We start from the raw sequence: 222,274 nt of genomic DNA, 5'->3' as shown, positions 1-222,274 counted from the left end.
GCCCTCGGTCGCATAAGGGCCGAAGCGGCGCGGGTCGACGCCCATCATGTCGATGGAAGGCTCGCCCTCGACGATCCATTCGGCCAACTGCCAGCCCGCGCCGCCCGCCGCCGTCACGCCGAAGGAATGGCCCTCATTGAGCCAGAAATTCTTGAGACGCGGCGCGGGGCCGATGATCGGCGAGCCATCGGGCGTATAGGCGATGGCGCCATTATAGACCTTCTTGATGCCCACTTCGCCGAAGGCTGGAACGCGCGCGATGGCCGTCTCGATATGCGGCATCAGGCGCTCCAGGTCTTCCTGAAACAACTCATATTCGCTATCGTCCGAAGGCCCGTCCACATAGCAAACCGGCGCGCCCTTCTCGTAAGGCCCGAGCAGTAGGCCGCCATTTTCCTCGCGCATATACCAGGAGGAGTCGCTTTCGCGCAGGACGCCCATCTCCGGCAGGCCCTTGGCCTTGCGCTCGAGGATCGCCGGATGCGGCTCGGTGACGATATATTGATGCTCGACCGGGATGACAGGCACATCGAGCCCCACCATCTGCCCGGTCTTGCGCGCAAAATTGCCCGTGGCGGAGATGACGTGCTCAGTAAGGATATCGCCCTTGTCGGTCTTGACCAGCCATTGCCCGTCCGGCTGCTGCTCTATGCCGGTCACGGTGGTGTAGCGATAGATGGTTGCGCCCCGGTCCCGCGCACCCTTGGCAAGCGCCTGCGTCAAGTCCGCCGGCTGGATATAGCCATCATCAGGATGCTGGATCGCGCCAAGGATGCCATCCGTTTCCGCGAGCGGCCAGACGTCCTTGACCTGCTCTGGTGTCAACAGCTTAACCGGCACGCCGATGGTCTCAGCCACCCCGGCATAATACATATATTCGTCCCAGCGGTCCTTGGTGCGCGCCAGTCGGATATTGGTGCAATTGGTGAAACCGACATTCATGCCGGTTTCCTCCTGCAATTCCTTATAGAATTTGACCGAATATTTGTGAATCTGCCCGACCGAATAACTGAGGTTGAACAGCGGCAACAGGCCCGCCGCGTGCCAGGTCGAGCCTGACGTCAGTTCCTTGCGCTCGATCAGGACGACGTCGCTCCAGCCTTTCTTCGCCAGATGGTAGAGCGTCGAAACGCCCACCACGCCGCCACCGATCACCACCGCACGGGCATGGGTCTTCATGTCGTATCGTTCCCTTGGATAGAATAGATTTTTCGGCACTATGCCGGGCACAGTGGCGCTGTTAAGGCTTGTTTGCGACATTGAGCGCCGCGTGTCCATTTGAAAGATAGTCTTGCCATTTTCGCCCCCATGCCCGATGAAAGGCCGGGTGGGAGCGACGACATGACCGATATAAGCGAGCGAAGGGACAAAGGCGGCGAACGGAAACCGCTCTTTCGCCGCCTCATGTGCTCGCCACTGGCCTGGCTTGCACTCGTGTTTGTCATGGCCTGTGTGCTTCTGAGCCTCCCCATCATCCTGCCAATCGGCCCGATGTATTGGGACACTTATATCTATTACGATGGTGCACAGCGCATCTTCAACGGGCAGGTTCCCGACGCCGACTTTCTCACGCCTGTCGGCCCGCTTGCCTATTACCTCTTCGCACTCGGCCTGAAATTCTTCCCCCATGCCCAGCCGCTGCTGCTCACGCAATGGACCATCCTCCTCGTCGCTGCGCCGCTGATGGCCGCGGTTCTGCAGGCGGTCGCGCGCGAGAGGCCCCGTGTCGCCTTCACGCTGTTAATCCCTTTCCTGATCTTCGCGCTCTGCCCGGCCAATGTGCAGATCACTCATAACTATCCCGGCATGGACGGTTTCGGCATCTATAACCGCCATGCCACGCTGCTTCTTTATATCCTCACCTCGGCGCTGATGTTCGTGAAGGATGGCAGGAGGCTCGCCATTGTCTGCGGGCTCACCATGCTCGCCCTGTTTCTGCTTAAGATCACCGGCTTCCTCGCGGGCGGGCTGATCGGCTTGCTGGCGCTTCTGTCGGGCCGTATTTCCTGGCGCAGCGTCCTCATCGCGGGCATAATCTTCGTTGCCGCCCTCGCCTGCATCGAGCTCAATGGCCACATGGTCACAGCCTATATCCGTGACATCGCTATCCTTGTAGGCCTCAATGAGTCCATTCTCGCGCGGCGATTCCTGACCGCCCTCTCCGCCGATCTCGATATTATTCTGGCGGGCATTGTGCTTGTCGGCTTTCTCCTCTGGATCGAGCGCGACCGGCTCGTTCTGATCGTCAGAAGGCGCAACGCCGCCACGCTCCGCCATTTGCTCGATAGCAACTTCGTCTGGCTCGGCGTGGCGCTCATTGCCGGTATCTTCTTCGAGACCCAGAACACCGGCAGTCAGGACTTTTCCTTCCTGTGGCCGATCCTGCTTGCCATTTTCTTAGGCTTCGCACGCGATTCCCTGCCCCGCCAATTGCTGATCGCGGTGCTCATCGGTTTCGTCGCCATCCCCTTTACCGCTAAGATCGTCCACAAGACGCTGCGCGCCGTCCTCGTCTCGCCGACCTACGCCACGGTCCCTCTGACGGAGATGAAATCGCTTGGGGCCGTCTCCACGCACCGTGACGTCATGGAGCGCGCCCTGCTTCTCGAAAAGCACTATCAGCAATATGGCGACACCTATGCCGATCTCTCCGGCAAGGGGCAGCTTCCCAGTTGGCGGCTTTTTGCAGAACTCGACTTCCAGATGCATTGGCTGATTTCCGCCGATCAAGCCGTCAAGGACATCAGGGCGTTTGAGGCCGTCCACGGCATCCGTTTCGCCACGATCATGAATCTCGACTTCCCGAACCCGTTCCCCTGGCTTCTTGATCGCAGCGCGCCGCACTATATCCAGATCGGTGCCGACCCCAGCCGGACCGTTCCCCCACCCGACGAGACGACGAAAGAAGCAATCGCCCAGACGGACCTCGTGCTCGTGCCGCACTGCCCGCTCACGACCAATCGCCGCGCCCTCCAGCACATCTATGCGGACGCGCTCAAGAGCAAGCAGAAGGTAAAGCTCAACGATTGCTGGGATATGCTGCTGCGGCCCGGGCTTCTGCCGACTGCACCGTGAACCGTTCAGGCTTGAAACCTGCACGCCACCGCATTAAATTACCGGAGTGCTGACAGGGAGCGCGAACTCCCTGTCAGCCATTTTACTGCTTTGTGATTTCGAAAGCGATCCGCACGGTAATTACCCAGGCCGTGCGGGTCTTTCGTATCTGCAGCGTGAGAGACACCTTGAGCATCCTTCACCTCCGTTTCGACGGCAAAGGCCACTTGCCGGTGCTGGCGCGACCCATTCATCGCCAGTATGCTGCCTGGTCAGCATATACTGCTTCTCGCTATCGAATGTTCTCAATCAAGCATTGAATCAGCGAAGCGGCAAGTCTATCGCACCTGCGCCTTGACGAAATCCTTGACGATCCGGACGATGCCTCGCGACAGCACCTCATCGAGCGCCGCGATGAACTGGTCCACATGCTCCCGCTCACAGATCAGGGGCGGCTCCAGCCGGACCACATTGCGGTTATATTCCGTAAACGCCACCAGCACGCCATGGTCGCGCAAGAGATGGCTGCCGATGAAACCGGGCAGCGAGCCCTTGAGCTTTTCGTCCAGCATCGCCAGCACGGGCCGCAGCACCATGGGCACGGTCTGCGAGAAATCATGGAACTCGAGGCCGACCATCAACCCCTGCCCGCGCACGTCCTTGATAAGCGAGGGATATTTTTCCTGCAGTGTCTTCAACCGCTCGAGGAGATAAGCGCCGGTCGAAGCCGAATTGTCGATGAGCCCCTCATCATAAAGCAGGTTCAGGGCCTCGATGGCGGTGATGCATGCTTCGCCAATGCCACCGAAGGTGGCCATGGCATGGATCAGCGCAGTCTTCGGCGTGCCATAGGCTTTCATATAGACGTCACGCCGCGCGATCATCGCCGCCATCGCCGTCTTGCCGCCGCCAAGCGATTTGGCCAGCGCGGTCACATCGGGCACCACGCCGTGATGTTCGAAGGCATAGAACCGGCCCGACCGGCCAAGGCCGCACTGCACCTCGTCCGCCACCCACAGCACGCCGTATTTATCGCAGAGCGCCCGAAGCTTCTGCCAGAATTCGGTGGGCGCGGTGATGATCCCCGCCCCGCCCTGGATCGTCTCCAGCACGATAACGCCGATTTCCGGATCGGACTTGAATGCGTTCTCGATTGCCTCGATATCGTCGAACGGCACGCGCACCGTATTGCCGATCAACTGGAATTCGCCGCGATAGAGCTTGCCGTCGGTGACGTTGAGAACGCCCTTGGTCTTGCCGTGGAAGGAATTCTCCGCATAGACGACTTTCGGACGCTTCGGCCCGGCGGCGCGCTCGGCCACCTTCAGCGCCGCCTCCATCGCCTCCGAGCCGGACGAGCCGAAGAAGACCATATCGAGATCGCCGGGGCTACATGCGGCTAAATTATGCGCCAGCGCCGCCGCATATTGCGACATGAAGGCCATGGCGATCTCGTGCCGCTTCTCGTCTTGAAAGCTTTTGCGCGCCGCCAGAATGCGCGGATGGTTATGCCCGAAGGCCAGCGAGCCGAACCCGCCGAAGAAATCGAGTATCTTCCGGCCGTTCTGGTCGATGTAATACATGCCTTCGGCGCGCTCGATCTTCACCTTGTCGAAGCCGAGCAGCTTCATGAAATGCAATTGGCCGGGATTGATATGGGCTGAAAACAGCTCCGTCATGCGCGGCAGGTCGAGCGCCTTGGCCTGCTCGACCGTCAGAAGATTGGGCTTCGGCGTCATTCTCTTCCCCTTATTCCGCCGGCAGCGGCACCATCTGCGCCACCGGCTTGCCATCCAGCTTGTTGCGATATTCGCGATAGGCCGCCACCAGCATGTCCTCGTCGCGGAATTTCGGCTTCCATCCGAAGGCGGCGAAGGCGCGGGAGGTATCGCGCACGCAATATTCGTCGGCGATCAGATACTGCTCCGGATCCATCAGCGGCTTGTTTATCGCGTCGAGCAGCGCCAGCGTTTGCTTGACCGCGAAAGCCGGCGTCGGCACGAGGATCGATTTCGACCCCGCCTGCCTGATCAGCCCGCCCAGCAATTGCCGCACCGAAGGCGGGTTCGACGAGCCGAGATTATAGGCGTCGTTTGGCACGCCATGCTCCCAGGCGAGCCGGGCGATTTCCGCGCAATCATAGACCGAGATGAACTGGTACGGGTTCTTGCCCGAGCCGATCATCGGCACCGGCAGATTGCGGTCGATGAGCTTGAACAGCTTTTCCAGAATTCCCAGGCGTCCCGGCCCGATGATGAGACGAGGCCGCATGATCGAGATATTCATGCCCCGCGCGCGCCAGTCGATGGCGAGCGCCTCGGTCGCGGCCTTCGACTTGCCGTATTCGCCGAGCGGGGCGATCGGGTGATCCTCCGTCTGCGGCGAGACGACGGTGTGGCCATAGACCATGTCGGTGGTGAACTGCACCAGCTTCGACGCCCCTGCCCGGTCCATCGCGCTCATGATGTTGGACGCACCGTGGTAGTTGACCGGCCAGAAGAAATCGTGCCGCTTGGCCCGCACCTGCAATGGCGAGAGCATCTTGGCGGCGAGATTGTAGACCATATCGTCTGGCATCAGCCCGACAGCATTCACCTGCGCCTTGTCGATAATATCGCACTGGACGAACCGCACCTTGCCGTAATGCGGCAGATCGGACCGGAAAATATCCGCAACCACGACCTCCTCGCCCCGCTTTACCAGATCGTGCGCCAGATAACGGCCGACGAAACCGTCGCCGCCGAAGATGATATGTCGCATGTTTTCCTACCCGCTAATTGGAATTGACGCTGACCTGCGCGCTCGTCTCCGACGGCGTCTTCTCGCCATGCCCGCTTTGGGCGATCAGTACCGTGCCGACGCAGATGAAGGCGATGCCTGCGATCTTGAGCGTGCCGAGATCCTCCTTGAAAACCATCCAGGCGAACACGGCCACCGCCACATAGGCGAGGCTGAGGAAAGGATAGGCAAAGGAGAGATCGACCTTCGACAGCACATAAAGATGCGACGCCATCGATATCACAAAGACCAGAAGCCCGCAGAACACCCACGGATTGAAGACAATCTGGAAGACGCGCTGGATGAGCGTATCAGCGCTGAAGCTGATAGGCCCGAGCGATATCATGCCATATTTCAGCAAGATCTGCGCCGCGGCGTTGGTCATCACCGTGAACAGAATGAAGGGAATGTATTTTGTCATGGCTCCCACCCGTTTGCGTGAACGCTACTGGAGGCACGTTGAGAAGCTGCAAAGCGATTGTCTAAAATTAGAACAATCCGCAATTTTCGATTGCATCCGCTAGTGCATTGATCTGCATCAAACAAGGCTTAACGCCGTTCTTTGCCAAAAATTCGAGCAAAAAGCCGGATCGCGCAGTTTTTCCAGCTCTTCCCATTGCGGAAACGACGCCGCGAAGACCGCCGCCGGCATACGCTGGTCCTTATAGGGGTTTACACGCCCCCCGGCCATAACCGTCAGGCGGTCAAGTTCAGCCAGCAGCGCCAATGTGCTTTCCCCGCGATTGGGAAAGTCCAGCGTCAGCGTATATCCCGCTTGCGGAAAGGACAACAGCCCGGGCGAGCGGACGCTGCCGAAGCGCTTCAGCACGGTGAGGAACGACGCCTGCCCCGCGCGGCGCGTCGCCTCAAGCATGGCGGGGATCGTCTGCCGCGCTTGCGCTTCGGGAATGACGCTTTGATGCTGATAGAGCCCTGCCGGACCATAGAGCCGGTTCCACCTCTTCACTGCGTCGAGCGGATAGAAGAAGCGCGCATAATCGCTCAGGTGCGGCCCGGCATCCCTGCCCTTGCGGCGATAATAGGCCGCATTGAAGAGCTTGAGGCTTGGCCTGTTTAATGCCGAAAACGGCAGTTCCAATGGCACACCGAGCCGCGCAGGGCGCGTATCCGCATGAAAATTGCCGTTCGATGCATGGTTTCCGGTCAGAAGCAGCCCCCGCCCGGCTTTGGCAAGCTGGTCGATCCATGCGACCGCATATTCGTTCTCTCTGTCCGCCTCCTCGGCAAGCGCAAAGAATTCATCGAGATCGGAAAAAGCTGTTACCCGCTCCTCGATATCGAGTGACGGAACACGCATGAGCTGGATGCGGGCCGTCACGATCAGCCCAGTCAGCCCCATGCCGCCGATGGTGGCGGCGAAAAGCGCGGGATTTTCCTGCGGCGAGCAGGTGCGCAATATGCCATCCGAGCGCAGAAGCGCGAACGAGACCACATGGCAACCAAAGGTGCCCCGCCGGTGATGGTTCTTGCCATGCACGTCATTGGCGATGGCCCCGCCCAGCGTGACGAAGCGCGTACCGGGCGTTACGGGCAGGAAGAAGCCATGCGGCGCGGCAACGGCGATGATATCGGCGAGCAGCACGCCCGCCTCCGCCTCAAGGATGCCGCTGACCGCATCAAAGCCGATGATCCGCCCCAGCGGACGCATCTCCACCAGAACCCCTGCATCATTGTAGCAGGAATCGCCATAGGAAAGCCCATTGCCATAGGCGAGATACGGCCCGCCCTGCGGCATCCGCCGCTCCGCCTCGCCGAACGAAACCGATGCCCGCGCGCGGCGCTCTATCCGCCCGAAGCTCTCAAACGTCACCAGGGTACCCTCGCCAGCACCAGCATCGCCACGCCGATCACGATCATCATGATGCTGCGCCAGTCGCCGAGCAGGAAGACGACGGGATCGTCATGCATCTCCTCGCGCCGCGCCAAAATCCAGATGCGCAGATTGATATAGAGGACGATGGGACAAAGCGGCCAGATCATCCAGGGATGGGCGTAGAGCACCCTCACCGCGTCGCTATCGACATAAAGCGCCAGCACGAGCACCGCCCCAAAGGCCGACGCTACACCGCTTTGGGCGATGACTTCGCGGTCCACGCTGCGATACCCGCGTCCGGCAAGCTTGACGTCCTCCTCCGGATGCAAGGTGGCCAGTTCCACATACCGTTTCACCAGCGCCAGCGACAGGAAGAAAAAGATGGAAAACGCCAGCAGCCAGAATGAATCCGGCGTCGCCGTGGCGGTAATCCCGGCGATGAGCCGCAGCGTATAGAGCCCCGCCAGCACGAGCACATCGATGAGGAGCATCCGCTTTAGAGATGCCGAATAGGCCGTCGTGACCACGAGATAGAGCGTCAGCACCAGCATGAAATGGAAAGGCAACAGCGCCGCGATGCCGAAGGCAAGCGCTAGCAGCGTGACGAAGCAGCACACGCCGAAGGGAATGGAAAGCGCCCCGCTGGCGAAAGGCCGCCGCTTCTTGCGCGCGTGGCGGCGGTCGAGCTGCAGATCGAACAAATCGTTGATGATGTAGATCGACGAGGCCGCCGCGCAAAAGGCTACGAAGGCGAGTGTCGTGCGGATGAGCACATCCGGCTGATGCAGATCATGGGCAAGGACAGGCGGAACGAAGACAAGCACGTTCTTCACCCATTGATGCACACGCAGCATTCTCAGAATGTTGCGAAACCCAACGCGCGGCGCGGGAAAGTACGTCTCCACTCCGCCATCGCCGCCATATTTCCGCCTCCAGGCCCGTGCCGCCGCGTCCGGCGCCACGACGATCGCCTTGCGCGCATTGCTGAAGATGGGAACATCGGCGCGCGAATTGCCCGCGTAGTCGAAACCGCGCTCGCCGAACGCCTCCACCAGCATTTTCAGCTTTGTCTTGGAAGCCAGATTCCGGTTGCGGTCCGTGGAATAGACCGCGTCGAATATGCCCAGATGCCGCGCCACCGCATCGGCGAAGGAGGTGGCGGCAGCAGTGGCAAGAACCAGTTTCCGGCCGTGCGCATGCTCGCGTTTCAGGAAATCGAGGAAGTCCAGCCGGTAGGGCAGCGTCGCGGCATCGATCATGATGCGCTCGGCGATCTCATGTTTCAGCCGCGCCCTGCCCTGCAAAGCCCAGATTGGAAGCAGGAAAATGTAAAGGAGGTTTTTTCTCAAGAGCAGAAAAATACCTTCCCACGCCAGATCTGTTGCAATCAGCGTGCCGTCCAGATCGACTGCTAAAGGTATTTTCTTCGCCTTGCTGCGCGCATTCATCGTTCCCAACCCAGCCCCCCAAATGTTTCCCGCCGTTACCGAAGTAGCAACGACAAGAAAACGAAAGGTGAATTTCAGGAGAAGCTGTTTGTTCCCGCCGGGAGAACTATGGGGAGGGTAAATGGGATTTAAATAAGGCAGTAAGGCAATAGGTATCGCGCAGACGGTCCATGAACGGACCATATATTTGCCCTATTGCCTACTGCCCGTCTTTCTTAATCGATCTTTGCCTTGCCGCCGGTGATCTCGATGGTCTCGCTGCCGGTCAAGGCCTGACGGTCGCCATTGGGAAAGGTAACGAAGCAGCCGGACGGGCAGAAATCAACGGTTTCCCCCGGAGCAAGCACCAAATCGCTCTTGGACGAGCCCTCGGTAACGACGATTGTCCGCGGCTGGCTGTCCTTGTTGACGGCGCTGGCGGCGAGTGCAACGCCAGGGCTCATCACGGTCAGCAGCAAAGCGGTTGCATATTTCTTCATGTCGTTTCCGGTGTCGCCACCGCCCTCAAGGCTGTTTCAATTAAGGGGCATTCGCCCCTTTTCAGCCATAGTTATAAAGGTCGTGACCTGAACGGCAACTGAATGCATCATTTTTTTATGTCCGGTCCTCATCCCGCGTCGCCCCGCTATCGGCATCCCGGCGCGCGATGATCGCCTCGGCGATGGCCTGGACATGATCGATGCGCAGATGCGTGTCCGTCGCCGGGAACGCCATCTTGATACTTTCCTCTGTAAACTTCTCCAGGATCAAGAAGCGCAATTCGTTCTGCACCGTCGCTCCATTTGAGATATCGGCGAGGAACACGCGCAATTCGAATTCGAGCGCCGCCGGGGTGAAACCCTTGAAGGCCACGAACGGCTCCGGATTCTTCAGCACTTGCGGATGTGAGCGCCCGATTTCCAAAAGCACCGTCTGAACCCGGCGCGGGTCGTTGCTATACGCCGCCGCAATAGGAATATCCACCCGGCCCAGCTTATTGCGATAGGTCCAGTTGGCCACATTGCCGTTGATCAACGAGGAATTGGGAACGATGACTGACTGGCGCTGGAAGGTTTCCACCTCCGTAGCGCGCACGCTGATCTTCTTGACGATGCCGCCGACGCCGCCCACTTCTACCCAGTCGCCCACCTTGATGGGCCGTTCAGCCAGCAGGATGAGGCCGGAGACAAAATTCTGCACGATGTTCTGGAGGCCAAAACCGATACCGAGCGAAAGACCGCCGGCGATAAGCGCTAGGTTCGAAAGATTGACGCCCGCCGCCGATATGCCCACCAGCGCCGCCAGAGCCAGTCCGACATAGCCGACCACGGTGCGGATCGAGTTACGCACGCCGGAATCGACACGCCCCCGCGCCATCACGCTGCCATCGAGCCAGTTCTGGAACCAGCGCGTGAATAGGTAGCCGACGACAAACAGTAGGAGCCCGGTGAAGATGCCCGTGAACGACACCGAGAAATTGCCGATCTGGAACCCGGTCAGGAGCCGCAGGAACCATGTCTGCAATTCGGACCACTGGAAGCCCAATTGCAGCAGGATCAGCGGTATACCCACCAAGAGAACGGCGATGTTGATGAGGATGCCGGCGACCAGCCCGAGCTGGTCGAGCGATGTCTCGTCCATGCCGAAACGCTGCTGCATGGAGCGCCCGATTGAGGTGCTGCCGAAGGCATGCTCAGCCGTGATGGCCCGGGCGGTGAGGAAGCCCAGATACATCGTCACCAGAAACGCACCATTGACGACGATCTGTTGCGAGGCGAAACGCGCCAGCCCGACATAGCCGAGCAGCGCCGCGACGATGGGGAACAGCCCCAAGCAGATGAGAAACACCCGCAGCGCCTTCGGCCAGGGCCGCACAGTGCCCGTTTCCTCGTGCTCGAGCGGCTTCACCCAGGCGATGGCGATGATGAGAAGCCCAACCAGCACCGTGGCGATAAGGCTCTTCGCTACCGTCAGTGACAGCTGCGAGGCAAGCAGCTGATTGACCGTGTTCAAGAAATAATCGAGGCCGTTGATGAGCGCCGTCGTCGTGATGAGGAACGTCAGCACCCGCGCCGGGCGGGAAGCAATGCGCACCAGCCGCCAGTTCGGCATGTCCGCGCACAACACCGCCTTTGCCAGCCGGTGGATGAAATAGATGATGCCGATCACCACGAACAACGACGAGAGCATCGTCGCGATGTCGGGCCGCAGCACATTGAAGTAATTCAGGAAGAAATAGGTGGTGCCCAGGAACACTGCCGTCGCCGCCGAAGGAATGAGCGTAGACCAGAACGCGACGGAAAGCCGGGAGAGATAGGAGGGGTCCTCTATGGCCGGATCGCGACTCAGGAAGAACCGACCAAGAAAGCGCCGCGCGCCGAAATGCAGGATCAGCGCCGCGCCGAGCGCGAGGAACGCCGCCGCCAGGAACGGCTTGAACTTGAAGAGCACGACAAAGCGCCACCAGGACGACACCATGCTGGCAAAGGTCTGCGCTTCTGCGCCCGCCGCCTGCGCAACCTCGCTGCCGAGCGCGTAATTGAGGTCGACGCGCTGCGAAAGCGTCCGCGTGAAAAGCTCGCGGCGCATGTCGCCGACCCGCTCGATGGTCTGATTGACGGAGAGGGACGTATCCTCCGTCTCGCCGATCATCGCGTTGATCTCGGCCTTTTCCGCCGTCAGCTTGTTGCGCTCGTCCGTGACGATCTGCGGCTCCGCGGGCTGTCCTTCGGCGGGCGGCGCTCCCAATTGCTCAAGCCGGGCATTGATTTCGGCAAGCCGTGGGCGGAAGGCAAGGCCGGCATTGAGAAGCTTTTTCGCCACATCTTCCAGCTGCAGGCGCGTATTGACCAGCTTCTCGTCGCTGGTGGCAGCCGTATTGAGCGCCTTGGTGAGGTCAGCGGCCTGCTTTTTCAGCGAATCGATGACCGGGCGCTCCTGCGCGACAATGCTCTGCTGCTGCGGAGCACTGGGAGGTGTCTGCGCGGCAGGAGCCGGCGGCGCGTCCTGCGCCAGTGCCCGGACGCCGGGCAGGAGCAGCGCGACGAGGATCGCGCAGATGAACAGGAATTTCGGGGACTTGCTTGAAATTATCAATTTATCGATCCGCCAGTTTTCGCCGGGCGCTTGGCTGCCATGTCTAAATCACCGTTCACAAGCAAAACCGGGCACAATCATGGCGTCAGATATAGGTAAGACGGATGAATCGGAATAGCAGAAATTCCGCTTAAGCGCCGGAAACAAGCGATATTTTCTTGTCCAGCGGCGATTGGGTGTTTATGGAGAAGGGAATCCCTGACAGGGAATTGGAAGACCGGCGCCCGCCGATCCGCGGGATTGGGCGAGCGCGACATACCGGATCGGCAATATGCGAACATCAAAATGGGTCATCGCGACCTACGGCATTATCGTTCTGCTTGGCATTCTTCTGGCGGTGCCCAATCTGTTCACGAAGGAACAATTGGCCAATCTCCCCAGCTGGTTCCCGAAGCAGCAGGTCACGCTCGGCCTCGATTTGCGCGGCGGCTCCTATCTGCTTCTGGAAGTCGATGAGGCGAGCCTGAAGAAGGACCGCGTCCGCCAGATGCTCGATGACGCGCGCGCCAAGCTGCGCGCCGACCGCATCCAGCCCCAATCGATCCGCATCGTGGGCGACACCGTTGTGGTGAGCATTCCCGATGCCACTCAGCGGTCTCAGGCGCAAACCGCGCTGCAGCAGCTTGCGACGCCCGTTGGCACCCCCGGCTTCGGCACGCCCACCAACGATATCGACGTCACCACGAACGGCAACCAGATCACCATGGCGCTGACCGAGGCCGGCTCGCGCTACCGCCTCGACAATGCCGTGCAGCAGAGCCTCGAGATCATTCGCCGCCGCGTCGACCAGGTCGGCGTTGCCGAGCCGTCGATCCAGCGCGCGGGCTCGAACCGTATCGTCGTCCAGCTTCCGGGTCTCAAAGACCCGACGCAATTGCGCCAGCTTCTTGGCTCCACCGCCAAGATGACCTTCCACATGGTCGCGGATGCGAACCCGAACGATCCGCCCCCCCCCGGCGTAAGCATCCTGCCGGACGCCAAGGATCCCAATATCAAATACCCGATCGACGACCAGGTGGCGCTCGACGGTTCGCGGCTCACCGACGCGCGCGCCGGTTTCGACCCGAACACCAGCCAGCCCATGGTTTCGTTCCGGTTCGACAGCGTCGGCGCGCGCCAGTTCGCCGACATCACCAGCAAGAATGTAGGCAAGCCCTTCGCCATCGTCCTCGACGGCAAGGTGCTGAGCGCGCCCGTCATCCGCGAGCCGATTACCGGCGGCTCCGGCCAGATCACCGGTAATTTCACGGTCGAGGACACGGTGACGCTCTCGGCGCTCCTGCGCGCAGGTGCCCTGCCCGCCCCGCTGACCGTGGTGGAAGAGCGCACCGTCGGCCCGGACCTCGGCGCAGACTCTATCAAGATGGGCCTTTACACCGGCATCGCGGGCTTCATTCTGGTCGCCCTCTTCATCGTCGCGCTCTATGGCGTCTGGGGCCTCGTCGCCAATCTGGCGCTGCTGCTCCACACCATCTTCACCTTCTCCGCATTGAGCCTTCTCGGGGCGACCCTGACCCTGCCCGGCATCGCCGGTATCATCCTGGGCATAGGCATCGCGGTTGACGCCAACGTGCTTATCAACGAGCGCATCAAGGAGGAGACGCGCAAGGGCCTTTCCGCCATGGCGGCGCTCGACAGGGGCTTCAAGAGCGCCTTCGCCACCATCGTCGACGCCAATGTGACCACGCTGATCGCGACGGGGCTTCTGTTCCTGCTAGGCACGGGACCGGTGCGCGGCTTCGCCATCACCATGATGCTCGGCATCGTCATCTCGATGTTCTCCGACGTCACCCTCGTGCGCCTGATGATGCAGTGGATCGTGCGCCGCTGGAAGCTCAAGACGCTCGACATCAAGCCGCTCATCAATTTCGGCCAGCACGAAACGAACTTCAAGTTCATGCGCGCGCGCTTCATCGGCATCGGCGTTTCGGTGCTGCTGTCGATTGCCTCCATCGTGCTCTTCATCAAGCCGGGCCTTAATTACGGCATCGACTTCGAGGGCGGCATCCAGGTGGAGATCACCACACCGCAGCCCGCCGACCTGCCGCAGCTGCGCTCAACGCTGGGCCAGCTCAATCTCGGCGAAGTGGTGCTGCAAAACATCGGTGGCGACAACAGCGTGCTGATCCGAGTTCAGCGTCAGGATGGTGGTGAGGCGGCGCAGACGGCGGCGGTCGAAAAGGTCCGCGCATCGGTCGAGAAGCTGATTCCCGGCGTCAAGATCGAGCGCACCGAAGTCGTCGGCCCGAAGGTCTCGGGTGAACTCGCCCGCTCAGGCATCATCGCGGTGACGCTGGCCGCCATCGCCATGCTCTTCTACATATGGTGGCGGTTCGAGTGGTTCTTCGCGCTCGGCGCCATCGCCACGCTTATTCTCGACACCACCAAGACCATCGGCTTCTTTGCGCTGACCGGGCTCGACTTCAACCTGACGGCCATCGCCGCGCTGCTGACCATCATCGGCTATTCGGTGAACGACAAGGTGGTGGTCTACGACCGTATGCGCGAGAATCTCAGGCTCTATAAGTCGAAGCCCCTGCGCGAGATCATCGATATGAGCATCAATCAGGTACTCGCGCGGTGTATCTTCACCTCCATGACCACCTTCCTCGCCATGCTGCCCATGGCGATATGGGGCGGCAGTGCGGTGGAGAACTTCGCCATTCCCATGATCTTCGGCATCGTGATCGCGACCTCTTCGTCGATCTACATCGCCGCGCCGATCCTGCTGTTCCTTGGCGACTGGTGGAAACGCCACAAAAAGGACCAGCAGGCTGGCGAGACCGTTGTACAAAGCTAAGCTTGTTCCCATCTCTCCCCGCGCGGGGAGAGATGGCCGTTTTTCGGACGTAACCGCATGATCCTGCCCCGAAAATCTGCTAGATTTAAGGATCGTGCGCCGACCGTCTCACCTGCTGTTTTTCAGCGAACCCGACACCAACCCGAACCATAGGAGGCCTATCCGCATATGCCCCACCAGACACCACTGATTGCAACGATCGTCGTCGGGCTCTGCCTCGCTTTTGTCTTCGGTGCGATCGCCAATCGGCTGCGTGTCCCTCCCTTGGTAGGTTATTTGCTGGCAGGTGTTATTGCGGGTCCCTATACGCCGGGTTTCGTTGCCGATCAGGAGCTGATTCTGGAGCTGGCCGAAATCGGCGTGATCCTCCTCATGTTCGGCGTCGGCCTGCATTTTTCCCTGAAGGATCTTCTGTCGGTCAAGGCCATCGCCATCCCCGGCGCAGTCGCGCAGATCGCCGTCGCCACGCTGCTGGGCGTCGGGCTTGCCCATCTGCTTGGCTGGAATATCGGCGCGGGGCTTGTTTTCGGCCTCGCCCTGTCAGTGGCAAGTACGGTCGTGCTGCTCCGCGCCATGCAGGAGCGACGCCTGATCGACACCGAGCGTGGACGCATCGCCGTCGGCTGGCTGATCGTTGAAGACCTCGCCATGGTACTGGCGCTGGTGCTTCTCCCGGCGCTCGCCAGCGTCATCAATGGCGGAGGAAACCCGACCGCCGGCGACCCGCTCGCCGCCCATTTCGGCCTTGGCGTCTGGGGCGTCATCGGTCTCACCATCGGCAAGGTCGCGCTTTTCGTTGCGATCATGCTCGTCGTCGGCCGTCGCGTCATCCCATGGGTCCTCCACGCCATCGCGCATACCGGCTCCCGCGAGCTCTTCCGTCTCGGCGTTCTCGCCATAGCGCTCGGCGTCGCCTTCGGCGCGGCGAAGCTCTTCGGCGTCTCGTTCGCGCTGGGCGCGTTCTTCGCCGGCATGATTATGAGCGAATCGGAGCTGAGCCATCGCGCCGCGGAGGAATCTCTTCCCCTGCGTGACGCCTTTGCCGTGCTGTTCTTCGTCTCGGTCGGCATGCTGTTCGACCCGGCCAGCCTTATCAATGACCCGCTGCCGCTGCTTGCGGTCCTGTTCATCATCATTGTCGGCAAATCCGCTGCCGCCTTTCTGATCGTCCGCGCCTTCGGCCATCCCACCGGCACGGCGCTGACCATCTCGGCGAGCCTGGCGCAAATTGGCGAGTTTTCCTTCATCCTGGCCGAACTCGGCGTCGGCCTGAAGCTGCTGCCGCAGGAAGGGCGCGATCTCATCCTTGCCGGCGCCATCCTTTCGATCCTGCTCAATCCGCTCATCTTCTTCGCCACCGACCGGCTGCGACCAAAACTGGAAAAGCGCTTTGGCGGCGCGCCAGCGCAGAAACCCGCGGCGGAGCAGCAGCAACCGCAGCCGGAGGAAGAGGAAACCGAAGATTTGCCGGTCACCGCGCTCAAGGATCATACCGTCCTTATCGGCTACGGCCGAGTCGGCTGCCTGGTCGGCAAGGCCCTCAAGGACGCCGAACAGCCCTTCCTCGTCATCGAGGATGGCGACAAGCAGCTCGGCAAGCTGCGCGGTGAAACCGTGGAGTACATTCCCGGCAATGCCGTGCGCGACGAGGTGCTGACTGCCGCCAATCTGGCAGGCGCGCGCAAGCTAATCATCGCCATTCCCAATGCCTTCGAGGCTGGGCAGATCGTCACCAAGGCCCGCGCCGCCAATCCTGACATCGATATCGTCGCCCGCGCCCATTCGGACGCGGAATCTCAGCATCTGACCGATCTCGGCGCGAATGTCGTCATCATGGGAGAAAGGGAAATCGCGCGCGGCATGGTTTCCCATGCCTCGGAAAAAGATACACCGCCCGCGGATGAAACGGTGTCCCCTTCCGATTAAATCCAGGAGCAGGCAGGGGCATGAAGCTCAAGGACTATATCTGGCCGGTCATCGGCATCGGCGCCGTCATCATCTCGGCCTGGCTGCTTTATCGGGAGCTGCGCAGCATATCGCTCGATGACGTGCTGGAAAGCCTCGAGGCGATCAACCTGCACCACTGGCTTCTGGCCGCGGGGTCGGCGGTTGTGTCCTATATCGCGCTGGCCGGCTATGACCGCATCGCGCTCCTGCACCTGCGCAAGCATATCTCCTGGCCGTTCATCACCCTCACCTCCTTCACCACCTACGCGCTGTCGCATAATATCGGCGCGTCCATGCTGTCAGGCGCGGTCGTGCGCTACCGCGCCTATAGCTCGCGCGGCCTCACCGGCAGCGAAGTGGCGGTTCTCATCGCTATCTGCTCCTTTACCTTCATTCTGGGCACGGTCATCCTGAGCGGCATCGTCCTCCTGATCGAGCCGGAAATCCTGCAGCGCTTCAATGACGAGATTTCCGTAAGGCTGGCGGTGGGCCTCGGCCTCATGATGCTGTTGCTGGTGGTCCTTTATATCTTCGGCAGCTGGCTGCAGCTGCGCCCGCTGGAGATCGGCACGTTCCGGCTGGAATATCCGCGCTTGAAGCTCGTCTGGCAGCAATTGCTGATCGCCCCGGTCGAGCTGATCGGCGCGGCGGGCATCATCTATTTCGCCCTCCCCGAAGCGGGCAATCCCGGCTTCCTCATCGTGCTCGGCATCTTCCTCGTTTCCTTCTCTGCAGCTCTGATGTCCCATGCGCCGGGCGGTCTCGGCGTCCTTGAAATCGTGTTTCTGACCGGTTTGCCGGAGATGAACCAGGCCGATGTTTTGGCGGCGCTGATCGTCTTCCGCCTTTTTTACTTGCTTATTCCATTTGCGCTTTCACTTGTTGTGGTGCTTTTCTTCGAGAAGAGTCAGTTTTCCTTGCGCCTGCGTGAGAAAGACAACCTTTCTCAAAAAGAATAACTTGGAATTTCTATTCCGATAATTTTCGTTTGTTCCCGGCATTATTAGGCAAATAGTTTCCAAAGCCTATGAAACCATAGGCCGTCTTTGCTTCATCCTTTCGGCAACCCCGCTTATCCTTGCGCCAGTTTGGAATAGCGAGGATGTGGCATGACGACGACATTGATCATACCCGGCTATCGGGGATCGGAAGCCGGTCACTGGCAGCGCGAATGGCTTCTCGACGACCCCATGGCGAAGGTGGTCGAGCAGGAGGATTGGGAGAATCCTGATCTCACCGACTGGCTGCATGTGCTGGAGGCGCATCTGACCGAACATCCGCGCGCCATTCTGGTAGCGCATAGCCTGGGCTGCATACTGGTCGCCCATCTGGCAAACCGTCCGGCGGCGGCGCATGTGGCGGGCGCGCTGCTCGTCGCACCAGCGGATACGGAAAGAATGACGCGCCAGGATCGCAAATTTGCCAGCTTTGCCCCCATTCCCCGCGAGGCGTTCCCCTTCCCGTCCATCGTCGTCGCCAGCCGCAACGATCATTATATGAGCTATGCGAAGGCAAAGGCGCTGGCGGATGTCTGGGGTTCCGGGCTGGTGGATCTGGGCTATGCCGGCCATATCAACCCGGCCAGCGGCTTCGGCTATTGGCCGGAAGGCGCGATCCTGACCTCCTCCTTTCGCCAGCCTGCGCTGGTGGCGGCGGAGTGATCGTCCCGCAAGGCGCATGGTTTAGCCATGCGCCTTGCGCTCCAACATATATTTGAGAAACAGCGTCACAATCGCAATCACCGCCAGCGTCGAGGCGGCGGCAAAGGCCCCGACCGTATTGTAATCATTGAAGAGCAATTCCACCTGCAGCGGCAATGTGTTTGTCTTGCCGCGGATGGCGCCGGAGACGATCGACGTCGCGCCGAATTCCCCCATCACCCGTGCATTGCACAGCACCGCTCCATAAAGCAGCGCCCATTTGATATTGGGCAGCGTGACATAAAAGAAGGTTTGGAGGCCCGAAGCGCCAAGCGAAATCGCCGCCTCCTCATCGTCATGTCCCTGCACTTCCATCAGCGGAATAAGCTCGCGCGCGACGAACGGGCAGGTCACGAACAGGCTGACGAGGAAGATCGCCGGCACCGTGAACATGATCTTGATATCATGCGCCTCAAGGAACGGCCCGAGCAGCCCCTGCGAACCATAGAGGAAGAGATAGATCACCCCCGCCACGATAGGCGACACGGAAAACGGGATCTCCACGAAGGTGATGAGCAATCGCCGCCCCGGAAAGCGGAAGCGCGTCACCGCCCACGCCACGCAGATGCCAAACACCATGTTGATGGGCACCACGACAAGCGCGGTCAGCACCGTCAGCCAGATGGCGTGGAGCGTCGATGGCTCGGTTATCTCGCGCCAGAACACCTCGACGCCGCTGCCGAAGGCATAGGTGAAGATCACCGCCAGCGGCACGCCGAGGAACAGCACGGAAAGCCCGACCGCAAGCAGGATGAGGACGACCTGCCAGACGCCGCGTTTCTTCTGCGGACGGGTGGGCGTGGATGGACGGCGGGCGGCGAGACTAGCTACGCTCTGCATATCTGAGCTGCCATGCCTGAATGAGATTGGTGGTGAGAAGCATGAGGAAGGCGACGATCAGCATGACCATCGCCAGCGCCGCCGCGGAGGGATAATCGAACTCGTCGAGCCGGATGAAGACCAGCAGCGACGTCACCTCCGTCTTGAACGGCAGATTACCGGAGATGAAGACGATGGCCCCGAATTCGCCGAGGCTGCGCGCGAAGGACAACGCCGCCCCCGCCAGAAAGGCCGGGAAGATCATCGGCCAGATGACATGGGCAAACACCTGCCATGGTCGCGCGCCCAGCGTCTGCGCCGCCTGCTCCACATCGTCGGACAAATCCTCCAGCACCGGCTGCACCGTGCGGATGACGAAGGGCGCGCTGGTAAAGGCCATGGCGATGGCAATGCCGAGCGGCGCATAGGCAATCTTGATATCCATCGGCTCCAGATACTGGCCGAACCAGCCATTGCGCGAGAACACCGTCACCAGCGCCAGCCCGGCAATCGCCGTCGGCAAAGCAAACGGCAGATCCACGATCGCATCGATCAGCCGCTTACCGGGAAAGTCGTAGCGTACGAGCACCCAGGCCAGCAGCAGCCCGAACCCGGCATTGATCAGCGTCGCAATCGCCGCCGTCGTCAGCGTGACGCGATAAGTGGCAAGCGCGCGGTCGGAGGTGACGATAGACCAGAACTCACCAAAGCCAAGGCTCGCCGTCTTCAGCACCATCGCAAGCAGCGGAAGCGCCACAATGATGACAAGATAAAGCAGCGCCACGCCCATGGTGAGGCCAAAGCCGGGAAGGACGGATTTTTGGCGGGAGGTGTTTAATTTCATACGCATCACTTTACGAGTTCACCCCGGCGAAAGGCTCGCACCCTCCTTCCCCTTGCGGGGGTTGAGGAGCGTTCGGCCGAAGGCCGAGGAAAAGCCAACGATTTGGCTTTTCCAGCGACGAACGTCTGCGGAGCAGACGGATGGGGGTGGCTACGCTTGCACCACGATTTTCAAAGCAAGCGCAAACGTCACCACCCCCATCCGCCCGCTGACGCGGGCACCTTCCCCGCAAGGGGGAAGGAGGGCGCGAGCCTTTCAACGGCAAGACAGAGGGGGTTTCAACGACGTTGCTGCCCCTCACCGCGCCGTAAACAGCTGATCCAGAATCCCACCCTCGGCGAAATGCTCCTCGGTGACCTTCTTCCACCCGCCGAACGCATCTTCCACCCGCACCAGCCGCACATCCGGGAACTGGTCCTTGTACTTGGCCTTGACCGTCTCATCCTGCACGCGGTTGAAATTGCGGGCGATGATGTCCTGTCCCTCCGGCGAATAGAGGAAGTCGAGATAGGCTTCCGATATAGCGCGCGAGCCGCGCTTATCGGCAACCTTGTCCACCACCGTCACCGGGAACTCCGAAAGCAGGCTGATCGGCGGCACGACCACATCATATTTGTCCTTGCCAAGCTGCTTCTGCGTTCCCAGCACCTCCGCCTCGAAAGTGATCAGCACATCGCCGATACCGCGCTCGGTGAAGGTTGTCGTCGCCCCGCGCCCGCCGGTGTCGAAGACGGGCACATGCTTGAACAGCTTGGTGATGAACTCCCGCACCTTGGCGTCATCATTATTGAAGGCTTCCTTGGCGTAAGCCGTCGCCGCCAGATAGGTATAGCGCCCATTGCCTGATGTCTTGGGATTTGGGAAGATCACCTGCACATCGTCGCGCACCAGATCGTCCCAGTTGCGGATGTTCTTCGGATTGCCCGCACGCACCAGGAAGGCCGGCAGCGAATAATAGGGCGAGGAATTGTTGGGCAGGCGCGACTGCCAATCGGCGGGAATAAGCTTGCCCTTGTCGTGCAGCACCTGGACGTCAGTCACCTGATTGAAGGTGACGACATCCGCCTCCAGCCCCTCCAGGATCGAGCGGGCCTGCTTGGACGAACCGGCATGGGACTGGTTGACGGTAATGTCCTTGCCGGTATCCGCCTTCCACTTGGCCTCAAACGCCTTGTCGATCTGCTCATAGAGCTCGCGGCCGATATCATAGGAGACGTTGAGTATCTCCTTCGGCTCCTCGGCACGGGCCTGCCCCGCCCCCAGCGCCAAAGCTACCGCAGCATAGAGAATAATTTTCTTCATGGATCACATCCCACCCTTGGAAATCTTGGGTAGGAAATTTAACCCCGTGAAGAGTGAAATCAATCTAAATCATTGATTTGAATAGATAAACTACGATTCATAGGAGCAGCAGAACACCCATTGCGGGTCATCACCGAAAGGAGGTAAATTTTTCTAGGAAGCCGAGGCAAAAAGAAAGGCTGAACGGAGCGGCCCTCCATCCAGCCTGTTGTTCAGCGGCAATCGCCGATAGCGCTTACCAGAAACCGCGCTGCTTCCAGCACCACAGCACGTCATCCTCAGCCCGTTCGGTCCGCCGTTTGCGCCGCGCGGCGACTTCGTCCGTCGTATGCGCCATGGCGAAGAGCGGACGTTCCAGACACGCAAGGATCCTCCCTACCAGCGCGACGACGGGACGAACACCAAGCTCGTAGATACGCGTCATGCCAACCTCCAAACCTTGATTTAGCCTCACAGGTTAATCGTATTTAACGATGGGATCATTGAGCCCATGCGTCAATAAGCAGATATGGCTCATGGTTTATGAAAATGGTATATATTCCGTGATTGCGGCAAAAATGCCACAGTCGGCCATGCAAAAAGCCGCCCGGCATGACCAGGGCGGCTTTCGTAATGCTAGCGTAATGGAAATCAGCCGCGGATGACCTTGAGACCGGTATTCCAGCGGTCAAGTTCGTCGAGCACCGTCTTGGCGCTTGTCTCGATCAGTTCGTTGGGCTGGAACACCCCATCCTCATTGATGAACTGCGGAAAACCGGGCACGGCGATGCCCTCGGCAATCGGCACCATCTTCATGTTTGCCAGTTGCAGCCGGGCGATCTGCGCCGCGCGCGTGCCGCCGGAGACCCCAGCATAGCTGAGAATGGCAGCGGCCTTGTAGTTCCACTCCGCCGAAAGATAGGTGACCGCGTTGAAGAAGGAGGGCGGCGGCGAATAATTATATTCCGGCGTCACGAAGACGAAAGCATCCGCCGCCTCGACACTGGCGCTCCAGGTCTTGGTATGCGGATTTTCATATTGCTTCATGCGCGGGTGGTTCGGCTCGTCGAACACCGGCAGCGCAAAATCCGCGAGATCCACGAGCTCGGCATCGAACTTGCCATGCGCCTGAGCGAAGCCATAGAACCACTTGGCGATCTTCGGCCCCATACGGCCCGGGCGTGTAGAGCAAATAATAATGTGAAGCTTGGGTTTCATCCGGCAATCCTTGTCCGTTTGTAGGGATTTCGCGAGCGACATAGCGACGCGCAAAAAAGTGGACAAGAAGGCACTAAAAGGTAACCGGGACGGAAAAGAGCGAGTTCATGGGAATGTGAAGGGTGTAAGGCTTGATTCCTCCGGGGAGGTCCACCCCTATTCCCTTCACTCCGCCGGCGAAATCTGCGTCCGGCGCCGCCGCTCACGCCGGGGGCGCGATTTGAAGAAGCGCACGCCGATGACCGTGGCAACAGTGGCGACAACCGTGGCGGCGATCGTCAGCCACATGAAATGGGTGCCGTCCATATTGGCGAAGACGCCGGCGCCCTTCCCCGCGAGCCAGCCCGGCGCGAACATCACGGGCGCCCAGACGGCGGCGGAGAGCACATTGGCGGTCTGGAAGCGTTTCTGGTCCATGGACATCATGCCCGCCACCAGCGGCACCGTACAGCGTATGGGGCCGAAGAAACGCCCGAAGAACACAGCAGCAAAACCATAGCGGCGGAAATAAAGCCGCGCGCGCGCCACGCCCTGGCGGTGCTTGTTGAGCGGCCATTTATGGATAATGCTGCGCCCGACCCACCAGCCGAGCAGATAGGAGATGATGTCGCCGATGACAGCGCCGATAATGGCGCCGAGGATGACGGAAAAGGGCTCGATAATGCCCGCCCCGATAAGCCCGCCGATCAGGAGCATGATCGGCGTCGCCGGCACGAACATGCCGATAATCGCAAGCGACTCGCCAAACGCGATCAGCCCGACAATCGGCCCCGCCCATGCGCCATGCGCCGAGATGAAGTGCCCCAGATCGCCCAGAAAACTTTCCATGCAGTTCCCAATCTACCCCAATAAAGCCATAGCTGACAGAGTTTAAGGAACTGTTCAGCACGCATCTTCCACGGCGTTATCCCAAACACCGCCGCTCTCTGGGATAACATCATGCGCCGTAATTGTGGCAGGCAAGGATCAAATATTGATGACAGACTGCCGCCCTCCGACATATGGCAAGGGATTGCGGCGGCGGCAAGGAGGAAACGTAAAAGTGCGTTCGCTTCCAAGCTATTGGAAGCGCTACACATATAAATTCCAAGGAAAAATGGTGGGTGATGTAGGGATCGAACCTACGACCCGCTGATTAAGAGTCAGCTGCTCTACCAACTGAGCTAATCACCCGCCGTATTCGGCTGGCAGCAGCGCCGCCGAAGTGAGCGGTTCTATAGCGGCACTCCCCGCACCTGTCCAGCCTTCAAATGCGGATTCTTGAAAGAAAATTCGAAAGCCAGCAAAAGTTCCACCGATGCGGGCAACGCTTCACCGCATTCAAACAAAAAGCGTTCCCTCCGCCACCTTCACCGCCGCCCCGCCAATGCGCGCGCCGGCAAGGCGCTGATTCTCCACATCGATTTCCAGCCGGATGCGCGAGGGACGGCCCATCTCCATCCCCTGCTCGATCCAAAGCCTGACGACGCCGTCGAGCGGCTTGTCGAAATGATGCACCGCTCCACAGAAAGCCGCCACGGCCGATCCCGTCGCCGGGTCCTCGAAAATATTGCCCGCGATGTCGAACATGCGCGCATGAAACGCGCTGTCGAAAAGCCGGGTCTCCCGGCAATAAGCGTAGATCGACAGGGGACGTCCGTTGACGGTCGGCAGGTTTTCCTGCGCAAAGGCCCGGTCCAGTGAGATTTTGGCCGCAGCGATCAGATTATGCACCGGCGCGAGCAGAAAGGGCACGCCGCCGCTCCACACGCTCACCGCATGATTTTCAAAGCCGATCTCATGCATGCCGAGACCCAGTGCCGCCGCGACCGTCTCCTTTTCCACCGTGATATCCAGCCGCTCGGGCAGGCGCGGCAGGTCGAATTCGGCGAAAGCACCGTCTTTCGTAAGCCGCACCCCGCAGCGCACCACACCGATGATCTCTTCGAGCGCGATCAGGAGGTCCGTTTCTCCCTCTCCACGCCGCCGCATGGCGAGCGCGACGGCGGTTCCAACCGTCGGATGCCCGGCGAAAGGCAGCTCGTGGTCCGGTGTAAAAATGCGGATGGCCGCCGTATGGACCGGATTCTCCGCGGGCAGGACAAAGACCGTCTCGGAGAGGTTGAACTCGCGCGCGATGGCCTGCATCCGCCTCTCGTCGAGGCCCTCCGCATCATGCACGATTGCCAGCGGATTGCCGCTCAGCGCCTCGCCAGTGAATACGTCGAAGATTTCATAGAACCGTGCCATTGCCGGTCTCCTCCCGCTCCATTGAAATGCCAATCCGCGAAAGCGCGCACATAGCTCGGCGTCGCCTCGCCCATCTGTCCAGGCTCGCTTATTTCGATAACTGCATCCAGTTCCGGATCGCTCTCGGCCCTAAGATATTGCCCGATCCGCTCCACCAGCACCGCCGCTTTCTCGGAAAAATAATACCGGCGAAAAAGCGCGATGCTTCTGTTCGCCGTGACCAGATGGATTTTCTCCTCCGGCTCAGCCCGGGATAGATCGAGGCCCGTTTCTTCCATCACCTCGCGCCATGCATTGCGCGCATAGTTCGCCCTGCCCCCGGCAATATCGTCGTCGTCTATGGACCCGGCGGGAAAATAGATGCGCCCTCCCCCAGCGGTCCGCGCGGCCATGCGTCCGGCAATCAGGCGATTATCGGCGGACACCACCACGCCGATGCCGAAAATATGCCAGGGACGGGTTTTGCTGGGATCCCGGGTCCAATAAAGGAGCGTTTCGTAATGGGTGCGGATGAACTCAGCGCGAAGAACACCATCATCGAGGCGTGCCTGCGGCGCCAGATAGACCCCTCCATTGAAAAGACTCGGCTTGTCGGCAAGCTGGCGCTGCCAGTTTTCCGCAATCGCTGCTCCGTTGGCAACGGCATAGTCGAGCTCACCGGGGACAACGCGCACATCCACGCCATCAATGGTGATAACAATATTCTCGGGGATGTCGTTCATCATCATCCTTGAAAGCGTGATCTCCGGAGATCAGGCACCTCTACAAATTGCACGAGCGAACTCGATCCCTATATATGAACAAAAAGGACAGAAAAAATGACTTTGCCTGAGACATTGCGGACGGTGCTTCTGGCCGCGGCCTGTTTGACGCTCGCGCTATCAGCCGCATCGGCTATCGAGATTCGCCAGGAGTCTGGTCTGCGCCCCTTGCGCCCCGTCACGCCGCAGGTGATGAACGGCATGTCCGGGAATCCCGGTGCGCCGCGCGATAAGCGGATCATTGTTCCGAATATCCGCTCCGGCAGCAATTCGCCGAGCGTCAATCACATCCAATGGTGTCAGAACCGCTACAATTCCTACAGGTCGAGCGACAACAGCTACCAGCCCTTCGCCGGCACGAGGCGTGAGTGTTCGTCGCCTTTTGGGGGGGAGTAAGGGAAACAGGAGGCTCCCTATTCCCCTACCCCCTTAACAAACTTAGTTCTTCGCCTTGTCCACCAGCGCGTTCGACTTGATCCAAGGCATCATTGCGCGGAGCTTTTCGCCGACCTCTTCGATCTGGTGCGAATCGTTCATGCGGCGAATGCCCTTGAAGCGCGCGGCGCCGGCGCGGTATTCCTGCATCCACTCGGAGGTGAACTTGCCGGTCTGGATGTCGTTGAGGACGCGCTTCATCTCGGCTTTGGTTTCCGCGGTGATGATGCGCGGGCCGGTAACATATTCGCCCCACTCGGCGGTGTTGGAGATCGAGTAGTTCATGTTGGCGATGCCGCCCTCATAGATCAGGTCGACGATCAGTTTCACCTCGTGCAAGCACTCGAAATAGGCCATTTCGGGCGCATAACCCGCCTCGACCAGCGTCTCGAAGCCGGCGCGGATGAGTTCGACCAGGCCGCCGCACAGCACCACCTGCTCGCCGAAAAGGTCGGTCTCGCACTCTTCCTTGAAGGTCGTCTCGATGATGCCCGAGCGCCCGCCGCCGACGCCGCAGGCATAGGAAAGCGCCAGATCATGCGCATTGCCCGAGGCATCTTGATGGACCGCGATCAGGCACGGCACGCCGCCGCCCTTCTGATATTCGCCGCGCACCGTATGCCCGGGGCCCTTCGGCGCGATCATAACCACATCCACAGTCTTCTTCGGCTCGATCAGGCCGAAATGCACGTTGAGGCCATGGGCGAAGGCAATCGCCGCGCCATCGCGGATGTTCGGGGCGATGTGGTCCTTGTAGATGTCGGCCTGCAGCTCGTCCGGCGTCGCCATCATCATCAGGTCCGCCCATTTGGCCGCATCTGCGACGCTCACCACTTCGAACCCATCCGCTTCAGCCTTCTTCGCGGTGGCCGAGCCCGGACGCAGCGCGATGCGGATTTCCTTGGCGCCGGAATCCTTGAGGTTCAGCGCATGGGCGCGGCCCTGGCTGCCATAGCCGATGATGGCGACCTTCTTCGCCTTGATCAGGTTCAGGTCTGCGTCGCGGTCATAATAAACGCGCATGGGGTATTGCCTTTCTTGGGGTTTCAGCGGCTTTCTTTTGGTCTGCCGTCTCTGCGTTTGCTCCATAGAGAGCGAAAAACTGCCGCGTGGCGCGGCTGGCGTCCTCTGCAATGGCCGCCTCGGTCAATTCCAGCCGCTCGCCGAGCAGCAGCCGAATCTGCATGTCACGCACCACCAGCCCGAAGAAGCTGCGGAACGCCTCATCCACATCGTCAAACGCCAGCAGCCCTGCCTCTCGCCCGGTTTCGAGCACCGGCTTCAGCCGCCGCGCCATGGCAAAGGGACCGTTGGCAAGCACGATCTGGCCAAGGTCGGATTTGCCCGTCGCCGCATGGGTCACCGCGAGCCGGTTGAGCGCCACGGAAATCTCGCCGGAAAGCACGGTGAGCCAATCACGCGCAAAGCCTTCGAGGCTGGCGAAGAGCGATCTCGCATCCAGCCCCTCGCGCGCCACCGGCACGACCCGCACCTTGGACGCCTGCCACTGCACCGTGGCGGTCAGAAGGCCGTCCCGGTCGCCGAACCATTTGTAGAGCGTTTCCTTGGAGCAGCTGGCGCGCCGCGCGACGCCCGTCATGGTCAGCGTATCGCCGCCCTCGACGAGCAGGCCGAGTGCGGCATCCAGCACAGCCTTCTGCCGCGCCGTCAGATCGCCGCTATTCACATCCACCCTGCCCTGCACGCTTGCTCTCTCCCGCGGCTCGCTAGCCGTACCGTACGTTACGGTTCGGCACTATGTCGAAAGGAAACGGCGGATGCAAGGGGATTTGTTTGACCGGTGAAAGAGATTGTAATACCCTGTATTACAAATGGAGAATGGCGATGCCGAAAAATCTTTCCGATCCCATCACCCTTCGCTTGCCGCAGGACATTCTAGCCGCGGTCGAGCAGATCGCGGAAACCTGTGACAGGCCACGCAGCTGGGTCATGGTCAGGGCATTGAAAATATACCTGACAGGCGAAGGAGCCGATATCCTTGCTGTCCGAAAAGGCAGGGAACAGATCGCAAGCGGGGATGTCCACGATTTGGATGATGTGCTTCAGGAAATTCAGGAAATCGTCAATCGTAAGGTTGCCTGATGAAGGTGCGCTTGTCGGGAGACGCCCGCGCCTATTTACGGCGGGAAGCATCATATCTCAGGCAACATAGCCTCAAAGCGGCAAAAGCCTTTTTGGATAGAATGGCTGAAGCGCGGAAGAATTTGGCACAATTCCCCGAGATGGGCAAAGGTATCGAACGACTGCCAGTCCCAGGTTCTAACCGATTGATCGTGGGAGATTACCTTCTGGACTATGATCTTACGGATGGGGAAGTGACTGTTCTTTCCATAAGACATGGCCAGCAACAGCCATTGGCTCCAGATGCTGCTGATGATGATTTCGATTACGAGGCGTAGCCGCCGCCCCACATCTCATCATAGGCCTGACGAGAAAGCGGCTCTCTTGCCGTGGATGGAAGCGTGACACCGTATTTCGCGCGGAGTCTGGCAGCGGTTTGAAGCGGCGTTTCTGCACGGCGGTGACGTTCGATCGCTTCCTTCATGGCGATTGTGATTGCATCGGTAATGCTGACACCCACCAACTGGGCAAACTCCCGAGTCAGCGCATCTGCTTCAGCATTGTTGACATTGATTGCCATGAAGGGACGCTCCCATGTAGACGCTCACCTCTGAGAATGTAGATCAATCGGTATACATCTTCAGGGCGAGCTATGCGGAAGCCTTCATACAGAGCAGGAATCCGTCCTCACACATTCACCTGCGTACCCACTTCGACCACGCGCCCGGTGGGTATCTGGAAATACTCCGTCGCATCGGCGGCGGTGCGCGCCAGCAGGATAAAAAGCTTGTCCTGCCACAGCGGCATGCCTGAATGGGGCGAGGCTTTCAGCGAGCGCCGCGACAGGAAGAAGGATGTCTTCATGATATCGAACTTCCAGCCGAGCTTGCGGCAAATGGCGAGCGCGCGGGGGATGTTGGGCTGCTCCATATAGCCGAAGGTCAGCGTCACCTGCATGAAGCGCTCGTTATATTGCGAGACGCGGGCGCGGTCCGCCGCCGAGACGCGCGGCGTAGGCGCGGTCACTACAGTGAGGATGACGTTGTTCTCGTGCAGCACCTTGTAGTGCTTGAGGCTGTGCATCAGCGCCGTCGGGGCGCTCTTGGGATCGCCGGTCAGGAACACGGCGGTGCCCGGCACGATAACCGGCGGCTTCTTCGCCAGCTGCTCCAGAACCAGGTCGAGTTCCACCTCGCTCTTGCGGGTTTTGTGGAAAAGCTGCCGGCTGCCCCGCACCCAGGTCATCATGATCACCATGATGACGGCCGCCATCAGGATGGAGACCCAGCCGCCTTCATGCAGCTTGACGATATTGGCGCCGAAGAACACCAGATCGATGATGAGGAAACCGGCCGTCAGCAGCGCCGCCCATGGCATGCGCCACTTCCAGATGCGCACCATGACGATAAACAGCAGCGAGCTCGTCACGATCATATTGCCGGTGACGGCGATGCCGTAGGCCGCGGCCAGCCGCGACGAGCTCTCGAAGCCGAGCACCAGCATGATAACGGTGATGCCGAGCACGAGGTTGACGCGCGGAATATAGATCTGGCCGAGCAGTTTTTCCGATGTGTGCTGGATTTCGAGGCGCGGCAGCAGATTGAGCTGCACCGCCTGCCGCGCCAGCGAATAAGCCCCCGTGATCACCGCCTGGCTGGCGATGACCGTCGCCATCGTGGCGAGGATGACCATCGGCAGCAGGCCCCAGCTCGGTATCATCTGGAAGAAGGGATTCGACGCCGCCTGTCCATGCGCCAATATGAAAGCGCCCTGCCCGAAATAATTGAGAAGCAGGGCGGGAAACACGATCCAGAGCCAGGCCGTTACAATCGGCTTGCGCCCGAAATGGCCGAGATCGGCATAAAGCGCCTCGGCCCCGGTGACCGCCAGAAAGATCGTGCCTATCGTCACGAAGGACGTGGCCGGGTTCTCGGCCAGAAAGGCAATTGCGTAATAGGGATTGATGGCAAGGAGGATCGAAGGCGAGTCGAAAATATGCCAGAGGCCGATAAGACCGATCGCAAGAAACCAGATTGCTGTAATCGGTCCGAAGACAGCGGAAACCCTCGCCGTCCCGAAACGCTGCACGGAAAAGAGCGTCACCAGAATGACGACGGTGATAGGCACGACGAAGGGTGTGAGTTCCGGCGTGACGATCTCGAGACCTTCTACCGCTGATAGCACTGAGATCGCCGGCGTGATGACCGCGTCGCCGAAGAACAGAGACGCGCCGCAAATGCCGATGCCGAGCACGAAGCTGGGCCGCTTGCGAAAGCTCGACCGGACGAGCGCCATCAGCGAAAGAATGCCGCCTTCACCGTTATTATCGGCGCGCAGCACGAAAAGGACATATTTGATGGTGACGATGAGAGTCAGCGCCCAGAAAATTAGCGAAATAACGCCGAGGATTTCCAGCCGCATAAGCGAGCCGTCGCCCGACGCCGCATGGAGCCCCTCGCGAAAAGCATAGATCGGGCTGGTGCCGATATCCCCATAAACGACACCCAGTGCGCCTAGAAGCAGAACGCGGAAACTGTCGTTTTCGTGCCCGGTGAGCTCGACCCCGCTGTCGGGACCGGCAAGACCAGATTCAGGCAGATCACCGTTCTGCGCGCTATTCATAAATGCTACCTCACTGCCTCAGGTCTTCGGTTGCGTCCCCGTATTCCCCGGATATCGTTTCTGAAGGCACGTGGGCGGACGGGATATCCATATCGTGCCGTAAAAACAAATGCGGATAATGCAAGGCTTGCAATGCAGTTATGCGTAGGGCGAATGTCTGAGAACGTCAGCAACGATCAAACCCGAGATTACCATTCGCTCGCATGATTTCACGCAATCTCCTAAGATTTTGAAATTCTTCATGGTTTCCGGACGCTTAGGGAATTGGCTCCAATGCCTTCAAAAAGCGCCGCACCGCGCCTGCCATTCCATGTTCCAGCGCATCGGCGGTGAGGCCATGGCCGATAGAGACTTCGGAAAGTCCCGGAATGCGCCGGACCAGCGACGGAATGTTGGCGACAGTCAAATCATGTCCCGCATTGATTTCGAATCCCAGCGCCAGCGCAGCGTCGGCGGTCTTTGCCAGTTTGCGCAACTCCTCTTCCGCCGCCTTGGGTGAGGAATGGGTTCCGCCATAGGGACCGGTATAAAGCTCGATCCGGTCGGCCCCCGTGGCTTTCGCCGCCTTCAACCCCTTCGGATCGGGATCGGCGAAAAGCGAAACGCGCATCGCCCGCGCCTTCAGCCTCGCCACGATTGGCGTGAGGAAATCCACCTTGGTCTCGAAGTCCCAGCCATGGTCGGAGGTCGCCTGTGTCGGGTCATCAGGCACCAGCGTCACCTGCTCCGGCTCGTATTTCTCCACGAGTTCGAGGAAATGCTCCGTCGGGAAGCCTTCGATATTGAATTCCGCGCCCGGAAATTCATCGTCGATCAGCGCCCTGATATCGCCGAGGTCGGAGAAGCGGATATGCCGCTGGTCGGGACGCGGATGCACAGTCAGGCCGCTTGCGCCCGCACCCAGCGCGATCCGTCCGAGGCCCGTGACGCTGGGCCAGGGCAAATCGCGCCGGTTGCGCAGCATGGCCACGGCGTTAAGATTGACGGAAAGCTTCGCGGTCATACTTCTCCCTCAACGAAGGTGGTGTTGTAGCGTTATAGGAAGTGCTGTTGTAGGGTTAGCATGGAAAAGTTCCTGAGGTTAAGGAAAAGATGATGAGGCCAGAGACCACCATCCCCGTCGTCCGCCGCATTCCGACCAACCGGGAGGACGCCTTCGCCTTTGCCGTGGAGGGTCATCTTACTAGCGCGGACATCGAGAACCTCTATGGGCTTCTCGAAGCCGCCTATGAACAGCATGAAAAGATCGATCTTCTGGTGCGGCTCGATGGATTCGAAGGAATCGACTGGAGCGCGACATTCAAGGATTCGACCTTTGCCATGCAGTCGCGCTCGCTGAAACATATCCGCCGCTACGCCATCGTCGGCGCACCCGCCTGGATCACCCTAAGCGCCAGCCTGGTGAAGCCATTTCTGTCAATCGAAATGAAGACCTTCACCGCCGAGGAAGAGGCGGACGCATGGAAATGGATCGAGGCGGAAGAAGTTAGTGAGTAGGGATTTACTATTCCCTATCTCACAATCGTCAACCGCTCCGCCGCCCTTGTGATCGCCGTATAAAGCCACCGCTCCCGCGTATCCCGGAAAGCAAAGCTCTCATCGAACAGCACGATGTCGTTCCATTGCGAGCCCTGCGCCTTGTGGACGGTGAGCGCATAGCCATAATCGAAGTCGTCGAAGCGCTTTTTCGTCTGCCAAGGGATTTCCGTGTCCGGGTCCTCGAACTGCGCCTTCAGAAGCTTGATCTTGGCAACGCCCCTGCCCGGCTCCTCATCTTCAGGCGAGACAAGCAGGTTGATCCCCGGCTTCACCGTTTCGCGCGAGGCGGTCATGACCTTCCAGAGCGAGCCATTGAGCAGACCCTTTGCCGGATCATTTCGCAGGCAGACGAGCTTGTCGCCCGCTTGCGGATAATCGGCAGTGAAGCCTTTCAACTCCCGCAGCCGCTGGTTATAGCGCCGCCGCGTCCGGTTGGTACCGACGAGCACCTGATCGGCGTCGAGCACCAGTTGCTGCGTCACATCGCCCTTGCCGATGACCTTGGCCGTCCCGTAATCGCCATGATCGAACTCCCGGCCCTCGCGCACATCGAGCGCCAGCCGGATGATCGGATTGTCCCGTGCCTGCCGGTGGATTTCGGTGAGAAGAAAGTCCGGCTCTTGCTCGGTGAAAAACCCGCCGCCCGAGATCGGCGGCAACTGGCCGGGGTCGCCGAGAACCAGAATCGGCGTGCCGAAGGTCATCAGATCGCGGCCGAGTTGCTCGTCCACCATTGAACATTCGTCAACGATGATGAGCTTCGCCTTGGCGACAGGACTCTGTCGGTTGAGAGAGAAGGTGGGTGAGATGCTGGTCTTGCCGGTGGTCTCATCCTCCACCGCCTCCTCGCCCTTCGGCCGATAGATGAGCGAATGCAAGGTGCGCGCATTGCTCGCCCCCTTCGAGCGCAGCACCTGCGCCGCCTTGCCGGTAAAGGCAGCGAATTGCACGTCGCCATCGACATGCTCGGCGAAATAGCGCGCAAGCGTGGTCTTGCCCGTCCCGGCATAGCCGAACAGCCGGAAGATCGGCTTACGCCCTTCCTTCAGCCATTGCGCCGCGGCCTTCAGCGCCGCATCCTGTTGGGGTGAGAATTGCATGGATGGTCAATGGCAGGACTAGGGGAATAAGGCAATAGGATGTGCAATCCCTACTGCCTTACTTCCCTACCAATGCACAAAACCGCTCCAAATCGACATTTCCCCCGCTTAAGATGACACCGATCCGCCCGCCCTTGAACTGGGCTGCCAATTGGCGCGCCCCGGCAAAGCCGAGACAGCCAGTGGGCTCCACCACCATCTTCATGCGCGAGGCGAAGAAGCGCATGGCGTCGATGAGCTCATCATCGCTTGCGGTCAGCATGTCTTCCACCTCACGCTGGATGATGGGAAACGTCAGTTGTCCGAGCGACGGCGTCTGCGCGCCATCGGCAATGGTCTTAGGCGTCGCAATGCGCACGATCTCACCGGAGCGGAAGGATTGCTGTCCGTCATTGCCCGCCTCCGGCTCGACGCCATAGATATTGCAGCCGGGCGAAAGCGCCTTTGCCGCAAGCGCACTGCCCGCAATCAACCCGCCCCCGCCAACGCAGACGAACAGCGCATCGAGTTCGCCAGCCTCTTCGAGAAGCTCTTTCGCCGCCGTGCCCTGCCCCGCGATGATATCAGGATGGTCATAGGGCGGGATCACCGTGAACCCCTGCTCCTCCGCCAACCGCCTGGCGATCTCGTCGCGATCCTCCGTATAACGGTCATAAGTAATGACTGTAGCGCCATAACCCCGCGTCGCCGCCATCTTCGCCGCCGGCGCATCCTGCGGCATGACGATGGTCGCGGCAATACCAAGCTCCCGCCCGGCCAGCGCAATCGCCTGCGCATGATTGCCTGACGAGAACGCCAGCACACCGGCCTTCCGCTGCTTTTCATCGAAACGCGACAGCGCATTATAAGCGCCCCGGAACTTGAACGCCCCGATCCGCTGGAAATTCTCCGCCTTGAAAAAGACCTCCGCCCCAAGCTGCCCGTCAATGGTGCGGGACCGCATGACGGGCGTGCGATGCGCATGGCCCTCGATGCGGCGCGCGGCTGCGGCTACGTCTTCGTAGGTCGGGAGGTTCGGCATGGAGTATCCCCTTTGATGTGTCCGGTTACGGGAATACCCCATTGCCGATGTTTTTACATCCCCTCCGGGCCACGGTTCATCGCGGCAATACCCGTACGGCAGATTTCGATGAGCCCGAGCGGCTTTAGGATCGAGATGAACTGGTCGATCTTCGCGCTCTTGCCCGTGATTTCGAAAATAAAGTGGGAGGTTGTGGCGTCATCGACCTTGGCTCCGAAGGCTTCAGCAAGCCGCAGCGCCTCGTTCCGCTGCTCGCCGGTGCCCACCACTTTGATCAGCGCCAGCTCACGCTCGATGGGCCGCTCATGGCCCAGTTCCGCCGCACGCAGAGAAAGATCGATCACCCGATGCACCGGAACGATGCGCTCCAGCTGATGGCGGATCTGGTCGAGCACATGCGGCGTCCCGCGCGTTACGATGGTGATGCGCGACAGGTGCTTCTCATGCTCCGTCTCCGAGACGGTAAGGCTCTCGATATTATAGCCCCGCCCCGAGAAAAGCCCGATGACCCGGGCAAGAACACCCGGCTCATTGTCGACAAGCACCGCCAGCGTGTGTGTCTCCGGTTTCTCCGTCTCGCTGGCGATGAAATAGGCCGATCCGGATGCTAGATTCTGTGCGTTCATGGTTTTGGTTCTTTCAAACAGTTAAACTAGCTCACGGCCCCTGGCGTCGATTGCATTCGCCACCACGTCGTCCGTTGCCTCATCCGGCAAAAGCATTTCGTTATGCGCCTTGCCCGAGGGGATCATCGGGAAGCAATTGGCGAGATTGGCGACGCGGCAATCGAAGACGACTGGCTTCTTCACCTCGATCATCTCCTTGATGGCATCGTCCAGATCGCCCGGCTTCTCACAGCGTATGCCATGCGCGCCATAGGCTTGCGCCAGAAGCACGAAATCCGGCATTGCCTCTGTGTAGGAATGCGACAGGCGATTGCCGTGCAGCAATTGCTGCCACTGGCGCACCATGCCCATATATTGGTTGTTGAGGATGAAGACCTTGATCGGCGCCTCGTGCTGGATCGCGGTGCTCAGTTCCTGAATGTTCATCTGCACCGAGGCGTCGCCCGCGATGTCGATGACCAGCGCATCCGGGTGCGCGATCTGCGCGCCGATGGCCGCCGGCAGGCCGTAGCCCATCGTGCCGAGCCCGCCCGAGGTCATCCACCGATTAGGCGCTTCGAACCCGAAGAACTGCGCCGCCCACATCTGGTGCTGGCCGACTTCCGTGGTGATGTAGGTCTCGCGCCCCTTCGTCAGCTCATAGAGCCGCTGGATCGCATATTGCGGCATGATGATATCGCGGTTGTGCGTATAGGACAGCGACTTGCGTGCCCGCCATTTGTCGATCTGCCCCCACCAGAGGTCGATGGCGTGGCGATTAGGACGCTTGTCCGAGGCACGCCACAGCTGCACCATCTCCGCCAGCACATGGCCGACATCGCCGATGACGGGCACATCGACGCGGACGGTCTTGTTGATCGAGGACGGGTCGATATCGATATGGATCTTCTTGGAATTCGGCGAAAAACCGTCGAGCCGCCCGGTGATACGGTCGTCGAAGCGCGCGCCGATGCACAGCATGACATCGCAATCATGCATAGACATATTGGCTTCATAGGTGCCGTGCATGCCCAGCATTCCCAGCCAGTTCTTGCCCGAGGCGGGATAAGCGCCAAGGCCCATCAGCGTCGACGTGATCGGAAAATCGGTCAATTCCACCAGTTCGCGCAACAGTCCGCATGCTTCCGGGCCGGAATTGACGACCCCACCGCCGGTATAGATGACGGGACGACGCGCCGAGGCGAGCAGTTCCACTGCCTGCGCTATGGCGTTCCGGTCGCCCTCGATGGTCGGGCGATAGCTCGTGCGCGGCTTGGGTTCCGGCGGCGTATAGATGCCCTTCGCGAACTGGATGTCCTTCGGAATATCGACGAGGACCGGACCAGGACGCCCGGTGCTGGCGATATGGAAGGCCTCGTGGAGGATACGGGCGAGATCGTTGACGTCCTTGACCAGCCAGTTGTGCTTGGTGCAGGGGCGCGTAATGCCGACGGTATCGGCCTCCTGGAACGCATCGGAGCCGATCAGCGTCGTCGGAACCTGCCCGGAAATGCAGACGATGGGAATGGAATCCATCAGCGCGTCCTGCAAAGGCGTGACGGCATTGGTCGCGCCGGGACCCGATGTCACCAGCAGGACGCCGACTTTGCCGGTGGAACGCGCATAGCCCTCCGCCGCATGCCCCGCCCCCTGCTCATGCCGCACGAGGATGTGCTCGATCTTGTCCTGCTGGTGCAGCTCGTCATAGATCGGCAGGACCGCGCCGCCGGGATAGCCGAAAATATGCTCGACGCCCTGATCGATAAGCGCCTGAATGACCATCTCCGCGCCTGTCATCTCCCGCGCGATACTCGTCGCGTCACGTTTTCCCTGGGGCTGGGTTTCCGCTTCGTGTTTTCCTGCCGTATCCATCTTCGTTCCGTTTCGTTTTCGCGCTTCTCGGAGCAATAAAGTTTCGTTTAGCTGGGTTTAAGGCAATAAAAAAGGCCCCCGAGGGAGCCTGTGTGTCGCGCATGGGAGGCTGTCGCCGGATGGTTACACCATCCTGCCCATGCGCGCTCGTACTACGATAAGAAGCTTGTTCATATTTTGGAGAGTAACCGCACGGGAAGGATGCGTCAACGGGGAAAATGCGAGGGGCGGAAACGCTAACCTTATCTCAACACGCGCAGGCTAGTTATTGAGGCTCGTGCCAGGTGCCCCTCACCCTTACCCTCTCCCCGTAAAACGGGGAGAGGGAGCCGTCCGCGTAGCGCCTCGCTCTTCTGCATGAGCGCCAACGTCGATGCCCCCCTCTCCCCGCAATGCGGGGAGAGGGTAAGGGTGAGGGGCACCTGGCTCGGAAGTCTGAGAATGGGTGGGGCAAACGGGATGCAAAACGAACAGCACGTCATCGCGCGCAATCGCACCGAGGGCTATATCATCGAATGCGACGGCGAGCGCGCCACGATTGCGGCCATCGCAGGCCCCTCCGTTACCGCCTCTGAAGACTACTGGGCCGTGGGGCAACTCATCTCCGTGCGCGTCGGCGAGAACCGGCTGGTCGGTCTCATTCACAAGGTAGATATGCCGGATACGCTCTGGAAGAAGGATGACGATAACATCATCCATATCCATATCGAGCTGGTAGGCGAAGCCCGCTCGGCGCCCGATGGCACCTCCTCCTTTTCGTCCGGCATTTCGCAATATCCGCATATGGGCGCCATCGCCCACCGCATCCGCGCCGCCGACCTCGCGGCCATCTATGCCGCGAGCGGGCGCGAGACGGTCACCATCGGCGCGCTGACGCAGGACAGAAGCATCCCTGCCCTGATCTCCATCGACGATCTTCTCTCGCGTCATTTCGCCGTCGTCGGCACCACCGGCGTCGGCAAGTCCAGCGCGGTGACGCTGCTCCTGCGCAAGGTGATCGAGGCGCGTCCCGACGTGCGCGTTCTGATCCTCGATCCGCATAACGAATTCGCCACCGCCTTCCCCGACCATGCGGTAGTATTGGACGCGGCCAATCTCGACCTGCCCTTCTGGATGTTCCGGCTGGAGGAATTCGCCGACGTGCTCTTCCGTGGCCGCGAGCCCAATGCAGGCGAGATGGACGCATTAAGGGACATGATCCAACTCGCGCGCGAACGCTTTCGCATGGCGGAAAACCAGTCCACGACGCTGCTGCGCCGCCGCGAGCGCGACAGCCGCGCGGTTTCCGCCGACACGCCCATCCCCTACCGCATTTCCGACCTGCTGGCGCTGATCAACGAGCGCACCGGCCAGTTGGACGGCAAGGCGGAGCGCCCTCACCTCAAGGCGCTGAAGACCCGGCTGGAATCGATCATCAACGATCCGCGTTTCCGCTTCATGTTCGCGGCGTCCACCATCGCCGACACCATGCGCCAGACGATCAGCCGCATCTTCCGCGTGCCGCAGGAGGGTCGCCCGATCTGCGTCTTCCAGCTTTCCGGCATACCGTCGGAGGTGGTGAATGCCGTCGCCTCCGTCCTCTGCCGCCTCGCCTTCGACCTTGCCGTATCCAGCGACGGCCGCATCCAGACGCTCGTCGTTTGCGAGGAGGCGCACCGCTACATCCCCGCCGATCCCGACGCCGGCTTCTGGCCGACGCGCCAGGCCATCGCCCGCATCGCCAAGGAGGGCCGCAAATACGGCGTTTATCTCGGCGTGGTGACCCAGCGCCCCGGCGAGCTGGACCCGACAATCCTGTCGCAATGCAACACCGTCTTCGCCATGCGGCTCGGCAATGAGCGCGATCAGCAGATCATCAAGGGCGCGATCACGGGCGCGGCGAAGAGCATGGTCAATTTCCTGTCGTCCATCGCCAATCGCGAAGCCATCGCCTTCGGCGAAGCGCTGTCGACGCCGATGCGCATGACCTTCGAAACCATCCCCGTCCACAAGCTGCCCGGCGCGCATATGCAGGAACAGCAGCAACTGATGCGCACGGGTGACCGGCGCGTGTCGCTGGAAAGCGTCATCGAGCGTCTGCGCCATTTCGACAGCACCGCCGCCGAAGCTGAACCCGAATTCCGCGACTACGGAACGCGCCCTTCTCTGGAAGAAGAGCAAAAACCCTCCCTCCCGCCCATCATGCCCCTCGATCCGGCCCAGCGGGCGTCCCTGCGGGCGGAAGAGCCCGACTGGCGCGTCCGCCATGCCGAAGCGCGCGAAGAGCATCTACGAATGATGGATAGACAAAAGCCGCGCGCCAACGATCTGGTCCGCTCGTTCCGGCAAGAGAAGAACTAGACATGAAACTTTAACTCAAACAATAAAAGAATATCTCAGGATAAAAATCAAAAACTCAAAACGAAACGGACTTTTATAAAAAGATTTATTTATAATGTCATAATTATGACATTTTTAACCATAAATATCTTTGGTTCGCACCACTTGCATTGGGAAAACGACTTGTCGTGATCGTGTGGGGGGCATCAAGGGAGTAACACTCATGATGCACCGAAAACTTGTAACAACACTCCTCGCGAGCGCTCTCACCCTCGGCCTCAGCGCCGCTGCGCTGGCCTATGGCGGCGATAGTCATGGAGGTTTCGGCGGTCGAGCCGGCAGCCATGGCAGCGCCTCGCATGGATCGAGCCACACTCACGAAGGCCACGGAACCGAGCAAGGCCATGCCGGAACACGCGGACACGGCCGATCTACCATAGGCGGAACGAGAAGCATGGGCCGCCACGACAGAAGCACGACCGACACTACGCAGCCGGCTGGCGGCTTCTCTCGCCTGGGTGTGCCTGACACCTCACGTCCAATCGGCACGGTCGGCCGGAGAACTCCCGATACGTCGCGACCGGTCGGCAGCATTCCGGAGCACGCCTCCCGTGCGGGCATCGACCCGTCGCGGCCGGCCGGCCCCAAGGCCCGAGGCAACCCCGATCCCTCAAGGCCGGTCGGCAGCATTCCGGAGCACGCCTCTCATGCGGGCATCGACCCGTCGCGGCCGGCCGGCCCCAARGCCCGRGGCAACCCCGATCCCTCAAGGCCGGTCGGCAGCATTCCGGAGCACGCCTCCCGTGCGGGCATCGACCCGTCGCGGCCGGCCGGCCCCAAAGCCCGGGGCAACCCCGATCCCTCAAGGCCGGTCGGCAGCATTCAGGAACACACGAACCCCAACTATCGTGACCTCGATGAATCCAGCCCCACTGGGAAAGGCCCGAAATCCGTATCGGGACCATCCACATCGGAGCCAGCCACTATCACCACAGAACACTCCTTAGCCGCACGCAACAGTTCTATCCATGCGCAAAAAAATTCAGCTTGCGGATCGCGGTCCCATCCGCACCTTTGCGCTTCGCGTTTTTGAGAAGGGCTTTCAGCCGGATACGTTGGTTACATCGCTTTGAAGCCGGTCCGATGGGCCGGCTTCTTTATTGCGGCTTTGTGTCGATAGGTGCTGCGGGGCCGAGACTTATAGTACTGCCAGGCCAACGCAATTAATCAATTCTAATAGTATGACTTCCTCATATCCCTCAAATATACATCGAGAAAATGTGTATTAATGAGAATATATTTAATTTTAAAGAACACAATTAGGACATTTTTCACCAGAAATATTTCTCCCGACGCGCAAACGCTATGGCGCGGGCAACTATGATGATTGTGTGAGAGGGGCATCGAAAGGATACCATGATGCACCGGAAGCTTTTAACCACACTTCTCGCAAGCGTTCTCACTCTGGGCCTCAGCGCCTCTGCGCTAGCCTATGGCGGCAATGGCCGTTCGTTGGGTAGTTCCGCGAGTTCATACGGAGCAGCGAGATCCACGCACGGCCACGGACGTCACGCTCATGGCTCACGAAAAGGCAACCACACGCTTCGCGCCAGCGGCGCGAGCGCACCCAAGATCGGTAACCGCACGCTTCGCACCGGCGCGTACCCCGCCGGCAGCGCAGCGGCCAATGCGCCCAAGATCGGCAACCGCACGCTTCGCACCGGCACTTACCCGGCCGGCAGCGCGGCGGCCAATGCGCCCAAGATCGGCAACCGCACGCTTCGTACCGGCACGTACCCCGCCGGCAGCGTGGCGGCCAATGCCTCCAGGGTCGGCCCCCGCACGCTGCGCACCGGCACGTACCCCGCCGGCAGCGTGGCGGCCAATGCCTCCAGGGTCGGCCCCCGCACRCTTCGTACCGGCACGTACCCCGCCGGCAGCGTGGCGGCCAATGCCTCCAGGGTCGGCCCCCGCACGCTGCGCACCGGCACGTACCCCGCCGGCAGCGTAGCGGCCAATGCCTCCAGGGTCGGCCCGCGCACGCTTCGTACCGGCACGTACCCCGCCGGCAGTGTGGCGGCCAATGCCTCCAGGATGGGCCCTCGCACGCTGCGCACCGGCACGTACCCCGCCGGCAGCGTGGCGGCCAATGCCTCCAGGATGGGCCCTCGCACGCTGCGCACCGGCACGTCCACGGCCAGCGCAGGGACCTATCCTACCAATAACCCCAGCATCGGCAACGGCGCGCTTGCTTCCGTCGCTTCGGGGGCTTCGACTCAACTCGGCGGATCAAAACAGAACCGCGGTCATCAGTCGAAACTTGCGCGTAACCTTGACGGGCGCATGCAAAAAACAAGGAAAGAAGGCAACCGTCTCTATCCTTGCAAAGCAGGTGCCAACCAGCAGGGTTGCTCGCAAATATCCTGAAGACGTTCCAGACACCTTCGGACACGAAGACTGTCATATTCTCGGAAGCCGGCCCTATGGGCCGGTTTCTTATTTCCGCAGTACAGCTTAACTGGCCATGGGCGAGCACCACGCATAAGCCTCTTGATTGCAAATAACACAATTAAAACATCTTTAATCAGTAATATTAGCGGTTTAACTGCCACGGCAGACAACCCCGTGATCGTGTGGGGGGCATCAATGGAGGATACCATGATGCACCACAAATTTTTAACGACACTCCTGGCGAGCGCTCTCACGCTCGGTCTCAGCGCCACCGCGCTGGCCCACAGCGGCGGCCGCGGCTCACACACAGCAAGCTCCAGCCAGCGCGACGCAAGCCACACCCATGGCTCATCGAGAGGTGGGCGTGGCAATGGAGCTTTCGGACATCGTGGAGGGCCCGTAATTGGCACCCGCGGCCATCTCACGACAAGGGATCCGACGAGAAACCTCGGCCCGCGACACAGTAAATCAGGCCCCCAGATCGGCACCGGCGCCGTTCCTACCGGCGGACCTGCAATAGGCACCGGCGCGATCCCCGATGGCGGGCCGAAGATCGGCAGTGGTGTGATCTTCGGCCCGCCCGCTATCGGCGACGGCGTGATTGTCGATACCGGACCCAAGATCGGCAACGGCGCCGTTCCCATAGGCGGCACCACGGGAACAGGTGGCACCGGTACATACCCCACAGGCAGCCCCGGCATCGGCACCGGCGCGGTTCCTAGAGGTGGCCCAAGGATCGGTGACGGCGTGATTGTTGGCCCACCCAAGATCGGCGACGGCGTGATTGTCGATACTGGCTCCCATGGCGTGGCTCCCATCGGCCCGGGAGGCACCACCGGCACCTATCCCACCGGCAGCCCCGGGATCGGCACCGGCGCGGTTCCCAGGGGCACTTCCGGAACGCCAACTCATCCCGGCAGGTCAGGACCAACCGGAGGCCATGAACCGGCATCTACCCGCAATGCTAAGACGCACATGCACGAGACCCGGAAAGAGGGTCATCGCGTCTACCATCCCCGAGTGGTCGCGTGCAAATCAGGAACCCACCAGGAGTTTTGCTCTCCCAAATCCTGAAGACGATTCCAGATGTCTTCGGTCACGAAGACTGTCGCAATATCAGAAGCCGGCCCGATAGGCCGGTTTCTTATTTGCGCAGTACAACATAACCAGCCATAGGAGCATGCCGAACATAAGAAGATGTACTATAATTGACACAATTAGGACATTTTTAACCAGTAATATTAACGGTTTAACCGCCAGGGTGGATAACCCCGTGATCGTGTGGGGGGCATCGATGGAGGATACCATGATGCACCACAAATTTTTAACGACGCTCCTGGCGAGCGCTCTCACGCTCGGTCTCACCGCCACCGCGCTGGCCCATGGCGGCGGTGGTCATGGCTCATCGGGCGGCCACGCCGGTTCACACGGAGCATCGAGCGCCTCGCATGGCGCCGCAAGCCATAGCCAAGGCGCATCGCGAGGCGGCCGTGGCGGCTCGATGGCCGCCGTGGGCGGTGCTCACAGCGTAGCCGCAGGAGGAGCTCGCGGCGGTTCGGCCATGGGACATGGCACGAATAGCATTGCCGCAGCCCACGCGCGCTCCGCGGCAGGATCAAGGGCCGCCGCATATAGCCATACGGTTCGGGGAGCTCCGGCGAGCCGTAATGCAGTCCCGGCCAAGGGAGCCACCCGTCCGGCAGTCGAGGGCTACGGCAATGCAACCTGGGCAACTGATGGCTCGAGGCAAGTCACTCCGACGGTCGAGGGTTATGGCAATGCCACCTGGGCAACCGATGGCGCGGGAGCAATCTTCGGCTCCACAGTTGACGGTGACGGCCTCGTGCCTGTTGAGGGCTACGGCAATGCAACTTGGGCAACTGATGGCCAAGAAACCATCCCTCAAGCAGTCGAAGGTTATGGCAATGCCACATGGGCGACTGACGGTGCGGGACAAGTCGCTCCGACAGTCGAGGGTTACGGCAACGCCACATGGGCAACCGATGGCGCGGGAGGAATCTACGGTTCCACAGTCGACGGTTACGGCCTTGTGCCTGAGGAAGCTTATGGCAATGCGACATGGGGAACCGAGGGAGCCCGGGCAAACCGTATCGCCCTCCCCGGGGCGCCGGTTGAGCGCACCGCCATCAGGGGTTCCGAGGCTAATCACCCCGCCATTGCCGGGGTACGCCAAGAGCCCGGCGGCGCACGCACACCCCAAAACGCTCAACCCGGAGCGACACAAATTGCCAACAGGCATGCGCAGGGCGCGAAACACCGGAACCCTCCCGTTCATAAGGAGAGAAAGCCCGGCATGGCCGCTTGCGGGTCTAAAGCCCACCGGCATCCTTGCGCTCACCGCTCCTGAGAGCGCCTTGATAATGCTCCGAAGCCGGTCCATCGGACCGGCTTCTTCCTATACACAAACCGTGTTCCGCCCCATATTCTTCGCCTGATAGAGCAGCTGATCCGCACGGCGATAGAAATCCTGCCAGCTTTCGCGCCGGTCCCATTCGGCAACGCCGATGCTCGTCGTCACCTTCAGGCATGCGTCATCGATGGTAATCGTCAAATCGGCAATGGCTTTGCGGATACGGTTGGCGAGCTTCACCAGCAATTCCTTCTCCATATTGGAGACGACCACGGCGAACTCCTCGCCGCCGAGGCGGGCGACGACGTCGTGATAGCGGGTATAGTCCTTGAGGCAGCGAGCCACTTCGCGCAACACCGCATCGCCGACATCATGACCGTAAGTGTCGTTGATCGCTTTGAAATGGTCGAGATCGAGGATCATCAGCCCCACCGGCTTGTCGATCCGGCCGAACTGCGCCAGATATTCCTTCAGCGCCTCGTCGAAATAGCGCCTGTTCTGCATTCCCGTCAGGCCATCGGTAAGCGCCGCCTGCGCCAGCGACTCGGACCGGGCCGAGAGAATCTGCGTCATCTTCCGCAGCTTGCCATGATCCTGCGCCTGAAACCGTATCTGCGGGTAAATCAGGAAAACGCCGCACAGCAGCGCTGCCGCCAGAAACAGCGCGGCGATGCCGTTGGCCTGGCCGATATAGTCGATCAGCGCCGCGATGTCAGAGCTCCCGGCAAGCGGCCGCAGCATCTCCAGCGCCGTCCAGGCACGATAGAGCATGATGCCCACCCCGCCGAGAAAGACGATCAGAATGAAAAACGATGTCTCTGATTTGTGAAAACGCATATATAGTCCGCTGCCCCTACCCACCGGCATATTTCAACCAGCAGGCGTTTCTCGCTCGTTAATTGCGCTCTCGAATAATTGCTGTTTTCCGTTCCGTCAGGAAAAAGCGTCCTGCTGGTTTACAGGCCGTAAAGCGTCCAGCTGGCATCAAGCTGGTTGCGGAACCAGGTCATTTGGCGCTTGGCATATTGCCTCGTCGCCGCTTTTGCCCGCTCGGATGCCTCTTCCAGCGTGATTTCCCCTGATATCGCCGCGCCGATCTCGCGCACGCCGATGGCCTTCATCGCCGGAAGCCGCTCGGAGAGCTTCAATCGCAGCAGCGATTCCACCTCCTCCACCGCGCTTGCCCCCATCATTGCGTCGAAACGCCGCGCGATGCGCTCAGCGAGCCATACCCGATCCGGCAGGATAACCAGCTTGCGCGCGGCTGCCTCATTCACCAGCGCCCGGCCCCGCTCTTTTTGCCAATCATAGATCGAGCGGCCGGAGGCGTCCATCACCTCCAACGCACGCACGATCCTCTGCCCATCGGAGGGCCGCAACAGTTCGGCAGCGGTAGGGTCCATACGCTTCAGCACACCATGGAGCGCCAAGGCCCCCTCATCCACGAGCCGCGCCCGCCAGCGCTCGCGCACGTCATTGGGCACGTCAGGCATGTGTGACAAGCCGCCGAGCAGCGCGCGGAAATAAAGCCCCGTACCGCCGACGAACACCGGCACACGCCCCTGAAGCTCGGGCCGCTGCAAGATCGTCTCCACATCATGGAGCCATTGGCCGGTGGAATGGGCCTCGGACGGCGGCACATGGCCGTAGAGATAATGCGGTGCGGCAGCGAGATCGTCCGCTTGCGGGCGTGCGGTCAGCACGTTCAGCACGTCGTAAACCTGCATGGAATCGGCATTGATGATGAAGCCGCCCTCCTCCCGCGCCAGCTTCAGCGCCAGCGCCGACTTGCCGCTTGCCGTCGGCCCGGCTATCAGGATCGCATTCTCGATCATCCAAGGTGCCTTATGTCTCTCGTCGCCACGCTCATCGCCAATCCGGCTCGCCCCGTTCTGTCGCCTTCCTTGGGGATTAAAGCCTCCGGCGCGGTCAATGCAACCGGACTTTACTGGCTCGCCGATGGCATCGCCTGCGATCTGCCGCTGAAAGACGGCACGGACGCCGCCGAGGCCGCGCGGGCGCTGGGGGAGGCCATCGGCGGCGAGCCGATCGATATTGTCGTGCAGGATCAGGACACCAGGCGCAAAAAAGTGCTGATCGCCGACATGGATTCCACCATGATCGGGCAGGAATGCATCGACGAGCTCGCCGAGGAAGCAGGCCTGCGCGACGCGGTGGCTGACATCACCGCGCGGGCGATGAATGGCGAGATCGCCTTCGAGCCCGCCTTGTGCGCCCGCGTGGCCTTGCTCAAGAACCTGCCGCTCTCGGTCATCGACAAGGTGATCGCCGGCCGCATCACGTTGACGCCGGGCGGCGTCGAGCTGGTGCGCACGATGAAGAAGCACGGTGCCTATACCGCCCTCGTCTCGGGTGGCTTCACCGTCTTCACCCGCCGCATCGCCCAGATGATCGGCTTCAACGAGGACCGCGCGAATCTGCTGCTTGACGATGGCGAGCGCCTGACCGGCGAGGTGGCCGAGCCCATTCTGGGCCGCGAAGCCAAGGTCGAGCGCCTCCTCGACATCTGCGCCAGGCTGGGGGTCACCACCGAGGAAGCCATCGCTGTCGGCGACGGCGCCAACGATCTGGGCATGCTGCAACTCGCCGGCACCGGCGTCGCCCTCCATGCCAAGCCGGTGGTGGCTGAACAGGCCCGCGTCCGCATCGACCATGGCGATCTCTCGGCGCTGCTTTATATTCAGGGGTATCGCAAGGCGGATTTCGTGCAATGATTATCGCAGACACCGAACGGCTGATCATCCGCAACTGGCAAGACCGCGACCGCGCGCTCTTTCATGAGATCAACTCCGACCCTGGTGTCATGGAATTTTTCGGTTTCGTCCGCAGCCTTGAGCAGTCCGACGAATTGTTCGACAGGTTGCAGCGGGATATCAATGAAACCGGCTACGGGTTCTATGCCCTGGAAGAGCGTGCCTCGGTACCTGCATCGGCTTTACCGGCCTCGCCCGCACCGATCTTGAGCCATATTTTCCGAAGGGAACCGTCGAAATCGGCTGACGGCTGGCAAAACGCCATTGGGGAAAAGGCTATGTGACGGAAGCCGGACGCCTGCTGTTCACCCTCGGCTTCGATGAACGCGGGCTGGACGAGATCGTCTCCTTCGCGGTTCACAACAATCGCCGCTCTACCGCCGTCATGGAGCGCCTCGGCATGAAGCGCGAGCCCGCCCGAGACTTCAACCACCCACGTGTCAGCGAGGCTACGCCGCATCTCAAGCCGCACGTGGTTTATAGTATCCGCCGGGAGGAGTGGGCGGGAATAACAGGCGTATGATTGGATAGGTTGGCGAGGCGATACCCCCTATGCCCTGCCGGGCATCTCCCCCTCAAGGGGAGATTGGCTGATACGACCATTCCTGCACAACCTTCAACGCCGGCGATTGACGCCGAGATTGATGAAGTCAATCTCCCCCTTGAGGGGAGATGTCCGGCAGGACAGAGGGGGTACTGTCCCGCTAAGGTCTCAATTACTCCACCCGCACCGTCACAAACCGCAATTCCCCCGTCTTCGACGCCAGCATCAGCAGCGCGTTCTTCCGCCCTTCCTGGCGCAATTTGTCGACGCGCTTCTTCACGTCGCCGGGGGAGCTGACGGCTTCCTGGCCGAGATCGACGATCACCTCGCCCGGCTGGATGCGTTTTTCCGCGGCGGATGAGTTGGGGGCGACCTCGGTCACCACAACGCCCTGAATGTCAGGCGCGATTTCGAATTTTTCACGCGTCGCATCGTCGAGGGCAGCAAGCTTCATTCCCAGAACAGTCACCGAAGCGGGCTTGTCCACCTCGCCGCTTTTCTTGTCGGACTCCTTGCTCTTTGCGTCGTCCGCCGTGTCTTTCTTTTCGGCCTCCTCCAGGCGGCCGAGCTTGACTTTGACGGTCTCCTCCTTGCCCTTGCGGATGACGACGACGTCGACTTCCTTGCCAACAGGGCTTTCCGCCACAATGCGCGGCAGGTCGCGCGCGGTGTCTACCGGCTTACTGTCGAACGTGATGATCACATCGCCCGGCTGGATTTGCTTGTTGTCGACATTGCCGCCTTCGGCCAGGCCGGACACCAGCGCACCCTTGGTGGAGGCTAGGCCCAGGCTTTCGGCAAGCTCATCCGTAATCGGCTGGATGCGGACGCCGAGCCAGCCGCGGCGCGTCTCGCCGAACTCCTCGAGCTGCTGGATAACCGGCACGGCCATTTCCGAGGGAATGGCGAAGCCGATGCCGATAGAGCCGCCGGATGGCGAGATGATCGCGGTGTTGACGCCGATTACATTGCCATCCATGTCGAAGAGCGGACCGCCCGAATTGCCCCGGTTGATCGCCGCATCCGTCTGGATGAAATTGTCATAGGGACCGGAATTGATGTTGCGGTTGCGGGCCGAGATAATGCCCACGGTCACGGTGCCGCCGAGGCCGAAGGGATTGCCGATGGCCATCACCCAGTCGCCGATGCGCGCTTTTGAGGAATCTCCGAACTTTACCGCCGTCAGCTTGTGCTTCTTCGGATCGATCTTCAGCACCGCCAGATCGGTCTTCAAATCCTTGCCAAGCACTTCCGCCTTGAGCTTCGTGCCGTCGTTGAAATTGACCTCGATCTCGTCGGCATCGGCGATGACGTGATTGTTGGTGACGATGATTCCCTTTTCCGCATTGATGACGAAGCCCGAACCGAGCGACTGTACCCGGCGCGAATCTTCCCCTCCTTTGCCCTGCGGGCCGAAGAAATCGTTGAAGAATTCCTGGAACGGCGAATCTTCAGGCAATTGCGGGATCGGGGTCTGGTCGCCCGTTTCCGGTGTTTTGATATTCTGTGCCGTGGAGACATTCACCACCGAGTCGATCAGCCGTGCGGCGAGGTCCGCCACCGATGCCGGACCTGCCCGCTGCGGGGTCTGCTGTGCTGGCGTGGCGGGCGCTGTCGGGGCCGGTTGAACCTTCACCTGCGCCAGCGCGGAGACCGTCATTGCCCCTATAGCAAGCGCCGCAACACCAGCGCGAAGAGAACCGGACCGATTTCCGAAAGCCATAAGCAACTCCGCTCAATAAATTGGTTTTGACGATGCGGACATGAAACCGCGCCGGTCTGGGCAGTGACGGTCCTCCTGGCGACCGCCTGATTCCTATCATATTTGAGAAAATACGGTTTGTTTGCGGCCTTGAAAAGCGAACGCGCCGAGAAAACGGCGTTATCCACGCGCCAGCCAGACAATGGCCACACCAGCGGCAATCGCCGCGATACCCGCTATGCGCAGCGCGGTTTCCGGCATCTCCGCCACATCGCGGGCGAAGCGCTTGGCAAGAAAAGGAAAGCCGCCATAGAGCAGCCCCTCGAAGACGAAGAGCAGGCCTATGGCGGCGATGAAGTCATTCATTTCCGATGGTTCCGGTCATGGCACATCACCTCGGTGCGACCGGCGCCGGCGTGGCGGGGTTTGCCGGAGCATTGCCCTGCGCATTCTGGAAGTAGCGGAAGAATTCAGAGTTGGGCGAAAGCACCATCGTCGTTCCCGAATTCTCCAGCGCCTGCTGATAGGCCGCCATCGAACGGTAGAAGGCGAAGAAGTCCGGGTCCTTGCGGGACACTTCGGCGAAGATCTTGCTGCGTTCCGCCTCGCCTTCACCGCGCAGGATTTCCGACTCTTTACGCGCTTCGGCCAGGATTTCCACCACCTGCCGGTCGGCCACGGCGCGGATGCGCTGTGCGGCTTCACGTCCGCGGGCGCGCAGGCGCTCCGCTTCGGCAAGGCGCTCCGCCTTCATGCGGTCATAGGTCTGCTGCGAGACCTCCGCCGTCAGGTCGGTGCGGCGGATGCGCACGTCCTCGATGGTCAGGCCTAGCGAGGTGGCATCGGGCCGAAGCTGGTCGCGCACCTCGCGCATCATGTCGCCGCGCTCCTCGGAAAGCGCCGCCTCGAAGCCGCGCTGGCCGTAGACGCCACGCAGCGCCGCGTCGAGACGGGTGCGCAGCCGCTGCTCGGCAAGCGCCGTCTCGCCCGAGACCGTCTGCATGAAGCGCCGCGCATCGGTGATGCGATAGACGAGGAAGGCATCGACATCATAGAACTTGCCGCCGGAAACCTGGACGCGGATGTCATCGAGGTCGAAGCGTAGCAGGCGATCGTCGATGATCTTCACGGTGTCCGCATCGAGGAAGCCGAACGGCAGCTTGAAGTAAAGGCCGGGCTGCGACTTCACATCGACGATCTTGCCGAAGCGCATGATGACAGCCTGTTGCCGCTCCGAAACGATGAAGATCGAGGAATAGAGAAGGAAGGCAATGACCGCGATAAGGCCCGCGATGAAGGGAAGACGATTCTGGTTCATCACTGGCTGGCTCCCGTCGCGCTGCTGGCCCCGGCGGTACTTCCGCTGTTCAGATTGTTGTGCAAGCCCTGAACGCCCGGACGCTGGGGACGCGTCAGCTCGTTGAGCGGCAGATAGGGCATCACACCCGTTCCCTGATCGATGATCACCTTGTTCGAACCCTTGAGCACGCGCTCCATCGCCTCCATGAACAGGCGCTTGCGCGTCACGTCTGGAGCCTTGGCATATTCGTCGTAGACGGAAGTGAAGCGCTGCGCCTCACCCTGCGCCTCCTGGACGATCCGGTTCTTGTAGGCCGCCGCTTCTTCGCGGATCTGCGCGCCTTCACCGCGCGCGCCGCCCAGCTTCTGGTTGGAATACTGGTTGGCCTCTTCCACGAAACGGTCCTCGTCCTGCTCGGCGCGCTGCACCTCGTCAAAGGCGTCGGCCACTTCCGGCGGCGGCGCGGCATCCTCGATGGACACGGCATTGACCTGGATGCCCGTCTTGTACTTGTCGAGCGCGCCCTGCACGATGGCGCGCACCTCGTTGGATATCTGGGCGCGGTTGTCGCGGAACACGTCCTGCGCCGGGCGGCGGCCCACCACCTCGCGGATCGCGCTTTCCGAAACCTGCTGCACCATGCTGTCGGGGCTTTCGACGTTGAAGAGATAGGCCCGCGGATCGACGATCTGGTAAAGCACCGAGAACTGGACGTTGACGATGTTCTGGTCGCCCGTCAGCATCAGCCCCTGCGTTGCGCCGCGTGTGCCCTGCCCGCCAATATTGATCTGCTTTTCGGCGATCGACGCCTTCTCATAGCTCTCGACCGGCCACCAATGGAAATGCAGGCCGGGACCGGCAACCTCTTCCTTGGGTATGCCGAAACGGGTCTCGACTGCCAGTTCGTCGGGCTGCACCGTATAGATGCACTGGAAAAGCCAGAAGGCGACGAGCAGCACCCCGATCAGGGCAAGAATGGGATAGCTGCTGCCGCCGCCACCGGGGAATGCCTGCCGGAGCCGATCCTGCCCCTTGCGCAGGATATCTTCCAGGTCGGGCGGGGTGCCTTGGTTGCGCGGCCCCTTGGGGCCTTGCCCCCACGGACCGCCGCCATTACCGCCGCCACCCCCCCAAGGGCCGCCGCCGCCATTCTGATTGCTCCAGGGCATTCATACCTCTCCGTTTTCGCCCGCAAGAGGCATGGAACCTCCCGGCATTTTTTCATGTTTTCCGTTTATAGGGATCGTGCGAGCCGCTTTCAACGCAAGCGGACAGTTTTCGGCAATCTTTCGGAAAATCGCCCCTTTATGACGCAGCAATGACGGCGGGAAGGTGTTTACAAAATGGCCTTTTCATAGACGATATAGCGCGTCGCGTGGCTGTCCTTCTCTCCCGCATCCACCTCTTCGACGGAAACCTTCCGCCATTTGGCAGGATCGATTTTCGGAAAAGTCGTGTCCCCCTCCACCTCGCCGATAATTTCGGTGACATGAAGCCTGTCCGCCAGTGGCAAAGCCTGACGATAAATCTCCCCCCCGCCGATCACGCAAATCTCGTCCACCTCAGCTTCCGCCGCGCGGATCCGCCCCAGTTCAAGCGCGCGTTCCACCGAATGCGCCGTCTCAGCCCCTTCGGGAAAATACGACGCATCGCGGGTGACGACGATATTGGCCCGCCCGGGCAATGGCCGTCCGATCGACTCCCATGTCTTGCGCCCCATGATGACAGGCTTGCCTATGGTAATGGCCTTGAACCGCTTCATGTCGGTCGAAAGCCGCCATGGCAGGCCATTGTCACGCCCGATGACCCCATTTTGCGCAATGGCGACGATGAGGGAGATGAGGGGAAGATTCATGGAAGCGCTTGTACTTTATTGAATTAAATGGCTTATCGCAATGAGGACCTTAACATAGCCCTTCAGACATTCACACTCTTAAGCATCCGCCTCACCCTCTCCGCGTCCTCCGCCGTTGCCGGATTATACACCACCATCCCCAGATCAGGCCGGCCATCGACGGCGAAAGCGGAATATTCAAAAGCAATAGGGCCAGCCACCGGATGCTGGAGACGCTTGACGCCTTCGCCATAGCCGCGCACGTCATTGTCACGCCACATTGCCGCGAATTCCGGGCTTGAGGCGCAGAGTTCATCGACCAGCGCCTGCACCTCCCCCGTCGCCCCGGCACGCGCCACATCCGCCCGGAACGCCGCCACTACGAAGCGAGCGACAGCCTCCCAGTCGAACTGGATGGATCGCACGCGCGGATTGAGAAATATGAGCCGAAGAATATTGCGCTCGCGCGGCGGCAGCGCGCTGTAATCGGTCAACACCATTGAGGCGGCGCGGTTCCAGGCAACCACATCCCATGTCGCGGTCTTCACGATAGCTGGCGAGACTTCGAACGCGTCGAGCACCCGCTGCAAACGCGGCGTCACCCCTTCCACCGGCTGGTAGCGCACCTCGGGGAGCCGCCCCAGCCCAAGGAGAAACAGATGCTCGCGCTCGGCTTCCGTCAGCATCAGCGCCCGCGCGATCCGGTCGAGCACGTCAGCGGAAGGCGCGCCGCCCCGCCCCTGCTCCAGCCATGTGTACCATGTGGCGCTGACATTGGCGCGCTGCGCCACCTCCTCCCGCCTCAACCCCGCCGTCCGCCGCCGCGACAGCGGAATGCCGAACGCCGCCGGGTCGAGCTTGGTGCGGCGATCCCTCAGAAACGTCCCTAGCAGATTATCAGCGGCGGCCATGGCGCATCCTGGTAGCGATTATACCTGTATAAGGTCACTACTTTACCCGGATAATAGCCACACGAATAGTGGCCCTGTGGGTTCGTTCCAGCACCGATTTCCCCTCACCCCTTCCCGCACTTACAGGCAGAGGGTGCGAGGCAGTCCACGCCGGTACAACACCCCATCCAACAAGGAGAATTCCACATGCGTGTATTTGTTACCGGCGCAAGCGGTTTCGTCGGCTCCGCTGTCGTCAACGAATTGCTGACTCATGGCCATCAGGTGACCGGTCTCGTACGCTCCGAAACCGGAGCGGACAGCTTGGCGGAAACCGGCGCGGAGGTCGTGCGCGGCACCATCGAGGATCTGGATCTTCTGCGCGCCGAGGCGGCGAAGGCCGATGGCGTCATCCACACCGCCTTCAACCATGATTTCTCGAAATTCGCGGAAAATTGCGAGGTGGACCGCCGCGCCATCGAAGCACTGGGCTCGGCGCTCGAAAGCTCCGACCGCCCCCTTCTCACCACATCAGGCATGGCGCATCTGGCGCAAGGACGGCTCGCGACCGAGGACGATACGCCTCCTCCCCCATCCGCCCACTTCCCCCGCGCCTCAGAAGCGGCGACGGCGGCGGTTGCCGCGCGCGGCGTAAAGGCGACGGTGGTCCGCCTCGCACCGTCCGTCCATGGCGAAGGCGATCATGGCTTCGTGCCGATCCTCATCCGCATCGCCCGCGAGAAAGGCCGCTCCGCCTATATTGGCGAGGGGACGAACCGCTGGCCCGGCGTTCACCGCCTCGACGCCGCCCGCCTCTACCGGTTGGCGCTGGAGAACGGCGCGGCCGGCGGCCCCTTCCACGCTGCCGCTGAAGAGGGCGTGTCCTTTAAGGAGATCGCTACGATCATCGGTCGCCGGCTGGATTTACCCGTTGTGAGTCTCACCCCTGAAGAAGCGGCGGACCATTTCGGCTGGTTCCGCATCTTCGCCCCTCTGGACGCCCCCGCTTCCAGCACCCGCACAAGGGCGACGCTTGGGTGGGAACCACAAGGGCCGGGACTGATCGAGGATATTGAAAAGGCGGGTTATTTTGTAGGCTAACTGCCCTTGTCAGACATGGGGATCGATCTTATCTTACATAAGTCTTACTTAAGGTTGATCCCCATGGCAGCGCCCCGGCCCACCATCACGACCGTCTCGACCAAGGGGCAGGTTATCCTGCCGAAAGCCATCCGCCAGCGGCGGGAATGGGATGCAGGCACGCGGCTCATTGTCGAGGATACGCCGGAAGGCGTTTTGCTGAAACAGGCGCCGGCCTTCGCGACAACACATCCGGAAGAGGTCTTCGGCCTTCTCGCTTGGAAGGGCGAGCCTAAATCCCTGGAAGATATGGAGGCCGCCATAGTCGCCGAAGCGCGTCGCCGTCATGCTCGCGATTGATACCAACCTCGTCGTTCGCTATCTGACCGGCGATCATCCCGAGCAATCCGCGCGCGCCCGGGCGATTATCGACGGGCAAGCGGTATATGTATCGATAACAGTCCTCATGGAAACCGAGTGGGTGCTGCGCAGCGCCTATGGCTATCGGCCCGCCGACATTGCCCGTGCGCTGACAGCCTTCGCTGGTCTCCTAACCGCGACGGTCGAAGATGCTACGCTGGTCGCGTCGGCGATTGATCTAGCCGGAAACGGGATGGATTTTGCCGATGCGCTGCATCTCGTCCAGTCAGCGCATTGTGACAGCTTCGTCACCTTCGACCGGAAATTCGTAAAGACCGCAAGGGCTGCAGGCTATAACCATATCAAGGAAGCATAGGGCACCAAGCTTCCCTCAAACCGCCACATCCGCCTTGATTGCCGCGTGCGGCTCGTAACCGATTACCTCGAAATCCTCGATACGGTAATCGTCGATGCTATCAGGCTTCCGCAGCAAACGCATTTTCGGAAAAAGCCGGGGCTCACGCGTAATCTGCTCGCGCGCCTGCTCGAGGTGGTTGAGATAAAGGTGCACGTCGCCGCCCATCCAGATCAGTTCGCCCGGCTCCAAACCCGCCTGCTGCGCCACCATCAATAATAAGGCAGCGCCGCCGACGAAATTGAACGGCGCGCCAAGCTCCAGGTCGCAGCTGCGCTGGTAGATGAGCAGATTGACCCGGCTGCCGCCTGTGACGTGGAACTGATAAACCATATGGCAGGGCGGCAGTGCCATTTGCGGGAGTTCCGGCACGTTCCAGCCATGGAACAACATTCGCCGGCTTGATGGATTGGTCTTCAGCGTCTCGATGACGGTCGCGATTTGATCGTAATCCTTTCCATCAGCGCCGCGCCATTTGCGCCATTGCTTGCCATAGACGGGACCGAGATCGCCCCACGCCTGCGCAAAATCATCGTCTTCCAGAACGCGCTTCTCAAATTCCTCTTGCGAAATCTCCTCACCCGTCGCCTTGCGATATTTGTCGAGCGGCCAGTCGGTCCAGATGCGTACATTGGCTGCAAGCAGCGGGCGGATATTGGTCTCGCCGGTCAGGAACCACAGCATCTCCTTGACCGCCAGTTTCCAGTAGACCCGCTTCGAGGTCAGGATCGGCGCCGTGCCATCCGAGAGGTCGAAGCGCAGCATCGCGCCGAAGGTGGAAAGCGTGCCCACGCCCGTACGGTCCATGCGCCTGTCCCCCTTTTCGAGGATATGGCTCATCAGATCGAGATATTGATATTCTGGATGGCGCGGCATGATGTGTCTCTCCGGCCCGCGTCATGGGCCGCTTAAAACGGCAAAACTCCAGCACGAAAGCCGGAGTTTCGCACAAAATGCAGAAAAATCAGAGCGCTTCGAGTTTCCCGAGCGCCTTGGCAGTGAGATAATAAAAGGTAACGCGCTGCTTGTTGCGGTCGCCCTTCATCAATTCACCCACGCTCTTGACGGCAGCCTTGCCCTTGTCCGCGTCGGCGATGCCGAGCTTCTTTTCGACCCAGTTCTTGCGCACGCGTTCCAGTTCGTCGGCATCGGACGCAGCGACCAGCGACGAATCCTTGTTGCGCAGCGCAATGCCCAGATGCTTAACGATCTTGTTCACCACCTCGGGGTCGGCGGCGGCATCGTAGCGGCGGACATCTTCGATATATTCACTCATGGAGCGTTCTCCTTCGGCTCTGCGTTGCCCCAACTGCGAAAACAGCCGGATTGATTGGAATCTCTGACAAGCCCCAGCCGAAACATCGGCCAGCGAAACGCGCCTGTCAATGCCGCTTCAACACAACAGCAACGGCCAATTAAATATAATATTTCCAGAATAAATCATGAATAATGCAAGAATATACTACCAAGAATATGTAAAATCTTTCATGCCTGTATGTCGGCACATGTTTTCCCACCCCCCCTTCACATTTCCTTCGTCCTCACTTATATATCCCCTGCTGGCTTCGGCCAGCTATGGCGATAAACGGACGATGCAATAAGCCCATTGGACCCGGGGGCGGTACCCGGCGCCTCCACCAGAAACCGCCGGCCCGTAAGGGCGGCTTCTGATGGGGGCGAAATAGGATCGACAAGGGTGTAAAGATCGCTCTTTTGCCCGGCATTGTACCACCGTTATCGGGCTAACTCAGTAGTTGCAAACGACAACTATGCGGAAGCTCGTCTCGCTGCTTAATCGCAGTGTGACACTTCAAATCAAGCCCTAGTGGTTCGCACCTCTAGGCGGGGCTCGGAGGCGCCTGGCAACAGAAGCCTCCACTTCCCTCCCAACCAAAATCACTTTTGCTCAAACTGTCACGCATAGGCGCAGCCATTCCGGCTCTCGCCCGCGCGTCCGATCTCATTGATTTCAAGAGGGCGTTCCCCATGTCGAACGGCACAGACCGATTCTTCGTGCTCACCGGCGGTCCCGGCTCGGGCAAAACCACGCTGATCGCGGCGCTGCGCGAGGCGGGCTATGGCTCGTCCGTGGAAGCCGGCCGCGGCATCATCCAGCAGCAGATGGCGATTTGTGGCTCGGCGCTTCCATGGGCAAACCCCGCGCTCTTCGCCGAAACGATGCTTGTCTGGGAAATGCGCTCCCATGAGATCGCGCAAGCGGAAGACGGAATTATCTTCTTCGACCGCGGCGTTCCTGATATCGCGGGCTATCTGCAACTGGAAGGACTGCCGGTGCCGGATCATGTCGCAAGGGCGGCGCGGCTGTTGCGCTACAACACGACCGTCTTCGTTCTTCCGCCCTGGCCTGAAATCTTCACGCAAGATGCCGAACGCAGGCAGGATCTGGACGAGGCGCGGCGGACTTTCGAGGCTGTGTCCGCCGCCTATGAGCGATTCGGCTATCAGCTCGTGACCGTGCCGTGCGCCCCGGTGGAGGCGCGCCGGCATTTCGTCTTGGAGAAGCTGAGGGCAGCAGCCGTATAAGATACGGCTATGCCCGTGCTTCTTACTCCGCAGCTTCCGCCACGACCCTCGCCCGCCTGCGGCCGAGCGAGATCTGCGTCAGGATGAAGGCTGCGACCGCGCAGGCTGCGATGCTCACAACCATCGGCAGGGCCGTTCCGTCGAAGAAAGTGCCGGAAATACCCATGGCAATCGCCGCGGCGACGAATTGCAGCGTTCCCATCAGGGCCGATGCCGTACCCGCGATCGCGCCATGCTCTTCGAGGGCCAGCACCGCCGTCGTCGGCAGCACCAGGCCGAGGAAGCCGTAGCCCACGAACAGGAAGCCCGCCATGACGAACAGGGACTGGAAGCCCGACACCATCACCGCCACCAGCAGCGCCATCGACACCGCATAGCCGGTGACCGCCATGCGCACCACCCGCACCAGACCGTAACGGTCCGCCAGCCAGCCGGAAAGCTGCGACACGCTGAAGAACGACACGGCATTGACCGAGAAGGCAATGCTGTATTGCGTCGGCGTCAGGCCGTAATGGTCGATCAGCACGAAGGAAGAGCTGGCGAGATAGACCAGGAACGACGACAGGCCGAGGCCGCCGATGAAGGTGAGGCCGAGGAAATTGCCGTCTTTCATGAGAAGGCGATAGGCGGCGAGCGCCGCGCCGAGGCTGCTCTCCACCCGCGCCGATTTCGGGCGGGTTTCCCTAAGCGACGTGGCGAGCAGCACGATGCCGATGAGCGCCGCGATGAGCACCGCCCAGAACACGCCGCGCCAGCCGAAGAACTCGATGATCACCGTGCCCGTCAGCGGAGCGAGAATCGGCGAAATGCTGAACACCAGCATCAGCATCGACATAAGCCTTGCCGCGTCGACACCCGTATGCAGGTCGCGCACCACGGCGCGCGGGATGACCATGCCGGCGCTGGCGCCGATACCCTGCAGGAAGCGGAAGGCGACGAGCGTGTCGATATCACCCGCCAGCGCGCAACCAATGCTGCCGATGGAAAACAGTACCAGGCCGATATAGAGCGGCAGCTTGCGGCCCAGCATATCCGAAAGCGGCCCGACAAAAAGCTGCGCCAGCCCCATCGAGACGAAGAAGGCGAGCAGGCTCATCTGCACGGCGCTCGTCTCCGCCTGAAGGTCAGCGCCGATCGTCGGCAGGGCCGGGAGATACATGTCGATCGCGAAGGGCCCGATCGCCGACAACAGCCCAAGAATGACCGCGGTGTGAAGAAATCTGGATGTCATCACGGGATACTTTCGAAGGAAGGGCCGGCCAGGCGCGCTACCCATGTTGGGAGGAGCACGGCGCGTCGCCGGATCGGCCTTGAATTGAGAAAAGAAGGACACCCGCACACATCCCTCCATTGCGGAAAAAGGCGACGGGTTATATGCAGCTTGACGTCCTTGTGATTGGACAGTGATGTCAAATTAGACAGTATTGTCTAAACCGTCAAGCCGTCTTATGTTGAGGCTCATGAAACCTGCTGACAAACCTGCTGCCATCGCTCTTCGTACGCTCGATTCATGCACGAAGGCGGAAATGCCCTTTACCCGGCCGGGCAGTGGCCAATGCATGAAGCGCGACACGATCCTCGACGCCGCCGCGCGCGCCTTCTGCCGCGACGGCTTTACCGGGGCGAGCATCGACCTGATTGCCGCGGAAGCAGGCGTTTCGCGCCAGACAATATACAATCATTACCGTGACAAGGAGATGTTGTTCGGCGCGGTGGTGAAGGAAATCACGGCGCGCATGAACGCCGCGCTCTGCGCCATCCTCTCCACCTTTCCGGAAAAGCCTGACAATCTCGAGGCCGATCTCATCCTCTTCGCCAACAAGCTCGGCAAGAAATGCATGTGCAATCAGGATGGCGAGGCCTTGCGCAAGCTTATCCAGGCGGAAGGCGAGCGCTATCCCGAACTCTTCGCCGTCTGGCGGGAGAACGGTCCGGCCAGAACCTGGTCCATCGCCGCGGAGCGGCTCGCAAAGCTCAATGATTGCGGCGCGCTCGACATCGACGATCCCGATCTGGCGCTGCGCCAGTTCCTGGCGCTGGTTAATGCGGATATTCAGCTTTGCGGGCTGACCACCACACGGCCGACCGAAAAGCAAATCGACGAAGCCGCGCGCAATGGCGTGCGCACCTTCCTGCGCGCCTTCGGGCAGCGCCCGGAGAGCAGCTCTCCTTCAAGCGCCGTTTAAAAACGAACCTTTCATTTCCCCGTCGCATTTATAAAGCCGATGCGCCATAATGGCGACGTTTTATGGCTCTTTCGTTCCGCAGCAAATGTGAGAACTTGACATCGGGCCGCGAATCCGTGGGATAAGCATTTTATGGTACAGGATCTGATCCGTTACGATATTCTCGCACAGGAAGCGCTGCGCGGCGTTATCCGCAAGGTGCTGTCGGAAGTCGCCAAGGCCGGCCTTCCGGGCAATCACCATTTCTTTATCACCTTCCTCACCGAGGCGCCCGGTGTGCGCATCTCGTCGCGGCTCAAGGAGAAATATCCCGAGCAGATGACGATCGTATTGCAGCACCAGTTCTGGGACCTGCAGGTGACGGACCAGCATTTCGAGGTCGGGCTTTCCTTCGGCGACGTGCCGGAGCGCCTCGTCATCCCCTTCTCCGCCGTCCGCGGCTTCTATGACCCCTCGGTCAATTTCGAGCTGGAATTCGACGTCTCGGCCATGGAGCCGGCGGGCGACAATGATTCCAACGTGGCGCTAGCCGCTATCGAGCGCGTGGAAGAGCGGCAGGAAAAGCCGAAGCCCAAGGCAAAGCCTGCCGCGAAGACCCCGAAAAAAGCCGCCGCCAAGGCGGATGACGAGGCCAAGAAAGACGAAGCGAAGCCGATGGCGGATGTCGTCTCGCTCGACGCCTTCCGCAAAAACAAATAGCCGCAGCCGATTCCTGAAGCCACGGACTTCGGGACTTATGCTGAAAAGGACCCTCCCTTGAGCGACGTTGTCAACCTGCGCCAGTTCAGGAAACGCAAGGCCCGCGAGGAGAAGGAACAGGCCGCGGCGGAAAACCGTGTCCGATATGGACGGACCGGCGCGGAAAAGAAGTTCGAGCGGGAAAAGGCGCGTGAAGTAACCGTGTTCCTCGACCGCAACCGCCTGGAACCGCCCTCCTCCGACAACGGCGCATGAGCGCGCCCTCCCCATCCGGCAGTCTCGTTCGCAAGCGCTCGGTCAGCATCCGCGGCCATGCCACCAGCTTCTCGCTGGAAGACGCCTTCTTCGAAATCATCGAAACCATCGCCCGCGAGCGCGGCGTATCGGTGGCTGCGCTCGTGGCTGAGATAGACGATGCGCGCGACAAACGGGCGAATTTGTCTTCGACGCTGCGGCTCTATGCGCTGGAATGGGTAAAGGCGGGCGGAAAAGCGGTGTGAAGGTCGCTCATTGAGACGGCTTGCTGATTTCGATTGCTACAAGCCGGAATGCGAAGCGAATACCGGACGCGACGCGCGGCGCTTACGGCACCTGCTTTTCCAGCGTCTTCAGGAATTCCTCGACGGACTGCCCCGGAATGGCCGAACGATCTTTCGGAATGCTGCCTGACTGGAAAGGCGCTTGTGCTGGCTCCTGCCGCTCCCGCTGCTCCTGGGCTTGCCGAAGGGCGGCAGCCTTACGCGCCTCCTCTTCAGCTTGCCGCTCGGCTTCCGCCTTTCGTCGCGCCTCTTCCTCGGCTTTCCTTCGTGCTTCTTCCGCTCGCCGGCGCTCTTCCGCCCGCGCCTCATACAACCTGACCTCGCGGCGCAGGCGCTGCTTTTCGGTCAGCGCCGCCTGCATCGCCTCCACGCGGTCCTGCTCGCGTTCGAGGGCGCGCTGCGTCAGGAACTGCACGAGCGGCTGGCGGTCGAAGGTGAGGGCCGGGTCGGTATAGCGTCCTTCCAGCGTGAAGCGCGCAGCCGGCTCCGTGCCTGCCGCCGCGTCCTGCCCCGGCTTGAACGCGAAGCTTCCCTGCGCGCTGACCGCCATCTTTGCCAAGTCGAGCCGAAAATCGGAGGTAAGCGCGGCCTTCTCCGTTTCGAGCACGGAGGTCGGCACGCGGGCAACGCCGCCCGCGACGGTGAAGGCGAGTTCCGCCTTGGGCAGGCTGAACGTGCCATCAGTCAAACGCTCCGCCGCGATCTTCTCGAAGGCGGCAGCGGGCGCGTTTGGCTCTGTCTTGTCGGCGGCCTCTACGATCGGCTGCAGAGCAGCGCCGTTGAGGCCATGGATGCCAAGTCCATCCACCGCCAGCACGCCGGACCCGGAGAGCGACGCCATCAACTCACCGACGCTCTTGCCCGTGCCGGTGAGCGAGGCGGTGAGCTTCGTCTTGCCGCTAAGCGGAGTCTTATTCCCAGGCAAGGAATAGAGCCCGCTCAAATCTCCGCCTTCCCAGCTGAATTGCGTCGAGGTGAGCGCTGTCGCGCCCGTGTTGCGCAGGGTGACATTGCCGCCGAGCCGCCCGCCCCGCAGCGTGCCTGCCAGCTGTTCGAGGCTGAGCCCGTCACCTGTCTTCGCCACCTTGGCGGAAAAGCCTGTTATCTCGCCCAGCGCCCCGGCATCCGCCGCATCCGCCGTAACCGTCATATCCGCCAGAAGCGGAAAGGCAGGTGCTTTGGCAAAAGCGCCATCGGGCCAGACATTGTCTTTGCTGCGGCCCGAGGTTTCGAACGCTTGCGGCCCCAGCATGAAAGCGGCGAAATTGGCAAGATCGAGCTGCCCGAATTTCGCCTCGCCCTTCAATTGCGGCGTGCCGTCATCGGCGCGATTCGCTTCGACCTTCGCCGTGACCGCATCGCCATCCACCGTGCCGGTGAGATTGGGCAGGCGCACGATATCCTTGGCGAACTGGAAATCTGTCTTGAGATCAACAGGCAATCCCTTGCCGAAGCCCGGCAGCGCATAGCCCGCCGCCGCCATAAAGGGCTCAAGATCGCCAGCCTTCACCACCGCCTTGCCGCTGCCTGTCAGGTCGCCGGGGCGTAACGTGAACACGCCGTCGATAGTGGCCGCTCCATCCGGCGCTTTCAGCGTCAGCTGCGATTTCATGCCCTCGGACGGCACGCCTTGCAGCGAAATATTGCCTTCCAGTTCTCCCGCAAGCCCCAATGGCAGCGCCGGCAGGCCGATGAGCGCCATCAGCGCCTCGCCCTCCTTCGCCTTGGCGTCCCCCGTCAGCGAAAGCTCCAGCGGGATATCGCCCCAGGGATTGCCGCGCGTCATGCCGGAGACGCTCAAATCCATGCCGCCGGTCTTGCCATGGGCGCTGAACGAAAACTCGCTGCCATCCTCGCCCTGAGCTTGCTCTTTCCCGGCCTCAGCCGTCTTCCCCTGCCCCTGGCGAACGGGCGACCGCACCGCATTGCCGACCAGAGTCAATTCGCTATCGGTGAAAAGGCCGGGATAAGCCGCCGCGCGCTTCGCAAGCGCGGTGAACAGCGGCACATGCGGGAAGCGTTGCGCGAGCTTGGCAATGAGCGGCGCGAGATCATCGGAAAGGATGGTCGCGTCCACCGATGCGCCGGGCTCCGGCTTGAACGGGTCGAACGCGCCAGTTGCCGTCAGCGTCGCGCCGGAGAGGTCGTTGAGGATCAGCCGGTCGATGTCGAAGCGGCCATGGCGCAGCCGGAACGCCGTGTCGATGGAAGCTGCTTGAAGCCCCCCCTGCGCCACCGGGCCGGCCTTGAGCTTCACATCGATATCCTGATCGAACAAAGGCGCCATGCCGCTGTCGCTCGCAAACAGCCCAGCCAAGGCCGCCAGCGCGTCTCCATCGAGCGCGCCGCCTTCCAGCGAGAGCTGCATCGACGGCAAGGCGCTCGACGGCGACAGCCGCACGAAGGAGCCTTTGAGCGAAGCCCCGCCCAGCGCCAGTTCCAGATTGTCCGCACGCTGCTCGCGCTCATGCAGGCTGACCCGCGCCGAGAAGCCTGCCCCCGGAAGGCGCCGGATCGCCTCGTCCACATGAGGCGTCAGCCAGGCGGCAAAACCCGAAGGCTGGCGCGAGGCCAGCAGCAGATCTCCTTCGAAGCCGAAATTCTGCCCCACCACGAGCTTGCCCTTGGCCTCGATCTCGGTGCGGCCCGGAAGATCGGCCTTTAGCTGTTTGATATTCCAGCCATTGCCGCCCGGCTCCGCTTCGACGGTCACGTCGCGGATGGTGGTGTCGCCCGCGATGATCGCCGGAAGCTTCAGATCGATGCTGCCGGGAATATCCGGGATCGGCGCGCTGTCCATAAATCTGCGGAAAGCGGCCATGCGCTGCGATAGCGGCACCGCCGCCACCGCCTCGCTGCCCGCCTGCCCTGCCCCATCCAGCAGCACCTGCTGGCCGTTTGCGTTGATGAGGAAGCGCGGATCGCTGCCATAATCGAACAGCGCCTTGCCATTGACCACATAAGGGTCATCAGCCGGACCCTGCTCCATACGGAACTCCGGCATCTCGATCTTTGAATGATCGGCGGAGAAGTCCCCAGTAATGCGCACACCGGCAAAGAACGGCCGCTCGGCGTCATCCTCAGCGTTTCTTACAGCCCCAGCCTGCCCCTGCGCTCCCTCCCCACCCTGAGCCTGTCGAAGGGCGGTCTTCTTCTCGGCAATATCTGCGGACTTGATCGCGAAGGTGCCCTTATAGGAAGGCGCGCCTTGCGCCAGGGTCATATTGCCATCGGTTTCGAAGGTGGCGGGCATTGTCTCGGGGTGGATGCGGGCGCTGACGCGCAAGGTTCCGTCCGGCTTGGCCTCCCCGGTCGAGACTTCCAGCCCGGCCTTGTGCCCGTCGAAGGCAAGCCGCCCGTCGAAGCGCCACGGCCCGGCAAGACTCGCGGCGGACATGGTGGCGTTGAGGCCGGTAATCCGGTGCTCGCGATTGTTCGCCTCGTCGCGCAAAATCACCGTGCCGTCGGTGATACGGAGATTTTCCAGCTTGACCGTCGCCGCCTCAAACGGGGCCTCAGGCCGGATCGCCCAATCGACCTTTCCGGTCTTGTCGAGCGTAATCAGCGCGCGCGGCTTTTCAACGCGCATGTCGAAGATGAGGATCTGCCCGCGCAGAAAGGGCATCAGCTCGGCATCCATCGAGAAGCGCTCGACGGTCATCGCCGGCCGGCCGTCCTTTTCGCCGACACGCACATCGGAGAAGGTGACGGAGGGGAACGGTAAGAGCCGCGCATTGGCGCTGCCCGCCACTGTTACCGGGCGCCCCAGAATGCGGCTCGCCTCCCGCTCGAAATCGGTTCTATAGCCCGTCCAGTCGATAAAAGGCGGCACCACCAGCGCCGCCGTCAGGACAAGCACCAGCAAACCGCCTAGAATGACAAAAACGCGCCCCAAACCTCTGGCTCCGGAGAATCCTGCTCATCACATCCGCGTGACAGCGCGCAACATAACGGCACCCATCCGGCGACAACAAGGCAAATCGCGTTCGTTAGGGGAAAATTACCGCATTATGCACGCCGTTTGGTGCAATTCCCGTCGGAAGAGCCGGTGGTCACGCGGTAAAGCGCGCTAGAATTGCCGGAAGGCTCGTCTTATTCGTCCAATGAACCGCCATCCACCCAGCTTCCCTCGCCGCTTCGATATTCCCCAGCGTATCGTCAATGAGGAGGATTTCACTCGGCTTCAAGTTCGTGCGAGTCTCCACTGCCCGGTAGAATCTGTGTTGAGGCTTCCGGCACCCCAAGGCGGCGGAGTAAAACATCCCGTCGACATATCTAGCGAGTCCGAGGCCTTTTATCAAATATGCCGCCCGCATGTGTTCCTGGTTCGTCGCCAGATAAACCCGAAGCCCGCTGTCACGGCAGGCCGCTATGTCATTCAACAGTACGGGGTCCAAATGCGAATCTTTTTCGAACCAGTATGAAATCAGATCCTCGCAATGTACCTCAGGGGCAATCTTTATAAGAGCGGCGGCGAGACATTCCGCCATGGACGTGCGCCCGACAATGATTTCCTCCCAATATGGTTGGAAGAATTCTCGCCTCAGGTCAGCCACCGGCACACCTAGATCCCGTTCGAGGTTATCAGCCCAATGTTCTCTTCCCTCTGGCTGGATGATGACCACTCCATCGACATCGACCATCAAGCTTTAATCAATTTCCCATTCCCGGCGTTGTTAACTGTCCCTTGAATCAATGTCTCAACTCACACCCGTAAGATCTTGCCTGGATTCATGATATTATCCGGGTCGACGGCGCGTTTGATGGAACGCATGAAGTCCACCGCCTCGCCCAGTTCCAGTTCTAGATACTTCATCTTGCCCTGACCGATGCCATGCTCGCCCGTGCAGGTGCCTTCCATGCCGATGGCGCGCAGCGCGAGGCGATCCATGAAAGCCTCCGCCTTTTCGATTTCCGCGGCGTCGCTGGTATCGAGCAACAATTGCAGGTGAAAATTGCCGTCGCCGACATGGCCTACGATGGGCGCGATGAGCCCCGTTTCGGCAAGGTCGGCTTCGGTTTCGCCAATGCAATCGGCAAGGCGCGAGATCGGCACGCAGACATCCGTCGCCACCGCCTTCGCGCCGGGGCGCAGCGACAGCACGGAGAAATAGGCGTCATGCCGCGCCCGCCACAGCCGGTCGCGCTCTTCCGCATTGGCCGTCCACTGAAACGGCCCGCCGCCATTCTCCGCCGCGATTTCGCCGAAGAGTTCCGCCTGTTCCTTGACGCCCGTCTCGCTGCCATGGAACTCGACGAAGAGATAGGGCTGGGCCAAGTAAGGCAGCTTGGCATAGGCGATCAGCGCCTGCATCTGCAGCGTGTTGACGAGCTCAATGCGCGCCACGGGAATGCCCATCTGGATCGTCTCGATGACAGTGCGGCACGCCGCCTCGACACTCGGAAACGGGCATAAGCCGCCGGAAATCGCCTGCGGGATGCCGTAAAGCTTCAGCGTCAGTTCGGTGATGATGCCAAGCGTCCCCTCGGAGCCGATGAGAAGCCGCGTCAAATCATAACCGGCGGAGGTCTTTTTGACGCGCTTGGCGGTCGTGATCAGCCGCCCATCCGGCATCACAGCCTTCAGCGCCAGCACATTCTCGCGCATGGTGCCGTAGCGCACGGCATTGGTGCCCGAGGCGCGGGTGGAAGCCATGCCGCCGAGACTGGCATTCGCGCCAGGATCGATGGGGAAGAACAGGCCGGTATCCCGCAAATATTCGTTGAGCTCGCGCCTAGTGACGCCGGGCTCGACCATGCAGTCGAGATCGTCGGCATTGACGCTGACGATGCGGTTCATCCGCGACAGGTCGAGCGAAACGCCGCCCGCCGGCGCATTCACCTGCCCCTCCAGCGACGATCCGGTGCCGAAGGGAACGATAGGCACGCGATGCTCGGCGCAGATGCGCACCACCTCCTGCACCTCTCCGGTGCTTTCGGCAAACACCACGACATCCGGCGCCTGGGTTGGGACATAGGTCGTGGTGTGGCCATGCTGCGCGCGAATCGCCTGCCCCGTCTGCGCCTGTTCGCCGAAACGCTGTTTCAGAATAGCGACGGCAGCGGCAATCCCCTCTTCATTGCGTTCAAGCGCGACGGCGTCCTTGAGAGACATGTCTGGTTCCTTGAATTATCGACCTTAAAGCCCGGGAAGAGCGAGTTCGTCCGCATTCGCCCCCAGCATATCCGCCAGCGCCCGCACCACCAGATTATGATCCTCCCGCTGCGGCAGGCCCGACACGATCACCGCTCCGATAACGCCCGCGCCCTTCACCCGGATCGGGAAACCGCCGCCAGCCAGCGCGTAATCCGCCACGTCGAGCGCGCGGTGCGGCGGGAACATGCGGTCGGCGCGGTCCTGCTCCAGCACCAGCCGATAGGTGCTGGCATGGAAACGCCGCACCACATTATGCTTGCGGCGCACCCATTCCTGATTGTCTGCCGTCGCCCCTGATGTCACCGCATAGAACAGCCGCCTGTCCCAGAGCCCGATCTCGATGGCAACGCCCAAGCTTTCGCGCACGGCGATATCCCTGATACGGTCTCCCAATTCGAACGCCGTCGCCTCATCGAAGGCGTCGAACACCAGTGTGCGCTCCTGAACGAGGATTTTTTCAATATCTTCGCGATGGCTCATGCCGCTCTCCTATACACCGTTGCTTCACTCCAATATCAGCGCCCCGCTTGATTGATAAGCCCGTAGCGGCTAGTGAGCCTCCATGCAGAATGGAACATATAAGGGTCGCCTGCCTGATAATCCGGAATTGCCGGAGTTCATCGCGACCGCCGTCTTCAAGCGTGACGTGTTTTCGGAGACCCGCGCCGGCTATTTCGCGGGCGATCCGGAGAAGCGGATAATCCGCCGTCTGGTCAGCGCCTCGCCGCGCTGGTCGCGCCCGCTCGCCTGGATTTTGGCGAAGCGCGAGATACGCGCCCTGAAGACCGTGCGCGGCCTCAAGGGCGTGCCGCAGCTTATCGGCGCCGACCGCCATGGACTCTACCGTTCCTGGTCGGAAGGCGCGCCGCTGCATCTCGCCCGCCCGGCGGACCCGAAATGGTATCGCAGCGCCCACCGCATCCTGCGCGATTTTCGCCGTCTGGGCTTGACCCATAACGATCTCGCCAAGCCGCAGAACTGGCTGATGACCCCGGAAGGCGAAGCGGCGATCATCGATTTCCAGCTCGCCTCCGTGCATCGCTATCGCGGTCCGCTCTACCGCCTGATGGCCTATGAGGATTTCCGCCATCTGATCAAGCAGAAGCGCGCTTTCGCCCCGCATCTGATGACGGCGACGGAAAAGCGCATCCTCGCCCGCCGCTCGCTGCCCTCCCGCATCTGGCTCGCGACCGGCAAGAAGGTCTATAATTTCATCACGCGCGGCCTGTTCCGCTGGTCGGATGGCGAAGGCACCGGCGACCGCATCGACCGGGAAGGCCCGGCCATAACAGCCGCCTTGAAAGCCGACCCGCGCGTGCGCGACGTGGCGCTGACCGTCTATTCCCTGCCTGCCAAGGGTGTCGGACTCTACGCCTTTGTCGAGACGGCGGAAGCCGATGAACGCAGCCTGCGCGCCGCGCTCAAGGGCCTGAAGGTCGAGCTGATCCAGCCGGTGGCCCACCTGCCGCGCCGAGCCGACGGAACGGTGCGCGACGATATCCTGCGCCTGATCGCCATGAACCAGATGACCGAACTCGACGCCCTGCTCGCCCGCGAGCCGGACCTGCGCCCGCTGGTCGAGGCGTTGGCCGCGCATCGGCTGAATTTTACGGACCGGCGGGTGACGGAACTGGAAGGGAGTAAGGGAGTGGGGGAATAAGGGAATATTTTTTGCTTATTCCCCTACTCACTTACTCCCCTATTCCCCTGCTCCCTTCTAATTCGTCTCCGAATCACTACATCAGGAACAAATGTCAGACTTTCCCGACGACATGCCGTTCTTTGAGGACCCCGCCGCGCGGCCCGCACAGGCTGGCGGTTCCGTTGCGCCCGGCGGTATTGCCGCGAGGGCGATGCAGGCGCGCGGCGCTCCCGACTATCTCAAGGGGCTCAACCCCGAGCAGCGCCTCGCCGTCGAGACGACCGAAGGGCCGCTTCTGGTGCTGGCAGGCGCGGGAACGGGCAAGACGCGTGTGCTCACCACCCGCATCGCCCATATCCTGTCGCAGGGGCTCGCCTATCCAAGCCAGATCCTCGCCGTCACCTTCACCAACAAGGCGGCGCGGGAGATGAAGGAGCGCATCGGCGTTTTGGTCGGCGGCGCGGTCGAGGGCATGCCCTGGCTCGGCACCTTCCACTCCATCGGCGTCAAGCTCCTGCGCCGCCATGCGGAACTCGCCGGGCTGAAATCCGATTTCACCATCCTCGATACCGACGACGTCATCCGCCTCATCAAGCAGTTGATTCAGGCCGAAGGGCTCGACGACAAGCGCTGGCCCGCGCGCACCTTCGCCAACATGATCGACGGCTGGAAGAACAAGGGCCTCGGCCCCTCCGAAATCCCGGAAGGCGACGCCCGCGCCTTCGGCAATGGCCGCGGACGGCAGCTTTATCAGGCCTATCAGGACCGGCTGACGACGCTCAACGCCTGCGATTTCGGCGACCTCCTCTGCCACCCCATCCGCATCTTCCGCAATCATCCGGATGTGCTGAAGGAATATCACGCCCGGTTCAAATACATCCTGGTCGATGAATATCAGGACACCAACACCGCGCAATATATGTGGCTGCGGCTGCTGGCGCAGCGGCCTTCCGGCAATTCCATCAATGTTTGCTGTGTCGGCGACGACGACCAGTCCATCTATGGCTGGCGCGGGGCCGAGGTGGACAACATCCTCCGCTTCGAGAAGGATTTTCCGGGCGCCGCCGTGGTGCGCCTCGAGCGCAATTACCGCTCCACCGCCCATATCCTTGGCGCCGCCTCGCATCTGATCGCGCATAATGAAGGCCGGCTCGGCAAGACGCTTTTCACCGAAGCGCCGAATCCGGATGATGACCGTGTGCATGTCCACGCCGCCTGGGACTCGGAAGAAGAAGCCCGCGCCGTCGGCGAGGAGATCGAGCAGGCCCAGCGCAAGGGGCACAAGCTCAACGACATGGCGATCCTCGTCCGCGCCTCGTTCCAGATGCGCGAGTTCGAGGACCGTTTCGTCACGCTGGGCTTGAACTACCGCGTCGTCGGCGGCCCGCGCTTCTATGAGCGGCTCGAAATCCGCGACGCCATGGCCTATTTCCGCGTGGTCGCGCAAGCAGCCGACGACCTTGCCTTCGAGCGCATCATCAACACGCCGAAGCGCGGTCTGGGCGAGGCCACCATCCGTCAGGTGCATGATTATGCCCGGGCGCGGAACATCCCGATGCTCGCCGCCGCCGCCGATCTGGTCGCGACGGAGGAACTGAAGCCGAAACCCCGGTCGACGCTGAAAGAGGTGGTGGATAATTTCAACCGCTGGCATTCGCTGCTCGACTCGACGCCTCATACCGAACTCGCCGAGACAATCCTCGATGAGAGCGGCTATACGGCGATGTGGCAAAACGACCGCTCGGCGGAAGCGCCGGGACGGCTCGAAAACCTGAAAGAACTCATCCGCTCCATGGAGGAGTATGAGAGCCTGCGCGGTTTCCTCGAACATGTCGCGCTAGTGATGGACGCCGAGCAGAACGAGGAGCTCGACGCCGTCAACATCATGACGCTGCACTCCGCCAAGGGGCTGGAATTCGAAACCGTGTTCCTGCCCGGCTGGGAGGAAGGCCTGTTCCCCCACCAGCGCTCGCTGGACGAGGGCGGACGCTCCGGGCTGGAGGAAGAGCGCCGCCTCGCCTATGTCGGCTTGACGCGCGCCAAGAAGAATCTGCACATCTGGTTCGTCTCCAATCGCCGTATCCATGGCCTCTGGCAATCGACCATCCCCTCGCGCTTCCTCGAAGAACTGCCCGAGGCGCATGTCGAGGTGGCCGAGTCAGGCAATTCCTATGGCGGCTACGGCCAGTCGCGCTTCGACCGCGCCGACCCGTTCCAGAATAGCTATTCCACCCCCGGCTGGCAGCGCGCGCAGGCGAACCGCTCGGAAGCGACGCGCAACAATTGGGGCTCGCGCTCGGGCGCCAATGTCGAGCGCATCGGCTATGGCGAGGCCGATTCCGGCTTCGGCGCCGGTCGCGGCTCGGTCAAGGGCCGGATGATCGACGGCGAACTGGTGGCCAAATCCGTCTCCGACACCCCCTCCTCCTTCAAGCCGGGCGACCGCGTGTTCCACACCAAATTCGGCAACGGCAACGTCGCCTCGATCGACGGCAACAAGCTGACCATCGACTTCGACCGCGCGGGGCAGAAGCGGGTGCTGGACAGTTTTGTGCAGAGAGTGTGAAACTTCAGCCTAGGAATTGGGCGGCTTCACCCTGTTGGACCAAAATCTTCACGGCCTTCTTGTCGAAGGACACGAAGGTTTCTCCGCCCAGCCGCTTGCCTTCATAGGCCATCACGCCATCGGCAAAGTCACCGCCTGCGTCCAGAACTGCAAGTCCAGCTTCGACGGCCGGTTGATTTGTCACCACGTTTCCGGCGTTTAGAAATAAGCGTATGGCTGCCGCCACATCTTCTCTCGGCAACTTCTCCCCATGCCGAAGTATCCAGACCAATTCGCACAGACACGGCAAGGAAATGGCAATCAACGTCGCTTCGCTGAGCAGCTTTTCGGCCGTACGTGACTGCACGAAGTCATCCTCCAGCACGACACGCACAAGTACATTGGTGTCAACCGACAGCCTCATTTGTCGCTGAATTCGCCCGCCCAGCCGGCAGCGATAATTTCATTCATTTCATCGATCGTCATGGGCCTTTTCGATTTACGTTTGTCTGCGAGAAAGCCAAAAACATCCTCTATCTTGCCCGTCGGGCGAGCCGCGCGCACCCGCAATTCACCACCGGGCAGCGCTTCGACTTCGATCCGCTCGCCCGGCTCTATGCCAAGATGACGCAACAGATCCCGCTTGAACGTGACCTGCCCCTTTGCCGTAACCGTGAGTGCAGCCATAACCAGCCTCCACAATCTGTATCTATAATGTAATGCTAGGTTTCATTACCGTCAATGAGGCCTCTCGAAACATCCCTCCACCACTTGGTCCAACCATCCAATAATTTTGACGTATCCATCAACAGTTCTGATGTGACATTGCCCTCCGGCCTGATTTAGATCAAACGCATCCAGCCGGCGCACGCCGTTTCGTGGCTCTTCCCCGGCGTCTCATCTCAAGGAGCGATCATGGACCAGATGTTGGGCGCTGAAAGCGTGGCGCGCAGCCCGCGCGCTGAATTCTGGGAAGGGGTTCGCCTGGCGCTTCCGCTCGTTGCCGCGATTGCGCCGTTCGGCCTGCTCTTTGGCGCGGTGGCCATCGACAATGGCTTCACCATGCCCGAGGCGGTGCTGATGAGCACCGCGCTCTATGCCGGGGCGAGCCAGATGGTGGGGCTGGAACTCTTCGGCCAGAAAATCGCGCCATGGATGATCGTGCTGTCGATCTTCGCGGTCAATTTCCGCCATGTGCTCTATTCGGCAGCGGTGGGTCGGCGCATCCGGCACTTCACTTTCTGGCAGAAAGCCGCTGCCTTTTTCGTGCTGGTCGATCCGCAATATGCCGAGACGGAGAAGCGCGCCGAAGCGGGGCGGCCCGTCACCTTCGCCTGGTATATGGGCCTCGCCCTGCCCGTCTATCTGATGTGGATCGTGGAAGCCTATATCGGCAGCATGTTCGGCAATCTCATCACCGATCCCCACGCGCTGGGACTGGATGTGATCCTGCCGGTTTATTTCCTCGGCCTCGTCATGAGCTTCCGCACCCGCCAGCACTGGCTTCCGGTGGTAATCGCTAGCGGCGCGGCCTCTGTCCTTGCCTACAAGACCGTCGGTTCGCCTTGGCATGTCAGCCTGGGGGCCATCGCCGGCATCATCGTGGCGGCCATTCTTGCGAAGCCTGAAAAGCACGAGCAGATCCGAGAAAAGAGTGAGGCGGTGTTGCGTTCGCCTGAGAAAGTGGGGAACTGAGCATGTCCACCATTTCATGGATTATTCTGGTTGGCGCGGTCATGACATTCCTGACCCGCGTTGGCGGACATCTGATCCTCTCGCGTTTCGAGCGGATTCACTATCGCGTCGAGGCGGGGTTGAACGCCGTTCCGGCGGCCGTTCTGACCACCCTCGTCGCCCCCGCCGCCTTCACCAATGGCTGGAAGGAATTCGTCACCCTGCTTTTTGCCGGCTTAATTTCCACGAGGCTTAGCCTGGTGCCGATGTTCTGCCTCGGCGCGGCATGCATCATTCTGCTGCGGTATTTTTTCCCCGTTTAGTCGGATCGGAGTGTTTGCCGTAGTGCTTGTCATACCAAACCTAGGCGAGGACAACGACCCCTCCGATCCATGGGAAAACATACCAAATAAACTCTGGACCAGTCATGGTTTCAGTCTCCCCAGAAGATGTCTTGCACCTATATGTAACGCTCCAGCGAAAAAAAAGCCAAGCTGCCACGCCGAGAACCGAGCTCAACAGGCCCGTTCCCGGCGGAAGTCAAAGCTGTTTCCGAGAACACCGACAGCGACAAAAGCCGTTGAAAGCCGGTCCAGATTGTTCGCCGCCAGCTTGATCTGCTCATTGTAAATCGCATTCATTTCCCCCTCCCTTGATAGATAAATACCCCGCTATCCCAACCCCTCCGTCGCGGCGATCAGCCATTCGCGCGTCTTGCCTTCCACATGCGGCAGCAGCTTTTCGCGTACCTTGGCATGGTAAGCATCGAGCCAGACCAGTTCTTCCCGCGTTAGCAGGCTGGTATCGATCAGCCTGATGTCGATGGGGCAGAAGGTAAGCGTCTCGAAGCCCATCATGGGAATATCGCCGCCCTCGATCTTCTCCGGTTCGGTCACCACGATGAGGTTCTCGATGCGGATGCCGAAGCTGCCGGGCTTGTAATAGCCGGGCTCGTTGGAAAGGATCATGCCGGGCATCAGCTCCTGTGCGCCGCGCTTTGAAATGCTCTGCGGCCCTTCATGCACAGCAAGATAGGAGCCGACCCCGTGGCCCGTGCCATGGGCATAGTCGAGCCCGTGCTTCCACAGCGCGATGCGGGCGAGCACGTCGATATCCATGCCGCGCGTGCCCTTGGGGAACCGCGCGGTGGAAATGGCGATCATCCCCTTCAGCACGAGGGTGAAGGCGCGCTTTAGTTCGTCCGATACCGTGCCGATGGGCACGGTGCGGGTGATGTCGGTGGTGCCGTCGCGATATTGCGCGCCGGAATCGACCAGATAAAGCTCGCCTGCCTGCAGCACGCGGTTGGTGCTGGTATTGGCGCGGTAATGGATGATCGCGCCATTCGGTCCGGCGCCGGAGATAGTGTCGAAGGAAATATCCTCCAGCGGCATCTGGAAGCTCTCGGCCACGCTGCGCCGGGTTTCCTCCAGCTTGGTCGCGGCGGTGATCTCATCGACCGTACCCGGCGTCTGCTCGTCGAGCCAGGAGAGGAAGGAGGCCATGGCCACGCCGTCGCGCTCATGCGCCCGGCGCGCGCCATAAAGCTCCGCCTCGTTCTTGAGCGCCCGCGGCAGGCGGGCCGGGTCCTTGCCCTCGATCACCTTGCCGCCCGCGTCTTCGACGACCATGCGCAGCTTTTCCGCCGCAAGCACCGGGTCGAGCAGGATTGCGTCGCCCTTTTCCGCCAATGATTTCAGATAATCCTCTAGCGACCCTGGCGAGCGCAGCTTTGCAAGTTGCGTCAGATAGGCTTCCGTCTCGATCGGCAGCTTGCGCTTGTCGATGAACAGCGACGGCTCGTCTTCCGCCGGAATAATGGCGAAGGAGAGCGGCAGCGGCGTGTTGCTCACATCCTTGCCGCGGATGTTGAACGCCCAGGCGATGGAGGACGGATCGGTCAGTACCGTCGCCTGCGCACCGCTTCCTGCAACCGCCCGCGACAATTCCTCGAGCTTGCTGCTCGCCTCTTCTCCCGCAAAGGCGATGGGCTGGATGGTGACGGGCTCGAGCGGCGCGGCAGGCTGGTCGGTCCAGACGAGATCGACCAGATTGTCGGTGACCGGCACCAGCCGCCCGCCGACCTTCGCAAGCGCGTCGCGCAGCGCCTCGGCATCCGCTATGGTATGGAGCCAGGGATCGAAGCCGATTGCGAGGCCCTTGCCATACTCCGCCAGCCAGACGGAAGGCGGCGTCTCGATGAGGCTTTCGATCTGGAAGACGTTCAAATCGGTCTGCTCGCGCACCTGCAGCGTGTAGCGCCCGTCTACGAAGATGAAAGCCTCACTCTTCAGGATCAGCGCCACGCCCGCCGAGCCCGTGAAGCCGGTGAGCCAGGCAAGGCGCTGCGCCCGCGGCGGCACATATTCGCCCTGATGCTCGTCCGCGCGGGGGACCAGAAAGCCGTCGAGCCCGAGCTTTTCCATCTCTGCCCGGAGCTTCGCCACGCGCGGAGCCGCATTTGCCGGATTGCTGATGACGTCGAAGGACTGGAACATGGGATGGTGGTCCTTTGGTACATAGAGGGAGATTGGGAAGCGGCCTACGCGCTACTTCAAATGTATCGTCACCCAGCCCTCACGATACAAGGTTTGCTGGTGGGAAAAGCCCTGCGCCTGATAGGCAGCAATCACCTTATCATGCTGGCTGTCGAGAATGCCTGAGAGCACCAGTGAACCGCCGGGAGCCATATGCTGCTTCATGGCGGGCGCCAGCTCTATCAGGGGCAAAGCCAGAATATTGGCAACGATCAGGTCGAAAGGGGCAGCACTGCGCATTGCCGGATGGTCGAATCCGGTGGCCGTTGCAGTCTTCACATATGTGGCGACGCCGTTCTTGACGAGATTTTCGTCGGCAATCTCGATGGCGACCGGATCGATATCGGTCGCAAGTACCGGGATTGGCGCGAGCTTGGCGATGGCGATGGCGAGCACCGCGCTTCCCGTGCCAAGATCGAGCGCACTCTGCGGGTTCTCACGGCGGATAATCTCATCGATCATCTCAAGGCAACCCGATGTGGTGCCATGATGGCCGGTGCCGAAGGCCTGCGCGGCATCGATTTCGATGGCAATATCATCGGGGCCGATCTTGTCGCGGTCATGCGATCCATGAACGAAGAAGCGCCCGGCGCGCACCGGCTTCAGCCCTTCGAGCGAATACACCACCCAGTCGATGTCAGGCAGCACCTCGCGCTGGATTTGCAGGCCGAACGCATCCGAGCCGATTCTGTCAGCGATCCGTGCTTCGGCGGGGTCCGCATCCGTTTCGACATAAAGCGAGACCTCGAAAATCTGCCGGTCTTCATCTACTTCGACGATGGCGATGGGTAGGCCATCCTCCTCGAACTCCTGTTCGATCAGGGCATAGATACGCTCGGCTTCTTCTTTTCCGGCGGTGAGGAACAGGCGTGTTTGAGGCATGGACGGCTTTCGGAAGTTGGAATCGTAAGCGACGAATAAACGCTTTTCTATTCCGCCGCCAATTTTCTCAGCTTTTCAATCGCTGTATCCGGATTTTCACCATAGGCAATCGTCCCACGGAAGCGGCCCTTGCTGTCGAGCAGGAAAATCGAGGCGGTGTGATCCATGGTGTAATCACCATCCTCGCCCGGCACCTTGCGGGCATAGACGTGGTATGCCTTAAGCATCGAGGCCACCTTGTCGGGCGCGCCGGTAATGCCGGTAATGCGCTGCGAGACATTGCCGATATAGGTCTTGAGCGTCGCCACATCGTCCCGCTCGGGATCGACAGTGACAAAGTAAGCGCGGATGTTCTGCCCCTCCGGCCCCAGCTTTTTCAGCCAGCCATCGAGCTCGAAAAGCGTGGTCGGGCAGACATCGGGGCAATGGGTAAAGCCGAAGAAGATGGCGGAAGGATGCGAGCGGAACGCCGCCTCCGTGATCGGCTTGCCATCGGTGGCGGTGAGCTCGAACTTGCCGCCGAACGGCGCATCCTCCGGCTTCGAGCGGTCCCGCCACATATTGAAGGCGAGCGCGCCCGAAAGCACGGCGATGAGGGCGATAACGATTACAGGGAAAATTCTGCGCATCGGATTCACAAGCACCAGGACAGGCCGCTCTGTATCATCGCCTGAAAAATGCCCTCGCCATGGTTGAGCCAGCCGGCGAAGGCAAGACCGGTCGCAACCGCGACAAGCAGCGCCATGACGGCCGCGAGGGCGAATTTCGATGAACTATGATCGTGCGCTGTCTTCATTCGTCCATTATAGAGCATGATCCTGAAAAGTTGCAGACTTTTCAGACGAGATCATGCGGCAAAAAACCGCCTAAACCCCGTGGTTTAATGGGTTTATCGAATGAATGAAGAAAGCGATCTGCGCTTCCAGAATGACGAGCCGCGCATCCACCCGACGGCGCAGCTGAAAGGCGTGAAGCTGGGGCGCTATGCTGATATAGGCGAGCGCGTTATCCTGCGGGACGTGACGGTGGGCGATTTCAGCTATTTCGAGCGCAATGGCGAAGGGATTTATGCCGATATCGGCCGGTTCTGCTCGATTGCCGCCAATGTGCGCATCAACGCGCTTGAACATCCGATGGAGCGCCTGACCACCCACAAGCTGAGCTACCGGCCCAACGAGTATTTCCGCTATCTCGGCCTCGACGGTGAATTCCGCGCCCGTCGCCAGGCGCGGCGCGTGACGATAGGTCATGATGTGTGGATCGGCCATGGCGCGGTAATCATGCCCGGTGTCTCCATCGGCCACGGCGCGGTGGTGGGCGCCAACGCCGTGGTGACGCGCGACGTAGCCGCTTACACCATCGTCGCCGGAAGCCCCGCCCGCCTCATCCGCCCGCGCTTCGATGAGGCCATAGCGGCAAAGCTTCTCGCGCTCTGCTGGTGGGACTGGCCCGTGGAGAAGCTCTACGAGGCCGTGCCCGACATGCAGAAACTCGACATCGCCGCCTTTCTAGACAAGTGGTCATAAACGCTTCTCTTGTATTCTGCATGAGCGCGTCCCAATTCTCTTTCGAGATAAACTGGAGGTTTCCATGAAGCAGGTTCTCGCCGCGACGGCACTTTTGGCCGGCGCCATGATGGGTCAGGCCGGGGCCGAGGAAATCGGCAAGGTCGGCGTCGACTGGTTCGGCAACGACATCATCATCGATGCCGTGCAGGACCCGAAAGTAAAGGGCATCACCTGCTATCTCGCCTCGTTCGACCGCAGCATCATCGACCGGCTGCAGAAGGGCAATTGGTTCGAAAACCCCTCCAACGCCTCCATCTCCTGCCAGCAGACCGGGCCGATCACCGTAGGCGACATCGACCTCGACGAAAGTGGCGAGCGCGTCTTCTCCACCCGCACCAGCCTGATCTGGAAGGAACTGGTCATCACCCGCATCTACGACAAGACGAACGATACGATGGTCTATCTCGTCCACGCCGCGCAAGTACAGGACGGCTCGGCCAAGACATCGATCTCCACGATCCCGCTCTTCAACAGCCAGGTGACGTGGGAGAAGGGTAAGCCCCAATAAAGAAAGGCCGGGATCGCTCCCGGCCTTTTTGTTTCAAGCGATCTGCGCCCCCGCGTGCAGCGGGTCGGCATCCTCGATGTCCTTGCCGGCATTATAAACCGCCTCATCCAGAATGCCCTCGCGCTTGGAAACGATGGTCGGCACCAGCGCCTGTCCGGCGACGTTGACCGCCGTGCGGCCCATATCGAGGATTGGATCGATGGCGAGCAGGAGGCCGACGCCTTCGAGCGGCAGACCGAGCGTGGAGAGCGTCAGCGTGAGCATCACGGTCGCGCCGGTCAGGCCCGCCGTCGCGGCGGAACCAAGCACCGAGACGAAGACTATCAGCACATATTCCTGGATGCCGAGCGGCACGCCGAAAAACTGTGCGATGAAGATCGCCGAGATGGCCGGATAAATCGCGGCGCAGCCGTCCATCTTGGTGGTCGCGCCCAGAGGCACGGCAAAGGCGGCATATTCGCGCGGCACCCCCAAGCTCTTTTCGGTGATGGTCTCGGTGACCGGCAGCGTGCCGACCGAGGAACGCGACACGAAGGCAAGCTGGATCGCCGGCCACGCGCCTGCGAAGAAGCGCGACGGCTTCAGGCCATGGGCAACGAGCAGCGCCGGGTAGACGATGAAGAGCACGAGCGCGAGGCCGATATAGACGGCGGCGGCATACCAGCTGAGCTGCGCCAGCGTTTCCCAGCCATATTGTGCCACGGCGCGGCCCAAAAGGCCGATGGTGCCGATGGGCGTCAGCCGGATGACCCACCACAGGATCTTGCGAACGATCACCAGCAGCGACTGGTTGAAGGCAAGGAAAGGCTTCGCCGCTTCACCAGCCTTCAGCGCAGCGATGCCGAAGGCGATGGAAACGACGAGTAGCTGCAGCACGTTGAAATTCAGCGATGTGCTGGCGCTGCCTTCGGTCACCTTGGTGCTGGCTTCGAGCCCGAGCATGTTGGCGGGCACGAGGCCCTTGAGAAAATCGAGCCAGGAGCCGGTATAGGACGGCGCCTTGGCCGCCGTTTGCGCCACGCCCGAGCCGATGCCCGGCTGGATGAAAAGGCCGAGCGCGATGCCGATGATGACGGCGATGAAGGAAGTGATGGCGAACCAGAGCAGCGTCTGCCAAACCAGCTTGGCGGCATTCTGCAGGGTCGCCAGATTGGCGATGGAGGCGACGATAGCCGTGAACACCAGCGGCGGCACCAGCGCGCGCAGAAGCTGCACGAAGATGGAGCCGATGGTCTGCAGCGTGACCGTCAGGCAGTTCGGATTGCCCGCCGCATCCGCGCCCATATTGCGCGCGATAAGGCCGAGGACCAGCCCGATCACCATGGCGGATAGAACCTGAAAGCCGAAGGACGCATAGAACGGCTTCGGAGCGGATTTTGTGGGTGCGTGAGACATGTGTGGCTACTTTCGCGGACTCGACGGATGGCGGAAAAGCCGCCTCCAAGTTTGCGCTGAAATTAGCCCTGCATGCGCGCGCCTATAAGAAAGCGCTTGGCGCGATGGAGTAAGAGATCGGAATTGTATTCCAAAAAGCATCCATAAACGGAAATGAATTCCAGAGTGCGATCAGATGGCTTGAAGCTTTCTGAAGCAACTGAAAACTCACCCGAAAACCGTTGCCGCTTGCCTGAATCCGGATATGGTGAGGATGGGGCGATATCAATGGAGGGAGGGGGCTCATGGCAATACCCAAAGTAGCGGACGCGCCATTGAAATCGGGCGATCGCGGTGGCACATTCGAAGGCATGGAAGCACGTGTCGCGAAACTGGAAGCTGCGGTTGAACATATCCAGGCGGATATAACGGACATCAAGTCCGATATCCGCGGGATACGCGCTGACGCGCGCGCGGATGTCCAATCATTGCGAGAACAAACAACCGGCGAGATCAAATCCCTCCGTGATGAGATGAAATCCTTCCGCGCAGAAATGGCGGGGGAATTCAAGGCGGTCCGCGCGGAGATGGCGGAAAGATTCAAATCGGTAGATGAAGAATTCAAGTCGGTAGACGCAGAATTCAAATGGGTCCGCGAAGAGTTCAAGTCCATGCGCAGTCAAATGTCCACCGATTTCCGGCTGGCCTTCGGCGCCATCATCACGGTTGCCATCGGCTTGGCGGGGATGATGGCGAAAGGTTTCGGCTGGATCTAATGCGCGTTTTGTCCCTGTCCGATACCGGAACCCCCGACTTCAGGCAGCTTACGCCACCGTCTTCTCTATCCTCTTCCCCCAGTCGATCAGCGGCTTCGACCGCAGGGCGAAATCGAACAGCCGATCCGCAAGGTCCGGCGAGGTGATGCTATCAGGGTCGATTTCCATGCGCACGAAGAAATGCCTGTTGCGCACGGCTTCTGCGAGGTCCGGCTCTTCTATATGCTCGAAACCGCGCGGCAGGCGCTTCAGCCGGTCGGTGTCGCGCAGTTCCAGGCCGCCCTGCTTCAGCGCCCTGACCATCGCGCGGTATTCCTCCGGCTTTTCCACGATTGCCTTGCGCATGGCGAGCAGCAGTTCCGGCCGCTGCTCCCACCAGGCAACGCCTGCATAGCAATCACGCACGCCCGGCAGACCGATGCAGACATAAAAGCAGCCGCTCTCCGTCCGCTTGCTCCCATCCGCGGAAAGCAGCGCCGAGAGATGCCGGTTATAGGGGCTCTTATCCTTGGAGAAGCGGGCGTCGCGATAGATGCGGAACTGCGATTTCACCCGGTCGCCCCGGAACGGCAATCCGGCTTCGGCAAAACGCTCCGTCAAGTCCTCGACGAGATCGCCCAGCGGCTCCTTCAGATGCGCCTCGAACAGGCCCTTGTTTTCCTGAAACCACTCGCGATTCTGATGAAAATCGAGCGCCTTCAGGAAAGGCAGCGCCTTGTCACCGAAACCCTTGAATCTACGCTCGCTCACGTCTGTTCTCCCACTAAGGCGAACCACGCATCCTCGTCGATCACCTCCACGCCGAACTCCTGTGCCTTGGCAAGCTTCGAGCCCGCCCCCGGCCCTGCCACGACAAGATCGGTCTTCTTCGACACCGACCCCGAGACCTTCGCCCCATAGCGCTCCGCCATCGCCTTGGCCTCATCGCGGGACATTTTTTCGAGCGAGCCGGTGAACACCACCGTCTTCCCCGCCACCGGCGAGCTGGAGGCGACGCGCAGTTCCTCGTCGAGCGGCGTTACCTGCGCGAGCAGCGCTTCGAGCACTTCCAGATTGTGCGGCTCGTTGTAAAAATCCACCACCGCCTCGGCGACGATCGCGCCGATGCCTTCGATATCATTGAGCTCGATCCAGGCCTCGTTGCCCTTGTCGGCTTTGTCGGCGGGCGCTCGGGCTTCGCGCGCTGCCTTTTCAAACGCCGCATAGGAGCGGTACGCCCGCGCCAGCCGTTTGGCGTTCACCTCGCCCACATGCCTGATGCCGAGCCCGAACAGGAAGCGTGAGAGCGCAATCTCCCGCCGCTCATCGATGGCGTCGAACAGTTTCTTCACCGAAACCGCGCCGAACCCTTCGATATTCTCAAGCTTCGTCAGCGAGCGGCTCTGCCGCTCGCGAAGCGTGAAGATATCGGCGGGCGAACGCACACGCAGGGCCGGGTCTGTGGCATGGAAGAAGAACTCCACCTGCTTTTCGCCAAGCCCCTCGATGTCGAAGGCATTGCGCGAGACGAAATGCCGGATGCGCTCCACCGCTTGCGCCGGGCAGATGAGGCCGCCGGTGCAGCGGCGCACCGATTCGTTCTCCTCGCGCACCGCATGGCTGCCGCAGACCGGGCAGGTATGCGGAAAGACATAAGGCACCGCCGAGGCCGGGCGCTGGTCCATGACGACGTCGACGATCTGCGGAATGACGTCGCCTGCCCGCTGCACGATGACCATGTCGCCGACGCGAATGTCCCTGCCCTCGCGGATCGGCTGACCGCTATTGCCAATGCCTTTGATATAATCCTCATTGTGCAGCGTCGCGTTGGTGACGACCACGCCGCCCACCGTGATCGGCTCCAGCCGCGCCACCGGTGTCAGCGCGCCGGTGCGTCCCACTTGGATGTCGATGCCTGTCAGTCGGGTAAATGCCTGCTCGGCGGGGAATTTATGCGCCGTGGCCCAGCGCGGAGAGCGCGAGCGGAAGCCGAGCCGCGTCTGCAGATCAAGCCTGTCTACCTTATAGACCACGCCGTCGATGTCATAGTCGAGATCCGGCCGCACTCGCTCGATATGGTGGTAGTGCTCTAGTATATCCTCGACCGACGAAAGCCGCTTCATCAGCGGATTGATCGGGAAGCCCCACGCGCCGAACGTCTCCACCATGCCCAATTGCGTATCGGCGGGCATGTCCGACATCTCGCCCCAGCCATAGGCGAAGAAGCGCAGCTTGCGGCTCGCCGTCACCTTGGGGTCAAGCTGGCGCAGCGAGCCGGACGCGGTGTTGCGCGGATTGACATAGGTCTGCTTGCCTTCCGCCGCCATCTGCGCATTGAGCGCCAGGAAGTCGCTCTTGGCCATATAGACCTCGCCGCGAATTTCCACCACATCGGGCGCGCCCGCCGGCAGCACATCAGGGATTTCGCGGATCGTGCGGATATTGGCGGTCACATTCTCGCCGGTCGTGCCGTCGCCGCGCGTCGCCGCGCTCACGAGCCGCCCGCGCTCATAGCGCAGCGACATGGAGAGCCCATCGATCTTCGGCTCGGCGGTAAAGGCAATGGAATTGTCCGGCAGCCTGCCGAGAAAGCGATAGACCCCGCCGACGAAATCGCGGACGTCCTCGTCGGAAAATGTGTTGTCCAGCGAAAGCATCGGGCGCGAATGGACAACCGGCGCGAACTGGCCGGACGGTGCCGCCCCGACTTTACGCGACGGGCTATCCGGCCGGACGAGCTTCGGAAACCGCGCCTCAATCCCGTCATTGCGCCGCTTCAGCGCGTCATATTCGGCGTCCGAAATCTCCGGCGCATCCTTGCCATGATAGAGCGCATCGTGCCGCGCCAGCTCCCCGGCGAGAAACGCTAGTTCCTCCACCGCTTCGGCTTCGCTCAATTCGCTGACGGGCTTTTGGTTCGTGGGCATGCATGGAGACTCCGGTCGTCAGGAATCGTTTTATTGAAAAACGGGGGAATGGCAAAGGTAGGCAGAGGAGGATGCTGACAGGCAGAGCGCCAAGCACGAGCCGCCTCGATGACGGCGACGTGGGCAAGGCGCCCTTACCCAGCCCCGCTCAGCAGCCTTGCCGCCGCCGCCCGCGCTTCCTCGGTGATGGACGCACCAGCCAGCATCCGGGCGATTTCTTCCTTGCGCGCGTCATGTTCCATATGCGTCACGCGGGTGACGATCATATCGGACCCCTCCCCCGCCGGGCCCTTGGAAATCAGCATATGGGTGGTCGCGCGGGCCGCCACTTGCGGGGCGTGGGTGACCGAAAGCACCTGCACATTGCTCGACAGCCGCGCGAGCCGCTGGCCGATGGCATCGGCGACCGCGCCGCCGACACCCGTGTCGATCTCGTCGAACACCAGCGTCGGCGCGGAGCCGCGGTCCGCCAGCGCCACTTTCAGCGCCAGCAGAAAGCGCGAGAGCTCGCCGCCCGAGGCGACCTTCATCATCGGGCCGGCACGGGTGCCGGGGTTGGTCCGCACCCAATATTCCACCGTGTCGATGCCGTCGGCCCCGCGCGTTTCCGGATCGCTCGTCATCTCAACGATGAATTCCGCGCGCTCCAGCTTCAAGGCAGGCAGTTCGGCCATGACCGCGGATTTCAGATGCGCCGCCGTCTCGCGCCGCTTTTCACTGAGCGCAGCAGCAACTTCGTCATAGGCCGCGCGCGCAGCGACGGCCTCTTTCTCCAGCGCCGCCAGCCGCTCGGTTCCGGCGTCTAGATCGAGGAGATCCGCGTCCATCCGGTCGCGCAGGGCGGCAAGGCCGTCCACCGGCACGGAGAATTTGCGCGCCGCCGCTCGCAGAGCGAACAACCGCTCCTCCACCTGCTCCAGCACACGCGGGTCGAAATCGATGGCCCGCATCGCTGCCTCGATGCCGCTTTGCGCGTCGCTGAGATTGTCTAGCGCCTGGTCGATGGCCTTGATAACTGGCTCCAGCAATTGCGGCGCTTCGCCCATCTTCCGCTCCAGCCGCCGCACAAGGCTCGCAAGCGACGGAATCGGCGAGGCCGAACCGGACAGAAGCTCCGCCGCCTCGTTCACATCGGAGGCAATCTTTTCGGACTTCATCATCGTCGCGCGCTTTTCGGCGAGCGATTCTTCCTCCTGCGGCTGCGGATCGAGCTTGGAAAGCTCCTCCACCGAGGCGCGCAGATAATCCGACTCGCGCGCCGCCGCCTCCACCTTGGCCCGGTGGCGGGACAGCGCCTGCTCGGTATCGCGCCAGACCTTGTAGTGGCTGCGCACCAGCGCCACATCCGCCTCCAGGCCGCCAAACGCATCGAGCAGGTTGCGGTGCAGATCCGTGTCGATCAGTGCCCGGTCGTCGTGCTGGCCGTGAATCTCCACCAGCCGTCGCCCCAACTCCCGCAAGAGCGACACGCTCGCCGCCTGATCGTTGATGAAGACGCGGCTGCGCCCATCCGACGTCTGCACGCGGCGCAGGATGATGTCGCCATCATCGTCGATTTCATTGTCGCGCAGAAAAGCGCGGGCCGGATGATTGGCGGGAACGTCAAAGGCGGCGATCACCTGCCCCTGGTCCGCGCCATGGCGCACCAGCGAGGCATCTCCGCGTGCGCCCAGCGCCAGCGAGAGCGAATCGAGCAGAATGGATTTGCCCGCGCCCGTTTCGCCGGTCAGCACGGTGAGGCCGCTGCGAAATTCCAGATCGAGCCTCTCGATCAGGACGATATCGCGGATCGACAGGTGCGACAGCATGAGATGAGACTTACGATCCGCCGCCGCCGGTGATCAGCGCCGACGCCTTCGAAAGCCAGGAACCCGCGTTCTGGCGCGGCTCGAGCCCGCCGCTCTGCAACAGCTTGTAGGAATCCTTATACCACTGGCTGTCCGGGAAGTTCTGACCCAGCACCGCCGCCGCCGTCTGCGCCTCGGAGACTAGACCAAGCGCGTAATAGGCCTCGACCAGACGCGCCAGCGCCTCTTCCACATGGCGGGTGTTGGAATATTCCTCGACCACGGTGCGGAAGCGCTTGATCGAGGCCAGATATTCCTTGCGCTCCAGATAATAGCGCCCGACCTGCATTTCCTTGCCGGCGAGCTGGTCGCGGGCGAAGCGGATTTTCGCCTTGGCGTCCTCGACATATTCGGATTGCGGGTAGCGCTCGACCACCTCGTTCATCGCCGCGATGGCACGGCGCGTCGCCGCTTGGTCGCGCGTCACATCCGGGATCTGGCGGAAATAGGAAAGACCGATGATGTAATAGGCGTAAGCGGCTTCCTTCGACGTCGGATAGAGCGTCGTGTAGCGCTTCGCCATGCTGATAGCATCGTCGTAATTGCCCTGCCGGTAATTGGTGAAGGCCGCCATGACCAGCGCCTTGCGGGCATATTCGGTATAGGGATGCTGGCGGTCGATGGCCGCGAATTTCTTCGCCGCCTCGTTCAGCCGCCCTGCATCGAGATTGGCGAGCCCCTCATTATAGAGCTTGTCGGCCGGGTCGATCGTCTCGACATATTTGGTCAAATCGACATCGTCATCCTTGCTGGCGCAGCCTGCCAGGGGAATAGCGAGGGCGAGAAGGCCAGTCAGCACCGCCTTGCGCAGCATGACGTTACGGCTGGCATCGGGGCTGACTTGAACGTTGAGCATAGTGTTCACCGGCAAATTCGAACTCGTCATGCTGTCTTGGCCCCTCTCGGCGCTCGCAAATCTGATAGCGTCGGTCGCTCATAAACCACAGGTCGGGAAAATCAGCAACGCCGTTACCGCCAATTAACCCTGATTTTGTGATTCAAGGCGTCCCTACTGCGTCATCCATTGACGGCTCAATTATGGCTGGATTGCCATAAATCATCGCGGCAAAAGCAATCCACAAATAAATGCAAAATCTGAAGATTAGGCTACCGTCCGAGGCTTGCCGCCGTCCGCCCTGCGGGACGCCCGCCCGCCGCTTCGATGATCTCAAAGGCGGAGCGATCGGCGAGCAGCGCCTTGAGCGCCGCCGCGTTCAGACGATGTCCTCCGCGATAGGAGCGGAAGCAGCCGATGAACGGGCTTCCTGCAAGCGCAAGGTCCCCCACCGCATCCAGCGTCTTGTGCCGCACGAACTCGTCCGGGAAGCGCAGGCCGTCCGGATTGATGACCCTATTGTCCTCGCCGATGACAAGCGAATTGTCGAGCGAAGAGCCGAGCGCATGCCCGGCAGCCCAGAGCATCTCGACATCCTTCATGAAACCGAATGTGCGCGCCCTTGCCAGCTCGCGGCGGAAAATCGCGCTGTTCATGTCGCTGTCAAAACGCTGCCGCCCGATCAGCGGGCAGTCGAAATCGATTTCCACTTCGAAGCGCGTGCCGTCATAAGGACAGAACTCGGCCCACGAGGCCCCCGCCTCCACGCGCACCGTCTTGAGCACGCGAATGAAGCGGCGCGCAACCGGCTGGGAGACGATCCCGGCCTCATCGAAGGCCTCGATAAAGGCCGCTGACGCCCCATCGAGAATGGGAACTTCCGCGCCGTCGATCTCGATAATGAGATTGTCGAGCTCCATCGCCATCACCGCCGCCATCAGGTGCTCGACCGTATCGATCCTGACGCCACGATTGCCGAGCGAAGTGCAGCGGTCCGTCTGGCCCACTTCCGAGGCAAGCGCCTTGATCTCGGTATAGCTGCCATCCGCTTCGAGGCGATGAAAGACGATGCCCGTATCCGGATCGGCGGGAAGAAAATGCACGGATGACGGCTGACCGCTATGGACGCCGATTCCGGACAGCATGACCGGATTCGCCAGCGTCTTCTGATATCCCAACACGATCCCCATGATCGGCCCACCTTTTGATTTTTATAGTTTGGCAGACATGGCGGCCATGTCCAGCTTTTGTATATCCCAGGAAACCATTGTCCCCAAGCGGACAGTGCCAGCTTTTTGCGGAGCTGCACCTGTGACTGAAAATAATATTGCTCCCCGGCACGTCCAATCACGCTTTTTTTACGGATGTTGCATGGAGGGCTTTTCCAACGCCAGCGCTTCCAGGCTCCCAAAACAAAATCCCCGCCGGTTTCGTAACCGGCGGGGACGCTTATTGACCGAATTGTTATGGCTCAGTTGGCCTGGCGGCGCAGGAAGGCCGGGATTTCCAGTTGGTCCTCTTCCGAGACCTGGCGCGGCTGCGGGCGGCCCTGATCGTCGAGCTGGCCGCGGCGCGGCGCGTAGATTGAAGCGTCCTGCGACAGCGGACGGCGCGGTTCGGCCGGGCGTATCGCCGGTTCCCGGTGCTGGGCGGGCTCGAGGCGCGCCTGCGGCTCTTCCTCGCGACGGCCGGACAGGCCACGGGTCAGGCGGTTGAGGAGGCCACGAGGGCCGCGGTCTTCCGCCGGCGGGTTATGCTGCGCGTTGAGTTCTGCCTGGGCCACAGGAGGCAGATCGGAGACGCTCGGCATGCGCGGCGCGGGACGCGGAGCCGGAGCCGCCTGCATCGGATGCGGATGATGGTGCTGCTGGGTGGCGTATTGCGGCATCTGCGGACGCGGCGCGGCGGCAGCGGCGGCAGCAATTCCGGCGGGAGCGCGGTTGTCGAAGGCTTCCGGCGCGGGCGCATTGAAGATACGGCTCTGCGGGCGGAAATCCTGCTCCAATGCTGAGGCCATCTGCTGCGTCAGGTCGGCTTCGGCGGCATGGATCGCCTGCGCGACCGGGTCCGGCTGGATCGGCTGCTGCACGGGGCGCGGAGCTTGCGCGGCGGGCTTGGCGACAGGCTTCAGCGTCTGGCGAAATTCCAGCGGCGCAGGCGCCGCGTCTCCAATCTGCTTGTCGATGCCAGTTGCCACAACCGAAACGCGGATGACGCCTTCCAGTCCCTCGTCGAAAGTCGCGCCCAGGATGATGTTCGCATCCGGATCGACTTCCTCGCGGATGCGCGTCGCCGCCTCGTCCACCTCGAACAGCGTCATGTCGCGGCCGCCGGTAATGGAGATGAGCAAGCCCTTGGCGCCCTTCATCGAGGTCTCGTCGAGCAGCGGATTGGCGATCGCCGCCTCGGCGGCAGCCATGGCGCGGCCCTCGCCCGAGGCTTCGCCCGTGCCCATCATCGCCTTGCCCATCTCGCGCATCACCGAACGCACGTCGGCGAAGTCGAGATTGATCAGGCCTTCCTTGACCATCAGGTCGGTGATGCAGGCAACGCCCGAATAGAGCACCTGGTCGGCCATCGCGAAGGCGTCGGCGAAGGTGGTCTTGTCATTGGCGATGCGGAAAAGATTCTGGTTCGGAATGACGATGAGCGTATCGACGTTCTTCTGCAGCTCCTCGATGCCCATTTCGGCGGTCTTCATGCGCCGCGCGCCTTCGAAATGGAAGGGCTTGGTGACGACGCCGACGGTGAGGATGCCCTTCTCGCGCGCGGCCCGCGCTACGACCGGGGCAGCGCCCGTCCCCGTGCCGCCGCCCATGCCGGCGGTGACGAAGCACATATGCGTGCCGGACAGGTGATCGTTGATCTCATCGATGCATTCCTCCGCCGCAGCGCGGCCAACCTCGGGCTGCGATCCCGCGCCCAGGCCTTCCGTAACCGCCGCGCCCAGCTGAACGAGGCGTTCTGCTTTCGACATGGCCAGCGCCTGCGCATCGGTGTTCGCCACCACGAACTCGACGCCGCGCAAGCCGGCATTGATCATGTTGTTGACGGCGTTGCCGCCGCCGCCGCCCACACCGAACACAGTGATGCGCGGCTTAAGCTCGGTGATGTCCGGCTTGTGCAGATTGATAGTCATCGTTCCTCGTCCTTTTTGCCTTTCCACCGCTTCGCCGCCGCGGTGCTGAATTTCAAATTTGTTTTTGCCCGGTTGCTGTCTTGTCTGGTTTTAGAAACTCTCTCTCAGCCATTGGCCCATGCGATGGATGCGCCCGCCCGTTCCCGCCATGCGGTTCACCGCATTGGCCGCCACGGCGCGCTCATCGATGCCTGCGATCTGCGGATAGATCAGAAGCCCGATAGTGGCCGCGAAAGCCGCCCCCTTCGCCGCCTCGGGAAGTCCTGCTATTCCCAGAGGACGGCCGATCCTGACATTGCGCGCCAGAATCCGGCGCGCCGCTTCGGGCATGCCGGCGAGCTGGCAAGCTCCGCCCGTCAGCACCACCCGCTTTCCGACAATATGGCCGAGGCCCGACTGATTGAGCCGGTCGCGCACCAGCTCCAGCGTTTCCTCGACCCGCGCGCGGATGATCCGGTTCAGCACCGAGCGCGGAAATTGGTTCGGCACATCATGATCGTCCTCGCCGATGGGCGGAACGCTGATCATGTCGCGGTCGTCAGCCGAGCTAGGCAGCGCCGAGCCGTACATGACCTTGAGCCGCTCCGCATCGTCCATCCGCGCGGAAAAGCCGCGCGCGATGTCCATGGTCACATGGTTGCCGCCGATGGCGATGGCATCCGCATGGATGAACTTGCCTTCAGAGAAGACGGAAATCGTCGTCGTGCCGCCGCCCATATCAATGCAGGCCGCGCCCATCTCCGCCTCGTCATCGACGAGAACCGCGAGACCGCTGGCATAGGGCGTGGCGACAATCGCCTCGACCGAAAGATGGCAGCGGTTGATGCAGAGCTCCAGATTACGCAACGGCACGCTGTCGGCGGTCAGCACATGCATGTCCACGCCGAGCGAATCGCCGAGCATTCCGAGCGGGTCGCGAATACCGCGCTCGCCGTCGAGTGTATAGCCCACCGGCAGGGCGTGAACCACATGACGCTCCGCGGCCAGCGCCTGCTTGGCGCCGGCGGTCAGAACGCGACGGATATCCGCCTTGTCGATCTCATGGCCGCCCAGGCTGACGCTGGCGCTGAATTTCTCACTTCTAAGCCGTCCGGCGGAAATATTGACGATGAGCGACTCGACCGTCAGGCCCGCCATGCGCTCCGCTGCATCCACCGCCAGGCGAATGGATTGCTCAGCGGCGTCGAGATCGGTGATGACGCCGGACTTCACGCCGCGCGATTTCTGATGCCCGATCCCGAGCACCTCCATGCGATGGGTCCGCCCTGGCAGAAGCGTGCTCTCCTCACGCGGCTTCAGGCGCGCGATGAGGCAGGAGACCTTGCTGGAGCCGACATCCAGAACCGTCAGCAGGCGCACACGACGCCCTGCGGAACCGGCCTGGGAAGTGGATTTTCCGCCAAGAATACTCATACGCGTTTCCTCGCACGGGCCAACTCTTTGTCGCGATCCTTGAGCGCCTGCTCGCGGCGCTCCAGCGCCCCCGGCGTCAGACGGACACTCACCCGGTCTTCGATACGCATGTCGACGGCAAGGATATCCCGCGACAGGAGCTTCTTTTCCTGATCGAGCTTTTCGAGAGCGGCCAGCGTCGCTTCGGCCCCATGCTCGGGCAGCATCACGCGCACGCCGTTCTCCAGCATCAGATCCCAGCGGCGGTCGGCAATGCGGATATAGGCCCGCACCTTACCGGCCAGATGCGGAAAACCCGCAACCTTGGCGATGAAATCCTTGGCGGACGTCTCCGCGCCCTCGCCCACCACCAGCGGCAGATCCGAATGACGGCCCGAGAACGGAACGATCGGCTTGCCGGCCTCATCGATCAGCGCCAGATCCTTGTCGCGCTGCCAGATGGCGAAGGCCTTGCGCTCATTGATGGAGACGTTGACGGTACCGGGATATATCTTGCGCACATCGACGGTCTCGATCCAGGGCAGCTTCGCGATTGCCGCGCGCGCCTCTTCCGCGCTCATGCCTATGAGCGAGGTTTCACCGTCGAGCGCCAGCGCGCCCAGCACATCGATTTCAGAGGTTTCCCGGTTGCCCGCCACATCGACCTTCTCGATGGCGAACCCCAGCGTGGACGTAGTCGCCTTGACGACCTCGGGCGTATGACCGCCCAGCACCATGCCGTAAATGCCGGTAAGGCCAAAAAAGCCAATCGCACCAAGCGTGCCGAAATGGCGCGGCACCGTGACATTGCCCTCGATGAGGCGCATGGCAAGGCGAAACGGCTTGCGGAGGAATTTCGGCAGAACGAACGCGCCCGGAGCCGCCGACGCCTGACGCGTCGCAGCCGCTCTATCGGCGCCGTAGGCTCTACCGTTCAACGCAGGCACGATGCGTCCTCCACCATCCAACTCAACAATTCGCCGAAGGAATGCCCCGCGGCCTTAGCAATATCCGGCACCAGCGATGTCGGCGTCATGCCGGGCTGGGTATTGATTTCCAGCCAGACAAGCTCGCCATCTTCCGAAAAACGGTCGTCATAACGGAAGTCGGAACGGCTCACGCCCTTACAGCCAATCGCTTGATGTGCCCTGAGCGCCATTGTCTGTATTTTTTGGTAAATTTTCGGTGAAATTTTTGCCGGGCATTCATGTTTTGATGCGCCCGGTGCATATTTGGAATCGTAATCGTAGAACTGATGGCCGACTGGAATGATCTCGCAGACACCGAGCGCGACATCACCCATGACAGCGCAGGTAAGCTCGCGCCCGGCGACATAACGCTCCACCATCACCTCATCGCCATACTTCCACTCCGATGATGCCACAATCTGGGGCGCATAGGGCTGGTCTTCCTTGACAATAACCACCCCAAAGCTCGATCCTTCGCGCACCGGCTTCACCACATAAGGCGGCTTCATCGGATGGTTGGAGGTGAAGTCGAAACGGTTCATAACCTTCGATTCGGCAACCGAAACTCCGGCCGCCGCGGCGACAATCTTCGCCCGGGCCTTATCCATAGCAAGCGCCGAGGCCAGCACGCCGGAATGCGTATAGGGAATTTTCAGATATTCGAGGATGCCCTGAATCGAGCCGTCCTCACCGAAGGGACCATGCAGGGCATTGAAGGCGACGTCAGGCTTAAGGTCAGCCAGCACATGTGCGACATCACTGCCGACATCGATCCGGGTGACCTGATAACCCTCCGCCTCCAGGGCTTCGGCGCACGCCGCACCCGACGAGAGGCTCACCGGGCGCTCCGATGAGAATCCCCCCATCAACATTGCGACATGTTTTTTCGCCATGCGAGAAACCCCTCTGCGTTCTGGATACCTGGAATCGACGCAACACTGAAAAGCGCTCCACGACCCCCACAACGAAGCCGTAGACCGACGAATAGCCCGCCGACTCAAATCAGTTAACGCTTGTACCTATAAGAATCAGAGAGTTGATTCCGTGGCAACCCCCTTCATCAAAAGGAAGGGTTTGACAGGAGGAGTGACGGAAATCAGCGATTGCGCGGCAGCCCGAGGCACACAATTTCGAATGGCCATAATGGTGATAAACAACCAGATGAAATAGCGATGCCTATCGCCTCACAAGCCCAGAATTCCGATCAGATCGATCACTTGATAAGAGCGAAGACGCCTGTCGCGGCGGCGATGGCTGCAAACGATAGCCCGTATACTGCGAGGATAACAGTGATAATCCAGCCTTGGCCAAGCTTTGTGTCAAGCTTGGCATCGATACGCGCAAGCTGCCGCTGCATGCTCTCAAGCGTACCGCGCATATCTTCGGCGAGGCTTTCCAGTTTGGCGACACGTGCTTCCATGCCATCGAATGTGCCATCACCCCCGCCTGTTTTCAAGGCGCGCGATTCGTCAGGCCTATGGCCAGCAGCTTTACCGCTCTTTTAATCCCCCCACCCCCGCAATTAATTACTTCCCCAGGAACTCCCGCACTTCCCGCCCCGGCTCGAACAGCCCCAGCCGCTTGATTTCCCAATGCAAGCGTATCCCCGAATTCTCCAATACCCGCGCCCGCACCGTCTCGCCCAGCGTTTCCAGATCATGCCCGGTCGCATTGCCGGTGTTGATCATGAAATTACAGTGCATCTCCGACATCTGCGCGCCGCCGACCCTGAAGCCCCGGCAGCCGGCCTTGTCGATTTCCTTCCAGGCGGATGTACCCTCGGGGTTCTTGAAGGTCGAGCCGCCCGTCTTCTCGCGAATGGGCTGCACCGTCTCGCGGTGGTGCTGCACGGCGTCCATCGCGGCGCGGATTTCATCGTGCTCGCCCGGCGTCCCCTCAAACAGCGCCGAGGTGAAGATCAGATCCGGCGAGGCGGAGGAATGGCGGTAAGCATAGCCCATATCGGCATTGGAGAGGATGTGCAGGTCGCCCTTACGGTCGAGCGCCCTCACCTCCACCACCCGCTCGCGCGTCTCGACACCGTTCGCGCCCGCATTCATGCGCAGCGCGCCGCCGATGCCGCCGGGTATGCCGTGATAGAAATGGAAGCCCGCAATGCCCGCCTCCAGCGCCGCCGCCGCCAGCCGCTTGTCGGGTGTCGCCGTACCGGCGCGAAGCTGAGTTTCGGAAACGCGCTCGATTTCGCCGAAGCCCTTGGCCGACAGCCGTACCACGAAGCCCGGAATGCCGCCATCGCGCACCATAAGGTTGGAGCCGATGCCGACCACCATAACAGGGATTTCCTCGGGAACGGCTTTCAGGAACGCCGCCAGATCCTCCTCATCTGCCGGTTGGAACAGCACCTCGGCCAGTCCGCCGGCGCGGAACCAGGTGATCTTGTCCATCTCCGCATTGGGCGTGATCCGGCCCCGAAGCCCGGAAAGCCTGTCGCCCAGCTTCGCTATCAGCGCGGTACCGTCCATCACTTGGCTCCTCTGAGCATGATCCCGAAAAGTTGCAGACTTTTCGGATAAGATCATGCAACTAAAACTGAAAGTTCTTTCGGCAGGGCATAGGCCCATTGCGTGATATTCCCCGCGCCGAGGCAGACCACAAAATCGCCCGGCGTCGCCGTCGAGGCCACCAGCGGCGCCAGCGCGTCCTGCCCGGTCAGATACCGTGCGTCGCGATGGCCCGCCGTCTTGATCCGGCTCACCAGCGCTTGCGCATCGATGCCCTCGATCGGCTCCTCGCCCGCCGCATAGACCGGCGCGACGGCGACAACGTCGGCATCGTTGAAGCAGGAGGCGAAATCGTCGAACAGGCTGGCGAGCCGCGTATAGCGGTGCGGCTGGACGATGGCGATGACGCGGCCCTGCGTCGCCTCGCGCGCGGCTTTCAGCACCGCCTTGATCTCGACGGGATGATGACCGTAATCGTCGAAGATCTCGACACCCTTCCATGTGCCGGTATGGGTGAAGCGCCGCTTCACGCCTCCGAAGGACGAAAGCCCCTTGCGGATGTCGTCAGCGGAAATGCCGAGCTCGTGCGCAACAGCGATTGCCGCCGTGGCGTTGGAGACATTGTGCCGCCCCGGCATGGGCAGGGTCAGTTCGGAGATTTCGATGAGATCGTCGCTCTTGCGCGAGCGGATCACCACGTCGAAGGTGGAAGACGCGCCCTTATAGGCGTGGTTCATGAAACGCACATCCGCCTGCGGATTCTCGCCATAGGTAATGACGCGGCGATCCTCAATGCGGCTGACCAGCGCCTGCACCTCCGGATGGTCGAGGCACATCACCCCGAAGCCATAGAACGGCACATTCTCCACGAACTGGCGGAACGCCTCGCGCACATTGTCGAACGAGCCGTAATGATCGAGATGCTCGGGGTCGATATTGGTGACGACGGCAATATCGGCGGGGAGCTTCAGGAATGTGCCGTCGCTCTCATCCGCCTCCACCACCATCCAGTCGCCCGCGCCCATGCGCGCATTGGTGCCATAGGCGTTGATGATGCCGCCATTGATGACGGTCGGGTCGAGATTGCCCGCTTCCAGCAGCGCTGCGACCATGGAGGTGGTGGTCGTCTTGCCATGAGTGCCGCCGATGGCGACCGCTTGACGGAAGCGCATCAGCTCCGCCAGCATCTCCGCACGGCGCACCACGGGCAGCAGCTTCTCGCGTGCGGCCACCAGCTCCGGATTGTTCTTCTTGATCGCCGTCGAGACGACGACCACTTCGGCATCGCCAAGATTTTCGGCGTTGTGGCCGACGAACACCACTATGCCCTTGTCACGCAGACGCTGGACATTCGCGCCGTCCGACTGGTCCGAGCCTTGCACCCGGTAGCCCAGATTGTGCAGCGCCTCGGCAATGCCGCTCATGCCAATGCCGCCTATGCCGATGAAATGCACAAGCCCGATGTTCAGCGGCATCTTCATGAGCGCGCTCCTTTCCTAGATTCCTTAATGGTTCTGCCTGCTGCAATAGCCTCTGCCAGATCGGCGAGCAACTGCGTGGCGTCCGGCCGGCCCACACTGCGCGCCGCCTTTGCCATCGCCGCCAGCCGCTCCGGCTCGTTCATCGCATCGGTGATGATCTGCGACAGCCGCTCAGGGCTGAGCTCCTGCTGGCGAATGACCTGCGCTCCGCCCGCCGCTTCGAGCGCAGCGGCATTGGCGGCCTGGTCATGGTCGAGCGCATGCGGAAATGGCACCAGCACGGCGGGCCGCCCAATGGCCGCGATTTCCGAGACGGTGGACGCGCCCGAACGTGAGATGACGAAATGCGCGTTTGATATACGTGCAGGCATGTCGGTAAAGAAAGGCGCGACTTCCGCCGCCATCCCCAACTCGCGATAGGCCGCCTTCACCTCTTCCTCGTCATCCGCGCGGGCCTGCTGGGTCACCTGCAGCCGCGCCCTGACCTCCTCAGGCAGAAGCCTGATCGCTGCCGGAATGGCTGATGAGAAGAAGCCCGCGCCCTGGCTGCCGCCGAACACGAGGAGCCGGAACGGTTCGCCCGGCCGTACCTGATGGTACGGCTTGCCGGTTTCAGCCAGCACGGCGGGGCGCACGGGATTGCCCGTCTGCACGGTCTTTGCCGCCGAGCTTCCTCCGCTCTCAGGCAAAAAGCCCCCCGCAATGGCGTTAACACGGGAGGCAAGCCCCCTGTTTGCCCGCCCCATCACCGCATTCTGCTCATGGATCAGGGTGGGAATGCCCATCCGTGTGGCCGCATAGAGCGGCGGCAGGGTCGGATAGCCGCCGAATCCCGCGACAAGCTTAGGCTTCAAGTCGCGGAAGAGTTTGCGGGCGTCGAGATTGCCCTGCCAGAGCCGCCACATAGACCGGGCAATCGCCACCGGATTGCGCCCCGAAATGGTCGCGGAGCGGATGACATGCACCGACTTGGCGGGGAAGCTCGCGGCAAAGCGCTGCGCCCGCGTGTCGGTGGCGAGATGCACCTCCCACCCCCGCGCGGTCAGTTCATGCGCCAGCGCCTCCGCCGGGAAGAGATGGCCGCCGGTTCCCCCGGCGCAAAGCACGATGGCCCCCTTCGACATCTGTTACCCTCCGATCAGCGGAAGCTGGCGGCCCGCGCCGAAATCGAGCGAGGCGGACATGCGCGCCTCGGGCCGCTTGCGCGTCAGCGCCAGAAGGATGCCCATGGTGATCGCCACTGCGATGAGCGACGAGCCGCCATAGGAGATGAAGGGCAGCGTCATGCCCTTGGCGGGCATCAGATGCAAATTCACCGCCATGTTGATGATCGACTGGAAGCCGAACAGGATGACGATACCGGACACTGCAAGCCGGGTGAACTCGTCGCGCTCTTTCAGCGCAATCGCCAGCCCGCGCACCACGATGAAGGCGAAGAGCAGCATGATGAGCAGGCAGAGGATAATGCCATACTCCTCCGCTGCGACGGAGAAGATGAAGTCCGTATGGCTATCGGGGATGATGCGCTTGATCGTCCCCTCGCCCGGCCCCTGCCCGAACCAGCCGCCGCGCACGATCGCCTCGCGCCCCGCATCCACCTGGAACGTATCGCCTTCGCCGGTCAAAAACCGGTCGATACGGCCAGCCACGTGCGGGAAGAAGGTATAGGCGCCGAACCCGCCGGCAATCGCCCCTGCCCCGAGCACGACGATCCAGAACCACGGCATGCCCGCCATGAAGAACATCGCTCCCCAGGTCGCCGCCGTCAGCATGGTCTGCCCCAGATCCGGCTGCGCCACCAAGAGCGCGGCCACCAGCGCGAAGAGCAGCATGGCAAAGAGATTGCCCGGAATATCCGGTCGCCGCTCATGCTCCGCGAAGAGCCACGCGCAGATGACGACGAAGGCCGGCTTCATGAACTCGGAGGGCTGGATCGATATGCCGACGAAGGAAATCCACCGCCGCGAGCCCTTGACTTCCACGCCGAAAAGCAGCGCGGCGACCATCATCAGCAGCGACACGCCCAGCAGGATCAGCGCAAAGCGCCTGATATCCCGCTGCCCCAAAAAGGAAATCGCAATCATCACCACCAGCGCCGGGATCATGAACACGATCTGCCGCTCGACGAAATGGAAGCTAGACAGCCCAATACGCTCCGCCACCGCCGGGCTTGCGGCGAAGGAAAGCAGGATACCGAGCCCCATCAGCGCCAGGCAGGCGGCGAGAAAGAAGCGGTCAATCGTCCACCACCAGTTGGCGACAGGCCCCCGGTCGACACGGCTTACCATGGGTGGGCTCCTTTTTTCATGCTTGCGGCGCTGTTCACCCCCCTCTGCCCTGCCGGGCATCTCCCCCTCAAGGGGGGAGATTGGCTGGCATCGATGACGGCGCTTATCCTGCAACACTTGCGGTTGGCGGCAACGGCCGTGAGAGCGTAATCTCCCCCCTTGAGGGGGAGATGGCCGGCAGGCCAGAGGGGGGTGTTTCCAGCGAACGCTTCCATCTAAACCCTCACCGCCCCCAACTCCATCACCGCATCCCGAAACGCCTCGCCCCGTTTCTCGAAATTCTGGAACTGATCGAAGCTCGCGCAGGCGGGCGAGAGCAGCACGACCGGCTCTTCCGTCTTATCCTGCCCTGCATCGCGCGCCGCGTGCTCCACCGCAGCGGCAATCGTGCCCGAGATCTCATAAGGAACCGCCTCGCCCAGGGTGGCCGCGAATTGCGGGGCAGCTTCGCCGATGAGATAGGCCTTGGCGATACGGGGGAAGAATCCTGAGAGCGACGCGATGCCGCCTTCCTTCGGTAGGCCGCCCGCGATCCAGTAAATGCGCGGGAAGGACGACAGCGCGGGTGCCGCAGCGTCCGCATTGGTTGCCTTGGAATCGTTGATGAACAGAACCTTGCCGAGCCGCGCCACCTGCTCCATGCGGTGGGCGAGGCCGGGGAAGGATTTGAGCCCCTCGCGGATTTCCTCGATATCGAGACCGACAGTCAGACAGGCGGCGACGGCGGCAAGGGCGTTCTGCGCATTGTGCTCGCCGCGCAAGGAGCCGATGCCTTCGAGGGAGACAATTTCTTCCGCCCTACCCCCGCTCGCGCGCATCAGCCGCGCCCCATCGGCATAAAGCCCTTCGGTCAGGGGCTGGCGCTTGGAAATACGGATGACGGTCTTGCCCGTCCGCTCCAGCCTGTCGGCGATCTGGCTGCAATAGCTGTCATCGACGCCGACAATCGCCGCGCCGCTCCCCGCCACCAGCCGCTCCTTGATGTCGGCATAATGCTGCATGGTGCCGTGCCGGTCGAGATGATCGGGCGTCAGGTTGAGGAGAATGCCGGCGGTCGGATTGATCGAAGGCGCAAGGTCGATCTGGTATGAGGAACACTCCACGACATAATGCCGCTCAAGCGATGGCGGTTCCAGCGTCATGACAGCCGTGCCGATATTGCCGCCCAGCTGCACATCCCGGCCCGACGCTCTGATGATATGCGCGATCAGCGCCGTGGTGGTGGATTTGCCATTGGTGCCGGTGATGGCAATGAACGGGCAATCCGGCGCGGTCCGATTCCGCTCGCGGACGAACAGTTCGATATCGCCGATGATCTCCACCCCCGCCGCCCTGGCGAGGTCCACGCTCCAATGCGGGCGCGGATGGGTGAGCGGGACGCCCGGCGAAAGCACGAAGGACGAAAAGCCTTTCCAGTCCGCCTGCCTCAGATCGCCGGTCGGGATGCCCGCCGCATTGGCCCGCTCGACGCTGGCGGGATTATCGTCCCATGCCAGCACATTGGCCCCGCCCTCCTGGATCGCCCGCGCCGTGGCGATGCCGGAGCCGCCGAGCCCGAACAGCGCAACCGATTTGTCCTTGAAGGAATGGGCGGGGATCATGCGTTTATCTCAGCTTCAATGTAGAAAGGCCGATAAGGGCGAGGATGATCGAGACGATCCAGAACCGGATCACCACCTGGCTCTCGGTCCAGCCCTTCTTTTCGAAATGATGGTGGATCGGCGCCATCAGGAAGACGCGGCGGCCCGTGCGCTTGAACCAGCCGACCTGGATGATGACAGACAGCGCCTCGACCACGAACAGTCCGCCAATAATGGCAAGCACGATCTCATGCTTGGTCGCCACCGCCACCGCGCCGAGAAGCCCGCCCAGCGCCAGCGAGCCGGTGTCGCCCATGAAGATTGCAGCGGGCGGCGCGTTGAACCAGAGAAAGCCGAGCCCCGCCCCGATGACGGCGCCCAGAACCACGGCAAGCTCGCCCGTGCCGGGGACGAAGTGGATTTGCAGGTAATCCGCGAAGATCGCATTGCCCGAGAGATAGGCGATGAAGCCGAAGGATGCCGCGGCCACCATGACAGGCACGATAGCCAGCCCGTCGAGGCCATCAGTCAGATTGACCGCATTGCCCGCGCCGACGATGACGAAGGCGGCGACCGGGATGAAGAACAGCCCAAGATTGAGGACGAATTGCTTCAGGAACGGAAAGGTCAACGAAGAGGAGAATGGCTCCTGCCCGGCATGCATGATGAACCAGCCGGCAATGGCCGCGATAATGAATTCGATGCCGAGCCGCGCCTTGCCGGAAAAGCCCTTGTCCGACTGCTTGGTGACCTTGAGGTAATCGTCATAGAAGCCGATCGCGCCGAAGCCGATCGAAACAAGCAGCGCCACCCAGACATAGACGCTCGTCAAATTCGCCCACAGGAAGGATGAGGCGAGGATGCCGAACATGATCATCAGCCCGCCCATGGTCGGCGTTCCCGCCTTCTTGAAATGGGTCTGCGGACCGTCCGCGCGGATCGGCTGGCCCTTGCCCTGCCGGATGCGCAGGGAGTTGATGATCATGGGCCCGAACAGGAAGACCAGCAGCGCCGACGTGATCAGTGCCCCGCCGGTGCGGAACGTGATGTATCGGAACACGTTGAACCCGGGCACATAATCGGAAAAATGGGTCAGAAGCGTCAGCATAAGGATTGCGATCCCCCTTGGCATGACTCCGAAGGTTGCCGGCTTCGGAAACATGCGAGAACAACGATTTTAACGCAGGATACCTACGCACCCCGCCCTTGGAACACGGCTACTCAGCCGCTTCCATGGAGTCGGCAGGCGGGTACTTGTCGAGCAGCGCCTTGACGATCCGGGAAAATCCGATCCCTTTCGACGATTTCACCATGACGGCATCGCCCGGGCGGAGCGCCTTGATCACCAGCGGCTGCAACTCCTCGACGCTCTGCCTGTATTCTGTGTGAATTTCAACCGGCAACCCATCGGGAAGCACAGACATCTCCGGCCCGCCGATAAAAAGCAGGTCCACATCCGCATTCTCGATCGGTTTTGCCAGGTCGCGGTGCAGTTGCGCCGAATGCTCGCCCAGCTCCAGCATGTCGCCGAGAACGGCGATGCGCCGCCCCTCGCCTTCCGGCTGGGCAGACTTCAACAGATCGAGCGCCGCCCGCATCGAGGTCGGATTGGCGTTGTAGCTTTCGTCGATCAGCGTGATATCGCCTTGCGGATGGCGCAGGCGATAGCGCGCCCCGCGGCCTCCCTCAGGTCTGAGCGTGGCGAGCGCCATGGCCACCTTTGCCACATCCGCGCCCACCAGATGCGCCGCGCCGAGCGTCGCCAGCGCGTTCCACACGATATGCCGCCCCGGCGCGCCGATCTTCACCACCGCTTCCTGCCCGGCCAGGGATGCCGTCAGGCAGGAGCAATTGGGCAGAAGCTTGACCTTCTCCGCGCGGTAATCGGCCCCTTCGCTCTCGCCGAAGGTGCGGACATGCGCAACACCGGCCTTTTCCGCCAATTCCTTCAGCAAGCTAAAGCGCTCGTCATCCCGGTTGAGAAGCGCATAGCCGTCCGGCTCGACGCCTTCGAAGATTTCCGCCTTTGCCGCGGCGATTTCGTTCAAATCCTTGAAATGGCCGAGATGGGCGGGCGCGATCAGCGTGATAACGGCCACATGCGGGCGCACCATCTTGACCAGCGGGCGGATTTCATTGGCATGGTTCATGCCGATCTCGAACACGCCATATTCGGTATCGTCAGGCATCCGCGCCAGCGTCAGCGGCACGCCCCAATGATTGTTGAAGGAGGCGACCGAAGCATGGACCTTGCCGGCCCCTGACAGCACATGCCGCAGCGCCTCCTTGGTCGTCGTCTTGCCGACAGAGCCCGTCACGGCGACGATCTTTGCCTTCGAGCGCGCCCGCGAGGCGATGCCCAGCCGCACCAGCCCTTCCAGCACATCGTCGACCACGATCATCGGCATCTGCAATTTGCCGAGCGCTGGCAGCTTCGATTCCGCCACAACGATCAGCCCCGCCCCTGCCGCCATGGCAGCGGTCGCGAAATCATGGCCGTCGAACATATCGCCCTTGATGGCAAAGAACGCCTCGCCCGGCTTTAGCGTGCGCGTATCGATGGAAATGCCGTTTATGCCCTCAGGCAATGTGCCGACGGGCCTGCCGCCCATCGCCTCGACCATATCGGCGGATGTCCAAAGCCAACTCATTTCAATCGTTCCTTGAGCGCGGCGGCCACTTCGGCGTGGTCGGAGAAGGGATGCGTCACCCCGCCGATGGTCTGGCCTTCCTCATGCCCCTTGCCCGCGACGATGAGCGTGTCGCCCGATTGCATCATGTTGACAGCGGTGCGGATCGCCTCGCGCCGGTCGCCGATCTCCACAGCGCCGGGGGCTGCCGCCAGAATCTGCGCGCGGATGCTTGCGGGCACCTCAGAGCGCGGATTGTCATCGGTGACGATGACCACATCGGCAAGGCGCGTCGCGATTTCGCCCATCATCGGGCGCTTTCCCGTGTCGCGGTCGCCGCCGCAGCCGAAGACGACGATGACGCGGCCCGTAGTGAAGGGACGCACGGAGGTGAGCACATTTTCCAGCGCATCCGGCTTATGCGCGTAGTCGACATAGGCGGGCGCGCCATCCTCGGTCGCCCCGACGAGATCGAGACGGCCCGGCGCGCCCTTCAGCCGCTCCAGCGCCCGCATCGCCGCCGCGGCCGGAACGCCTGTCGCAATCGCCAGTCCCGCCGCGACCAGTGCGTTGGCCACCTGGAAGTCGCCCGCCAGTGGCAGGCTGATCTCGTGAATGTCGTCTCCGATCCGCACTTCCGCATGCTGGCGAAAGCGCTCATGCTCCACGCGCTTCAGCGCGATGAAGGTGCCCTTGCGTCCGACCGTCAGCACCTCATTGCCCGCCGCCTTCGCCACATCGATGGCGCGCTGCGAGAACTCGTCATCGGCAAAGATGACCGCCGGAGCGCCCTTCGGCAGCAGCGTATCGAACAGCCGCAGCTTGGCTGCAAGATAATCGTGGACGGTCGGATGATAATCCATATGGTCGCGTCCGAGATTGGTGAACGCGCCCGCCGCCAGCTTCACGCCGTCGAGGCGGCGCTGGTCGAGCCCGTGCGATGACGCCTCCATCGCCGCGTGGGTGACGCCCTCTTCCGCCAGTTCGCGCAGAACGCGGTGCAGTTCCACCGGGTCCGGCGTCGTCAAGGAGCCATAGTCGCTACGCGTCGGCGAGAACACGCCGGTCGTGCCGATATTGGCTGCTGGAAAGCCCGCATCAGCCCAGATCTGCCGCGTGAACGATGCGACGGACGTCTTGCCGCTCGTGCCTGTCACGGCAACCATGATTTCCGGCTGCTCGCCATGAAAGGCGGCGGCAGCGAGCGCGAAGGTCCGGCGCGGGTCTTCCACGCGGATCACAGGTACATTCAGCGCGCCGATCTTCGCATCCGGCCCGGCGATGAGGGCGACCGCGCCGCGCGAAACGGCATCGGCGGCGAATGCACCGCCATCCGCCTTCACGCCCTTCAGCGCTGCGAAGAGATAGCCCTCGCGCACATTGCGTGAATCCGACGTCAGCCCGGTGATGTCCAATTCTCCGATTGCCTTATCGGGAACGCTGGAAAGATCGGCAATTTCCTTCAATTTCATATGGAGTCCAGACATTTTCTCTACAGGCTGTCCGTTTCTATAGGCTATGCGCGTGGCGAATCAGTCATCGGCGTTAAGGTCGTATGAAACCAGCATGGGCTCGCCTTCTTGGCTGAAATCGGGCTTTACCCCCAAAAATGAGGCGGAACGGCGAATAATGTTCGATACCATCGGCGCGGCGTTGAGACCGGCGGTGGCCGTGGCTTTGCCGGGCTCCGGTTTCGGCTCGTCAATGATCGTCAGCACGATATAGGTTGGATCGTCCATCGGGAAGGCAGCGAGGAAGGCGTTGAAGCGCACATCCTTGGCGTAGCGGCCCCCCACCACCTTTTCCGCCGTGCCGGTCTTGCCGCCGACGCGATAGCCCGGAACCGTCGCCCGCTTGCCCGACCCGCCCGGCGCCGTCGCGTTGAGGCGATAGAGATAGCGCATATCGTTGCTGGTCTTGGCGCTGACCACCTGCTGGGCGACCGTGTTCGCCTGCTCTTCGCTGCGCGGCAGGAATGTGGGCGGCATGAGCTTGCCGCCATTCATCAGCGCCGCCGCGCCAACGGCCACCTGCAAGGGCGTCGTCATCATGCCGTGGCCGAAGGAGATGGTCATGGAATGGACCTTCTTCCACACCTTCGGCTCCACCGGGCGCGCGACCTCGGGCAGCTCCGTCTCCATACGGTCAAGCAGGCCGAGGCGCTTCAGGAATGCACGATGCCCGTCCACCCCGACCAGCTGCGCCTCATGGCCGGAGCCGATATTGGACGAATAGAGAAACACTTCCGTCAGCGTCAGCGGGCGGCCCTTGCCGTGGAAGTCGCGGATCATCTGCCGCCCGAACCGGAGCGGCTTCGAGGCGTCGAACACCGTATTCAGCGTCGCGCCGCCATCGTTCAGTGCCATGGCGGTGGTGAAGCTCTTGATCGTCGAGCCCATCTCGTAGGTGCCCGCCGACATGCGGTTGAGATGGTCCTTGTCGAGCGCGTTGACCGGGTTGTTGGGGTCGTAATCCGGTACCGACGACATGGCCAGCACCTCGCCAGTCTTGGCATTCAGCACCACCGCACCCGCCGCAATTGCACGGTAGCGCTGCATTGCCTGGACGAGCTCGTCGCGCACCACATGCTGGACCCTGAGGTCGATGGAAAGCTTGACCGGCTCCAGCGCTTCCTGCGCGGCAAGGCCGGTCGATTGCAGGTCCGTCAGCCCCTGGCTGTCGATATATTTCTCCATCCCCGCAATGCCCTGATTGTCGATATTGACAAGGCCGAGGATATGCGACGCGGTGGGGCCCCCGGGATAAAAGCGCTTCTTCTCCGTGCGGAAGCCGACGCCGGGAAGCCCCAGCGCCATGATCTGGCTCTGCTGGCGCGGCGTCAGCCCGCGCTTGACCCACACGAAGCCCGCGCCGCTCTTCAATTTCTTATAGGTCGCTTCCCAGTCGAGATCGGGCAGCACCGTCGAGAGCATTTCGATGGTCTCATCAGGATCGACGATGCGCTTCGGTTCGGCAAAGAGCGAGAAGGTCTTGATGTCGGTTGCCAGGACCTCGCCATTGCGGTCGAGGATATCGGGCCGCGAGGCAAGATTCTGTACCGCCGGCCCCGAGGAGCCGTACTCGTCGTCGCCCTGCATGCCGTAATAGACGAGCCGCCCGCCAATGACGGCATAAATGCCGATGAAGCAGGTCATCGCCATGATCAGGCGGTTGCGGGCGCGGTTGCCGTTTTTCTTGCGCACCCCTTCGAAGGCAATCGGTTTCTGCACGGGAGCGTTCACTGGCCCTGCTCCACGCTGCCGGTTTTCATGCTGTCGGTCTGGTTGATAACAGCCAGAAGCTCGTCGCTGGAAGAAATGATGTTCTCGATATCATCAGGCGCGCGCTCAGGCACATCGTCGATACTGACGATCTGGTGGGGATCGATGGGCGCGAGATTGAGCTCTGTACGATAGATTTCGGAGAGCTTCTGCAGCCGGTTCGGCTGGGTGAGCAAGCTCCAGTCCGCCTTGAGCAGAGTGATCGTGTCCTTCTCGAAATCGATTTTGCGCTGGAGCACGCGAATATCGGCCATCCGCTTCTCAGCGTCATATTTGATCTTATAGGTCACGGTCGCCGCCGCCAGCATGATCGTGATCAGGATGATGTCGAAGGTACGCAGCACTCTTAAACCCTCGGATTATGAATGTCGGGAAGCTTGGGCAGCCCGAATAAGGATAGGTCCGCCTTCAGCGGCGGATTGCCGGTTCTGATCCCGGCGCGCAGCTTGGCCGAGCGCGCCCGCGGATTGCGTTCCTCCTCTTCGCTGGTCGGGCCGACGGCGCCCTTGGTCAACGGCGTGAAACTGGCCTGCCGCTCATGAACCTGCGGCAGATGGCGCGAGCCGCCCGCGCTCCCTTCACGGTCGGCGAAGAAACGCTTGACGATGCGGTCCTCCAGCGAATGGAAGGTGACGACCACCAGCCGCCCGCCCGGCTTCAACACTTGCTCCGCCGCGAACAGCGCCCGTGCCAATTCCCCGAGTTCATCATTGACGAAGATGCGCAACGCCTGAAAAACCCGCGTCGCCGGGTGGATGCGGTCTTTCGGGTTGCGCCCCACCAGTGCCTCGATGGCATTGGCAAGGTCGCGGGTTCGCGTGAACGGCTCGGCTTCCCGGCGCTTCTCGATCATCCGGGCAATGCGGCCCGCATGGCGCTCCTCGCCGAGGAAATTGAAGATGCGCGCCAGATCGCCCGCCTTCAGGCGGTTGACCACATCGGCGGCGCTGACGCCCTCGCCCGACATGCGCATGTCGAGCGGCCCGTCCTTCTGGAAGGAGAACCCCCGCTCCGCCTCGTCGATCTGCATGGAGGAGACGCCGATGTCGAGAACGATACCGTCAGGCTCGCCTGTTACCAGCGTATCGAGATCGGAAAACCGGCCCTGCACCAGCGTCAGCCGGCCGGGAAATTCCTTTTCCATGGCGCGGCCCGCTGCGATCGCGGTCGGATCGCGGTCGATGGCGGTGACGGAAACGCCGCTCTCCAGGATGCGCCGCGTATAGCCGCCCGCCCCGAAGGTACCGTCGACGATATGCTTGCCAGGCTGCGGGTCCAGCGCCGCGACGACTTCATCGAGGAGAACCGGAATGTGGCGGGCCGGTCCGCCATCGGCCAGAGGTCCGTTATGAGAACCCTCTTCGCCGTGGCCCGCCATCATTCCGTTCCCCCTTGGGGCGGTAATGCCGCCCCGCCTAGCGCCTGCCGCCGCACGGCCAGCCTCCGGCGCACCGTCGCGCGATGTTCCTCGAACTGCTCCGGCTGCCACATCTGAAAATGCGTGTTCGCTCCCGCGAACGTCACCTCTTGCGCAATGCCCGTATGTTCCCGGATAAAATCCGTCACCGTGATGCGCCCATCCTGATCGAGCTTTAGAAACGTGCCGTCCGCATGGAGATAAAAAGACATGTCGTCCGCCGTTTCCGCAAAAGGATCCTCGTTTGTCAGCCGCCCGTCGTAGCGCGTCAGGAAATCCGGCCCGCCGACGTCGAGCGCCGGGAGATGGAGCGAGCGCAAGGCGTAGAGCTCCGCATGCCCGGCTTTCTGAATCAATGAACGGAAATGCGCGGGAACGGAGACCCGCCCCTTCACATCGATCCTGTTCGTTACATGACCCAGAAACCGGTCCACCAGTGACTACCGCCGTTCCCGCTGCATCTATCCCATGCCGCCCCATGAAGAAAACCCTGGCGCGGCCATAAAAATTCGCACGAACGAGCGGCATCCGGGCTGCAAGCCCAGCCTGACGGCCCCACACGACCGCCCCTGACCATGTCGGGAAACACCGCATCGAACGAAGATCATCGATGTTACGAATGGTTATCATGGGACACTATGGGCGTCAACGGGATCAGGCTACACACACATGGGAACGCGCCCAATCGCAGGCGCATTTCCACTCTTCCCCGATTTATCGAATATTAAGCTTAAAGAAGCGTTAGCCAGAGGGACGGCGGTGTCCTATGCGATCCCGAGGAAGACGGCCAGCGAGCGTGTCACGGCTAGCATCGTTTCATCATCAAGGCGCCCAAAGGGGGACCCTAAACGGTCGCGCCTCGCCGACATAGCCTTGTCAATCATCACTTGCGATGGTTTGCGCAACCCATTTTCGGCAGTTGGCTGAACCGTAATGCGAAGAAGAGGGGCGTCCACCAGCGTTCCAGACATCAGGAGCACGGTAACTGTACCCGTATCCTCAAACTGGTCCGACTGAATGATAAGCGCCGGGCGGGGCTTGGCAAAATCGCCCGGCATTGCGACGGTGAAGAGATCACCGCGCCTCACCTGTCTGTCTCGTCCAGATCGAACAATGCTGCATCCATGAAAGCGTCCAGATCGCGATCGGCAGCATCGGCGGCGGCCACAAGACGTGCTTGACGCCTGCACTCGTCGGCAAAGCCGCGCTGACGCGTATCCGGAACCCAAATCTGCACCGGACGCAGCCCCGCCGCGCGTAACGCCTCCCGCCGCTTTTTAACGCGTGCATTGACCGGAGTAGGCATGATGAAATCTCCATCGGCTTGTTACATGTAACATAATGCGAAAGTCTTCCCGTGGCAAGACGCCTCCCCCGCCCTCTCACACACCTCACAAAAACCTGATTTGTGCGCTCAACTTAATTATGCGCTGTAGCGCCGCGTGGGGGACGCAACCTTGAGAGGAACCGTCTGACATGGCACAAGAACGGGAAGAATTGATGCCGCTGGGTCTCGCTCCGCGCGGCTATCGCGGCGTCATCCATGAGATTACGCCCGCGACCTCGTCCAGCCTTTCGCCTGAGGAAATCGAGCGCCGCCTGCTGGAGCTAGGCTTCAGCGAAGGAGCGGAAGTCTCCGTGCTGCATGAAGGCCCCGTTGCCCGCGATCCGATTGCGGTGCGCGTCGGCGGGGTCGTCGTGGCGCTGCGGCGGCAGGAGGCGATGGCCATTCTCACCCGTGAAGACCCATATCGCGAAGGCCCTTGCCATGCTTGAAGTCAACATGCAGAAGGTCCGCCGCATTGCCCTCGTCGGCGCGCCCAATTGCGGCAAGACCGCCCTCTTCAATGCCTTGACCGGTAGCCGCCAGAAGGTCGGCAATTATGCAGGCGTCACTGTCGAGCGCAAGAAGGGCATCGCCCTGACGCCCGGCGGCCGTTCGCTCGAGATCGTCGATCTGCCGGGCACCTATTCCCTGCGCGCCCGCAGCCCCGACGAGGAAATCACCCGTGACGTCGTTCTCGACCGCAGGCCGAACGACACGCCCGATCTTCTCCTCGCCGTCGCCGACGCCACGAACTTACGCTCCGCCTTCCGTCTGGTGTCCGAACTGATCCGCACCGGCAAGCCGCTGGTGCTGGTCCTCAACATGATCGACATCGCCCGCCATCGCGGCATCGAGATCGACATGGACAAGCTTTCGACGCTGCTCGGCATCCCCGTTGTCGCCGCCTGCGCAGTGCGCCGCGCCCAGATGGCCGACCTGTGGCAGATGCTCGACACGCTCTCGGAGAAGGATGCACCGGAGAGGCGCGAAAACATCTGGTCCGAGCCATCAGCCGCGCAATTGCGCGGCCTGCAGCGCGAAGCCGACCGGCTGATTTCAGAGACGGTGCGTTATCCCGAAAAGCCCGATACGCTGACGACGCGCATCGATTCCGTGCTCCTCCATCCCATCGCCGGGCTGGTTGTGCTCCTGACCGTGCTTTTCCTGATGTTCCAGGCGGTCTTCGACTGGGCGCAGCCGGTGATGGACCTGATTACGGATGGATTCAATGTCCTCGCCACGATGATCCAGCAGGTGATGGGGCCGGGCCTGATCGAGAGCTTCCTCGTGGATGGCGTCATCGGCGGGGTCGGCAATGTCATTACCTTTCTGCCGCAGATCCTGATCATGTTCCTGTTCATCCTCCTTCTGGAGGATCTGGGCTATATGGCCCGCGCGGCCTTCCTGATGGACCGGATCATGGGCGGCGTCGGCCTCCACGGGCGGGCATTCATTCCGCTCCTGTCGAGTTTCGCCTGCGCCATTCCGGGCATCATGGCGGCCCGTGTGATCGACAATAAGCGCGACCGGCTGACCACCATCCTCGTCGCCCCGCTGATGACCTGCTCGGCCCGTATCCCGGTTTATACCTTGATTATCGCTGCCTTCATCCCGGCAACGCGCGTCGCGCACTTCCTGAGCCTCCAGGGGCTGGTCATGTTCGGCCTTTACGCGGCGGGCATCGCGAGCGCGCTCGGCGTCTCCCTCCTCGCCAAGCTCATGTTCTGGCGCCATGAGCCCGCCCCGCCCTTCATGATGGAACTGCCCGATTACAAGCTGCCGCGCCTGAAGAACGTGCTGATCGCGCTGATGACGCGGGTGAAGATGTTCTTGCATCGGGCGGGTACGACCATCTTTTCCATGGCGATGGTGATCTGGTTCCTCGCCTCCTTCCCTGCGGCTCCTGCCAACGCTACCGAGCCCGCGATCTTCTACAGCCTCGCCGCCACCATCGGCCGGCTGCTGGAGCCCCTGCTCGCCCCTATCGGCTTCACCTGGCAGATGAGCGTCGCGCTCGTCCCTGGCATGGCCGCGCGGGAGGTCGTCGTGGCGGCGCTCGGCACGGTCTATTCCATCCAAGGCGGGGATTCGGCGGCGGCCCAGGTCGGGCAGGCCCTTGCGCATAACTGGACGCTCCCCACCGCGCTTTCCTTCCTCGCCTGGTATATCTTCGCCCCGCAATGCACCTCCACCCTCGCGGTGATCAAGCGCGAAGCCGGCGGCGCGCGCTGGATGTGGATCAGCTTCGGTTATATGCTGGCACTGGCCTATATCGCGTCGTTCATCGTGTACCGCACGGCGTTGATGTTTTAGAGCATGATGCCAAAAAGTTGCAGACTTTTTGGGCAAGATCATGCGACAAAATAAAGACGAAAGCGGCAGGATTCCTTGCCGCTTCCTCCATTCCTGAAAACACTATTCCCGAAAACGGACTCCCGTTTTTCTCAATGCTCATCTATAGATAGCGCTTGTATCGCATGTTCTCTTGCCCACCCCTGTCTATAAGAAAGCCCCATGTCGATCTGGGTTCGTGTCGGTGATTTCGTAGCCAGCCTTGCGTCCTGCGCTCTGACGAGCCTCGTCGAAGGCGTGCGCACGGTGTTCGAAGGCGATCCCGAGACGCGACGCCGGGTTGCCTTTTCCATCGCCATGATCGCGCTTTCAGCCAAGATGGCACGGGCGGATGGCATCGTCACCGACCAGGAAATCCGAGCATTCCAGCACATTTTCGTCGTGCCCCAGGAGGACCAGGCCCATGTGGCGCGGCTCTACAATCTCGCCAAGCAGGACATAGCGGGCTATGAAAGCTATGCTGCGCAAATGGCGAAGCTCTGCGGCACGCAGGACCGCAACTGCAAATGCCTCGAAGATATTCTCGACGGGCTGTTCTACATTGCCAAGGCGGACGCCTATGTCCATGAGAAGGAAATGGCATTTCTCTCGCGTGTCGGCGAGATCTTCGGTTTCGACGAGGCGCATTTCGACACTATCGCTGCGCGCCATGTCGATCTGGGCGAGGCCGACCCCTACCGGGTGCTTGGGCTGCCGCGCGGCGCCAGCTTCGATGAGGCGCGGCGGCGCTATCGCCAGCTGGCGTCGGAGCACCACCCTGATCGCCTGGTGTCGCGCGGCGTGCCGCAGGAGTTTCTCGCCATCGCCAACAATCGCATCGCGGCCATAAATGGCGCATGGGAAAAGATCGAAAAGGAATTGAAGGCCGCATGAGCGACAATGAGAATGCCGCCTTTGCGCCGGACTATCCCGGTGCGACGGTTCGTCCCTCCCCCAATTTCGGCCCGCGCAAGGATGGCAAGCAGGTCTCCATCCTGATCCTTCATTATACGGGCACGGAAAACGGCGCGGTCGCCGAGGAGCTTCTGTCGACGCCGGAGAGAGAGGTCTCGGCGCATTATGTCGTGCATGAGGATGGCCGCGTCGTGCAGATGGTCGCTGAAAGCAAGCGCGCCTGGCATGCGGGCCAGAGTTTCTGGCTCGGCGAGACCGACATCAATTCCTGCTCTGTGGGTATCGAGATCGTCAATCCAGGCCCGCTCGCCGATTTCCCCGACTTTCCGGATACCCAGATCGAGGCGGTGATCGCGCTCAGCCGCGATATCTGCGCGCGCCATTCCATCGAGCCGCGAAAAATTCTCGCCCATTCGGATATAGCCCCCTTACGCAAGATCGACCCGGGCGAGAAATTTCCCTGGGAGCGGCTTTATCGCGCCGGCCTCGGCCATTGGGTGGAACCCTCGCCGATCCGCGGCGGACGCTTCCTCGCGCTGGGCGATCGGGGGCAACCCGTCGAGGCGCTGCAATCCATGCTGGCGCTTTACGGCTACTACACCCCGGTCGACGGCATACTCGGCATGGAGACGGAAGCGGCCGTCAAGGCGTTTCAGCGCCATTTTCGCCCGCAAAAAGTCGATGGCGTCGCCGATGTCTCGACCATTGAGACACTGCACAGGCTGCTTTCGGCATTGCCCGCTCTCGCGACCTAAAATATTGAAAATCAATAGTTTATTAACCTACTACTTCGGTAGGTTTAATCCATTTGTTACAAAAGTTAATGGAAAGTTACTTGCCCCGCCAATCTCTGGCTGCATTTCGCGGCCAGATCAACGGACAGTTTCCTGAGGCATTCTTAGTGGTTCAACTCCACCCGCCTCGTAAAGGAACGAAACGGGCCGGCGTTTTAGAGAAAGGGGCGGCCACTACCGAAACAGTGTAAAACGGTTAGGGTATGAGTAAAAAAATTGGTTTTGTGTGCGCCGTCGTCGGCGCGATGGGAATGCTTGGCCTCAACGCGGCACAGGCGGCACCTCACCACGAGAAACGGCACGTTACCGAGAAACGTCCGGTTCACGCAATGAAGAAGGCCAAGAGAGAGGGCGTGGCGCACATCGTCAGAACCTCCGAGGTCAAGACGGAGCATCGCGCAAAAGTCCGCCATGCGGTGCGCAAGGCGAAGCCTGCAAAGCGTGCGCAGAAGGCTCGCCTCGAGCCTGTTGCCTTGCGGAAAGTTCCGGTGCCCAGACGCGCGGAAGGCAGGGTCGAGCATTGGGGCAAAATCCCGGTCAACATCAAGGTGCGTGACGACATCATCACCAAGAACAGCACCGAGGGCGGCCTGTTAAGCAAGCTCCTCCCCGTGTCCAACCAGGTACCGGCTGCGGCGGAAGACAAGCCCTTCTCCGGCATCATCAACCATTACGCCGAAACCTATGGCGTTCCGCTGCCGCTGGCCCACGCGGTGGTCCACCACGAAAGCAATTACGATCCCGACGTGCGCGGTTCGGCAGGCGAGATCGGCCTGATGCAGGTCAAGCTCTCGACGGCGCGCAGCCTTGGCTACACCGGATCGGCGCGCGAACTCTACAACCCCGTGGTCAACGTGCAATATGGCATGAAGTACCTTGCCATGGCGCGGGAGCTTTCCGGCGGTTCGATTTGCGGCACCATCCTCAAATACAATGCCGGCCATGGCGCGACGCGCATGAACCCGATCTCGGCCAGATACTGCAACCAGGTGAAGGTCTACATGCGCTCGTTCTAAGCAGCGAAGCAATGCATGGACGAAAAAAGCCGGGCGCATGTCCGGCTTTTTTATTGCGTTTTCCCGGCAAAGCACCTTTATAGACCTATGTCAGTTGGCCGGGCAGCCGCGCCTGTCATATGCCGAAAGGCGGCAGGTGAGGAAAGTCCGGGCTCCATGGAAACACGATGCCGGGTAACGCCCGGCGGGGGCGACCCCAGGGAAAGTGCCACAGAAAGCAGACCGCCCCGCCTGCAAACCGGCCCGTTCATTGCGTTGCAACGGACCGGTTTGCTGGCGGGGTAAGGGTGAAAGGGTGGGGTAAGAGCCCACCGCGCCTCCGGCAACGGCGGCGGCAAGGTAAACCCCATCGGGAGCAAGACCGAATAGGGACGGCGTGCCGGGCGCAAGCCCGGCGATCGGTTTCCGGATCAGCCGTCCGGGTAGGTTGCAAGAGGCGGGTGGCGACATCCGTCCCAGATGAATGGCTGCCACGTTGGGCGAAAGCCCAGCCATACAGAACCCGGCTTACAGGCCAACTGACATTGTTTTCCAAAGGGCTTTCAATGGTACGTCGCGGGAAACGGGACGTTTCAAGCAGTAAGAGGCCCTACAGCTTCTCGCCCGGCATTTTGCTCGCCTGTCTCACCCAGTCGGCGAATTGCGCCTCGTCGAACTGGCCCTCGTAGATATCGAGATAGCGCACTTCCTTCTGCTTCGATCCGCCCGGCGGCACCGGATCGAGCGACGTGCCGCGGAAAAAGCTCACCTTGATATATTTCGCAAAGCAATGGAGGCCGAGGAACCAGCGTTCCTCCTCCACCCCGTAGAGCGGCGAGTTCCATTTGACCGCCTTGCGGACATTGGGAACCTCGCGAACGATAATCTCATCGATCCGCTGGCCGATGGCGCTTTTCCAGCCGGGCATCGCCGCGATATAGGCCTGCACGGGGGCGTCTCCATAGCCCTTGGCGATTTGCGGATTGCCGCCCGAAAGAAGCCTGGGCTCGTCTGCCGCCTTCCTGGCAGCGGATGCCTTCGGCTTTTTCGTTTCAAGATTGAGCGCCACTGCGGCACGGATCAACTCCGCCAGCGCCTTTTCATCGATCGCGTCGCCCTCGCGGATATCGATGGCGCGCCGCACCTTGCCTTCGAGGCTGGAAGTGAACAGGCGCGCAGGGTCTTCCAGCGATGCGCCTTTCGCAAAGGTGAGCTTGACGGCGGCCTTATAGGCCTCCCCGGTGCAGATAACGCCGCCGCGCGACCAGACCGGGTTTTCCCATTTCCATTCCTCGACGATTCCAGGGTCGGCGGATTTGACGATCGCGCGGACCTTTGCCAGCGTCTCTCCGCGCCAGCCGCCCAGCTCCGCAATCCTAGCATCGATCAGCGCCGATGCCGGTTTTTCCTCATCCGCCATACGATCCTCCCTTCCCGTCCTGGCGGAATCATAACGCATTTCCAGGGAAGTAGCGACAGGCCTTGCCCTCAATTCCCCATTGCGAAATCGATCACCAGCTTGATGTTCAGCACCACGATGATGACGGCGGTGATGGCGGCCAGCGCTGTCAGCCAGCGCGGGGCGACGAGGGGGCCCATCTTGGCGCCGTTGGCGGTGAAGGCCACCAGCGGGATGACGGCGAAGGGCAGTTGCAGGCTCAGTACCACCTGCGACAGGATAAGAAGCTTCGCCGTGCCGGATGAGCCGTAGAGGATCGTGACGACAGCCGCGGGCACGATGGCGATGACGCGGGTGATGAGCCGCCGGAGCCAGGGCTTGAGACGGATATGCAGGAAGCCCTCCATGACGATCTGCCCGGCCATGGTGGCTGTGATAGTAGAGTTGAGGCCGCAGCACAGAAGCGCGATGGCGAAAAGGGTGGGTGCCATCGCCGAACCGAGCAACGGACTCAGCAGCGTATGGGCCTCCCCCAGATCCTCGACATTGGTGTGGCCGGTCGTGTGGAAACTGGCGGCGGCGAGGATGAGGATCGACGCATTGACGGCGAGCGCGAAGGTGAGCGCGATAGTGGAATCGAGCGTGGAATAGCGGATGGCGGAGCGTTTTTCCTCTATCGTGTCGCCGAAATCGCGCGTCTGGACGATGCCCGAATGCAGATAGAGATTGTGCGGCATGACCGTCGCGCCGATGATGCCGAGCGCGAGATAGAGCATATTAGGATTGGTGACGATGTCGGTTGTCGGCGCGAAGCCGCGCAGCACCGCGCCCCATTCCGGATCGGCCATGACGATCTGAACGAGAAAGCAGACCGCGATGACGCCCAGAAGGGCGATGATGAACGCCTCGACGAGGCGGAAGCCCTTGTTTTGCAGATAGAGCACCAAGAGCACGTCAAGCGCGGTGAGGATCACGCCGATTTCGAGCGGAAGGCCGAAAAGCAGGTTGAGGCCGATGGCCGTACCGATGACTTCGGCCAGATCGGTGGCGCAGATGGCGATTTCGGCCAGCACCCATAGCGGAAAGGACACCCAACCAGGGTAAGCATCGCGGCACGCCTGCGCCAGGTCGCGGCCCGTTGCGATGCCCAACCGCGCGCACAGCGATTGGAGAATGACCGCCATGATGTTGGAAAGGAGCGCGACGACCAGCAGAGTATAGCCGAATTGCGAGCCCCCGGCGAGCGACGTCGCCCAGTTGCCGGGGTCCATATAGCCGACGGCGACGAGATAGCCGGGCCCGAAAAAGGCCAGCGCCTTGCGCCAGCTGGGCCCGGTCTTGCGCACGGCAATCGTCCTGTGAACCTCGGAAAGCGAAGCCTCCCCGCGCTCACGCCGCCATCCGTTAAGCGTTAACTCACGCCCGGCTTCTCCCGCCGCCGGTTTCCTCGCCGCCGATGCATACTGGTCCATGTATTTCATCCGATTTATGCAATTGCAAATTATTTGCAATTAATAGAGAGGAGATGACAATCGGTCAAGAGGGGCGCTTGGCATGATGGAAGCTTGGACGTTTTCGATTTCCCGCTAGCCGCAACAGCATGAATGCTCCAGATTTCCGGTTACACCAGACCGCACAAACGAGCGGCGGGCACGCTTTGCCAGCCGCTCGCCCCGCCGGATGGCGGAGAATGTTTAGAGGTGAACCGGCGAACGCGCTTCGGTAGCCGAAGGCGACGCCTTGCTCCCGCGGAACTTCTCCGCCAGCCACGCCGCGATGGTCCGCGGCTTGATGTTTAAGAGGCGTTGCGCGCTGGTCTTCTCGGCGATGACGTCCTCCGGCACCTGTGCCAGCGTATTGTAAAACTTGACGACGCCTGCCGCCGCCGGCGCGCCCAGTATCGGTGAAAGTAGCGCGCCGAATTCTTCGGGCGTTATCGTTTCATAGGAAACATCGTGCCCGAGCGCGCTTGCGAAGCCATCGGCAAGTTGCGGCCCGGTCAAGCCCGGCAACTGTCCCACGCCCACAATGCCGCTGATCGCGGTGTCCGTTAGCAGGCGTGCGGCAACATCGGCGACGTCAAGATGCGAGCACCACGAGGCAGCGAAATTCCCGGCAAGCGGATAGCGCAGAGCGTCCTCCAGCTTTATCGGCTTGAAGACTGGTGGCAAAAGCAGATTTTCCAGATAGAGCCGCGTCGCCATGATGGCATGAGACACGCCGCTTTCCTCGACGCCGCGTATCAGGATCGCAATAGCGCTGTCGTCAGGGGTTTGCAGCGGCGTACCCGGCTGATCGATGACGGCACCGCTCGTGGTGATGACCACCCGCTTTGGCCTGCCCTGGCGGATGGCTTCGACAATGTTGCGGGCATATTGAACGCGGCCCTCCTCCGCTCCCAACGGGATATGGATGAACACCCCGTCAGCGTCCCGATAAGCGGCAACCAGCGAGTTGACCGAACCAAGATCCACCTTGATGGCAGGCTTTCCCTTAAGGCTGGAAATGTCCCGGACTGCGCCGAGAACCGATTTTCCGCTTTCGAGGAGGAGGTTATATAGCGGGGCGCCCTGGGCGCCGGTGGCTCCGTGAATGATATAGGCCATGATAGTCTCCTATGCTCATCCTCTCCTGGCCTTTCACATAGGTAGGCGGCGCGCATAGTCCTCAAGCATCACCGTCAAATAGAAGTGATCAGAACGGAGAAAATTTCAGATTTTACCTAGTAAACCCATAATATACTATTTTTATATTTAAATTCTCATCACCTCCTTTTGAATAACCAATGCCATAGTCAGACCTATATCCACGCAAGGACAGGCATCAACACAGGAAAACGCAATGACCGATCCTGAACCAATCGCCTGCCTCGGCGCGGGGCGCATGGGCTGCGGCATCGCCGTGGTGTGGGCCTATGCCGGGCATCCGGTGAAGCTCGTGGATTTCAAGGAGCGCAGCGAAGACGATTTCAGGACGCTCAAAGCCGGCGCCCTCAATGGAATTCGCGGCGTGCTCTCCAACCTTTCCGGCTTTGGCATGTTCGATGCCGCTCGGATCGATACGATCATGTCGCGCGTCGGCATCGTATCCCGGCAGGAGGCGAAGGATGCACTTTCGTCAGCCGCTCTCATCATCGAAGCCCTGCCCGAAGTGCTCGACATCAAGCGCGGCGCGCTGGCAAGCGCCTCCGCGCTCGCTGGTCCTTCGCCGATCATCGCATCGACCACATCGACCATTCTCGTCGATGATCTCTCCAGCGCCGTTTCGCAGCCCGAGCGCTTTCTCAACGCGCATTGGCTAAACCCGGCCTATCTCATGCCCCTCGTCGAAATGTCGCCCGGCAAAAAGACCGATCCGGCAGTGACCGCGCGCCTCAAGAAGATGCTCGAAACCATCGGCAAGATGCCAGTCATCTGCGCAGCGTCGCCCGGCTATATCGTGCCGCGCATCCAGACGCTGGCGATGAACGAAGCCGCGCGGCTGGTTGAACAAGGTGTCGCCAGCGCCGAGGATATCGACAAGGCGACAAAATATGGCCTTGGCTTCCGCTTCGCCGTGCTTGGGGTTCTGGAATTCATCGATTGGGGTGGCGGCGACACGCTGTTCTATGCCAGCCGCGACCTCGCCAGAGAGCTGAACAGCCCCTGCTACGCCTCGCCCGATATCATCGACAGCAACATGGCGCAGGGCCGCATCGGCCTCAAGACCAAACGCGGCTTTCTCGATTATGAAGGCATGGATATAAATGCATATCGCGACGAACGCCTGAAAGCATTCGTCGCGATGCTCCGTCATCTGGATCTGGTCAAGCCGCCGGTGGTCTAGAGCCCCCGGCCAGCGTCACAGACCGAACCGCTCTTACTGCACGCCCAGCGCCTTCTTGGCCTCCAGTGCGGCCGCGTCGCCTGCCTGCTGCACCAGCGCGTCGCTCTGGCCGGCGGCCCTGGCGGCGGCTTCTGCAGCGGAACGCGCCTCGTTGACGGCGGCAGCCTTCTGCTCCGGCGTCATCGAGCTTGCCAGCGTCTGGTCGATCTTGGACACTTCGTTCTCGACCGCAGCCGCCGTATTGCCGCCCGTCTCGTTGTCCGAGCAACCGGTAAGGGCGAGCAGGGAAACCGCGGCCATCGCAAGAATGTACTTCTTCATGGTATAATCCTCTTGGACGATTATCTCGAAATTTCCGCAGTAAACCCGCGTGAAATCGCCAGGATTATTAAAGTACAATCATGAGATAAGCTTTAAGTACTGCGATAAATATTTAATTTTACAAATAAAAACGCTCCGGCATTTCTGCCGGAGCGTTTCTGGATGCCGCATCCCCTTTGGGATATTCACGCTCGCCTTACTGGCTGGGGGTCGTCGTGCCAGGCTGCGAGGGCGACGTGCCAGGCTGGGAAGGCGTCGTGTTGTTTGCGGGCGGCTGCGACGGCGTCGAGGGCGTCGAAGGCTGCGTTGCCGGTGGCTGCTCCGCCGGTGGGTTCGCATTGTTATTGTTGCCGCTGTCGTTGCAGGCGGCCAAGCCCAGCACCGAAAGCGCGGCAGCCGATACGATCAAAAACTTCTTCATAGTACTCTCCTTTATCATCCCGGGTTATCAAATAAGTCCCCACGGACAGAGAACCTCATCGGGAAAACGGGCAATATCGTGGAAAGTTCCTGTCAACTTGCGTTACATGCCGTTACACAGCCCTACTTATGCCGATTTTGGCGGAGCGATCGCAAAAACGGACCCATCAAGCCATCGTTACCGGCTTTTGCCCTGAAATCATTGCATAAAAGGCGATATTCCGGCAAAATGCGAGCCGTGCGTACGAACATCCGCTGAGGAGTTCGGGCCTCACGCACAGAACCTCCTCACGGATATCCGGTTACGCATAACGTAGCCTGAAGGAGGATTTAATCATGGCTATGACCAACCCTGTAGGCCGCCCGGGACTGATTCAGCACCGTGGCTGGGAGGATAATGCCATCATGGCTCTCGGGGCCATCATTTTCCTTTCATCGCTGTTCTTCCCCGCAACCGACAAGATAGAAGTCGTCATCAACACCATGCTTGCGGGCGCCTTCGTCACGGCTTGCGGCATCATGGAAGTGGCCCGGCTGCGCCGCTGGCAGGAGGTGCTGGTCTTTCTCGCGGGCCTGTGGGTGATCGCTTCACCCTTCGCCTTCGATTATTCGGATCCGCTTCGCACCTGGCATGTCGCGCTAGGCGTCATCATCGTCGCCATCGCCGCGCTGCAGCTATGGCAGGACCGCAAGCGCCGGTTCGGAACATAACGTGCCGGGGAAACCCGAATAGGCCGCCGGAGCTTCGGTTCCGGCGGCTATCCACCTGGACTAAGGTGTGTTGAGATCCAGGTCAGGGCGAGGCGAAAATGGTGATTTTCGAGAACCGGAGCGGAGTGTACTTCAGTACATATGCACCGGAAGCGCAGAAAGACGCCATTTGCAGCCCGCCCTCACCTGAATATCAACACACCCTAGTCACGGCATTGTTACATGCGGATGCTAGGCGGAGCGAAATCTCCCAAACGCAAGGGATTCGCGCTCCATGCCCGCAATCAGGACCAAGCAGGCCGGCAACGAAAAGGTGAAGCGCGCGATGCAGCGCAATTCGCTCTTCTCCCGCGCCGGCCTTTCCGAACGGCTCTTCGCCCATCTCTTCAAGGGTCTGGTCTATCCGCAGATCTGGGAAGATCCGGAAGTCGACATGGAGGCGCTCGAGATCGGCCCCGGCCATCGCATCGTCACCATCGCATCGGGCGGCTGCAATGCGCTTTCTTACCTCACCGCCGATCCCGCAAGCATCGAGGCGGTCGACCTGAACCCGGCGCACGTCGCCTTCAACCGGCTGAAGCTCACCGCCCTCGCCCGCCTGCCCAACTATGACGCCTTTTACCGCTTCTACGGCACGGCGGACGATAAGACCAACTGGCAGGCCTATCAGCGCTTTCTCCGTCCCCATCTCGACGCGCAAAGCCGCGCCTATTGGGAAAAGCGGATGCTCTCGGGCCGCCGCCGCATCTCCATCTTCTGGCGTGATCTCTACCGCCACGGCCTGCTCGGCATCTTCATCGGCATGGGCCACCGCGTCGCCCGCCTCTATGGCATCGACCCGCGCGATATGCTGAAAGCCCGTACCATCGAGGAGCAGCGCAGCTTCTTCGATACCGCCATCGCCCCGCTTTTCGACAAGCGCATGATCCGCTGGGCCACGGCCCGTAAATCCTCCCTGTTCGGCCTCGGCATTCCGCCGCAGCAATATGATGCGCTGGCCACTTCAGGCAATGGCGACATGGCCACCATCCTGCGCAGCCGGCTGGAAAAACTCGCCTGCGGTTTTCCGCTGAACGAGAATTATTTTGCCTGGCAGGCCTTCGGGCGCGGCTATAGCGAGGACGCCGAAACCGGTCCGCTTCCGCCTTATCTTTCCCGCGCCAATTTCGAGAAGGTGCGCGCGCGCGTCGGCCGCATGAGCGTCGTCAACGCCTCCTACACCGAACTGCTCGCGGCGAAGCCCGATGCCTCGGTTGACCGCTTCATCCTCCTTGATGCACAGGACTGGATGAACGACACCCAGCTCAATGATCTCTGGCGTGAAATTACCCGCACCGCCGCGTCTGGCGCGCGCGTCATCTTCCGCACCGCCGCCGAGCCCAGCATCCTGCCCGGCCGTGTCGATCCCGCCATTCTCGACCGCTGGGACTATCGCGAAGAACAGTCGCGCGAACTCCACGCCCGCGACCGCTCGTCGATTTATGGCGGCTTCCATCTCTATGTCCTGAAAGACGGCTGATATGTTCGGCAAGGCGAAGGCAATCGATCACGGCAGCCTGATGGACCGCGTCTATCGCCGTCAGCGCCATGTCTATGACGCGACGCGCAAATACTATCTTCTCGGCCGCGATGAGATGATCGCCTCGCTGCGCGTTCCCCAAGGCGGCAGCGTGCTGGAAATCGGTTGCGGCACGGGCAGAAATCTCATCAAGACGATGAATCATTTCCCCAATAGCCAACTCTATGGCATTGATATTTCGCATGAAATGCTCGACACGGCGCAAAAGGCGGTGGAACGTGCCGGCATAGAAGGCAAAGTGCGCCTCGCCCATGCCGACGCCGCAAGCTTCGACCCGCAAACCCTCTTCGGACGCAAGGATTTCGACCGCATCTTTATCTCCTACGCCGTCTCGATGATCCCCCAATGGCAGGCGGTGATGCGCGAGGCCGTGGCGCACCTTGCTCCCGGCGGCGAACTCCACATCGTCGATTTCGGCGATTGCGCGAGGCTGCCCCGCTGGTTCCGCGCCGCGCTCTATCAGTGGCTTGAATGGTTCCACGTCACCCCCCGGAACGATCTTTTCCAGGTGGCGGGCAATATCGCCGCGCAGACGCAGGCTCTCGCCCAGGCGCGCATTCTCTATCGCGGATTTGCCTGGATATCCGTCGTCAAGCGAAAAGCTGATAGCGAATAGTTGGGCGCTATCAGCGATACACTATTCGCTATTTTCTCTGAATCACGTAACGCTTTATCAACCCTGTTTCCTCTATCGCCTTGGTTCATGAAGCGCATCGTCCCTGTCCTCATGTCCCTCCTTTTGTCCGCCTGCACATCGGTGGATTACGATCTATCGGAGGCGACGAAGACGGTCAGCATCGAACGGAAGGCGACCTTCGCCTATCCCGCCGTGCGCGCGCCGAAATTCGGCGACCGCGATCCGCATGACTGGAAGGGCAGGACGCCCTGGCACTATGCCGTTCACGGCACCGACGTGTCCAAATATCAGAGCAAGGTGGACTGGAAGACGGTGCGCGACAGCGGCATCTCCTTCGCCTTCATCAAGGCGACGGAAGGCGGGGACCGGGTGGATGACCGCTTCCGTGATCATTGGGCATCCGCTGCTTCGGTCGGCATGCCGCGCGGGGCCTACCATTTCTATTATTTCTGCCGCCCGGCCATCGAGCAGGCGCAATGGTTCATCCGCAACGTCCCGCGCGATCCGAACGCGCTGCCGCCGGTTCTGGACATGGAATGGAACCCGCAATCGCCCACCTGCAAGCGCCGCCCCGCGCCGGAAGTCGTGCGCAGCGAGATGAAGATTTTCCTCGATGCCGTCGAGCGGCATTACGGCAAGCGCCCGATCATCTATACCGCCATCGATTTCTTCGAGGACAATGAGCTCCACCGCATAAAGGGCTATCCTTTCTGGCTGCGCTCGGTCGCTGGCCACCCCAGCGAGCGCTATGGCGAGCATCCCTGGACGTTCTGGCAATATACCGGAACCGGCAAGGTGCCCGGCATCGAGGGCGACGCCGACATCAACGTCTTCGCCGGCTCCCCGGAGGAATGGCGCGCGGTGGTCGAAGGGCGCCGGAAGCACTAAAAAGCACAGCCACACAACTTTTACTTCATTTCCGCGCCGTGATGGGGCAGAAGCGAGCCCCAGAATTGTCTCATTTGCGCGCATCGTGCTTTTAGCGAAAAAGCAATGCCGGAAAGAAGTTTAGGAAATGAAGAAAACCGCCCTGCTGCTGGCAGCATCGTTCCTTGCCTCCACTGCGCTGGCTAGCGCACAGCAAGCCCCGGCCTCCCCTGCCGTTCCGGCCCAGGGAACGGTCGCACCGCAGGCCGCCTGTGGCGGCGACCTGAAAACCTGGCTCGATGGCGTCGCCGCCGAAGCGCGCGCCGATGGCGTGGGCGAGAAGGGCATCAGCGAGCTTTATAAGGCGCAGATCGATGACCGGGTGCTTGGCCGCGACCGCTCGCAGGGCGCGACCTTCAACCAGACCTTCGCCGACTTCTCGCGCAAGCTCATCTCCGACGCGCGGCTCAAGAAGGGCCGCGAAATGCTCGTCAAATATGCCGATGTCTTCAAAAAGGCCGAAGATACCTATGGCGTTCCCGGCCCGGTCATCGCTGCCTTCTGGGGCCTGGAGACCGACTATGGCGCCATCCAGGGCAATTTCGACACGCTGAATGCGCTCGTGACCCTTGCCCATGATTGCCGCAGGCCGGAGCTTTTCCGGCCGCAATTGATCGCGCTGCTGAAGCTCTTCGACACCGGCGTCGTCAACGCGCAGACGACAGGCGCATGGGCCGGCGAGATCGGCCAAATGCAGATGCTGCCGCTCGATTATCTCGAGCGCGGCGTGGATGGCGATGGCGACGGGCGCGTCGACCTGAAGAACAGCGTGCCTGACGTCATCATGACGGCGGCGCGGATGATACGCGATCTCGGCTGGCAGAAGGGCCAGCCCTGGCTCGAAGAGGTCAAGCTGACGAAAGACCTGCCCTGGGAGCAGGCGATCCGCACCAACCGCCTCCCCCATTCCAAATGGGCCGCCTGGGGCGTGGAAGGCATGAACGGCCCGCTCGGCCCCGATGACGGCAACGCCTCCCTGCTCCTGCCGATGGGTCGCAAGGGCCCCGCCTTCCTCTCCTACCCGAATTTCGATGTGTTCGTGGAGTGGAACAAGTCGATCGTCTACGCGACCACCGTCGCCTATTTCGCCACCCGCCTCGCCGGCGCCCCCGCATTCGAGCTGGGCAATCCCGATCCCGGCCTCACCACCGACCAGATGAAGGAATTGCAGACCAAGCTCGCCGCGCGCGGCTACGACATGGGCAAGATCGACGGCGTCTTCGGCGTAGCCACCCGCGACGCCGTCCGCGCCGAGCAACTACGCTTGGGAATGCCTGCGGATTCCTGGCCGACGGTGGAATTGCTGAACAAGCTTTAAATCAGCTAGAGTGAGATAGCGGTCTTGCGCTATCTCACTCTTAGTCTCACGCCACCTTCTTCTCCTCACCGAAGAACGCGCCGATAATCGCGCCTACATTGCCGGGCGCGACCGGCGGGCTGAACAGGAAGCCTTGCAGCTCTCCGCACTGTTCCGCCCGCAGCGTTTCGAGCTGAGCGGCGGTTTCCACGCCTTCCGCCGTGGTGTCGATACCGAGGCTCGCGCCGAGCCCGATGATCGCGCGGACGATGGCGAGAGATTCCGGGCTGTTCTCGATCTCGCGCACGAAGGAGCGGTCGATCTTGAGCCGGTTGAACGGGAACTGCTTCAGATAATGCAGGCTGGAATAGCCGGTGCCAAAATCATCGAGCGCAATGCGCACGCCGCGGTCGCGCAATTGGCGCAGCAAGGCCAGATTGTCGGCGCTGTCGTCGAGCAGCACCGATTCGGTGATTTCGATTTCGAGCCGCGCTGGTGCGAGCCCGCTTAAGCGGAGCGCCTCGTCGATCGCTTCGAACAGGCCACCGCTGCGGAACTGCACCGGGGAGACGTTCACCGCCACCATCAGCGGGTCCGGCCATGAAGCGGCCTGACAGCAGGCTTCGCGCAGCATCCAGCGCCCGAGCCGGTCCACCTGCCCCGTTTCCTCTGCGATGGGAATGAACTCGCCCGGAGACACCATGCCGCGTGAGGGATGCCGCCAGCGCATCAGCGCCTCGAAGCCGCATAATTTTCCTGTCTGCACCGAGATGATCGGCTGGAAGTGCGCTTCGAACTGCTCGGCCGGGTCGGCATTGCGCAAATCCATTTCCAGCGCGCGGCGGTTCGAGACCTGCGCATCCATCTCCGGCTCGAAAAACCGCACTTCGCCTTTCAGCGAACCCTTGGCGCGGTAAAGGGCAAGGTCGGCGCAGCGCAGCAAATCGTCCGCCTCGGTCGCGTCCGCCGGGGCCACCGCACCGCCGATGCTGGCGCCGATGCGCACCGGGCATCCCTCCACACTCGATATCAGCGCCAATTCCTGGCTGATGCGGCGCGCGAGCACCTCGATCTGCTCGCGCGATTCAAGCCCCGGCGCAAGCACGGCAAACTCGTCGCCGCCCAGCCGCGCCACGATATCTCCCTCGCGCAGCCGCTTTTTCAGCCGCTTCGTCACTTCCACCAGCACCGCGTCGCCCGCCGCATGGCCGAGCGTATCGTTGACCAGCTTGAAATCGTCGAGATCGACCATCAGCACGCCGAAGGCCCGCCCGCCATCGGCAAGCTTCGCCGCCGCCCGCTCGATTTCGCGGGTGAAGACCGTACGGTTCGCCGCGCCGGTCAGCGGATCGTGATGGGCGAGATAGGTGACATGCGCCTCCGCGCGGCGGCGCTCGGTAATGTCCATGATGGTCGAGAGCGTTGCGGGCCTGCCCTCGACCATCACCTCGCTCGTATATTCGATGATATCGAGGGTTCGACCATCGGCGGTGCGATGCTTCAGCCCCGCCGCCGACGACGCGGCATCCTCCTCGGATCCTTCGATCGACAGGTCCGCCACGCTCAGCTTGAGAAAGGCCTCTCTCTCATAGCCGTAGAGCCTGAGCGCGGCCTCGTTTACATTGAGAAAGCCCTCCTCGCCATGGGCGCGCACATACATCGGCGCCGGATTGTCGTCGAAGAGCGAGCGGAACAGCGTGACGCGGGATTTGAACTCGCGGATATCGGTCAGCGTCACCACGAGAATGCCGTCGGCAAAATTCACCCCGGCCTGCAGCGCCAGCGGATTGCCGTGCAGCTCATAGGTCAGCTCGAACGGCTCGACCGGCGCGCCCAGCGCCGCGCGCAGCATCGGCTGAGGCGTCACGATGCCGAGGCGTGAACAGGCCTGAGAGAGAAGCGTGAATTGCAAATGCTCCGGCTCGCCTCCGAGGAAGCGCGCGGCGGCCTCGTTGATGCTGAGGACGAAGAAATCGCGCGGCATCCCGTCCTCGCCCGGCACCGGAGAGAGACCGAGAATACCCTGCTGCGAGGCGTCGATCAGCAGCCGCGGCAGATTCAACTGCGCCTTGCGCGGGCGTGTCATGACCAGGAAATATTCCCCGCTCCACCGGCAGGAAAGCGGAAAGGCCACGATCTCCACCGTCGAGACCTTGTTCTCGATCAGCCAGCGGCAGAGCGCAAGGCTGGGGCTGCCGGCAAGGCGCGAGCGGCCGATGGCCGAAGCGATGGCCTGTCGGAAGACATAAGGGACATCCAGAAAATCGACCGCCCCCTCGCCGAGACGGATGATAGAGCGCACCCTTTTGCCGGCGCGCAGCATCCGCGCGGGCTTGCCCGGCAGGCAATGAATCACCGCGATCTCATCGGCAAAGCGCCCCATATTGCCGAGCGTGAAATCCTCATAGGAGGGCAGCGACGTGTTGATGCGCGCCGCCTGCCAGCAATGCAGCATATAGCGCACATCGTCGAACTCCGTCGGGATATCGATCGCTTCCTCAGCCGGTGACGGGGTTGTTTCGATCCGGGATTGAGACATGCCTGAAAAGCCATGAAACGGGTGGGACATGAGACATGCCGATGGGAAGTCGGCTTGGCAGGACGGCATCATGCCTCGCGCTGCTACCGTTGCAATTGATCTGCCGCATGTTTGGAGAGAAGACATGCCGGTGGCCGCGCGCCGTTCATGCCGGTTTTTAGGCAATGTGTATTACGAAGTGCTTAAAAGAGCCGTCACGGGACTGTCATCTGAGTCGTCGCGACCTGCCTCCAACACAAGCGAAGGCAAGCATATTCGAAAATGGCAAAATTCGGATTTTCGGCCGCCTGGAGGCTACGGTTCACAAAAAGTGAACACCTGAAGTAAACGTTGTTTTTCAATAATTTAGCTCTATAAAACGAAAAATTTTCCCCATCGTCGCTATTTGGCAACACGAATTCCGCTTTTTTTATGGCTCGACTGGGCATAGATTCCCCCTCGTTAACCCAACGCCGCAAGGAGCCGCGGCGTCTGAAAGGAGGCAGACCGATGGGACTTACACGTTCGCTGAATGTCCTGATGATCTGTGCAGCGTTCGCATTTTTGGGTGCGATGGTAATGGGCCTCATCCCCTGAGCATTTGCAGTCAGGCGAAGCCTGGCGTCGCACAAATGCTGCTAACGGGAGAGGCGGAGACTGCGGGTCGAGGGTCCTCAATCCCCTTGGGAAACAAAAAGGAAAAGCCCGGCATAGCGTCCGGGCTTTTTCATATTATGCGGCCGCGCCCGCCAGCTTGGCCCCGGCGACGTCCCGCTTGTGCGGACGGATGCCGATCATGTGGCAGATGGCGAAGACGAGATCCGCCCGGTTCATCGTATAGAAATGGAAATCCTGCACACCGCGCTCCACCAGATCCAGCACCTGCTCGGCGGCGACGGCTGCGGCAACCAGCATATGCGTCTGAGGGTCGTTGTCGAGCCCGTCGAAGCGCTCGGCAAGCCAGGCGGGGATATGCGTGCCCGCGCGCGAGCCGAAATTCACCACCTGCTTGAAATTATGGATCGGGAGAATGCCCGGCAGGATGGGGATATAGATACCCGCGCGGCGTACCTTCTCCACATAGCGCTCGTAGAGATCGTTGTCGAAGAAGAATTGGGTGATCGCCCGCGTCGCGCCATTGTCGACCTTACGCTTCAGCATGTCGATATCGGTGGCGAAGTCGGGGCTTTCAGGATGTTTCTCCGGATAGGCGGAAACGGAAATGTCGAAATCGGCGAAAGCCTTGAGGCCAGCCACCAGCTCGGCGGCATTAAGATAGCCCCCTGGCGTCGGGCGGTACTGTTCGCCGATGCCTGCTGCCGGGTCCCCGCGCAGCGCCACGAAGCGCTTGATGCCGAGGGCGGCAAACTCCCGCACCACCGCATCCACCTCTTCCTTGGTCGCATCGACGCAGGTCAGATGCGCGGCAGGCGTCACATCGGTTTCTTTCAATATACGCGCCACGGTGCGCGCCGTGCGCTCGCGCGTCGAACCGCCCGCACCATAGGTGACGGAAACGAATTCGGGCTTCAGCGGCGCCAGCCGCGTGACCGTCTCCCAAAGACGCGCTTCCATCTCCTCCGTTTTCGGCGGAAAGAATTCGAAGGAGACGCGGATTGCCTGCCCGATATCGGAACGGCGGGAAAGTCCGAAAATGCTCATCAAACACGCTCCGTCTCATTTGGGGAAGCAACGGGGTCGGCGATCAGAAGGCGCGGGTCACGCGCAAGCCAGAGCTTCACGGTGAGCCCGGCATCGCCGCCCTTCGACTCCAGATCCTGGGCTTCATCGAGCGCAAGCCCCGCCTCGCCGAGCCAGCCGCGCATCTGTTCATCACTGAATCCCAAGCGCAGATGGGCATGCTCCTCGCGCAGGAATTCGAGGGTATGCGGCGCGAAATCGACGATAAGAAGACGCCCGCCGGGCCTGAGCGCCCGCGCCGCCTCGCGGATCGCCGCCTGCGGGTCTTCAAGGAAATGCAGCACCTGATGGATGGTGACGAGGTCGAAGCTCTCCCGGTCCACCGGAAGCGCATAGACATCGCCCTGCCGCACTTGTGCATTGGTAATGCCGGCGCGGTCGAGATTGGCGCGCGCCACCGTCAGCATGTCGCGGTTGATATCGATACCGAGCCCGCGCACATAAAGCGGTGAGAAAAGCTCAAGCAGCCGCCCGGTGCCGGTACCGACATCGAGCATGGCCTGGAACGGCGTCTTACCGACGATGCGCTTTAAAGCCGTTTCCACCGCGCTTTCCGAGACATGCAGCAGGCGAATGCGGTCCCAGCTTTGCGCATTGGCGCTGAAATAGGCCGCCGCCCTCTCCTGCCGCTGTGTCTTGACCGCCGCCAACCGCTCCAGATCCCGCTCCAGCAGCGGATCGGCGCTGTCGAGCCGGGCAATCAGCGCGCGCGCGAGCGCACCGGCGATGCCATCGTCCGAAAGCCGGAAATAAGCCCACGCACCCTCCTGCGAGCGGTTGATCAGCCCTGCTTCATAGAGCAATTTCAGATGGCGTGAGACACGCGGCTGCGACTGGCCAAGAATGGAAGTAAGGTCCGATACCGTCAGATCGCCGCGCGAAAGCAGCGCCAGAATGCGCAACCGGCTGGATTCTGCCGCCGCTTTCAGCGTATCGACCATGGGGTCGAGATGGAGACTGGCATTGCTCATGGGCATTTGGACCGATGCGATATTTATGCAAAAGACATAAAGATATGTTTATGTGAAAATAGAAAAGCGCGCAAGCAAAAAAGGCCATGAAACGAAACGAAGCACAACAAGAGGTAAAAAATGAGCACAGGCACCGCGCGCCAGCGCGCCATCGGCAAGGCCCTGACCGCGCTTCTTCCCGGCGTGCCCTATGCGGATTCCGAACCGATCCGCGCCGCGGCCCTGGCCCCACACATGAAGACCCTACCGCCCTCCACTGCCGTCTGGCTGGCCACGGTCGCCCACATCCGCCACGCTCACACCGATTACGACGCGCTGCGTGACGAAGGTTATGACAAGGATTCTGCACGGTTTTTCGTGCTCGACGCCGTCAACGCCAAGCTGACGGAATGGCGGGCGACGAGGTGGCTGGAGGCGGATGAGGAGGCAGGCATATAAAGTCACCCGCAAGTGACATTATTAATTTTTCCTTTACCAAAATGACCAACAGTACAAGATTATACAATTAAAAGGTGTATAAGTTAAATATACTCAACCGAATATGATTTTCTTCCACAAAGGTATTCCCATGAAAATCCGAACATTTCTTGTGGCAGCTCCCGCCTGCTTGTTCACATCTGCTTTTTCCCAGGCCGATGAGCTACAACCCCCATGCCGTCATCCTTACGATGAGCCTACTCGCGTGGTTTGTGTTTACACCTTCACCGGCAACGAACAAAGCTTTCAGGTCCCTCAGGGAGTGCACATGCTTGACATTACTGCGATTGGCGCAGCGGGTGCTGCTGGAGATGCAATCCATAATTATTTACAATCTGGCGCGGGGGGCCTCGGCGGATATGCCCGAACCCTCATTTCGGTCACGCCTGGTTCAACATTACATGTGGAGGTCGGTGGAACTCCTACGACTGATCCCTCAAAATGCAACAAATTGGCAAATCCTCCCGTTCGTTGCCTCGGTGGCTGGAACGGCGGCGGGTCGGCCCAACCCCAAACCGACGCCGGAGGCATGGGTGGTGGAGGCGGCGGCGCTTCTGATGTGCGCATTATTTCAGCCTCGCTGCCGGAATCTTTGAATAGCAGGCTCATTGTCGCTGGTGGCGGCGGTGGGGGCGGATCCTCTTGCAACGGCATTTGCAATGCGGCGGGCGGCGATGGGGGCGCCGCTGGAAGCGCGGGCAAAACTGGAGAGGATTCCCCTCCTGACCAACCGGGTGGGACAGGAGGTGGAGCTGGTACGTTAATTGCCGGTGGAGAGGGTGGCTTTGAACGCGGCACGGCAGGAAGCTTGGGCCAAGGCGGCAATGGCGGAGTCTGGTACAATGGTCATAACGGATACTTCGGTATGGGAGCCGGCGGCGGCGGTGGCTATTATGGTGGCGGCGGTGGGGGAGTGCCCACCGCCACATATGCGTCCGGCCCCGGCGGTGGAGGCGGCGGCTCGTCATTCGCTCCCGATGGAGAAATAGGCGTCACCTCAGAACCTGCATCGGTACGGATCATGTATATCATACCGCACCAATCCCAAACCCAATGACGCCAGCCACGAAGCTAAGCGATGAAATCACCGTCACGAGCCTCATTTCCGGTGACGGTTCTCCCTGTTCCATCGAAAAGCGATAAAACCAGCCCGTTCACCCCGGATAGATCCACTGCTCCGGCACCCGAGCCTCGACCTTCTCGCCCGCCTTCACCGTTCCGGGCTTTTCCACCCAGACCACCAGCCCGCGCAGCCGCTTCGCCACCCGGACGAATTCCAGAGATACCGCCGTCACATCGGCAACACCGGCATTCTCCGCCAGCCTCTTCCCGGCGATCTTGCAGGGGCCGTTCTGCCCGTCCACCTTCAGCGTCACCCCGCCCTCGAAGAACAGGAGCGTGCGCGGCGGAAGCATCGAAAAGGACGGGATGCCCTCGATGAGCATATTGGCGCCGATCCATTCGGGCCGGACTTCGGCAATGCCAAGCCCCGCCGCAATTGCTGCGAGCTCATCCGGCGCGACGAGCGAAAGCTGGCGCTCGTTGCGGATCTCGGTGCCGCGCGGATACCACGGCTCGCGCCCGCCGGACTTGCGCGTCAACCCGGCATGGTAGTCGCCGCGGGCGCCCTCGAAGGTCAGTTCCAGCGCGTCCTTCGCCTCGGTGCCGAAATGGCCGTGGAGAGCGTTGAACACGCCCGCAACCGTTCCCGAAATCCTGCGGCCCGGAACGATCTCCGGACGAGCCTTATCCTCAAGCGGCGATAGCAGATCGGTCATGGTGCTCTCCTCCGGTTTCGTTCTTGCGATTTACCCCAACCGGGCCGCTCCTACCATCGCGTGGTTCTGATAGACGCACGAAAAATTCTGATGGATCAGCCTTTTTGCGCCACGAGGAAAAAGCGCGGGAAGCGCAAAAGCGCCTTGCCATCGCGGGCGAGCGGATAGGCTTCGGCGATGCGCGCCATATAAAGGGCAAGGTAGTCCGCCTGCTCGGCCTCATCCAGAACGTCGAGGAATGGCCTAAGGCCCGTCCCCTTCACCCACTCGACCACCGCCTCAGCCCCTTCCAGCGGGTGGTTGTAAATCGTATGCCAGATGTCGAGGCGCGCCGCCTTGGGCGAAAGGGCATCGTAATAGGCTGAAACGGGCGGCAACGGATCGCGCGCCTTCGCCCCAATGCGGTCGACCCAGCGCGGATCGCGTGCCACCTCAGTCATCAGCTTGTGCGTCGGTTCGGTGAGATTGTCAGGCATCTGCACAGCCAGAACCGCGCCGGGCTTCAAGGCATCGAACAGCCGCTGGAATTCAGCGATATGGTCGGGCAGCCACTGGAACACGGCGTTCGAAAACAAAAGATCAGTGTCGCTCTCCGGCGTCCACTTCGCCACATCGGCAAGCTCGAAGCGAAGCCCCGGCAGCCGCGCCCTCGCCTTCTCGATCATGTCGGGGGAGGTATCGAAGCCGAAAATCTCCGCTTCCGGCCAGCGCTCCGCCAGAAGCTCGGTCGAATTGCCCGGCCCGCAGCCGATATCCACGATCTTGCGCGGTGCCCCGAGCGGCACTTGTGCGAGAAGATCACGCGCCGGACGGCTGCGCTCGTCCTCGAATTTCAAATATTGCGCGGCGGACCAGTCTTTCAATCTCGTCGCTTTCATTGCCTGTCATAAATATCACCGCGATGCCCGACACCCACGACCAGAACGATGCATACAGCGTCTTCTATCCTCGCCAGGATGCGGATATCTCCAACGCGGTAACGCCAAATGCCTTTGAATTTTCCGGTTAAAGAAGAGCCAAGCCGTCTCGGATTGTCATGTCCAAGAATTCGATTGTCGATAAAATCGGCTATACGTTCGCGGTCGGATTTGCTTAGTTCTTGATGTCTTTGAAAGCTTGGTCATCGAATTCAACCCGCCACATCGATGACATCCGGCGCTAGGATTGAATATCGTCAAAAAGCCGCCGCTTAACTTCATCCCAAGACAAACGCTCTCCTGCTTCGGCCAGACGCGCCTCTGCCAAGGCGAGGTCTTCCATATCCTCAAGATGACGGAGGATCGCTTCGCGTGCGTAATAGCTTTTCGTCCGCCCTGTCGTCTTCGCCAAGTCATCGAGACGTTTTTCAATATCCGCAGGCAATCGTAACGCTAACATAGGAAAGCTCCTTTGCTATACATGTACAGCAAAGGAGCGGGAATAGCAACGAACGTCAAATCATCGCGTCAGCCGCTTATACGTCACCCGCTTCGGGTTGACGCTGTCCGGACCCAGCCGGCGGATCTTGTCGGCTTCGTATTCCTCGAAATTACCCTCGAACCATTCCACATGGCTGTCCCCTTCGAAGGCAAGGATATGCGTCGCCAGACGGTCGAGGAACATGCGGTCGTGCGAGATGATAACAGCGCAGCCAGCGAAGTTTTCCAGCGCGTCTTCCAGTGCCGAAAGCGTTTCCGTATCGAGGTCGTTGGTCGGCTCGTCGAGCAGGATGACATTGCCGCCGCTCTTCAGCATCTTAGCGAGGTGCACGCGGTTGCGCTGACCGCCGGAGAGATTGCCGACCTTCTGCTGCTGGTCGCCGCCCTTGAAGTTGAATGCGCCGCAATAGGCGCGGCTGTTCATCTCGTGCTTGCCGAGCTTGATGATGTCATTGCCGCCGGAAATCTCTTCCCACACCGTCTTGTTCGGGTCGAGATGATCGCGGCTCTGGTCGACATAGCCGAGCTGCACCGTATCGCCGACGCGGATGGAACCCGAATCCGGCTTTTCCTGCCCGGTGATCATCTTGAACAGCGTCGATTTACCCGCGCCGTTCGGCCCGATCACGCCGACAATGCCGCCGGGCGGGAGCTTGAAGTCGAGCCCTTCGATCAGCACCCGGTCGCCGAAGGCCTTGGTCAGCCCCTCCGCCTCGATCACCACCTGCCCCAGCCGCTCGCCAGCGGGGATGATGATCTGCGCCTCGCCCGGGCGGCGATCATTCGCCGCCTTGACCAGCTCGTCATAGGCCTTAATGCGCGCCTTGGACTTGGCCTGCCGCGCCTTGGGGCTTGCCGATATCCACTCCCGTTCGCGCTCCAGCGCTTTCTGGCGGGCGGCCTCCTCGCGGCCTTCCTGCGCCATACGCTTGGCTTTGGCGTCGAGATAGGCGGAATAATTGCCCTCATAGGGAATGCCGCGGCCGCGGTCGAGTTCGAGGATCCAGCCCGTTACATTGTCGAGGAAGTAGCGGTCGTGGGTGATGATAAGCACCGCACCCGGATATTCCCGCAGATGCTTCTCCAGCCAAGCGGTGGTTTCGGCATCGAGATGGTTGGTCGGCTCGTCGAGGAGCAAGAGGTCCGGCTGCGAAAGCAACAGTTTGCACAGCGCCACACGGCGCTTTTCACCGCCCGAAAGCTTGGTCACGTCCGCATCGGCAGGCGGGCAGCGCAGCGCTTCCATCGCCATCTCGACCTGGCTGTCGAGGTCCCAGAGATTCTGGCTGTCGATGATGTCCTGCAGCTTCGCGCCCTCTTCCGCCGTCTCGTCGGAGTAGTTCATCATCAGTTCGTTGTAGCGGTCGATGATCGCCTTCTTCTTGGCGACGCCCTCCATGACATTGCCGAGCACGTCCTTGGACGGGTCGAGCTCCGGCTCCTGCGGCAGATATCCGCATGTCGCGCCCTCTGCGAGCCAGGCTTCGCCGGTATATTCCTTGTCGATTCCCGCCATGATGCGCAGGACCGTCGATTTACCCGCGCCGTTCGGGCCGAGAATGCCGATCTTGGCGTCCGGGTAGAAGGAAAGATGCAGGTTTTCGAGAATCTTCTTGTTGCCATAGGCCTTGTTGAGCCCGGCCATGTGATAAATGAATTGGCGTGCCATCGCGCGCGTCGTCTCCGCTGTGAGGGAAAATCCGTTGCGCCGTATGTAAGCGAAATGGCAGGTGGGGGCAATGATTGAGAAAACGTCCGCCCCGAAAAGTGCGAAACCGGGTGCGGATATTTCCGTCACCCGGTCTCCCCTCTGGTTCCGCTTGCGGAAGCTTCCTCTCTTCCTTGGGCGGCATGTAAAAGGTTGAAGGCAAAACCTCCCCGTCGAGACAAGGACAGCGGCCCCAATCTCCGATCAGTCTTTCAATTGTTGAAAAGAACACCCGATAGCCCGCCAGCCCCAGCAATGCCGTTCTCAACCAAATTCCAAGGTCAGTTTTGCGCAGCTTTTTAAAATTAGCAAGCGGTTTTGCAAAAAAATATTGCAGAACATGATTAAGATTAAAAAATAGGCATTTGAGGTCATGCCTGCATAGGACGACATCATGACAGAACGCCAATTGACTATTGGATCGTCAGATCGTCAAGTTGATGGCGTCATCAGGAGGAACTGGCGTGCCTTTCCAAACGGCGGAATTCCTGGCCTCGCCTTCCGGCGCGAGCCTTTGCCTGCGCGAACAACTGGCCGAAGGCGGCGCGCGCGGCGTCGTCCATATCAATCACGGCCTCGCCGAGCATTCGGCGCGCTATGCCCGCTTTGCCGAAAAGCTCGGACAAGCAGGCTTTCATGTCTATGCCCATGACCATCGTGGCCATGGCGAAACCACGGCGCCGGACGCGCCGCAGGGCATGTTTGCATCCCGCGGCGGAACGCAGAAGGTCATCGCCGATGTCGCCGCCGTCAACGCCCATATCCGCGCCGCCAATCCCGGCCTGCCGGTCGTCCTTTTCGGCCATTCCATGGGCGGGTTGATCGCGCTCAACTACGTCCTGAAACATCCCCGTACCATCGATGCTGCCGCCATCTGGAACGCCAATTTTTCCGCCGGTGCAGCGGGCAAACTGGCACAACTCATCCTCGCAGCGGAGAGAATGCTCATCGGCTCCGACGTGCCGAGCCGCATCCTGCCCAAGCTCACCTTCCGCGAATGGGCGCGCAAAATCCCGAGTGCCCGCACCGATTTCGACTGGCTCTCCCGCGACCCCGGCGAGGTGGACGCCTATTTCGCCGACTCCAAATGCGGCTGGGACGCCTCGGTCAGCCTATGGATCGACGTCTTCCGCCTCGTCTTTCAGGGCGCGGACGACCGTAATTTCGGCAATATTCCCCGCGCCCTGCCGTTCAACCTCGTCGGCGGCGAAGAGGACCCAGCGACGGATAATGGCAAGGCCGTAGCGGCATTGGCCCGGCGGCTGCGCGCCATGGGATTTACCGACATACATGAATGTATCTATCCCGGCACCCGCCACGAAAGCCTGAACGACATCAACCGTGACGGGATAACGCAGGATTTTATCGCCTGGTTGAGCCAGATCATTCAAAAATGATGGCAACCGGGCGTGAATGAAAAGAGCATGAAAGAGAAAGCCGCCATGTCCAAAGCCCCTCTCTCCGGTATCCGGGTGATCGAACTTGCGCGCGTATTGGCGGGGCCTTGGGCCGGACAGATTCTTGCCGATCTCGGCGCCGATGTGATCAAGGTCGAGAACCCTGATGGTGGCGACGAGACGCGCGGATGGGGGCCTCCCTTCGTCACCGGCGCGGATGGCGAAAACCTCTCCGCCGCTTACTTCCATTCCTGCAATCGTGGCAAGCGGTCGATCACTGCCGACTTCACCACGCCGGAGGGACAGGAAACCGTCCGCGCCCTCTGCCGCACCGCCGATGTGGTGATCGAGAATTTCAAAGTCGGCGGCCTCACGAAATATGGCCTCGATTATGAAAGCCTGAAAAGGCTCAACCCGCGCCTTATCTATTGCTCGATCACCGGCTTCGGCCAGACCGGTCCTTATGCGAAACAGGCGGGCTATGATTTCATCATCCAGGGCATGTCGGGCCTGATGTCCGTCACCGGCGAACCGGACCGCGAGCCGCAGAAGGTCGGCCTCGCCGTCGCCGATATCTTCACCGGCCTTTACGCTGCGACCGCCATTCAGGCGGCGCTTATCCACGCACTAAAAACCGGCGAGGGCCAATGGATCGACATGGCGCTGTTCGATGTGCAATCCGCCGTGATGGCCAATCAGGCGATGAATTATCTCGTGAGCGGCAACAGCCCCAACCGCATGGGCAACGCGCATCCTAACATCGCGCCCTACGAGGTGGTGCCGACATCAGACGGCCACCTGATCCTCGCCGTCGGCAATGATGGTCAGTTCGCTCGCCTCTGTTCAATCCTGGGGCTGGATAGTTTCCCCGCAGACCCCCGCTTCGCTACCAACCGCGCAAGGCTGGAAAACCGCGCCGCGCTGACGGCGGCGATCAGCGCTGAAACGGCGAAGCGCACCCGCGCCGACCTGCTCTATGCCTGCGTTGAGAATGGTGTTCCCGCCGGGCCGATCAACCGCATCGGCGAGATGTTCGCCGATCCGCAGATACTCGCCCGCGGCCTGCGCCTCGATCTGCCTGATGGCCGCGGCAACACCATCCCTTCAGTGCGCAGCCCCATTCTGATGTCGGCAAGCCCGCTCACCTATGAGCGCCCCTCGCCGCGCCTCGGCGAGCACACGCAAGAGGTATTAGATGAATTGAACCGGGAGGAACACATATGAAAACCGGCGGACAATTGGTCGTCGAAGCGCTTGCCGCCAATGGCGTGGAGCGGCTGTTCTGCGTGCCCGGCGAAAGCTATCTCGCCGTGCTCGATGCGCTCTATGATGCCGATATCGCCGTCACCGTCTGTCGCGCGGAGGGCGGTGCGGCGATGATGGCCGAGGCGTGGGGCAAGCTCACCGGCAAGCCCGGCATCTGCTTCGTCACGCGCGGTCCCGGCGCCACCAACGCCTCCCCCGGCGTTCACGTCGCCATGCAGGATTCGACCCCGATGATCCTGTTCATCGGACAGGTCGCACGCGATGCGCGCGAGCGCGAGGCGTTTCAGGAGGTAGAATACCGCCGCCATTTCGCGGACATGGCCAAATGGGTCGCCGAAATCGACGATCCCGCGCGTATTCCCGAATTCATCACCCGAGCCTTCGCGGTCGCGACGTCGGGAAGGCCCGGCCCCGTCGTACTGGCGTTGCCGGAGGACATGCTAACCGAAGAGGCCGATGCCCCTGCTCCGCAATCCTGGAAGCCGGTCGAAACCGCGCCCTCTCCCGCCGCGATGAAGGATCTCGCCACGCTGCTCGAAACCGCGAAGACGCCGTTCATGGTCCTCGGCGGCTCACGCTGGAACCCGCAAGCCGTTGCCCGCATCACCCGCTTTGCCGAGCGCTGGGAATTGCCCGTCGGCTGCTCCTTCCGCCGCCAGATGCTGTTTGATCACCTGCATCCGAACTATGCCGGCGATATCGGCCTTAGCATCAATCCGGCACTGGCCGAGCGGATAAAGAATGCCGATCTCATCCTGCTCGTCGGCGGCAGGTTCGGCGAGGTTCCCTCCTCCGGCTATACGCTTGTCAACAGCCCCTATCCGCGCCAGAAGCTGGTGCACATCCATCCCGACCCGGAAGAATTGGGCCGCGTCTACCGCCCGGCCCTCGCCATCAACGCCGCGCCCGACGCCTTCGCGGAGGCTGCCGATGCGTTGCCGCCCCTCGGCCCCCTGCCATGGTCGGGCGAGGCGTCTGCCGCCCACGCCGCCTATCTGAAATGGTCGACACCGCCTGAAACCGGCCCCGGCGCGGTCGCCATGGGCCCGATCATGGCCTGGCTCGAAGCGAACCTGCCCGAAGACGCCATCATGACCAATGGCGCGGGCAATTACGCCACCTGGCTGCATCGCTTCCACCGCTTCCGCCGCTATGGCACGCAGGCCGCGCCGACCTCCGGCTCGATGGGCTACGGCCTCCCCGCCGCCGTCGCCGCGAAGGCGCTCCATCCTGACCGCATGGTCGTCTGCTTCGCGGGAGACGGCTGCTTCCTTATGAATGGGCAGGACTTCGCCACAGCTGTGCAATATGGCTGGCCGATCATCGTGCTCGTCATCAACAACGGCATGTACGGCACCATAAGGATGCATCAGGAGCGCGAATATCCGGGGCGCGTTTCGGGCACCAGGCTTGGCAACCCAGATTTCGCCGCCCTCGCCCGCGCCTACGGTGGCCATGGCGAAACGGTGGAACGGACCGAGGATTTCGGCCCCGCCTTCCTGCGCGCCAAAGCCAGCGGCAAACCGTCGATCATCGAGATCAGGCTCGATCCGGAGGCGATCACCCCCGCAAAAACGCTGACGCAGATCAGGGAAAAACGGTAGCTCCCCTGCTTCACTCCCAACTTCTTCTGTGGCAATGCGCTATTTTCGGTGCTATTCACCCGCGCATTATTCGGCTGGGCGGTACTTACCCCCGCATCCCGAAGGATTTGGATATTGACTGGAACCATGATCTCGGTGGTCATTCCCTGCCGGAACGAAGCCGACAATCTCGCCTTCCTGCTCGACGAGGTGGACGCTGCCATGCGGGGCCGCGCCTATGAGGTGATTGTCGTGGACGACGGCTCCACCGACGCGACCGGCGATGTGCTGGCGAAGCGCATCGCGGCCGGCCTGCCGCTGCGCCATATCCGTCATGACCGCTCCGCCGGACAGAGCGCCGCCGTGCGCTCCGGCGTCTTCGCAGCCAAGGGCGATATCGTCGTGACCATGGATGGCGACGGCCAGAACAACCCCGCCTATCTGCCGCAGCTTGCCGACGCGCTCGTCAAGGCCGGCCCATCTGCCGGCATCGCCGCCGGGCAGCGCCTGAAGCGCACAGACACGAAGCTCAAGCAAATCTCCTCCCGGCTCGCCAACAATCTGCGCAACGCCATCCTCAAGGACAATACGCGCGATTCCGGCTGCGGCCTCAAGGCCGTGCATACCAGCCTCTTTCGGCAATTGCCCTTCTTCGACGGCTGGCACCGCTATCTGCCCGCGCTGGTGATCCGCGAGGGCTACGGCGTCGTCCATGTCGATGTGGTGGATCGCGAGCGCCGCCATGGCAAATCCAATTATGGCATTCTCGACCGCGCGGCGCGCGGCATCCTCGATCTCTATGGCGTGTGGTGGCTGCGCCGCCGCCGCAAAACCGTGCCGCATGTGACGGAAATTACCCATGGCTGATCTATTCGCCCATCTCGCCGACTGGTTCCACGACGTCTTCGTCAAGCAGCTGGACGCCTGGGTGATCCTCGGCTTCGTCGCGCAGGCCTGCTTCAGCATGCGCTTCGTGGTGCAATGGATCGCGTCGGAAAAGGCCAAGCGCAGCGTCGTACCGGTCGCCTTCTGGTTCTTCTCGCTCGTCGGCGGCGCGCTGCTTCTCGTCTACGCCATCCAGCGCCAGGACCCGGTCTTCATCGCCGGCCAGGGCATGGGGCTGCTGATATACGTCCGCAATCTCTGGCTGATTGCCAATGAGAAGAAATCCGTGACGAAGGTGGATTGAGGGTTTCGCTTATTGAACACTCTCGCCCGTCCAGTCTTCATGGGCGTGCCGCAGCGCGAGGATCAAAACATCGCCATTCTCGTCGATGCGGTAAATTATCAAATGCCCTTTGTGCGGATGCACACGTACTGGCGGCGAAATCTCATGCCGCTCACGCGCCATACGGGGATTGGTGGCGATCAGCTTAAAAGTTCTTCTAAGTTCCTGGTAATATTTTTTGGCTTGCGCATAGCCGAATAGTTTCGAGCCCTGCTCGGCTATACCTATGAGGTCTTCCTTTGCTTCGGATGAAAGACGATACCCCATGATTAGGTATCGCGCGATATGCCAGCTCGCCTAACCCCTTCTTCAAAAATCTCATCCATTGTCATAGTGCTGACCCCGCTTTTAATAGCCCTGTCCACGACACGCTGCATATTCGCGATCTTCTCTCTGCGCACCTGATCCTGCCGGATAAGATCCCGCACATAATCGCTCGCATTCGCATAACGGCCCGTTTCGGCCTGCGCTTCGACCCATTCCTTCATTGGATCGGGAAGGGAAATGTTCATCGTCGCCATATCGATCTCCTTTTCCCGCATTATGGCATATTTTGGCAAACTTTGCCAAGGCCAGCCTGCCGCCAGTCACCCAGCGGCAGGCTGGAAACATGATCAATGCTGGCGCGCCGGCCCTGTCCGCTCTGCCGAAGCGGCCCAGAGATTGATGTCGGCATCCCGGGCGAGTGCGTCGATCTCCCGCAGCTCTTCCTCGGTGAATTCAAGCTTCTCCAGCGCCTTCACGCAATCCTCGATCTGCTCCGGACGGCTCGCGCCGATGAGCGCGGAGGTGACGCGGCCGCCGCGCAGCACCCAGGCGAGCGCCATTTGCGCCAGCGTCTGGCCGCGCCGTTCGGCAATGGCGTTGAGGCCGCGAATGCGCTCGATGGTCTCCGGGTTGAGGAATTCCGTCCGCAGCGACTTGCCCTGCGCTGCGCGGCTGTCCTCGGGAATACCCTTCAAATATTTCGTGGTCAGCATCCCCTGCGCCAGCGGCGAGAAAACGATGGAGCCGATACCGAGCTCCTCCAGCGTGTCGATGAGCCCGTCATCTTCCACCCAGCGATTGATCATGGAATAGCTCGGCTGATGGATCAGGCAGGGCGTGCCGAGTTCCTTCAAGATCGCCGCCGCCTCGCGCGTGCGCTTCGAATTATAGGAGGAGATGCCGACATAGAGCGCCCGGCCCGAGCGCACGATATGGTCGAGCGCCATCATGGTTTCCTCCAGCGGCGTCTCGGGATCGAAGCGGTGCGAATAGAATATGTCGACATAATCGACGCCCAGCCGCTTCAGGCTCTGGTCGCAGCTGGCGATGAGATATTTGCGGCTGCCCCATTCGCCATAGGGCCCCGGCCACATGCGATAGCCCGCCTTCGATGAGATAATGAGCTCATCGCGATAGCCCCTGAAATCCTCGCGCAGGATCTGCCCGAAGGCGAGTTCAGCCGATCCGGGCGGTGGGCCGTAGTTATTGGCAAGGTCGAAATGATTGATACCCAGATCGAACGCCGTGCGGCAGAGCGCCCGCTTCGTCGCATGCGGCGTGTCGTCGCCGAAATTGTGCCAGAGCCCCAGCGAGATCGCCGGCAGCTGCAGGCCGCTCAATCCGCAGCGATTGTATTTCATGGTTTCATAGCGCTCAGCGCGCGGTTCCCATCCCATCGCAAACTCCTCCAGATAGATTGAAAAAGAAAAGCCGGGCATGGCACCCGGCTTCGATATGTCGGCAAACCGTCAGGCAAGCCATTTGTCGTAGTCGGACACCAGCAGATGCACAGGCGCGACATCCTCCTCGACGGTCGAGAAGCGGCCGATCTTCTCGCGGAAGATATTGTCGGTCAGGTCGTCATTGACCGTCGAGACCTCGCCGATCAGCACGTCGCCCCCCTCGCCCCAGAAGGCATGCCAATTGCCCGGCAGCAGCGTGACGCTCTCACCCGGCTGAAGCTTCAGGAGCCCGCCCGCCTTCAGCGTGCGCAGACGCCCGTCGGTCGCCACGGTCACGTCCGTTTCTTCATCGATGCTCCCATCGGGAAGCGAGTTGAAGAGCTCCAGCGTCAGGGTCGCGCCACCGCGATTGATGATGTCCTCCGCCTTCACGATATGGCGGTGCATCGGCGAAAGCTGGTCCTTGCGCGAGATCATGATCTTTTCGGCATAGAGCATGCCGGTGCCCTTCTTCAAATCCTCCGCATTGCCGTTGCGCGTGGTGAAGAGGAAGAGCCCGAGATCGGCGAACTTGCCCTGGCCGTAATCGGTGATGTCCCAGCCGAGCCGCGCATCCCGGATCGCCGCCGCATCGTCAGCCGTGCGCGCCTTCATTTCCTCGGGCGACCAATAGGCGAAAGGCGGCATGACATAGCCGAAGGAGCGGATGAAGGCGTCGCTTTCGCGGATGATTTCGTTGATTTCGGAGCGTTTCATGGCGTTCTTTCCTCCCATGCGGGCATTTCGAAACTGGCCGCATGTCGTAGCTTTCTTTACCGGGCGAAGGCAATGCAAAAATCCTCCTGAGGCATGCTGTCAGTTGACGAAACCGTGTTTCTGGCGCACCTGTCTTTTTCAAAAAGAAAATGCGTCGCGAGGAGGATAGGATGGCCGAGGAAGCGCTGGTTGTGATCGATGTGCAGAATGATTTCTGCCCCGGCGGCGCGCTGGCTGTCAGCGGCGGCGACGAGATCGTGCCCGAACTCAACCGCTTGATGCGCGAATTCGACCATGTCATCCTGACGCAGGACTGGCACCCCGAAGGCCATTCCAGCTTCGCCATCAGCCATCCCGGCAAACAGGCGTTCGAGACGGTCGAAATGCCCTATGGCGAACAGACGCTCTGGCCGAGCCATTGCGTGCAGGGCAGCCATGGCGCGGAATTCCACCCCGGCCTCAACTGGACCCGCGCGGAGCTGGTGATACGCAAGGGCTTCCGCAAGGAGGTGGACAGCTATTCGGCCTTCTTCGAGAACGACCACGTCACCCCCACCGGCCTTGGAGGATACTTACGCGAACGCGGCATAAAGCGCCTGACTATGGCCGGCCTCGCCACGGATTTCTGCGTCGCCTATTCGGCGCTCGACGCTGTGGAGCAGGGTTTCGGCGTGACGGTGCTCCTCAACGCCAGCCGTGGCATCAATCTCGGCGGCTCCATGGCAACGATGACCGCGCGAATGCGCGAGCGAGGCGTCGTATTGAAAGGGGAGTAAGGGAATAGGTGAGTAAGGGAGTACGGGGACAAGTCCCCCTCGCCCTTATTCCCCTTACTCCCATATTCCCTTATTCCCCTACTCCCCTGATTTTCTCCCGTCCCCCTGACGGGCTTTTTGCGGTTTGAATAAATGACTCCCATGACCGAAGCGCGCTTGATCAAGGCCAACTCCTTCTGGGAAGAGGCGCGCGCCATGCTGGCCCTCGCCTGGCCGATCATCCTCACCAACCTGGCGCAGACGGCGATGACGGCGACCGACGTCATGATGATGGGATGGCTGAGCCCGGATACGCTTGCCGCCGGCGCGCTGGGCTCGAACCTCTATTACACGCCGATGTTCTTCGGCATGGGCCTGGTGCTCGCCACCTCGCCCATGCTGGCGAAGGAGCTGGGCACCAACCGCCATTCGGTGCGCGAGGTCAGGCGCACCGTGCGGCAGGGCCTCTGGCTTTCGATCATGATCTCCCTGCCGCTCTGGCTCATCCTCTGGCACACGGAAGAGATATTGCTGCTGATGGGCCAGAAGGCGGACCTCGCCCATGAGGCGGGCCGCTACATGCGCGCGCTGCAATGGAGCATCCTGCCCTTCTATGGCTATATCGTCCTGCGCTCCTATGTGACGGCTTTTGAGCGGCCGGGCTGGGCCACCATCGTCGTGCTCATCGCCGTGCCGTTCAACGCGCTGATGGACTGGTGCCTTATCTTCGGCAAGCTCGGCTTTCCCGCCATGGGCGTGGTCGGCGCGGGGCTCGCCACGACGCTCTCCAACGTCCTGATGTTCGCCGGACTCGCCATCGTCGTGCTCAGGGAAAAGCAATTCCGCCGCTATCGCCTGTTCGGGCGGTTCTGGAATGCCGACTGGCCGCGCCTCTGGCAAATCCTGCGGCTGGGCCTGCCAATTGCCGCGATCGTCGTCTTCGAAGTCGCGCTCTTCAACGGCGCGGCCCTGCTGATGGGCCTTATCGGCGCGGCGGAGCTTGCCGCCCACGCCATCGCCATCCAGATCAGCGGCATCGCCTTCATGGTGCCGCTCGGCTTCGGCCAGGCGGCGACGGTGCGCGTCGGGCGCTTCTTCGGCGCGGGCGATCAGGACGGCGTCCGCCTCACCGGCTGGACCGCCTATGCCCTCGGCGTCGGCTTCATGGTGCTGACGGCGCTGCTGATGCTGCTCGCCCCCCGCCTCCTCATATCAGGCTTCATCGATCTCAACGACCCCCACAATGCGGAGGTCATCCGCTACGCCATCACCTTCCTCGCCTTCGCCGCCCTCTTCCAGATCGCCGACGGCGCGCAAGCGGTCGGCAGCGGCAACCTGCGCGGCCTCCACGACACCACCATGCCCATGATCTACGCCGCCATCGGCTATTGGGGCATAGGAATGCCCCTGGGCGCCTGGCTGGCGTTTCATATGGAGCTGGGCGGCGCCGGGATATGGACGGGGCTGTTTTTGGGGCTGGCGGTGGTGGCGGGGTTGCTGCTGTGGCGGTGGGTTAGGAGGGGGAGATGGGTGAAGGGGGCGGGGTGACGATGCACGCTCTGCCAGAGGTCATTAGGCAGCAGATAGTTTGACAAACTTCTCGCAGGAAGGCATAGTTAAACTATCACTCAGATATATAACTTCCTTGCCAGTAGCGGCTCTACCAGCACTGTAATTTAGCTCATACATTATAGGGTCGAAATTTCTATATATATCCCGTATTTGCTGGACATCGTCATAGGACACAACCCATCTCGCCCCCCTATTTTTCTCCAACAAATACAATATATCACAATGATCGTTGTGATTATAAAAATTTCTATACAACTTACTCCCCTTCACATAGTATGGTGGGTCGAGATAGACGAAATTTTCCGCTACGTCGAAAATTTTCCGTAAAAATTTCAATGCATCCTCATTATAAACGTCAATCCGGTCGCGAAAGGTTTTGATGGCCTGAATATTCTTAATTTGCTGCGCCTTATTAAATCGAACATCGATTTTCCAAGCCCCTTCTTGGCGATAGCCTCCAATTGGCCCTGCGCCCTCAATGATCCCTGATCTATTCGTGCGGTTCAAAAAGAAGGTTGAAAAACCCAATTTCAAAATATCGGTATTGGTCTGGTCCAGCCAACTCCGTTTGTGAATATGCCATTCCTCAATAGTGACTTTTGCATTTTCAATGAGATCACAGAATTCATCTGTATAATCCAACACCGCTCGCCAAAACGCGTAGACTGCGGGATCGATATCATTAAGGGCGATCCGAGACACGAACCCCGTCGCCAATAGTTTTAGGGCCAGACCTGCCCCCCCGGCAAATGGCTCGCAATATGTGGAATTGTATAGATCGTTCTCTTTAATTAGCTCTGCAAAAAAATCATAGAGCTTTGCTTTTCCACCGGGGTAACGCAAGGGCGAGGACAACATTATATATTCCTCATTACAAACTGATCAATGCAATCTCTTGCAGCAAAAAGGCGTGTTGAATTGGGTATCACTGTAGCATGAGCGCCAAGGTTTATATAATCCATATGACTTTTTCTGAATTCCTTCAGTATCCTCTTATCGTCTTGGCTAAGAGCCACTGAATTGGACAAACAAATATCTAGAGCCTTTTCTAAACTAAGAAGATTATTCGAGGGATTCGCCTCATTTTTATCAACGATTCCCTTTAGGATGGATTCAATTATGCATCGAAGCAATGCTGTGGCAGCGGCAGGAAACTTAGAAGAATTAATTTCACTCGCCTCCTTCATCAGCTGAATCTGGAGTGCATTACCAGTAGTTGCAGGATACATGAATAAAGCGCCCTTTTTAGGCTGCTTCGACGATTCCTTATCCGTATTGGATAAATTACCCGATGACGATGAGCCAGCATCATGGTTTGTATCGTTAGGGATATGGCTAGACAGCGCATTCTGACCGCTTCCGAGATTTGCCGGTCGCACTGGACCACGACCATCCGCGCTGCCATCCTTGCTTGAAGATAATTTCGCTGTGATAGCCTTTGGCGCAGGCTGATAATCCGAGAAGACGTCAGCATATGAAGCCGTCGCGCCCAATCCCCTCTCCGGATTTATGACAAGCTTCTTTATAAGGTGTTTAAATTTCTGCTTGGAATCGGCTCCAGTGAAAACGATTTCCAAATTGGCCCGATCATATTTAATACCCATCTGCGTTTTATGGCCGGAGCCCTGAAGAAAGCGAACCGGGGGGTTAAACGCTACAGCTGGGTTCAACAATTCTTGCCTTTCTGAAGACGTCCAATCAAGTTTTGTTGCCTCTATATAAAGTTTATACTCAAGAATTAAGTCCTTTATAAAAGCCACACTCTCATTGAACGCGATTGATAGTTGCTTTATGGTTCTCCCGGAGGTGTATTCTTCATATACAATTTTGCGACTACCCAGATAACTCCATTTCGATTTGTCCCCATTCCCAAAATGAGCACTCGCCATTATAGCCAACATTGCATCACGTGACGGCGCAATGCTGCATTCTATTTCTTTCAGGCTCGCGATCAACTCTTCAGACGCCTGAGGTATTTGTGCAGTATATTGAGCTGGGGGCTTCAATAGGCCTGTGAGAATCTTATAGCTTGCGATGCGAGTGTTTCCCTCGATAACGGTATAACCCTTCCCCTCTTTGATGAGATATGGGCGCTCAGCTCCGGGGTTCCTACCTTCAGCGGCAATTTTCTTTATGAAATCAAGCAGATTTTCATGTTCAAAAAAATATTCAATTATCGCATCTTCAGTTTTCAGTTTTTTGGTGGTGACGATTCTCGGATTTTTGGGATCAAGCGAAATTGCGGACAAAGGAACGCTTTGGTATGCGAATTCTTGAAACATATTTCACCCCCACAGTTGGTTTTGGCCATCTGTACCCAACCGGGGACGACAAATTCAACTCATTTTGCGGAAATTATTCACAAAATCGGCCAAGCACTACCGCAACATTGGTGGGCCCGGAGGGACTCGAACCCCCAACCAAGCGGTTATGAGCCGCCGGCTCTAACCAATTGAGCTACAGGCCCCACCTTCATCGCCGATATATGGGTTGCGTTTGAAAAAGCGCCTTGCGTTTCGTCCCGTCCCGCAAAGCATCAATGCAACCATTCGGCTTCGACATGCTCTAGCGTAAACTGCCGGCTTAAACAAGCGCCAACAAGCGTCCTGCCCTATTACGCACATATTCACTTGTGACAGCTACATTGTAGGGACAATTTTTCGATTCGGAGAGCTTTTGATGATCAGCAAGGCAACATCGCGTTATCTGGGGGTGAGTTTTTTCGCGGCGGCGCTGGCTTGCGCCGTGTCCCTGCCCGCCATGGCTCAGGAGGCCGATATGGCAAAGCCGACCCCGAAGATCACCGTGACAGGCGAAGGCGAGGCGCAGGCTGCGCCTGACATGGCCATCCTCACGCTCAACGTGCTGCGCGAGGCCGACACCGCCCGCGACGCCATGACCGCCAATAACGAGGCGATGGGCAAGGTGCTCGCCGCCATGAAGGAAGCCGGGATCGAGGATCGCGACCTCCAGACCGCGGGCATCAACATCCAGCCGCGCTATCAATATCCCGACGACAAGAACGGCCTGAAGGAGCCGAAGATCACCGGCTACACCGTCACCAATTCGCTGACCGTGCGCGTGCGCGACCTGACCAAGGTCGGCGAGGTGCTGGACAAGTCCGTCTCGCTCGGCGTCAACCAGGGCGGAAATCTGGCCTTCACCAACGACAACCCCGCCGCCACCATCAACGAGGCGCGCAAGCGCGCCGTCGCCGATGCGCTCACCAAGGCGCGCACCCTCGCCGATGCCGCCGGCGTCGGGCTTGGCCGTGTGCTTGAAATCAGCGAGCAGCCCTGGCGTCCGCAGCCCGTGCCTTTCGCCCGCGCCGAGATGAAGATGGCCGCCCCGGCAGCCGACTCCGTGCCGGTCGCGGCAGGCGAGAACAGCTATAATGTTCAGGTGAATGTCACCTTCGAACTGAAGCAGTAAGCTTCCATCCGACGAATCGAAAAGGGCGCCGCGAGGCGCCCTTTTCTTTGACCGGATGTTCTGTTGTCCTGTTTTCGCCGCATTATAACCGAAAAGTTTGCACTTTTTGGGGGTCATCCTTTAGCGGATAACCGGGCATCCCGGCGCACGGGCGAAGGTTACGCTCGAACGGAAGCCCTTGCGCACGCCATAGACACGCACCGTATCGCGGCGCACATCGACGCGGGTCCGGCGGAAGCCCATGCGCTCGGCCTTGCGGGCGGCATGGACGGCCGAGCAGGCATTGCGGGCCGGGCGGTAATGCGGGCGATAGCCCCAATGATGGTCGACCTGCACGATATGCACGCCGGCGGCGGGCATGGCCGACACAGCCGGCGTGACAGGCGCGGCATTGGCGGCAGTTCCCGAGAACATGATTGCCGCTCCGATGACGGCAGGCACAATAAGGCTCTTGAAGGAAATACGGGACATGGAGGCTCCTTTCCATTCTCAATCTGGCCGGCTGCTTTTCTGCTCGGCCCTGAGCGTAAACTAGCGCGCCAAAACTGAACGAACAGCGAACCGGTCATTCATTTTCGGTTCATGGAGCCCCTACCCCCGCCTATCGTCCACTCCTGTCATATGCTCCAGATAATCGTCATCGCTTTCCATGTCATGGTCGAAGGCCGTGATCCTGCCGCGCACGGAGATGCCAGCCTCGTGCACCGTTTCCGGGCTGCCCGAAACGAGCGGATGCCACCAATAAAGCCCGCTCCCCTCCGCCACCAGCCGGTAGGCGCAGGTCTTCGGGAGCCAGTCGGCTTCACGGATGATTTCAGGCGTCAGGAAGACGCAATCCGGCACCTTTTTCTTGCGACCAGGATAATCGGAGCATTGGCAGGTTTCAGCGTCGAGCAGCGTGCAGGCGACGCTGGTCCAGTAGATCTCGTCCGTGTCCTCGTCCTGCAATTTATGCAGGCAGCATTGGCCGCAGCCGTCGCAAAGGCTTTCCCATTCGGCCTTTGTCAGCTGCTCAAGCGATTTCGTGAGCCAGAACGGTTTGTCATTCACCCGAAAAGCTTCTCGCCCTGCTCGTTGACAATCTGGCGTCCCTTGGCGAGCGTGATGTTGACAGCATCGTCGAGGCTCGCGAACTTGTCGGCGCGGATGAACTTGTGCTCCTTCGCCACGCCGTCCACTTCCTTGGAGATGACGCCACAGACCTGATACTGCCCGCCCTCATTATAGGGCGTGGCAACGATCAGGAAGCCTTCGTGCTCGGCCCGTCCGGCCTCTTTGGCTGGAGCGGGCTTGGCGGCGCTCTCGCCGCCACCGAAAAGACGCTTCAGAAACGACATGATCAGCTATCCAGGAACGAGCGCAGCTTGCGCGAGCGGCTCGGGTGCTTGAGCTTGCGCAGCGCCTTCGCCTCGATCTGGCGGATACGCTCGCGCGTCACCGAGAACTGCTGGCCGACTTCTTCCAGCGTGTGATCGGTGTTCATGCCGATGCCGAAGCGCATGCGCAGCACGCGCTCCTCGCGCGGCGTCAGCGAGGCGAGAACCCGCGTCGTCGTATCGCGCAAATTCGCCTGGATGGCCGCGTCGATCGGCAGTAGGGCGTTCTTGTCCTCGATGAAATCGCCGAGGTGCGAATCTTCCTCGTCGCCGACGGGCGTTTCGAGCGAGATCGGCTCCTTGGCGATCTTCAGCACCTTGCGCACCTTTTCCAGCGGCATGGCCAGCTTCTCCGCCAGTTCCTCCGGCGTCGGCTCGCGGCCGATTTCATGCAGCATCTGGCGCGAGGTGCGCACGATCTTGTTAATGGTCTCGATCATATGCACGGGAATGCGGATCGTTCTTGCTTGGTCAGCAATCGAGCGGGTGATCGCCTGCCGAATCCACCAGGTCGCATAGGTCGAGAACTTGTAGCCGCGGCGGTATTCGAACTTGTCCACCGCCTTCATCAGGCCGATATTGCCTTCCTGGATGAGATCGAGGAACTGCAAACCGCGATTGGTGTATTTCTTGGCGATGGAGATAACGAGGCGTAAGTTTGCCTCCACCATCTCCTTCTTGGCGATAGCCGCCTCACGCTCGCCCTTCTGCACCTGATTGACGATGCGGCGGAACTCGCCGATGGAAATCGCCGTCTCCTGCGCCAGATTCTGGATCTCGGTGCGCAGATTCTGGATCGCTCTCGTCTCGTTCTTCGCGAACTCCTTCCAGCCGCGCGACGGAAGCACGCCGATGCGCTCCACCCAGTTCGGGTCAAGCTCGCTGCCCTGATACTCCCTCAGAAACTCCTCGCGGCGCACGCCGTAGGATTCGGCAAGACGCAGCAGCCTGCCCTCGTTCTGCACCAGCCGCTTGTTGATGTCATAGAGCTGCTCGACCAGCGCCTCGATGCGGTTCTGGTTGAGCGACAGCGACTTCACAGCCGTGATGAGCTGGTCCTTCAGCTCCTTGTAGCGGCGCTCCTGGCTGGAGGAGAGCTCGCCGGTGGCGGCCAGACGGCCCTCCACCTGCTGATCCTGCAGCTTGCGCAGCTTCTTGTAGGTGTCGGCGATGAGGTCGAGCGTCTCCATCACCTGCGGGCGCAGCTCGGCTTCCATCGCCGCCAGCGACAGATTGGCCTCGTCATCGTCCTCGTCATCCTCCTCGATGGGGGATTCGCCGCCGACATTGGTGATATCGTCATCATCGCGCCGGCGCGGACGCTCCTCGACCCGCGGCTTCTCTTCCTCGACGCGCTCCACCACCGGCGCCTGCTTGGCTTCCGGCCCGGCATAGGTGGTTTCAAGATCGATGATCTCGCGCAGCAGGATCTTGGATTCGTTGAGCTCGTCGCGCCAGATGATGATCGCCTGGAAGGTCAGCGGGCTCTCGCACAGGCCCGCGATCATCGTCTCGCGCCCGGCCTCGATGCGCTTGGCGATGGCGATTTCGCCCTCGCGGGAGAGAAGCTCCACCGAGCCCATCTCGCGCAAGTACATGCGCACGGGATCGTCGGTGCGGTCCGTCGGCTCGCGCTTGGTCGTGGTGGTGGCAACGGCGGTGCCGGTCGCCTCCACGAGTTCGCCGCCCTCGGACTCCTCGTCACCGTCGCCCTCTTCCGCGTCGGCGTCCTGCTCGTCATCTTCAACGACGTTAATGCCCATGTCGGAGAGCATCGCCATCGTGTCCTCGATCTGCTCGGACGTCACTTCCTCGGAAGGCAGGACGGCGTTGAGCTCGTCCATGGTCACATAGCCGCGCTTCTTGGCGAGCTTGATCATCTTCTTGACAGCGTCGTCAGAAAGGTCGAGAAGCGGTCCATCGGTTGCGCCTTCGCGCTCGACTTCAGCCTCTTCGTTTTCCTTCACCTTCGTTGCCATATGCTTGTCTCCAGGCGACCTTGGATCGCTTTGTCTTGTCAAAGTAGAGCGTGCGGACGGCTTGCGCTTAAGCTCATGATGATCAGCGAGTAGCTGCTTCCTGTTAATAGCCGATTAACCCTGTTTCCGGCCTCGCAGGATTTTTACGTCTCAGGGTGGCGAGCTGCCCGTTTTCGGGCAATTTCGCGAAAAACCCCGGATGGGCCTTGCAGGCTTGCCAGTTTTACCCAATGATTAAAACGTCCTGATTCCGTCGTTTCCATCGCTCGTCAAGAGCGAATCATCTGATTCGCGTCAAAAAAGCGAATCATTTTATGCGTTTGCCGATAGAAACGAATCAGAAGCCGCCGGCTGGACGACCGGACGGAATTCCGAAACCCTCGATCAACGCTTCGGTTGCTTCCGCCCTGCGGATTTCGTTCTGGATATCGAGAAGGCGCCCGAAAACTTCGCCCGTTTCATCGTCCATCAGCGCGGCTTCCACCGCTCTTAGCTCCTTATGTAGAACTCTCGCCCGCTGATGCAAGTGAACCGCCTGTTTAAGCGCTTCGCGTGCATCTTCTTCCGCCGCGCGCTCCGTCGCGGTCCAGATGCGGGCGCGGCGCACCAGCGCATCGAGCGCTTCGATCGCCTCGCCATGGCCGGCGGCGCGCAGCGCCTCATGCATCTGCGCGCCCTCGGCGATATGCGTCTCGGCCATGGCGTCGAGCATCGCCAGATGCAGGCGGCGCAATTGCGGATGGTCGAGATCGAGCGCGGCGATGGTCTCGAAATCCTCGTCGATCAATCGCGGATGGTTGAGGAGAATCAACAGGATCGCCGTCTCGCGCAAGGGTGGCGTGGCAGCGCTCGAGGCGCTCTTGACCAGTGACGAACGGGCAAGGCTTTCCGAAACGGCGAGCCGTCCGGATGCCGCGCCCCTCCCCCGCTGTCCATATCCGCCCTGGCCCTGGCCGTAACCGTTGCCGCCGCGATTGTTTCCCTGCCGCGACTGGCCGAAGAACTGCTGCGCGCGCTCGCGCATATCCTGCGCATAATGCCGCCGCACATTCTCGTCACCGATGCGCGACGCGATTTCACGCAAGCGTGCTTCCAGCTCCGCGCGCCGTTCCGGCGTGTCAAACACACCGCCTGATGTCTCCCGCGCCCAGAGCATGTCGGCGAGCGGCCTTGCATCCGATAGCACCGATTGAAACGCCTGCGGCCCATCGGCCTTGACGAGATCGTCCGGGTCCTTGCCTTCGGGCAGCAGTGCGAAGCGCAGCGAGCGGCCCGGCTTCAGCCCCGGCAGGCCCAGATCGACCGCGCGGTGCGCGGCGCGAATGCCCGCCTGGTCGCCGTCGAAGCAGAGCACCGGCTCGGGGCTTATGCGCCACAGGAGTTCGAGCTGTTCCTCGGTCAAGGCCGTGCCGAGCGGCGCGACGACCTGGTGGAACCCCGCCTGAGCCAGTGCGATGACATCCATATAGCCTTCGACCGCGATGATCGCCTTGGCCGCCTCGCCGCCTTGCGGCTGACAGGCCTTGCGGGCGCGCAGGGCGTTATAGAGGATCTGCCCCTTGTGGAAGAGCTCCGTTTCCGGCGAGTTCAGATATTTGGCGGGCACATCGGGCGAAAGCGCCCTGCCCCCGAAGGCGATGACGCGTCCGCGCATGTCCTCGATGGGAAACATGACGCGGTCGCGGAAACGGTCGTAGGAAACGGCGATGCCCTCGCCATGCACGACAAGGCCGCACGCCTCCATCTGCTCGCGCGTCACGCCCTTGAGCGCCAGATGCTCCTTCAGCGAATTGCGGCTTTCCGGCGCGTAGCCGAGGCGGAACGCCTGCTGGGTGGCGACCGACAGGCCGCGCTCGCGCAGATAGGCGCGGGCCTTGGCGCCCGATGCCGACTGCAATTGCTGCTCGAAGAAGCGCGCCGCCATGTCCATGACGTCGTGCAGCGTGGCGCGCTGCGCCTCGCGCTTTTCGGCTTCCGGGTCGCGCGCAGGCGTCGGCACGCCGGCCATATCGGCCACACGCTCGACGGCTTCAGGGAAACTCAGGCCCTCCAGATCGGTCAGGAACTTGAAATGATCGCCCGTCACCCCGCAGCCGAAACAATGATAGCGGCCCTTGCGGTCCTCGCAATGGAAGCTCGGCGTCTTCTCGCCATGGAACGGGCAGCACGCCCAGAAATCGCCTTTCGAGGCGTTCGTCTTCTTGCGGTCGAACGACACGCGCGTCCCGATCAGCGTCGAGATCGGCACACGGTCTCGTATCTCATCGAGAAAGGAAGGCGGGAAACGCATCTGAATGCTACTCTGGGAACCTTGGGGCTTAAAGCCGCTTATCATAGCCGGATCGGCGGTATCAGCCAAACGGCGAGTGCGGCTTATCCCCCGCGGAAAGGCAAAGCCATGCCGAATGACGGACATGCTTCGCAGTTTCCAATTTCATACCCATATATACAAAAAACTGTTCGGATGGAGTATATTATCCATTCAATCTGAATTTATCCGGCTATCATAATCCTCAATTCATGCCTGTAAGGAAGTAATATCTTGAATGGCTCGGTAGTCTTGCTGCATCTGGCCGGGGCGGTGGCCCTGCTCCTATGGGCGACCCGCATGGTTCGCACGGGAGTGGAGCGCACCTATGGCACCGCCCTGCGTCAGCGACTGCGCAAGGTGGTGAAGCGCCCCGTCCTCGCCGTCGGCTTCGGTGCTGCACTCGCTGTCGCGCTGCAGAGCTCGACCGCCGTCACGCTGCTGATCGGCTCCTTCGTGGGGTCCAATTTCGTCAGCGGCGTTGCCGGGCTGATGGCGGTGCGCGGCGCGGAAGTGGGCTCTGCGCTGGTCGTCAAGATCCTCAATTACGACCTGACGCTGCTCGTGCCCATCTGCCTCCTCGCCGGCACCATCATCTTCATGACGACGGAGCGGCGTGACTGGCGGCAGAACGGCCGCATCCTCGTGGGGATCGGCCTTCTCATCCTCTCGCTGGAGATGACCGGGCAGGCCACGGAGCCCCTTCGCCACAGCGAGCTTCTACCTGTTATCGTCAGCTACCTCTCGAGCGATCCCATTACCGCCTATCTGCTGGCCGCGCTCATCACCTGGCTGTTCCATTCGAGCATCGCGGGCGTGATCCTGCTCACCAGCTTCGCCTCGCGCGGTCTGATCCATCCCGAGCTGGGCCTGATCATGGTGCTGGGCGTCAATCTCGGCTCCTCGATCATTGCGCCGATCCTCACCCGCAACGCGCCGCCCAAGACGCGCGTCGTGCCGCTCGGCAATCTTCTGATGCGCGGCGCCGGTTCCCTCATAGCCCTCGTGCTGTTTCTAATTTTCCGTCCGCCGCTGAACCTCCTGGGAAGCGCCCCGGCAGAGCAGATCGTGAACGCACACATCCTGTTCAACGTCCTTATCCTGATCGCCGGCATCCCGCTTTCAAGACTAGTGCTTCGCGTGACCGAGGCGTTGGTCAGCCTCAACACGCCCGTCAAGCCGAAGCTGGCGGCGGAAGAGGTGAGCGCGCTCGACCCGAGCGTTCTCGACACCCCGTCGCTCGCGCTCGCCAACGCCACCCGCGAGGTGGTGCGTGTTTGCGAAACCGTGGAACTGATGCTTCAGCGCATCATGGATCTCTATGAGAACGCAGACCAGGCGAGCATCGATGAACTGGCCGCTCTCGACGACAAGGTGGACCGGCGCCATGCGGCGATAAAGCTCTACCTCGCCCGCCTCGCCACCGGCAATCTCAGCGATTACGAGGCCCTGCGCACGCAGGAACTGCTTGGCGCCTGCGTCAAGCTCGAACAGGTGGGCGACATCATCGTGCGCAACATGCTCGCCCAGGTGAAGAAGAAGATGCACCGCAAGCTGGAATTCACCGAGGAAGGCTGGCGCGAGCTGTCGCAATTCCACGCCTTCGTGCTCGCCAACGCCCGCCTCGCCTTCAACGTCCTCGTCTCGCGCGACGAACACACCGCGCGCCAGCTCGTGCAGGAAAAGGACCGCCTGCGCGACATCGAGAAGGAAACCAGCCAGCGCCATTTCTCGCGCCTGCGCCAGGGCTCGGAGCGCAGCATCGAGACGAGCACCATCCATCTCGACACCATCCGCGACTTGAAGCAGATCAACTCCCTGCTGGCCGCCATCGCCTATCCGGTGCTGGAGGAGCAAGGGCTGCTGCGGGGGTCGAGGTTAAGGGTGGCGCGGAGTTGAGAGCCTGCAGGTTCACTTAAATGTAAATTGCAGGACGTGGTTGGGATAAGCCTGATCGCCGATCCGAAACAGGGTCTCGCCGGCCTGCCTGAAACCGTTCTTGAAGTAAAAATCGATTGCCCGCTGGTTCTCGGCATTGACAGTCAGCCAGACATTGGGCTTTCCGGTCGCTGCGCAATGCTCCAGCGCAGCATCCAGCAATCGCCGCCCCCCGCCATTGCGCTGGTGACGCGGCTGGACGTACAAGGTCGAAATCTCAAGATCGGAGCAACCCGCCACTGGAGCCGCCGCTCCTTCCGAGACATGTACAAAACCGACGATGCCGGCAGCACCTTGCGCGACCCAGATATGCTCGTTCTCCCGGGAAAGAAGCTCCCCGAAGCGCGTCGCTGTGAAATGGCCCAACGCATAATCGGCAAAGAAGGCACTCACTCCATCTCGTATATAGGTATGAAGCCATACCTCCAGCCCGACCGCGGCGAGGCTGGAAGCGTCGCCTATCTCGGCTCTCCGGATCACCCTTGCCGCCTCACCCCAGCAGTTCCTTCACAATCCCGCTGGCCTTGCTGAAATCCATCTGGCCGGAAAAGCGCGCTTTCAGGACGGCCATAACCTTGCCCATATCCTTTACGCCGCTGGCGCCGGTCTCGGCAATCGCCTCGGCAATGGCTTGCCGCGTTTCCGCCTCGCCCAGCTGCTGTGGCAGGAATTCGCGGATGGTCTCGATCTCGCCGCGCTCCTGCTCCGCCAGTTCCGGACGACCGCCATCCTCATAGAGCTTGGCCGATTCCTCGCGCTGCTTGATCATCTTGGCGAGGATCGAGCGCAGCTCCTCATCGGCGACGGCGTCCTTGCCCGCGCCGCGATTGGCGATGTCGCGGTCCTTCACCGCCGCCATGATGAGCCGCAGCGTCGAAATGCGGCGCTGGTCGCGCGCCTTGAGTGCGGTGGTGAGGGCCTGTGCAATCTCGTCGCGCAGCATGGTATTATCTCCTGATTTGAAACTTGCGACCTATAATAGAGGTGAAATCGATTCCGTGAAGCGTTGACCCCGGCCCGTAGTTTCTTTATTGACCGAAGTCTAGCTGGACAATTTTCATTTTGGCACGGGGCGGCGGCTGAATAGCCTGCCGCGTTTTGCCGCGCCTTAAATCTGACGGAGTGCCCGATGACCGATAAAACAGCGCCGTGGACGACGGCTAAACCGACCGCCCTGCTGGTTCTTGCCGACGGCACGGTCATTGAGGGCATGGGCCTTGGCGCGACCGGCGCTGTTGAGGCCGAAGTCTGCTTCAACACCGCCCTGACGGGCTATCAGGAAATCCTGACCGACCCCTCCTATGCCGGGCAGATCGTCACCTTCACCTTCCCGCATATCGGCAATGTCGGCACCAACAATGAGGATATCGAGGACTTGACGCCTGCCAATCGCGCCGGCGCAGTCGGCGCGGTGTTCAAGGCCGATATCACCGAGCCCTCCAATTATCGCGCGGCAAGCCATCTCGACGCATGGCTGAAAGCCCGCGGCATCATCGCGCTCAGCGGCATCGACACGCGCGCGCTGACAGCCCTCATCCGCGAAAAAGGCGCACAGAACGCCGTCATCGCCCATGAGCCTTCGGGCGTGTTCGATCTTGCCGAACTGAAAAAGCGCGCCGCCGCCTGGCATGGGCTGGAAAATCTGGACCTCGCCAAGGAAGTAACCTCCGGCCAAACCTCCGTCTGGAACGAGGAGCCGTGGGTGTGGAACAAGGGCTACGCGACAGGCGAAGCGCCGCGCTACCATATCGTCGCCATCGACTATGGCGTGAAGCGCAATATCCTGCGCCTGATGGCCGGGCTCGGCGCGAAAGTGACGGTACTGCCCGCCACCGCGACCGCAGAGGACGTGCTGGCGCATGATCCCGACGGCATTTTCCTCTCCAACGGCCCGGGGGACCCGGCGGCGACGGGGACATATGCCGTTCCCACCATTCAGAAGCTGATCGAAACGGGCATTCCCCTATTCGGCATCTGCCTCGGCCACCAGATGCTGGCGCTGGCGCTTGGCGCCCGGACGCAGAAGATGCATCAGGGCCACCACGGGGCCAACCACCCGGTCAAGGACCACACCACCGGCAAGGTGGAGATCGTCTCCATGAATCATGGCTTCGCCGTCGATTCCGCCTCGCTGCCCGCAGGCGTCGAGGAAACCCATGTCTCGCTCTTCGACGGCTCCAATTGCGGCCTGCGCCTTGCCGGCAAGCCGGTCTTCTCCGTTCAGCACCACCCCGAAGCCTCTCCCGGCCCGCAGGATTCGCACTACCTCTTCACCCGCTTTTTCAACATGATCCGCGAGCGCAAGGGCGAGCCCACGGTGGAGGAGCGCCCCAAGGCGGCCTAACGTCGCCTGACTAGAAGCTCAGAAAGCCGGCGTCACGCGCCGGCTTTTTCCGTTTCGGGCGCTCGCACCCGCCACACGAACACCCCAACCGCCACCAGCACAAAAAACGCCGCCGCCGCAAATGGCGCGCCGGCGAAGTCGACGGGCGCGCGAGGGCCGGTGAAGATGCCGAAGAGTTGCGTGAAGATCAGCGGCCCGATGATGGTCGTGATGCTGGAAAGGCTGGTGAGCGCCCCCTGCAATTCGCCCTGCGCCGAAGGCGGCACCTTGGCGGCTGCAAGGCTGCGCAGCGGCGGGTCGGCAAGCCCTTCCATCGCCGTCAGCAGGATCACCGCATAGACCATCCAGCCCTGCCATGCCGCCGCATAGCCCGAAAGCCCGAGCACGCAGAAGACAAGGCCGATCGCCGCCGTCTTCCACTCGCCGAACCGGGGCACGACGCGCGGCAGGACCAGCCCCATGACGATGGCGCTGCCGATACCGAAGAGGCCGAGCGACAGGCCGATCTGCCCCTCGCTCCAGCCATAGCGGTAGGAGCCGACGAAGGACCATACGGATGGATAGACCGCATGGGCCAGCCAATAGAGGAAGAAGACAAGGCCGATCCAACCGATGCCGGGATAGTTGCGCATCTGCTTGAGCGCCCCCAGCGGGTTCGCCCGCATCCATTCGAAGCGGCGGCGATGCTCACGGCCCAGCGTCTCGGGCAGGAAGAAGTAGGCGACGACGAAATTGGCGAAGGAAAGCGCCGCCGCGCCATAGAACGGCACTCGCGGGCCGAATTCGCCCAGAACGCCGCCAAGCACCGGCCCGATGACGAAGCCGACGCCGAAGGCGATGCCGATGAGCCCGAAATTGCGCGCCCGGTTCTCGTCATTGCTGACATCGGCGATATAGGCCGAAGCGGTAGCAAAGCTCGCGCCGCTGATGCCGGCGAACACCCGTCCGACGAACAGCATCCAATAGCTCGTCGCCAGCGCGCAGATAAGATTGTCGATGGCGAAGGTTAGCACCGAGGCAAGCAGGACCGGCCGCCGTCCGAACCGGTCGCTCAAATTGCCGATGACGGGCGCGAAGAGGAACTGCATCGCCGCATAGACGAGCAGCAGCCACCCGCCATCGATCGCCGCCCGGCTGATGTCCGCGCCGGTCAGTTCTTCCAGATAAGCCGGCAGCACCGGCATGATGATAGCGATGCCGATAATGTCGAGAAACAGGATGACGAAGACGAGCGACAGCCCGCGCCGGACGAATTTTGGATCGAGCATGGAAAAAACCAGACGAAAAAAGTTTCCACAAAGAGGCGAATGTTTATTTGAAAAATTCTAAGGAAACAATCCGGGAACGCCTCAAAGGAGGCAGAACGGGGAGAGTTTGCTTATCAAACTGTGCGCGGTACCGTTTTCACGCGCCCCAGCCGGTGGCTTTCCGCCAGATGCTGCGTAACTGCCCGGAACCAATCACCTGGCAACGGGCCGATAACGCATGTGTCTCGCGCCGTAGGCAGACATGAGAGATGTTCGGCGGGCCTCAGATCAGGGCCCGGCCAGGCAAATATGTTGATCTCATCGGTATAGAGCCACGAAGGCTCGTCATCGAGGCCCAGATGGCGCTTTAGCTTCAGAGGAACCTCAAGCGCCCGACGCCCCGGCAGCGGCGGACTATGCGAAATACCCAGGACATAGGCGACAGCAGTCGGCCCAATGTCATGCCGGGCGAGGACCACCGCCGCCGGATAGGTCTTTTCGCCATCCTCTCGCTGCCCTGCCTTCGAGACCCAGAGATACTCATATGCAATCACGTGGCCCACGGGAGGATCGGCAGGAATCCTCACGGCATAACCTATCGCTTTGGAGTAATAGACAGGTCAGCCCGTTCTTCCGGAAGATCGTCGAGATTGTATGGTTGGCCGGTCATCACCTCAGATCTCAGAATAAGATTGACATCATCCTCCGACAATGCGGACACCGGAGCGGCGCGGCGGTAGCTGGCCCACATTTCCTTGAAGAGCGAGGCCGAGATGAGATAGGCCGAAGTACGGCCATATTTGGTGATCTCTACAGGCTCTTCGAACGAGCGGTCATGCCACTCTCCGAAGTTTTTCTGGATTTCAGTCGCGGGAACCGTCACCATACCGGCCTCCTTTAATCCGCATCTTACGGAAGATACGGATTTTCCGCCCGAAATTCAAGAACGGACAAGCCCTCAAATATTCGCGTTGAACGTATCGCAGGAATCGAGCTTGCCGGACGTGTAGCCGCGCGTGAACCATTCCGCCCGCTGCGCCGACGTTCCGTGGTTGAAGGTTTCAGGCACCACATAGCCTTGCGTGCGCTTTTGCAGCGTGTCGTCGCCGATCTGGTGGGCGGCGTTGATCGCTTCTTCGAGGTCGCCCTTTTCGACAATGCCCTTCTGGTTGGTGTAGTAGCCCCAGATACCGGCGAAGCAATCTGCCTGCAGTTCCACGCGCACCGACATGGCATTGGCCTGCGCCTCGTCCATCGTCTGCCGCGCCTGGTTGAAGCGCGGCAGGATGCCGAGCAGGTTCTGCACGTGATGCCCTACTTCGTGCGCCAGGACATAAGCCTGCGCGAAATCGCCGGACGCGCCGAAGCGGTTGGCGAGTTCGTCGTAGAAGCTGAGATCGATATAGACCTTGCGGTCGCCCGGGCAGTAGAACGGGCCGGAGGCGGCGCTGGCAAAACCGCAGGCCGAACGCACTTGATTGCTGAACAGCACCAGCGTCGGCGGCGCATAAGTTGCACCATTGGCCTTGAAGATGCCGCCCCACACATCTTCCGTCTCCGCCAGCACGGTGCGCACGAATTGCGTCATCTCGTCATTGCGCGGGCCAGCCGGAGTGCCGGACACCTGGCGGGAGTTTTGAGCGGGCGCCAGATCGCCGGTCAAGAGGAACTGCACCGGATCGAGCCCGATGGCCTTCATCCCGAAGAAGGCCACCACCAGCAGGATAATGCCGGGAATGCCGCCATTGCGCACCAGCTGGAATACCGGCCCCACGAGCCCGCCTCCGCCAATCCTCGGCTGCCCAAACCCGCTCTGCGAAGCGCCGGTCTCGTCGCGCAGGTCTTCCACATTGTCGCTTTGCCTGCCGCCCTGCCAGCGCATCAGCCCACTCCTTGTCCCGTGTGAAAACCCCGTCGCGACAATCGTTACACAAACACGCGGATTCGCAACAGCGAAACTCGGCTCGTCCTACGATCACGAAAGATGGCGGACGGTTACAAGGGCGTATAGCACTCAGGCCGCCGCCGCAGCCGCCCGCGCGGCGGGTTTCTGGAACACGACCACCACGAAGATCGCGCATAGCTCGAAGAAGGCCGCGACAAAGCCGAGTTCCACCGGCGCGCCATATTGAAGCACGAGTCCCCCGGCGAATGACCCGAAGGCAATCCCGAGATAGAGCGCCGAATTGTTGAGCGACAGCGTCATCGGCGCCAGTTCCGGCGCGACGCCGACGATATGGCTCGCCTGCGCGGGATTGAACGCCCAGCCGACAATGCCCCAGGGCACCATGGCGGCGATGAGCAATATCCCGGCGAGCGGACGCGGCGCGAAAAGCGGGATGATGGAAAGCAGGGCAAGCGAGATCGCGCCAAGGGCCAGCACGAGAAGCACCGTCTGCATCGGACCGAAACGGTCCGCCACATAGCCGCTGCTCAAATTTCCAATGGCCGCACTGATGCCGAAGACGAGCAACATCACGGGTAACGCTCCGGCTCCAAGCCCAACTTCCATTGCCAGCGGTGCGATATAGGAGAAGGCGGTGAAATACCCGGCCATGCACAGGAAGGTGGTGACGAGGGATGGGAAGACACCCGGTCGCCCAGCCGCCGTCAGACGCTCGCTCAAGGCCAGCCTCGTGCCCTTGAGGCCGCGCGGCAGCTTGAACCACAGGATCGCAGCGGCAACTGCACCCAGCACCGCTACCGAAAGGAAAGTTCCCCGCCAGCCGAATGCCGCGCCGATCAGCGCGCCGAGCGGTGCACCGAACGCCACGGCCACCGTCGTGCCGCCGACGACGACGGCGATTGCCCGCGCCCTATGCTCCGGCCCGGCAAGCGCCACGGCTGTCGCCTGCGCCGTCGCCGCAAAAAGCCCGGCCGCCAGCGCCATCAGAATGCGCGCGACGAGCAGCAGCGCGAAGGAGGAGCTCGCCGCAGCGATGAGATTGCCGATGACGAAGACCCCCATCGTCGCGGCAATAACGCACCGCCGGTCCGCCGCGCCCGCCAGCGTGGTCAGCAGCGGCGCGCCGATGGCATAGGCAAGCGCGAAAGCGGTGATGAGGAAGCCCGCCTGCGCCATATTAATGCCCGCATCGGCGGAAATCGCCGGCAGCAGGCTCGACATGACGAACCCTTCCGTGCCGATTGTAAAAGACCCGACAGCCAGCCAGATAAGTCGCTTGTCCATGAGACATCCCTTAGTTCAAAGTTTATTGAACTATTGAACCAAGGCCTACCTGATGTCAATCCGATGCCGCCGTCCTGCTGACAGCGGACTGTCAGGAACCAGCGAGACGTCCCGCCGCATTGAATTTCTTCGGGGTTGGGTTTATCTGTGGCCCATGTCACTGCCGCATCCGGATATAGACCAGATCGAGCTTTCCAACGTTTTGTCCGCGCTTGGCGACAACACACGGCTGGCCATTGTCGGCTATCTCGCCCGCCACGAAGACGCTCCGCTGCCCTGCAGCCGGTTCCAGCATTTCGGCTCCAAGACCAATATTAGCTATCACGTGGCCAAGCTGCGCGAAGCGGGTGTGGTCAATGTCGAACCATGCGGCACCGCGCGGCTCGTCAGCCTGCGCCGCGCCGATCTCGACCAGCGCTTCCCCGGCTTTCTCGACTGCATTATCGCCAGAGCCATCGAAATGTCGCTTGTGATTGAGAATGGGGATGCGGACGCTCAAAAACCGAGCGCCCAGTAAGGGCGAGGAGCAACCGGGACAGTCATTTACCTGCCGGACTTACAGTCTGCTGGCGAGCCACATTCCTCCTCGCTCTGCCCGGCTTCTGCCTCCCCATAGCCGGCTCCTGAAAAACCAGCAGCCACACCATCGCCAGCACCGCGAAACCGGCTGAAACGAAGCCAAGCCATGCGGCCCCGCCATGCTCCAGAACGAGGCTACCGGCAACCGAGCCGACAGCGACTCCCAGGAAAACCACCGAATTGTTGAGCGCCAGCGTCATTGGGGCGAGCTTCGGCGCAACGCTGACGATATGGCTCGCCTGCGCCGGAGGAAAGGCCCAACCGATAAGGCCCCAGGGGACCATGGCCGCGATGAGGAGTTCGCCGGCGAGCGGACGCGGCGCAAAGAGCGGGATGAGCGATAAAACCGCAAGAATCAGCGCATCGAACACCAGCATGAAGAACCCGGCCCGGCTGGCGCCGAAACGGTCGGCAAGTGCGCCCCCGGCAAGATTCCCGATCACCGCGCCAAGACCGAAGAGCAGCAGCATGACGGGAAGCGTCCTGCTGCCCAACCCGGCTCCCTGCATCGCCAGCGGCGCGATGTAGGAATAGACCGTGAAGGACCCGGCGGTGAAGAGGAAAGTCGTGATCAGCCCCGGCAGCACTCCCGGCTGCACTGCCGCCGCCATCCGTTGCGATAGTAACTGCCGCTCACCGGTAAGGCCGCGCGGCAGCTCGTTCCATAAGACGATGGCTGCAATACCGCTGAGTATCCCAATGGTAAGAAAAGTTCCCCGCCAGCCGAAAACCGCTCCGATGAGCGCGCCCAGCGGCGCACCAAGTGTCACTGCAACCGTCGCACCCCCGGCGATGATCGAAATTGCCTTCGCCTGATGCTTCGGTCCCGCAAGCGCCACGGCGGTCGCCTGCGCCGTCGCCGTGAACAGGCCCGCGGCCAGCGCCATGACGACCCGGGCGATAACCAGCATTCCGAAGGACGAACTCACAGCGGCGGCGAGACTGCCGATGACAAAAAAGCCCATGGTCGCGGTGATGACGCGGCGCCGATCCGCCGCAGCCGCCAGCGTGGTCAGCACCGGCGCGCCGATGGCATAAGCGAGCGCGAACGCCGTGATGAGAAACCCCGCATGCGGCACCGTTATCCCGACATCGTCAGCTATGGCAGGCAAAAGGCTCGAGATGACATATCCCTCGGTGCCGATGGTAAAAGACCCCAATGCCAGCCAGAAAAACCGCTTGTCCATGAGAACCTCTACTATCCAATTCATCGGTGAACTGAGAAGCAACCTTCCAATTGTCAACGATTCTGGCCATTTCTCTCGCGAAAGTTACCTGTCGAGAGCATTTTATCTTGAATTTCATTTCGGGATCGCTTTATCGCGCGCTCGCGAAGCTCGCTTGGCGCACAAACCCGAACAAAACCATGAAAAATCCTGATTTTGGGGGTTACGTCGCGGGCCGCCTTTGCCTATAAGGCCCGCTTAGCCCATAGAAATCTGCTGCCAGCCTGCCGAGGTCATACCTTGCGCGGGTTCTTATCGCGCGGCCCAAAGCGACGGAACAGACCCATGCCGAAACGTACAGACATCAAATCGATCCTGATCATTGGCGCGGGACCGATCGTTATCGGACAGGCTTGCGAGTTCGACTATTCCGGCACCCAGGCCTGCAAGGCGTTGAAGGAGGAAGGCTACCGCATCATCCTCGTCAACTCCAACCCGGCCACGATCATGACCGATCCGGGCCTCGCGGACGCGACCTATGTCGAGCCGATCACGCCTGAAGTCGTCGCCAAGATCATTGCCAAGGAGCGCCCCGACGCGCTGCTGCCGACCATGGGCGGTCAGACCGCGCTCAACACCGCCCTCTCCTTGAAGCGCATGGGCGTGCTCGACCGCTATAATGTCGAAATGATTGGCGCCAATGCCGCCGCCATCGACAAGGCCGAGGACCGCGCCCTCTTCCGCGAGGCGATGGCCAAGATCGGCCTGGAGACCCCGCGCTCCATGCTCGCCAACGCCACCGAGGTCAAGGAAAAGGACCGGCAGGCCCATGAGGAAAAGCGCCAGGCGCTGAAGGCGAAATATTCCGGCGACGAACTCGACGCTGCCCTCGACCGGCTAGAGACCGAATGGCAACTCGGCGAAGTCGACCGCAAGCAGCGCTACATGACCCATGCCATGAGCCTGGCGGCGCAGGCGCTCGACCATGTCGGCCTCCCCGCCATCATCCGCCCCTCCTTCACGCTGGGCGGCACCGGCGGCGGCATCGCCTATAACCGCTCGGAATTCTTCGAGATCGTCGAGCGCGGCCTCGACGCCTCCCCCACCACCGAAGTGCTGATCGAGGAATCGGTGCTCGGCTGGAAGGAGTATGAGATGGAGGTCGTCCGCGACAAGGCGGACAATTGTATTATCGTATGCTCCATCGAGAACCTCGACCCGATGGGCGTCCACACCGGCGACAGCATCACCGTTGCCCCTGCCCTGACGCTGACCGACAAAGAATACCAGATCATGCGCAACGCCTCCATCGCAGTGCTGCGCGAGATCGGCGTCGAGACCGGCGGCTCCAACGTGCAGTTCGCGGTCAACCCCAAGGACGGCCGCCTCATCGTCATCGAGATGAACCCGCGCGTCTCGCGCTCCTCGGCGCTCGCCTCCAAGGCCACCGGTTTCCCGATTGCCAAGGTGGCCGCGAAACTCGCCGTCGGCTACACGCTGGACGAGCTGGAGAACGACATCACCGGCGGCGCGACGCCCGCCTCCTTCGAGCCGTCCATCGATTACGTCGTCACCAAGATCCCGCGTTTCGCCTTCGAGAAATTCCCCGGCGCCTCGCCCATCCTCACCACGGCCATGAAGTCGGTCGGCGAAGTCATGGCCATTGGCCGCACCTTCCAGGAATCGCTCCAGAAAGCCCTGCGCGGCCTTGAAACCGGCCTCACCGGCCTCGACGAGATCGCCATCCCCGGCATCGAGGACGGCGACGAGAAGAACGCCATCCGCGCCGCCATCGGCACGCCGACCCCCGACCGCCTGCGCATGGTCGCCCAGGCGCTGCGCATGGGGATGACGGTCGGCCAGGTGCACGAGATCTGCAAGATCGACCCGTGGTTCCTCGAACAGATCGAGGGCATCGTCAACATGGAAGCCCGCATCCGCGAGCACGGCCTGCCCAAGGACGCCGAGAACCTGCGCATGCTGAAGGCCATGGGCTTCTCCGACGCCCGCCTCGCCAGCCTCACCGGACAGGACGCAAATGACGTCGCCAAGCTGCGCGCCTCGCTCGATGTGCATCCGGTCTACAAGCGCATCGACACCTGCGCCGCCGAATTCGCTTCCCCCACCGCCTATATGTATTCGACCTACGAGACGCCCTTTGCCGGAGCACCGCGCTCGGAAGCGCAAGTGTCCGACCGCAAGAAGGTCGTCATCCTCGGCGGCGGCCCGAACCGTATCGGCCAAGGCATCGAGTTCGACTATTGCTGCTGCCATGCCGCCTTCGCGCTTGGCGACGCGGGCTATGAGTCGATCATGATCAACTGCAATCCGGAGACGGTCTCGACCGATTACGACACCTCCGACCGGCTCTATTTCGAGCCGCTGACGGCAGAAGACGTGCTGGAGATCCTGCGCGCCGAGCAGGCGGCAGGCACGCTTGTCGGTGTCATCGTCCAGTTCGGCGGCCAGACGCCCTTGAAGCTCGCCGACGCGCTGGAAAAGGCGGGCATCCCGATCCTCGGCACCTCGCCCGACGCCATCGACCTTGCCGAAGACCGTGACCGCTTCCAGAAGCTCCTGATGAAGCTCGGCCTCAACCAGCCGAAAAACGGCATTGCCTATTCGGTCGAGCAGGCACGGCTCGTCGCCAGCGATCTCGGCTTCCCGCTGGTGGTGCGCCCCTCCTATGTGTTGGGTGGCCGGGCCATGCAGATCATCAATGACGAGCGGGCGCTGCAGAGCTACCTGCTCGACACCGTGCCGGAACTGGTGCCGGAGGATATCAAGGCGAAATATCCCAACGACAAGACCGGCCAGATCAACACGCTCTTGGGCAAGAACCCGCTGCTGTTCGACACCTATCTGACCGAAGCCATCGAGGTGGACGTTGATTGCCTCTGCGACGGCAAGGACACCTTCGTCTCCGGCATCATGGAGCATATCGAGGAAGCGGGCATTCATTCGGGCGACAGCGCCTGCTCGCTCCCCGTTCACTCCCTCTCCGTGGAGGTCGTCGCCGAACTCGAACGCCAGACCGCCGCGCTCGCCAAGGCGCTCAATGTCGGCGGGCTGATGAACGTGCAATACGCCATCAAGGACGGCACCATCTATGTGCTTGAAGTGAACCCCCGCGCCTCGCGCACGGTGCCCTTCGTGGCCAAGACCATCGGCAGGCCCATCGCCAAGGTCGCCGCGCGCATCATGGCGGGCGAAACGCTGGATGCCGCGCTCGGCGCCTATGGTGGCAAGCCCGACCAGGCCACCCGCCCGCATATCGCGGTGAAGGAAGCCGTCTTCCCCTTCGCCCGCTTCCCCGGCGTCGATACGCTGCTCGGGCCCGAAATGCGCTCGACCGGCGAAGTCATGGGCCTCGACTACGATTACGCCCTCGCCTTCGCCAAGGCGCAGCTGGGCGCCGGCGTGGATCTTCCCCGCGATGGCACCCTGTTCGTCTCCGTCCGCGATGAGGACAAGGCGGGCATCCTCCCGGCAGTAAAGCGCTTGGCCGAAATCGGCTTCAAGGTCCTCGCCACCGGCGGCACCCAGCGCTTCCTTGCTGAGAATGGCGTCGAGGCGACCAAGATCAACAAGGTCCTGGAAGGCCGTCCGCATATCGAAGACGCCATCCGCAACCGCCAGGTCCACATCGTCTTCAACACCACCGACAGCGCCAAGGCGGTCTCGGACTCGAAGTCGATCCGCCGCGCCACGCTGATGCAGAAGGTGCCGTATTATACGACACTCGCCGGCGCGGCAGCGGTGGCCGAGGCGATTGCGGCGCTGAAGGCGGGGAGCCTGGAAGTAAGGCCGTTGCAGGATTATTTTTGACCGGAATCGCTGAATGGCGGCAAGCCAAACATAATAATATCAGCGCGGTAACCCGCGCGCTGATTTCGGCGTGCGGCGGGGAAAGACCGCCACCATCATCTGGTGGCTCTGCGTCCAAGCCGACCGCCGATCTCGGCGAGGCTCCGTGTTGAAGCGCCAAGTATAAGCGTGCGCCGACTTTGCTCTTTCATCCAGCCACCTGGCTCTTCAGTTCCTCTCGCCTGTCTGCCTCCACCTTCTCCAAATGCAGCACCCGCGAGAACACATGGTCGTGCGGCAAGCGCTTGCCGATATGGATGACCGCGGCTTCCTCCATGTAATTGCGTAGAATGTCGAGCACGCGGTCGAGTGCCTCCTCTTCCATGCCGTCGAGCGCCTCGTCCACCACCACCCAGCGCGGGTTGATGAGGCTTAGGCGCGCAAAGGCGAGGCATTGCTGCTCGTCTTCGGTCAGGACCCTGTCCCAGCGCGCCACGCGGTCGAGGCTTGAGACGAGCCGGTCAAGGCCGCCGCGTTTCAGCGCCGCCTTGAGATCGTCCTCGAAAAAGCGGCCGCTATCCAGCGGATAGGCGAGCGCACCGCGTAACGAGGTCGGCGGGAAATAGGGAATGCGCGGCATATAGATGACTTCTTCGTCCTTCGGCAGGCCGATCCTCCCCGCCCCCCAAGGCCAGAGCCCGGCAAGCGCACGGAACAGCAGCGTCTTGTCGGCGCCCGGCTGGCCGATGATCAGCACCCGCTCGCCGGGCTTCACCTCCACATGCGCCTCGCGCAGCCGCATTCCGCCCTCGGTCGAGACGATTTCGAGATCGTCGATGGTGAGGGCTTTTCCCTCGTTCTCCTCGGTCGTTATGCGCTGCTCCAGCGGAGAGAACTCGTCCATCTGCATGACCGCCTGCCGGAAGGAGGCGACGCGCAGCAGCGTGGCGCGCCAGTCGGCGATGGCGCCGAAATTGTCCACGAACCAGCGCAGCGATGTATGCACCTGCGTGAACGCGCCCACCGCCATCATCAGCCCGCCAAAGGTAAGCCCGCCCGAGAAATAGACCGGCGCGGCCACCAGAATGGGCGCGACGATGGTGAACCAGCCATAGCCGGCAGTGACCCAGGTCAGATTGGTCAGGGCATAGACGATGCGCCGGATGGCGGCCAGAACCGCATCCAGGTCGAGATCGAGCCGACGTTTCTCATCGGCTTCTCCCCGCGCCAGCGCGATGGCGTCGATATGCTCGTTAACCCGCATCAGCGAAAAGCGCAGATCCGCCTCGCGCGCATAGCGGTCGGCATTGATCGTCACCAGCTTGCGCCCGACGATCCATGTCAGCCATGAGGCGGAAGCCGCATAGAAGATCGCCGCCCAGACCATGTAGCCGGGAATGGAGAAATTATAGCCGCCGACATGAAAGATGAACCCGGCAGACAATTGCCAGAGCACGCCGATGAAGCTGATGAGGATGATCGAGGCCTGCAGCAGCCCGATGCCGAGATCCGCCGTCATTTCGGCCAGATGCCGGGCATCCTCGTGCAGCCGCTGGTCCGGGTTGACGCCGATTTCCCCTGCCCCGGAAAGGCGGAAGGCACGGCCCGGCACCATCCATTCGCGGATCAGGTCGCCAGCCAGCCCCTCGCGCAGCTTCATCTTGAACATCTGGTTGAGCCAGGTCTGCGTCACGTTGAGCACCAGCAGCGTCCCGGCAATGCCGACGAAAATCATAAGCTGATGCAGGAAGGCGTTCACGTCGCGCCGCGACAGTGCGTCGTAAAACGGCACGTTCCAGCTGTTGAGCCAGAGCTGGCCGTAAGCGATGGCAGCGATGAGGAGGAAGATCAGGCTGCCGGTCACGATCAGCGTGTTGCGCACAGGCGAGACCCAGAAGGCACCGATCATCATCGTGCCCTGCGCCACGATATCGGTCCGCCCCGGATCGGCGCGGCCCATCAGGCGCGACAGGCGGGAGGCTTTCTTGTCCGGTTTCGGTTCGGAAGCTCCGCTTGAGGTCTCCAACAGCTGCCCCTTTTTCCATCTGGGACGAATCGCCATCGATCCGCTTCATTCCCAAGATGTATGGGCGCAGGCTGTTAAGGCAATAAGGCAGCGGCGCAGTATGTTCATCCCTTTCGGTGCTCGGTTATCGCCGCGTTGCTTACTCCCTTGCCATCTGCCCGATTGTGCCCTAAAATCCCTGTTATCGATATTTCGGTCGAGAGACTTTGCGACCTGCTCGGACTATCCGCGCTTCCTGATGATCTCCTCTCCATAATCTCGATTCGCGGTCCCGCATGTCTTCATGCGGGTACTATCCTCTATGACGTTAAAGGAATTTTCCCATGGCTAAGGGAACAGTGAAGTGGTTCAACAGCACGAAGGGCTTCGGCTTCATCCAGCCGGACCAGGGCGGCGCGGACGTTTTCGTCCACATCTCCGCCGTTCAGCGCGCGGGCCTCTCCTCCCTCGATGAAGGGCAGAAGATCAACTACGAAATCGTGCAGGACCGCCGTTCCGGCAAGTCCTCCGCCGACAATCTCTCGGTCGCCTGATTCTTCTCAGCTCTCACGAGCACGCAAACACGAGGCGGGGGCAACCCCGCCTTTTTGTTTGGCCTTATTCCGGTATCCATCCAATCGGCACATGGCCCGAATCCTCGGCGACGCGCTTAAGCCATGCCGAGACAGCCGGATAGCGCGCAAGGTCGAAGCCGCCCAGATCCGCCTCATGCGTATAGGCGTAAAGCGCGATGTCGGCGACGCTCATCTCGTTCCCGGCGATGAATGGCGTCTTCTGCAATTGCATTTCCATCACGGTTAGCGCCTTCTCCCCGCCCGCAAGGGTTGCGGCCAGCTTCTCCGGCGTCGCCTCCTTGGCCCGTTCAGGATAGACCATCAGCGCGCGGCGCACCGCGATATAGGGCTCGTGGCTATATTGCTCGAAGAACAGCCATTGATAGACGAGCGCGCGCTCATAGGCATCCTCAGGCAAAAAGCGCGTTCCTTCCGCCAGATGCAGCAGGATGGCGTTGGATTCGGCGAGGAAGCGGCCATCGTCGAATTCCAGCAGCGGCACCTTGCCGTTCGGGTTCTTGGCCAGATAGTCCGGCTTGCGCGTCGAGCCATCGACGGAGGAAATGGTGACATGGTGAAACGGAATGCCGAGTTTTGCCATTAAAAGCCGGGGCTTATAGCAATTTCCGGAATCGGGTTGCGAATAAAGGATGGGCATGGGATTCTCCGGTTACGCCTGACTATCGCAATAGCCGCAATCCCCGTCCAATCAGTTTGGCTGAAGCTTTTCTAAACAATTGCTGATGCTTTCGCCTTTCGCTGCAACACACCCTGGCAAATCGCCCGAGTGTGATGTCCAAAATCAAAGCTTTTCTTGCGATTCCTTCCCGCTTGCGACATAGAAAGTGCCGCGAAACCGGACCGACGCCCGGCCTCCGGCCGCTAAACAACGCTGCCATTCAGGAGAATGAACCATGGCATTCCTCGCCGACGCCCTATCCCGCGTAAAGCCTTCCGCCACCATCGCGGTCAGCCAGAAAGCACGCGAGCTGAAGGCGAAAGGCAAGGATGTGATCGGTCTTGGCGCGGGCGAGCCGGATTTCGATACGCCTGATAATATCAAGAAAGCGGCCATATCAGCCATCGAGCGCGGCGAGACGAAATATCCGCCCGTTTCCGGCATTCCCGAGCTGCGCCAGGCCATCGCCGCCAAGTTCAAGCGCGAGAACGGCCTCGACTACAAGCCGGAGCAGACCATCGTCGGCACCGGCGGCAAGCAGATCCTGTTCAACGCCTTCATGGCAACGCTGAACCCCGGCGACGAGGTGATTATTCCTGCACCCTACTGGGTCAGCTACCCGGAAATGGTGGCGATCTGCGGCGGCACGCCCGTCTTCGCCGAGGCGAAGCAGGAGAACAATTTCAAGCTCACCGCAGAAGACCTCGAGAAGGCGATCACGCCGAAGACGAAGTGGTTCATCTTCAACTCGCCCTCGAACCCGAGCGGTGCGGCCTATACGGAAGCAGAGCTGAAGGCGCTGACCGAAGTGCTCATGCGTCATCCGCATGTCTGGATTCTCACCGACGACATGTATGAGCATCTGGTCTATGGCGATTTCGTCTTCACCACGCCCGCGCAGGTGGAGCCCTCGCTCTATGACCGCACGCTTACCATGAACGGCGTGTCCAAGGCCTATGCCATGACCGGCTGGCGCATCGGCTACGCTGCCGGACCGGTTGAGCTCATCAAGGCGATGGACATGATCCAGGGCCAGCAGACCTCTGGCGCCTGCACCATCGCGCAATGGGCGGCTGTCGAGGCGCTGAACGGCCCGCAGGACTTCATCCCGAAGAACAAGGCGATCTTCCAAGGCCGCCGCGATCTGGTCGTCTCCATGCTGAACCAGGCCAAGGGCATCGTCTGCCCCACGCCGGAAGGCGCATTCTACGTCTACCCCTCCTGCGCCGGCCTCATCGGCAAGACGGCGCCTTCTGGCAAGGTAATCGAGTCGGACGTCGACTTCGTCACCGAGCTTCTGGAGGCTGAAGGCGTTGCGGTGGTACAGGGCTCGGCCTTCGGCCTCGGCCCCAACTTCCGCATTTCCTACGCCACATCGGAGGCGCTGCTGGAGGAAGCCTGCACCCGCATCCAGCGCTTCTGCGCCTCGCTGCGGTAATGCAAAGACTCCCTCCCCCTTCCGGGGAGGGTGGCCGCAGAGCGGTCGGGTGGGGGTGATGACGTTTCGCCACTGCCTCCAGCAAAAGCACAAACGTCACCAACCCCATCCGCCCGCTAACGCGGGGTTCGTCGCTGGAAAAGCCAAATTGTTGGCTTTCCCTCGGCCTTCGGCCGACCGCTTCTCAATCCCCGCAAGGGGAAGGAGGGCGTAGCAACTGGGGCCCGCGCGGCCCCTTTTCTTTGCCCCTGAAAAAACAGCTTGCAAAAGTCAAAAAAAAAGCCGGACAAAGGTCCGGCTTTGAGTTTTGAAGGTGCCGTTTCCGGCGAAACCTCCAGAGGGGAACACTCAAGGATGCGCAATGGGAGGAGGAGACGCATCACTTAAGATGCGCTGGATATGCGCCCTCCCTCCCTTTTACGCAACCCCGCTAAATCGCATTGCAGCCATGCACAAGGCGCATAGCGAAATAGTACAGATAATTTCATATATTTCAATATGTTAGAGGATTAACAGAGTGATACCCTCGCTAAATACCGATGAATTCTCTGCTGTGAGGTGCAGATTTTCTGTCCCATTTGCGAGGCGATATGCCAAGAATCGAGGCAGAACACTGCCGCATGAATTGGCAATTTGCCCGCTTTGACGGCAGATTTTGTGCTGAGACCGCCCCTTGATCACTCTTTTCTTCGAAGACAATTGAGGTAAGATGAGACGCGTGGGGGATGAAATGACACAAATTCACAACGAACAGATCAAGCTTCTGGCGACGTACATTCGCGCCCGTGGTTTCGAGTCTTTATAGCTCAAGACCAACACCGTTCCTTGTCTCTGTCAGCCTAATTTGCTTTCTGCTATCGTACACCATACATTATGCAGCAAGCCAAGTTCTCAAGGGGCTAAGGCCATGACGACGATGCAGGCTCTCTCATTTCTCATTGGGCCCATTGCTGGCGTGTTGATTGCCGCATGGGCGGTGTATTATGCCAAGCATATGGAATGAAGATGACCGGCACATCCCAGCGCCGGTCAAGAACCCCTGCTGAGTCCTCTTAATAAACCCAGCTGCGTGCCTTTGAGAACAGGAAATCCCGGAACGCATGCAGCTTCGCTGAATTCTTCAGCGCTTCCGGGTAGCAGAAGAACGTGTCGAAGGAAGGTATTTCCTCCATCTCGGGAAGAAGCCGCACCAGGCCCGACTCCTTGTCGACCATGTAATCAGGCAGGACGGCGATACCGACGCCGCGCTGGGCCGCGCGTTTGATCGAAAGCAGATTGTTGACCTGCAGTGTCGGAATGCGTGGGCTGCCCTCGCTGCGCCCTGCCACTTCCAGCCAGTTGAGCCCGGTCAGATAGCTCGGCGCGGGCTCGCCAAAGGTGACGATGCGATGCTCGTCAAGTTCCTCCACCGACGTCAGCTTGCCGTGCCGCGCAATATAGTTCGCCGAGGCATAGACATGCATATGCACTGTGAACAGCCGCCGCTGGATCAGATCCGGCTGCTGTGGCTGGCGCAGGCGGATGGCGCAATCCGCGTGGCGCATGGTCAGGTCCAGCTCTTCGTTATCGAGGATGAGTTGCAGCCGCACATCCGGATAAAGCTCGATGAACTCCTGCACCCGCTCGACCAGCCAGCCTGAGCCAAGCCCCACCGTCGTCGTCACCCGCAGGCGGCCGGAAGGCTTCTCCCGGCTTTCGGCCAGCTTGGAGCGGACATTCTCGAGCTTCATCAGCACGTCATGCGCCGTGCGATAGAGCATTTCGCCCTGCTCGGTCAGGATCAGCCCGCGCGCATGCCGCTGGAACAGCGGCACGCCCACATCCTGCTCCAGCGCGCTCACCTGGCGCGAGATCGCCGATTGCGAGAGATGCAATGTCTGCGCGGCATGGGTAAACGACCCCGCCTCCGCGGCGGCATGAAATATGCGCAGCTTGTCCCAATCGAGCGGTGCAACCACTTCCCTAGTCCTTCCTCCCGGATTTCACCCGGCGCTCTATTCAGCAGCCTGACGGATCGGCTCCTGTGCCGCAAGCCAGCGCTCCGCCTCCAGCGCGGCCATGCACCCCATGCCCGCCGCCGTCACCGCCTGCCGGAACACATCGTCTGTGACGTCGCCCGCGGCAAAAACGCCCGGCACATCCGTCGCCGTCGAATCCGGCGCGGTCCAGAGATAGCCGTTCGGCTTCTGCTTGAGCTTACCCTCGAACAACGACACCGCCGGCGCGTGGCCGATGGCGACGAAAATGCCGTCGGTCGCAAGCTCGCTCACCTGCCCCGTCTTGATGTTCTTGAGCCGCACGCCGGTGACGACAGGCCCCATGGGCGCCTTCCCCTCGGTGCCGGTGATCTCCTCCACCACCGTGTCCCAGATGACCCGCACATTCTCCTTGGAGAACAGCCGGTCCTGCATGATCTTCTCCGCGCGGAAGGCATCGCGGCGGTGAATGACCGTCACGGACTTCGCCAGATGCGACAGATAGAGTGCCTCCTCCACAGCGGTGTTGCCGCCGCCGACCACGACCACGTCACGCCCGCGATAGAAGAACCCGTCGCAGGTGGCGCAGGCCGACACGCCGCCGCCCATGAAGGTCTGCTCGCTCGGCAGGCCCAGCCATTTTGCTTGGGCGCCGGTGGCGATAATCAGCGCGTCACAGGTATAATCCGTTCCGGAATCGCCCTTGAGACGGAACGGACGGACCGAGATATCGGCCTCGACGATAATGTCCTGCACGATCTCCGCACCGACATTCTCCGCTTGGCGGGCCATCTGCTCCATCATCCATGGCCCCTGCACGGGATCGGCATAGCCGGGATAGTTTTCTACATCGGTGGTGATGGTCAGCTGGCCGCCCTGCTGCAGGCCCGCCACGACGATGGGTTTGAGCATCGCCCGCGCTGCATAGATCGCTGCCGTATAGCCCGCGGGGCCGGAACCGATGATGAGAACGGGCGCGTGGCGCTGTGGCATGGGGGAAATCCTCGTAAAGCGGCACCGATTCGAAGGTGCCGGGCAACCATCTGGGCGATTGTTGTCAAAGTAATGTTTTGCATGGACCTTTTGCAAGGTTTCCACAGGCACTGCGGTCGTTTAGCCACAGGCTAATCCCTTGAGCGCGGTGCGGCGAAGCGTCCCGCGGCAGGGCAACATCCAGTTGCGGCAGGATGGGAATCGGATATGATTATTGCCTTCAAGCGCAATATCATTGCGTCATGCATTTTATGGCTGGACGGAATATCCGGCATCGTGCAAATGCGAGACTAGTGATTCCCTTCGGAGCCATGCATGCCCATCAAGGCCGATCTCGACGACATCGACTGGAAAATCCTCAAAGAATTGCAAAATGATGGGCGCATCACCAATGTCGAGCTGGCGGATCGCGTCGGCATATCCGCCCCGCCCTGCCTGCGCCGGGTGCGCAAGCTGGAGGAAAGCGGCGTCATCCGTGGCTACCGCGCCATCCTGAACGGCGCCGCGCTGGGCCAGGATCTGGTGGCCTTCTGCTCGGTCGGCCTGCACCGGCAGGCAGATGCGGATTTGAAGGCCTTCGCCGAAAAGACCAAGCATTGGCCGCTGGTCCGCCGCGCCTGGATGGTCTCGGGCGAATCCGACTTCCTGCTCCACTGCGTCGCCCCTGATATCAACACCTTCCAGACCTTCGTCATCGAGGAGCTGACCGCGACGCCAAACGTCGATTCCGTCCGCACCGCGCTGACTATCAGGGCGGTGAAGGACGAGGCGTTGATGCTGATTTAAGGCAGTAGGGCAATATGTTTTGCCCGAACATACTGCCCTACTCTACTGCCCTACTGCCCTCAAACACCCTCTCATACACCGCCCCAATCGCCCTCGCCTCCTTCTCCAGCGGAAAATTCTCCCGCACATGGGTAAGCGCGTTTTCGCCATGGGCGATTGCCAGGGCCGGGTCGGCGAGATAGGGGCGGATCGCCTCGCGCAGTGCAGCGCCGTCACCCGCAGGCACGACGGCGCCGGTCTTTCCGGTTTCGATCATTTCGGCATAAGCGCCAGCATCGCTCGTCACCGACGCCGTGCCTGACGCCCCTGCTTCGAGCGGCGTCAGGCCGAAACCTTCATTGCGCGACGGCGCGACATAGAGCGCAAGCCGCCGGTACCACACCTTGATATCGGGCACCTCGCCCAGAAAGACGATACGGTCCTGCAATCCGGCCTTGGCAATGCGTGCCCTGAGGTCGTCTTCGAAAGCCTTGTGCTCCGCCGTGGTGCGGCCGGTGATAACCGCCGTCCACTCCGGATAAACGGGCAGCAGCGTGATCATCGCATCGACGAACAGATCCGTGCCCTTCTGATGGCGCACCCGCCCGAAGCAGCCGATGGCATAGCGTCCCGGCAGGCCGGAAGCGGCGAATTCATCCTCCGCCATACGCGGCGGGTGGAAACGGTCTGTATTCACGCCGTGCATGATGACGGTGTGCGGCACTTCCAGATAGCTGCCGGATCGCGCGCTGGTGGCGATCACCGCATCCATGCGGCGGATCAGCCATTTTGTGAAAGGCTTGTGGTTGCGCTGGGCGGCGGAGGTAAAGACGAGGCGCAGCGGCATGCGCAGCACATCGCGCATGATGACGCCCGCCACCATCTCATTGTTGCGCCGCGCATGCCAGATACGATGCGCGCGCCGCTTCGGTCTTTTCCAGAATTGCAGGAGCGACAGCCAGCCGAGCTTTGGCAATCCATCCGGCAGGCCGGGCCCCATCGTTGCGATGTTGAGGCCCATCCGCCGTTGCAGCGGGATCAACTGCACGATGGTTGAGGTGACCCCCGAAAGCTGACGCTTGAAATTGGGTGCGACGATTTCGATGTCGTCTATCCGCTCAGGCACGTGGAGGCCCTTCCATCGAATAGACGACTTTAAAGGGAAATGTCGGCAAGACAGCGCCCCCCTCTGACGAGCAATCCCGCCTACGAATATCTCAGCCCGATGATCTCATAGGACCGCGAGCCGCCGGGCGCGTTCACCTCGATGGTGTCGCCTTCGCTCTTGCCGATGAGGGCACGGGCGATGGGCGAGGAGATGGAGATGCGGCCCTGCTTCACATCGGCTTCCTGGTCGCCGACGATCTGGTAGACCTTCTCCTCTTCGGTGTCCTCGTCGATCATGGTCACCGTGGCACCGAACTTGATCTTGTCACCGGACAGCTTGGAAATGTCGATCACTTCCGCGCGAGCGATATAATCCTCGAGCTCGCTGATGCGGCCCTCGTTCAGGCTCTGGGCTTCCTTGGCCGCATGATATTCGGCATTCTCGGAAAGATCGCCATGGGCGCGCGCCTCGGCGATGGCGTCGATGATGCGCGGCCGTTCCTCCTGCTGACGCCAGCGAAGCTCCTCCTTGAGCTTGTCGAAACCGCCTTGGGTCATCGGGAACTTTTCCATGCTCAAATTTCCTTTCCCTCAACCTACGCCGCCTTGCAACGCGGCAACTGGACACAAAAAGAAAACGGCCCCCGAAGCATCGCCCCGGAACCGTCCAAATCATCCTGCGTAATATATAGCACTGATTGCACCAATTTCACGAAGAAAAATTGCGGCTTGCGCGCGGCGCTGGCTTGATACCTGGCAATGCGTCGCTAAATTCCCATTCATGATGAAAAGAACGACGACTGCCCTAGCCGCCCTCTTCACCATTGCCGGCTTCTCCGCCGCCGGCGCACAGGCGTTCACCACCGAAAAGGCCAAGATCAAGGCCGAAACGGTGACGACCGGCCTTGCCTCGCCCTGGAGCCTCGCCTTCCTGCCGGATGGCGCGCTGCTCGTCACCGAAAAAGCCGGAACCATGCGCATTGTCAGCAATGGCAAGGTTTCGGAACCCGTGGACGGAGTGCCCGAAGTCTGGGCCAACGGCCAGGGCGGGCTGCTCGATGTGGCGCTCGCGCCGGATTTCGCCAAAAGCGGCACGATCTATTTCACGTTCTCCGAGCCGGGCGACGGCGGAGCCGGAACTGCAATCGCCAGTGCCCGGCTCGAACGGGATGGCGGCAAGGCCCGACTCACCGATGTGAAGACGCTGTTTTCGACGCAAAAGAAGACCTCGCGCGGCCAGCATTTCGGCTCGCGCATCGTCGTCGCGCCTGACGGCACACTGTTCGCCACCTTTGGCGAACGCGGCGACATGGAGCGCGCCCAGGACTTTTCGGACCCCGCGGGCTCGGTTCTGCGCATCAACGCCGATGGCTCGGTGCCCGCCAACAATCCTTTCGCCGATGGCGGCAAGGGCCTGCCCCAGATCTGGTCGAAAGGCCATCGCAACGCGCAAGGCGCGGCCTGGGATCCGCTCACCGACGCGCTTATCGTCACCGAGCATGGTCCGCGCGGCGGCGACGAAGTCAACCGCCCCGAGGCAGGCAAGAATTATGGCTGGCCGCGGATCGGCTATGGCGTTCACTATTCCGGCGAGAAGATCGGAAGCGGCACGGCTGCGGAAGGCTATGAACAGCCGCTCCATTACTGGGACCCCTCCATCGCGCCATCAGGCCTCGCCGTCTATGAAGGCGAGATGTTCCCCGAATGGAAGGGCGACCTTCTGGCCGGCGCGTTGAAATATGAAATGCTCGTGCGCCTCGACCGCGATGAAAAGGGCAATATCTCAGGCGAGGAGCGGATGCTGGAAGGCAAGTTCGGCCGCATCCGCGATGTTCGCGTGGCTCCGGATGGGTCGGTGTACTTGCTCTCCGATGGCGATGATGCGTCGATCGTAAGGCTGTCACGGGCGGACGCCTAGCCGCCCGCTCGTCCTGTCAAGCCAGACACACCCAGGAGCCTTCATGTCCCGCACCCGCGCCAATCTGCTGCTTCTTCTTGCCGGCGCGATCTGGGGGCTTGGCTTCGTTGCGCAGTCGACGGCGATGGCGAGCATCGGCCCGCTGATGTTCATCGGCCTTCGCTTTGTGCTGGCGGCGCTCACCGTGCTGCCGCTTGCGCTGCGTGAGGCGCGGCAGGCCCCGAGGGCGCTGAAATCGTCGGACCATTTCGGCTTTCTGTTTATCGGCCTTCTGCTCTTCGCCGGCATCGCCGCGCAGCAGTTCGGCATGCTGACGACGTCAGTCACCAATGCCGGATTCCTGACCGGGCTATATGTGGTGATGGTGCCATTCGTCGGCATCATTCTGTTCCGCCATTGGCCGCACCCGATCATCTGGCCCTGCGCGATTGCGGCGCTCGCCGGAATATGGCTCCTCTCCGGCGGTGCGCTGGATGCCCTGATTCCGGGTGACTGGATGGTCATTCTCGGCGCGGTCTTCTGGGCGCTGCAGGTCGTCTTCGTCACGCGCTATGCCGAGCGAACCGGTAGGCCGTTGATGCTCTGCCTCGTGCAGTTCACGCTCTGCGCCGTGCTCGGCCTCTCGCTAGCCTTTGCGCAGGAGGGCATCGACTGGAATGCGATACGGGCCGCCGCGCCGGAAATCCTCTTTGCCGGCATCTTCTCGTCAGGCATCGCTTTCGCTTTGCAGGCCGTCGGCCAGCGCTACACCACCGCCCCGCAGGCGGCGATCTTCCTGTCATCCGAAGCGCTGTTCGCCGCGCTCTTCGGCGCCATCTTGCTCGGCGAGCGCCTGCCGCCCTCGGGCATCGCCGGATGCGGCCTGATCTTCGCATCAATGCTCGCCGTGGAGCTCGTTCCGATGATGCGCCAGCGGCGGTCCGCCGTCAGGCCTTGAAGATCAGTGCCGCGCCGCAGGCAATGAGCGCGAAGCCAAGGAGATGCTGCCAGGTCAGCGGCTCCTTGAGATAAAGCACCGAGAACGCCACGAAGACCGTGAGCGTGATGACTTCCTGTATCGTCTTCAGCTGCGCCGTCGAATAGACGCCATGGCCGATCCGGTTGGCCGGGACCGCCAGGCAATATTCCACCAGCGCGATGCCCCAACTGATGAGCACGACCGTAACCAGAGACGCCTTGGGAAATTTCAGATGCCCATACCAGGCGAATGTCATGAACACATTCGAGGCGGCAAGCATGAGGATGGGCAGGATGGAGGGGGAAAGCAGAAACCGCATTTGGCATCCGGGATAAAGTGAATAATGGCCGCCATTGCATTGAGAGCCGCGCATAATGCAAGCGCGAAGCCCGCCATTCACGCCGAATTCAACCCGCTGCCGCTTTTCGGACACAGCCCTTAACCAAGCCGCTTAAGCTTCCTTTACGCTTGGCGCTTATCGTCCGTTTTACACCATCAATGGAGCACGCGCCCTTCCCCAAGGGCGCAGGATGGAAAGACGGACATGAGTATCACGTTGTCCCCGCAGCCGCATCGGCTCGCCACGCTTTTTATTATCTGTGCAACGGTCTTCATGGCCTCATGCTCGCGGGAAACCGTCCGCAGGCCGGAAGCGGATGTCGGCATGTCGCTTGCCGCTCCGGCTGAGAACGATCAGTCCTATGGCTTCCAGTCGCGGCTGGAAAATCCGGTCACGGCAGGCGAGAATCTCTACGCCCAATCCTCGTCGGAAATGGCCTGCCGCGTGCGGCTGAAACAGCTGGGCGTGGTCTTCACCGATCTCCCGCCCATCAATGACGGCGGCGCCTGCCGCATCGACAACCCGATTCTGGTATCGGGCTTCGCCGGCGGCAATATCCGCTTCCAGCCCGCCGCCAAGCTCAATTGCCAGGTCACCGAGGCGTTCGCCCGCTGGGTCAAGGGCGATCTCGTCCCGTCGACCCGCTTCCGCTATCTCTCGGGCGTCAACACCATCTACAATGCCGGCGGCTATTCCTGCCGCACCATGAACCACCGGCGCGGCGCAAAGATGTCGGAGCACTCGCGCGGCAACGCCATCGACGTCACCCGCATCCGCCTCAACAATGGCGACCTCATCAAGGTGGAGAAGCCGGGCTGGTTCTCCTTCCGCAAGCGCGGACTGCTCAACAGCGTCCGCTCCGAAGCCTGCGATTATTTCACCACCGTGCTAGGGCCCGGCTACAACAGGGAGCACGCCGATCATTTCCACTTCGATCTGATGCAGAGAAGGAATGGGTATAGGGCGTGTAAGTGAGTGATAGGGAATAGTGAACAGTGAGATAGTGAAAGAGGGCTATCTCACTGTTCACTATCTCACTTCTCGTCCGGCACCGCCTTCGGCTTCCCATTCAAGTCCAGCGCCACCATGACGAATTCCGCATGCGTCACCAGTTCCATGTTGAGCGTCAGATAACGCTGTGCCCAGGCCTCGACGCGCAGCGTGATCGAGGTGCGCCCGACGCGGACGATATCCGTATAGACGCAGAGCGTATCGCCGATCTTGACGGGCTTGGCGAAGGACATCTGGTTCACCGCGGCGGTGACGACGCGACCGCCTGCCCGTTCCGCCGCCCTGACCGCGCCGGCAATATCCATCTGCGACATCACCCAGCCGCCGAAAATATCGCCCGCCGCATTTGCGTCCTTCGGCATGGCCTGGGTGCGCAGGGTCAGAACACCCGTGGGATTCGCTTCCTTCATCGATCATCCTTTCGCTGGAAATGGCAATCACCCTGATTACCACCAGTGCAAAGCCATTCGCCAGTGGATATCCCGCATGGCTGGGTTGCGCCATCGCCCCGTTGCTGGTCTTTACCCATGTAATCGCGTCTGTAAATGTGGTCTGGGCGCAAGCGGGTGGGACCAAACCGAGTGACAGCACGAATTTCCGCTCTATTGCTGATAATGCTTGCCCTCACGGGATGCAGCGGACGCGCGGTCCTGTGGGCCGGCCCTCACGCCGAAGCCGCCATGGTCCGAGCCGGCGAGAAGCCTGCCGCCGTCGTGCCGATTTATGTCGCCACCACCCGCCAGCGCTCGGACGATCTCTCCCTGCCCTATAATGCCAAGCGTTCGCTTACGCTCAATTTCGCGCGCGTCGATGTCGGCATTCCCCCGAACCATAAGAGCGGCATCGTCGAAAAGACCGACCGCAAGCCCGATCCGGCCAAATATTTCGCCGCCACCGCTTTCCAGCCCTATGACAACCGCAAGGTTTTTGCCGAAAAGCTGAATGCGGCGCTAGCCGCGCGCCCGGCCGACCAGCAGGAAATCCTCGTCTTCGTCCACGGCTATAACAATAATTTCGCCGACAGCACCTTCCGCGAAGCGCAGTTCATCCATGATTACGGCTTCAAATCCGTCGCCGTCCACTATGCCTGGCCTTCCGCAGGGGCGCTGGGCCTTTACGTCTATGACCGCGACAGCGCCAATTTCGCACGCGACGGGTTGGCGGAACTGCTTGATATCGTCAGCCGGACGCGGGCGAAGCGCATCATCCTGGTCGGCCATTCCATGGGCTCGATGGTGGTGATGGAAGCCCTGCGCACGCTGGCCCTTTCAGGGCGGCGCGAGCCAATCGACCGGCTGACCAGCGTCATGCTCGCCGCGCCCGATGTGGATGTCGACGTGTTCCAGGAGCAGGTCAGGGACATCGGCAAATTGCCCCGCCCCTTTGCCGTTCTCGTGTCGCGGGAAGACAGGGCGCTCGATATCTCCTCGCGCATAACCGGTGGCCACCCCCGCGTCGGCGGCGGTTCCGACATCGCCATGCTCAGGGAAAACGGCATCGCCGTGCTCGACCTCTCCGACGTCGACAAGGGCGGCCATGACGTCTTCGCCTCCTCGCCGACATTGATGACCCTCGTCAAACGCGGCGGCCTGACCGAACGGACGCTCGAAGGCGAAGGGCCCACCACCGGCGAAACCATCCTCGCCGATGGCACTTCGGTGCTGCGCGGCGCGGCCTCGCTGGTGCTGTATCTGCCGACGCGCATACTGACGGCAGCCACCGACCTGCCCCGGTAAAGTCGCCTGTCGGGCATGCACCGAAATTGAATTGGCTTCTGGAAGCCGGACATTATTCTGCCGGGAACATGCCTCTTCAGTCTCCGTTATCCGGGCAGAGGGATGGATAAGGAGAGAACCATGAAATCACTTTTGAGAACTGCCGCCCTGGCTGTCGGCATTTTCGCCGCAACCGCCGCCCAGGCCGCCACGGCGCTGGTCACCACGGACCTCAACGTGCGCACCGGGCCGAGCTCTGGATATCCCGCGCTTGGTGTCTTCCCCAGCGGCGCCGTGGTCAATGTCGCGGGCTGCACGGCGGGCTATGGCTGGTGCCAGGTGAATTATGGCGGATTGTCCGGCTGGGCCTCCTCGCGATATCTGGCGATGCGCGAGGGTTCGGCCACCTATTCCGGCAATGATTTCGGCACAAGCGCCGCCGCCATCGGCATTCCGCTGATCGCGGGCGCGGTGATCGGCGCCGCCATCGCCGACCGCGACCACGACCGCTGGGAACGCCGCCACTGGCACCGCGACCGTTGGGAGCGCCGCCATTGGCGTGATCGCGACCGCTGGGAGCGCCGCCATTGGCACCGCGACCGCTGGGATCGCCGTGAATGGCGCGACCGGCGCGATTGGCGCGAAGGCCGCCGCTGGGAGCGTCACGGCTGGCGCGGGCGCATGGGTGACGGCCCGCACGGACGGTAATCCAACGATCCTCCTGACATAACCTTGTCAGGAGGAGCCTGATACAGGATGAAGGGCGCACGGGTGTTTTATCCATGCGCCCTTTTCATTTTTGCCGAGTCTCTCCATATTGGCGCCATGGCATCATCACCGAAAAATTCCCCCAAGCCGCGTGATCTGGACCGGCTGGAGACCAGCGATAGCTACGACCCCTATGGCTTCGGCGAAGCGCCGCAGGCCGAACTGACGGGTACGCCCCTATCCGGCTCCATCGCCGACTGGGCGAAGGAGATCGGCGCGGAAGCCGAGAAGGCTAAGACCGCCAAGCCAAAAGCGCCCAAAAAGATTCCCGAGCGTTCCAAAGCCGCCACCAAGACGGCCCGCGGAACTTCCATGGGTGGCGCTGCCTCGGCGAAGGAACGCGCCGCGGCTGGCCTGAACCCGGTCGCCGGGCTCGACATCAGCCTTGAGGAAGCCACAGGCCTTACCCCCTCCGGCGCGACTGCCACTGTGCAGGCGCTGGCCGCGCTGATCGAATCCGGCAATCCGCTGTTCAAAAATGGCGTGCTGTGGACGCCCCACCGCCCTGCCCGACCGGAAAAATCCGAAGGCGGCATTCCCATCCGCATGGAGACGCCGTTCAAGCCCTCGGGCGACCAGCCCACGGCGATCCGCGATCTCGTGGAAGGCATACAGAACAATGACCGCACCCAGGTGCTGCTCGGCGTCACCGGCTCGGGCAAGACCTTCACCATGGCCAAGGTGATCGAGGAGACGCAGCGCCCTGCCCTCATCCTCGCCCACAACAAGACGCTCGCCGCCCAGCTTTATGGCGAATTCAAGAGCTTCTTCCCCAACAACGCGGTGGAGTATTTCGTCTCCTATTACGATTACTACCAGCCGGAAGCCTATGTGCCGCGCTCGGACACCTATATCGAGAAGGAATCCTCGATCAACGAGCAGATCGACCGGATGCGCCACTCCGCCACCCGCGCTTTGCTCGAGCGCGACGATGTGATCATCGTCGCCTCCGTCTCCTGCATCTACGGTATCGGCTCGGTCGAGACATATACCGCCATGACCTTCGAGATGAAGATCGGCGACCGGCTCGACCAGCGGCAATTGCTCGCCGACCTCGTGGCGCAGCAATATAAGCGGCAGGATATCAATTTCGTGCGCGGCTCGTTCCGGGTGCGTGGCGACACTATCGAAATCTTCCCGGCCCACTTGGAAGACCGGGCATGGCGCATCTCGCTGTTCGGCGACGAGATCGAGGCGATCACCGAGTTCGACCCGCTGACCGGCCAGAAGACCGGCGATCTGAAATCGGTCAAGATCTACGCCAATTCGCACTATGTCACCCCGCGTCCGACGCTCAATCAGGCGATCAAGTCGATCAAGGAAGAGCTGAGGCACCGGCTCGACGAACTGACCCGCGCCGGGCGCCTGCTGGAAGCGCAGCGGTTGGAGCAGCGCACCACTTTCGACCTCGAAATGCTGGAGGCAACCGGCTCCTGCAACGGCATCGAGAATTATTCGCGCTATCTGACCGGCCGCCGCCCCGGAGACCCGCCGCCCACCCTGTTCGAATATATCCCCGACAACGCGCTGGTTTTCATCGATGAAAGCCATGTCACCATTCCGCAGATCGGGGCCATGTATCGCGGCGACTTCCGCCGCAAGGCGACGCTGGCGGAATACGGCTTCCGCCTGCCCTCCTGCATGGACAACCGCCCGCTGCGCTTCGAGGAATGGGACGCGATGCGCCCCCAGACCATCGCCGTTTCGGCCACCCCCAGCAAATGGGAGATGGAACAGGCGGGCGGCGTCTTTGCCGAGCAGGTCATCCGCCCCACCGGCCTGATCGACCCGCCGGTCGAAATCCGTCCCGCCAAGAGCCAAGTGGACGACGTACTGGGCGAAATTCGCGCCACCACCGCGCAAGGCTACCGCACGCTGGTGACGGTGCTGACCAAGCGCATGGCCGAGGATCTGACCGAATATCTGCACGAGCAGGGCATCCGCGTCCGCTATATGCACTCCGACATCGACACGCTGGAGCGCATCGAAATTTTGCGCGATCTTCGCCTTGGTGCCTTCGATGTGCTTGTCGGTATCAATCTGCTGCGCGAAGGTCTCGACATTCCCGAATGCGCGCTCGTCGCCATTCTCGACGCGGACAAGGAAGGCTTCCTGCGCTCCGAAACCTCGCTCATCCAGACCATCGGCCGCGCCGCGCGCAATGTCGATGGCCGCGTCATCCTCTATGCCGACCAGATGACCGGCTCGATGGAGCGGGCCATCGCCGAAACCAACCGCCGCCGCGAGAAGCAGATCGAATACAATATTATCAATGGCATCACCCCGGAGAGCGTGAAGAAGAACATCGGCGACATCCTGAACAGCGTCTACGAGCGCGACCATGTGCGGGCCGATATCTCGGGCTTTGCCGAGGAAGGCGCGCTGGTCGGCAGCAATCTCAAGGCCCATCTCGAACATCTCGAAAAGGAAATGCGCGACGCCGCCGCCGACCTCGACTTCGAACGCGCCGCCCGCCTGCGCGACGAAATCAAGCGCCTGCGCGAGACGGAACTCGCCTTGCTCGACGATCCCATGGCGCGGGATGCCGGCGTGGAGAACACCCAAAGCAAACGGCGCGACGCAGCGAAAGGCAGGCCGTCCGCCGCCCCGTCATCCGAAAAATCTCTCTTCCGCAAACCCTCGCTGGATGAAATGGGCACCTCCGGCGACCATGCCACTCCGGCGGGTAACAGCCTGTTCCGCAAGAACACGCTGGACGAGATGACCGTCCGCCGCACGGAAGTGCCGGACGGCGAAGTGCCGGTGAGACGCGAACGCGCCGGCATCGGCTCCTATGAGGACCCGGTGGAGGTTTCGCGCAAGAAGCGGCGTCCAAGCAAGACGGGAAGGCCCGGACGGTAAGTCCTTCCCGCATATCTCACAGCACATTCAAATAGTCGTTACGCCTTCGATGGCGATAGCGATTGCCATTGAATTATGTCTTATCTTCCTAAGTATAGTATTTTATAGCTGTATTTTTCGCTCGGAGCGAGCAAATGAACATCTTGGACGACCGAGGACTCGCACGGAGATTCAGGGACAACTCCGTTCCATCCAAAGAACGCTTCCGGTATTTCTTGGTGGTCTCGGTGCTAGCGATCATATTAGCAAATCCAGCGATACTGGCGGTGGCACCCCATTCCGTACCCATTGGCTGGGATTATCTGTCCCTCCTATCGGACACAATAATCAATGTCGTTGGAATATCGGTTTGTTACAAGACAAATAAATCCGGAGACGACAAGGAATTCATAGAGCGCATGGTCTGCATTGGGTTCCCGACCATCATTAAACTTTCAATAATCTTCATAATTGTCACCTTATTGTATTTTATAATCGGCGACATTGTTGATACGAATGAAACACTTATGAGCTATCCGTTGATTGGCTTCATTGCCGTAGCCATATTTGAAGGATGGTTTTATTTGCGACTCAATGGCTCGATCAGAATCGCTGCGTATTGAACGGATTTCTCCACCGGCTTCGTACACGCAAGGAGTGGAAGAGAATGAAACGTGCTTCTATAAGTCCACTGGTTATCTCTGCTCTGGCGATGCTGATATCGGTCGCGCCTTCCGCCGCCCGGCAACCCACGCCGGATCGCAATGTCAGCGTATTTCGCGATGATCCCAGTGTTTATATCGACGATCGCAGTTCGTCGGCGAGCCTGCTCCGATCTTACTACAACGCCGTTGCGCGAAAGCAATATCTCCGCGCTTTCAATTATCTCGATCATGGAGGCGAGACACCGACGGCTGAGGATTTGAAGAAATTCGCCGACGGTTATACTCATACCGTCTCTTTCAGATTAAAAATCGGCAAGGAAAATGGCGATGGCGGTGCGGGATCCGTCGTATATTGCCTGCCTGTCGCCCTCGAAGCGACTCTCGATAATGGCAGAAAGCAGGTTTTCAGTGGCTATTACAGGTTCCTTTATATCAGCGCCGATAACCAGATAATGCCGCCGTTTCGCCCCATGACGATCACGAAAGGCGATCTGCACCTCTCGCAGAAGCCGTTCGAGAAAAGCGTCCCCGCAAGTTGCGATACGGGCACCTGATCGATGCCCGTATTCCTGCGCGTCGGGATTACCACCCCTCCAGCACAATCTTCCCCCGCGCCTTGCCGCTCTCCAGCACCTTATGCGCCTTGCGGATATTCTCCGCGTTGATCGGCGACATCACCTCCGTCAGCGTCGTGCGCACCCGGCCTTCGTCCATCAGCCGCGCCACCTCGTCGAGGAGCCGCCCCTGTGCATCCATGTCCGCGGTCTGAAACAGCGAGCGGGTGAACATCAGTTCCCAATGCACCGAGACGGATTTGCGCTTGAAGGGCGCAATGTCGAGCACATCGGGGTCGTCGATCAGGCTGAACCGGCCCTGCGGCGCGATCAGTTCGACGATTTCCGCGAGATGGTGCAAGGTTTCCGTGGTCGAAAACACGAAGGCCGGCTTGCCGATGCCGAGCAACTCTACCTCCGGCGCCAGCGGCTTGCTGTGATCCACCACGTGATGCGCCCCGAGCTGCGTCACCCATTCCCGCGTCTCAGGACGCGAAGCGGTGGCGATAACGGTCAAATCCGTCAGGGCGCGCGCGAGCTGAATGGCGATCGAGCCGACGCCTCCTGCCCCGCCGACGATCAGAATGGCATTGGCCGCGCCCGGCACGGGCTTCCTCACATCCAGCCGGTCGAACAACGCTTCCCACGCCGTAATCGCGGTGAGCGGCAGGGCGGCGGCTTCCGCATTGGAGAGCGAGGTGGGTTTGTGGCCAGCGATGCGCTCATCCACCAGATGATATTCGCTGTTCGCGCCGGGACGGTTGACCGCGCCCGCATACCAGACCTGGTCGCCCGGCTTGAAATTCTCCACCGCCTCGCCGGTTTCCACCACGGTGCCGACCGCATCCCAGCCCAGCACCTTCCACTCTCCCGCCGCGGGCGCCACATTGGCGCGCACCTTATAATCCGCCGGATTGACCGAAATCGCCTCGACCTTCACCAGAAGATCCCGCCCCTGCGCTTTGGGCTTTTCCAACGTCACATCCACCAGCGCATCGATGCGGTCGAGGCTTCCGGGTTTTTGATAGGCAACTGCTTTCATTTTCATTGCGCTCCATTTGCTATGGAGCGGATATGCGACTATCTTCGCAGTTCGTAAATACGCACAAAGATCGCCTATAGTGCGCATAATTGAACTTAGTTTATATAGGATACCGTGATGGCCAAAGCCCGCCACTCCCGCCTCGAATGCAATCCCGGCTGCGCAGTGGAAGCCGCGATCAGCCTCATCGACGGCAAATGGAAATGCGTCGTGCTGTTCCACCTCTTAAGCGGCACAATGCGCTTCAACGAAATCCGCCGCCAAGTGCCCGGCGTCACCCAGCGCATGCTCACCAACCAGCTGCGCGAGCTGGAGGAAGACGGGCTGATTGAACGCAAGGTCTATGCACAGGTGCCGCCAAAGGTGGAATACAGCCTCTCGCCACTCGGCCGCAGCATCGGGCCAATCCTGATGGCGCTGAAGGAATGGGGCGACGCGAATATTGGACGGTTCGGGAAACCGGTGACGGTCGCGGCGTAGGCAGGTTCGCACCCTCCTTCCCCCTTGCGGGGATTGAGGAGCGTTCGGCCGAAGGCCGAGGAAAAGCCAACGATTTGGCTTTTCCAGCGACGAAACCCGCGTTAGCGGGCGGATGGGGGTGGTGACGTTTGCGCTTTTGCCGGAGAAAGAGGCGAATGCGTCACCACCCCCATCCGTCTGCTCCGCAGACACCTTCCCCGCAAGGGGGAAGGAGGGTGCGAACCCGCCGACGTCACGGAATCTTCACCGGCAAGCCCCCCTTCGCAGCACCCGATACCCCTCGCGTTTCGCAAAACACGCATTCGGAAACGTCTTTACCGACCGCCCGCGCCGGGCGCATACCGGCGCATATTCCTCCGTGCAGAAAGAGGGCCGTGCGGGCCGGCGCAATTGTGGCGGCAGGACGGGGCCGGGACCGGCAATGGCCGGCCATTTCGGAATGCCCGAGGAGGAACGCCGCGTGCCGCATTCGCCCTTGCGCACCACGCGAAACCCTTTCGCCCCTGCCTGGCAGGCATTGCCGAAGGTCTGGCGCACCCCGCCACGCTCGCCGCAAACCGGCGCATAGATCATCGGGCACATGACCGGACCGCCGGGCCGCGGCCCGGGACGTCCGCCGTCCTCCGCCACCGCGCAGCCCGCCAGCAGAAACAGGGCGAGCACGCTCAAGCCGGGCATCTTCATGCTGAAGATCGTCATAAATCCTCTCCTCGTCAAATGCCCGCGATTCTAGCCCCGCTTTATGGTAAGGGAGTAGAAGGAAAGCGCAAGAAAGACGTTGCAAGCTTTGTATTTTGCCACACTATGCGCAATCTTATGCTTCTTTTACCGGGAACAGGCTATTTCCGTGCATGGGGCAAGGGGCTTTGGGCAAAGGACTTCTCCGCATTTTGGCGTTTACTCTAGCTTTGACCGCCGGCCTCGCCAGCGCATCGGCTGATCCCCTGCCCGCGCGCCCCTATTCCCCCACCCCGCAAAAACCGGTGCATGAAGAGACGGTCGCACTGCAGAAGCCGGAAAAACCGGTGCCCTCGGTCGACCGCATCTGTTCGCTCATCGCCGAGAACGCCGACCGCCACGGCCTGCCGCGCGAATTTTTTGCCCGGCTGATCTGGAAGGAAAGCCGGTTCGACCACCGGGCCGTCAGCCCGGTCGGTGCACAGGGCATCGCCCAGTTCATGCCCTATACGGCACGGGAGCGCGGGCTTGCCGATCCGTTCGATATCGAGCAGGCCATTCCGGCCTCGGCGGCGCTGCTGAAAGATCTGCGCAACGCTTTCGGCAATTGGGGCCTGGCGGCGGCGGCCTATAATGCCGGCGCCGCGCGCATCTCCTCCTGGTTGAAGTCGGGCGGCTTCCTTCCGCTCGAAACGGAAGGCTATGTGCGCGACATCACCGGCCTGACCGCAGACGACTTCGCCGCCGGTGCGCAATGGGAGTCCCGGCCGCTCGATGCGAAACTTTCCTTCGACGAGGCGTGCCGCCGCCTGCCAATCATCAAGGCGGCCACCATTCCCATGGCGCGGATCAAGCCGAAGCCCTGGGGCATACAGGTGGCAGGCAATTTCCGCCGCGCCGCTGCCGTGGGACAGTGGGAGCGGACGAAGCGCCAGTTCGCCGCCGTACTCAAGGGGCAATCCGCCGTGGTCAGCCGCGTCCGCTCTCCCATGGGCCGGCGCGGTATTTACGCCGTCAGAATCGGCGCCGACAGCCGCGTTGAGGCGGACAGCATCTGCACGCGCCTGCGCTCCGCGGGCGGTGCCTGCATCGTTTTAAAAAACCAGTAGAATGATAGGATAATAAAGACTATTTGCTTTATGCCAAGCTTATAGCCGATATCGCGCAAGATTATTCCAAAACTTTCATCCTTCTGAAATTCACGAAAATTTGCTTGCCAAAATTCGCTTCATAGATCAGTCTCTGGTTGTTCGGGCATTTTGCGAACAATGGAAGACTGGAAGAACGGGCGTGCCGGAACCGCTATAAGTTCCGGGTCGGGATTTCCCGGCAATGATCGGCTCCTTCCCTGATTTCGAGAACTGCCTGCATACCTCCGCCGGGCGTGGTGCGCATGCATGGCGGTTCTACCAAATCCGCTCTTCCGCGAGGGGAGCGTCGCCTAAGGAAAAGGAACGGATCCAATGGCACAGACCGGTCTGGTCAAATTCTTCAATACTGAAAAAGGCTTCGGCTTCATCAAGCCGGACAATGGCGGCCCGGACATTTTTGTCCACATCTCTGCCGTGCAGGCTTCCGGCCTCACCGGCCTCGCCGATAACCAGAAGGTTTCCTTCGACACCGAGCCCGATCGCCGCGGCAAGGGACCGAAGGCGGTCAATATCTCGGTTACCGGCTGAGAACCATACTTATTGCTTTTCATGGCGTGCCCCGGCCCTGGTGCCGGGGTTTTTTATGGTGGGGGCGCCGGCGCCTCCCTTTCCATCTTCTCCCTTACTCCCTCCCTTTATTCACCTCCTATTAACCGTTCAGCTTCTGTTCATGCAGGCTTCGGTAAATCTGGAACCAGGTTGGGAAAATAGCGTTATCCAACCGGAAAGTTCCGCGCGTTTTGCAGCCCGGCGGCATGCCGTTGGGCCGCATATGCTTCTGAAGGAGGCAATTGAAATGAACCGCTTTGTGAAGGCAGCAGTCCTGGCAACGGCGTCGGTAGCGGCCATTCTGACGCCCGTGTCGCTCAGCGCCGCTTCGGCCCATGGTTGGTACGGCGGCTGGGGTGGTCCGGGCCCTTATTGGGGCGGTCCGCGCTGGGGTGGCCCCGGCCCCTATTGGGGATGGCATCGCCATCACGATCACAGCGATGCCTGGGCAGCCGGCGCGGTCGGCCTTCTGGCCGGCACCCTTATAGGCGGTGCGCTGTCGCAGCCCGTTTATGCTGCCCCTCCCGCGCCCGTTATCTACGATCAACCGCCTGTGGTCTACTATCCGCCGGTCACGACCCAGACCCGCGTCGTCACGCGGTACGTCACCTATCAGGGCAACTACCAGCCCTGGACCCGCGGCTGGTACTCTTACTGCGCCAGCCGTTACCGCTCGTTCAATCCCCGGACGGGCACCTTCGTTGGCTATGACGGACAGACCCACTTCTGCACGGCCAATTGACGAGAAAGGGGAATGGTGAGGTCCAGACCTCTTTGCCGTTCCCTTTCCCGCCTCTCTGAAAAAGAAAGGCATTGACGATGAACCGCTTTGTTAAGACAGCCGTCCTGGCTGCGGCATCGGCGGCGGTGGTGCTCGCCCCGATCTCAATCGAAACAGCAATGGCCGGAAAGAGACAAAGGCATGCATGGACAGCGGGTGCCGCCGGCCTTGCGGCAGGCGCGCTGATCGGCGGTGCGCTCACATCGCGGCCGACTTACGCCGCTCCACCGCCTCCCCCTTACGATCCCTATGCAGCGCCGCCGCCGGTTGCGTATCAGCCTTTCGCGCCGCCGCCCGCCACATACCCATACCGCGCCCAGCCTTCCTATCCGCGCTATGCGAGCTATCAGCCCTGGACGCGCGGCTGGTATGATTACTGCTCCCGCCGCTATCGGACGTTCAATGCACGTACGGGCACGTTCCGCGGCTATGACGGCCAGGATCATTTCTGCGTCGCCAATTGATGGGAGTGCCGAAGTTGCGAGTCACGAGTGTTTAGAAGACTCGTGACTCGCAACTCGTGACTATGCTTCTACAAGAAACGGATTTCCCCGCCGCTCATCCCCGAACCGGCTTCCCGGTCCATGGCCGCAGATGAAGCCGACTTCGTCGCCGAGCGGAAGCAGCTTTTCCTTGATCGAGCGGATCAGCGCCGCGTGGTCGCCGCCCGGAAGGTCGGTGCGCCCGATCGAGCCGTTGAACAGCACGTCGCCGACATGGGCGAAATTCGCATCGCGGTTGAAATAGACCACATGTCCGGGCGCATGGCCCGGGCAGTGCAGCACCTCGAACACATGGCCGCCGAAGGAAAGCGTGTCCCCGTCCTTCAGCCAGCGGTCGGGTGTCATATTGCGGACGCCGCCGCTGATGCCATAGCGCAGCGCAATCATCTCCAGATTGTCGAGCAGGAACTTGTCGGCCTCATGCGGGCCGATGATCTCGATATCGAGCGCCTCCTTCAGATCGAGCGCCCCGCCCGCATGGTCGATATGGCCATGGGTCAGCCAGATCGCCTCGGGCGTAACCCCATTTGCCTGCAGCGCCTCCAGAATGCGGTCGACATCCCCACCCGGATCGATCACCACGCCCTTCTTGCTCTCGTCATCGAACAGAACCGTGCAATTCTGCTCGAAAGCGGTGACGGGAATGACAAGCGCCTTCAACTGGCCCATGCTGGCCCCTCCTGAATCAAAATGGCGAATAGTGAAATAATGAATAGCGAAGGGGAGCACCAGCTAAACCAGCCATTCCCAAGACCATTCACCATTTTACCATTCACCATTCACGCACTCAAACGCCATCAGCCGCCGCAAGCTGCGGCGGCCGATTTTCGACCCTGCGGTTTCACGCTTATGCCTGCTTGGCAACCGCGTTCTTGATCAGGCCGATGATGGCGGTGAGCACGATGCCGCCGATACCGCCGCCGGCGATGTGGCCCACGACCCCGCTGAGCGCGGTATCGAGGCTGCCATTGCTGAGGAGCGGCAGAAGCTGGCTGAGCAGGATACCGCCAATGCCACCCGCCACGGTATTTCCAGCCGTACCGAGGCTCAAATTCTTGGCCGCGCCGGCAATATTGCCGCCGACAGCGCCGGATATCAGCTGGATGATGATGGGAATAAGTTGAGATTCCATAATTGTCACCCCGTCTAAGTGTTTCCTCGCCGCAGCAGAATCTCCGGCAAGGTTGATGTTGGACGGTTTGTGGATAAAGTCAAACAAGATCATGCATTAAAAAGAAGAAAAGCGGCGAAAACCGCCGCTTTTCTTGTTTGTAACTTAATATAAGATTTCCGTTTAGGGCAGCAAGGCAATATGGCAGTAGGGCAATATGTTAAACAATAAGCATACTGCCCTATTGCCTTACTGCCCTACTCCCCTGAAAACCTATTCCGCCGCAGCCCTCTTCGGCGTCACTTCGGCCGTATAATCATGCATCAGATTGGCGGTGATGTCGCCAACCTTGAAGCGATACTGTCCGATTTCGGCCACCGGTGTCACTTCCGCTGCCGTGCCCGTGAGGAAGCACTGTTCGAAGCCTTCCAGCTCCTCCGGCATGATCGCGCGCTCCACCACCTCATAGCCGCGGCGCTTGGCGAGGTCGATCACTGTGCGGCGGGTGATGCCGTCGAGGAAGCAGTCGGGCGTCGGCGTATGGATGACGCCATCCTTGACGAAGAAAATGTTGGCGCCGGTCGCCTCGGCCACCTGGCCGCGCCAGTCCAGCATCATCGCGTCCGCATAGCCCTTGGCTTCCGCCGCATGCTTGGAGATGGTGCAGATCATGTAAAGGCCCGATGCCTTCGACTTCGACGGCGCGGTGCGCGGGTCGGGGCGGCGATATTCGGCGATGTCGAGGCGGATGCCCTTCAGCTTCTGCTCGGGATCGAAATAGCTCGGCCACTGCCAGATCGCGATGGCGACATTGATGCGGTTGGCTTGCGCCGAAACGCCCAGCGATTCGCTGCCGCGCCAGGCGATCGGGCGCACATAGGCATCCTCGAAGCCCTGCTTGGCCAGCAGCTGGCGGCAGGCATCGTTGATCTCGGCCACGGAATAGGGAATCTCGAAACCGAGGATACGGGCGGATTCGTGCAGGCGCTCGGTATGCTCGTTGAGCTTGAAGATCTCGCCGCCATAGGCGCGCTCGCCCTCGAACACGGCGCTGCCGTAATGCAGGCCATGGGTCAATACATGCAGCTTCGCATCCGCCCAGCGAATAAATTCGCCATTGATCCAGATGGTGCCTTCACGCTGATCGAATGGAACGGATGCCATGTTAACCTCCAGGCGTTTCCCCAAAGCATATACCGAAAAGTTCAGGTCTTTCGGATTATACACTGTTTAACTTGAACATGATCCGAAAGTCGCAGGGTTTTGCGCAAGATCATGCGTTGCTTTAAGACCGGATCTGTGCGGTACCATCCGTTTCCGGCCAACGGAAGGCAGGCTGCCGGACAGGATCATTATACACATTTCCAAGAGGGATTATGTCTTGAAAAGCCGTATGAACTTTATCTTTCGTTCAAAAGATGGCCGTCAGCTTGGCAAAAATTACCAGCGCTTCGAAAATATGTCAACAAGGCTGACGTATTTTTCTCGTTTGATGGAGTTCGCCGCGTGACACCGACGAAAGATGATAGCAGCCACATCGCCAAGGCCCTCTCCGGCGAAGACGCGCCCGAGCTTCATATTATCGAGCTTCTGTTCTTCGCCTACCGGGATTTCACCGCCGATCCCGACCTCATTTTGGAAAAAATCGGCTTCGGCCGCGCCCACCACCGGGTGCTTTATTTCATCAACCGCAAGCCGGGCATGACGGTGGCCGAGCTTCTGGACGTGCTGAAGATCACCAAGCAGAGCCTTGCCCGCGTGCTGAAGCAATTGATCGACACGGAGCATGTGGTGCAGCTGACCGGCCCGCGCGACCGGCGCCAGCGGGAGCTCTACCCGACGCCTAAGGGACGCGAGCTCGCCCTCGCCCTCGCCCTGCCACAGTCCCGCCGTATCGCCCAGGCGCTTGAAGAGAGCGGACCCGGGAATCGCGCGGCGATCGAGCACTTCCTGAAAGCCATGGTCAATCCGGATCAGCGGGCGCAGATCGACAGTTTGCCCGCGGCGGGTTAGAATTGCGAAGAATAGAGGGATGAGATGAGCACAAGGGGTACAGAGATGGCCATGGAACAGAAGCCGGTTTCCGACGACGCGCCGCACCTTCTCGTTGTCGACGACGACACCCGCATCCGCAGCCTCCTGTCGCAATATCTGACCGGCAGCGGCTTCCGGGTCACCGTGGCCGCCAATGCGGCGGAAGCGCGGCGCAAGCTGGAAGGGATCGATTTCGACCTGCTAATCCTCGACATCATGATGCCCGGCGAAACCGGCGTGTCGCTGACCAAATCGCTGCGCGAGACCAAGGACGTGCCGATCCTGATGCTGACCGCCCTGTCGGAAACCGACAACCGCATCGACGGTCTCGAGGCGGGCGCGGATGATTATCTGCCCAAGCCCTTCGATCCGCGCGAGTTGATCCTGCGTATCAACAACATCCTGCGCCGCGGCGCGGCCCCGCAAACGCCGAAGATCGAGCAGGTCGTGTTCGGCCCCTACACCTTCTTCATCCCGCGCAAGGAGCTTCGCAAGGGCAGCGAGAACATCAAGCTGACCGACCGCGAGCAGGACATCATGGCCATCTTCGCCGAGCGTGCCGGAGAGACGGTCCCGCGCCACGAGCTGACCGGCAATGAAGGCGAAGTTGGCGAGCGCACCATCGACGTCCAGATCAACCGCCTGCGCCGCAAAATCGAGCAGGACCCCGCCAACCCGGTCTGGCTCCAGACCGTGCGGGGGATCGGGTATAAGCTCAGTATAGAGTGACGATACTTTATGGCGTTCGACGACACCCCCCTCTGGCCTGCCGGCCATCTCCCCCTCAAGGGGGGAGATCACGACTTCATCGACGCCGCAGCCAATCGCCAGCATTGTAAGATAGGCGCAGCCCTCTATGCCAGCCAATCTCCCCCCTTGAGGGGGAGATGTCCGGCAGGACAGAGGGGGGTGATTGAAACGCTCATCCGTCCGGAGCTTGATCCAACCCCATGAAATCCCTCTGGACGAAATTCGCCCGATGGCTGGCGCACCAGATGCCGAAGCGGCTTTATGCCCGCTCGCTCATCATCGTCATCGTGCCGATGGTGCTGCTGCAATCGGTCATCGCCTTCGTCTTCATGGAGCGCCATTGGCAGATGGTGACCGAGCGCCTCTCCATGGCCGTGGTGCGCGATATCTCCGCCATCATCGACATCATCGAGACCTATCCGCAGGATCCCGGCTATGAGAACATTATCCGCATCGCGCAGCAGCGCCTGGGGCTGAACATCTCCATCCTGCCGCCCAACCCCCTGCCCCCGCCGGGGCCGAAGCCGTTCTTCTCCATCCTCGACGATTTTCTCGGCGAAGAAATCACCCGCCAGATCAACCGGCCGTTCTGGCTGGACACGGTGGGCGATTCCGACCTCATCGAAATCCGCATCCAGCTTGAGGATAAGGTTCTGCGCGTCTTCGCCCGCCGCAGCCAGGCCTATGCCTCCAACACGCTGATTTTCTTGACCTGGATGGTCGGAACGGCGCTGGTGCTGCTTTCGATCGCCATTCTCTTCCTGCGCAACCAGATCATGCCGATCCAGCAGCTCGCCAAGGCCGCCGAAAGCTTCGGCAAGGGCCAGCCGATGCCCGAGGGCTTCCGACCGCGCGGCGCGGAAGAAGTCCGCCGCGCCGGCATCGCCTTCATCCAGATGCGCGAGCGCATCGAGCGCCAGATCGAGCAGCGTACGGCGATGCTGTCGGGCGTCAGCCACGATCTGCGCACCATCCTCACCCGGTTCAAGCTGCAATTGGCCCTCGCCGGCTCAAACATCGACACCGAGCCGCTCAACCAGGACATCGCGGATATGCAGAATATGCTCGAAGGCTATCTGGCCTTCGCGCGCGGCGAGGCGGAGGAGGAACAGGGCAATTTCGACCTCACCCGCCTTTTCGACAAGCTCGCCGAGGAGGCGAAGCTTCGCGATCGCGGGTTCCGCTCCACGATAGAGGGCGACAGCACTGTCGAGGTCCGCCCGAAAGCCTTCACCCGCCTCATCGGCAATCTCGTCGGCAACGCCTTCCGCTACGCGCAAAATGTCGAGGTCACGGCGGTGCATGACGACGCATCTCTCACCGTCACCATCGACGATGACGGCAGCGGCATTCCCGAGGACAAGCGCGACGATGTGTTCAAGCCCTTCGTCCGCCTCGACGAAGCCCGCAATCAGGATTCGAGCGGCACCGGCCTCGGTCTAGCCATCGCCCGCGACATCGCCCGCAGCCACGGCGGCGACATAACCCTCCACGACAGCCCGCTGGGGGGATTGAGGGCGGTGGTGCGGATACCTGTATGACCCATCTTGATTTTATGTAAGTTTTTTGCTTACATCGTTTATGATCAAATCGTTCAGGAACAAAGCGCTGGAAACCCTGTTCGAAACTGGCAAATCCGGCAAGATCGATGCCAAATTGCACAAAAGGATTCTAGTTCGGCTCGACCGGCTGGAACAGTCCGAACGACCGGAACATATGAACCTTCCCGGATTTAACTTTCATGCGCTGAACGGTTTTGATCCAACCCGCTATACGGTTCATGTCAATGGGCCGTGGTGCATTACCTTCGAATTCGATGGAAAGGATGCGGTTCGCGTCGATTTCGAGCAATATCATTGACCGCTGCCCAAGGAGAGCAAGATGACCGAGCATGAAGCAAAGCGCCCGATCGAGCGCTGCCCGTCTCATCCCGGAGCACTGCTTGAAGACATTATCCCGGCGACGGGGAAAACCAAAGCGGAAATCGCCCATCTGCTCGGCATATCGCGCCAGCAGCTTTACGATATTCTGCGGGAGAGAAAGCCGGTTTCGCCGAACATTGCCGCCCGCCTCGGCAAAATGTTTGGCGATGGTCCGGCGGTGTGGCTGCGAATGCAGGCGGCCTATGATGCCTGGCATGTCGCGCGCGAGGTGGATGTTTCGAATATCCCGACCCTGCACGCCGCGTGAAAGCGGGTTAGGGCCTGTCAGAGCTCAACCGTCATCCTCAGGCTTGTCTCGAGGATCTGCCATAAAGAAAAAGATAAGCAATTACCGTACTGACAGATTAAGCCACGGTAGATTCTCGGGACAAGCCCGAGAATGACGGCTGGGCGGCGCCATCTCAAGCTAGTCCTGACAATTCTAAAACAGCCTGCCCCCATTCGGCACAGGCTTATCAATCGCCGCAAGCACCACGGCCCCCTCTTCGTCCGGCAAGCCAAGCGTCAGCACTTCCGACATGAACGGGCCGATCTGGCGTGGCGGGAAGTTGACGACCGCCAGCACCTGGCGGCCCACCAGCTCTTCCGGCGTATAATGCTTCGTGATCTGCGCCGAGGATTTGCGCACACCGATCTCCGCGCCGAAATCGATCTTCAGCTTGATGGCCGGCTTTCTGGCTTCCGGGAAGGGTGCGGCCTCGACAATCGTGCCGCAGCGTATATCGACCTTCTCGAAATCGTCCCAGCTGATCGTACCCGACGCACTCATGCTCCTACCCTCGCAAACGCTTTGTACTAGGCGTGTCCTACCGTCTCGAACAATACGCTGTCCAGCGCCTCGCGCGCGGTTACGCCCGACCAGACGACGAACTGGAAAGCCTGGAAATAATTCTCGCACGCCTCGAGCGCGCAGCCCAGAAGCACTTCGACCTGCCGGCTCGTCGGCTCCGCGCCGCCTGCCAGCAGCAGCGACTGGCGGAACATGATCGCGCCTTCCTGCTGCCAATAGTCGAAATGGCCCATCAGCAATTGCTCATTGATGAGCGAAAGCAGCCGCATCATCTCGTTGATGCGCGTTTCCCCCACCTTTATGTCGAAGGCGCAAGCCAGATGCAGCGCCTCGCAATCCTCCATCCAGGAGAAGGAAACGTGGTAATCCGTCCACGATCCCGCCACCGACATGGCAATTTCATCGTCGCCTGTACGCTCGAACGACCAGTCGTTTGAATACGCGACCTGCTCAATGACATCCACCGGATGTGCATCGCGAGCGATTGCAAGCTCAAGAAGGCTCATGACCATTTCCTGTATCTGGAGCAGACCTTCATAAAAAGGACATGCTCGATATTTTGGGAACGAGCGCACCGCACGCCCGCCCGAAAGCACACGTCAAACACTTCACTGATACTGGAGAACGGCCTGTAGGCACTGAACCCGCTAACACCCCTCGCGCCGTCACCACATGACTGCTTCGAATCATGTAGTGATTTCAGTCTATTGATGCTGAGTCAGAGCGCTAGTCCCTTTTCGCAACGAGCGGCGAAAGCATGTGGACAGAGGCTGTAGCGGAGGCTGTCGCGAGGCCAATAACCGACTCTAAGAAAACGGTTTTTGGCGCTCGCGGCCTGTTGATAATTTTTTAGGAATTATCTTTGGATTTCGTCGCGGCAGAAGAAGATTTAGCGGTTTTGGCCGCCTGCTCCCCTTCGATTTTGGCAAGACGCGCTTCGAGCGCTTCGATCCGCGCGGTCAGCGCGCTGTTTTCCGTGCGTGCCCGGACGGCCATTTCGCGCACCGCGTCGAAATCTTCGCGCTGCACCACATCCATGGAATTGAGCAGGCGCTCGGCCTGTGCGCGGAAGGCGGTTTCCATTTCGCGCCGCACGCCCTGAGCTGCGCCCGCCGCGTCGGTCACAAGCTTGGCGAGTTCATCCAGAACCCTGTTCGTTCCGCTGTTCATGACTATTACCTCTGTTGAGCGTGATTTTCAGATAAGCTTCCATGCTATCGGTTGCAAGCATCCGGTTAGAATCACAATGAAATCGCCGCGCTTGACTTTAAGTTCCAAGCTCTAACATGGTCCGCTGAATTTTCAGGAGAAATCCATGACCGAGACGCTACCGCCCCTTCATTCCGGCCTGCCCTTTCCGGATATCAGCCCGGTGATCTTCTCCATCGGCCCGCTGCAGGTGCATTGGTACGGGGTGGGCTATGTCGTCGGCATCCTCTTTGCCTGGTGGTACGGCAAGCGCCTTCTCTCCACCCCGCGCCTCTGGCGGCATGACAAGGCGCCGATCGAGCCGGATGCGCTCGATGATTTCGTGCTGTGGGCGGCGCTCGGCGTCGTGCTGGGCGGGCGCATCGGCTATGTGCTCTTCTATAATTTCGATTATTACCTCGCCAATCCGCTCTCGATCCCGGCGGTGTGGGATGGCGGCATGTCCTTCCACGGTGGCTTCCTGGGCACCACGCTTGCCATGATCCTCTTCGCCCGCTCGCGCGGCATCGGCATCTGGAGCATGTTCGACACCATCGCGGCGGGCGTTCCAGTCGGGCTTGGCGTTGTCCGCATCGCCAATTTCATCAATTCCGAGCTATGGGGCCGCGTCAGCGACGTGCCTTGGGCGGTCTATTTCCCCAATGGCGGCCCCCTGCCCCGTCATCCAAGCCAGCTTTATGAGGCGGGGCTGGAAGGTCTGGTGCTCTTCGCCGTCCTTTCGCTTCTCGTCTGGAAAGGCCTCAAGCTGAAGATTCCCGGCTATGTCACCGGCATCTTCGTGACCGGCTATGGCCTCAGCCGCATCTTCGTGGAGTTCTTCCGCGAGCCCGACCCGCAATTGGGTTATCTCTTCGGCGGCTGGCTTACCATGGGCATGGTGCTGTCGGTGCCGATGGTGCTGATCGGCCTCTGGGCCATCTGGCGCGCAAAGCGGGCCGCTCGGGCATAGGCCATGACCGCGCCCTTGAAACAGCGTCTCATCCGGCTCATCGAAGCATCGGGACCGATCAGCGTCGCCGAATATATGGCCGCCTGCCTCGGTGATCGCGAGGCTGGCTATTACACGACGCGCGAGCCCTTCGGTCGCGAGGGTGACTTCATCACCGCACCAGAGGTCAGCCAGATGTTCGGCGAGCTTGTCGCCGTCTGGTGCATCGGCGCATGGCAGGCCTTTGGCAAGCCCGCAAACACCGTGCTCTGCGAGATCGGCCCCGGACGCGGCACGCTGATGGCGGACATGCTGCGCACGCTGCAAAAACTCGCCCCCGCCTTTTACAACTCGGCCCGGATAGCCATGGTCGAGACCAGCCCGCGCCTCATCGAAATCCAGCAGCAAAAGCTGAAAAGCCATGCGGTGTCCATCGACTGGCACAATTCGTTTGATGAAATCCCCGATGGCCCGCTCATCCTCGTCGCCAACGAGTTGTTCGACGCGCTGCCGATCCGCCAATATGTGAAACTGAATGGCCGCTTCGTCGAGCGCCTCATCACAGTCGCAGATGGCGAGCTATGCTTCACCGCGGGCGCCGGCTCCATCGACCCCGCGCTCCTGCCCGCCGGCTACGAGACCGCCCCTGAAGGCACCATATTCGAAGCCGCTCCTGCCCGCACCGCACTGATGCAAGAGATCGCCGAGCGCATCGCAGCCACGCAGGGCGCGGCGCTCCTCATCGACTATGGCCATCTCGAAGCGGGCTTCGGCGATACGCTGCAGGCCATGTCCAGACATAGATTCGCTGACATATTCGAAAGTCCCGGCGAGGCCGACCTCACCAGCCATGTCGATTTCGCCGCTCTGGCACAAACCGCCCGCGCCTGCCACTGCCGCACGGGTACGATGACGCAAGGCGAATTCCTGCTCGCCATGGGCCTCCTCGACCGCGCCGGAAAACTTGGTGCAGGCAAGGACGAGGCCGCGCAGGAGCAAATCCGCAGCGATGTGGAGCGGCTTGCGGGGCCGGGCGAGATGGGCACGCTGTTCAAGGTACTGTGCGTGAGCGATTGGGAGAGGCGGGTTTTTCCGTTTGACCAATAGAAGCTCCCTCCTTCCCCCTTGCGGGGAAGGTGCCCGCGTCGGCGGGCGGATGGGGGTGGTGACGTTTGTGCTTTTGCTGACGAACGTCGCGCAAACGTCACCACCCCCACCCGACCCTTCGGGCCACCCTCCCCGCAAGGGGGAGGGAAAGCGCGAGGCTGTTGACATCCCCGCCCCCCTCGCTCACCATCGCCGCACTTTTGAGGAGCCTGCCATGCTGACCAGAGACCGCCCTGCCCCGATCCGCTCGCCGCTGCTCGACGCAGGGCGCGGCCAGGGCATCGTGCACGGCTTCTTCACCCGCCAGGGCGGCGTTTCGGAAGGTATCTACCAAGGCCTCAACATCGGCGCCGGCTCTAACGACGCGCCAGAAAATGTCGCGGAAAACCGCCGCCGGGTGGCCGAAACCTTGGGCGTCGCGCCGCAGAATCTTCTGACCGTCCATCAGGTGCATTCCCCCGATGTCGTCAGTGTCACCGGCCCGTTTGCGGGCGAAAGGCCGAAGGCGGATGCCATGGTCACCAATGTCCCCGGCATTGCCATCGGCGCGCTCAGCGCAGATTGCGGGCCGGTGCTCTTCGCCGACCCTGAGGCGCGCGTCATCGGCTCCGCCCATGCGGGCTGGCGCGGCGCCCTCGACGGCGTATTGGAGAATACCGTCGAGGCGATGATCCGGCTCGGCGCGGAGCGCTCGCGCATCCTGGCCGTGCTGGGACCCACGATCGGGCCGGAGAATTACGAGGTGGGGCCGGAGTTTTTTGCGCAGTTCGTCGCCCGCGATTCTGCCTACGAACGCTATTTCCGGTCGTCCGCCCGGGAAAACCATCACATGTTCGACCTATGGCGCTTCATCCTCGACCGGTTGAAGATGACTGATGTCAAGGCCGAAGGTTTGAACGAATGCACCTATGCGGATGAGGCGCGGTTCTTTTCCTACCGCCGCGCCACCCACCGCGGGGAACCGGATTACGGAAGACAGATTTCTGCGATAGCCATTACAGAATAGGGGAAAAGGGATGGGCCTTCATTTCGAGCCGGAGGAATACACCGCGCGGCTGGACCGTCTGCTGCTGAAAATGGCGGAAGACAAGCTCGACGCGCTGCTCCTGTTTTCGCAGGAGAGCATGTACTGGCTGACCGGCTATGACACATTCGGCTTTTGCTTCTTCCAGTGCCTGGTGGTGAAGGCCGATGGCTCCATGGTGCTGATGACCCGCTCGGCAGATCTGCGCCAGGCGCGTCATACCTCCAATATCGACAATATCGTGCTGTGGACCGACCGGGAAAACGCCAATCCCGCCGCCGACCTTCGCAATCTTCTCAATGATCTCGATTTGCTCGGCAGCCATATCGGCGTGGAATACCAGACCCATGGCCTGACCGCCGCCAATGGACGGAAGCTCGACGAGCAGCTCAGCACCTTCGCCAAGGTCAGCGATGCCTCGGGCGTCGTCAGCCGCCTGCGGCTTCTGAAAAGTCCGGCGGAAATCGCCTTTGCCCGCGAGGCCGCTAACTTGAGCGACGATGCGCTCGACGCGGCGCTCGACATCACCAAGGCCGGCGCCAGCGAAGCCGATATCCTCGCCGCCATGATGAGCGCCAATTTCAAGGGCGAAGGCGACTTTCCGGCCAATGAATATATCATCGGCTCGGGCCCCGACGCCCTGCTCTGCCGTTATAAGGCCGGGCGGCGCAAGCTGACGAAGAACGACCAGCTGACCCTTGAATGGTCCGGCGTCTACCGGCACTATCATGCGCCGATGATGCGTACTGTCCTGACCGGCAAGCCGTCCAAGCGCCATCTGGAACTCTATGACGCTGCCCGCGAGGCGCTGGAGGCGGTTGAGGCGACCTTAACCCCGGCCCACACCTTCGGCGACGTGTTCGATGCCCATGCCAAGGTGCTGGAGGCCCATGATCTGACCCGCCATCGGCTTAACGCCTGCGGCTATTCGGTCGGCGCGCGTTTCACGCCCTCATGGATGGACCCGCAAATGTTCTATTCCGGCAATCCCGAGCGGATCGAGCCGGATATGACGCTTTTCGCCCATATGATCATCATGGATTCCGACAGCGGCACGGCCATGACTCTAGGCCGTACCTACCTGACCACGAGCGCGGCGGCCGAGCCGCTTTCGCGCCATTCGCTCGACCTGATTGTCAAGTGAAAAGGAATCCGGGTAAGTTGCCTGCCGGGTGGGGTAAATAAGGGCGGAACAATACCGCGTGTTAGGGAGCAAGCGTCTAAAACATGAGAAAACAGTTCCCTTCGATTGTCTTGCTGCTCGCCGGCGCGCTCGCCGGGTGCAACAGCACGGAAGCGACCCTGTCGTCGGTGCCGGGTTCTGATAACACCGCCTCCGCAGCCGCGTCCTCCGCAACGGTCACAACGGCAACGGCGGGAGCGGTTCAAACCGCAGGCGCGCCGCAGGCCGCGGGCACGCTGCGCCTCGACAAACTTCAGATCGCGCCAGTCGTCGGAGCGCCCGTCAGCGCGGTCACGCCGCTGTCGCAGCGCCTTGCGGCGGATGCCAAGGCCAAGGGCGTCACCCTCGCCGCCGCCACCGAGGCGGGGCAGGCCTATGTCATGAAGGGCTATTTCTCCGCCATGGCCGAAGCCGGCCAGACGACCGTGCTCTATGTCTGGGACATCCTCGACCCCGCCGGCAACCGCCTTCACCGCATTCAAGGCCAGGAAAAGGTCCCCGCCGCCGCGCCCGACACCTGGAGCGCGGTCCCCGCCTCCGCTATGGAAGCCATCGCCGACCGTACCATGCAGGAGTATTCCACCTGGCTGGCGGCAAACCGGAAGCCGACATGAAGGCGGGCGGTTAGGCTTCAGGCGCGGTTCGGACGGAATCGGCGATGAGCGTGTCGGGGTTTTTGCTGCCCTTCGTATGCCGCCCCAAGATCTGGCGAATCCCTTCCTTCGTGAAGGGCTGCGCCAACTGCGCCATAAACCCCCGCGCAATCTGCCCCTTGATGCCGATGTCAGTGGAAGACGCGCGATCGGGATTATAATACGTGCCGAACAACAGGTCGAAGAGGACGATATTCTCGCCGTAATTCGTATTGCCTTCGCGAAGCTCCTTCGAATGATGCCACCGGTGCAGACGCGGCGTGCTGAACACAAAATCGAAAGGGCCGGTTTTCATCTCGACATTGCAATGCGTGAGGATGCCGATGAATGCGGTGACGGCACCGAGCCACAGGAACATCTCAAGAGGCGCGCCCAGAAAATACAGCGGAATCTGGCTGAGCGCGACCTTGAACAGCGAGTCGACGACATGGAAACGTCCGGTATTGACCACCCAGAGGCGGGTCACGCTGTGGTGCAGCGCATGGAAGCGCCAGAAGAACAGCTTTTCATGCGCAATGCGATGCGACCAGTAGAGGCCGAATTCCGCGATCGTCACAGCCAGTGCGACCTGCGCTACCATTGGCAGCCCGGTCGGCCACAGATTGAACTGGAGGGCTGAGATCGTGTGCAGGAAACCAGCGGCGAGCATCGGGAAAATGGCGCCCAGGAGAGCGAATATCTGCAAACTACCCTTGGTGAGCAGCGTATGTCCGATATCGTTCACCGTTTCCCCATCCGGCTGCAGCCAGCTTCCCTCATAGGGAATGAGACGTTCGAGAAAGAACAGGAAGGTAACTTCCCCCGCATAGACAGCCGAGAACGCCGCTATGGGATGATTGCTGGCGAAAGCAAAATAGGCACCGGCAAGACCTGAAAAGAAAACCAGCGGCCACGCGCAATAAGAGAGAATGGATTTCACTTCCGTTAAATTCGGCATGGATTTCGATACCCTGACAGAAAATGGCACCGGCTGAACCCAGGTGGATGATAACATAGCCAGCATTATGGACAACCGCACCGGTGGCGTGTCCCTTTGGGCACTTTTCAGTGATTGTTAGCCACATACCACGATTGCGTGCTTGCATTCAGCCGGACTCGCGGTAAAACGCCGCTCATCCGAGGGACGACCAGCCAGGGATCGATCAGGCATGAAACTTTTCGCGGGCAACTCCAATCGTATGCTGGCTGAAGCCGTAGCGAAATATCTTGATATCCCCCTGGGCAAGGCCAGCGTACGGCGCTTCGCCGACCAGGAAATCTTCGTCGAAATCCAGGAAAATGTGCGCGGCGAGGACGTTTTCGTTCTGCAATCCACCTCTTACCCGGCGAACGATCATCTGATGGAAATGCTCATCATGATCGACGCCTTCCGCCGCTCCTCCGCCCGCCGCATTACCGCCGTCATGCCCTATTTCGGCTATGCACGGCAGGATCGGAAGGCCGGTCCGCGCACGCCGATCTCGGCGAAGCTGGTGGCCAATCTCATCACCGAAGCGGGCGCGAACCGCGTTTTGACCCTCGATCTCCATGCCGGCCAGATCCAGGGTTTTTTCGATATCCCGACCGACAACCTCTATGCCGTACCGGTCATGGCCCGCGATATCAAATCGCGCTATGCGCTGGATAATATCATGGTCGTATCCCCTGACGTGGGCGGTGTGGTCCGCGCGCGCGCGCTTGCAAAGCGCCTCGATGATGCGCTGCTCGCCATCGTCGACAAGCGCCGTGAGCGGCCGGGTGAATCGGAGGTCATGAACGTTATCGGCGATGTGCGCGGCAGGGACTGCCTGCTCTACGACGACATCGTCGATTCCGGCGGCACGCTCTGCAACGCGGCGGAAGCGCTGCTCGCCAAGGGCGCCAACAGCGTCACTGCCTATATCACCCACGGCGTACTCTCGGGCGGCGCGGTCGCGCGTATCACCTCGTCCAAGCTCAAGGAGCTCGTCATCACCGACTCCATCCAGCCCACTGCCGCCATCCTCGCCGCGCCCAATATCCGCGTGCTGTCGATTGCGGATTTGATTGGTGAGGCGATTTCGCGAACCGCTTCGGAAGAGTCGGTGTCGAGTTTGTTTAATTAAAGATGGAAGCGTCGGCGGGACAGCGCCCCCCTCTGCCCTGCCGGGCATCTCCCCCGCAAGGGGCGAGATTACGACGTCATTTCCGTTTCCGCTAATCGCGAGTGTTGAAAGTCAAGAGCCATCATTTGATGAAGGCCCCCCCCCCCTTGCGGGGGAGATGTCCGGCAGGACAGAGGGGCGCTGTCCCGCCGCCCATCTCAATTTAGGATAAATCCTACTCCGCCGCCGCCCTCTCCTCTCCCGCCTCATCAGGCGCGTTGGGATCGCCCGGAGCGGTCTCGCAGCCCAGATCCGGAAACGCAGCAATACGCTTCCCCGTAAAATCCGTGCGCAAGACCAACAGCCCCCTCTCCTCGAAATAAGTCAGCAGCCGCCGCGCGCGGCTGATCGAATGGGTGCCATAGGCGCGCGCCAGCGCCGCATCGGAGGGGCATGGCGCGCCTTTCACCGCCGCCTGCGCGACGATGAGGAACACGCCCTGCACATCATCGGTGAGCGTCGCCGAGAGATTGAGCGCCTCCTGCCACGTCTTGCCGGCCGCGGTTTCGCTATCGATATTGGCCTGCGCCAGCGCCAGCCGGCGGCGGAAGGCTGGCAGCGCCAGCGGCTCGCCCGGCACGCGATGAATGCGGCAGCGCACCAGAAAATCCTGATAAAGCACGGCGACGGAGCGGAACGCCGCTTCCGGGTCCTCGATGATCTCGCGCATCACCTTGTCGAGCAGAGTCTCACGTTCCGCCTCAACGAGACCGGGGAATAGCGGCTCCACAGGGGCTTCCGGCTCCGTCTTTGCCTTGGTCAGTTGCGCGAGGATTTCCGTGGTCGAGAGCGGCGGCGGGGCGACGGGCGCGCGGCGCACCACCGGACGGATTTCCTCGGGCGCAGGCGTGAAGATGAGTTCGCGCGCATCGTCAGGCGCATCCGGCAATGGCATCAGCTTCGGGCTTGAAGAACGGGCGGAGGTTTCCACCGTGCCGATCTTGATCGGCAAGGGCCGCCGCGCCAGCGCGGGCCCAAGCGCCACGAAATGCCCGCGCTGCAGGTCGCGGAACATTTCCGCCTGCCGTCGCTCCATGCCGAGCAGGTCTGCGGCGCGCGCCATGTCGATATCGAGGAAGGTGCGGCCCATCAGGAAGTTGGAGGCCTCCGCCGCTACATTCTTGGCAAGCTTCGCCAGTCGCTGCGTGGCGATCACCCCGGCAAGGCCGCGCTTGCGCCCCCGGCACATCAAATTCGTCATCGCGCCCAGCGAGAGCTTGCGCGCCTCGTCCGACACCTCGCCGGCGGCGGCGGGCGCGAAAAGCTGCGCCTCGTCCACCACCACCAGCATCGGATACCAGTAATCGCGATCCGCATCGAACATGCCGCCCAGGAAGGCGGCGGCGGCGCGCATCTGCTGTTCGACATCGAGACCCTCGAGATTGAGTACGACAGAAACGCGGTGCTGACGAATGCGCGCCGCAATGCGCGTCAGCTCGCCCTCGCTGCGCTGGGCATCCACCACGACATGGCCGAAAGCATCGGCGAGCGTGACGAAATCGCCCTCGGGATCGACGATGCATTGCTGCACCCAGGAAGCGCTCTGTTCGAGCAGGCGGCGCAGCAGATGCGACTTGCCGGAGCCGGAATTGCCCTGCACCAGCAGGCGCGTCGCCAGCAGCTCCTCCAGATCGAGCATGGCCGCGGTCCCGCCGGACGTGGTTCCCATGTCGATGCCGACCTTCATCCTGCCTCCTGAAATTGCTGATTTTGCAGACTGCGCGAACGGACGGGAATCATCCGCCGCAACGCCAACGGGTTAAAACACGTCACGCTTCCTTTAGCACCCCCCTATCCGCCGATGCGCCTTTTCTATCGCGAAACCCACAACAAGGTGCGGGTGTGAAATATTCTATCGCTGGCGCGAGGCACCAATCGCAAGCTGAGGAACAGGGCTTTTACGAGGGCTGGGGCATAACCCTCGACCAACTCGCAGCCTGTGAAGGAAAGAAACGTAGACTCACGCTGTCACGCTACGCCCCGCTTCGATATTTTCACGGGGCGGCTAGCTATCGCGACATGGCCCGCAGCCGTTCTGCCTTTGCATATTGTCGGGGCGACTGGCCCATAATGCGCTTAAAAGCCGTGTTGAAGGCCTGCTCGGATGCGTATCCAAGCGAAGCCGAAATATCTGCCATCGTCTCCCGGCCTTCCACCAGCTTCGCTGCGGCCGTCATCATACGCCAGCGCGCCAGGTAGGAAATCGGCGTCTCGCCGACACGGTCCCGGAAATGATTGGCAAAGCTGGTGCGGGACATCCCGGCTATCCGCGCCAGTTCCTCCAAAGTCCAGGGACGCGAGGGGTTGGAATGGATCGCCCTTATGGATAGCGCCAGCCGGGGGTCGGCGAGCGCCGTGAACCAGCCAACCGTGCCCTCGGGCGCATTCTCCAGAAACAGCCGCAACGCCTGGGCGAGCATCATATGCGACAGGTTCTGCGCGATATGAAAAGCGCCCGGTCTCGGCTCGCGCAACTCATTCATCATCAACTCAATGAAAAGCCTGAGTTTTGCCCGGTCGTCCGATGCCTCAACGCGAATCAGCGATGGAAGCGCCTGCAGCATAAGCTCTGCATGGCGGCCATTGACTTCAAACCGGCTGCCAACCAGAAAGACATCCCCTCCCCCATTGTAGACGACCGTCCCTCCGCTTCGGTCTGGCGCAAGCGTCTCGCTCGCGCGTTTCGGCTCAGCGTTGAGGTCGCTCGCAATAACAGCCGGACGGCCAGTGGGTAGGACGAAGCACTCCCCCGCTTTAAGCTGCACGGCTTCGAAGCCCTCCATGGCGAGCCAGCACTCACCTCTCAGCACCGCATAGCATTTTATTCGTCCGGCTAGGTCGTCCAGGAGCAGCGCCCAAGACCCGCCTGCATCAAAGCCCGCGGTGATATAGCTTTCGGGTTTCAGGAGGGCGAGCATTTCTGAAAGCGGGTCATCCAAACAGCACCTGTACGATTGCGAACAAATTACGGATTTACGCATATAGATCGTGCAAATCATTTTGCCTACAAGAGGGTTATTGAATGTAAAGACGGAGTTGAGAACAATGAAAGCTGCCGTGATCGGTTCATTCGGCACGCCCCCATCGTTTCAGGATTTCAAGGAGCCTGAAGCTGGCGATGGGGAAACCATCATAACCGTCGAAGCTGCGGCTCTAAGCCCAATCGTCAAGGCGCTCGCCGCCGGCAAGCACTATGCGAGCGGCCCAACGGCAGGGTTCGTGCCAGGAGTGGACGGGGTCGGGATCGACGCTGAGGGAAAACGGGTTTACTTCCTCTTCCCGAAGGCGCCGTTCGGCTCCATGGCCGAGCAATCTCTTGCCTTTCGCGCCATGACCACCCCTGTGCCGGACGAGCTTGCCGCCGACCGTGCCGCCGCCATCGTCACCGGCGCATTGGCCTCCTGGGTGGCGTTCACCCGTCGCGCCAGGCTCGTGAAGGGCGAGACGGTGCTGATAACAGGCGCGACCGGTTCATCGGGCAGCATGGCTGTTCAGACCGCAAGGCACCTTGGCGCCAGCAAGATCATCGCTGTTGGCCGCGATAAGTCAAAGCTCGACCGTCTTGATGCCGATGTTAAAATCCCGCTCGGTGAGGATGCGGACATCGCGCTTCGGGATCAGTTCGACCAAGGTGTCAACGTCGTTCTCGATTTCGTCTGGGGCGAGCCGGCCAGCCGCGTGCTGCGGGCGGCAACCAGGAATCGAGGCTCCAGAACCGGCGAGCCGAGGCTGCGTTATGTTCAACTCGGAACCATGGCAGGCGACGAAATTCTCATCCGCGGCGATATGCTGCGCAGTTCAGGGCTTGAACTGATGGGCAGCGGCATCGGCAGCGTGGCCGTCACCGATCTTCTCGCTGGCGCGGGCGAGGTCCTCGCGGCTGCCCGGGAAGCCGGTTTCGACACGCCCTTCGAAAGCGTCTCCCTTTCCGCCATTGCAGAAGCATGGAACGGTAGCGCCGATACGAGATACATTCTCAAGCCGTAATCCAGCTCCGGCATGGGCATCTGGCGGGTATATTCCATACCCGCCAGATGCCAGAAGCGCGCATACAAGCTCAATGCGGGCTCGCCGTGGGACGGATGACAACCTCGCTCACATCGACATCTTCCGGCTGCCCGATCGCATAGGCGATGGCGTTGGCCACGGCCTCGGCGCTGATCGTGATGGCGCGAAACGCGACCATTGCTTCCTGCGAGCCGGGATCGGTGATCGTATCGGCCAGTTCCGAAGCCGTCGTTCCCGGTGAGATCACCGTGACGCGGATACGGTCCGTCTCTTGCCGCAGCCCGTCCGAGATCGCCCGCACCGCGAATTTGGTGGCGCTATAGACCGCGCAGGTCGGCCAAACCCGATGCCCGCCGATGGAGGAAAGATTGACGATCTGCCCGTGACCCTGGGCATTCATCAGCGGCAGCGCCGCGGCGATCCCGTAAAGCACGCCCTTGATGTTGACATCCACCATCCTGTCCCACTCATCCACCTTGAGGGCTTCAAGCGGCGACAGCGGCATGATGCCCGCATTGTTGACGAGAACATCCAGCCTGCCGAACTCCTCATGGGCGTAGCGGGCGAAGGCGGCCATATCCGCGCGCTGCGTCACGTCCAGTGACTTGGCGCGGGCCGATCCGCCATTTGCGCCGATCTCATCGGCCAGACGCTGCAGCCGGTCGGCCCGGCGCGCGCCGATCACCACATGCGCCCCGGCGGCTGCTAGAACACGGGCCGTGGCCTCGCCGATACCGCTGCTTGCGCCAGTGATGGCGACGACTTTTCCTGCAATTCCCTGCATATTGGTCTCCTTGATGAATTGGGTGTTACTGCTGGTTCGCGGGCGAAGCGTCGCCGAAGCGGCGGGCAGCAGGGTTCGTCTGCTTGACGGTGCCGGTCGAAGCCGGGGCGGTGTAGTCGACATTCTGCTGCGCGCGAGGCGTGCTCTCGCCCGCATAGAGGTTATCGGGCGTACCGACGGAAGGGTTTTCCGCAAATGCGGCGCCTGCGCTCAAAGCAAACGCGACTGCGGTGAGAAAGATCTTGTTCATGGCGATGTTCCTTGATTGTCTGGATTTGCTAAGAATTACCGGCGGCGCAGGATCATGCCGCCGTGGTGAAGGGTGTTCAGGTCCACGAAATCGCCGTCGGCGGTAAAGCCGGTGTCGTCCCAATATTCGATATGGGTGCCGGTCACCTCGTATCGGCCCTGATAGGCGCTTTCCCGCCTGCCGCGCGCTTCGTCATAGCGGCCGTTGGGCAGAAGCTCGTGGCGGACATGGCCGTCATCGGTCACCCACATGCCGACATAGGGGTGTTCGGCCGAGGCATTGGTTTCTTCCGCGCCGGCCGATTGTCCGAGCAGGGCGACGGCTACAAGTGTGGCTAAGGGCTTTGTCATCTTCGATCTCCTGATTGTCGTTCCGGACCCGGCGCTCCATCGCCGCGTCCTGTGAGAGAAAACATAGGCCCCTCCTCTGGCGCGATCTACTTGCCAATCCACGATAGGCTGGTTAGTATCTCTAACCAATGATGGACGATTTCGAAGGCGTTTCGGTATTTCTGGCGGTCGCGGCGGCGCGGAATTTCCGCGTGGCGGGCGAGCGGCTTGGCGTTACCCGCTCCGCCGTAAGCCAGGCACTGCAGCGTCTGGAGGACCGGATCGGCGTGGCACTCGTGCAGCGCACCACCCGCAGCGTCCGGCTGACCGAGGCAGGAGAGCTTTTTCTTGAACTGGTGCGGCCCGCCGCGGGCGATGTGCTGGAAGCCGTGCAGGCCGTCCGCGATATGCAGGCCCGCCCGACCGGGCTGCTCCGTATCGCCTCCTCATCCATCGCGGAGCGCTTCATATCTGGCCCGCTTCTGGCGGGTTTCATGGCTGCTTACCCGGATATCAGGCTGGACATTACGATCACCGATGAGGAGTTCGATATCGTCGAGGAGGGCTTCGACGCCGGCGTCCGGCTGGGCGAAGTGATCGAGCAGGACATGATCGCCATTCCCGTCTCGCGGGAACAGCGGCAAGGCCCGGTGGCCTCGCCGGACTATCTTGCCCGCCATGGCGCGCCGGAACATCCGCGCGACCTCTTGGACCATATCTGCATCGGCTGGAGGCCAAGGCCGGACGCGGCGCCCTATCGGTGGGAATTCACCGAGAACGGCCGCGATTTCGACATCGCCGTCGACCCGGAGATGACGACCAACGATATGGGCATGATGGTCCGCATGGGCCTTTCCGGCGCGGGCATCACCTTCGGCATGTACGAGACCTTCGAGCCCTACTTCAAGCGCGGCGAACTGGTTCCCCTTCTGGAGGAATTCTGTTCCCCCTTCGCCGGCTTCTATCTCTATTATCCCCGCCGGCACCGGCAGCCATTGAAGCTGCGGGCTCTGGTCGACCATATCAGGACTTTCCGGAAGGATTGACCGGTCACCCTAACTTGCGCGCTTGCTGCCTTTCCGTTATAGAGCCGCCATCCGTGTAGACACCCTTGGAGGCAACACGGAATGGGGCGGTTCCGGTCGTTCCATGCTTTCCCAATTGGAAAGTCTCTCCATACAACCTCGAAAGGAAATGCCATGAGCAAGCCATACGAGCTCAAGGCCGAGGCGCGCGAACGGGTCGGTAAGGGGTCCGCCCGGGAACTTCGGCGCAACGGTAAAGTGCCTGCCGTCATTTATGGTGACAAGCAGGAACCTGTCTCCATCGCCCTGTCCTACAAGGACATTTACTACAAGATTCACGGCGGCGGCTTTAAGACGACGATCGCCACGATCGATGTCGACGGCAAGAAATATCAGGTTCTGCCGAAGGACTACCAGCTCGATCCGGTCAAGGATTTCCCGATCCATGTCGATTTCCTGCGCGTGTCGGAGAAGTCGGTCGTCCACGTCAACATCCCCGTGCACTTTATCAATGACGAAGCGGCTCCGGGCATCAAGCGCGGCGGCGTGCTCAACATCGTGCGCCACGACATCGAAGCGACCGTTCCGGCCAACGCGATCCCCGATTTCATCGAAGTCGACCTGACCGGTCTCGACCTTGGCGATTCCGTCCACATCTCGGCGGTGAAGCTGCCGCAAGGCGTGACGCCGGTCATTCAGGATCGCGACTTCACCATCGCGACCATCGCTGCTCCGGCTGGCCTCAAGTCTGAGGAAAATGCGGAAGCTGCTGCGGAAGCCGCGACGGAAGAGAAGGAAGGCGAGTAATCGTCTTCTAAATTTTAGGGGGCTCGAACCATGCTGCTCATCGCAGGACTTGGCAATCCGGGCCCCCGCTATGCGAAAAACCGACACAATATCGGTTTCATGGCGGCGGATGAAATACACCGCCGCTTTTCCTTTTCGCCCTGGCAGAAGAAATTCCAGGCCGAGATCGCCGATGGCATCATCGGTGGCGAAAAAGCTATCCTCATCAAGCCGCAGACATTTATGAACCTTTCCGGCCAGTCGGTCGGCGAGGCCATGCGCTTCTACAAGCTTTCCCCGGCCGATCTCATCGTCATCTATGACGAGCTCGACCTCCCCCCGGCCAAGCTGCGCGTCAAGACCGGCGGCGGCTCGGGCGGCCACAACGGCATCAAATCCATCGACGCCCATTGCGGCAAGGAGTACCGCCGGGTACGCCTCGGCATCGGCCATCCCGGCGCGAAGGAGCTGGTGCATAATTACGTGCTCGGCGATTTCGCCAAGGCGGACAGCGAATGGCTGGACCCGCTGCTCGGCGCACTGGCCGACAACGCCGATCTGCTGGTGAAGGGCGACGACAACGGCTTCATGAGCCGCATCACCCTGGCCATGGGCGGCGGCGAGCGGAACGCACGCAAACAGGCTGAGCCCAAGGCGCAAAGCCACATCCGCCAGGCCCGCCCGGCCAAGCCGGCAGTCAATATTCCCGAGAGCGGCCCTATGGCCGACATGCTGAAGAAGCTGTTCGGCAAGAAAGATTGACGTTCAACTTTAGCGCCCGTATCTTACGAATACACGAATTTCGCGTGTTTGCGAGGCTGCGATGAAGAAGATCACAATCTCCATGGATGACGAATTGGCGCAGCGCATCAGCGAAGCTGCCGCCAATGCGGGGAAAAGCATTTCCAGCTATCTTGCTGACGCAGGCAAGGAAAAATTGCAGGCGGAAAACCAACATTTGGATGGCAATGAGCGTCGTCGCCGGCAACGTGAAGCGTTGCAAAGAATTTACAGCGGTCCGATGTGGGATGTAACGGAAAACGGTCGCATGCCTACCTCCGAGGAACGTAATGCCCTGCGTTAAGGTTTTCGTGAGGTCACGATGAAGAACGTTACTATTTCCCTGAATGACGAGTTGGAGCGGAAACTTCGCGCCCGTGCCGCCAAGGCGGGCAAGAGCATGTCACGTTTCATTGCAGAAACACTGGAAGAGCGGACAGTGGCAAAGCCTATCGCGCATAAAGCCTCCAATCTTCAATTGGAAGCGATAGAGCGCTTCCTCGCAGGCCCTAGATGGGATGTCCTGACCGACGGACGTATGCCTACGTCGGAAGAGCGCAATGAGCGCTGATTGCTTCATTGACGCGAATGTTCTTCTTTATGCACGTCAGAAAGAGATAACGCCGAAAGTCGAGAGAGCCATCGCATGGCTACGGTTTTTGGCTAGCGCCCAACGTGACTGTACCAATCTGCAAGTTCTGAATGAAATGACGCATGTCCTTCTGCGGAAGCGAAAGGATTTGACAACGCACGAAGTATTCGTCGCCATTGATGAATTGCGCCCCTTGGGAACCGCGCCGATCTCTGAAGATATCGCTATGTTAGCCCGCCGGTTACGCCTGACTACATCCTACTCCTGGTGGGACTGCCTGCTCCTCGCCTCCGCGATTGACCTGAAATGCCGATACTTCCTTTCCGAGGATATGCAGGACGGCCAAGCAATTGAAGGCTTGACGATCATCAACCCTTTCCTGCACACAGCGGACAAAATTCTCGCTTAAAGCATGGTCCCGAACCGAAGGTCAGCGTCAGCAAAAAGTTGCAGACTTTTCGGACAAGATCATGCGGCTAAAACAAAAGACAAGGAACGGACAAGATGGGCTTCAAATGCGGCATTGTCGGCCTGCCGAATGTCGGCAAATCGACGCTTTTCAACGCGCTGACCAAGACGGCGGCGGCACAGGCCGCGAATTATCCCTTCTGCACCATCGAGCCGAACACCGGCGAAGTAGCGGTACCCGATCCGCGCATGAAGGCGATTGCGGGCATCGCCAAGTCGCAGAACATCATCCCGACGCGCATTTCCTTCGTCGACATTGCCGGTCTCGTGCGCGGCGCGTCGAAGGGCGAAGGCCTCGGCAACCAGTTCCTCGCCAATATCCGCGAAGTGGACGCCATCGTCCATGTGCTGCGCTGCTTCGAAGATGACGACATCACCCATGTCGAAGGCCGCATCGATCCGGTATCCGACGCCGAGACGGTCGAGACCGAGCTCATGCTCTCCGACCTCGAGAGCCTCGAACGCCGCATCGTGCAGATCCGCAAGCGCGCCACCGGCAAGGACAAGGAAGCGATGACCGTCCTGCCGATGATGGAGCAGGCGCTGGAACTGCTCCAGAATGGCAAGCCGGTACGTATGCTGCTGAAGGGCATCGCTCCGGAAGACCTCACCATCCTGCAGGGGCTGAACCTCCTGACCTCCAAGCCCGTACTGTATGTCTGCAACGTCGCCGAAGGCGACGCGGCCAAGGGCAATGCGCACACCGAGGCCGTCGCGGCCATGGCGAAGGAGCAGGGCGCGGAAACCGTCATCATTTCCGCCGCCATCGAGGCGGAAGTGGCGCAGCTTGCCGATGAGGAAGCCAAGGAATATCTGGGCGCCATGGGCCTTGAGGAACCCGGCCTCGACCGGCTGATCCGCGCCGGCTACAAGCTTCTCGACCTCATCACCTATTTCACCGCCGGCCCCAAGGAAACCCGCGCCTGGACGGTTCAGCGCGGCACCAAAGCCCCGCAGGCGGCGGGCGTCATCCACACCGATTTCGAACGCGGCTTCATCCGCGCCCAGACCATCGCCTATCAGGACTATGTCACGCTCGGCGGCGAAGTCGCGGCGAAGGAGGCCGGCAAGGCCCGTGACGAAGGCAAGGAATATGTCGTACAGGACGGCGATGTGATGCTGTTCAGGTTCAATACCTGACCCATCAAGCCGTGGGAGGAGGCGGAATATGGCTGTAAAGCACTATGCCTATGAGGACTTCACGGTAGGGCTGGAACTGCCGCTCGGACCGAAGCAGGTGACGGCGGACGAGATCGTCGCCTTCGCCCGCGAGTTCGATCCCCAGCCCTTCCACCTCGACGAGGCCGCCGGAAAGGCAAGCATCCTTGGCGGCCTCGCCGCTTCCGGCTGGCACACCCTTTCCATGCTGATGCGCATGATGTGCGACGCCTATATCACCGGCTCCACCTCGCAAGGCGCACCCGGCGTGGATTTCGCCAAATGGAAAAAGCCGGTGCTGGCGGGCGACACACTCACCGGCACGACTAGGGTCGTTGACCGCCGCCTCTCCCGCTCGAAGCCCGGTCTCGGTCTCGTCACGCTGCATCATGAATTGCTCAACCAGCGCGGCGAAAGCGTCTGTGAGGTGCAGCACGCCGCCATGTTCCTGCTGCGCGACCCGCAAAGCGCAACCATGGAGCACGCGCGATGAGCCTTCTGGAAGAACAGATCGGCGTCGAACAGACCATCGGCAGCTATACATTCAGCGCCGAGGACATCATCCGCTTCGCCACGCTCTACGACCCGCAGCCCTTTCACATCGACCCGGAAGCAGCCAGGAACAGCCATTTCGGCGCCCTCTGCGCCTCCGGCTGGCACACCACCGCCGTCTGGATGAAACTCAATGTGCAGTCCATAGGAGAAGCGCTGAAAGAGGCCTATGCGCACGGCGAACCGCTCCCCGTCTTCGGCCCCTCGCCCGGCTTCGAGAACCTGAAATGGCTGAAACCGGTCTATGCCGGCGACACCGTCACCTATAAGCGTACCATCAAGGCAATCCGCCCCCTCGCCTCCCGTCCCGGCTGGTCGATGCTGACCATGCATTCAGAGGCCTTCAACCAGGATGGCGTGAAGGTGCTGGAGTTCGATAGCGCGGCCTTGGTGAAGGTGTGATGATTATTTCACAATAAGCGGGATTGCAGCCAGTATAATGCCGACAGCGGCGGTAACAATCCCGCCCGTAATAACGGTCATCTTCAGCATTTGTGCATCTGTCTTGAGCGAAAGAGCGTCTATCGAAGCCCGCAACGTAGACTCCGTGGTTTTCAACTCGCTTTTAAATTCTGACCGGACAGACTGTATCTCATGCCGAAGCGCGGTTTCCGTCGCTTACAATTCGCCTCGCAAAGCCTGCAAGTCGCTCCGCAATGCAGTCTCTACCGCCTGCAAGTCGCTCCTTGTGGCAAGCTCCGGCATGATGTAATCCCGTGCGGCAAAAGACAGTGCATCGGCCTGTTCTTGCGTGAAGCCATCCTTGCGTAATTGATGGCTGTATCCAAGTGTATCAAATGCACCTGCCATATCAAAGCCCCCCGGCTTGCCGTTACAACCCCATTATATGTGATCTCACCTGCAGGTCTTTTTCAATCCCCCAATCTCTTCGACCGATCCTATGCCTCACTTCCCCTCGAACGCCACCAGCGTCCGCACCGTCACACCAAGCGCTTCCAGTTTCTTGCGGCCTCCAAGGTCCGGCAGGTCGATGATGAAGCAGGCGGCGACGATGTCCGCGCCCATCTGTTGAAGCAGCTTGGCCGCGGCTTCCGCCGTGCCGCCGGTGGCGATGAGATCATCGATCAGAATGACCTTGTCGCCCGGCGCGATGGCGTCGCGATGCATTTCCATTTCGTCGATGCCATATTCGAGGCTGTAAGCGATGCGCACCGTATCATGCGGCAGCTTGCCCTTTTTGCGGATCGGCACGAAACCGGCCGAAAGCTGATGCGCCACCGCGCCGCCAAGGATAAAGCCGCGGGCTTCGATGCCGGCCACCTTATCCACCTTGGCTCCTGCATAGGGATAGACGAGCTCATCCACGGCCCGCCGGAATGCTCGCGCATCGCCCAGCAGCGTGGTGATATCCCGGAACATGATGCCGGGTTTCGGATAATCCGGGATCGTGCGGATGGAATCTTTCAATGTCTCGCGCAGCACCGGGTCCATCGTGTTTCCTTTCATAGCGTCGCCATCGGACGCAAATCATATCGCCCCAAAGAAAAGGGCGCCACCGGCGCCCCTTCCCATGATTCATATACAGGATTTAAGTCTGGCATGATCCCGAAAAGTTATAGACTTTTCAGATGAGATCACGCGACCCGACTGTTAGTGCGGAACATTCGCCCAGACACGGCGCTTAACGAGATAGACCATCCCGGCGAAGAGCACCAGGAACACCATCACGCGGAAGCCGGTCTGCTTGCGCGCTTCCAGATGCGGCTCAGCGGCCCACATCAGGAAAGCCGAGACGTCGCGCGAATATTGGTCCACCGTCTGCGGCGCCCCGTCGTCATAGGTCACCTGCCCGTCTTCGATCGGCTTCGGCATGGCCAGCGACTTGCCGGCGATGAAATACGGGTTGTAATGCGTGCCCTCGGGGATCTGCATCCCCTCCGGTGGCGTATGGCCATAGCCGGTCAGAAGCGCATGGATATAGTCCGGCCCCCCTTCGGCATATTGCGTGAAGATGTCGAAGATAAAGGTCGGAAAGCCGCGCTCCACCGCGCGCGCCTTGGCGATCAGCGAAAGGTCCGGCGGCGCCGCGCCATTGTTCGAAGCCGCCGCCGCCTGTTCGTTCGGGAATGGAGACGGGAAATAGTCGGTCGGAATGCCCTTGCGGGTGAACATTTCGCCGCTGTCGTTCGGTCCGTCCTGGACTTCATACTCGGCGGCGAAGGCCTTGACCTGGTCTTCGGTATAGCCAAGCTCGGTCAGGGAGCGGAACGCCACCAGGCTCATCGAATGGCAGTTGGCGCAAACTTCCTTGTAGACCTTGAGGCCGCGCTGCAGCTGCCCCTTGTCATAGGTGCCGAAGGGGCCCGCGAAGGACCAATCTTCCTGCGTTGGCTTCTGAATGGGGAAATGCGTCGGCTCCGCCGCATTGTGCTCTTCGCCTTCTGCGAAAGCACCGCCGACGGCAAGCATGAAGCCCAGGCCGAGCGTGGCGAGACCGGTGAGGATCGTTTTCATGGGACAGTCCTTATCTCTCTCGTCGCTCAAGCCTGGACCGGTGATGATACAGCCCCGGCGCCCTTGTTCTTCTCCAGCACCGCTTCGGTGATCGAGTTCGGCAGCCGCTTCGGCATC

Annotated in this window: 222 protein-coding genes, 2 tRNA genes, 2 other RNA genes and 1 pseudogene (2 of these 227 only partly in view); 94 read left to right on the top strand and 133 right to left on the bottom strand. The window is 61.1% G+C overall.

The annotated features are described in order from the left end of the window. On the bottom strand, positions 1-1,179 hold the start of the coding sequence (locus ACOWVG_RS13810) for a GcvT family protein (protein WP_420962799.1). It extends 1,332 nt beyond the left edge of the window; only the first 1,179 of its 2,511 coding nucleotides appear in the window; the start codon lies at positions 1,177-1,179; its stop codon lies beyond the left edge, outside the window. A gap of 162 nt (positions 1,180-1,341) precedes the next feature. Here ACOWVG_RS13810 and ACOWVG_RS13805 point away from each other — a divergent pair, with 162 nt between their 5' ends. After that, positions 1,342-3,075, top strand: a complete 1,734-nt coding sequence (locus ACOWVG_RS13805) for a hypothetical protein (RefSeq protein WP_420962798.1) — start codon at positions 1,342-1,344, stop codon at positions 3,073-3,075. A gap of 317 nt (positions 3,076-3,392) precedes the next feature. Here the strand turns inward: ACOWVG_RS13805 and ACOWVG_RS13800 are convergent, their stop codons facing one another. The 7 genes from ACOWVG_RS13800 to ACOWVG_RS13770 form a co-directional block, all read right to left on the bottom strand. Continuing rightward, a complete protein-coding gene (locus ACOWVG_RS13800; protein WP_420962797.1) occupies positions 3,393-4,793 on the bottom strand; it encodes an aspartate aminotransferase family protein in 1,401 nt (466 codons plus the stop codon). Positions 4,794-4,803: 10 nt separating this feature from the next. Continuing rightward, positions 4,804-5,814 (bottom strand): NAD-dependent epimerase/dehydratase family protein, encoded by a 1,011-nt coding sequence (locus ACOWVG_RS13795; RefSeq protein ID WP_420962796.1) that lies wholly within the window; start codon positions 5,812-5,814, stop codon positions 4,804-4,806. 13 nt (positions 5,815-5,827) lie between these two features. Then, entirely contained in the window at positions 5,828-6,253 is a 426-nt protein-coding gene (locus ACOWVG_RS13790) for an EamA family transporter (protein WP_420962795.1), read from the bottom strand. A gap of 117 nt (positions 6,254-6,370) precedes the next feature. Further along, complete coding sequence (locus ACOWVG_RS13785) at positions 6,371-7,666, bottom strand: FAD-binding protein (RefSeq protein ID WP_420962910.1); 1,296 nt, start codon at positions 7,664-7,666, stop codon at positions 6,371-6,373. After that, a complete protein-coding gene (locus tag ACOWVG_RS13780; RefSeq protein WP_420962794.1) occupies positions 7,660-9,114 on the bottom strand; it encodes a UbiA family prenyltransferase in 1,455 nt (484 codons plus the stop codon). The genes ACOWVG_RS13785 and ACOWVG_RS13780 overlap by 7 nt, the downstream gene beginning before the upstream one ends. 215 nt (positions 9,115-9,329) lie before the next feature. Then, the gene (locus tag ACOWVG_RS13775; protein WP_420962793.1) at positions 9,330-9,593 is read right to left on the bottom strand and encodes a hypothetical protein; all 264 of its coding nucleotides are present in this window, start codon (positions 9,591-9,593) and stop codon (positions 9,330-9,332) included. Between the two features lie 115 nt (positions 9,594-9,708). After that, complete coding sequence (locus ACOWVG_RS13770; protein ID WP_420962909.1) at positions 9,709-12,144, bottom strand: mechanosensitive ion channel family protein; 2,436 nt, start codon at positions 12,142-12,144, stop codon at positions 9,709-9,711. Between the two features lie 316 nt (positions 12,145-12,460). Here ACOWVG_RS13770 and secD point away from each other — a divergent pair, with 316 nt between their 5' ends. The 4 genes from secD to ACOWVG_RS13750 all read left to right on the top strand — a co-directional run bounded on the left by secD (position 12,461) and on the right by ACOWVG_RS13750 (position 18,597). Further along, on the top strand, positions 12,461-14,989 hold the full coding sequence (secD, locus tag ACOWVG_RS13765) for a protein translocase subunit SecD (protein ID WP_420962792.1): 2,529 nt from the start codon (positions 12,461-12,463) through the stop codon (positions 14,987-14,989). Positions 14,990-15,157: 168 nt separating this feature from the next. Continuing rightward, the gene (ybaL, locus tag ACOWVG_RS13760; protein WP_420962790.1) at positions 15,158-16,915 is read left to right on the top strand and encodes a YbaL family putative K(+) efflux transporter; all 1,758 of its coding nucleotides are present in this window, start codon (positions 15,158-15,160) and stop codon (positions 16,913-16,915) included. Between the two features lie 20 nt (positions 16,916-16,935). After that, on the top strand, positions 16,936-17,895 hold the full coding sequence (locus tag ACOWVG_RS13755; protein WP_420962789.1) for a lysylphosphatidylglycerol synthase domain-containing protein: 960 nt from the start codon (positions 16,936-16,938) through the stop codon (positions 17,893-17,895). A gap of 150 nt (positions 17,896-18,045) precedes the next feature. Then, a complete protein-coding gene (locus ACOWVG_RS13750) occupies positions 18,046-18,597 on the top strand; it encodes an RBBP9/YdeN family alpha/beta hydrolase (RefSeq protein ID WP_420962788.1) in 552 nt (183 codons plus the stop codon). Positions 18,598-18,618: 21 nt separating this feature from the next. Here ACOWVG_RS13750 and cysW read toward each other — a convergent pair whose 3' ends face one another. From cysW to ACOWVG_RS13705, 9 genes are all read right to left on the bottom strand, one after another. After that, a complete protein-coding gene (gene cysW / locus ACOWVG_RS13745; protein WP_420962787.1) occupies positions 18,619-19,476 on the bottom strand; it encodes a sulfate ABC transporter permease subunit CysW in 858 nt (285 codons plus the stop codon). Continuing rightward, positions 19,460-20,299 (bottom strand): sulfate ABC transporter permease subunit CysT, encoded by an 840-nt coding sequence (gene cysT / locus ACOWVG_RS13740; RefSeq protein ID WP_420962786.1) that lies wholly within the window; start codon positions 20,297-20,299, stop codon positions 19,460-19,462. Before cysT ends, cysW begins: the two co-directional genes overlap by 17 nt. 297 nt (positions 20,300-20,596) lie before the next feature. Continuing rightward, complete coding sequence (locus tag ACOWVG_RS13735; RefSeq protein WP_420962785.1) at positions 20,597-21,601, bottom strand: sulfate ABC transporter substrate-binding protein; 1,005 nt, start codon at positions 21,599-21,601, stop codon at positions 20,597-20,599. A 235-nt stretch (positions 21,602-21,836) separates the two neighbouring features. Next, complete coding sequence (locus ACOWVG_RS13730) at positions 21,837-22,025, bottom strand: hypothetical protein (protein ID WP_420962783.1); 189 nt, start codon at positions 22,023-22,025, stop codon at positions 21,837-21,839. A gap of 206 nt (positions 22,026-22,231) precedes the next feature. Continuing rightward, a complete protein-coding gene (locus ACOWVG_RS13725) occupies positions 22,232-22,798 on the bottom strand; it encodes an NADPH-dependent FMN reductase (RefSeq protein WP_420962782.1) in 567 nt (188 codons plus the stop codon). A gap of 165 nt (positions 22,799-22,963) precedes the next feature. Then, on the bottom strand, positions 22,964-23,626 hold the full coding sequence (locus ACOWVG_RS13720) for a DedA family protein (RefSeq protein WP_420962781.1): 663 nt from the start codon (positions 23,624-23,626) through the stop codon (positions 22,964-22,966). A 269-nt stretch (positions 23,627-23,895) separates the two neighbouring features. Further along, positions 23,896-23,971, bottom strand: a tRNA-Lys gene (locus tag ACOWVG_RS13715). 147 nt (positions 23,972-24,118) lie between these two features. Continuing rightward, a complete protein-coding gene (locus ACOWVG_RS13710) occupies positions 24,119-25,027 on the bottom strand; it encodes a PhzF family phenazine biosynthesis protein (RefSeq protein WP_420962780.1) in 909 nt (302 codons plus the stop codon). Beyond that, positions 24,979-25,749, bottom strand: coding sequence for an NUDIX hydrolase (locus tag ACOWVG_RS13705; protein WP_420962779.1), 771 nt, complete (start codon positions 25,747-25,749; stop codon positions 24,979-24,981). The genes ACOWVG_RS13710 and ACOWVG_RS13705 overlap by 49 nt, the downstream gene beginning before the upstream one ends. 96 nt (positions 25,750-25,845) lie before the next feature. Between ACOWVG_RS13705 and ACOWVG_RS13700 the strand changes: the two genes are divergently transcribed. After that, complete coding sequence (locus ACOWVG_RS13700; RefSeq protein WP_420962778.1) at positions 25,846-26,184, top strand: BA14K family protein; 339 nt, start codon at positions 25,846-25,848, stop codon at positions 26,182-26,184. Positions 26,185-26,226: 42 nt separating this feature from the next. On the opposite strand, the gene ilvC is transcribed toward ACOWVG_RS13700, so the two are convergent. Next, positions 26,227-27,246: a ketol-acid reductoisomerase gene (gene ilvC / locus ACOWVG_RS13695; RefSeq protein WP_420962777.1), complete on the bottom strand. Its 1,020-nt coding sequence runs from the start codon at positions 27,244-27,246 to the stop codon at positions 26,227-26,229. Next, complete coding sequence (locus tag ACOWVG_RS13690) at positions 27,230-27,928, bottom strand: TetR/AcrR family transcriptional regulator (RefSeq protein ID WP_420962776.1); 699 nt, start codon at positions 27,926-27,928, stop codon at positions 27,230-27,232. Before ACOWVG_RS13690 ends, ilvC begins: the two co-directional genes overlap by 17 nt. Before the next feature lie 140 nt (positions 27,929-28,068). On the opposite strand from ACOWVG_RS13690, the gene ACOWVG_RS13685 reads away from it, so the two are divergent. Next, complete coding sequence (locus ACOWVG_RS13685; RefSeq protein WP_420962775.1) at positions 28,069-28,326, top strand: CopG family ribbon-helix-helix protein; 258 nt, start codon at positions 28,069-28,071, stop codon at positions 28,324-28,326. Further along, positions 28,326-28,643, top strand: a complete 318-nt coding sequence (locus tag ACOWVG_RS13680; RefSeq protein ID WP_420962774.1) for a type II toxin-antitoxin system RelE/ParE family toxin — start codon at positions 28,326-28,328, stop codon at positions 28,641-28,643. Before ACOWVG_RS13685 ends, ACOWVG_RS13680 begins: the two co-directional genes overlap by 1 nt. On the opposite strand, the gene ACOWVG_RS13675 is transcribed toward ACOWVG_RS13680, so the two are convergent. The 3 genes from ACOWVG_RS13675 to ACOWVG_RS13665 form a co-directional block, all read right to left on the bottom strand. Continuing rightward, positions 28,631-28,885, bottom strand: a complete 255-nt coding sequence (locus tag ACOWVG_RS13675; protein ID WP_420962773.1) for a type II toxin-antitoxin system VapB family antitoxin — start codon at positions 28,883-28,885, stop codon at positions 28,631-28,633. The genes ACOWVG_RS13680 and ACOWVG_RS13675 overlap by 13 nt on opposite strands. A 107-nt stretch (positions 28,886-28,992) precedes the next feature. Next, positions 28,993-30,927 (bottom strand): potassium transporter Kup, encoded by a 1,935-nt coding sequence (locus tag ACOWVG_RS13670; RefSeq protein ID WP_420962772.1) that lies wholly within the window; start codon positions 30,925-30,927, stop codon positions 28,993-28,995. Positions 30,928-31,183: 256 nt separating this feature from the next. After that, on the bottom strand, positions 31,184-31,930 hold the full coding sequence (locus tag ACOWVG_RS13665; RefSeq protein WP_420962771.1) for a pyridoxine 5'-phosphate synthase: 747 nt from the start codon (positions 31,928-31,930) through the stop codon (positions 31,184-31,186). Positions 31,931-32,022: 92 nt separating this feature from the next. Between ACOWVG_RS13665 and ACOWVG_RS13660 the strand changes: the two genes are divergently transcribed. After that, positions 32,023-32,424 (top strand): STAS/SEC14 domain-containing protein, encoded by a 402-nt coding sequence (locus ACOWVG_RS13660; protein WP_420962770.1) that lies wholly within the window; start codon positions 32,023-32,025, stop codon positions 32,422-32,424. Positions 32,425-32,438: 14 nt separating this feature from the next. Here the strand turns inward: ACOWVG_RS13660 and ACOWVG_RS13655 are convergent, their stop codons facing one another. From ACOWVG_RS13655 to ACOWVG_RS13640, 4 genes are read right to left on the bottom strand one after another with little or no spacing between them, the layout of a single operon-like run. Further along, entirely contained in the window at positions 32,439-33,566 is a 1,128-nt protein-coding gene (locus tag ACOWVG_RS13655) for an ATP-dependent DNA helicase (RefSeq protein ID WP_420962769.1), read from the bottom strand. Between the two features lie 58 nt (positions 33,567-33,624). Beyond that, a complete protein-coding gene (locus tag ACOWVG_RS13650) occupies positions 33,625-34,587 on the bottom strand; it encodes a threo-3-hydroxy-L-aspartate ammonia-lyase (protein WP_420962768.1) in 963 nt (320 codons plus the stop codon). A 53-nt stretch (positions 34,588-34,640) separates the two neighbouring features. After that, positions 34,641-35,213 carry an acetolactate synthase small subunit gene (gene ilvN / locus ACOWVG_RS13645; RefSeq protein ID WP_420962767.1) on the bottom strand — a complete coding sequence of 191 codons (573 nt, stop codon included), beginning with the start codon at positions 35,211-35,213 and terminating at the stop codon, positions 34,641-34,643. Positions 35,214-35,234: 21 nt separating this feature from the next. After that, positions 35,235-37,064: an acetolactate synthase 3 large subunit gene (locus tag ACOWVG_RS13640; protein WP_420962766.1), complete on the bottom strand. Its 1,830-nt coding sequence runs from the start codon at positions 37,062-37,064 to the stop codon at positions 35,235-35,237. A gap of 459 nt (positions 37,065-37,523) precedes the next feature. Between ACOWVG_RS13640 and ACOWVG_RS13635 the strand changes: the two genes are divergently transcribed. Both ACOWVG_RS13635 and ACOWVG_RS13630 read left to right on the top strand, forming a co-directional pair. Further along, the gene (locus tag ACOWVG_RS13635) at positions 37,524-39,404 is read left to right on the top strand and encodes an ATP-binding protein (protein ID WP_420962765.1); all 1,881 of its coding nucleotides are present in this window, start codon (positions 37,524-37,526) and stop codon (positions 39,402-39,404) included. 1,398 nt (positions 39,405-40,802) lie between these two features. Continuing rightward, the gene (locus tag ACOWVG_RS13630; RefSeq protein WP_420962764.1) at positions 40,803-41,810 is read left to right on the top strand and encodes a hypothetical protein; all 1,008 of its coding nucleotides are present in this window, start codon (positions 40,803-40,805) and stop codon (positions 41,808-41,810) included. 492 nt (positions 41,811-42,302) lie between these two features. Here ACOWVG_RS13630 and ACOWVG_RS13625 read toward each other — a convergent pair whose 3' ends face one another. Further along, the gene (locus ACOWVG_RS13625; RefSeq protein WP_420962763.1) at positions 42,303-42,638 is read right to left on the bottom strand and encodes a hypothetical protein; all 336 of its coding nucleotides are present in this window, start codon (positions 42,636-42,638) and stop codon (positions 42,303-42,305) included. Between the two features lie 502 nt (positions 42,639-43,140). Here ACOWVG_RS13625 and ACOWVG_RS13620 point away from each other — a divergent pair. Beyond that, positions 43,141-44,202, top strand: coding sequence for a hypothetical protein (locus tag ACOWVG_RS13620; RefSeq protein ID WP_420962762.1), 1,062 nt, complete (start codon positions 43,141-43,143; stop codon positions 44,200-44,202). A gap of 48 nt (positions 44,203-44,250) precedes the next feature. Here the strand turns inward: ACOWVG_RS13620 and ACOWVG_RS13615 are convergent, their stop codons facing one another. Then, positions 44,251-45,042, bottom strand: a complete 792-nt coding sequence (locus ACOWVG_RS13615) for a GGDEF domain-containing protein (RefSeq protein WP_420962761.1) — start codon at positions 45,040-45,042, stop codon at positions 44,251-44,253. A 119-nt stretch (positions 45,043-45,161) separates the two neighbouring features. Then, positions 45,162-46,040, bottom strand: a complete 879-nt coding sequence (miaA, locus tag ACOWVG_RS13610; protein ID WP_420962760.1) for a tRNA (adenosine(37)-N6)-dimethylallyltransferase MiaA — start codon at positions 46,038-46,040, stop codon at positions 45,162-45,164. 12 nt (positions 46,041-46,052) lie between these two features. Here miaA and serB point away from each other — a divergent pair, with 12 nt between their 5' ends. After that, positions 46,053-46,940: a phosphoserine phosphatase SerB gene (gene serB / locus ACOWVG_RS13605; RefSeq protein WP_420962759.1), complete on the top strand. Its 888-nt coding sequence runs from the start codon at positions 46,053-46,055 to the stop codon at positions 46,938-46,940. Then, positions 46,937-47,502 (top strand): annotated as a pseudogene (locus tag ACOWVG_RS13600) (GNAT family N-acetyltransferase). Before serB ends, ACOWVG_RS13600 begins: the two are co-directional and overlap by 4 nt. 193 nt (positions 47,503-47,695) lie before the next feature. On the opposite strand, the gene ACOWVG_RS13595 reads toward ACOWVG_RS13600, so the two are convergent. From ACOWVG_RS13595 to ACOWVG_RS13570, 6 genes are all read right to left on the bottom strand, one after another. Further along, a complete protein-coding gene (locus ACOWVG_RS13595; protein ID WP_420962757.1) occupies positions 47,696-49,246 on the bottom strand; it encodes a DegQ family serine endoprotease in 1,551 nt (516 codons plus the stop codon). Positions 49,247-49,405: 159 nt separating this feature from the next. Further along, positions 49,406-49,591 carry a DUF2065 domain-containing protein gene (locus ACOWVG_RS13590; RefSeq protein WP_420962755.1) on the bottom strand — a complete coding sequence of 62 codons (186 nt, stop codon included), beginning with the start codon at positions 49,589-49,591 and terminating at the stop codon, positions 49,406-49,408. Between the two features lie 25 nt (positions 49,592-49,616). Beyond that, positions 49,617-50,543: a protease modulator HflC gene (hflC, locus tag ACOWVG_RS13585; protein ID WP_420962754.1), complete on the bottom strand. Its 927-nt coding sequence runs from the start codon at positions 50,541-50,543 to the stop codon at positions 49,617-49,619. Further along, the gene (hflK, locus tag ACOWVG_RS13580) at positions 50,543-51,694 is read right to left on the bottom strand and encodes an FtsH protease activity modulator HflK (RefSeq protein ID WP_420962753.1); all 1,152 of its coding nucleotides are present in this window, start codon (positions 51,692-51,694) and stop codon (positions 50,543-50,545) included. The genes hflC and hflK overlap by 1 nt, the downstream gene beginning before the upstream one ends. 167 nt (positions 51,695-51,861) lie before the next feature. Further along, positions 51,862-52,380, bottom strand: a complete 519-nt coding sequence (locus ACOWVG_RS13575; RefSeq protein ID WP_420962752.1) for a dihydrofolate reductase — start codon at positions 52,378-52,380, stop codon at positions 51,862-51,864. Between the two features lie 62 nt (positions 52,381-52,442). Continuing rightward, the gene (locus ACOWVG_RS13570) at positions 52,443-53,270 is read right to left on the bottom strand and encodes a helix-turn-helix transcriptional regulator (protein WP_420962751.1); all 828 of its coding nucleotides are present in this window, start codon (positions 53,268-53,270) and stop codon (positions 52,443-52,445) included. Between the two features lie 186 nt (positions 53,271-53,456). On the opposite strand from ACOWVG_RS13570, the gene ACOWVG_RS13565 reads away from it, so the two are divergent. The 3 genes from ACOWVG_RS13565 (at position 53,457) to ACOWVG_RS13555 (ending at position 55,065) form a co-directional block, all read left to right on the top strand. Then, complete coding sequence (locus ACOWVG_RS13565; RefSeq protein WP_420962750.1) at positions 53,457-54,350, top strand: SDR family oxidoreductase; 894 nt, start codon at positions 53,457-53,459, stop codon at positions 54,348-54,350. 63 nt (positions 54,351-54,413) lie between these two features. Next, positions 54,414-54,689 (top strand): AbrB/MazE/SpoVT family DNA-binding domain-containing protein, encoded by a 276-nt coding sequence (locus ACOWVG_RS13560; RefSeq protein WP_420962749.1) that lies wholly within the window; start codon positions 54,414-54,416, stop codon positions 54,687-54,689. Further along, the gene (locus ACOWVG_RS13555) at positions 54,676-55,065 is read left to right on the top strand and encodes a type II toxin-antitoxin system VapC family toxin (protein WP_420962748.1); all 390 of its coding nucleotides are present in this window, start codon (positions 54,676-54,678) and stop codon (positions 55,063-55,065) included. Before ACOWVG_RS13560 ends, ACOWVG_RS13555 begins: the two co-directional genes overlap by 14 nt. Before the next feature lie 15 nt (positions 55,066-55,080). Here the strand turns inward: ACOWVG_RS13555 and ACOWVG_RS13550 are convergent, their stop codons facing one another. After that, positions 55,081-55,980: a thymidylate synthase gene (locus ACOWVG_RS13550; protein WP_420962747.1), complete on the bottom strand. Its 900-nt coding sequence runs from the start codon at positions 55,978-55,980 to the stop codon at positions 55,081-55,083. An 88-nt stretch (positions 55,981-56,068) separates the two neighbouring features. Continuing rightward, positions 56,069-56,380: a DUF2853 family protein gene (locus tag ACOWVG_RS13545; RefSeq protein WP_420962746.1), complete on the bottom strand. Its 312-nt coding sequence runs from the start codon at positions 56,378-56,380 to the stop codon at positions 56,069-56,071. A gap of 243 nt (positions 56,381-56,623) precedes the next feature. Between ACOWVG_RS13545 and ssrA the strand changes: the two genes are divergently transcribed. After that, positions 56,624-56,984: a transfer-messenger RNA gene (ssrA, locus tag ACOWVG_RS13540) on the top strand. A 106-nt stretch (positions 56,985-57,090) separates the two neighbouring features. Continuing rightward, on the top strand, positions 57,091-57,648 hold the full coding sequence (locus ACOWVG_RS13535; RefSeq protein WP_420962745.1) for an AAA family ATPase: 558 nt from the start codon (positions 57,091-57,093) through the stop codon (positions 57,646-57,648). Positions 57,649-57,670: 22 nt separating this feature from the next. Here the strand turns inward: ACOWVG_RS13535 and ACOWVG_RS13530 are convergent, their stop codons facing one another. Continuing rightward, a complete protein-coding gene (locus tag ACOWVG_RS13530; protein WP_420962744.1) occupies positions 57,671-58,879 on the bottom strand; it encodes a multidrug effflux MFS transporter in 1,209 nt (402 codons plus the stop codon). Between the two features lie 193 nt (positions 58,880-59,072). On the opposite strand from ACOWVG_RS13530, the gene ACOWVG_RS13525 reads away from it, so the two are divergent. From ACOWVG_RS13525 to ACOWVG_RS13510, 4 genes are all read left to right on the top strand, one after another. Next, on the top strand, positions 59,073-59,834 hold the full coding sequence (locus ACOWVG_RS13525; protein ID WP_420962743.1) for a TetR/AcrR family transcriptional regulator: 762 nt from the start codon (positions 59,073-59,075) through the stop codon (positions 59,832-59,834). 132 nt (positions 59,835-59,966) lie between these two features. After that, a complete protein-coding gene (locus ACOWVG_RS13520; protein ID WP_420962742.1) occupies positions 59,967-60,533 on the top strand; it encodes an SspB family protein in 567 nt (188 codons plus the stop codon). Between the two features lie 57 nt (positions 60,534-60,590). Further along, a complete protein-coding gene (locus tag ACOWVG_RS13515; protein WP_420962741.1) occupies positions 60,591-60,788 on the top strand; it encodes a DUF4169 family protein in 198 nt (65 codons plus the stop codon). Beyond that, positions 60,785-61,033, top strand: coding sequence for a ribbon-helix-helix domain-containing protein (locus ACOWVG_RS13510; RefSeq protein ID WP_420962740.1), 249 nt, complete (start codon positions 60,785-60,787; stop codon positions 61,031-61,033). The genes ACOWVG_RS13515 and ACOWVG_RS13510 overlap by 4 nt, the downstream gene beginning before the upstream one ends. A gap of 82 nt (positions 61,034-61,115) precedes the next feature. Here the strand turns inward: ACOWVG_RS13510 and ACOWVG_RS13505 are convergent, their stop codons facing one another. The 4 genes from ACOWVG_RS13505 to ACOWVG_RS13490 form a co-directional block, all read right to left on the bottom strand. Continuing rightward, the gene (locus ACOWVG_RS13505; protein ID WP_420962739.1) at positions 61,116-64,967 is read right to left on the bottom strand and encodes an AsmA family protein; all 3,852 of its coding nucleotides are present in this window, start codon (positions 64,965-64,967) and stop codon (positions 61,116-61,118) included. Positions 64,968-65,124: 157 nt separating this feature from the next. Then, entirely contained in the window at positions 65,125-65,715 is a 591-nt protein-coding gene (locus tag ACOWVG_RS13500; protein ID WP_420962738.1) for an HAD-IA family hydrolase, read from the bottom strand. 62 nt (positions 65,716-65,777) lie between these two features. Further along, complete coding sequence (locus ACOWVG_RS13495; RefSeq protein WP_420962737.1) at positions 65,778-67,187, bottom strand: FAD-binding oxidoreductase; 1,410 nt, start codon at positions 67,185-67,187, stop codon at positions 65,778-65,780. Between the two features lie 24 nt (positions 67,188-67,211). Beyond that, positions 67,212-67,709 (bottom strand): heme-degrading domain-containing protein, encoded by a 498-nt coding sequence (locus ACOWVG_RS13490; RefSeq protein WP_420962736.1) that lies wholly within the window; start codon positions 67,707-67,709, stop codon positions 67,212-67,214. Positions 67,710-67,791: 82 nt separating this feature from the next. Here ACOWVG_RS13490 and ACOWVG_RS13485 point away from each other — a divergent pair, with 82 nt between their 5' ends. Together ACOWVG_RS13485 and ACOWVG_RS13480 are read left to right on the top strand one after the other, a co-directional pair. Further along, the gene (locus ACOWVG_RS13485; protein ID WP_420962735.1) at positions 67,792-68,889 is read left to right on the top strand and encodes a serine/threonine protein kinase; all 1,098 of its coding nucleotides are present in this window, start codon (positions 67,792-67,794) and stop codon (positions 68,887-68,889) included. A 91-nt stretch (positions 68,890-68,980) separates the two neighbouring features. Continuing rightward, entirely contained in the window at positions 68,981-71,437 is a 2,457-nt protein-coding gene (locus tag ACOWVG_RS13480) for an ATP-dependent helicase (protein WP_420962734.1), read from the top strand. Positions 71,438-71,441: 4 nt separating this feature from the next. Here the strand turns inward: ACOWVG_RS13480 and ACOWVG_RS13475 are convergent, their stop codons facing one another. Continuing rightward, positions 71,442-71,840, bottom strand: coding sequence for a type II toxin-antitoxin system VapC family toxin (locus tag ACOWVG_RS13475; RefSeq protein ID WP_420962733.1), 399 nt, complete (start codon positions 71,838-71,840; stop codon positions 71,442-71,444). After that, positions 71,837-72,103 (bottom strand): AbrB/MazE/SpoVT family DNA-binding domain-containing protein, encoded by a 267-nt coding sequence (locus ACOWVG_RS13470; RefSeq protein ID WP_420962732.1) that lies wholly within the window; start codon positions 72,101-72,103, stop codon positions 71,837-71,839. The genes ACOWVG_RS13475 and ACOWVG_RS13470 overlap by 4 nt, the downstream gene beginning before the upstream one ends. Positions 72,104-72,331: 228 nt before the next feature. On the opposite strand from ACOWVG_RS13470, the gene ACOWVG_RS13465 reads away from it, so the two are divergent. Both ACOWVG_RS13465 and ACOWVG_RS13460 read left to right on the top strand, forming a co-directional pair. Further along, positions 72,332-73,111: an AzlC family ABC transporter permease gene (locus ACOWVG_RS13465; RefSeq protein ID WP_420962731.1), complete on the top strand. Its 780-nt coding sequence runs from the start codon at positions 72,332-72,334 to the stop codon at positions 73,109-73,111. Positions 73,112-73,113: 2 nt separating this feature from the next. Next, the gene (locus ACOWVG_RS13460) at positions 73,114-73,413 is read left to right on the top strand and encodes an AzlD family protein (protein WP_420962730.1); all 300 of its coding nucleotides are present in this window, start codon (positions 73,114-73,116) and stop codon (positions 73,411-73,413) included. A 192-nt stretch (positions 73,414-73,605) separates the two neighbouring features. On the opposite strand, the gene ACOWVG_RS13455 is transcribed toward ACOWVG_RS13460, so the two are convergent. Genes ACOWVG_RS13455 through ACOWVG_RS13435 form a run of 5 tightly spaced genes read right to left on the bottom strand, consistent with a single transcriptional unit; the run spans position 73,606 to position 77,305 of the window. Then, positions 73,606-73,731 (bottom strand): hypothetical protein, encoded by a 126-nt coding sequence (locus tag ACOWVG_RS13455; RefSeq protein ID WP_420962729.1) that lies wholly within the window; start codon positions 73,729-73,731, stop codon positions 73,606-73,608. Between the two features lie 30 nt (positions 73,732-73,761). Next, on the bottom strand, positions 73,762-75,588 hold the full coding sequence (locus ACOWVG_RS13450) for an aminopeptidase P family protein (protein WP_420962728.1): 1,827 nt from the start codon (positions 75,586-75,588) through the stop codon (positions 73,762-73,764). A gap of 51 nt (positions 75,589-75,639) precedes the next feature. After that, complete coding sequence (locus ACOWVG_RS13445) at positions 75,640-76,509, bottom strand: 50S ribosomal protein L11 methyltransferase (RefSeq protein ID WP_420962727.1); 870 nt, start codon at positions 76,507-76,509, stop codon at positions 75,640-75,642. 47 nt (positions 76,510-76,556) lie between these two features. Beyond that, complete coding sequence (locus ACOWVG_RS13440) at positions 76,557-77,138, bottom strand: SCO family protein (protein ID WP_420962726.1); 582 nt, start codon at positions 77,136-77,138, stop codon at positions 76,557-76,559. Positions 77,139-77,143: 5 nt separating this feature from the next. Further along, entirely contained in the window at positions 77,144-77,305 is a 162-nt protein-coding gene (locus ACOWVG_RS13435; protein ID WP_420962725.1) for a hypothetical protein, read from the bottom strand. Between the two features lie 100 nt (positions 77,306-77,405). Between ACOWVG_RS13435 and ACOWVG_RS13430 the strand changes: the two genes are divergently transcribed. Both ACOWVG_RS13430 and ACOWVG_RS13425 read left to right on the top strand, forming a co-directional pair. After that, a complete protein-coding gene (locus tag ACOWVG_RS13430; protein WP_420962724.1) occupies positions 77,406-78,035 on the top strand; it encodes a DapH/DapD/GlmU-related protein in 630 nt (209 codons plus the stop codon). Between the two features lie 64 nt (positions 78,036-78,099). After that, positions 78,100-78,585 (top strand): CreA family protein, encoded by a 486-nt coding sequence (locus tag ACOWVG_RS13425; protein ID WP_420962723.1) that lies wholly within the window; start codon positions 78,100-78,102, stop codon positions 78,583-78,585. 33 nt (positions 78,586-78,618) lie between these two features. Here ACOWVG_RS13425 and ACOWVG_RS13420 read toward each other — a convergent pair whose 3' ends face one another. Continuing rightward, positions 78,619-79,980: a dicarboxylate/amino acid:cation symporter gene (locus tag ACOWVG_RS13420; RefSeq protein WP_420962722.1), complete on the bottom strand. Its 1,362-nt coding sequence runs from the start codon at positions 79,978-79,980 to the stop codon at positions 78,619-78,621. Between the two features lie 284 nt (positions 79,981-80,264). On the opposite strand from ACOWVG_RS13420, the gene ACOWVG_RS13415 reads away from it, so the two are divergent. After that, positions 80,265-80,735 (top strand): hypothetical protein, encoded by a 471-nt coding sequence (locus ACOWVG_RS13415; RefSeq protein ID WP_420962721.1) that lies wholly within the window; start codon positions 80,265-80,267, stop codon positions 80,733-80,735. A 48-nt stretch (positions 80,736-80,783) separates the two neighbouring features. On the opposite strand, the gene ACOWVG_RS13410 is transcribed toward ACOWVG_RS13415, so the two are convergent. The 24 genes from ACOWVG_RS13410 to ACOWVG_RS13295 form a co-directional block, all read right to left on the bottom strand. Then, positions 80,784-81,485, bottom strand: a complete 702-nt coding sequence (locus ACOWVG_RS13410; RefSeq protein ID WP_420962720.1) for a DUF2461 domain-containing protein — start codon at positions 81,483-81,485, stop codon at positions 80,784-80,786. Further along, positions 81,482-83,641, bottom strand: coding sequence for an NAD-dependent DNA ligase LigA (gene ligA, locus ACOWVG_RS13405; RefSeq protein WP_420962719.1), 2,160 nt, complete (start codon positions 83,639-83,641; stop codon positions 81,482-81,484). The genes ACOWVG_RS13410 and ligA overlap by 4 nt, the downstream gene beginning before the upstream one ends. Before the next feature lie 134 nt (positions 83,642-83,775). Continuing rightward, positions 83,776-85,449, bottom strand: a complete 1,674-nt coding sequence (gene recN / locus ACOWVG_RS13400) for a DNA repair protein RecN (protein ID WP_420962718.1) — start codon at positions 85,447-85,449, stop codon at positions 83,776-83,778. A gap of 10 nt (positions 85,450-85,459) precedes the next feature. After that, positions 85,460-86,302 carry an outer membrane protein assembly factor BamD gene (locus ACOWVG_RS13395; protein WP_420962908.1) on the bottom strand — a complete coding sequence of 281 codons (843 nt, stop codon included), beginning with the start codon at positions 86,300-86,302 and terminating at the stop codon, positions 85,460-85,462. 293 nt (positions 86,303-86,595) lie between these two features. Next, positions 86,596-87,504 carry a UDP-3-O-acyl-N-acetylglucosamine deacetylase gene (lpxC, locus tag ACOWVG_RS13390; RefSeq protein ID WP_420962907.1) on the bottom strand — a complete coding sequence of 303 codons (909 nt, stop codon included), beginning with the start codon at positions 87,502-87,504 and terminating at the stop codon, positions 86,596-86,598. A 290-nt stretch (positions 87,505-87,794) separates the two neighbouring features. Next, the gene (gene ftsZ, locus ACOWVG_RS13385; protein WP_420962717.1) at positions 87,795-89,462 is read right to left on the bottom strand and encodes a cell division protein FtsZ; all 1,668 of its coding nucleotides are present in this window, start codon (positions 89,460-89,462) and stop codon (positions 87,795-87,797) included. A gap of 90 nt (positions 89,463-89,552) precedes the next feature. Next, positions 89,553-90,875 carry a cell division protein FtsA gene (gene ftsA, locus ACOWVG_RS13380; protein ID WP_420962716.1) on the bottom strand — a complete coding sequence of 441 codons (1,323 nt, stop codon included), beginning with the start codon at positions 90,873-90,875 and terminating at the stop codon, positions 89,553-89,555. After that, positions 90,872-91,801 carry a cell division protein FtsQ/DivIB gene (locus tag ACOWVG_RS13375; RefSeq protein ID WP_420962715.1) on the bottom strand — a complete coding sequence of 310 codons (930 nt, stop codon included), beginning with the start codon at positions 91,799-91,801 and terminating at the stop codon, positions 90,872-90,874. Before ACOWVG_RS13375 ends, ftsA begins: the two co-directional genes overlap by 4 nt. Then, complete coding sequence (locus tag ACOWVG_RS13370; RefSeq protein ID WP_420962714.1) at positions 91,789-92,715, bottom strand: D-alanine--D-alanine ligase; 927 nt, start codon at positions 92,713-92,715, stop codon at positions 91,789-91,791. The genes ACOWVG_RS13375 and ACOWVG_RS13370 overlap by 13 nt, the downstream gene beginning before the upstream one ends. A gap of 320 nt (positions 92,716-93,035) precedes the next feature. Then, positions 93,036-93,242: a hypothetical protein gene (locus tag ACOWVG_RS13365; protein WP_420962713.1), complete on the bottom strand. Its 207-nt coding sequence runs from the start codon at positions 93,240-93,242 to the stop codon at positions 93,036-93,038. Between the two features lie 106 nt (positions 93,243-93,348). Beyond that, the gene (gene murB, locus ACOWVG_RS13360; protein WP_420962712.1) at positions 93,349-94,305 is read right to left on the bottom strand and encodes a UDP-N-acetylmuramate dehydrogenase; all 957 of its coding nucleotides are present in this window, start codon (positions 94,303-94,305) and stop codon (positions 93,349-93,351) included. 53 nt (positions 94,306-94,358) lie between these two features. Next, on the bottom strand, positions 94,359-95,765 hold the full coding sequence (gene murC, locus ACOWVG_RS13355; protein ID WP_420962711.1) for a UDP-N-acetylmuramate--L-alanine ligase: 1,407 nt from the start codon (positions 95,763-95,765) through the stop codon (positions 94,359-94,361). Beyond that, positions 95,762-96,889, bottom strand: coding sequence for an undecaprenyldiphospho-muramoylpentapeptide beta-N-acetylglucosaminyltransferase (gene murG / locus ACOWVG_RS13350; protein WP_420962710.1), 1,128 nt, complete (start codon positions 96,887-96,889; stop codon positions 95,762-95,764). The genes murC and murG overlap by 4 nt, the downstream gene beginning before the upstream one ends. A gap of 3 nt (positions 96,890-96,892) precedes the next feature. Then, a complete protein-coding gene (gene ftsW, locus ACOWVG_RS13345) occupies positions 96,893-98,053 on the bottom strand; it encodes a putative lipid II flippase FtsW (RefSeq protein WP_420962709.1) in 1,161 nt (386 codons plus the stop codon). Between the two features lie 215 nt (positions 98,054-98,268). Then, positions 98,269-99,654: a UDP-N-acetylmuramoyl-L-alanine--D-glutamate ligase gene (gene murD, locus ACOWVG_RS13340; RefSeq protein ID WP_420962708.1), complete on the bottom strand. Its 1,386-nt coding sequence runs from the start codon at positions 99,652-99,654 to the stop codon at positions 98,269-98,271. A 4-nt stretch (positions 99,655-99,658) separates the two neighbouring features. Then, positions 99,659-100,741 (bottom strand): phospho-N-acetylmuramoyl-pentapeptide-transferase, encoded by a 1,083-nt coding sequence (gene mraY / locus ACOWVG_RS13335; RefSeq protein ID WP_420962707.1) that lies wholly within the window; start codon positions 100,739-100,741, stop codon positions 99,659-99,661. 109 nt (positions 100,742-100,850) lie between these two features. Beyond that, positions 100,851-102,284, bottom strand: a complete 1,434-nt coding sequence (locus tag ACOWVG_RS13330; protein ID WP_420962706.1) for a UDP-N-acetylmuramoylalanyl-D-glutamyl-2,6-diaminopimelate--D-alanyl-D-alanine ligase — start codon at positions 102,282-102,284, stop codon at positions 100,851-100,853. Next, positions 102,281-103,735 carry a UDP-N-acetylmuramoyl-L-alanyl-D-glutamate--2,6-diaminopimelate ligase gene (locus ACOWVG_RS13325; protein WP_420962705.1) on the bottom strand — a complete coding sequence of 485 codons (1,455 nt, stop codon included), beginning with the start codon at positions 103,733-103,735 and terminating at the stop codon, positions 102,281-102,283. Before ACOWVG_RS13325 ends, ACOWVG_RS13330 begins: the two co-directional genes overlap by 4 nt. Before the next feature lie 60 nt (positions 103,736-103,795). Then, positions 103,796-105,505: a peptidoglycan D,D-transpeptidase FtsI family protein gene (locus ACOWVG_RS13320; RefSeq protein ID WP_420962704.1), complete on the bottom strand. Its 1,710-nt coding sequence runs from the start codon at positions 105,503-105,505 to the stop codon at positions 103,796-103,798. After that, positions 105,502-105,888: a cell division protein FtsL gene (gene ftsL, locus ACOWVG_RS13315; protein WP_420962703.1), complete on the bottom strand. Its 387-nt coding sequence runs from the start codon at positions 105,886-105,888 to the stop codon at positions 105,502-105,504. Before ftsL ends, ACOWVG_RS13320 begins: the two co-directional genes overlap by 4 nt. 2 nt (positions 105,889-105,890) lie before the next feature. Continuing rightward, complete coding sequence (gene rsmH, locus ACOWVG_RS13310; RefSeq protein ID WP_420962702.1) at positions 105,891-106,925, bottom strand: 16S rRNA (cytosine(1402)-N(4))-methyltransferase RsmH; 1,035 nt, start codon at positions 106,923-106,925, stop codon at positions 105,891-105,893. Next, positions 106,922-107,395, bottom strand: a complete 474-nt coding sequence (mraZ, locus tag ACOWVG_RS13305; protein ID WP_420962701.1) for a division/cell wall cluster transcriptional repressor MraZ — start codon at positions 107,393-107,395, stop codon at positions 106,922-106,924. Before mraZ ends, rsmH begins: the two co-directional genes overlap by 4 nt. Positions 107,396-107,725: 330 nt before the next feature. Continuing rightward, positions 107,726-108,049 carry a type II toxin-antitoxin system PemK/MazF family toxin gene (locus tag ACOWVG_RS13300; protein WP_420962700.1) on the bottom strand — a complete coding sequence of 108 codons (324 nt, stop codon included), beginning with the start codon at positions 108,047-108,049 and terminating at the stop codon, positions 107,726-107,728. Continuing rightward, positions 108,046-108,267 carry an antitoxin MazE family protein gene (locus ACOWVG_RS13295; protein WP_420962699.1) on the bottom strand — a complete coding sequence of 74 codons (222 nt, stop codon included), beginning with the start codon at positions 108,265-108,267 and terminating at the stop codon, positions 108,046-108,048. Before ACOWVG_RS13295 ends, ACOWVG_RS13300 begins: the two co-directional genes overlap by 4 nt. Positions 108,268-108,437: 170 nt before the next feature. Between ACOWVG_RS13295 and ACOWVG_RS13290 the strand changes: the two genes are divergently transcribed. The 6 genes from ACOWVG_RS13290 (at position 108,438) to rnpB (ending at position 113,870) form a co-directional block, all read left to right on the top strand. Continuing rightward, on the top strand, positions 108,438-108,737 hold the full coding sequence (locus ACOWVG_RS13290; protein WP_420962698.1) for a FeoA family protein: 300 nt from the start codon (positions 108,438-108,440) through the stop codon (positions 108,735-108,737). After that, complete coding sequence (feoB, locus tag ACOWVG_RS13285; protein WP_420962697.1) at positions 108,730-110,601, top strand: ferrous iron transporter B; 1,872 nt, start codon at positions 108,730-108,732, stop codon at positions 110,599-110,601. Before ACOWVG_RS13290 ends, feoB begins: the two co-directional genes overlap by 8 nt. Before the next feature lie 201 nt (positions 110,602-110,802). Continuing rightward, a complete protein-coding gene (locus tag ACOWVG_RS13280; protein WP_420962696.1) occupies positions 110,803-111,513 on the top strand; it encodes a TerB family tellurite resistance protein in 711 nt (236 codons plus the stop codon). After that, positions 111,510-112,289, top strand: a complete 780-nt coding sequence (locus tag ACOWVG_RS13275; protein WP_420962695.1) for an N-acetylmuramoyl-L-alanine amidase — start codon at positions 111,510-111,512, stop codon at positions 112,287-112,289. Before ACOWVG_RS13280 ends, ACOWVG_RS13275 begins: the two co-directional genes overlap by 4 nt. A 242-nt stretch (positions 112,290-112,531) precedes the next feature. After that, complete coding sequence (locus ACOWVG_RS13270) at positions 112,532-113,344, top strand: lytic transglycosylase domain-containing protein (protein WP_420962694.1); 813 nt, start codon at positions 112,532-112,534, stop codon at positions 113,342-113,344. Positions 113,345-113,434: 90 nt separating this feature from the next. Further along, positions 113,435-113,870, top strand: an RNA gene (gene rnpB, locus ACOWVG_RS13265) — RNase P RNA component class A. 63 nt (positions 113,871-113,933) lie between these two features. Here rnpB and ACOWVG_RS13260 read toward each other — a convergent pair. The 3 genes from ACOWVG_RS13260 to ACOWVG_RS13250 form a co-directional block, all read right to left on the bottom strand. Further along, positions 113,934-114,743, bottom strand: a complete 810-nt coding sequence (locus tag ACOWVG_RS13260) for a DUF1801 domain-containing protein (protein ID WP_420962693.1) — start codon at positions 114,741-114,743, stop codon at positions 113,934-113,936. 68 nt (positions 114,744-114,811) lie between these two features. After that, on the bottom strand, positions 114,812-116,194 hold the full coding sequence (locus ACOWVG_RS13255; RefSeq protein WP_420962692.1) for an Nramp family divalent metal transporter: 1,383 nt from the start codon (positions 116,192-116,194) through the stop codon (positions 114,812-114,814). A gap of 222 nt (positions 116,195-116,416) precedes the next feature. Continuing rightward, positions 116,417-117,328 carry an NAD(P)H-binding protein gene (locus ACOWVG_RS13250; RefSeq protein ID WP_420962691.1) on the bottom strand — a complete coding sequence of 304 codons (912 nt, stop codon included), beginning with the start codon at positions 117,326-117,328 and terminating at the stop codon, positions 116,417-116,419. A 235-nt stretch (positions 117,329-117,563) separates the two neighbouring features. On the opposite strand from ACOWVG_RS13250, the gene ACOWVG_RS13245 reads away from it, so the two are divergent. After that, positions 117,564-118,547: a 3-hydroxybutyryl-CoA dehydrogenase gene (locus tag ACOWVG_RS13245; protein WP_420962690.1), complete on the top strand. Its 984-nt coding sequence runs from the start codon at positions 117,564-117,566 to the stop codon at positions 118,545-118,547. A 33-nt stretch (positions 118,548-118,580) separates the two neighbouring features. Here ACOWVG_RS13245 and ACOWVG_RS13240 read toward each other — a convergent pair whose 3' ends face one another. Then, the gene (locus ACOWVG_RS13240) at positions 118,581-118,868 is read right to left on the bottom strand and encodes a hypothetical protein (RefSeq protein WP_420962689.1); all 288 of its coding nucleotides are present in this window, start codon (positions 118,866-118,868) and stop codon (positions 118,581-118,583) included. Between the two features lie 196 nt (positions 118,869-119,064). Beyond that, positions 119,065-119,289: a hypothetical protein gene (locus tag ACOWVG_RS13235; protein ID WP_420962688.1), complete on the bottom strand. Its 225-nt coding sequence runs from the start codon at positions 119,287-119,289 to the stop codon at positions 119,065-119,067. 335 nt (positions 119,290-119,624) lie between these two features. Here ACOWVG_RS13235 and ACOWVG_RS13230 point away from each other — a divergent pair, with 335 nt between their 5' ends. From ACOWVG_RS13230 to ACOWVG_RS13210, 5 genes are all read left to right on the top strand, one after another. Further along, positions 119,625-119,999, top strand: coding sequence for an SPW repeat domain-containing protein (locus tag ACOWVG_RS13230; protein WP_420962687.1), 375 nt, complete (start codon positions 119,625-119,627; stop codon positions 119,997-119,999). Between the two features lie 274 nt (positions 120,000-120,273). Beyond that, entirely contained in the window at positions 120,274-121,518 is a 1,245-nt protein-coding gene (locus tag ACOWVG_RS13225) for a DUF3419 family protein (RefSeq protein WP_420962686.1), read from the top strand. A 1-nt stretch (position 121,519) separates the two neighbouring features. Then, on the top strand, positions 121,520-122,194 hold the full coding sequence (locus ACOWVG_RS13220) for a class I SAM-dependent methyltransferase (RefSeq protein WP_420962685.1): 675 nt from the start codon (positions 121,520-121,522) through the stop codon (positions 122,192-122,194). Between the two features lie 87 nt (positions 122,195-122,281). Then, on the top strand, positions 122,282-123,103 hold the full coding sequence (locus tag ACOWVG_RS13215; protein ID WP_420962684.1) for a GH25 family lysozyme: 822 nt from the start codon (positions 122,282-122,284) through the stop codon (positions 123,101-123,103). A 127-nt stretch (positions 123,104-123,230) separates the two neighbouring features. Next, on the top strand, positions 123,231-124,460 hold the full coding sequence (locus tag ACOWVG_RS13210) for a lytic murein transglycosylase (RefSeq protein ID WP_420962683.1): 1,230 nt from the start codon (positions 123,231-123,233) through the stop codon (positions 124,458-124,460). Between the two features lie 46 nt (positions 124,461-124,506). Here ACOWVG_RS13210 and ACOWVG_RS13205 read toward each other — a convergent pair whose 3' ends face one another. After that, positions 124,507-126,978, bottom strand: a complete 2,472-nt coding sequence (locus ACOWVG_RS13205; protein WP_420962682.1) for a putative bifunctional diguanylate cyclase/phosphodiesterase — start codon at positions 126,976-126,978, stop codon at positions 124,507-124,509. A gap of 28 nt (positions 126,979-127,006) precedes the next feature. On the opposite strand from ACOWVG_RS13205, the gene ACOWVG_RS13200 reads away from it, so the two are divergent. Then, complete coding sequence (locus ACOWVG_RS13200) at positions 127,007-127,300, top strand: hypothetical protein (RefSeq protein ID WP_420962681.1); 294 nt, start codon at positions 127,007-127,009, stop codon at positions 127,298-127,300. Positions 127,301-127,689: 389 nt separating this feature from the next. Here ACOWVG_RS13200 and metF read toward each other — a convergent pair whose 3' ends face one another. Together metF and ACOWVG_RS13190 are read right to left on the bottom strand one after the other, a co-directional pair. After that, on the bottom strand, positions 127,690-128,619 hold the full coding sequence (gene metF, locus ACOWVG_RS13195) for a methylenetetrahydrofolate reductase [NAD(P)H] (protein ID WP_420962680.1): 930 nt from the start codon (positions 128,617-128,619) through the stop codon (positions 127,690-127,692). After that, positions 128,619-129,629 carry an ArsR/SmtB family transcription factor gene (locus ACOWVG_RS13190; RefSeq protein WP_420962679.1) on the bottom strand — a complete coding sequence of 337 codons (1,011 nt, stop codon included), beginning with the start codon at positions 129,627-129,629 and terminating at the stop codon, positions 128,619-128,621. The genes metF and ACOWVG_RS13190 overlap by 1 nt, the downstream gene beginning before the upstream one ends. A 120-nt stretch (positions 129,630-129,749) precedes the next feature. On the opposite strand from ACOWVG_RS13190, the gene ACOWVG_RS13185 reads away from it, so the two are divergent. Further along, the gene (locus ACOWVG_RS13185) at positions 129,750-130,067 is read left to right on the top strand and encodes a DUF2293 domain-containing protein (RefSeq protein ID WP_420962678.1); all 318 of its coding nucleotides are present in this window, start codon (positions 129,750-129,752) and stop codon (positions 130,065-130,067) included. Between the two features lie 103 nt (positions 130,068-130,170). After that, a complete protein-coding gene (locus ACOWVG_RS13180; protein ID WP_420962677.1) occupies positions 130,171-131,163 on the top strand; it encodes a glycine rich domain-containing protein in 993 nt (330 codons plus the stop codon). A 97-nt stretch (positions 131,164-131,260) separates the two neighbouring features. Here the strand turns inward: ACOWVG_RS13180 and ACOWVG_RS13175 are convergent, their stop codons facing one another. From ACOWVG_RS13175 to ettA, 5 genes are all read right to left on the bottom strand, one after another. Then, positions 131,261-131,884, bottom strand: a complete 624-nt coding sequence (locus ACOWVG_RS13175; RefSeq protein WP_420962676.1) for an MOSC domain-containing protein — start codon at positions 131,882-131,884, stop codon at positions 131,261-131,263. A 95-nt stretch (positions 131,885-131,979) separates the two neighbouring features. Continuing rightward, on the bottom strand, positions 131,980-132,747 hold the full coding sequence (gene tam, locus ACOWVG_RS13170; RefSeq protein WP_420962906.1) for a trans-aconitate 2-methyltransferase: 768 nt from the start codon (positions 132,745-132,747) through the stop codon (positions 131,980-131,982). Between the two features lie 11 nt (positions 132,748-132,758). Next, positions 132,759-132,956 (bottom strand): type II toxin-antitoxin system RelE family toxin, encoded by a 198-nt coding sequence (locus tag ACOWVG_RS13165; protein WP_420962905.1) that lies wholly within the window; start codon positions 132,954-132,956, stop codon positions 132,759-132,761. A gap of 86 nt (positions 132,957-133,042) precedes the next feature. After that, on the bottom strand, positions 133,043-133,261 hold the full coding sequence (relB, locus tag ACOWVG_RS13160) for a type II toxin-antitoxin system RelB family antitoxin (protein ID WP_420962675.1): 219 nt from the start codon (positions 133,259-133,261) through the stop codon (positions 133,043-133,045). A 60-nt stretch (positions 133,262-133,321) separates the two neighbouring features. Continuing rightward, positions 133,322-134,971 carry an energy-dependent translational throttle protein EttA gene (gene ettA, locus ACOWVG_RS13155; RefSeq protein WP_420962674.1) on the bottom strand — a complete coding sequence of 550 codons (1,650 nt, stop codon included), beginning with the start codon at positions 134,969-134,971 and terminating at the stop codon, positions 133,322-133,324. 503 nt (positions 134,972-135,474) lie between these two features. Between ettA and ACOWVG_RS13150 the strand changes: the two genes are divergently transcribed. The 5 genes from ACOWVG_RS13150 (at position 135,475) to ACOWVG_RS13130 (ending at position 140,445) form a co-directional block, all read left to right on the top strand. Then, positions 135,475-136,407, top strand: coding sequence for an alpha/beta fold hydrolase (locus tag ACOWVG_RS13150; RefSeq protein WP_420962673.1), 933 nt, complete (start codon positions 135,475-135,477; stop codon positions 136,405-136,407). 45 nt (positions 136,408-136,452) lie between these two features. After that, positions 136,453-137,631: a CaiB/BaiF CoA transferase family protein gene (locus ACOWVG_RS13145; RefSeq protein WP_420962672.1), complete on the top strand. Its 1,179-nt coding sequence runs from the start codon at positions 136,453-136,455 to the stop codon at positions 137,629-137,631. Further along, positions 137,628-139,277, top strand: coding sequence for a thiamine pyrophosphate-binding protein (locus ACOWVG_RS13140; RefSeq protein WP_420962671.1), 1,650 nt, complete (start codon positions 137,628-137,630; stop codon positions 139,275-139,277). Before ACOWVG_RS13145 ends, ACOWVG_RS13140 begins: the two co-directional genes overlap by 4 nt. Before the next feature lie 126 nt (positions 139,278-139,403). Beyond that, entirely contained in the window at positions 139,404-140,123 is a 720-nt protein-coding gene (locus ACOWVG_RS13135; RefSeq protein ID WP_420962904.1) for a glycosyltransferase family 2 protein, read from the top strand. Beyond that, on the top strand, positions 140,116-140,445 hold the full coding sequence (locus tag ACOWVG_RS13130) for a lipid-A-disaccharide synthase N-terminal domain-containing protein (RefSeq protein WP_420962670.1): 330 nt from the start codon (positions 140,116-140,118) through the stop codon (positions 140,443-140,445). The genes ACOWVG_RS13135 and ACOWVG_RS13130 overlap by 8 nt, the downstream gene beginning before the upstream one ends. A 9-nt stretch (positions 140,446-140,454) precedes the next feature. Here the strand turns inward: ACOWVG_RS13130 and ACOWVG_RS13125 are convergent, their stop codons facing one another. The 4 genes from ACOWVG_RS13125 to ACOWVG_RS13110 all read right to left on the bottom strand — a co-directional run bounded on the left by ACOWVG_RS13125 (position 140,455) and on the right by ACOWVG_RS13110 (position 142,910). Further along, positions 140,455-140,751: a type II toxin-antitoxin system RelE/ParE family toxin gene (locus ACOWVG_RS13125; RefSeq protein ID WP_420962669.1), complete on the bottom strand. Its 297-nt coding sequence runs from the start codon at positions 140,749-140,751 to the stop codon at positions 140,455-140,457. Between the two features lie 2 nt (positions 140,752-140,753). After that, positions 140,754-141,005: a type II toxin-antitoxin system ParD family antitoxin gene (locus tag ACOWVG_RS13120; RefSeq protein ID WP_420962668.1), complete on the bottom strand. Its 252-nt coding sequence runs from the start codon at positions 141,003-141,005 to the stop codon at positions 140,754-140,756. Positions 141,006-141,098: 93 nt separating this feature from the next. Next, positions 141,099-142,148 (bottom strand): L-glyceraldehyde 3-phosphate reductase, encoded by a 1,050-nt coding sequence (gene mgrA / locus ACOWVG_RS13115; RefSeq protein WP_420962667.1) that lies wholly within the window; start codon positions 142,146-142,148, stop codon positions 141,099-141,101. Positions 142,149-142,220: 72 nt separating this feature from the next. After that, entirely contained in the window at positions 142,221-142,910 is a 690-nt protein-coding gene (locus ACOWVG_RS13110) for a D-lyxose/D-mannose family sugar isomerase (protein WP_188824663.1), read from the bottom strand. A 170-nt stretch (positions 142,911-143,080) separates the two neighbouring features. On the opposite strand from ACOWVG_RS13110, the gene pncA reads away from it, so the two are divergent. Together pncA and ACOWVG_RS13100 are read left to right on the top strand one after the other, a co-directional pair. Further along, positions 143,081-143,686: a bifunctional nicotinamidase/pyrazinamidase gene (gene pncA, locus ACOWVG_RS13105; RefSeq protein WP_420962666.1), complete on the top strand. Its 606-nt coding sequence runs from the start codon at positions 143,081-143,083 to the stop codon at positions 143,684-143,686. A 141-nt stretch (positions 143,687-143,827) separates the two neighbouring features. Next, positions 143,828-145,213 (top strand): MATE family efflux transporter, encoded by a 1,386-nt coding sequence (locus ACOWVG_RS13100; RefSeq protein ID WP_420962665.1) that lies wholly within the window; start codon positions 143,828-143,830, stop codon positions 145,211-145,213. A gap of 24 nt (positions 145,214-145,237) precedes the next feature. Here the strand turns inward: ACOWVG_RS13100 and ACOWVG_RS13095 are convergent, their stop codons facing one another. From ACOWVG_RS13095 to ACOWVG_RS13085, 3 genes are all read right to left on the bottom strand, one after another. Beyond that, positions 145,238-146,095, bottom strand: coding sequence for a DNA adenine methylase (locus ACOWVG_RS13095; RefSeq protein WP_420962664.1), 858 nt, complete (start codon positions 146,093-146,095; stop codon positions 145,238-145,240). Continuing rightward, positions 146,095-147,519 carry a hypothetical protein gene (locus ACOWVG_RS13090; protein ID WP_420962663.1) on the bottom strand — a complete coding sequence of 475 codons (1,425 nt, stop codon included), beginning with the start codon at positions 147,517-147,519 and terminating at the stop codon, positions 146,095-146,097. Before ACOWVG_RS13090 ends, ACOWVG_RS13095 begins: the two co-directional genes overlap by 1 nt. 108 nt (positions 147,520-147,627) lie before the next feature. Further along, a tRNA-Ile gene (locus tag ACOWVG_RS13085) sits at positions 147,628-147,704 on the bottom strand. Between the two features lie 215 nt (positions 147,705-147,919). Here ACOWVG_RS13085 and ACOWVG_RS13080 point away from each other — a divergent pair. Continuing rightward, positions 147,920-148,669: an SIMPL domain-containing protein gene (locus ACOWVG_RS13080; protein WP_420962903.1), complete on the top strand. Its 750-nt coding sequence runs from the start codon at positions 147,920-147,922 to the stop codon at positions 148,667-148,669. A 120-nt stretch (positions 148,670-148,789) separates the two neighbouring features. On the opposite strand, the gene ACOWVG_RS13075 is transcribed toward ACOWVG_RS13080, so the two are convergent. The 5 genes from ACOWVG_RS13075 to dnaG form a co-directional block, all read right to left on the bottom strand. Beyond that, positions 148,790-149,140 (bottom strand): antifreeze protein, encoded by a 351-nt coding sequence (locus ACOWVG_RS13075; protein WP_420962662.1) that lies wholly within the window; start codon positions 149,138-149,140, stop codon positions 148,790-148,792. A 120-nt stretch (positions 149,141-149,260) separates the two neighbouring features. Beyond that, the gene (locus ACOWVG_RS13070) at positions 149,261-149,719 is read right to left on the bottom strand and encodes a YcgN family cysteine cluster protein (protein ID WP_420962661.1); all 459 of its coding nucleotides are present in this window, start codon (positions 149,717-149,719) and stop codon (positions 149,261-149,263) included. Beyond that, complete coding sequence (locus tag ACOWVG_RS13065) at positions 149,716-150,006, bottom strand: HlyU family transcriptional regulator (RefSeq protein WP_420962660.1); 291 nt, start codon at positions 150,004-150,006, stop codon at positions 149,716-149,718. Before ACOWVG_RS13065 ends, ACOWVG_RS13070 begins: the two co-directional genes overlap by 4 nt. 2 nt (positions 150,007-150,008) lie before the next feature. Beyond that, positions 150,009-152,024, bottom strand: coding sequence for an RNA polymerase sigma factor RpoD (gene rpoD, locus ACOWVG_RS13060; RefSeq protein ID WP_420962659.1), 2,016 nt, complete (start codon positions 152,022-152,024; stop codon positions 150,009-150,011). Positions 152,025-152,361: 337 nt separating this feature from the next. Beyond that, entirely contained in the window at positions 152,362-154,314 is a 1,953-nt protein-coding gene (dnaG, locus tag ACOWVG_RS13055) for a DNA primase (RefSeq protein WP_420962658.1), read from the bottom strand. A 252-nt stretch (positions 154,315-154,566) separates the two neighbouring features. On the opposite strand from dnaG, the gene ACOWVG_RS13050 reads away from it, so the two are divergent. Next, entirely contained in the window at positions 154,567-156,231 is a 1,665-nt protein-coding gene (locus tag ACOWVG_RS13050) for a Na/Pi cotransporter family protein (RefSeq protein ID WP_420962657.1), read from the top strand. 12 nt (positions 156,232-156,243) lie between these two features. Here the strand turns inward: ACOWVG_RS13050 and ACOWVG_RS13045 are convergent, their stop codons facing one another. Together ACOWVG_RS13045 and ACOWVG_RS13040 are read right to left on the bottom strand one after the other, a co-directional pair. Next, on the bottom strand, positions 156,244-156,750 hold the full coding sequence (locus ACOWVG_RS13045) for a GNAT family N-acetyltransferase (protein ID WP_420962656.1): 507 nt from the start codon (positions 156,748-156,750) through the stop codon (positions 156,244-156,246). A 10-nt stretch (positions 156,751-156,760) separates the two neighbouring features. Further along, positions 156,761-157,213 (bottom strand): GatB/YqeY domain-containing protein, encoded by a 453-nt coding sequence (locus ACOWVG_RS13040; RefSeq protein WP_420962655.1) that lies wholly within the window; start codon positions 157,211-157,213, stop codon positions 156,761-156,763. A 171-nt stretch (positions 157,214-157,384) separates the two neighbouring features. Between ACOWVG_RS13040 and carA the strand changes: the two genes are divergently transcribed. Beyond that, positions 157,385-158,614, top strand: coding sequence for a glutamine-hydrolyzing carbamoyl-phosphate synthase small subunit (gene carA, locus ACOWVG_RS13035; protein WP_420962902.1), 1,230 nt, complete (start codon positions 157,385-157,387; stop codon positions 158,612-158,614). 32 nt (positions 158,615-158,646) lie between these two features. Here the strand turns inward: carA and ACOWVG_RS13030 are convergent, their stop codons facing one another. The 5 genes from ACOWVG_RS13030 to ACOWVG_RS13010 form a co-directional block, all read right to left on the bottom strand. Then, positions 158,647-159,882: a TCR/Tet family MFS transporter gene (locus ACOWVG_RS13030; RefSeq protein WP_420962654.1), complete on the bottom strand. Its 1,236-nt coding sequence runs from the start codon at positions 159,880-159,882 to the stop codon at positions 158,647-158,649. A gap of 113 nt (positions 159,883-159,995) precedes the next feature. Continuing rightward, positions 159,996-160,415 (bottom strand): hypothetical protein, encoded by a 420-nt coding sequence (locus ACOWVG_RS13025; RefSeq protein ID WP_420962653.1) that lies wholly within the window; start codon positions 160,413-160,415, stop codon positions 159,996-159,998. Positions 160,416-160,456: 41 nt separating this feature from the next. After that, complete coding sequence (locus tag ACOWVG_RS13020) at positions 160,457-160,747, bottom strand: type II toxin-antitoxin system prevent-host-death family antitoxin (RefSeq protein ID WP_420962652.1); 291 nt, start codon at positions 160,745-160,747, stop codon at positions 160,457-160,459. Positions 160,748-160,819: 72 nt separating this feature from the next. Continuing rightward, a complete protein-coding gene (locus ACOWVG_RS13015) occupies positions 160,820-161,743 on the bottom strand; it encodes a neutral zinc metallopeptidase (protein ID WP_420962651.1) in 924 nt (307 codons plus the stop codon). A gap of 132 nt (positions 161,744-161,875) precedes the next feature. Beyond that, complete coding sequence (locus ACOWVG_RS13010) at positions 161,876-163,051, bottom strand: MFS transporter (protein ID WP_420962650.1); 1,176 nt, start codon at positions 163,049-163,051, stop codon at positions 161,876-161,878. A 154-nt stretch (positions 163,052-163,205) separates the two neighbouring features. Here ACOWVG_RS13010 and ACOWVG_RS13005 point away from each other — a divergent pair, with 154 nt between their 5' ends. Next, positions 163,206-163,568, top strand: coding sequence for an ArsR/SmtB family transcription factor (locus ACOWVG_RS13005; RefSeq protein ID WP_420962649.1), 363 nt, complete (start codon positions 163,206-163,208; stop codon positions 163,566-163,568). A gap of 22 nt (positions 163,569-163,590) precedes the next feature. Here ACOWVG_RS13005 and ACOWVG_RS13000 read toward each other — a convergent pair whose 3' ends face one another. After that, positions 163,591-164,817: an MFS transporter gene (locus ACOWVG_RS13000; protein ID WP_420962648.1), complete on the bottom strand. Its 1,227-nt coding sequence runs from the start codon at positions 164,815-164,817 to the stop codon at positions 163,591-163,593. Positions 164,818-165,141: 324 nt separating this feature from the next. Between ACOWVG_RS13000 and carB the strand changes: the two genes are divergently transcribed. Next, on the top strand, positions 165,142-168,624 hold the full coding sequence (gene carB / locus ACOWVG_RS12995) for a carbamoyl-phosphate synthase large subunit (RefSeq protein ID WP_420962647.1): 3,483 nt from the start codon (positions 165,142-165,144) through the stop codon (positions 168,622-168,624). Between the two features lie 187 nt (positions 168,625-168,811). Here the strand turns inward: carB and ACOWVG_RS12990 are convergent, their stop codons facing one another. Beyond that, on the bottom strand, positions 168,812-170,563 hold the full coding sequence (locus ACOWVG_RS12990) for an ABC transporter ATP-binding protein/permease (protein WP_420962901.1): 1,752 nt from the start codon (positions 170,561-170,563) through the stop codon (positions 168,812-168,814). Between the two features lie 389 nt (positions 170,564-170,952). Between ACOWVG_RS12990 and ACOWVG_RS12985 the strand changes: the two genes are divergently transcribed. Beyond that, complete coding sequence (locus ACOWVG_RS12985) at positions 170,953-171,162, top strand: cold-shock protein (protein ID WP_188824638.1); 210 nt, start codon at positions 170,953-170,955, stop codon at positions 171,160-171,162. Positions 171,163-171,226: 64 nt separating this feature from the next. Here the strand turns inward: ACOWVG_RS12985 and ACOWVG_RS12980 are convergent, their stop codons facing one another. After that, positions 171,227-171,841 (bottom strand): glutathione S-transferase family protein, encoded by a 615-nt coding sequence (locus ACOWVG_RS12980; RefSeq protein WP_420962646.1) that lies wholly within the window; start codon positions 171,839-171,841, stop codon positions 171,227-171,229. A gap of 256 nt (positions 171,842-172,097) precedes the next feature. Between ACOWVG_RS12980 and ACOWVG_RS12975 the strand changes: the two genes are divergently transcribed. Beyond that, the gene (locus ACOWVG_RS12975) at positions 172,098-173,300 is read left to right on the top strand and encodes a pyridoxal phosphate-dependent aminotransferase (RefSeq protein WP_420962645.1); all 1,203 of its coding nucleotides are present in this window, start codon (positions 172,098-172,100) and stop codon (positions 173,298-173,300) included. Between the two features lie 1,052 nt (positions 173,301-174,352). On the opposite strand, the gene ACOWVG_RS12970 is transcribed toward ACOWVG_RS12975, so the two are convergent. Together ACOWVG_RS12970 and trxB are read right to left on the bottom strand one after the other, a co-directional pair. Further along, positions 174,353-175,258: a LysR family transcriptional regulator gene (locus ACOWVG_RS12970; protein WP_420962644.1), complete on the bottom strand. Its 906-nt coding sequence runs from the start codon at positions 175,256-175,258 to the stop codon at positions 174,353-174,355. Between the two features lie 36 nt (positions 175,259-175,294). Then, positions 175,295-176,269: a thioredoxin-disulfide reductase gene (gene trxB, locus ACOWVG_RS12965; protein ID WP_420962643.1), complete on the bottom strand. Its 975-nt coding sequence runs from the start codon at positions 176,267-176,269 to the stop codon at positions 175,295-175,297. 315 nt (positions 176,270-176,584) lie between these two features. Here trxB and ACOWVG_RS12960 point away from each other — a divergent pair, with 315 nt between their 5' ends. Continuing rightward, a complete protein-coding gene (locus ACOWVG_RS12960; protein ID WP_420962642.1) occupies positions 176,585-177,055 on the top strand; it encodes an Lrp/AsnC family transcriptional regulator in 471 nt (156 codons plus the stop codon). Between the two features lie 37 nt (positions 177,056-177,092). Here ACOWVG_RS12960 and ACOWVG_RS12955 read toward each other — a convergent pair whose 3' ends face one another. Both ACOWVG_RS12955 and greA read right to left on the bottom strand, forming a co-directional pair. After that, positions 177,093-178,160: a glycosyltransferase family 4 protein gene (locus tag ACOWVG_RS12955; RefSeq protein WP_420962641.1), complete on the bottom strand. Its 1,068-nt coding sequence runs from the start codon at positions 178,158-178,160 to the stop codon at positions 177,093-177,095. A gap of 80 nt (positions 178,161-178,240) precedes the next feature. Beyond that, complete coding sequence (gene greA / locus ACOWVG_RS12950) at positions 178,241-178,714, bottom strand: transcription elongation factor GreA (RefSeq protein WP_420962640.1); 474 nt, start codon at positions 178,712-178,714, stop codon at positions 178,241-178,243. 211 nt (positions 178,715-178,925) lie between these two features. On the opposite strand from greA, the gene ACOWVG_RS12945 reads away from it, so the two are divergent. Together ACOWVG_RS12945 and ACOWVG_RS12940 are read left to right on the top strand one after the other, a co-directional pair. Further along, positions 178,926-180,059: a PQQ-dependent sugar dehydrogenase gene (locus ACOWVG_RS12945; protein WP_420962900.1), complete on the top strand. Its 1,134-nt coding sequence runs from the start codon at positions 178,926-178,928 to the stop codon at positions 180,057-180,059. A gap of 43 nt (positions 180,060-180,102) precedes the next feature. After that, positions 180,103-180,996, top strand: a complete 894-nt coding sequence (locus ACOWVG_RS12940) for a DMT family transporter (protein WP_420962639.1) — start codon at positions 180,103-180,105, stop codon at positions 180,994-180,996. Here ACOWVG_RS12940 and ACOWVG_RS12935 read toward each other — a convergent pair. Then, positions 180,986-181,336, bottom strand: coding sequence for a DMT family protein (locus tag ACOWVG_RS12935; protein ID WP_420962638.1), 351 nt, complete (start codon positions 181,334-181,336; stop codon positions 180,986-180,988). The two genes, ACOWVG_RS12940 and ACOWVG_RS12935, sit on opposite strands and share 11 nt — an antisense overlap. Positions 181,337-181,561: 225 nt before the next feature. Between ACOWVG_RS12935 and ACOWVG_RS12930 the strand changes: the two genes are divergently transcribed. Continuing rightward, entirely contained in the window at positions 181,562-182,332 is a 771-nt protein-coding gene (locus ACOWVG_RS12930; RefSeq protein ID WP_420962637.1) for an extensin family protein, read from the top strand. Positions 182,333-182,391: 59 nt separating this feature from the next. Here the strand turns inward: ACOWVG_RS12930 and ACOWVG_RS12925 are convergent, their stop codons facing one another. Beyond that, on the bottom strand, positions 182,392-182,778 hold the full coding sequence (locus ACOWVG_RS12925; protein WP_420962636.1) for an acyl-CoA thioesterase: 387 nt from the start codon (positions 182,776-182,778) through the stop codon (positions 182,392-182,394). Positions 182,779-182,913: 135 nt separating this feature from the next. Between ACOWVG_RS12925 and ACOWVG_RS12920 the strand changes: the two genes are divergently transcribed. The 5 genes from ACOWVG_RS12920 (at position 182,914) to ACOWVG_RS12900 (ending at position 188,911) form a co-directional block, all read left to right on the top strand. Then, complete coding sequence (locus ACOWVG_RS12920) at positions 182,914-184,104, top strand: alpha/beta hydrolase (RefSeq protein WP_420962635.1); 1,191 nt, start codon at positions 182,914-182,916, stop codon at positions 184,102-184,104. A 120-nt stretch (positions 184,105-184,224) separates the two neighbouring features. Continuing rightward, complete coding sequence (locus ACOWVG_RS12915; RefSeq protein ID WP_420962634.1) at positions 184,225-184,791, top strand: SH3 domain-containing protein; 567 nt, start codon at positions 184,225-184,227, stop codon at positions 184,789-184,791. A 156-nt stretch (positions 184,792-184,947) separates the two neighbouring features. Continuing rightward, positions 184,948-187,713 carry an excinuclease ABC subunit UvrB gene (gene uvrB, locus ACOWVG_RS12910; protein ID WP_420962899.1) on the top strand — a complete coding sequence of 922 codons (2,766 nt, stop codon included), beginning with the start codon at positions 184,948-184,950 and terminating at the stop codon, positions 187,711-187,713. Between the two features lie 134 nt (positions 187,714-187,847). Then, positions 187,848-188,315 (top strand): hypothetical protein, encoded by a 468-nt coding sequence (locus tag ACOWVG_RS12905; RefSeq protein ID WP_420962633.1) that lies wholly within the window; start codon positions 187,848-187,850, stop codon positions 188,313-188,315. Next, complete coding sequence (locus tag ACOWVG_RS12900; protein ID WP_420962632.1) at positions 188,312-188,911, top strand: hypothetical protein; 600 nt, start codon at positions 188,312-188,314, stop codon at positions 188,909-188,911. The genes ACOWVG_RS12905 and ACOWVG_RS12900 overlap by 4 nt, the downstream gene beginning before the upstream one ends. A gap of 28 nt (positions 188,912-188,939) precedes the next feature. On the opposite strand, the gene ACOWVG_RS12895 is transcribed toward ACOWVG_RS12900, so the two are convergent. Further along, positions 188,940-189,953, bottom strand: a complete 1,014-nt coding sequence (locus ACOWVG_RS12895; protein ID WP_420962898.1) for a zinc-binding alcohol dehydrogenase family protein — start codon at positions 189,951-189,953, stop codon at positions 188,940-188,942. Between the two features lie 117 nt (positions 189,954-190,070). Between ACOWVG_RS12895 and ACOWVG_RS12890 the strand changes: the two genes are divergently transcribed. After that, positions 190,071-190,433, top strand: a complete 363-nt coding sequence (locus ACOWVG_RS12890) for a winged helix-turn-helix transcriptional regulator (RefSeq protein ID WP_420962631.1) — start codon at positions 190,071-190,073, stop codon at positions 190,431-190,433. Between the two features lie 243 nt (positions 190,434-190,676). On the opposite strand, the gene ACOWVG_RS12885 is transcribed toward ACOWVG_RS12890, so the two are convergent. After that, complete coding sequence (locus ACOWVG_RS12885; RefSeq protein WP_420962630.1) at positions 190,677-191,132, bottom strand: Kazal-type serine protease inhibitor family protein; 456 nt, start codon at positions 191,130-191,132, stop codon at positions 190,677-190,679. A gap of 152 nt (positions 191,133-191,284) precedes the next feature. Here ACOWVG_RS12885 and ACOWVG_RS12880 point away from each other — a divergent pair, with 152 nt between their 5' ends. From ACOWVG_RS12880 to ACOWVG_RS12865, 4 genes are all read left to right on the top strand, one after another. Further along, complete coding sequence (locus ACOWVG_RS12880; RefSeq protein ID WP_420962629.1) at positions 191,285-192,220, top strand: transglycosylase SLT domain-containing protein; 936 nt, start codon at positions 191,285-191,287, stop codon at positions 192,218-192,220. A 354-nt stretch (positions 192,221-192,574) separates the two neighbouring features. Continuing rightward, positions 192,575-192,790 carry a cold-shock protein gene (locus tag ACOWVG_RS12875; protein ID WP_420962628.1) on the top strand — a complete coding sequence of 72 codons (216 nt, stop codon included), beginning with the start codon at positions 192,575-192,577 and terminating at the stop codon, positions 192,788-192,790. 268 nt (positions 192,791-193,058) lie between these two features. Then, entirely contained in the window at positions 193,059-193,553 is a 495-nt protein-coding gene (locus ACOWVG_RS12870) for a BA14K family protein (protein ID WP_420962897.1), read from the top strand. A 77-nt stretch (positions 193,554-193,630) separates the two neighbouring features. After that, entirely contained in the window at positions 193,631-194,056 is a 426-nt protein-coding gene (locus ACOWVG_RS12865; RefSeq protein WP_420962627.1) for a BA14K family protein, read from the top strand. 60 nt (positions 194,057-194,116) lie between these two features. Here ACOWVG_RS12865 and ACOWVG_RS12860 read toward each other — a convergent pair whose 3' ends face one another. From ACOWVG_RS12860 to ACOWVG_RS12850, 3 genes are all read right to left on the bottom strand, one after another. Continuing rightward, positions 194,117-194,764, bottom strand: coding sequence for an MBL fold metallo-hydrolase (locus ACOWVG_RS12860; protein WP_420962626.1), 648 nt, complete (start codon positions 194,762-194,764; stop codon positions 194,117-194,119). 178 nt (positions 194,765-194,942) lie between these two features. Further along, entirely contained in the window at positions 194,943-195,227 is a 285-nt protein-coding gene (locus tag ACOWVG_RS12855; protein ID WP_420962625.1) for a hypothetical protein, read from the bottom strand. A gap of 252 nt (positions 195,228-195,479) precedes the next feature. Further along, the gene (locus ACOWVG_RS12850; RefSeq protein ID WP_420962624.1) at positions 195,480-196,370 is read right to left on the bottom strand and encodes a branched-chain amino acid aminotransferase; all 891 of its coding nucleotides are present in this window, start codon (positions 196,368-196,370) and stop codon (positions 195,480-195,482) included. Positions 196,371-196,712: 342 nt separating this feature from the next. On the opposite strand from ACOWVG_RS12850, the gene ACOWVG_RS12845 reads away from it, so the two are divergent. From ACOWVG_RS12845 to ACOWVG_RS12825, 5 genes are all read left to right on the top strand, one after another. Beyond that, on the top strand, positions 196,713-197,219 hold the full coding sequence (locus tag ACOWVG_RS12845) for a MarR family winged helix-turn-helix transcriptional regulator (protein WP_420962623.1): 507 nt from the start codon (positions 196,713-196,715) through the stop codon (positions 197,217-197,219). A gap of 45 nt (positions 197,220-197,264) precedes the next feature. Further along, positions 197,265-197,969 (top strand): response regulator, encoded by a 705-nt coding sequence (locus ACOWVG_RS12840; RefSeq protein ID WP_420962622.1) that lies wholly within the window; start codon positions 197,265-197,267, stop codon positions 197,967-197,969. Between the two features lie 221 nt (positions 197,970-198,190). Continuing rightward, positions 198,191-199,531 (top strand): ATP-binding protein, encoded by a 1,341-nt coding sequence (locus ACOWVG_RS12835; protein WP_420962621.1) that lies wholly within the window; start codon positions 198,191-198,193, stop codon positions 199,529-199,531. Between the two features lie 40 nt (positions 199,532-199,571). After that, the gene (locus tag ACOWVG_RS12830) at positions 199,572-199,850 is read left to right on the top strand and encodes a type II toxin-antitoxin system RelE/ParE family toxin (RefSeq protein WP_420962620.1); all 279 of its coding nucleotides are present in this window, start codon (positions 199,572-199,574) and stop codon (positions 199,848-199,850) included. 21 nt (positions 199,851-199,871) lie between these two features. After that, positions 199,872-200,180, top strand: a complete 309-nt coding sequence (locus ACOWVG_RS12825) for a HigA family addiction module antitoxin (protein ID WP_420962619.1) — start codon at positions 199,872-199,874, stop codon at positions 200,178-200,180. A gap of 174 nt (positions 200,181-200,354) precedes the next feature. Here the strand turns inward: ACOWVG_RS12825 and ACOWVG_RS12820 are convergent, their stop codons facing one another. From ACOWVG_RS12820 to ACOWVG_RS12810, 3 genes are all read right to left on the bottom strand, one after another. Further along, entirely contained in the window at positions 200,355-200,702 is a 348-nt protein-coding gene (locus tag ACOWVG_RS12820) for a tRNA-binding protein (RefSeq protein WP_420962618.1), read from the bottom strand. Positions 200,703-200,728: 26 nt separating this feature from the next. Further along, entirely contained in the window at positions 200,729-201,229 is a 501-nt protein-coding gene (locus ACOWVG_RS12815; protein WP_420962617.1) for a YbjN domain-containing protein, read from the bottom strand. A 343-nt stretch (positions 201,230-201,572) separates the two neighbouring features. Then, positions 201,573-201,893 (bottom strand): accessory factor UbiK family protein, encoded by a 321-nt coding sequence (locus ACOWVG_RS12810; RefSeq protein ID WP_420962616.1) that lies wholly within the window; start codon positions 201,891-201,893, stop codon positions 201,573-201,575. A gap of 145 nt (positions 201,894-202,038) precedes the next feature. Between ACOWVG_RS12810 and lgt the strand changes: the two genes are divergently transcribed. The 5 genes from lgt to ACOWVG_RS12785 all read left to right on the top strand — a co-directional run bounded on the left by lgt (position 202,039) and on the right by ACOWVG_RS12785 (position 206,788). Next, a complete protein-coding gene (lgt, locus tag ACOWVG_RS12805; protein ID WP_420962615.1) occupies positions 202,039-202,881 on the top strand; it encodes a prolipoprotein diacylglyceryl transferase in 843 nt (280 codons plus the stop codon). A 3-nt stretch (positions 202,882-202,884) separates the two neighbouring features. Further along, positions 202,885-203,967 (top strand): class I SAM-dependent methyltransferase, encoded by a 1,083-nt coding sequence (locus ACOWVG_RS12800; protein WP_420962614.1) that lies wholly within the window; start codon positions 202,885-202,887, stop codon positions 203,965-203,967. Between the two features lie 214 nt (positions 203,968-204,181). Continuing rightward, on the top strand, positions 204,182-204,973 hold the full coding sequence (gene pgeF / locus ACOWVG_RS12795; protein WP_420962613.1) for a peptidoglycan editing factor PgeF: 792 nt from the start codon (positions 204,182-204,184) through the stop codon (positions 204,971-204,973). 10 nt (positions 204,974-204,983) lie between these two features. Then, entirely contained in the window at positions 204,984-206,135 is a 1,152-nt protein-coding gene (locus ACOWVG_RS12790; RefSeq protein WP_420962612.1) for a M24 family metallopeptidase, read from the top strand. Between the two features lie 83 nt (positions 206,136-206,218). Then, positions 206,219-206,788 (top strand): hypothetical protein, encoded by a 570-nt coding sequence (locus ACOWVG_RS12785; protein ID WP_420962611.1) that lies wholly within the window; start codon positions 206,219-206,221, stop codon positions 206,786-206,788. A 10-nt stretch (positions 206,789-206,798) separates the two neighbouring features. On the opposite strand, the gene ACOWVG_RS12780 is transcribed toward ACOWVG_RS12785, so the two are convergent. Next, positions 206,799-207,764 carry a sterol desaturase family protein gene (locus ACOWVG_RS12780; protein WP_420962610.1) on the bottom strand — a complete coding sequence of 322 codons (966 nt, stop codon included), beginning with the start codon at positions 207,762-207,764 and terminating at the stop codon, positions 206,799-206,801. A 211-nt stretch (positions 207,765-207,975) separates the two neighbouring features. Here ACOWVG_RS12780 and ACOWVG_RS12775 point away from each other — a divergent pair, with 211 nt between their 5' ends. Beyond that, positions 207,976-208,911 (top strand): ribose-phosphate pyrophosphokinase, encoded by a 936-nt coding sequence (locus tag ACOWVG_RS12775; protein WP_420962609.1) that lies wholly within the window; start codon positions 207,976-207,978, stop codon positions 208,909-208,911. A 214-nt stretch (positions 208,912-209,125) separates the two neighbouring features. On the opposite strand, the gene ACOWVG_RS12770 is transcribed toward ACOWVG_RS12775, so the two are convergent. After that, the gene (locus ACOWVG_RS12770; protein ID WP_420962608.1) at positions 209,126-210,637 is read right to left on the bottom strand and encodes a helicase HerA domain-containing protein; all 1,512 of its coding nucleotides are present in this window, start codon (positions 210,635-210,637) and stop codon (positions 209,126-209,128) included. A gap of 322 nt (positions 210,638-210,959) precedes the next feature. Next, positions 210,960-212,027 (bottom strand): AraC family transcriptional regulator, encoded by a 1,068-nt coding sequence (locus ACOWVG_RS12765; protein WP_420962607.1) that lies wholly within the window; start codon positions 212,025-212,027, stop codon positions 210,960-210,962. On the opposite strand from ACOWVG_RS12765, the gene ACOWVG_RS12760 reads away from it, so the two are divergent. After that, a complete protein-coding gene (locus tag ACOWVG_RS12760) occupies positions 211,996-212,937 on the top strand; it encodes a quinone oxidoreductase family protein (protein WP_420962606.1) in 942 nt (313 codons plus the stop codon). The two genes, ACOWVG_RS12765 and ACOWVG_RS12760, sit on opposite strands and share 32 nt — an antisense overlap. Positions 212,938-213,007: 70 nt before the next feature. Here the strand turns inward: ACOWVG_RS12760 and ACOWVG_RS12755 are convergent, their stop codons facing one another. Genes ACOWVG_RS12755 through ACOWVG_RS12745 form a run of 3 tightly spaced genes read right to left on the bottom strand, consistent with a single transcriptional unit; the run spans position 213,008 to position 214,342 of the window. Further along, complete coding sequence (locus ACOWVG_RS12755; RefSeq protein ID WP_420962605.1) at positions 213,008-213,742, bottom strand: SDR family oxidoreductase; 735 nt, start codon at positions 213,740-213,742, stop codon at positions 213,008-213,010. A 25-nt stretch (positions 213,743-213,767) separates the two neighbouring features. Beyond that, positions 213,768-213,992, bottom strand: coding sequence for a hypothetical protein (locus tag ACOWVG_RS12750; RefSeq protein ID WP_420962604.1), 225 nt, complete (start codon positions 213,990-213,992; stop codon positions 213,768-213,770). A 35-nt stretch (positions 213,993-214,027) separates the two neighbouring features. Beyond that, the gene (locus tag ACOWVG_RS12745; protein WP_420962603.1) at positions 214,028-214,342 is read right to left on the bottom strand and encodes an Atu4866 domain-containing protein; all 315 of its coding nucleotides are present in this window, start codon (positions 214,340-214,342) and stop codon (positions 214,028-214,030) included. 128 nt (positions 214,343-214,470) lie between these two features. Between ACOWVG_RS12745 and ACOWVG_RS12740 the strand changes: the two genes are divergently transcribed. The 9 genes from ACOWVG_RS12740 (at position 214,471) to ACOWVG_RS12700 (ending at position 220,084) form a co-directional block, all read left to right on the top strand. After that, positions 214,471-215,367, top strand: a complete 897-nt coding sequence (locus ACOWVG_RS12740) for a LysR family transcriptional regulator (protein ID WP_420962602.1) — start codon at positions 214,471-214,473, stop codon at positions 215,365-215,367. Between the two features lie 153 nt (positions 215,368-215,520). Further along, positions 215,521-216,153, top strand: a complete 633-nt coding sequence (locus ACOWVG_RS12735; protein WP_420962601.1) for a 50S ribosomal protein L25/general stress protein Ctc — start codon at positions 215,521-215,523, stop codon at positions 216,151-216,153. 30 nt (positions 216,154-216,183) lie between these two features. Continuing rightward, positions 216,184-216,894, top strand: coding sequence for an aminoacyl-tRNA hydrolase (pth, locus tag ACOWVG_RS12730; protein WP_420962600.1), 711 nt, complete (start codon positions 216,184-216,186; stop codon positions 216,892-216,894). Positions 216,895-216,955: 61 nt separating this feature from the next. After that, the gene (locus ACOWVG_RS12725; RefSeq protein WP_420962599.1) at positions 216,956-217,216 is read left to right on the top strand and encodes a hypothetical protein; all 261 of its coding nucleotides are present in this window, start codon (positions 216,956-216,958) and stop codon (positions 217,214-217,216) included. 18 nt (positions 217,217-217,234) lie between these two features. Beyond that, positions 217,235-217,483 (top strand): hypothetical protein, encoded by a 249-nt coding sequence (locus ACOWVG_RS12720; RefSeq protein WP_420962598.1) that lies wholly within the window; start codon positions 217,235-217,237, stop codon positions 217,481-217,483. Then, the gene (locus tag ACOWVG_RS12715) at positions 217,473-217,913 is read left to right on the top strand and encodes a PIN domain-containing protein (protein WP_420962597.1); all 441 of its coding nucleotides are present in this window, start codon (positions 217,473-217,475) and stop codon (positions 217,911-217,913) included. Before ACOWVG_RS12720 ends, ACOWVG_RS12715 begins: the two co-directional genes overlap by 11 nt. 95 nt (positions 217,914-218,008) lie before the next feature. Then, positions 218,009-219,112: a redox-regulated ATPase YchF gene (ychF, locus tag ACOWVG_RS12710; protein WP_420962596.1), complete on the top strand. Its 1,104-nt coding sequence runs from the start codon at positions 218,009-218,011 to the stop codon at positions 219,110-219,112. 28 nt (positions 219,113-219,140) lie between these two features. Further along, positions 219,141-219,623 (top strand): MaoC family dehydratase, encoded by a 483-nt coding sequence (locus ACOWVG_RS12705; RefSeq protein WP_420962595.1) that lies wholly within the window; start codon positions 219,141-219,143, stop codon positions 219,621-219,623. After that, entirely contained in the window at positions 219,620-220,084 is a 465-nt protein-coding gene (locus ACOWVG_RS12700) for a MaoC family dehydratase (RefSeq protein ID WP_420962594.1), read from the top strand. The genes ACOWVG_RS12705 and ACOWVG_RS12700 overlap by 4 nt, the downstream gene beginning before the upstream one ends. A 216-nt stretch (positions 220,085-220,300) precedes the next feature. Here ACOWVG_RS12700 and ACOWVG_RS12695 read toward each other — a convergent pair whose 3' ends face one another. From ACOWVG_RS12695 to ACOWVG_RS12680, 4 genes are all read right to left on the bottom strand, one after another. Beyond that, positions 220,301-220,492 carry a hypothetical protein gene (locus tag ACOWVG_RS12695; RefSeq protein WP_420962593.1) on the bottom strand — a complete coding sequence of 64 codons (192 nt, stop codon included), beginning with the start codon at positions 220,490-220,492 and terminating at the stop codon, positions 220,301-220,303. A gap of 96 nt (positions 220,493-220,588) precedes the next feature. Further along, positions 220,589-221,134, bottom strand: coding sequence for an adenine phosphoribosyltransferase (locus ACOWVG_RS12690; protein ID WP_420962896.1), 546 nt, complete (start codon positions 221,132-221,134; stop codon positions 220,589-220,591). Between the two features lie 159 nt (positions 221,135-221,293). Next, entirely contained in the window at positions 221,294-222,157 is an 864-nt protein-coding gene (locus ACOWVG_RS12685; RefSeq protein WP_420962592.1) for a cytochrome c1, read from the bottom strand. 26 nt (positions 222,158-222,183) lie between these two features. Further along, positions 222,184-222,274 carry the end of a cytochrome b gene (locus ACOWVG_RS12680; protein ID WP_420962591.1) on the bottom strand. Its footprint extends 1,193 nt past the window's final position, so the window shows 91 of its 1,284 coding nt (coding positions 1,194-1,284); its start codon lies beyond the right edge, outside the window; its stop codon occupies positions 222,184-222,186.

Source organism: Brucella sp. IR073, assembly GCF_049065735.1.
In the GTDB taxonomy this organism is placed as follows: Bacteria; Pseudomonadota; Alphaproteobacteria; order Rhizobiales; family Rhizobiaceae; genus Paramesorhizobium.
This window is presented reverse-complemented; position numbering and strand designations above follow the sequence as displayed.

What these genes read in the sequence shown, in the direction of transcription:
- ACOWVG_RS13805 (WP_420962798.1), top strand. Translation starts at nt 1,342, where the DNA reads ATGACCGATATAAGCGAGCGAAGGGACAAAGGCGGCGAACGGAAACCG.
- ACOWVG_RS13800 (WP_420962797.1), bottom strand. Translation starts at nt 4,793, where the DNA reads ATGACGCCGAAGCCCAATCTTCTGACGGTCGAGCAGGCCAAGGCGCTC.
- ACOWVG_RS13795 (WP_420962796.1), bottom strand. Translation starts at nt 5,814, where the DNA reads ATGCGACATATCATCTTCGGCGGCGACGGTTTCGTCGGCCGTTATCTG.
- ACOWVG_RS13790 (WP_420962795.1), bottom strand. Translation starts at nt 6,253, where the DNA reads ATGACAAAATACATTCCCTTCATTCTGTTCACGGTGATGACCAACGCC.
- ACOWVG_RS13780 (WP_420962794.1), bottom strand. Translation starts at nt 9,114, where the DNA reads ATGAATGCGCGCAGCAAGGCGAAGAAAATACCTTTAGCAGTCGATCTG.
- ACOWVG_RS13775 (WP_420962793.1), bottom strand. Translation starts at nt 9,593, where the DNA reads ATGAAGAAATATGCAACCGCTTTGCTGCTGACCGTGATGAGCCCTGGC.
- secD (WP_420962792.1), top strand. Translation starts at nt 12,461, where the DNA reads ATGCGAACATCAAAATGGGTCATCGCGACCTACGGCATTATCGTTCTG.
- ybaL (WP_420962790.1), top strand. Translation starts at nt 15,158, where the DNA reads ATGCCCCACCAGACACCACTGATTGCAACGATCGTCGTCGGGCTCTGC.
- ACOWVG_RS13755 (WP_420962789.1), top strand. Translation starts at nt 16,936, where the DNA reads ATGAAGCTCAAGGACTATATCTGGCCGGTCATCGGCATCGGCGCCGTC.
- ACOWVG_RS13750 (WP_420962788.1), top strand. Translation starts at nt 18,046, where the DNA reads ATGACGACGACATTGATCATACCCGGCTATCGGGGATCGGAAGCCGGT.
- cysW (WP_420962787.1), bottom strand. Translation starts at nt 19,476, where the DNA reads ATGCAGAGCGTAGCTAGTCTCGCCGCCCGCCGTCCATCCACGCCCACC.
- cysT (WP_420962786.1), bottom strand. Translation starts at nt 20,299, where the DNA reads ATGAAATTAAACACCTCCCGCCAAAAATCCGTCCTTCCCGGCTTTGGC.
- ACOWVG_RS13735 (WP_420962785.1), bottom strand. Translation starts at nt 21,601, where the DNA reads ATGAAGAAAATTATTCTCTATGCTGCGGTAGCTTTGGCGCTGGGGGCG.
- ACOWVG_RS13730 (WP_420962783.1), bottom strand. Translation starts at nt 22,025, where the DNA reads ATGACGCGTATCTACGAGCTTGGTGTTCGTCCCGTCGTCGCGCTGGTA.
- ACOWVG_RS13725 (WP_420962782.1), bottom strand. Translation starts at nt 22,798, where the DNA reads ATGAAACCCAAGCTTCACATTATTATTTGCTCTACACGCCCGGGCCGT.
- ACOWVG_RS13720 (WP_420962781.1), bottom strand. Translation starts at nt 23,626, where the DNA reads ATGGAAAGTTTTCTGGGCGATCTGGGGCACTTCATCTCGGCGCATGGC.
- ACOWVG_RS13710 (WP_420962780.1), bottom strand. Translation starts at nt 25,027, where the DNA reads ATGGCACGGTTCTATGAAATCTTCGACGTATTCACTGGCGAGGCGCTG.
- ACOWVG_RS13705 (WP_420962779.1), bottom strand. Translation starts at nt 25,749, where the DNA reads ATGAACGACATCCCCGAGAATATTGTTATCACCATTGATGGCGTGGAT.
- ACOWVG_RS13700 (WP_420962778.1), top strand. Translation starts at nt 25,846, where the DNA reads ATGACTTTGCCTGAGACATTGCGGACGGTGCTTCTGGCCGCGGCCTGT.
- ilvC (WP_420962777.1), bottom strand. Translation starts at nt 27,246, where the DNA reads ATGCGCGTTTATTATGACCGCGACGCAGACCTGAACCTGATCAAGGCG.
- ACOWVG_RS13685 (WP_420962775.1), top strand. Translation starts at nt 28,069, where the DNA reads ATGCCGAAAAATCTTTCCGATCCCATCACCCTTCGCTTGCCGCAGGAC.
- ACOWVG_RS13680 (WP_420962774.1), top strand. Translation starts at nt 28,326, where the DNA reads ATGAAGGTGCGCTTGTCGGGAGACGCCCGCGCCTATTTACGGCGGGAA.
- ACOWVG_RS13675 (WP_420962773.1), bottom strand. Translation starts at nt 28,885, where the DNA reads ATGGCAATCAATGTCAACAATGCTGAAGCAGATGCGCTGACTCGGGAG.
- ACOWVG_RS13670 (WP_420962772.1), bottom strand. Translation starts at nt 30,927, where the DNA reads ATGAATAGCGCGCAGAACGGTGATCTGCCTGAATCTGGTCTTGCCGGT.
- ACOWVG_RS13665 (WP_420962771.1), bottom strand. Translation starts at nt 31,930, where the DNA reads ATGACCGCGAAGCTTTCCGTCAATCTTAACGCCGTGGCCATGCTGCGC.
- ACOWVG_RS13660 (WP_420962770.1), top strand. Translation starts at nt 32,023, where the DNA reads ATGAGGCCAGAGACCACCATCCCCGTCGTCCGCCGCATTCCGACCAAC.
- ACOWVG_RS13655 (WP_420962769.1), bottom strand. Translation starts at nt 33,566, where the DNA reads ATGCAATTCTCACCCCAACAGGATGCGGCGCTGAAGGCCGCGGCGCAA.
- ACOWVG_RS13650 (WP_420962768.1), bottom strand. Translation starts at nt 34,587, where the DNA reads ATGCCGAACCTCCCGACCTACGAAGACGTAGCCGCAGCCGCGCGCCGC.
- ilvN (WP_420962767.1), bottom strand. Translation starts at nt 35,213, where the DNA reads ATGAACGCACAGAATCTAGCATCCGGATCGGCCTATTTCATCGCCAGC.
- ACOWVG_RS13640 (WP_420962766.1), bottom strand. Translation starts at nt 37,064, where the DNA reads ATGGATACGGCAGGAAAACACGAAGCGGAAACCCAGCCCCAGGGAAAA.
- ACOWVG_RS13635 (WP_420962765.1), top strand. Translation starts at nt 37,524, where the DNA reads ATGCAAAACGAACAGCACGTCATCGCGCGCAATCGCACCGAGGGCTAT.
- ACOWVG_RS13625 (WP_420962763.1), bottom strand. Translation starts at nt 42,638, where the DNA reads ATGGGAGCCAGTATCGACAATCACGCCGTCGCCGATCTTGGGTGGGCC.
- ACOWVG_RS13620 (WP_420962762.1), top strand. Translation starts at nt 43,141, where the DNA reads ATGATGCACCACAAATTTTTAACGACGCTCCTGGCGAGCGCTCTCACG.
- ACOWVG_RS13615 (WP_420962761.1), bottom strand. Translation starts at nt 45,042, where the DNA reads ATGCGTTTTCACAAATCAGAGACATCGTTTTTCATTCTGATCGTCTTT.
- miaA (WP_420962760.1), bottom strand. Translation starts at nt 46,040, where the DNA reads ATGATCGAGAATGCGATCCTGATAGCCGGGCCGACGGCAAGCGGCAAG.
- serB (WP_420962759.1), top strand. Translation starts at nt 46,053, where the DNA reads ATGTCTCTCGTCGCCACGCTCATCGCCAATCCGGCTCGCCCCGTTCTG.
- ACOWVG_RS13595 (WP_420962757.1), bottom strand. Translation starts at nt 49,246, where the DNA reads ATGGCTTTCGGAAATCGGTCCGGTTCTCTTCGCGCTGGTGTTGCGGCG.
- ACOWVG_RS13590 (WP_420962755.1), bottom strand. Translation starts at nt 49,591, where the DNA reads ATGAATGACTTCATCGCCGCCATAGGCCTGCTCTTCGTCTTCGAGGGG.
- hflC (WP_420962754.1), bottom strand. Translation starts at nt 50,543, where the DNA reads ATGAACCAGAATCGTCTTCCCTTCATCGCGGGCCTTATCGCGGTCATT.
- hflK (WP_420962753.1), bottom strand. Translation starts at nt 51,694, where the DNA reads ATGCCCTGGAGCAATCAGAATGGCGGCGGCGGCCCTTGGGGGGGTGGC.
- ACOWVG_RS13575 (WP_420962752.1), bottom strand. Translation starts at nt 52,380, where the DNA reads ATGAATCTTCCCCTCATCTCCCTCATCGTCGCCATTGCGCAAAATGGG.
- ACOWVG_RS13570 (WP_420962751.1), bottom strand. Translation starts at nt 53,270, where the DNA reads ATGGCCGCCGCTGATAATCTGCTAGGGACGTTTCTGAGGGATCGCCGC.
- ACOWVG_RS13565 (WP_420962750.1), top strand. Translation starts at nt 53,457, where the DNA reads ATGCGTGTATTTGTTACCGGCGCAAGCGGTTTCGTCGGCTCCGCTGTC.
- ACOWVG_RS13560 (WP_420962749.1), top strand. Translation starts at nt 54,414, where the DNA reads ATGGCAGCGCCCCGGCCCACCATCACGACCGTCTCGACCAAGGGGCAG.
- ACOWVG_RS13555 (WP_420962748.1), top strand. Translation starts at nt 54,676, where the DNA reads ATGCTCGCGATTGATACCAACCTCGTCGTTCGCTATCTGACCGGCGAT.
- ACOWVG_RS13550 (WP_420962747.1), bottom strand. Translation starts at nt 55,980, where the DNA reads ATGCCGCGCCATCCAGAATATCAATATCTCGATCTGATGAGCCATATC.
- ACOWVG_RS13545 (WP_420962746.1), bottom strand. Translation starts at nt 56,380, where the DNA reads ATGAGTGAATATATCGAAGATGTCCGCCGCTACGATGCCGCCGCCGAC.
- ACOWVG_RS13535 (WP_420962745.1), top strand. Translation starts at nt 57,091, where the DNA reads ATGTCGAACGGCACAGACCGATTCTTCGTGCTCACCGGCGGTCCCGGC.
- ACOWVG_RS13530 (WP_420962744.1), bottom strand. Translation starts at nt 58,879, where the DNA reads ATGACATCCAGATTTCTTCACACCGCGGTCATTCTTGGGCTGTTGTCG.
- ACOWVG_RS13520 (WP_420962742.1), top strand. Translation starts at nt 59,967, where the DNA reads ATGGTACAGGATCTGATCCGTTACGATATTCTCGCACAGGAAGCGCTG.
- ACOWVG_RS13510 (WP_420962740.1), top strand. Translation starts at nt 60,785, where the DNA reads ATGAGCGCGCCCTCCCCATCCGGCAGTCTCGTTCGCAAGCGCTCGGTC.
- ACOWVG_RS13500 (WP_420962738.1), bottom strand. Translation starts at nt 65,715, where the DNA reads ATGGTCGATGTCGATGGAGTGGTCATCATCCAGCCAGAGGGAAGAGAA.
- ACOWVG_RS13495 (WP_420962737.1), bottom strand. Translation starts at nt 67,187, where the DNA reads ATGTCTCTCAAGGACGCCGTCGCGCTTGAACGCAATGAAGAGGGGATT.
- ACOWVG_RS13490 (WP_420962736.1), bottom strand. Translation starts at nt 67,709, where the DNA reads ATGAGCCATCGCGAAGATATTGAAAAAATCCTCGTTCAGGAGCGCACA.
- ACOWVG_RS13485 (WP_420962735.1), top strand. Translation starts at nt 67,792, where the DNA reads ATGCAGAATGGAACATATAAGGGTCGCCTGCCTGATAATCCGGAATTG.
- ACOWVG_RS13480 (WP_420962734.1), top strand. Translation starts at nt 68,981, where the DNA reads ATGTCAGACTTTCCCGACGACATGCCGTTCTTTGAGGACCCCGCCGCG.
- ACOWVG_RS13475 (WP_420962733.1), bottom strand. Translation starts at nt 71,840, where the DNA reads ATGAGGCTGTCGGTTGACACCAATGTACTTGTGCGTGTCGTGCTGGAG.
- ACOWVG_RS13470 (WP_420962732.1), bottom strand. Translation starts at nt 72,103, where the DNA reads ATGGCTGCACTCACGGTTACGGCAAAGGGGCAGGTCACGTTCAAGCGG.
- ACOWVG_RS13465 (WP_420962731.1), top strand. Translation starts at nt 72,332, where the DNA reads ATGGACCAGATGTTGGGCGCTGAAAGCGTGGCGCGCAGCCCGCGCGCT.
- ACOWVG_RS13460 (WP_420962730.1), top strand. Translation starts at nt 73,114, where the DNA reads ATGTCCACCATTTCATGGATTATTCTGGTTGGCGCGGTCATGACATTC.
- ACOWVG_RS13455 (WP_420962729.1), bottom strand. Translation starts at nt 73,731, where the DNA reads ATGAATGCGATTTACAATGAGCAGATCAAGCTGGCGGCGAACAATCTG.
- ACOWVG_RS13450 (WP_420962728.1), bottom strand. Translation starts at nt 75,588, where the DNA reads ATGTTCCAGTCCTTCGACGTCATCAGCAATCCGGCAAATGCGGCTCCG.
- ACOWVG_RS13445 (WP_420962727.1), bottom strand. Translation starts at nt 76,509, where the DNA reads ATGCCTCAAACACGCCTGTTCCTCACCGCCGGAAAAGAAGAAGCCGAG.
- ACOWVG_RS13440 (WP_420962726.1), bottom strand. Translation starts at nt 77,138, where the DNA reads ATGCGCAGAATTTTCCCTGTAATCGTTATCGCCCTCATCGCCGTGCTT.
- ACOWVG_RS13435 (WP_420962725.1), bottom strand. Translation starts at nt 77,305, where the DNA reads ATGAAGACAGCGCACGATCATAGTTCATCGAAATTCGCCCTCGCGGCC.
- ACOWVG_RS13430 (WP_420962724.1), top strand. Translation starts at nt 77,406, where the DNA reads ATGAATGAAGAAAGCGATCTGCGCTTCCAGAATGACGAGCCGCGCATC.
- ACOWVG_RS13425 (WP_420962723.1), top strand. Translation starts at nt 78,100, where the DNA reads ATGAAGCAGGTTCTCGCCGCGACGGCACTTTTGGCCGGCGCCATGATG.
- ACOWVG_RS13420 (WP_420962722.1), bottom strand. Translation starts at nt 79,980, where the DNA reads ATGTCTCACGCACCCACAAAATCCGCTCCGAAGCCGTTCTATGCGTCC.
- ACOWVG_RS13415 (WP_420962721.1), top strand. Translation starts at nt 80,265, where the DNA reads ATGGCAATACCCAAAGTAGCGGACGCGCCATTGAAATCGGGCGATCGC.
- ligA (WP_420962719.1), bottom strand. Translation starts at nt 83,641, where the DNA reads ATGCCCACGAACCAAAAGCCCGTCAGCGAATTGAGCGAAGCCGAAGCG.
- recN (WP_420962718.1), bottom strand. Translation starts at nt 85,449, where the DNA reads ATGCTGTCGCACCTGTCGATCCGCGATATCGTCCTGATCGAGAGGCTC.
- ACOWVG_RS13395 (WP_420962908.1), bottom strand. Translation starts at nt 86,302, where the DNA reads ATGCTGCGCAAGGCGGTGCTGACTGGCCTTCTCGCCCTCGCTATTCCC.
- ftsZ (WP_420962717.1), bottom strand. Translation starts at nt 89,462, where the DNA reads ATGACTATCAATCTGCACAAGCCGGACATCACCGAGCTTAAGCCGCGC.
- ftsA (WP_420962716.1), bottom strand. Translation starts at nt 90,875, where the DNA reads ATGAGTATTCTTGGCGGAAAATCCACTTCCCAGGCCGGTTCCGCAGGG.
- ACOWVG_RS13370 (WP_420962714.1), bottom strand. Translation starts at nt 92,715, where the DNA reads ATGGCGAAAAAACATGTCGCAATGTTGATGGGGGGATTCTCATCGGAG.
- ACOWVG_RS13365 (WP_420962713.1), bottom strand. Translation starts at nt 93,242, where the DNA reads ATGGAAGCACGTGTCGCCAAACTGGAAAGCCTCGCCGAAGATATGCGC.
- murB (WP_420962712.1), bottom strand. Translation starts at nt 94,305, where the DNA reads ATGGACGGTACCGCGCTGATAGCGAAGCTGGGCGACAGGCTTTCCGGG.
- murC (WP_420962711.1), bottom strand. Translation starts at nt 95,765, where the DNA reads ATGAAGATGCCGCTGAACATCGGGCTTGTGCATTTCATCGGCATAGGC.
- murG (WP_420962710.1), bottom strand. Translation starts at nt 96,889, where the DNA reads ATGTCGAAGGGGGCCATCGTGCTTTGCGCCGGGGGAACCGGCGGCCAT.
- ftsW (WP_420962709.1), bottom strand. Translation starts at nt 98,053, where the DNA reads ATGGTAAGCCGTGTCGACCGGGGGCCTGTCGCCAACTGGTGGTGGACG.
- murD (WP_420962708.1), bottom strand. Translation starts at nt 99,654, where the DNA reads ATGATCCCCGCCCATTCCTTCAAGGACAAATCGGTTGCGCTGTTCGGG.
- mraY (WP_420962707.1), bottom strand. Translation starts at nt 100,741, where the DNA reads ATGCTGACGCTTCTGACCCATTTTTCCGATTATGTGCCCGGGTTCAAC.
- ACOWVG_RS13330 (WP_420962706.1), bottom strand. Translation starts at nt 102,284, where the DNA reads ATGAGTTGGCTTTGGACATCCGCCGATATGGTCGAGGCGATGGGCGGC.
- ACOWVG_RS13325 (WP_420962705.1), bottom strand. Translation starts at nt 103,735, where the DNA reads ATGAAATTGAAGGAAATTGCCGATCTTTCCAGCGTTCCCGATAAGGCA.
- rsmH (WP_420962702.1), bottom strand. Translation starts at nt 106,925, where the DNA reads ATGATGGCGGGCCACGGCGAAGAGGGTTCTCATAACGGACCTCTGGCC.
- ACOWVG_RS13295 (WP_420962699.1), bottom strand. Translation starts at nt 108,267, where the DNA reads ATGCCTACTCCGGTCAATGCACGCGTTAAAAAGCGGCGGGAGGCGTTA.
- ACOWVG_RS13290 (WP_420962698.1), top strand. Translation starts at nt 108,438, where the DNA reads ATGGCACAAGAACGGGAAGAATTGATGCCGCTGGGTCTCGCTCCGCGC.
- feoB (WP_420962697.1), top strand. Translation starts at nt 108,730, where the DNA reads ATGCTTGAAGTCAACATGCAGAAGGTCCGCCGCATTGCCCTCGTCGGC.
- ACOWVG_RS13280 (WP_420962696.1), top strand. Translation starts at nt 110,803, where the DNA reads ATGTCGATCTGGGTTCGTGTCGGTGATTTCGTAGCCAGCCTTGCGTCC.
- ACOWVG_RS13275 (WP_420962695.1), top strand. Translation starts at nt 111,510, where the DNA reads ATGAGCGACAATGAGAATGCCGCCTTTGCGCCGGACTATCCCGGTGCG.
- ACOWVG_RS13270 (WP_420962694.1), top strand. Translation starts at nt 112,532, where the DNA reads ATGAGTAAAAAAATTGGTTTTGTGTGCGCCGTCGTCGGCGCGATGGGA.
- ACOWVG_RS13260 (WP_420962693.1), bottom strand. Translation starts at nt 114,743, where the DNA reads ATGGCGGATGAGGAAAAACCGGCATCGGCGCTGATCGATGCTAGGATT.
- ACOWVG_RS13255 (WP_420962692.1), bottom strand. Translation starts at nt 116,194, where the DNA reads ATGGACCAGTATGCATCGGCGGCGAGGAAACCGGCGGCGGGAGAAGCC.
- ACOWVG_RS13250 (WP_420962691.1), bottom strand. Translation starts at nt 117,328, where the DNA reads ATGGCCTATATCATTCACGGAGCCACCGGCGCCCAGGGCGCCCCGCTA.
- ACOWVG_RS13245 (WP_420962690.1), top strand. Translation starts at nt 117,564, where the DNA reads ATGACCGATCCTGAACCAATCGCCTGCCTCGGCGCGGGGCGCATGGGC.
- ACOWVG_RS13240 (WP_420962689.1), bottom strand. Translation starts at nt 118,868, where the DNA reads ATGAAGAAGTACATTCTTGCGATGGCCGCGGTTTCCCTGCTCGCCCTT.
- ACOWVG_RS13235 (WP_420962688.1), bottom strand. Translation starts at nt 119,289, where the DNA reads ATGAAGAAGTTTTTGATCGTATCGGCTGCCGCGCTTTCGGTGCTGGGC.
- ACOWVG_RS13230 (WP_420962687.1), top strand. Translation starts at nt 119,625, where the DNA reads ATGGCTATGACCAACCCTGTAGGCCGCCCGGGACTGATTCAGCACCGT.
- ACOWVG_RS13225 (WP_420962686.1), top strand. Translation starts at nt 120,274, where the DNA reads ATGCCCGCAATCAGGACCAAGCAGGCCGGCAACGAAAAGGTGAAGCGC.
- ACOWVG_RS13220 (WP_420962685.1), top strand. Translation starts at nt 121,520, where the DNA reads ATGTTCGGCAAGGCGAAGGCAATCGATCACGGCAGCCTGATGGACCGC.
- ACOWVG_RS13215 (WP_420962684.1), top strand. Translation starts at nt 122,282, where the DNA reads ATGAAGCGCATCGTCCCTGTCCTCATGTCCCTCCTTTTGTCCGCCTGC.
- ACOWVG_RS13210 (WP_420962683.1), top strand. Translation starts at nt 123,231, where the DNA reads ATGAAGAAAACCGCCCTGCTGCTGGCAGCATCGTTCCTTGCCTCCACT.
- ACOWVG_RS13205 (WP_420962682.1), bottom strand. Translation starts at nt 126,978, where the DNA reads ATGTCTCAATCCCGGATCGAAACAACCCCGTCACCGGCTGAGGAAGCG.
- ACOWVG_RS13200 (WP_420962681.1), top strand. Translation starts at nt 127,007, where the DNA reads ATGAGACATGCCGATGGGAAGTCGGCTTGGCAGGACGGCATCATGCCT.
- metF (WP_420962680.1), bottom strand. Translation starts at nt 128,619, where the DNA reads ATGAGCATTTTCGGACTTTCCCGCCGTTCCGATATCGGGCAGGCAATC.
- ACOWVG_RS13190 (WP_420962679.1), bottom strand. Translation starts at nt 129,629, where the DNA reads ATGAGCAATGCCAGTCTCCATCTCGACCCCATGGTCGATACGCTGAAA.
- ACOWVG_RS13185 (WP_420962678.1), top strand. Translation starts at nt 129,750, where the DNA reads ATGAGCACAGGCACCGCGCGCCAGCGCGCCATCGGCAAGGCCCTGACC.
- ACOWVG_RS13180 (WP_420962677.1), top strand. Translation starts at nt 130,171, where the DNA reads ATGATTTTCTTCCACAAAGGTATTCCCATGAAAATCCGAACATTTCTT.
- ACOWVG_RS13175 (WP_420962676.1), bottom strand. Translation starts at nt 131,884, where the DNA reads ATGACCGATCTGCTATCGCCGCTTGAGGATAAGGCTCGTCCGGAGATC.
- relB (WP_420962675.1), bottom strand. Translation starts at nt 133,261, where the DNA reads ATGTTAGCGTTACGATTGCCTGCGGATATTGAAAAACGTCTCGATGAC.
- ettA (WP_420962674.1), bottom strand. Translation starts at nt 134,971, where the DNA reads ATGGCACGCCAATTCATTTATCACATGGCCGGGCTCAACAAGGCCTAT.
- ACOWVG_RS13145 (WP_420962672.1), top strand. Translation starts at nt 136,453, where the DNA reads ATGTCCAAAGCCCCTCTCTCCGGTATCCGGGTGATCGAACTTGCGCGC.
- ACOWVG_RS13140 (WP_420962671.1), top strand. Translation starts at nt 137,628, where the DNA reads ATGAAAACCGGCGGACAATTGGTCGTCGAAGCGCTTGCCGCCAATGGC.
- ACOWVG_RS13135 (WP_420962904.1), top strand. Translation starts at nt 139,404, where the DNA reads ATGATCTCGGTGGTCATTCCCTGCCGGAACGAAGCCGACAATCTCGCC.
- ACOWVG_RS13130 (WP_420962670.1), top strand. Translation starts at nt 140,116, where the DNA reads ATGGCTGATCTATTCGCCCATCTCGCCGACTGGTTCCACGACGTCTTC.
- ACOWVG_RS13125 (WP_420962669.1), bottom strand. Translation starts at nt 140,751, where the DNA reads ATGGGGTATCGTCTTTCATCCGAAGCAAAGGAAGACCTCATAGGTATA.
- ACOWVG_RS13120 (WP_420962668.1), bottom strand. Translation starts at nt 141,005, where the DNA reads ATGGCGACGATGAACATTTCCCTTCCCGATCCAATGAAGGAATGGGTC.
- mgrA (WP_420962667.1), bottom strand. Translation starts at nt 142,148, where the DNA reads ATGGGATGGGAACCGCGCGCTGAGCGCTATGAAACCATGAAATACAAT.
- ACOWVG_RS13110 (WP_188824663.1), bottom strand. Translation starts at nt 142,910, where the DNA reads ATGAAACGCTCCGAAATCAACGAAATCATCCGCGAAAGCGACGCCTTC.
- pncA (WP_420962666.1), top strand. Translation starts at nt 143,081, where the DNA reads ATGGCCGAGGAAGCGCTGGTTGTGATCGATGTGCAGAATGATTTCTGC.
- ACOWVG_RS13100 (WP_420962665.1), top strand. Translation starts at nt 143,828, where the DNA reads ATGACCGAAGCGCGCTTGATCAAGGCCAACTCCTTCTGGGAAGAGGCG.
- ACOWVG_RS13095 (WP_420962664.1), bottom strand. Translation starts at nt 146,095, where the DNA reads ATGTTGTCCTCGCCCTTGCGTTACCCCGGTGGAAAAGCAAAGCTCTAT.
- ACOWVG_RS13090 (WP_420962663.1), bottom strand. Translation starts at nt 147,519, where the DNA reads ATGTTTCAAGAATTCGCATACCAAAGCGTTCCTTTGTCCGCAATTTCG.
- ACOWVG_RS13075 (WP_420962662.1), bottom strand. Translation starts at nt 149,140, where the DNA reads ATGTCCCGTATTTCCTTCAAGAGCCTTATTGTGCCTGCCGTCATCGGA.
- ACOWVG_RS13065 (WP_420962660.1), bottom strand. Translation starts at nt 150,006, where the DNA reads ATGTCGTTTCTGAAGCGTCTTTTCGGTGGCGGCGAGAGCGCCGCCAAG.
- rpoD (WP_420962659.1), bottom strand. Translation starts at nt 152,024, where the DNA reads ATGGCAACGAAGGTGAAGGAAAACGAAGAGGCTGAAGTCGAGCGCGAA.
- dnaG (WP_420962658.1), bottom strand. Translation starts at nt 154,314, where the DNA reads ATGCGTTTCCCGCCTTCCTTTCTCGATGAGATACGAGACCGTGTGCCG.
- ACOWVG_RS13040 (WP_420962655.1), bottom strand. Translation starts at nt 157,213, where the DNA reads ATGCTGCGCGACGAGATTGCACAGGCCCTCACCACCGCACTCAAGGCG.
- ACOWVG_RS13030 (WP_420962654.1), bottom strand. Translation starts at nt 159,882, where the DNA reads ATGCTCGATCCAAAATTCGTCCGGCGCGGGCTGTCGCTCGTCTTCGTC.
- ACOWVG_RS13020 (WP_420962652.1), bottom strand. Translation starts at nt 160,747, where the DNA reads ATGGTGACGGTTCCCGCGACTGAAATCCAGAAAAACTTCGGAGAGTGG.
- ACOWVG_RS13015 (WP_420962651.1), bottom strand. Translation starts at nt 161,743, where the DNA reads ATGCGCTGGCAGGGCGGCAGGCAAAGCGACAATGTGGAAGACCTGCGC.
- ACOWVG_RS13010 (WP_420962650.1), bottom strand. Translation starts at nt 163,051, where the DNA reads ATGGACAAGCGACTTATCTGGCTGGCTGTCGGGTCTTTTACAATCGGC.
- ACOWVG_RS13005 (WP_420962649.1), top strand. Translation starts at nt 163,206, where the DNA reads ATGTCACTGCCGCATCCGGATATAGACCAGATCGAGCTTTCCAACGTT.
- ACOWVG_RS13000 (WP_420962648.1), bottom strand. Translation starts at nt 164,817, where the DNA reads ATGGACAAGCGGTTTTTCTGGCTGGCATTGGGGTCTTTTACCATCGGC.
- carB (WP_420962647.1), top strand. Translation starts at nt 165,142, where the DNA reads ATGCCGAAACGTACAGACATCAAATCGATCCTGATCATTGGCGCGGGA.
- ACOWVG_RS12990 (WP_420962901.1), bottom strand. Translation starts at nt 170,563, where the DNA reads ATGGGCCGCGCCGATCCGGGGCGGACCGATATCGTGGCGCAGGGCACG.
- ACOWVG_RS12985 (WP_188824638.1), top strand. Translation starts at nt 170,953, where the DNA reads ATGGCTAAGGGAACAGTGAAGTGGTTCAACAGCACGAAGGGCTTCGGC.
- ACOWVG_RS12980 (WP_420962646.1), bottom strand. Translation starts at nt 171,841, where the DNA reads ATGCCCATCCTTTATTCGCAACCCGATTCCGGAAATTGCTATAAGCCC.
- ACOWVG_RS12975 (WP_420962645.1), top strand. Translation starts at nt 172,098, where the DNA reads ATGGCATTCCTCGCCGACGCCCTATCCCGCGTAAAGCCTTCCGCCACC.
- trxB (WP_420962643.1), bottom strand. Translation starts at nt 176,269, where the DNA reads ATGCCACAGCGCCACGCGCCCGTTCTCATCATCGGTTCCGGCCCCGCG.
- ACOWVG_RS12960 (WP_420962642.1), top strand. Translation starts at nt 176,585, where the DNA reads ATGCCCATCAAGGCCGATCTCGACGACATCGACTGGAAAATCCTCAAA.
- greA (WP_420962640.1), bottom strand. Translation starts at nt 178,714, where the DNA reads ATGGAAAAGTTCCCGATGACCCAAGGCGGTTTCGACAAGCTCAAGGAG.
- ACOWVG_RS12945 (WP_420962900.1), top strand. Translation starts at nt 178,926, where the DNA reads ATGAAAAGAACGACGACTGCCCTAGCCGCCCTCTTCACCATTGCCGGC.
- ACOWVG_RS12940 (WP_420962639.1), top strand. Translation starts at nt 180,103, where the DNA reads ATGTCCCGCACCCGCGCCAATCTGCTGCTTCTTCTTGCCGGCGCGATC.
- ACOWVG_RS12935 (WP_420962638.1), bottom strand. Translation starts at nt 181,336, where the DNA reads ATGCGGTTTCTGCTTTCCCCCTCCATCCTGCCCATCCTCATGCTTGCC.
- ACOWVG_RS12930 (WP_420962637.1), top strand. Translation starts at nt 181,562, where the DNA reads ATGAGTATCACGTTGTCCCCGCAGCCGCATCGGCTCGCCACGCTTTTT.
- ACOWVG_RS12925 (WP_420962636.1), bottom strand. Translation starts at nt 182,778, where the DNA reads ATGAAGGAAGCGAATCCCACGGGTGTTCTGACCCTGCGCACCCAGGCC.
- ACOWVG_RS12920 (WP_420962635.1), top strand. Translation starts at nt 182,914, where the DNA reads ATGTGGTCTGGGCGCAAGCGGGTGGGACCAAACCGAGTGACAGCACGA.
- ACOWVG_RS12915 (WP_420962634.1), top strand. Translation starts at nt 184,225, where the DNA reads ATGAAATCACTTTTGAGAACTGCCGCCCTGGCTGTCGGCATTTTCGCC.
- ACOWVG_RS12905 (WP_420962633.1), top strand. Translation starts at nt 187,848, where the DNA reads ATGAACATCTTGGACGACCGAGGACTCGCACGGAGATTCAGGGACAAC.
- ACOWVG_RS12895 (WP_420962898.1), bottom strand. Translation starts at nt 189,953, where the DNA reads ATGAAAGCAGTTGCCTATCAAAAACCCGGAAGCCTCGACCGCATCGAT.
- ACOWVG_RS12890 (WP_420962631.1), top strand. Translation starts at nt 190,071, where the DNA reads ATGGCCAAAGCCCGCCACTCCCGCCTCGAATGCAATCCCGGCTGCGCA.
- ACOWVG_RS12885 (WP_420962630.1), bottom strand. Translation starts at nt 191,132, where the DNA reads ATGACGATCTTCAGCATGAAGATGCCCGGCTTGAGCGTGCTCGCCCTG.
- ACOWVG_RS12880 (WP_420962629.1), top strand. Translation starts at nt 191,285, where the DNA reads ATGGGGCAAGGGGCTTTGGGCAAAGGACTTCTCCGCATTTTGGCGTTT.
- ACOWVG_RS12875 (WP_420962628.1), top strand. Translation starts at nt 192,575, where the DNA reads ATGGCACAGACCGGTCTGGTCAAATTCTTCAATACTGAAAAAGGCTTC.
- ACOWVG_RS12870 (WP_420962897.1), top strand. Translation starts at nt 193,059, where the DNA reads ATGAACCGCTTTGTGAAGGCAGCAGTCCTGGCAACGGCGTCGGTAGCG.
- ACOWVG_RS12865 (WP_420962627.1), top strand. Translation starts at nt 193,631, where the DNA reads ATGAACCGCTTTGTTAAGACAGCCGTCCTGGCTGCGGCATCGGCGGCG.
- ACOWVG_RS12860 (WP_420962626.1), bottom strand. Translation starts at nt 194,764, where the DNA reads ATGGGCCAGTTGAAGGCGCTTGTCATTCCCGTCACCGCTTTCGAGCAG.
- ACOWVG_RS12855 (WP_420962625.1), bottom strand. Translation starts at nt 195,227, where the DNA reads ATGGAATCTCAACTTATTCCCATCATCATCCAGCTGATATCCGGCGCT.
- ACOWVG_RS12850 (WP_420962624.1), bottom strand. Translation starts at nt 196,370, where the DNA reads ATGGCATCCGTTCCATTCGATCAGCGTGAAGGCACCATCTGGATCAAT.
- ACOWVG_RS12840 (WP_420962622.1), top strand. Translation starts at nt 197,265, where the DNA reads ATGGCCATGGAACAGAAGCCGGTTTCCGACGACGCGCCGCACCTTCTC.
- ACOWVG_RS12835 (WP_420962621.1), top strand. Translation starts at nt 198,191, where the DNA reads ATGAAATCCCTCTGGACGAAATTCGCCCGATGGCTGGCGCACCAGATG.
- ACOWVG_RS12830 (WP_420962620.1), top strand. Translation starts at nt 199,572, where the DNA reads ATGATCAAATCGTTCAGGAACAAAGCGCTGGAAACCCTGTTCGAAACT.
- ACOWVG_RS12825 (WP_420962619.1), top strand. Translation starts at nt 199,872, where the DNA reads ATGACCGAGCATGAAGCAAAGCGCCCGATCGAGCGCTGCCCGTCTCAT.
- ACOWVG_RS12820 (WP_420962618.1), bottom strand. Translation starts at nt 200,702, where the DNA reads ATGAGTGCGTCGGGTACGATCAGCTGGGACGATTTCGAGAAGGTCGAT.
- ACOWVG_RS12815 (WP_420962617.1), bottom strand. Translation starts at nt 201,229, where the DNA reads ATGAGCCTTCTTGAGCTTGCAATCGCTCGCGATGCACATCCGGTGGAT.
- ACOWVG_RS12810 (WP_420962616.1), bottom strand. Translation starts at nt 201,893, where the DNA reads ATGAACAGCGGAACGAACAGGGTTCTGGATGAACTCGCCAAGCTTGTG.
- lgt (WP_420962615.1), top strand. Translation starts at nt 202,039, where the DNA reads ATGACCGAGACGCTACCGCCCCTTCATTCCGGCCTGCCCTTTCCGGAT.
- ACOWVG_RS12800 (WP_420962614.1), top strand. Translation starts at nt 202,885, where the DNA reads ATGACCGCGCCCTTGAAACAGCGTCTCATCCGGCTCATCGAAGCATCG.
- pgeF (WP_420962613.1), top strand. Translation starts at nt 204,182, where the DNA reads ATGCTGACCAGAGACCGCCCTGCCCCGATCCGCTCGCCGCTGCTCGAC.
- ACOWVG_RS12790 (WP_420962612.1), top strand. Translation starts at nt 204,984, where the DNA reads ATGGGCCTTCATTTCGAGCCGGAGGAATACACCGCGCGGCTGGACCGT.
- ACOWVG_RS12785 (WP_420962611.1), top strand. Translation starts at nt 206,219, where the DNA reads ATGAGAAAACAGTTCCCTTCGATTGTCTTGCTGCTCGCCGGCGCGCTC.
- ACOWVG_RS12780 (WP_420962610.1), bottom strand. Translation starts at nt 207,764, where the DNA reads ATGCCGAATTTAACGGAAGTGAAATCCATTCTCTCTTATTGCGCGTGG.
- ACOWVG_RS12775 (WP_420962609.1), top strand. Translation starts at nt 207,976, where the DNA reads ATGAAACTTTTCGCGGGCAACTCCAATCGTATGCTGGCTGAAGCCGTA.
- ACOWVG_RS12770 (WP_420962608.1), bottom strand. Translation starts at nt 210,637, where the DNA reads ATGAAGGTCGGCATCGACATGGGAACCACGTCCGGCGGGACCGCGGCC.
- ACOWVG_RS12760 (WP_420962606.1), top strand. Translation starts at nt 211,996, where the DNA reads ATGAAAGCTGCCGTGATCGGTTCATTCGGCACGCCCCCATCGTTTCAG.
- ACOWVG_RS12755 (WP_420962605.1), bottom strand. Translation starts at nt 213,742, where the DNA reads ATGCAGGGAATTGCAGGAAAAGTCGTCGCCATCACTGGCGCAAGCAGC.
- ACOWVG_RS12750 (WP_420962604.1), bottom strand. Translation starts at nt 213,992, where the DNA reads ATGAACAAGATCTTTCTCACCGCAGTCGCGTTTGCTTTGAGCGCAGGC.
- ACOWVG_RS12745 (WP_420962603.1), bottom strand. Translation starts at nt 214,342, where the DNA reads ATGACAAAGCCCTTAGCCACACTTGTAGCCGTCGCCCTGCTCGGACAA.
- ACOWVG_RS12740 (WP_420962602.1), top strand. Translation starts at nt 214,471, where the DNA reads ATGATGGACGATTTCGAAGGCGTTTCGGTATTTCTGGCGGTCGCGGCG.
- ACOWVG_RS12735 (WP_420962601.1), top strand. Translation starts at nt 215,521, where the DNA reads ATGAGCAAGCCATACGAGCTCAAGGCCGAGGCGCGCGAACGGGTCGGT.
- pth (WP_420962600.1), top strand. Translation starts at nt 216,184, where the DNA reads ATGCTGCTCATCGCAGGACTTGGCAATCCGGGCCCCCGCTATGCGAAA.
- ACOWVG_RS12725 (WP_420962599.1), top strand. Translation starts at nt 216,956, where the DNA reads ATGAAGAAGATCACAATCTCCATGGATGACGAATTGGCGCAGCGCATC.
- ACOWVG_RS12720 (WP_420962598.1), top strand. Translation starts at nt 217,235, where the DNA reads ATGAAGAACGTTACTATTTCCCTGAATGACGAGTTGGAGCGGAAACTT.
- ACOWVG_RS12715 (WP_420962597.1), top strand. Translation starts at nt 217,473, where the DNA reads ATGAGCGCTGATTGCTTCATTGACGCGAATGTTCTTCTTTATGCACGT.
- ychF (WP_420962596.1), top strand. Translation starts at nt 218,009, where the DNA reads ATGGGCTTCAAATGCGGCATTGTCGGCCTGCCGAATGTCGGCAAATCG.
- ACOWVG_RS12705 (WP_420962595.1), top strand. Translation starts at nt 219,141, where the DNA reads ATGGCTGTAAAGCACTATGCCTATGAGGACTTCACGGTAGGGCTGGAA.
- ACOWVG_RS12700 (WP_420962594.1), top strand. Translation starts at nt 219,620, where the DNA reads ATGAGCCTTCTGGAAGAACAGATCGGCGTCGAACAGACCATCGGCAGC.
- ACOWVG_RS12695 (WP_420962593.1), bottom strand. Translation starts at nt 220,492, where the DNA reads ATGGCAGGTGCATTTGATACACTTGGATACAGCCATCAATTACGCAAG.
- ACOWVG_RS12690 (WP_420962896.1), bottom strand. Translation starts at nt 221,134, where the DNA reads ATGGACCCGGTGCTGCGCGAGACATTGAAAGATTCCATCCGCACGATC.
- ACOWVG_RS12685 (WP_420962592.1), bottom strand. Translation starts at nt 222,157, where the DNA reads ATGAAAACGATCCTCACCGGTCTCGCCACGCTCGGCCTGGGCTTCATG.